The organism is Camelimonas sp. ID_303_24, from assembly GCF_053543495.1.
This window is the reverse complement of record NZ_JBLLJM010000005.1, coordinates 285,008-515,693: the sequence shown is the minus strand read 5'-3', so window position 1 is coordinate 515,693 and position 230,686 is coordinate 285,008. Positions and strand designations below refer to the sequence as shown.

Genomic DNA, 230,686 nt, shown 5'->3' with positions numbered 1-230,686 from the left:
CGGCGAGGGGCAGGCGGGCGACGCGGTCGGAATGCGCCGCCTTCACCGACAGGGTTCCGGTCATGCCGATCTGCACGTCGCTATCGGCGTCGGGCAAAGAGAACCTGGCCTGGTAGGTGCGCGTGACGGTGTCGGCCGACGGCGACAGCTCGCGCAGGCGGGCCTTGAAGGTCTTGTCGGGACGCGCCCACAGGGCCAGCGTCGCATCGCCCTTGCGGATGCGGTCCAGCATGATCTCCGGCGCCGCGACGATCGCCTCCTTCTCGCCGCTGCGGGCGATGCGGATGGCCGGCTGGCCGGCGGCCACCACCTGGCCAGGCTCGATCAGGGTCGCCGTCACCACGCCATCGGCGTCGGCCTTCAGGCGGGCGTAGGAGATGCTGTTGCGGGTCAGTTCGACGGCGCGCTGGGCGCGGGCGATGCGACCGCGCGCCTCTTCCGCGGCGGCGCGGCTGTTGTCGACGGCGACCTGGGTGGACCAGCCCTGCTGGCGCAGGTCAGCTGCGCGCTTTTCGGCGGCGGTGGCCTGGGTGAGGGCGCCGGTGGCGGCGCGCAGTTCGGCCTCCGCCTGCTCGGCCTGAAGCTTCAGGTCGATATCATCGAGCACGGCGAGGGTGTCGCCGGCGCGGACGCTCTGGCCCACCTCCACGGCGCGGCGCGCCACCTTGCCGCCGACGCGAAAACCATGGTCGCTCTCGATGCGCGGGCGGATGGTGGCGACGAGGGTCCGGGCCGGATCCTCGTCGCCATAGCGCACCGTGGCCACCAGCACCGGCCGGTCAGCATCAGTTTTCGCGGGCGCCTTGTCATTGCAGGCGGCGAGGGTTGTCAGGCCGGCAAGCGCGACCGCCGGGGCAAGAGCGCCGCGCCATTGAGCGCCGCGCCACCGGACGCTGCGGGCGGCGCCATCAGGGCTCGCCGGAGCGTGGCCAGCGCCGGGAATACGAATTGATCGCACAAAACTGGACAGGCGGGTCATGCGGGGTCTCATCAGGCGGCCGCAATGCGGGCTTTGGCGACAGATGTATCTGACGACTGACGAATGTCAATGTTCGTCAGTCGAAAGGCATTCAGTCCTGTCAACACCTTTTGTGTTAACGCGCCAGCGTCCTGGTTAGCGCAAAATTTACCAATCAAAGCCACTGTGCCCAACAGGCGGAAGACCGGGTTGAACACCGGCCTGAACACTTGCCTGAACATTGGGGGCGGAGCGTGGGGGACATCAGCCGAAGGGGCATCGTCAGGGGTATTGCGGCCACGGTCATCGCCGGCGCCGCCGGGCCAGTGCTGGCGCGCCCCCAGGATACCGCGCGTTACTTCGCCGGCACGGCCGCCGATCACGGGCAGAACTACCGGCGCACCAATTTCAGCGTCATTGATCCGCGCTGGCGCCGCCAGCTCGTCCAGTATTACTCGGACGAGCCGCAGGGCACGGTCGTGGTCGATACGCGCCACCACTTTCTCTACGTGATCTTCGAGAACCGGACGGCGTTGCGCTATGGCGTCAGCGTCGGCAAGGAAGGTTTCCAGTGGTTCGGCCGGGCCCAGATTGACCGCAAGGCGATCTGGCCGCCGTGGTCGCCGCCCGCCGACATGCTGAAACGCCGGCCCAACCTGCCGCGCTTCATGCCAGGCGGCATTGACAACCCGCTGGGACCGCGGGCGCTGTATCTGTATCGCGACGGCCAGGACACTGGCTACCGGCTGCATGGCACCACGGAGCCGTGGTCGATTGGCGCCGACGCCTCCAGTGGCTGCATCCGCATGTTCCCGGAAGACGTCATCGACCTGTACCAGCGCTGCCCCCAGGGCACGCGCGTGCTGGTGCTCCGGCACATTGCCGCCCGCGCCGCCGGCAATAACGTCGCCAGATGACGTTCAGCGCGACATTGAGCCGGCGCGATCCGCGCCGGCTGTGACCCGATCCCTGTTTCGCGGGCCCTTTACATGACCATGAACCGATCCGGCGCCGTCATCACCATCGCAGGCGCCGCTCTGGCGCTGATGCTGGGCGGCTGCGCCGCCGAACGCTTCAGCTTTGCGCGCCTGACCGGGAAGCAGCAGGCGGCGCCAGCGGCGCAGGCAGCGGCCCCGACTCCATTTCAGTCGGCTCCTGCGCAGCAGGTCGCCGCCCAGCCCGCGCCGCCCAGGGCCACGCCCGCCGTCTGGACGACGCCGGCGGAGCCCGCCGGCAAGGTCACCGATGCGCCGGTCGGCGCCGGCGTCAATGTCCAGCCGGGCGGCAATGAAGATTTCATCGTCAATGTGGGCCGCCGCGTCTTCTTCACGGAAGGGTCGGCGCAACTCACCAATATCGCCCGCGACACCCTGGACAGCCAGGCGGCCTGGCTGAAGCGCTTCCCCAAATGGAACGCCAAGATCCAGGGGTTCGCCGATGACCCGGGCACCGACGCCAGCAACATGACGCTCGGCCAGCAGCGGGCCGAGGTGGTGATGGTTTATCTGGTATCGAAGGGCGTGGCGGCGAACCGCCTGCGGGCCAAATCCTATGGCCGCGAGCAGCAGCGCATCGTCCGCGCCTGCGCTGACGCCTCCTGCACCGCCCAGAACCGGCGGGTCATCACCAATCTGGAGGCCGGGCGCTGAAGCGCCGGGCCCTCAGCGCCCGGGGATCAATATCCCTGAAACAATGCGCCCGGGGATCAGTCAACGCCCTGGTCGGGGTCGCGCGAGGCCGGGATGGCGGCCTTCGGCTTCAGCTTCTTGATGACGCCTGAATAGTTCAGGATGATGCGCTCGCCCACCTTCAGCACGCCGCGCACGAACAGCACCGAGCCGCCGGCTTTCAGCACCTCGCCGGTGGCCTCGACGATATCGCCGACATAAGCGGCGCCGATGAACTCGCTGTTCAGCGACACGGTGACCGACGGGCCGCCGCGCAGGTGGTCAAGGGCGAACATGAAGATGGCGTGGTCGGCGAACGTCACCAGACAGCCGCCGTGCGCCACGTCGATGCCATTGAGGTGACGCTTCTCGATCTGGAAGGCGCAACGCACCGAGCCGTCGGGATCGCGGCGGTGGTAGAACGGGCCGGAGCGGGTGTCGAAGGTGTCGCGGTCCGGCCGCCGCCAGCCGGCCCATTCGCCGGTTTCCATGAGAACGGAGCGGGCGTTGCTTTTCGGCGCGTCATTCGGGGTGGCGTCGGTCGTCAAGGGAAGGTGTCCTTCGCGGTCGGGCGCATTGTCCGGCGCGGCGATGGCCGCCATGCCGGGAATGCGCGGGAATTCAGGTCGAGCATAACGCTTCTCCGGCTCAGCCGGGCCGGATTTTGCGCGCGGCGGGCGCTCGGGAGGCGCTCAGGAGGCGTTTGCGAGGCCGCCGTCGATAGTGAGAATCGCACCCGTTGTATAGGCCGAGCGGTCGCTGGCGAGAAAGGCCGTCGCGGCGGCGATTTCTTCCGGGGCGCCTGGACGGCCGAATGGCATGTCCGCCGTCAGCTCGCGCCAGCGCCCGGCGTCGCCGAACTGACGCTCCGCGTGGGCGCGTAGCCGGGTTTCCATGCGATCGGTGGCGATGGGACCCGGATTGATGCCGACGACGCGGACGCCGTCGCGGTGGCTGGCGCCGCCCAGGGCGCGGGTGAACGCCATCAGCGAGGCGTTGCCGGCGGCGCCGGTAATGTAATGGGCGTCGAGCCGCTCCCCGCCCATGCCGATGATGTTGATGATGACGCCGGCGCGCCGCGCCGCCATGCGGGCGTAAAACGCGCGGGTCACGCCAATGAAGCCAAACACTTTCAGGTCCCAGGCCTCGCGCCAGCGTTGCTGGTCGACGTCCTGCAGGGTTCCCTGTGGAATGGCCCCGGCGTTGTTGACCAGGATGTCGGCGTCGCCGTGGGCGTCGGCAAGCGTCGCGGCGCTGGCGTCGCGGGCGATGTCGGCGGCGAAAATGGCGACGTCCGCGCCTGGCGTTTCAGCGCGAATGGCGGATCTGGCTGCGTCAAGCCGGGCTGCGTCGCGCGAGGTCAGGACAAGGCGACAGCCTTCCGCCGCCAGTTGCCTGGCGATGGCGAAGCCGATGCCTTTGGAGGCGCCGGTGACCAGCGCCTTGCGCCCTGTCAGATGAAGATCCATGGGCTTTCTCCTTTGGCCCGACCTGACGCGGTCATGGCGGACGACGCGCGGCCCGGTGGACGCGCGGCCCAGGCTGCGCCATTCAGCGCGGCCAGCCGGCCAGCAACCCGCGCAGGGCGGAAACGAAAGCCAGCGGCTGGTCGACCATGATGTGATGGTGCGCTTCCGGGATCATCACGCAGGGCGAGCCTGGCGGCGCCACTTCAATCGCGTAGTCGATAATTTTCTCGGTCAGGAAAATCGACTTCTCGCCGAAGATCATGGCCACCGGACATTGCGCCGTGGACATGTCGATGTGCGGCGCGCCGTCGTGATAGCCCTTCCACATGAACGGGTCGAACTTCCAGGTGAAGCCCGCCGGCGTATCCGCGGTGGCCGCGACCTCCTTCAGCGAGCCGCGGGCAATGAAATCGGCGATGTAAAGGTTGTCGCAGGGCTGCACCGGCTGGAAGCGGAAGCGGTTCATGGCTTCCTGCCACGTCGGGTAGATCCGGTTCGGCTGTGGCGTCTTCAGCGGGCCGCGCCTTGAGCGGCGCTCGCGCCTGCGTTCGGGCGACATCACCGGTGAGTCGACAGTGATCGCCGCGGCAAGTTCGGCGCCGTGGCGGGAGGCGCAGGCGGTGAGCGGCAGGCCGCCGAACGAATGGCCGACGAACACCGGCTTGCCAGCGTCAAACAGCCCGGCGGCGCGGGCCACGGTCATGATTTCCTCGACGAAAATGTCGAGATTGTATTGCGGGCGATGGTCTGAATTGCCCATGCCGGTCCACGACATGGCGGCGACCCGGTAGTCGGCGGCGAAGAACGGCGCGATGAAGCTCCACCAGTCGGCGTGGGCGCCGTTGCCGTGAAGCAGCAGCAGGCCAGGCTTGCCGCGTTCACCCCAGGTCAACATCTCGACGCTGGCGCCGCGCACCGCGACGAAATCGCGCGCGGGCGCATTTTTCAGGGCCTCGTCAAACCACGCCGGCGCCGGCGGCGAGGCGCCATGGAAAGGGGCAAGCAGGGATGGCGGCGCGGCGGATTGCGCGACAGCGCCGGCGTCGACGGTGGTTTCGGCTGGTGACTCCAGGATCGTTCTCCCCGAATATCTGATCAAATATTTTATCCCGGTTTTTCAGGGCCGGCGGGCCTGAGTCAAGCTGGATGGACGTTTGGCGATGGCGCGGCGCGTCGTGGCGCCATGTTGTCACGCCTTGCCGTGATGTTCTTCTGGCGCCGCGCTCTCCCGCTCGCGCCGCCGCTGGCGTGCGGGGAAGTCTGGCGTGCGGGGAAGGAGGCGGAAGGAGCAAGAAGGAAGGCCGGAGCCATGCGGCCGGTGCGGTTGCCGGGCCCGCGCATTCACGGCGTGGGCTGGCGTTCCCGCCGGATCCGTGCGACGTCATTCTTGTCAACGTGATTTCTTGCATAAAAAATATCTGTTCTCAGGACTGGCCCCTGCTGTTAATTCTGGCCAGGCGGAAAACATATGGACCGGGTCGCCCAAAGCCCCGGCGCAAACGGGAGAGGAAACGAGATGGACTTCACCATCACCGAGCGTGAGTCGTATTGGCGCGACCGTGTCCGCAAGTTCATTCAGGACAATGTCGTTCCGGCGGAAGCTGATTACGTCAAGGAAATGGACCTGGTCGGCAAGGACCGCTGGCGCGTCTCACAGGTGCTGGAAGGCCTGAAGGCCAAGGCGAAAGCCGAAGGTCTGTGGAACCTGTTCCTCGCTCCCAATCCCGAACATGACGAAGGCGAATATCGCGGCGCCGGCCTCACCAACCTCGAATACGCCATGTGCGCCGAGGAAATGGGCCGTTATGGCATCGCCTCCGAGGTCTTCAACTGCTCGGCGCCCGACACCGGCAACATGGAAGTGCTGCATCGCTACGGCACGCAGGCGCAGAAGGACAGGTGGCTGAAGCCGCTGATGAACGGCGAGATCCGTTCGGTGTTCCTGATGACCGAGCCGGAGGTCGCCTCCTCGGACGCCACCAATATCGAAACCTCGATCGTGCGCGATGGCGATCACTACGTCATCAATGGCCGCAAGTGGTGGTCATCTGGCCTGGGTGATCCGCGCTGCAAGATCGGCATCCTCATGGGGAAGACCGACAAGTCGGCCGCGCGTCACCAGCAGCAGTCGCAGATCCTGTTGCCGATGGACACCCCCGGCATCGAAGTGCTGCGCATGCTGCCGGTGTTCGGCTTCGATGACGCGCCGCACGGTCACGCCGAAGTGGTGTTCAGGGACGTTCGCGTGCCCGCCGAGAACCTGATTCTTGGCGAGGGGCGCGGCTTCGAGATCGCCCAGGGCCGCCTTGGACCGGGCCGCATCCACCACTGCATGCGCACCATTGGCGTTGCCGAGGTGGCGCTGGAGAAGATGGTGAAGCGCCTGCAGTCGCGCGTGGCGTTCGGCAAGAAGGTTTCCGAGCAGTCCGTGTGGGAGCAGCGCGTCGCCGAGGCCCGCACCGATATCGAAATGACCCGCCTGCTTTGCCTCAAGGCGGCGGACATGATGGACAAGGTGGGCAACAAGGCCGCCGCGCTCGAGATCGCCATGATCAAGGTGGCGGGTCCGCGCGTCGCCCTGAAGATCCTCGACGACGCCATCCAGGCCCACGGCGGCGGCGGCGTCACCACCGATTTCGGTCTGGCTGTCCGGTGGGCGGGCATCCGTTCGCTGCGCCTGGCCGACGGCCCGGACGAGGTGCACAACCGCGCCATCGCGCGGATCGAATTCGCACGTCATTCCAACGCAGGATAACACCGAAGTGCTGGACAAGAAGGAAGTCGCGGAGGAGGTTTTCTCCGGAACCAAGCCGGTTGAGGAGCGCCATCGTTTCGACGAGGCGCGTCTCGCCGCCTGGCTCGCCGACCATGTGGAGGGCTATCAGGGCCCGCTCACTGTCGAGCAGTTCAAGGGCGGGCAATCGAACCCGACGTATTGTCTGATCACCCCGTCGCGCAAATACGTCCTGCGGCGCAAGCCGCCGGGCAAGCTGCTGCCCTCCGCGCACGCGGTGGACCGCGAGTTCCGGGTGATCTCGGCCCTGAACACGGTCGATTTCCCCGTCGCCCGCGCCTACGCGCTGTGCACGGACGACAGCATCATCGGCACGATGTTCTACGTCATGTCGATGGAGGAGGGCCGGGTGTTCTGGAACGGCACGCTGCCGAGCGTGCCCAAGGAACAGCGCGCGGTGATGTATCGCGACGAGATCGAAACCCTGGCGAAGTTGCACAGCTACGATCCGGCGGCCATTGGCCTGTCGGACTTCGGCAAGCCAGGCAACTATTTCTCCCGGCAGATCGACCGCTGGACCAAGCAGTTCCGCGCCTCGGAGACATCGCGCTTCGAATCGATGGAAAAGCTGATCGAATGGCTGCCCCGCACCGTGCCGGAGCAGACCCATACGTCGGTGGTGCACGGCGACTATCGCCTCGACAACATGATCTTCCATCCCACCGAGCCGCGCGTGCGCGCGATCCTAGACTGGGAGCTGTCGACCCTGGGCGATCCGCTGGCCGATTTCACCTATGTCATCATGGGCTGGGTGATGGAGCACGACGGGCGCGCCTCGCTGGGCGGCGTCAACTTCAGGGAGCTGGGAATCCCCGACGTTGATGAGGTCATCGAGATCTATTGCAAGGCCACCGGCCGCTCCGGCATTCCGGATGTGAACTGGTATTTCGCCTACAACCTGTTCCGGCTGTCGGCGATTTCCCAGGGCATTGCCGGCCGCGTGCGCGACGGCACCGCCAATAGCCCCCGCGCGGCCGAGGCCGGCAAGCGCGCGGAGCCCCTGGCCGACATGGCCTGGGCCTACGCGGTCAAGGCCGGCGCCTGACATGACGGGAGGCGGCGGCCCTGGTCGCCGGCTCCCTGAACCGTTCGCCAGCAGCGCCGCTGTTTCGCCTGATGCGGGGCGCGGCGCGTGCAAATGGGCCTGGCCAGCGTGGCTCCGGTCCGGCTTCACCAGGCCGGGCGGATTTCGCGGGCTGGACCGACGTCGCAGACAACCCGGGCAGACGGACAAAAGCCGCGCCCCGCGCCATTCCGGCGCGTCATGCTTCAGGGAGACAGGAAGCGTCCATGAGCACATTGTTTGATCTGACCGGCAAGGTCGCACTGATCACCGGCTCCTCCCGCGGCATTGGCCGCGCCATCGCCGAACGCATGGCCGAGCATGGCGCCAGGGTCGTCATTTCCTCGCGCAAGGCTGGCCCTTGCGAAGAGGTGGTGAAGGTCATCAACGACCGGCATGGCGAAGAGCGGGCGATCGCGGTTCCCGCCAACATTTCCGAGAAGGAAGACCTGCAGCGCCTGGTCGACGCCACCAACGCCAAATGGGGCCGCATCGACATCGTGGTGTGCAACGCCGCCTCCAACCCGTTCTACGGGCCGATGGAAAAGCTGCCGGACGACGCCTTCCGCAAGATTCTCGACAACAACATCGTCTCCAATCACTGGCTGATCCAGATGACGGCGCCGCAGATGCGGGCCCGCAAGGACGGCTGCGTCATCATTGTCTCGTCGATCGGCGGCGTGCGCGCCTCGACAGTCATTGGCGCCTATTGCATCTCCAAGGCGGCCGACATGCAGCTCGCCCGCAATCTGGCGGCGGAGTATGGCCCTGACAACATCCGCGTGAACTGCATCGCGCCGGGCCTGATCAAGACCGATTTCGCCAAGGCGCTGTGGGAAGACCCGGACAATCTGGCGCGCACAACCTCGACGGCGCCATTGCGTCGCATTGGCATTCCGGACGAGATCGCCGGCGCGGCGGTGTTCCTCGCGGGCCCGGCCGGCAATTTCATGACCGGACAGTCCCTGATTATCGACGGCGGCGTCACCGTGGTCTGACCGCGGCGCCCGGACATTTAACCAGCAATGCGGCCAGGCGGCCGCGACCAGTTGCAAACAGCGGCGACCGTGCATCCAGCATGGGGCCGCGTGGCAGTCGAAGGACGGAGCAGCACAGAATGAAGGCGATCCTCACCAAGGCCGTTGGCGGGCCCGAAACCCTGGTTCTTGAGGAGGTTCCGGATCCGGTTCCCGGTCCGAAGCAGGTGCTGCTCGCGGTCAAGGCCTGCGGCGTGAACTTCCCCGATACGCTGATGATCGAGGACAAATACCAGTTCAAGCCGCAGCGCCCGTATTCGCCCGGCGGCGAAGTCGCTGGCGTGGTCGAGGCGGTTGGCGCCGAGGTGAAGGGCGTCAAGGTCGGCGACCGCATCATCGGTTCGACCGGGCACGGCGGCATGGCCGAGAAGGTGCTGGTGGACGGCTTCCGCTGCATCCCCATGGTCGATGAGATGCCGTTCGACGAGGCGTCGGCGTTCATCCTGACCTATGGCACCTCCCATTACGCGCTGAAGGAACGCGGTCATCTGAAGGCTGGCGAAACCCTGCTGGTGCTGGGCGCGGCTGGCGGCGTTGGCCTTGCGGCGGTGGAGCTGGGCAAGGCGATGGGCGCGCGCGTCATCGGCGCCGTCTCCAGCCAGGACAAGGCGGACCTGGTCAAGGCGCACGGCGCTGACGACGTGGTGATCTATCCGCAGGGGCCGTTCGACAAGGACGGCAGGAAGAAGCTGGCCGAGCTGTTCAAGAACGCCTGCGGCGAGCATGGCGCCGATGTGATCTATGACGGCGTCGGCGGCGATTACGCTGAAGCCTCGCTGCGCGCCATCGCCTGGGAGGGTCGCTTCCTTGTCGTCGGCTTCCCGGCCGGCATTCCGCTGCTGCCGCTCAACCTGACCCTGCTCAAGTCCTGCCAGGTGGTTGGCGTGTTCTGGGGCGCCTGGGTGGCCCGCAACAACGCCGGTTTCGCCGAAAGCGTCGCGGAGCTGATGGACTTCTACAAGCGCGGCCTGGTGAAGCCGCACGTGTCGGAGCGGTTCCCGCTGGCGAAGGCTGGCGACGCCATTGCCCATCTGGCCGCCCGCAAGGCCATGGGCAAGGTTGTGGTGACCATGGACTGAGCGCCTTCGGGCGTCCGCGTTTGCAGGACGCCCGATTCCAGCGCCGGAAGCGCGCCGCTGGCGGCTGGAACCGTCTGGCGGCGCCGTGGCGCGATCGGGCCGGGCGAGAGGCGGACGGCTGGGCAAGGCCAGCGATCCCCGCGATCCCATACGGCCCGTCTTCATGACGAGGGCATGATGGCTGATCTTGAGACATTCCGCGCCGAAACCCGCGCATGGCTGGCGGCGAACTGCCCGGCCGAAATGCGCGCGCCGACCGAGGACGAGGAAGACACGGTCTGGGGCGGGCGCAATCCCACCTTCCGCAATGACGCGCAGCGCGTCTGGCTGGAGCGCATGGGCGCGAAGGGCTGGACTGCGCCGGAGTGGCCGGCCGCCTATGGCGGCGGCGGCCTGTCCCGCGACGAGGCCAAGATCCTCGCCGGGGAAATGCGCGACCTCGGCTGCCGCTCGCCCCTGTCGTCGTTCGGCCTCTGGATGCTTGGCCCGGCGCTGCTGAAATACGGCTCCGAGGAGCAGAAGAAAAAATATCTGCCGCCGATCGTGCGCGGCGAGATCCGCTGGTGCCAGGGCTATTCCGAGCCGGGCGCGGGCTCTGACCTTGCCTCGCTGCAAACGCGGGCCGAGGACAGGGGCGATCATTTTCTCGTCAATGGCTCGAAGATCTGGACCAGCTACGCCGACAAGGCCGACTGGATTTTCTGCCTGGTGCGCACCGACCCGACCGCGCCCAAGCATGAAGGCATCTCCTTCCTGCTGTTCGACATGGCCTCGCCTGGCGTCAGCACCCAGCCAATCCTGCTGATTTCCGGCAATTCGCCGTTCTGTCAGACTTTCTTTGACGACGTGAAGGTTCCAAAGGACCAGCTCGTCGGCATTCCGAACAAGGGTTGGGAAATCGCCAAATACCTGCTGACCCATGAGCGCAACTCGATCAGCTCCATGGGTGGGCGCGCCCACCGGCCGGTGCACGAGGTCGCCGCCGCCCATGTTGGCCTCAACGACCAGGGATTGCTCGACGACAATCTGCTGCGCGGCCAGGTCGCCCGCCTTGAGGTGGATGAAATTGCCTTCGAGTTCGCCATGGAGCGGGCCGGCGACATGGCCAAGCGCGGTGAAATCCACGGCGCCTATTCCTCGCTGTTGAAGTATTACGGTTCGGAGCTGAACAAGCGCCGCCACGAAACGCTGATGGCCGCTGGCGGCTCAGACGCGCTGGAGTGGGAGAGCGACCGTTCCGAGCATGGCGCCGCGCCGCGCGCCTGGCTGCGCACCAAGGCGAATTCGATCGAGGGCGGCACCTCCGAAGTGCAGCTCAACATTCTCGCCAAGCGCATTCTCGAGCTGCCGGGCGCGTAACGCCCTCCTGGTGTTTCGCCCCGTGTTTTGACAGGCGCGGCGTTTCCCGGCGGCAGGCCGGTTGAGACGCCGCCATGTAACAGGAACAGAAGTCATGGCGCTTGTGCTGAATGACGAACAGACCATGCTGCGCGACACCGCCCGCAGCTTTCTCGCCAGCGAGGCCCCGGTGGCGGCGCTGCGCCAGTTGCGCGACGCCGGCGTCGCTGATGGTTTCTCGCGCGATCTGTGGAAGCAGTTCGCCGAAATGGGCTTTGCCGGCGTGCTGATCCCGGAGGATTTCGGCGGCGTGGGCCTCGGCCATGTGGAGGCGGGGGTGGTGGCCGAGGAAATCGGCCGGAACCTGACGGCGACGCCGTTCCTCTCCACCGCCGTTCTGACGGCGAGCGCGCTGCTGCAGGGCGGCTCCGACGCCCAGAAGGCGGCGTGGCTGCCGAAGATCGCCGGCGGCGAGATCATCGGCGCCCTGGCCGTGGACGAGGGCGCCAAGCACAGGCCCGAGAAGACGGCGCTGCAGGCGAGGCGCACCGGCAACGGCTTCACGCTCAATGGCGCCAAGACCTTCGTGGTGGACGGTCATGTGGCCGATCTGATGATCGTGGCGGCGCGCACGTCCGGCCAGCCAGGCGAGACCCAGGGCCTGACCCTGTTCCTCGTTGCCGGCGACGCTGGCGGCGTCAGCCGCGAACGCACGGTGATGGTCGACGCCCACAACGCCGCCCGCGTCAGTTTCGACAATGTCCAGGTTGACGCCGACGCCGCTCTGGGCCCGGTCGATGGTGGCTATGAGCTGCTGGAGCGGGTGCTGAACGTGGGTCGCGCCGTGCTGGCGGCGGAGCTGTCCGGCGTCGGCGGCCAGGCCTTCGACATCGCCCAGACCTATATGAAGGAGCGCAGCCAGTTCGGCCGGATCATCGGTGAGTTCCAGGCCTTGCAGCACCGTTCGGCGCATCTGTTCAGCGAACTGGAGGTCACCCGCGCCGCCGTCATCAAGGCGCTGCAGACGCTCGACGCCAGCCCTGAGAAGGCGGCGACCATCGTGGCGGTGGCGAAGGCCCGCGCCGGCTCCAGCACTGAGCTGGCGGTGCAGGAAGGCCTGCAGATGCATGGCGGCAACGGCATGACCGACGCCTTTGACATCGGCCTTTACATGAAGCGGGCGCGGGTGGCGCAGGAGTTGCTCGGCGACAGCAACTTCCACGCCGATCGTCTGGCGCGCGCCAACGGTTACTGACGCGGTTCAGGCAAATCCGGCCCGGCATGGCCGGACTTGCCGTGCATGTTTTTTTGGTTCGACGCGATTTTCCGGCGGGCTGTCCGGAAAATGCGCCTGCGCAGAAAGGGTTTTCCATGAAGCTTGCCGACAAGGTGGTGGTGATCACGGGTGGGGCTGACGGCATCGGCAAGGGCCTGGCCCAGCGGTTCCTGAAGGAAAACCCGAAGGCGGTGATCGTCTGCGACATCAATGAAGCCAAGGTGAAGGCAGCCGCCGCCGAGATCGGCGCCAGCGCCGCCTACGGTTGCGACGTTTCAAATGAGGCGCAGCTGGTTGCCATGATTGACGACGTCGAGAAGCGCTTTGGCCCCATCGACCTGTTCTGCTCCAACGCCGGCATTGGCGATTTCAGCCGTTCTGACCCGAACTTCGTCGGGGCGGCCGGCAACGAAATCTGGCAGAAGAGCTGGGACATCAATGTGATGGCCCATGTCTATGCGGCGCGGGCGCTGGTTCCGCGCATGGCGCAGCGCGGCGGCGGCTATTTCCTCAACACCGCCTCGGCCGCCGGGCTGCTGTCGCAGATCGGCAGCGCCGTCTACGCCACCACCAAGCACGCCGCGGTCGGGTTCGGCGAGATCCTGGCCATCACCCACCGCGACGCTGGCATCCGCGTGTCGATGCTGTGCCCGCAGGCGGTGGATACGCCGATGCTGCGCGCCGGCGGCGAGGGCCCCCAGCATGTGGACGGCGTGCTGACGCCGGCGCAACTGGCTGACGTTGTGGTGGAAGGCCTGGATGAGGAGCGCTTCCTGATCCTGCCCCATGCCCAGGTGCTTGGCTACATGCGCAAGAAGACGGAGAACTACGACCGCTGGATCGGCGGCATGGCCAAGCTGCGGCGCAGCATGGGCGGCAATTTCGGCCCGGCCGGCGGCTGATGCGCCTGGGGGCTTGAGGCCACGCCAAAGAGCAGGATGAAGAACCCGGAGAGCCACGGCTCCTCCGGGTTTTTTGTGGCGCCAGTTATTGGTTGGGCAGCGGATTTCCCGGCCAGGCTCCATCCGGGCGCATCAGGCGGCGTCGGCGGCGTCGTCCAGGCTGACGGCGGCGATGGCGTCGAGCGGCAGCTCGATGCGGCATTCGACCCCGGCGGGCGCATAGGTCATCTCGACCTTGCCGCCCAGTTCGCGACGCAGGCCGCGATCGAGAAGCCGGGAGCCAAGGCCCTGCCGGGTTGGGGGCGTCACCTCAGGGCCGCCGCTTTCTTTCCAGGTCAGCACGAGCTGCGCCGGCGTCGGGCCGGTTGCGGGCGTGATGGACCAGGCGACCTGAACGCGACCGGCGTCGGTCGACAGGGCGCCGTATTTGGCGGCGTTGGTCGCCAGTTCATGGAAGCACATGCACAGGGTCAGGGTGGCGCGCGGGCGCAGGCGGATGCGCGGGCCCTCGGTCATGATGCGCGTGTGGGCGGCGTTCTGGTACGGCTTCAGCTCCGAGGCGAGAGCCTCGTCCAGCCAGGCGCCGCGCCAGTCGCTGGCGGTCAGCAGGTCGTGGGTCTTGGCGAGGCCCACCAGCCGCTCCTCGAAGGCCTCCCAGGCCTGGTCGGCGGCGGTGGAGCGACGGGTTAGCAGGGCGATCGACTGCACGGTCGCCAGCGAATTCTTCACCCGGTGGTTCAGCTCCCGCAACAGCATGCGCTGCCGGTCTGCCGCCGTGCGGCGTTCGGTGATTTCCTGGACGAGACCGACGACGGTGGGCTGCCCGCTTGCCCGCATCACCGGCCGGCCCCGCACTTCGATCCAGTGCGTGGTGCTGTCTGGCCATTGCACGCAGATCTCGACGATGAACTGTTCGCGTCCGCCAATGCCCCTGGCGATGGCGTTGGAGTGCTCCGCGCGATGCTTGGGGTGCAGGGCGGCGCCCAGGGTATGCAGATCCAGCCGGCCGGCGGGGATGCCCATCAGCACCCGGCTGCGATCGGAGCCTGTCAGTTCATTGGTCTCGGGATCAAAGCTCCAGGCGCCCAGCTCGCTGGCTTCCATCGCCAGGCGCAGGCGCTGTTCACTGGCGCGCAGCATCGCTTCGACCTGGTCGCGCTCGGCATTGCGCCTGGCCAACTGGTGCGAGGCGTCGCGGAGCGCACGCTGCACCTCATCGAACTCCGTGACGCCGGTGCGGCGGCCAGGAATGATGTCGCCGCGCGCCAGGCGGCCGGCGGAGGCGCTGAGCCGGGCCACCGGCCGCAAAAGCTGCCGGGACAGGTAGATGACGTGCAGAAGCCCGAGTATGGCGACGAGCGCAAGGGCGCCCAACCATGCCAGGGAGCGGTTGAACGCCGCCTCCAGCCGGTGCTGCGGATAGGCGAGAATGAAATACCAGCCATAGCGCGGCGTCTTGCTGAACACGGCGGTGGACGTCGCCTGGCCCTGTCGCTCGAGATTGATCACCCCTTCGTCGTGCTGCCCCATTTTCACCCGCAGGGCGGGCGGGGCAAGCGGTTCGCTGAACAGGTTGTCATTGCGGGTGCGGGCGACGATGTCGCCGAGCGGACCGGCGGCGGCGCCGTTCCATTCGCTGGAGCCGAAACCGTTGCCGGCAAGGAAGCGCGCCAGCACGGAGGAGCTAATCTCGGCGCTCATGATGCGGCGCTCGGGGCCGTCCCCGGGAAATGGCGCGTCAATGATGACCACGCGGCCATCGACCGATGGCGCCGGGTGAATGGAAATCACTGGTTTGCCCGTGAGCAGGGAGTCATGCAGCGCGCGTTGCCGGGCCGGCGCGCCGCGCAGCGCGGTCAATGTCTCGCTTTCGGAAAACTCCAGCTCGCCGCTGGCGCGCTCGAGCGAAATCCGCACCCCTTCGAGCAGGGTCTGCTCATTGATCCGGCGGCGCAACGCCGCCTGCTGATCCGTGGCCGGGAGGGGCTGCTGCACAACGACCTGCATCGATGTCTCGAGCTTTTTCAGCTCGCGGTCGAGGTGCAGGGCGAGGGTGCGCGCCGTCTGCAGCAGGATTTCTTCCGTGGCGCTCTTCTCCGCGTCATAGGCGGAATAAAGGCCGCCCGCCGCGATGGCGAGCGCCGGAACGATCAGGGAAATGACAAGCCACAGCAGACGTTGGGCGAAGGGAAGGCTCTTGCGCTCCCCGCGATCTGAAAACAGCCCCAAACCGGTCACTCCCGTCACGCCAGACGGTCCCCTTCGCAGCACGGCGCGCCCAGTCACTGGCTCCTCCGTGAGATCAGACGCCCGTCAGGACAGAGCGGTCAATAATATGGCTGGTTACATTGCGGATAGAGTGTGCGCAAGGCTCCTCAGTTACGTCAATCGTCGCCGGCTGGAGTATGCTATGCGGGTTTATGCGTCTTTTGTCGGATGATTTACTGTCCTGCGGCGGGCGCCGCGGGTGGCCGGCCCGAGAGCATCAGGGTCACGCAGCCAGCGAAACCCAGAATGGCGGCAAAAAGATAGGGCGCGCCATAGTCGTGGAAGGCGTCATGCAGCATGCCCAGCACCATTGGGCCGCCAGCGACGCCCGCCATGGTGATCAGCGAGTGGGCCGAGTAAATCCGGCCATATTCGCGTGTCCCGAACGCCTCGGCGACAAGTAGCGGCTGCATCATCAGCAGGTTGCCGACCGGCAGGCCAAACAGGACCACGGCGGTCAGCAGCAGGATGCGGTCTTCGCTGAACGACACCAGCAGCAACGCCGCCGCCTGAAAAAACATCGAGATCAGCGTGAACGGCAGGCTGGGCGCCCGCAGCAGGATGACGCCGCCGCTGAGCCGGCCGGTAATGCTGGCGAAGGCGAGCAGCGAAACCCCCAGCGCCGCGGTCTCGTGGCCGGCGCGCGAGGCGATCATGCTGAAGAGGTGGGCGATGCCGCCAACTTGCGCCGACATGGTGAAGACGTAAGCGATGGAGATCCCCCAGAAAAAACGGCTGGCGCGCGCCTGCGGCCAGGTAAAGCCGGTGCGGACCAGGCCTGGCTGGTGGCCGGGACGGACCGGTGCGCCATCTGGATTGAGGCCCATGCTCTCGGGCGAGGGACGCAGCACCAGCAGGGTGAGCGGCGCGACGCCAATGAAGAAAACCGCGCCGAGCCAGGGGCCGGCGCCGGCAAGGCCGACGCGGCCAATGAGCCAGGCGGTGATCGGGGTGATGAGGGCGCCGCCCAGCGACAGCCCGGTCATGGCGATGGACAGGGCCGTGGCCCGCCGGGCGTCGAACCAGCGGGTGAGCAGGGTCATGGCCGGCACCAGGCCGCAACCGCCATAGGCCAGGCCGAACAGCAGGTAGAACAGGTAAAGCTGCCAGGGCGTGCGCACCCAGCCGATAACGGAGAGGGCGAGGGCGCTGAGCGTCGCCGCGCAGATGATGAAGTAGCGGGCGTCGATCCGGTCGATGAACCGGCCGGTGATGATGCCGGCGATGCCGGATGACAGGAAGAACAGGGCCGTCGCGTTGCTGGCCATGGCGACAGGGAAGCCGCGCTCGGCCACGAAAGCCTGCAGCAGCACCGACAGGTTATAGAACGCCAGGCCGCCAATGGTGGTGAGCAGCACGGTCATCGCCGCCACGATCCACCAGCCGTAAAAGACGCGGGAGTCGGGGCGCGGCGCGGGAACAAACGACATGGAGACGGCATCCTGGCGGTGTGATCCGGACGAGGCTGCGCCGCCTTGTCCGGGGACATGCGCCGGGCGCTGGCCGGGGCAGGACGCCGGTCCGGGATGCCGGCGCGCCTGCCAGCGTCCGGACGCCTGGCTTTTCGGTCGCGGCCCCTGCCCGGATGTGGCCCGGTCCGCGCGATGGCGTGGCCCGCAGGCTTTGCCGCCTCCTGTTTCTACACGCTGGCTTGAGGTTGTAGCCAGTGAGCCGGGCGCAGTTCATGGCCCGTCGCCACGCGCGCCGGACATGCCGGCGGGCTTTGCCAGCCCGAAAACGTCCGGTTCCCTTGACCTCAAAAAAAAACGGGGAGCCCGAAGGCTCCCCGTGGTCCCGGAGTGAGTTGGGACGATCAGAAGTCGCGCTGGATGCGCAGGCGACCCTGCCAGACGTTGTCGGTGTTGGTCGTGCGGCCGTAGTTGACGCCGTTGACGCGGGTCACGATGCGGTTGTTCGTGTCGGACACGCGGCCATTGCCGATGTTGACCTGCGAGAAGTTTACCTCGGCGCCGATGTCGAGGTTCTTGACCGGCGACCACACCAGATTGGTGCCGACAGTGAACACGGCCCAGTCGCGCAGGGTGGAGGCGTCGTTGAAGTTCACGGTCTGCTGGGGCGTGAAGGCCAGGTTGGCCGGGATCAGCGAACCGCCAAGGCCGGCGTAGAGCGGGCCGACAGCGCTGCGGGCGCCGGAGCCATACTCAAGCTTGCCATAGCTGCCGAACACGGCCTGGCGGATGGTCGGGGTCCAGTAGTGCAGGAAAGCTGCGGTGACCGTCCAGCTGGTGCTCAGCTTGATGTCGCCGAAGGCGTTGACGTAGCCGTCCATGGTGTTGACGGCGAAGCGGCCGAAGCTCTGGCCGGTCGGCGTGTCGGCGCCGAGCAGGGCGCTGACGCCGGTGTACGCCATGGCGCCCTTGCCGTAAGCCGCCTGCAGCCACAGCTGGTCACCCTTGGCGATGAACGGCAGGTTGAACTTCACGCCGCCCTGGATGGCGTAGCCCCAGGCCGCGTCGGGACGCACCGGCGCGGCGTAGGTTCCGGCCGTGCCGGCGGACGTGAAGTTGCCGACGGCGACCTGGTGCAGGGCGCCCGACAGCTGGGCCGAGCCCCACGAGCCGTCATGACGCAGCACGCCGACGAAATCCGGAACGTTCAGGCGCTGGGCGATATCCACCGAAGCGTAGCTGGTGGGCAGGCCGGTGACGGGATCGAACGTCGCGCCGACATTGGCGTAATACTTGCCGCCGGTGATGATCGGGCCAGTATTGCCGCCGAAGTACAGCGGCTGGCGGCGGAAGGTCGGATCCTCGACCGACACCGTGGCGCTGAAGCCGTTGCCCAGCTTGGCGGTGTAGGCGATGCCGTTGGTGCTCTGGACTTCCGAGCTGGCGGTGGAGCCGATCAGCTCCAGCTCATGGCCGTAGAAGTCATAGAACGAACCGAAGCGGCCGGCGGTCAGGCCAGCGAACTGGATGAACGCCTTGTCGGCTTCGACATACTTCTGGGCGCGACCGTAGGTATCGACGCCAGTGGCGCCGAAAGCCTGGGCGTTGCGCTCGGCGGAGCCGGAACGCAGGGCCCAGCCGCCGGTGCGGCTGGCCATCTCGAAGCGGACGAAGGTGCGCAGCGCGCCCCATTCGGTGCTGGTGCGGGCGTCAACCTGGATGCGGCCGATGGCGCGGAAGCTGGACTTGTCCGCGCTGGAGGTCTTCAGCGGGCCCGAATACTGGTATTCAAACCGGGCGCGGCCGCCAACGCGGATGCAGGTATCCGTGCCAGGAATGTAGAAGAAGCCGGGGCCGAAGGTATTGCAAACCTTCACGTACTCCACGGGGGCTGACTTCGTCATGGGAAGATCGGCGGCGTTGGCGCCAGCGACAGCGCCAAGGGACGCAACAGAACCGAGCAGAAGCGCTCTGACGATGCTCACGATGGAAACTCCAGAAGTATGGGCGCCCTCGGCCCAATGACAAAATAGTGCGTTTCCGGACTTTTGGCGCCGGCTGTCGAGGGGATAGCGACGCGATATGACAGTCTTGCAACAAGGGCTGACGCAATGCAAAGGCGTTGATATCAGGATAATTTGCGGATTTTAAAAGTTTTTATTTGTAAAATCTGTCGCAAAAATGTAATATTTGGGAAAATAATTCTACAATCATAGAATTACTTATAAGAAAATTGCAGATAGACAATTTTGGGCAGGAAATTCATCGCGCTTGCTGGCGCCTGTTATTGAGCCTGCCCCGGGTTGCCCTGGCGAAGCCTCGAAACTCCCGAGCCGGTGGCGGAAAAATTTTTGACAATGACTCCGCGCATTGTGGCCAGGTCCGCCGAAGACGGCGCCAGTAATGTGGCGGAGTTGCGCCATGACTGTGTATGTGTTGCAACCGGGCCACATATTTAGCCTGCGGGTTGCTTGCCGTAACCGCCCGATTGGGGTCAACTTCCCCAAAATATGGCAAATCACAAATACAGGTGAGGATACGCAATGGCAGAAGCTGCTTCGGCCAGTTCCCAGGGGGGCGCTTCGGGCGCCGTCGCCGCGCCGCCGGCTTTCGCCATGTCGCCGGCGGAGGCGATCGCGCAACTCACGGCGCCGAATGCGCCGTTCGCGTTCGAGACCATTGATATTCGCGGCCTGCCGACGCGGGTCTGGAAGAGCGCCCCGCCGAGCCTGCGCGCCATTATCGAGACCAGCGCGGCCTTCGGCGACGCCGAGTGCATCGTCTTCGAAGACGAGCGTCTCACCTATCGCCAGCACTTCAACGCCGTATGCTCGCTGGCGACGGCGCTGGTCACGCGCTTTGGCGTGCGCAAGGGCGACCGGGTGGCCATCGCCATGCGGAATTATCCGGAATGGTCGATCGCCTTCTGGGCGGCCACGGCCATCGGCGCCCTTGCGACGCCGCTCAACGCCTGGATGACGGCGGAAGAGCTGGCTTATTGCCTCAACGATTCCGGCGCGGCGGTGCTGGTCGCCGACGGCGAGCGCATCGACCGCCTGGGCGACCGTCTCGCAATGCTGCCGATGCGGGCGGTGATCGGGACCCGGCCGGAAAAGCCGTTCGGCGCCGGGATCGTCCCATGGAGCGACGTGGTGAGCCTCGCAGATGGGGCCAGCCTGCCGGCGGCGGACATCGCGCCGGACGACGACGCCACCATCTTCTACACCTCCGGCACCACCGGCATGCCCAAGGGGGTGCTGGGCACCCACCGCAACACCTGCTCCAACCCGGTCAGCGTCGGCTATGGCAAGGCGAAGGCGCTGTTGCTGGCGGGGCTGCCCCTGCCGGACCCGGCGACATTGCCGAAAAAGGCCTTCCTGCTGCCGGTGCCGCTTTTCCATGTCACCGGCTGCCATTCAGCGATGATCCCCACCATCCTGTCCGGCAACAAGCTGGTGCTGATGTACAAGTGGGATCCGAAACGCGGCATGGAGCTGATCCAGCGCGAGAAGGCCAGCGGCTTCACCGGTGTGCCAGCCATCGCCTGGCAGATCATCGAGCATCCGGATTTCGACAAATACGACCTGTCGAGCCTTGAGGCCGTATCCTATGGCGGCGCGCCGGCGCCGGCGGAACTGCCAAAGCTGGTCAAGAAGACCTTCCCCACGGCGGGCGCCGGCAATGGCTATGGCCTCACCGAAACCTCGTCGGTCACCTCGCAAAATCAGGGGCTGGAGTATCTGGCCAGGCCCGACAGCGTCGGCATGCCCGTGCCGGTGTGCGAGGTGCGGGTGGTTGGTCCGGATGGCGCCGACGTTCCGCCAGGCGAGATCGGCGAATTGTGGATCAAGGGCCCCAACGTCGTGAAGGGCTACTGGAACAAGCCGGAAGAGACGGCGAAGAGCTTTTCCGATGGCTGGCTGCACTCCGGCGACCTGGTGCGCATCGATGAGGAGGGCTTCATCTATATTCTCGACCGCGCCAAGGACATGGTGATCCGCGGCGGCGAGAATATCTACTGCACGGAGGTCGAGAGCGCGCTGTACAGCCATCCGGCGGTGATGGATGCGGCGGTGTTCGGGCTGCCGCACCGGGTGCTGGGCGAGGAGGTGGGCGCCGTGGTCCAGCTGAAGCCGGGCTTCGATGTGACCGAACAGGAATTGATCGCGCACGCCGCCGGGCGGCTGGCGGCGTTCAAGACGCCGGTGCGCATTGACATCCGCGCCGAGCCGTTGCCGCGCAACGCCAATGGCAAGGTGCTGAAGCGCGATCTGAAGGCGCAAATGACCCGCTGAGGGGCGTCACGCGCATCGTTGCAACACCCCGGTCAACAAAAAACCCGGTTCAGCTTGAACCGGGTTTTGTTTTTCCCGGTGGATGCGACGCCGCGCGCCGGAGAGGCGGCAGGCGTTCGCTCAGCCGGCCGGATGGGGCTCCGGCATCAGGCTGACAAGCACGGCCGCGATCAGCCCCAGCGCGCCGGCGATGGCGATGGGAACCGTATAGCTCTGGGAGAGGTCAAAGGCGTATCCCGCCAGCGGCGGACCCAGCAGGGAGCCAAGGGCGGCGGCGGTGTAGCTGATGCCGATGACGCCGCTGGCGTTGCGCGGGCCAAACACATCGACCAGCAGGGCCGGGGCCAAAGCGACGTAGCCGCCGTAGCAGAGGCCGAACACCAGTGCGAACACGGCGAGGCCGATGGCGCTGCTGGCGAAAATCCACCAGCCCATCATCAGGCCGAGGCCAAGGAACATCAGCGCCAGCGAACGCCGGCGGCCCATGCGGTCGGCGACGCCGCCGATCAGGAAGCGGCCGGCGGTGGAGCCGATGCCGATGAGCGCGAACAGGGTGACGGCGGTTGACGCATCGACGCCGCGATCCTGGGCCGACGGCGTCAGGTGAACAAAGGGGATGAACAGGCCCACCGACGCCAGCAGCGAAGCAAGATAGAGGATGCGGAACTGGGATGAGCGGACGGTTTCGCCAAGGCTCATGCCGGGCAGTTCGTTGCGCGAGGGCAGGGGGCCCTGCAGCAGCTTGCCGTCCGGCGCCATGCCGCGCTTTTCCGGGGCGTTGTCGACGAACAGCGCCGCCGCCCCGCCAGCCAGCACGACGAACAGGCCGAGGATGGTGTAGGCGCCGCTCCAGCCCACGTTCGTCACCAGATACTCGGCGACCTTGGGCATGATCAGCGTGCCGAGGCCGATGCCGGATACGGCGATGCCGGAGGCGAAACCGCGCCGGACCAGGAACCAGCGTTGCACGGCGCTGACCGCCGGCACGTAGGAAAAGCCGATGCCAAGGCCAACGCCGAGGCCGATGGCCAGCGCCACCATGGTGATGGAGCTGGCCATGCCGGCGAACATCAGGCTGAAGCCGACAAGCGCGATGCCGCCAAGCACCACAGGGCGGGCCCCCAGCCTGTCGGCCAGCGGTCCGCTAATCACGCCAACGGTGAAATACAGCGCCACGGCGCCGGAAAACACCCAGGACAGCGCGGCGCGGCTGGCGGAAAAGTCCTGCTGCAAGGCGTTGAAAAAGGCGGGGAAGGCATAGAGCCCGCCAAGGCCGCAGAACATCACGACAAAGGCGGCGGCCACCACGATCCAGCCGCGCCGCGCCGAGGCGGCGAGCGCGGCGGCTTCGGACGTATCTGTGGCGGACGTCATGGCCGGAACTCCTGGCGCGCCGCGTCCGTAGACCGGGAGCCGCCCCGTTGCCGCGCGTCTGGCTGGTGTGATTGCTGTCGTGCGCTCATGACGCTCCCGTCCGTTGCCTTTTGAACCGGGCTTTGCCCTGTTTTTGCTTTGGCGCCGTCGTTTCAGGCGCCGCGCCGGTTGTAGCAGAGCCTGTCGGCCGCGCCAGAGGCTGGAGGCCCCACAGGCTTCCAGCCCCCAAAAGCTTCTGGCCCCCAAAAGCTTGCGGCCGCAAAGGCCGGGGCTGCTCCGGACGCTCCGCCATCCCACGTGTCGCCTGCTTCAGGCCCCAGGGCGATTACCCCGCAGGTAACGTCGGGCGCGGCCAGTGGCCTTCGCCATCAGTCCGCCGCCGCCGGCGTCGCAGCTCACGCCACGCCGTGCTTCTTGAAGAACGCCAGCATCAGCTTCCAGCCCGCTTCGGCTGCTTCCTTGCGATATGTCGGCCGGTAATCGGCGTGGAAGGCGTGCGGCGCGTCGGGAAAGATATCCAGCTCCACCGTTTTGCCGGCGGCCAGCGCCTTCTTCTTCAGCTCCTCGATGCTGGCGACCGGGATGCCGGTGTCGGCGCCGCCATACAGGCCGAGCACGGGGGCCTTCAGATCGCCGGCCACATCCAGCGCCGTCTTTGGCTGGATCGGCGATGTCTGGCCGCCCACCGGGCCATACCAGGCGACGCCGGCTTTCAGCGCAGGATTATGGGCGGCGTACAGCCAGACAGCGCGCCCGCCGCGGCAAAAGCCGGTGACGCCAAGCCGCTTCGCGTCGCCCTTGTGCTGCGCCGCCCAGGCCGCCGTGGCGTCAAGGTCGGACATCACCTCCGCATCCGGCGTCTTCGTGATGAAATCGCGCAGCAACACCTGGACATCAGTAACTTTGGAGATGTCGCCGCGCCGGGCGTAGAGCTCTGGCGCGACCGCCAGATAACCCGCTTTCGCCAGCCGGCGGCACACGTCCTTGATGTGTTCGTGCACGCCGAAGATTTCCTCGACCACCAGCACTGTGGGGAAAGGGCCGGCGCCTTCCGGCATGGCCCGGTAGGCGGGGATCTCGCCGTCCTTCACCGGAATTTTGACCTCGCCGGCCACCAGGCCATCAGCGGCGGTTTTTACCGGCGGATTGGCCTGGGCATGGGCCGTGGCCATGGTGAAGCCGCTCATCAGCGCCGTCATCACCACGAAGCCCCGGCGGGAGAGGCGCTCCGGCAACAGGCCATCGAGGCCCAGCATGCCGGCTTTCGGCGATTGGTCGCCCGTCTCCGCGCTCATGTGCGTTCCTCCTGCATCTGTCGTGCGCCAGATCTTGTAAAGCAGCCGTTGGCGCCGCCGCCCTGTCGCCCGGGCTTTGGCAACAGGAGTGCATGTCCGCCCGCTGGATGCAAAGGAAGAATGTCGCGTCCGCGGGCCGGCGCTGAGCACTTTCCGGCCGGATGCGCGCACCACAATGAAACCCGGCGCAGCTTCCGGTCGGTATGGCCCGGAAGCGCGTTCTGGCCGCGCGCCGGCGGCGGATCAGCCCGGGAGGCCGCCGGAATCGCGCCAAAACGCCGCCAGAACCCGTCCCCGCCTTGCGATCGGGGGGGACGGCCGCTAGATATGCGTCAGCTTTCCCGATCCGCGCCGGCCGTGCGCCGGCCCAGTCCCTTCAGCGCCCCTTCCGGGGGTGGAGCCGAGTTTATGTCACGTCAGTTCATCTATCACATGCGGGGCCTGACCAAGGCTTATTCGAACGGCAAGAAGGTGTTGGAGAACATCAACCTGTCGTTTTACCCGGACGCCAAGATTGGCGTGCTGGGCGTCAACGGCGCCGGTAAATCGACCCTGCTCAAGATCATGGCGGGCATCGACAAGGACTGGACCGGCGATGGCTGGGTCGCGGAAGGCGCCCGCGTCGGCTACCTGTCGCAGGAGCCGCATCTCGATCCGGACAAGACCGTGCGTGAGAACGTGCTCGACGGCGTGGCGTCAAAGAAGGCGATCCTCGATCGCTACAATGAACTCGCCATGAACTATTCGGACGAGACCGCCGACGAGATGACCGAACTGCAGGACCAGATCGAGGCCCTCGGCCTGTGGGATCTGGACAGCCAGGTCGACCAGGCCATGGAAGCGCTCGGCTGCCCGCCCGACGACTGGAACGTGGAGAAGCTCTCTGGCGGTGAGCGCCGCCGCGTCGCCTTGTGCCGCCTGCTGCTGGAGCAGCCGGAGCTGCTGCTGCTCGACGAGCCGACCAACCACCTCGACGCCGAAACCGTCAACTGGCTGGAAGGTCATCTGCGCACCTATCCAGGCGCCATCCTGATCGTCACCCACGATCGCTACTTCCTCGACAACGTCACCGGCTGGATTCTCGAGCTGGATCGCGGTCGCGGCATCCCCTACGAGGGCAATTACTCCTCCTGGCTGGAGCAGAAGCAGAAGCGCCTCAAGCAGGAAGGCCGCGAGGAAGAATCGCGCCAGCGCGCCCTTGATCGTGAGCGCGAGTGGATCAGCGCCTCGCCGAAGGCCCGCCAGACCAAGAGCAAGGCCCGTATCCAGCGCTATGAAGAGCTGCTGGCCAAGCAGGACGAGAAGTCGCCGACGACCGCCCAGATCATCATTCCGGTGGCCGAACGTCTCGGCAACAAGGTCATCGAATTCGAAGGCATCAGGAAGGGCTTTGGCGACAAGCTGCTGATCGACGATCTGTCGTTCAAGCTGCCGCCGGGCGGCATCGTCGGCGTCATCGGCCCCAACGGCGCCGGCAAGTCGACGCTGTTCCGCATGATCGCCGGCGCCGACCAGCCTGACGAGGGCACGATCACCGTGGCTGACGCGGTGCAGCTTGGCTATGTCGACCAGTCGCGCGACGCCCTCGACGACAACAAGACGGTGTGGGAAGAGATTTCCGAAGGCAACGAGGTGATTTACCTCGGCAAGAAGGAAATCAACTCGCGCGCCTATTGCGGCGCCTTCAACTTCAAGGGCGGCGACCAGCAGAAGAAGGTCGGCATGCTCTCGGGCGGTGAGCGCAACCGCGTGCACCTCGCCCGCATCCTGAAGTCCGGCGCCAACGTGCTGCTGCTCGACGAGCCGACCAACGACCTCGACATCGACACGCTGCGCGCCCTGGAAGAGGCGCTGGAAGATTACGCCGGCTGCGCCGTGGTCATCAGCCACGATCGCATGTTCCTCGACCGCATCGCCACCCACATGCTCGCCTTCGAGGGCGACAGCCATGTGGAGTGGTTCGAAGGCAACTTCCAGGACTACGAAAACGACAAGAAGCGCCGCCTCGGCGCCGACTCGGTGATGCCGAAGCGCATCCAGTACAAGAAGTTCTCGCGCTGAGCGCGGAACTTTCGCGGTGATGGAGCGGGGCGCGGTTGCGCCCCGTTTTCATTTGCGGGGCCGCTCAGGCCGTGTCGGGCAGCGATGTCAGGCAAAAGGGCGCCAGGCAAAGGGGCGCAAAACCAGCGCATGGCGCCAAATGCGCGGCGCCCACCGGCTGTTCCGGCCTGACCGGATGAGCGCCCCTGCGGCTCAGGGTTTCTGCGACGGCTCTGGCGCCGCCGGCTGTTGCGCGTCCGGCCGTTCCGCCTGCGGGTCGTAAACCTGCCAGTACTCCTTGACGAAGCCGCGTTTGTCGACAGAGCGCACGGCGCCTGAAACGATCGGCTCCGGGCCTTCGCAGCGCCAGGCGAAAATGGTGTCGCGGCCGGTGGCCCAACTGGGCACGTCCACGGCGCTGGGGTTCTCATGGCAATATTTGCGCGCTTCGGGCGAGGGCACCACCTGGGTGTCGGCGCGGCCGCAAAAGCGCCGGCCGCCGGCAATGCACACCATGATATTGCCGTCCATGCAGCGCCAGACGGCGCGCACCGGCTCATGCCCGGGCAGGATGACGCCCAGCTTTTTTGCCGCCTGGTCCAGCATGTCCGGCGGCACGGCGTTAATCATGTTGTTGTCGCCGGCCGAGCGACAATAGGCCAGCGCATCCTCGACCGGACCAGCCGCAGCCGGCCCTGTCCACATCGTCCAGGCGCCGCTCGCGGCAAGGAGCGCCGCCAGGGCCGCCAGTTTCCACTCTGTCGAAAAGAAATGTTTCATCTGTCCGCGACCATATTCCGTCACCAGTAATATAGTCACTCCCCGGCGCTGAGGGCAGCGCCGGCGGGCATGGTTCTGCGGAAAGGGTGAATGATGGCGCGCGGCGCGGGATGGAGGCGCGGGTCGGGGCTGGCCATGGTGCTGGCGGCGGGACTGGCGGCGGGGCTGGCGACGGGGCTGGCGGGCGAGGCTCGCGCCCAGAAAATGGCCGGGGGTGCCGGCGGCCAGCAGGCCAGCGGCGATTTCGCCGGGTTTCTCGCCGCCATACGGCCGAAGGCGCTGGCGCTGGGCGTTTCGGCGGCGACCTGGGAGCGGGAGACCGCCGGCCTGACGCCCGATCTCACCCTGCCCAATCTCGATCGCGGTCCCCGCAAGCCCTCGCATGCCGGCCAGCGTGAGTTCAGCGCCACGCCGGCGCAATATCTCTCCGACCAGGCCATGGCGGCGACGGCGGCAAAAGGCGCCAGCCTGGCGGCGCGCTACCGGCCGCAACTCGCGGCGATCGAACAGCGTTTCGGCGTGCCAGGCCCGGTGGCGCTGGCCATTTTCGGCCGCGAAACCGGCTATGGCGCCAACACCGGCAAATATGACGGGCTGCGCACCCTCGCCACCCAGGCGTGGACCGGCCGCCGCCGCGAGACCTTCGTCCAGGAGTTTCTCTACGGGCTGAAGATGCTGGACGATGGCGTGGTCAGCCGCCAGGCGATGAAAAGCTCATGGGCCGGGGCGATGGGGCTGACCCAGATGCTGCCGTCGCAATACTATCGTTATGGCGTCGATCTGGATGGCAATGGCCGGGCCGATATCTGGGGCTCGGTTCCCGACGCCCTGGCTTCCATCGCCAACCATTTGCGCGGCGAGGGCTGGCGGCCTGGCGAGCGCTGGGCCCATGAGGTTGCGCCGCCGGCGCGGGCCGATTGCACGATGGCCGACCCGGATGCGCCGCGCCCCTGGTCGCAATGGTCAGCAGCCGGCTACCGGCCGGAGAACGGGCCGGCGCCCGGGCGCGGTGCGCAACTGGCGTTGCTGTTGCCGGCTGGCGTTCATGGCCCCGGTTTTCTGGTCGGACCGAATTACTTCGTGCTCAAGGCCTACAATTTTTCCGACCTTTATGTGTTGTATGTGGGCCATCTGGCTGACCGGATCGCCGGCGGCGGACCGTTCGCCACGCCCTGGGGCCAGGTCGCGCAGCCCTCCGCCGGCCAACTGGCCGCCATGCAGCGCGATCTGACCCGGCTCGGCCTCTACCGTGAGAAGATTGACGGCTTCGCCGGCATGAAGACCCGCCTCGCTGTTGGCGCCTTCCAGAAGGCCAATGGCCTGCGCGCGGATTGTTGGCCGACGCCGGAAACGCTGAAGGCCATTGCGGCCGCCGCGAAACAGGGAGCAACGCCTTGACCGCCTGGAGCCCCGAGCAATATCTGAAGTTTGAGGACGAGCGCACACGTGCGGCGCGCGATCTGCTGGCCCGGGTTCCTGGCGATGGCTATGGACCGGCGCGCGGCGCCGCGCCGTCGCGGGTTATCGATCTGGGTTGCGGCCCCGGCAATTCGACCGAACTGCTGGCCGACCGATTTCCGCAGGCGCGGCTGGAAGGACTGGATTCGTCCGTCGACATGCTGGACGAGGCGCGCCGCCGCCTGCCACAAATCAGCTTCGCCGAGGCGGATCTTGCAACCTGGACGCCGCCACGCGACGCCGACGTGCTGTTCGCCAACGCCGTGTTCCAGTGGGTGCCTGGCCATCTGGCCGCCATGGCGCGGATTCTCGCGGCCTTGCCTGGCGGCGCGGTGCTGGCGGTGCAGATGCCGGACAATCTGGAGCAGCCTTCACACCGGCTGATGCGTGAGATCGCCGCGAAGGCGCCGTTCGCCAGCAAGCTCGCGGGGGCGATTGCCCTGCGCCTGCCGCTGGAGCCGGTGAGCGTCTGTTACGACGCGCTCGGCGGCCTGTGCAGCGATCTCGACATCTGGTGCGTCACCTATCACCATCGCATGGCCAGTCCGGCCGGCATCACGCAATGGGTGATGGGCACCGGGCTGCGCCCGTTCCTTGAACCGCTGGACGCCAATGAGCGCGCCTGGTTTCTGGAAACCTATACCCAGGCGGTGAGCGAGGCCTATCCGCCCCAGCGCGACGGGACGACGCTGCTGCCGTTCCCGCGCCGGTTCATCGTGGCGCGGCGGGCCTGAGCGGAGCGACCGATGACGGACGGCGGCCATCAGCATCATCGCGGTCTGGCCCCGCGCCTGGTTCGCATTGTCCGGGGCCGCGCCCGCACGTTTCTGGCGTTTCTGATAATGGCCGCCACATGGCTGGCGGCGGGCTGGCTCCCCTGGGTGGCGACCATGTCCGCTCCGGCGCGGCTGCTGGTTGCCTGGAACGTCGGCGCGGTGCTCTGGCTGGTGTTGGCGGTGGTGATGATGCTGCGCTCGGACGCCGCCCGCATGCGGCGGCGTGCGGCGCAACAGGATGATGGAGCGGCCATTATCCTGCTGGTTTCGTGCATAGCCGCGAGCGCCTGCCTGGTGGCCATCGCCTCGGTGCTCGGCAATGCGCCGCGCCTGCCGGCGGGTCCCAGATCCTGGCATATCGCCCTTGGCGTGCTGACCATCTTCAGCGCCTGGACGTTCATGCACGTGGCGTTCACGCTGCATTACGCCCACGCCTGGTATGAGGCGGATGGGGGAGGGCTGCTGTTCCCCGATCACGAGACGTCGCCGGATTATTTCGATTTCGCCTATTTCGCCCTGACGATCGGCGTTGCCTGCCAGACCTCCGACGTCTGCGTCGCCGGCCGGCGCATGCGGCGGCTGGTGACCGGGCACTCGGTTCTCGCCTTTTTCTTCAATACGGCGGTGCTGGCGCTGGGGGTGAATGTGGCCGCCAGCGTGGTGGGAAGCGGTTAGGACAGCTCCCGTTCGCGAGATGGGCATGCTCACGAAAGCCGTGATGCGCTTTGCGCGAGCATGCGAGACGTCAAAATGCCGGGACCAAACGCCAGGGTTCAGGCAGAGCGCGTGAGGTCGCGGAAACGCGCGCCGGATGACAGCTGCGCCTCGATGTCCTCCAGCGACGCGCCGGAGGTTTCCGGCACCAGCGCCCAGGTGAACGCCACCCCGACAAGGCAGGCGATGGTGAAGCCGGCGAAGACGCCCGCAAGGCCAATGACGCCGAGCAGGGCCGGAAAGGCAAACACCACGAGGGCATTGAACGTCCAGTTGGCGATGGAGGCGAGCCCCATGCCCAGCGGCCGCACGTCAATCGGGAAGATTTCCGCCATCATCAGCCAGGGCAGCGGCCCGATGGAGATGGCGAAGGCGGCGATGTAGGCCAGCAGGCCGGCAAAGGCCACCGCGTTGAGCCACGGGCTGTCGCTGGCCGCCGCGCAGGCAATCACGGCGAGGCTGAGAGCGGAGCCGACAAAGCCGATGTAGAGCATGCGGCGCCGGCCGATCCGGTCGATCAGGGCCATCGACACCAGGGTCATCGCCACATTGACCGCGCCAATGCCGATGGTGGCGAGGAGCTGGGCGCCGTGGCTGTCGAAGCCGGCTTCGCGAAACACCAGGGGCGCGTAGTAAATCACCGCGTTGATGCCGCTCAGCTGTTGCAGCACGAACAGGCCGACAGCGACAATGGTGGCGGGCAGGACGCGGCGGGAAAACAGCGTCGACCAGCGGGCGGCTTGCGGCGTTGCGGCGATGGAGCGGCGGATTGCCTCCAGCTCGGCGCCTGCCTGGCTGGCAAGCCCGTTGTGGACCAGGGCCGCATGGGCGTCCTCCGTCCGTCCGCGCAGCATCAGCCAGCGCGGCGTATCATGCATGGTCGCCATGGCCGCGGCGAGAATGACGCCTGGCGCCATGCCGATGGCGAACATGGTGCGCCAGCTGCCTTCAAGCGCATAGCCGGCGATATAGGCGCCGAGGATGCCGAGGGTGATCGCCAGCTGGTAGAACGACACCAGCATGCCGCGATGGCGGGCCGGCGCGTTCTCCGAAATGTAGAGGGGAGCGGCTACGGCCGCCAGGCCAATGGCGAGGCCAATGGCCAGGCGCGCGGCTGCCAGGGACGGGCAGTCCCAGGCCAGTGACGAAAGCGCGGCGCCGACGGCGAACAGGATGCCCGCGAGAATCAGGGCGCCGCGCCGGCCGTAACGATCGGCGAGCCGGCCTCCGGCCAGCGAGCCGAACAGGGCGCCGAATGGCACCGCCGCAGTCGTGCAACCTTCCATCAGCGGCGAGACCGTGAATTCCTGACGGAGCCCACTCAGCGCGCCGGCAATAACGCCCTCATCATATCCAAATAGAAAGCCGGAAATTCCAGCGATAATTGCGACAATATACGGCATGTTGCCTCTTTTATAATAATTGCCACTAACAATTTTGAATTTTATATAATAAATATACGCTGAATTCATACGCACTGCCTGCGGTGCGGGTCAAGCGTCGCCAGCGGCGCCGGGCGGGCGCGCCGGGCATTGACCGCGTGGATGCAGCGGGGCATGGGAAGGAAACAACAGACAGGAAACGCCCGTGACCGAGCAGGAAATTCTCCAGACCTTCCACAACAACGTGAATCCGTGCCTGCGCACCCTTGGCGGCGGCATCGCCGGTTTCGATGTGGCGACTGACACGACCACCATGGAGTGGACGGCCACCCAGGATCACTGCCATTCGGTGGTCGGGCATCCGCGCGGGGGCGTTGTGCAGGGCGGCATTGTCACCGGCTGGATCGACGCCGCCATGGCCCACGCCTGCATCGCCAAATCGCGGTTCACCGTTGTTGTGCCCAGCCTGGAGATCAAGGTGAGCTTCCTGCTCGCCGCCCATCCCGGCAAATACCGCTCCACCGGCTGGATCACCCGTTGGGGCAAGTCAATCGCCTTCCTGGAGGGTGAACTGCGCGACATGGATGGCGAACTGATCGCCCGCGCCAGCTCCACCGCCGCCCTGCGGCCGATCAAGCGCCCGGAGGCGTGATTTTCGCCAGCGTTCCTGCCCGCCCGTCATGCCTGGACCGTTTCCGGGTTTGGCGGAGGCGGGTTTGACGATGGGGCGGCCGGAGGCGGCGGCCAGCATGGCAGGCCTGCAAAAATATTTCCTGTAACGGATCACAGGGCGGCGTATACAGGCGCCCATGTCGACGATTCTGTCCATCTCCGATCTTTCGAAGACCTACAAGGGCGGTTTCACCGCCCTGCATCCGCTCAGTCTCGATATTGAGCGGGGCGAAATCTTCGCCCTGCTTGGACCCAACGGCGCCGGCAAGACGACGCTGATCTCGATCATCTGCGGACTGGTCAACGCCTCCACCGGGCGGGTGACGGTTGATGGCCATGACAGCATCGCCGGGTTTCGCCAGGCGCGGGAGCAGATTGGTCTGGTGCCCCAGGAGCTGGCCACCGAATCGTTCGAGACGGTCTGGGCCACCGTCAGCTTCAGCCGCGGCCTGTTCGGCAAGCCGCCGAACCCGGCGCTGATCGAAAAGCTGCTGCGCGACCTGTCCTTGTGGGACAAGAAGGATAACAAGATCCTGACGTTGAGCGGCGGCATGAAGCGGCGCGTCATGATCGCCAAGGCGCTGTCGCATGAGCCGCGCATTCTGTTTCTTGACGAGCCGACCGCCGGCGTCGACGTCGATTTGCGCCGCGACATGTGGCGGCTGGTGCGCCGCCTGAAGGATTCCGGCGTCACCATCATCCTGACCACCCATTACATCGAGGAAGCCGAGGAGATGGCCGACCGCATCGGCGTCATCAATCGCGGCCGCCTGATGCTGGTGGAGGAGAAGGACGCGCTGATGCGCAAGCTGGGGCGCAAGCAGGTGACCGTGACGTTGGCCTCGCAACTGGCGGCGCTGCCGCAGCGGCTGGCGGAGCGGGGCGTGCGCCTTGGCGATGACGGCCGGGCGCTGACCTGGATTTACGAGCCGGCGCGGGTGCAGGCCGGCATGCCCGGCCTGCTCGCCGATATCGCCGCCGAGGGGCTGACCGTGGCCGACATCGACACGCGGCGCAGCTCCCTTGAGGATATTTTTGTCGACCTGGTGAAGGGCGCCCAATGAACCTGCGCGCAATCGCGGCGATCTATCGCTATGAAATGGACCGGACGCGCCGCACCATCCTGCAAAGCGTGGTGGCGCCGGTGATTTCCACCGCGTTGTATTTCGTGGTGTTTGGCGCCGCCATCGGCGGCCACATGGGCGCGGTCAATGGCGTGCCGTATGGCGCCTTCATCGTGCCAGGCCTGATGATGATGTCGCTGCTGACCCAGAGCATTTCCAACGCGTCGTTCGGCATCTATTTTCCGCGTTTCGTCGGCACCTTCTACGAGCAGCTCTCGGCGCCCATTTCCGTGGTTGAGATCGTCGCCGCTTATGTGGGCGCGGCTGCGACGAAATCGGTGGTGCTCGGCCTGATCATCCTGGCCACCGCGGCGCTGTTCACGCCGCTGAGCGTGCAGCATCCGTTCTGGATGCTGGGCTTCCTGGTGCTCACCGCCGTTACCTTCAGCCTGTTTGGCTTCGCCATCGGCATCTGGGCCGACAATTTCGAGAAGCTGCAGCTGATGCCGATGCTGGTGGTGACGCCGCTGGCGTTTCTTGGCGGCAGTTTCTATTCCATCGACATGCTGCCGCCGTTCTGGCGTTCGGTGTCGCTGTTCAATCCGGTGGTTTACCTGATCAGCGGCTTCCGCTGGAGCTTCTTCGGAACCTCGGACGTCAACATTGTCGTCAGCCTCTTCATGACGATTGGCTTCATGGTCGCCTGCCTCGCCGTCATCGGCTGGATGTTCCGCACCGGCTACCGGCTGAAGGCCTGACGGATGACGGGGGTCAGGCCTGCTGCTGGCTCTCGTGCATGACGTCGATCATGCGGCGGAAGTGCCGCTGGGTGACGGCGCGGGCCTTCTGCTCGTCGCCGGCAAGAACCGCGCCGGTGATCACGCCGTAATCCTGATGCCGCAATTCGTCGTAGCGCGCCACCTGGGCGCGGAACTGGATGCGCAGCAGGTGTGATTGCACGCGCGGCATGACGCGGGCCAGTTCAGCATTGCCGGCGAGGTCAACCAGCGCCCCGTAGAAACGGTCGCGCGCCAGGGCGTAACCTGGCGTGAGCGTGGCGTGGTCGAACGCCGCAAGCTGGCTGGCCGCCGCCTCCAGGCGCGCGGCGCCAGCGGCGTCGCTCGCGGCGCGGCGCGCGGCGCCGGCGGCGGCGAGGCCAACCAGCGCTTCCAGCAATTCCAGCAGATCAACGGCTTCCCGCCACCCCAGTTTGCGGATGGCGGCGCCGCGCCCTGGCGACAGGGTGACGATGCCCTCGGCGGCGAGGCGGCTGAGGGTTTCGCGCACCGGGCCGCGACTGACGCCATATTCCGCCGTCAGATCGGCTTCCACCAGCCGCTGTCCCGGCGCGTAGCGACCTTCATAGAGGCCGCGCACGATGGCGCTGAACAGGCTGTCGCGAAAGCTGGAGGCGTTCTGGGCGGCGGTGCGTGCGCCGGCAGGTGCGCCAGTATGTGACCGTGCGTTTGCCATATAGGATGTCAACGTGCTGAAGGAGGAGCCCCATGCTGGAACTGCGCCCCAATTGCGAATGCTGCGACCGCGACCTGCCGCCGTCCAGCCCTGATGCGCGGATTTGTTCGTTCGAATGCACGTTTTGCGCCAGTTGCGCGGACCAGACCCTGGGCGGGATCTGCCCCAATTGCGGTGGCGGGCTCGTCGCTCGCCCCATCCGTCCGGAGCGTCTGCTGCCGCGGGCGCCGGCGTCGACGCAGCGCGTCGTCAAGCCGGCGGGCTGTGCGTCCGCCGGCGGGTCGGGTGCGCCGGCGTCCTGACGGACCGGCGTGAGGCAAACAGGCGGACGTCGCCTGTCCGCCAATAGTCAGGCCCATCGTGGAATATGCGCAGGATGCGGCGGCCTGAAGGCATCCCGCCCTGACCCGGCGCGACGGGCGCCGGGTCAGGGCGCCATGTCGCGATCTGCCCGCCGGGGTTGCCCGGCCAGGAGTTACCCGGCCAGGAGCTGCCCGGTCAGGAGCTACCCGGTCAGGAGTTACTCGGCCCAGTCAGCCGGGCGCGCCCACAGGCCGGCGTCGGCGAACTCCTGGGCCTCCTGGCGGGTGAAGCCAAGGCCGCGGCCGCCGGTGACGTCCGGATCGGTGTTGCGGTGGCGCTTCAGCTCCAGACGGGCGATCTGGTTGCGATGCACCTCGTCCGGGCCGTCGGCCAGGCGCAGGGCGCGGGCCAGCGAGTAGCAGACGGTGAGATAGTGGTCGTTGTTGGTGCCGCCGCCGCCAAACACCTGGATGGCCCAGTCGACGATCTTGCAGGCCATGTTGGGCGCCGCCACCTTGATCATGGCGATTTCCTGCTTGGCTTCCTTGTTGCCAACCGTGTCCATCATGTAGGCGGCCTTCATGGTGAGCAGGCGGCACTGCTCGATCATGATGCGCGCCTCGGCGATGCGCTCCAGGGTGACGGTCTGCTCGGAAACCGGCTTGCCGAAAGCGACGCGGGCGTCGGCGCGGCGGCACATGCGCTCAAGGATGCGCTCGCTCATGCCGATCAGGCGCATGCAGTGGTGGATGCGGCCCGGGCCAAGGCGACCCTGGGCGATCTCGAAACCGCGACCGTCGCCCAGCAGCATGTTCGAAGCCGGGACGCGCACATTGTCGAACCACACTTCAGACGCGCGGTCCGGCACGCCATAGAAGCCAAACACCGGCAGCGGGCGGATGACCTTCACGCCAGGGGTGTTCCGGGGCACGAGGATCTGCGACTGGACCGCATGCGGGCTGGCGCCGGGCTCGAAATTGCTGCGGCCCATGACGATGAAAATCTTGCAGCGCGGATCCGTGCCGCCGGTGGTGTACCACTTGCGGCCGTTCAGCACGTAGTCGTCGCCGTCGCGGCGGATTTCGAGCTGGACGTTGGTGGCGTCGGAGGAGGCGACATCGGCTTCGGTCATGCAGAAGGCCGAGCGGATCTCGCCCGCCAGCAGCGGCTCCAGCCACTGCTTCTGCTGCGCTGGCGTGCCGTAACGGACGAGCACTTCCATGTTGCCGGTGTCGGGGGCCGAGCAGTTGAACACTTCCGGGGCCATGATCGAGCGGCCCATGATCTCGCACAGGGTGGCGTACTGCTGGTTGTTGAGGCCGGCGCCGCGCGGATCGTCAGGCAGGAACAGGTTCCACAGGCCTTCCGCCTTCGCGATCTTCTTCAGTTCCTCAACGACAGGGATCACCCGCCACGGACCAAGCTTCTCGCCTTCCGCGTAGTAGCGCTGCTCGTTGGGATAGATGTGCTTCGCCATGAAAGCCTTCAGGCGGGCCTGAAGTTCGGCGAGCTGGGTTTCGGTCACGGCCACGGTGTACTCCTCCTGTTGCGGGTTTTTTGTAGCGCACGATTGTCCTACAATTAAGTCGGGCAATTTGTCGCCCCCGGAAACAGGCGGCCTGGCTGGCGCGGCGACGCGTGGGGATCACGCGAATGTCATCGGGAGAGTGTGGCTTCGGGGCCATGGGGACGATGGGTCATGGGCGCGCGCTGTCTGCGCCTGCCGAGCATCGCGGATCATCCAAAATGGTTAACGAAAAGTAAATCCGGCCAGTCATCCGCATTCCGCCGGCGTCGGCGGCGCCCGGTCATGGGTGGGCGGGTTCAATTGTCGCTGGCGGCCGCACTGTCCATATATGGCGACAATGCAGCTGAATCATGAGAGTTGGGTCAATATTTTGACGAGTTTGCGTATTTCGAAAAAATATTTGTAAATTTGCATCAACGATTACGTTTTAACTTTGAGCGTTGTGGGCGATCGCAGGTATTGAAGGCTTGGCCGTGGCTGTATTTCATGCGAACTGGCGCGAACCTCCATTGACAATTGGAGCGGGATATTGTTTGCCGGGGTATCGGACATACATTTTTAACGGGGAAGCGCATGTCGTCATTTCGTTGGTCTCTCGCCGCTGCGGCTGTTGGCGTCGCGGCGATGCTGGCTGGTTGTCAGAGCGCCCAGGAATCGGCGGTGACCGCCGAGATGACCTGCCGCCAGACTGGCCTGCGCCCTGGCACCGCCACCTACGACCGCTGCGTCGCGGCCGCCTTTGACCAGAGCCGTCGCCAGTCCGACCAGGCCGCTACCGCCGTTGCCGTTGGCGCGGCTGCCGGCGTGGTGGGCGGCGCCATTCTCGGCGCCAATTCCGGTCCCCGTTATGGCTATTACGGCTATCGCCGTTGCAACGCCTGGGGCTGCTGGTAAGACCTGGCGCCCGCAGCTGCGGGATGCGTTGAATTTATGGAAGGCCCGGAACCTTGTTCCGGGCCTTCTTGCGTCAGGGTCGGGCAGGGCGCTGTCGATTTTATAGATAAAGTGCAGGCTTCAGCGAGAATGTTGACAGGCTGAGCGTGGTCAGGCTGGATTTTCCATCAGCCATGATGCGACGCATCCGTAAAATTATTTTATACATCAACTACGTAGAATAATAGATAATTTCAGCAGCAGATTCGACGCTGCGCGCGCGGCTGGCTATCCCTGCTCGGCACAGCAGAGAAGGAGGCCAGACAATGGCGAGTTCAGACAGCGTTGCGCGCGGTGGGGCGCAGCCAGCCCGGCCGCACTATCCGGCGCATGCCGCCAATCTCGCCGAACTGGCGCGAAGAGGACGTTTGCGACGGCTGCAGACAGCTGCTGGCCTCGATTTTGCCTCCAATGATTATCTGGGGCTGGCGGCATCCGGCGTGCTGCGCGACGCCGCCATGGCGGCCCTGGCGGCGGGAATTCCCGTGGGGTCGGGCGGATCGCGGCTGCTGCGCGGCAACCATTCTGCGCATGAGGCGCTTGAGCAGGACGCGGCGCAATTGTTCGGGGCGGAGGCCGCGCTCTACCTCGGCGGGGGCTTCCAGGCCAATCAGGCCATCTTCGCCACGCTGCCAGGCAAGGATGATCTGGTGGTCTATGACGCGCTTTCCCACGCCAGCGTCCATGAGGGGTTGCGTCTGCGCCGTGGCCCGGCGGTCGCCTTCGTTCATAACGACATGGCCGACGCTGACCAGCGCATCAGGGCGTGGCGCTCGGCGGGGGGCGCGGGCGAGGTCTGGCTGGCGGTCGAAAGCGTCTATTCCATGGAAGGCGACAAGGCGCCGATGGCTGATGTGGCTGCGCTGGCGCGCCGCCATGACGCCATCCTTGTGGTTGACGAGGCGCACGCCACCGGCCTGTACGGCCCGCATGGCGCAGGCCTGGCCCATGGCATTGAGGCCGCCGGGGTGCGCTTGCTGACCTTGCACACCTGCGGCAAGGCGCTGGGCGCCAGCGGCGGCCTGATTTGCGGCGACCGCACCCTTGTCGATCTTCTGGTGACCCGGGCGCGGCCGTTCATTTTCGCCACGGCGCCATCGCCGCTGATGGCCGAGGTGGCGCGCGCCGCGCTTGGCGTGCTGCGGGACCGGCCGGAGTTGCGCCAGCGGGCGCTGGAACTGATCGCCCATGCCCATGCTGAGGCGGCGCGCTGCTGCGGCCTCTCCGGACTGCAAACCCAGATCATCCCCGTCATCATTGGCGAGGACGGCCGAACCATGGAGCTGGCCGCTGCGCTGCAGGCCCAGGGCTTCGACGTTCGCGGCATCCGCCCGCCGACGGTGCCTTCGGGAGCCTCGCGGCTGCGCATCGCCATTACCGGAAACGTCACCTGCGAGAACGTCACGAACCTGTTCGAAACACTTGCCGGTCTTCAGGGAGCACAGGCATGAACGGGGTGATCGTGGTGGCCGGAACCGACACCGGCGTCGGCAAGACCATTGTCAGCGCCGGCCTCGTGCAGGCGCTTGGCGCGACCTACTGGAAGCCGGTGCAGGCGGGGCTCGACGACGAAACTGACAGCGAGCTGGTTGTGCGTCTGAGCGGCCGTCCGGCGCTGCCCGAAGCGTGGCGGCTGGCGTTGCCGGCTTCGCCTCACCTGGCGGCGGAACGTGAAGGCGTAACGATTGCCCCGCAAGCCCTCGCCTTGCCGGCCTCGCCGCGCCCGCTGGTGGTGGAAGCGGCGGGCGGCGTCCTGACCCCCCTGACCCGCGACACGGTTTATGCGGATGTTTTCGCCAGCTGGGGCGCGCCGGTGGTTGTGGTGGCGCGCACGTCGCTCGGGACAATCAATCACGCCTTGCTGTCGCTCGAGGCCCTGCGCAGCCGGGGATGCCATGTGGCCGGGGTGCTGTTTTCCGGGCAGGCGGCGCCAGACAGCGAGGCGATCATTTGCGCCCTCGGACGTTGCCGCAACCTTGGCCGGCTGCCGGTCGTCAAGCTTGAGCAGGCGGCGCTGGCGTCGGCGTTTGCGCAGATCGATGTCGCCGCCGTCCGGGCGCTCATGCAAGGGGGTGGGCGATGACGAAGGTCTTGACCAGCGCCATGTCCTGCGACGCGGCGTTCGACCGGCGGCACATCTGGCGGCCCTATGCCAGCATGCGGGAGCCGCCGCCGCTGCATCACATTGTTGCGGCGCAAGGGATCTACCTCGAGCGCGCCGACGGCGGGCGGATGATCGACGCCATGTCGTCATGGTGGTGCGCCATTCACGGCCATCGCCATCCGGCGATTTTGGCGGCCATGGCCAGCCAGCTTGGGCGCCTGCCCCATGTCATGTTCGGCGGGCTGACCCATGATCCTGCCATCGGGCTGGCGCGCCGGCTGGTGGGCCTGCTGCCCGAGGGGCTGGATTGCATATTTTACGCTGACAGCGGCTCGGTGGCGGTGGAGGTGGCGCTGAAAATGGCGCGTCAGGCCCAGGCGGCGCGGGGCGAGGCCGGGCGTACGCTGTTCGCCACAGTCCGCGGCGGCTACCACGGCGACACCTGGAAGGCGATGGCGCTGTGCGATCCCGTAACCGGCATGCATGGCAGTTTCGGGGCCAGCCTGCAGCCGCAGCTGTTTGTTCCAGCGCCGCCTCTGCCCTTCGACGCTGCCTGGAATGACGATGCGGCAGTGAATGGCCTCGGCGAGGTCGCGCGCCTGTTCGCCAGCGAGAGCGGGCGTATCGCAGCATTTATCGTGGAGCCGGTGGTGCAGGGCGCCGGCGGCATGCGCTTCTACCAGCCAGGCTACTTGCGCGGCCTGCGCGCGCTGTGTGACCGGTACGGGATCTTGCTGGTTTTCGACGAGATCGCCACTGGCTTCGGCCGCACCGGGCGGATGTTCGCCATGGATCACGCAGGAGTTGCGCCGGATATTATCTGCCTTGGCAAGGGGCTTACTGGCGGCCACGTGGGCTTCGCCGCCACCGTGGCCAGCCGGGCCGTTGCGGACGATGTTTCTGCTGGCGACCCGGGGCTGCTGATGCACGGGCCAACCTTCATGGGCAATCCGCTGGCCTGCGCCGCCGCCTGCGCCAGCATCGATCTGCTGGCCGGGGGGCATTGGCGCGGGCAGGTTGCAGCCATTGCCCGTCAACTGGCGCGCGAGCTGGAGCCGGCGCGGGCGTTGTCCGGCGTCGCCGATGTTCGCGTTCTGGGAGCTATTGGCGTCATCGAGATGCGCGAAGCGCTCGATACGGCGCGGGTGCATGCCCGTGCGCTTGCTTCCGGGGTCTATCTGCGGCCGTTCGGAAAGCTGCTTTACGCCATGCCGCCCTATGTGATCGCGCCGCAGGAGCTGGCGCAGATTACCGGCGAGATGCTGGCGATCGCCCGCCTGGAAAGCGAGGCTGGCTGACGGTCGCTGGCCCTGGCCAGCCATGGGTGCCTATTCGGCCCCAGACGCAAAAAAGGCGCCCCCCACAGGGGCGCCTTTCGCATTTCAGCAATGTGTTTGGCGCGTGATCCGGATCAGCTGCGCGGCTGGTCGGGGACAGGGGCCATAGCTGCGGCTTTCGCCTTCGCCTGATCGTCCATCAGCTCGTACCACATGGCGTTGAGCACGGCGAAGGCGGCTGCGAGCGGCAGTCCGAGCATCCAGGAAAAATACCACATGCGATCGTCCTCCCTTTCTCAGTAAGCGTGACCGTCGCCGGATTCGATGGCCTTGGCGTCAACCTTGCCCCACAACACCCGGTAGACGAAGGCGGTGTAGATGAGGATCAGCGGCAGGAATATCGCGGTCGCGAACAGCATGATGAACAGGGTGAGGTGGCTTGATGAGGAGTCCCACACTGTCAACGAGACATTGGGATCGGCCGAGGACGGCAGGATGAACGGGAACATCGAGACGCCGACGGTGGCGATGATGCCGAAGATGGCGACATCGCTGCACAGCAGGGCCGAGATCTCGCCCCGGGCCCGCATGGCGATGAAGGTCGCGAGCGCGCCGAGGATGCCGAGAACGGGCGCGATCAGCGTCCACGGCGCCGCCTGGTAGTTGGCGAACCAGGCCAGGGGCGCCAGGGCCACCGTTTTGGCGTGCGGGTTGGAGGCGCCGCCGCGCACGACCTCGCTGGTGAAGCGATAGCCATCGATGCCGTAGTACAGCCAGACGCCGGCCAGCGCGAACAGCGCCAGCGTCAGTAACGCCGTGACCGAGCCGATGCTCCGGGCCCGGTCGCGCACCGCGCCTTCAGTCTTCACCTCAAGCCACGCCGCCCCATGGGTGAGCAGCATGCAGACGGAGAGCACGCCGCACAGCAGCGCGAACGGATTGAGGAGGCCGAAGAAGGTCCCGTCGTAGAAAATCCGCATGGTGTCGTCGAGGCGGAACGGCACGCCCTGCAACACGTTGCCGACCGCCACGCCGAAGATCAGCGCCGGCACGAAGCCGCCGATGAACAGCGCCCAGTCCCAGCCATTGCGCCAGCGCGCGCTGTCGATTTTGGAGCGGTATTTGAAGCCCACCGGCCGCAGGATCAGGGCCATCAATATGGCGAACATCGCCAGATAAAACCCCGAGAACGATACGGCGTAGAGCTGGGGCCAGGCGGCGAAGATCGCGCCGCCGCCAAGGATCAGCCAGACCTGGTTGCCTTCCCACACCGGCCCGATGGAGTTGATGGCGACGCGTCGCTCCACGTCGGTGCGCGCCACGAAGGGCAGCAGCGCGCCGACGCCAAGATCAAAGCCGTCAGTCATGGCGAAGCCGATCAGCAGCACGCCAAGCAGCACCCACCAGATCAGGCGCAGGTGTTCGTAAGAGATCAGTTCGTGAAGGATCATGACTTACTCCGCGGGCGCGAGGACGGCCGGGACGAGGGCGGCTTCCGGATCGTGATCCGGCTCCGGCCCCTTGCGGATGGCGCGCAGCATCAGCTTCATCTCAATGACAATCAGGACGAGATAGAGCGCCGTGAAGCCGATGATGGTCATCAGCACGGTGTGCGCGCCAAGGCTCGACACCGCGAGCGCCGTCGGAAGCACGCCTTCGATGACCCAGGGCTGGCGCCCCAGCTCCGCGACCATCCAGCCCGCCTCGATGGCGATCCATGGCAGCGGGATGGCCAGCACAGCCAGCCACAACAGCCAGCGCGGCCCTTCCAGACGCCGGCGGGCCGACTGGATGAAGAACGCGGCTGTGAGGGCGATGAAGACCAGACCGCAGCCAACCATGATGCGGAACAGCCAGAAGATTGGCGCCACCATGGGAACCGTATCATTGGCCGCCTTGAGGATCTGCTCCGGCGTCGCCTGGCGGGGATCGTCGACGTAGCGCTTCAGCAGCAGGGCGTAGCCGAGATCCTTGCCGTTTTCCTCGAAGGACTTGCGCAGATCTTCCGGGATGGCCGCGCCGCGCGGCAGGCCGCGGATCTTTTGCAGGGCGTCATAGGCGATGACGCCCTTTTTGATGAAGCCTTCCGCGCGCTGCGTCAGTTCGTTGATGCCCATGATCGGGGTATCGAGCGAACGGGTGCCGATCAGGCCCATCACCCACGGAATGTGGATGGCGTAATGGGTCTCTCGCGCGGCCTGGTCGGGGAAGCCGACAAGGGTGAACGAAGCCGGCGGCGGCTCGGTCTCCCACATGGCCTCGATGGCGGCCAGCTTCATCTTCTGGTGTTCGCTGGTGAGGTAGCCGCTCTCGTCGCCAAGCACCACGACCGAGAGGGAGGCGGCCAGGCCAAACGAGGCCGCCACGGTCATCGAGCGCTTCGCCAGCGCCAGATGGCGGCCCTTGAGCACGTACCAGGCCGAGACGCCAAGCACGAAAATGGCGCCGCAGACATAGCCGGCGGAGACGGTGTGGACGAACTTGGCCTGGGCCACCGGATTCATCAGCACGTCATAGAAGCTGGAAACTTCCATGCGCATGGTTTCCGGGTTGAACACCGCGCCAACCGGGTTTTGCATCCAGCCATTGGCGATCAGAATCCACAACGCCGAGAAATTGGTGCCGAGCGCCATCAGCCAGGTGACCGTCAGGTGGCCAACGCGGGACAGGCGGTCCCAGCCGAAGAAAAACAGGCCAACGAACGTCGCTTCCAGAAAGAACGCCATCAGGCCTTCAATCGCCAGCGGCGCGCCGAAGACGTCGCCGACATAGTGGCTGTAGTAGCTCCAGTTCATGCCGAACTGGAATTCCATGACGATGCCGGTGGACACGCCGATGGCGAAGTTGATGCCGAACAGCACGCCCCAGAACTTGGTCATCTGTCGCCAGATGGGGCGGCCGGTCATCACATAGACCGTCTCCATGATGGCGACGAGAATGGAGAGCCCGAGCGTCAGCGGCACGAACAGAAAATGGTATAGCGCCGTTAACGCGAACTGCAGTCGCGACAGGGCGACAATGTCCAGTTCCATCTGTTTCGCCAGGACATTTGCCCTGGCCCCCTGGTTGATCCGCCCCGACGGGGCGGACGTCAGCGCCTGGCCGGGCAACACCCGGCGTGCAAGCAATGCAGCCGCGCCGCGCCGGAAGGTCTGCGCTGGCGCTGTTGCCAGCGCCGGCAGGGCTCCGGCTGGAGCGCCGCTTCATGGTTCCCGAAGCTGCCGCCGGAACGCGCGCCGGCGTCCCGGGCGTTCGCCCGGACCGGGTTCAAGGCCCGGTGTTTCTGCGCCTGGGCGGCTTCCGGTCCACATGGCCAGAAACCGCTCAGGATTTTGCTGTTGTGAGCGAAATCTGATCGACCAGACGATGTCGCCTGGTCGGAAAACGCCCTGGCGCGACGAACTCGCCGTCGCGGTTATGCCAATCGCTTCAAGGCCAGCACGGGCTGGCGCGCCGGGCGACGCCCGGCGCCAATCAGTCCGGCCGCAGCCCGGCGAGCAGCGCGTCGAACGCCGGTTCGCCGCGCCGGGCGCTCGCCGTCAGGCGGCCGTGGCGCATCACCAGCAGCCGGTCGGCCAGTTCGGCCTCGCGGCGCAGGTGGGTGGCGATGACCAGGGCGCGCGCCCCCGCCAGCCGCGCCGCGCATCCCAGCACGTCGCGGGCGGTGGCGGCGTCCAGCGCCTCGGTCGGCTCATCCAGCAGCCAGAGCGGCGCATCGCGCAGCAGCAGGCGGGCCAGGGCCAGCCGCCGGCCCTGGCCGCCCGAAAGGCCAGCCCCGCCTTCGCCCAAAGGGGCGTCAAGCGGTGATGTCATATCCCCGGCGGCGCGACTTCTGATGACATCGTCGAGGCTGACCGCCGCCAGCGCCTTCATCAGCGTCGCATCGTCCGCCTCGGGCGCCGCCAGTTGCAGATTGCCCCGCCAGCTGTCCTGGAACAGTTCGGTGCGCTGGGTCAGCAGGCTGGCGGGCCGGTTGAGGACCTCACCCGAGGCCGCCTCCACTTCTCCCGCCAGCAACGCCAGCAGGGTGGATTTGCCGGCTCCGCTGGCGCCAATGATGGCGATGCGCTCACCGGACCCGACAGTCAGATCAACGTCGACAAGCACGGGCCGGGCGGCGCCTGGATGGCGCACGCAGACCTGGCGCAAGGTCGCGGCTGCGCCGTCATCGGCCGGGACGCGCCGGAGCGGCGGCGCCGGCTGGTCGGCGAGGCGTGGGGCCAGCCGGCCCACGGCCAGCAACGTGCGGCCCAGTTCCATGGCGCCGCGCCGCAGGGCTGCGAAGGGCTCAAGCGCCGCAAGCGCCACCAGCACGGCCATGGCGGCGACAGGCGCGCCGATGGCCCCGCTTTCGGCAAGGGCCGCGACCGTCAGCAGGGCGGCGGCAAGCAGCAGCGCCGTTGCCACGCCGAACGCCGCCGTGACCCGGGCTTCGATGCGGTTCAGCGCATTGTCCGCGCGGGCAAGGCGCGCGTCGGCGTCGGCGACGCCGGCCTGCGCCGCCGCCATGCGTCCGGCCATGACCAGATCGGTCTGGCCGGCCGTGAGATCAATGATGCGCTGGCGCAAGGTTTCCAGGCCGCTGCTGCGGCGGCGCGATGGCGTCAGCGCCCGGCGGGCCGCCAGCGCCGGCACGCCAAGGCCGGCGATCAGCAGCCAGAAGCCGGCGAGCAGGCCAAACCAGCCGTTGACCATTCCCAGGGTGACGCCAGCCGCCAGGGCCGCGCCAAGCGCGGCGGCGGCGGGAACCAGAATGCGCAGATAGAGCGAATCCAGCGCGTCGATGTCGCTGGTCAGGCGAAACAGCAGGCGGGCGGGGCGCAGCAGCAATTGCCGGGCCGCCCCGGGTTGGGCCCAGCCGCGAAACGCCCGCTCGCGCAATGCGGCCAGCACCGCGAAGGTGGCGTCATGGGTGATGAGGCGCTCGCCATAGCGGGAGGCCGTGCGCGTCAGGGCGAGAAAGCGGATGCCGGCCGATGGCGCGAACACGTCGAAGGCGAGGGCTGTCGCCGCCATCAGGCCGGCGATGGCGGTGGCGGTGATGAACCAGCCGGAAAGCCCGAGCAATGCGATGCCCGCCAGCACGGTGCAGGCGGCCAGCGCCGCGCCGAGCAACAGGCGATTGCGCTGGCCCCGCCAGAACAGTTTCAGCACGGCCCACAGGCCATGTGACAGGGTGGAGCTGCGCGATGGGGCGGGGCGGGATGGGGGCGAGACGGGGGTGGTCATGTCCGCTCCTCCGGCGCGCCTGTCGCCGCCAGATGAATTGTCCTGTCCATGCGGCTGGCCAGCTCCGGGTCATGGGTGGCGACGATCAGGGTGCGCCCCACCGCGAGGTCCAGCAGGCTTTCGGTCACGGCGCTGGCGGTGGCGCGGTCAAGGTGCGCCGTCGGCTCATCGGCCAGCACGAGGCCGGCGTCGTGATTGAACGCGGCGCGGGCCAGGGCGAGCCGCAGCGCCTCGCCGCCAGAAAGGCCAACGCCGCCCTCGCCGATGATGGCGCCGCCGCGGCCGGCGGCGACGTCGGCGAGACTGGCCCAGCGCAGGGCTTGCCGGGCGTTGGCCCTGGCGTCCGGCGCCGGGCGGCCAAGACTGACATTGCCTTCCAGCGGGCCGGTGAAGACGTGCGGTTGCTGGCCGATCCAGGCCATGCGCTGGCGCAGTCCGGCGACGTTTGCATCATCGAGGGGCTGCCCGCCAATGGTGATGACGCCGCGCCGGGGCGCGGCGAGGCCGGCCAGCAGCGCCAGCAGGGTGGATTTTCCGCCGCCGCTAGGGCCGAGCAACGCCACCCGTTCGCCGGCTGCGATGCTGATGCTGATGCCATCCGGCAAGGCCGGGCCCGTTGCGCCAGGATAGCGGAACCCGAGGCCATGCGCGGTCACCGCGAGGGGGCCGGCGGGGCAGGAAGCTTGAGGTAGCGGAGCAACCTGAGACAGGTAATCAATCTGAGGGAGGGAAAGGGCTTGCGGCGGGGAGGCGGCCTGGGGCGGGGAAACGGTGGCGTCGCCCGGTTGCTGCGTCCGCCATGCGCCAGGCAGTGGGATGGCCCCATCCCCCCCGCCAGCCGCCGACAGCCTGTCCAGCGCCACCATGGCCGCTTCGCCGGCGGCCTTGTCATGCCAGACGGCGGAAAGTTCGCGCAGCGGGTCGAAAAACGCTGGAGCCAGCAGCAGGATGAACAGACCCTGGGCGAGCGTCAGCTTGCCGCCCCAGGCGCCGAAGGGCAGTTCGCCGAGCAGGTGAAAGCCGATGTAGACGGCGACCAGCGCCACGCCGAGGGCCGAGAACAGCTCCAGCACCGCCGAGGACAGAAAGGCGATGCGCAGCACCGCCATGGTCTTGCGGCGCACGCTTTCGGCATTGGCGCGCAGGCGCGTCGCCGTGGTTTCGACGGCGCCGAGAGTACGAATGGTGGCGAGGCCGCGCAGCCGGTCGAGCAGGAAGGCGTTCATCGCGCCCATTTCCACCAGTTGCGCCTCGCTGGCCGCCTTCGCGCGCCAGCCGATCAGGGCCATGAACAGCGGTATCAGCGGCGCGGCGATGAGCAGGATCAGCCCCGCGACCCAGGAGAACGGGATGACGCAGGCCAGGATGACCAGCGGCGCGATGCTGGCTTTCAGGCGGGCCGGCTGGAAGCGGGAGAGCCACGCCTGCACCGCCTCGGCCTGCTCGCCGATGATGGCGGCGGCCTCGCCGGAGGCCACCCGGTTGACGTCGAGCGGCGAGCGCGCCGCCACGGCCTCGCAGGCCGCCAGCCGGCGCGCCGTGAGGATCGGCCGGGCGCCCTGGAAAGCGTAGCGCACGCCCAGCGCGTCGAGCGCTGCGCGCACCAGCCCAAGCGCCAGCACGCCAGCCGCCGGCGCCAGCATGGCGCTGGCCGGCGCGCCATGGGCGAGGCCGCCGACCGCCCAGGCGATCAGCGCCGCCTGTGGCAGCCAGACGAGCGCCGCCGCGGTCTGGATCAGGGCGGCCTTGCGGGCGACGCCCATTCCTGCACGGGCGGAAGGAGGGTTGCCGGCAGTTTCTTCACCGGAGGACGCGGCGCCTGCCCGTCCGCCGGCCGGCGCATCCGCCGCCATGTCATGAGGGGAAGCCGCAGGCGCCGGCGCGGCGCCATGACCGGATCCGGCGACGCGCGGGGGCGCCGGCGCTACGCCGCCGGGTTCCCGGCAATGGGGCGCGCCGCCTGTTTCCGCTGGCCAGGAATTGCCGCGCATGGCCTCAGCCCTTCGTGGTTGGGCGCCGTTTCCGGCCGAGGGACACGATCCGGTCTGTTGTTTCAAGCAGTCTGGTGACCCGCGAGCCGAGGGTCAACAAGGTCGCAAGCCTTTCCTGATCAAGCTGCTTCACATCATCGTACCAGTTGGTCAGCCGTTCGATCATGTTGTGCATTTCGCCCATGCGTTGCTGGGCGTGCCGCTCGACGTCGCTGGCCGGCTGCTCCATGAGAATTTCGCGCAACACCGAAAGGGTGGGATCGACTTCCCGTTTCTTGCGCTCCTCTGCGAGGGTGCGGAGAATGACCCAGATATCGTCCGGCGTGGTGAAGAAATCGCGGCGGTCGTCCGGCAGGTGTTTCAGCAGCACCAGGCTCCAGGCCTGCAATTCGCGCAGGCCCATGGAGACGTTCGAGCGGGAAATGCCAAGCGCGGCGACAATCTCGTCGGCGCAGAGCGGCTCCGGCGAAACATAAAGCAGGGCATAGATCTGGCCGACCGTGCGGTTGATGCCCCAACGGCTGCCCATTTCGCCGAAATGGAGGACGAAGGACTGGACGAGCGGCGGCAGGTTCATGGACATGACAGGCCAAACGGTAATTTCAGAAATTCCTGAAATTACCATACAGCCTGGCGCCAGCGTTTCAACAGCTGATGCCCGTATGAACTGGCGCGGCGCTGTGGCGGGAGGTCGCGGGCGCGGTTGCGGGACCTGCTGGAGCGCTGCTGCAAAAGCTGCTGGAGATTTGCTGCAAGATTTGTTGACGACCGCCCGGGCGACGCAGCGGCGCCACTGCGGCGCCGCGATTGGGCGATTGCAATGGACCGCGGCCTGTGTATCCGCTTGTCTGGATTGTTCCGGGCTGCGGCGGGCCGCCGTGTTTCGCGAGCCGGATATCACATGACGGGATTGCGCCCGGCCGGGACCGCCCGGCAATATTCCGGGCGCAATGCCTCTGGCAAAAGGGAGCTTATATGTCGAGCGCCATCAGCCCGCTGGCGGGCAAGCAGGTCGGGCCGTCGCAGCTGATCAACACGCCACGGCTGGTCACCGACTATTTTGTGCTGAAGCCCGATATGGACAATCCCGCCCAGCGGGTCGCCTTCGGCACCTCGGGCCATCGCGGCTCGGCGTTCGACGCTGCTTTCAACGAGGCGCACATCCTCGCCATCTCCCAGGCCATCTGCGAGCACCGCAAGGCTGCGGGCGTCGACGGGCCGCTGTTCATCGGCAAGGACACCCACGCTTTGTCGGAGCCCGCCTTCGCCAGCGCCATCGAGGTGTTCGCGGCCAATGGCGTGGAGGTGTGCGTCGACGCTGACCTGGCCTGGACGCCGACGCCGGTGATCTCCCACGCCATTTTGTGCTGGAACCGGGGGCGCGACAGCGGCCTTGCCGACGGCGTGGTCATCACGCCCTCGCACAATCCGCCGGAGGACGGCGGCTTCAAATACAATCCGCCCCATGGCGGGCCGGCCGGCGCCGATATCACCGACCTGATCCAGAACCGCGCCAATGACATTATCCGCGGCGGCCTTGCCGACGTGCGCCGCATGCCGTTCGCCCGGGCCATGGCCAGCGGCCATGTGCGGCGCCATGACTACATCACGCCTTATGTGGCGGACCTGGGCTCCATCATTGACCTGGAAGCGGTGCGCAGTGCGGGCGTGCGCATCGGCGTTGATCCGCTGGGCGGCGCGGCCGTGCGTTACTGGGAGCCGATTTTCGAACGCTATGGCCTGAATGGAACCGTCACCAATGACGCGGTCGACCCGACCTTCCGCTTCATGACCGTCGACCACGACGGCAAGGTGCGGATGGACTGCTCGTCCCCTTACGCCATGGCCCGGCTGATTGACCTGCGTGAGCGTTTCGACGTCGCCTTCGCCAATGATACGGACGCGGACCGGCACGGCATTGTTGCGCCGTCGGTCGGCCTGCTCAACCCCAACCATTACCTCACCGTCGCCATCGCTTATCTGTTCGCCAACCGGCCGCAATGGGGCGCGCATGTGGGCGTCGGCAAGACGGTGGTGTCGAGCAGCGCCATCGACCGCGCCGTGGCGCGCCTTGGCCGCCGGCTGGTCGAGACGCCGGTGGGCTTCAAATGGTTTGTCGGGGGGCTGATCGACGGCTCGCTTGGCTTTGTCGGTGAGGAAAGCGCCGGCGCCTCGTTCCTGCGCCGCGACGGCGGCGTCTGGGCCACCGACAAGGACGGGCTGATCGCCGGTTTGCTGGCGGCGGAAATGACGGCGCGCACGGGCAAGGACCCGGGCGAACTGTACCGCGATCTGACCCGCGAGATTGGCGAGCCAGTCTACGCTCGCATCGACGCCCCGGCCAACGCCGCCCAGAAGGCGGTGCTGAAGGCGATCACCCCGGAGCAGATCACCCGCGACACGCTGGGCGGCGAGCCGATAACCGCCCGCCTGTCGCGCGCGCCTGGCAACAACGAACCGATCGGCGGCGTCAAGGTGACGACGGAAAACGGCTGGTTCGCCGCGCGTCCCTCCGGCACCGAGGACGTTTACAAGATCTACGCCGAAAGCTTCCTCGGCGATGGACACCTGAAGCAGATCCAGGCCGAAGCCCAGGACATCGTCTCCGCCTGCTTCAGGGCCGGGGGCGCGGCCTGAGGGCAGGGCGGCGCTTGGCGCGTCCATCGCATGGCCGGGGGCGCCCCTGGCCATGCGGGGTTGCATGCAACCGGCGGCGCCTTCTGGTCCGGGGCAGCGGCCTGAGGTTACGTCAACTCCCGGCCGCGGCGGAGACCGCTCTCTGCGCTTGCCGGTCCGGGGCTGACGTTGCCTGTTCCCAGGGGCGTTCCTGTTCTTCAGGACCTGCCTGTTTTTCGGGGGCGGTTTCTCCGGAAACGCGTTCTTCGGGCGTGTGTTCTTCGGGAGCGTTCCGGCGCGCGGGGTTTTGTCCGGCCGCCGGGCTGGCGGCTGTGGCCGCGCCGGTTGGCGGGGCGGCCTGCGCATCCGCTTCCGGGCCCACGGGAGTCCCGACAGGCGCCGGGCGCGGCGGCAGCGGGGCGGCGTGTGGATTGGCAATCCCTTCCGGGAACAGCGGCAGGCGTTTTTCCGCCTCGAACATGTAGTCGCGGGTCAGTGGAACCGTATCGACCTTCTTCGCCATCTGGATCTGGAACACCATGTGGCCGCCATGGCGGAAGGTGACCTCGGAGCCGGCGAGGTAAAACTCCCACATCCGGCAGAATTTTTCATCGTACAGTGAACGGATGGCCTCCCGATTGGCGTTGAAGCGTTCGCGCCAGGCCTTCAGCGTCTCGGCGTAGTGCAGGCGCAGGATTTCGATGTCCGTGACGATGAGACCGGCGCGCTCGATGGCCGGCAACACTTCCGACAGGGCGGGCGAATAGCCGCCCGGGAAAATGTACTTCTGGATCCAGGCGTTGGTGGCGCCCGGCCCGTCGGAGCGGCCGATGGCGTGCAGCACCGCGACGCCATCGCCGGTCAGCAGATCGCGCACCTTGCGGAAGAAACCGTCGTAATGGTTGATGCCGACGTGCTCGAACATGCCGACCGAGATGATGCGGTCGTAGCGGCCCCGCTCGTTGCGGTAATCGCAATGGCGGAAATCGACGCGGTCGGCGAGGCCGCTTTCGGTCGCCCGCTCGCGCGCCACCAGCAATTGCTCGTCCGAGAGGGTAATGCCGCTGACCGACACATCGGCGGCGCGGGCGAGGTAAAGCCCAAGGCCGCCCCAGCCGCAACCGATGTCCAGCACCTTCTGTCCCGGCTCCAGCATCAGCTTGGCGGCGAGGTGGCGTTTCTTCTGCGCCTGGGCCAGTTCGATGCTGTCGTCGGGTTTGGCAAAGTAAGCGCAGGAATACTGGCGGTCCGGATCAAGAAAATTGTCGAACAGGGCGGCGGAGAGGTCGTAATGGTGCGCCACCTGGCGGCGTGAGGCCCCCACCGGATTGAACTGCTGGGCGCGGCGGATGAGCCGGCGCCAGGTCTGGTTCAGGACTTCGGTTGGCGGCGTGCGACCGCTGGTCCACAGATTCTGCGCCGCCAGCTCCAGCAGATCGTAGATGTCGCCTTCGACGATCTCCAGATCGCCGTCCATGAACGCCTCGCCCATCAGCAGGTCGGCGTTTAGCAACAGGCCAGGGCGCGACAGCTTCTCGCTGACGCGGATGACCACCGGTCTGCCCTGACCATTGCCCCAGACCGTCTGGACGCCATCGGGGCCGATAACTTTGAGTGTACCCGTTTTCACAAGCGATTTGAGCAGAAACGCAACATAATCCATGAGACTGCCGCTCCACCTCGTCCTGGGACCAGCGGCAGGCGCAGGGCCTGTCGCCACAGCGCAGCGCCTGAGGCCACGGTGGGCGAAGCCATGACTGGCGTCGCCAGGGTCGTGCTTCAGGCTCTGGAAAAGAGGCGGTTCCCGCCTCGCGTACGACGCCGCGCGTCCTGGCGTGAGGGGACCGGCTCCGGCGCGCCCACATCGTGAGCGTCGCTGTGGCCCAGCCTATGACCGCCGCGCGGCGTCGGCAATCCTTGCCGGCAGCATTTTTCCATTGCCAAATTGGGGCAAGGCATGCGCTCGCTCGTGCGGCGGGCTGTCGCACTTGGGCAGAAGCACGGCTGGCAGAGGCCGCTGGCTGTCAGCGCTACTGTTGACGCATCATGTATCTGCACATTAGCTTCCCGCCCGGTTGCCCTGCTGGCCGGTTGCGCTTCATAACGGGGCGGTCTCTCCAGGAGGGCGCGATATCTGGAGCGGGTCCCGATCAGACCAGATCGGGGTTCTGTTCCATCTCTTTGAATGAATGCGCTTTTCTCACGTGCAGCGGGCCTCGCTCCGGTGGGAATACGCTGGAGCGCCATGCGTTCAGGTTGAACCGCAGCCCCGCTCCAACTCATTCGTTTCGCATGATTAATCGCATCATGCGCCAGGGCAGGGTTGTACGGATGACGCCTTTTTCGACGCTGATGGCGGGGATGAAGCCCGCCGGCGAGGGTTTTTCGACGTTTGTGAGCGAGGACTGGCAACAGGGCCGCACCACCTATGGCGGCATGTCGGCCGCCTTGTGCGCCCAGGCCGCGGCGCAGATGGACCCGGATCTGCCGCCCCTGCGCTCGGCCCAGTTCAGCTTCATTGGTCCGGCCAGCGGCGCGCTGGAAGCCCGCCCGGTGTTGCTGCGCCGCGGCAAGTCCGCCGCCTGCATCGGCGTTGATCTGGTCAGCGACCAGGGCGTGGCCACCCGGGCCTTGCTGACCTATGGCGCGGCGCGGGAATCGCGCCTGAAGTTCCATGGCAAGCCCTTTCCCCGCGCCGCTGCCATTGAAGATTCATCGGATTTCTTTGGTGGACGCCAGGGGCCGGCGTTCTCATCGCACTTCGAGTTCCGCACCGCCGGCGGGGTCATGCCCATGTCCGGTTCATCCGAGCCGGAATATCTGATCTGGCTGCGGCATCGCGACGAAGCAGCCGGCAGTTCCGCCGCCGCCTTGCTGGCGCTGGCCGATGCGCCGCCGCCCACGGCGATGGCGCTGCTGCGCGAGTTCGGCCCGATCAGCACCATGACGTGGATGGTCGATTTCACGGCCGAGGCGCACCAGGACGCCGATGAGTGGCGGCTGCTGCGCATGTTCGCCGAGGATATCGGCGAGGGTTACTCCACCCAGGAAACCGCCATCTGGTCGCCGTCCGGCAAACTGCTGGCCATCGCCCGGCAGACCATCGCGCTGTTCGTGTAAGACAGTCCGTCGCCCGCCGCCCGCCGCCGCCCGCGCCCTTGCCATCGGGGCGGGCGCCGGCGGGTTGGGCCTGGCAAAATTCGTTGGTCCTGGACCGGCGGCGCCTGGACGGCCGGCAAGCGCCCCGGCCCCTGCATCCTGAGCTGGCGCATGTCCCGCCCGCGGAGTGGTATCCACTTCGCTGGCAAAATGCTTTAGGGATATAGGCGCGGCGGGCGTCGCCGTCCGGGATTGTGAACGCGTGTGGCGCTGCGACCTCCGGCTTGAGGGCCGGTTTTCTCCAGATCTGACCTGCCCGGACCTGGTCTGGGCGGCCGCCTGCCTGTCGGCCGGCGATGCGCCGGGGCTGGTGTTGCTCGACACCGCCGCGCCGGCGCCGGACGCCGGGGCCTTCCCCGTGGCGCGCTGGTCGTTTCTGGCGGCGGAGCCGTTCGGCATGTTCCGGGTGCGCGAAGGCCAGGCGTTCTGGAACGGCGCGCCGCTTGCCGATGCTCCCCTTGTCGCCCTGCGTCGTCTCATCGACCAGTATCGCCTGCCGCCCGATCCGGCCGATCCGGCGCCGTTCCGGGGGGGGCTTGCCGGCTATATCGCCTATGATTTTGGCCGCCGGCTGGAGCGGCTCGCGGAGCCGCGCGGCGCGTCTGGCGTCGATGACATGGCGCTAGGATGTTATGACGTGGTCGTGGCGCTGGATCACGCTACCGGCCAGGCGACGATCCATTCTTCCGGCTTTCCTGAAACCGGCGCTGCCGGCGAGCAGCGGGCGCGCCGCCGCGGCGAGGCCATGCGCGCCCGCTTGCTGGAGGCGGCGTTGCGGCCCGAGGCGGGGCGCAGCGCGGGCTTTCAGGCGATTCCGCCGGATGGTTTCCGGGCAAGCCATGATCGCGCCGCCTGGCTCGCGGCCGTCGAGAGCGTGCGGGAATACATCCGCGCTGGCGATATCTTTCAGGCCAATATCGCGCGCCGCTTCAGCGCGCCTTTGCCGGCCGGTTTCGATCCATTGGCCTTCTACCGCGCCCTGCGGCGGGAAAATCCGGCCCCGTTCGCGGCATTCGTGAATTTCGGTGATGTCGCCATCGCCTCCAGTTCGCCGGAGCGGTTCCTGACCCTGCGCGACGGGATGGTGGAAACCCGGCCGATCAAGGGCACGGCGCCGCGGGGGGGCGCTGGGGTGGGGGTCCCCCCCCCCCCCCCCCCTTTTTTTAATTATACGGGCACCACATATATATACAATCTTATTAATTCGTCGGCTGGTTATTTTTTTTATAATAACACGGCCCGGGGGGGAGGGTTGGTTGAAACCCGGCCCTATCAGGGGCCGGGCGCGGCGCGGCGCCGATGCGGTGGCTGACGCCGCCGCCGCCGCCGCCCTGCTGGCTTCGGAGAAAGACCGGGCCGAGAATGTGATGATCGTCGATTTGCTGCGCAATGATCTCTCACGGGTCTGCGCGCCGCACAGCGTCCAGGTCGATGAACTGTGCGCCCTGGAAAGCTACGCCAATGTGCATCATCTGGTTTCGGGCGTGCGCGGCCGGTTGGCCGCGGGGCGCGACGCCGTCGACCTGATCGCCGCGACCTTTCCCGGCGGCTCGATCACCGGGGCGCCGAAAATCCGCGCCATGGACATCATCACCGAAATCGAGGGCGCGGCGCGCGGCGTCTATTGCGGCGCCATCGGCTACATTGGTTTTGACGGCGACATGGACCTGAACATCGCCATCCGCACCGTCGCGCTCCACAATGGCGAAGCGGTGTTCCAGGCGGGCGGCGGCGTCACCCTGCTGTCCGATCCCTCGCAGGAATTCGACGAGACGGAAACCAAGGCGGCGCGGCTGTTTTCTGCCTTCGCCCGCCACGCGAGCGGCGCATGCTCCTGATCATCGACAATTACGACTCCTTCGTCTTCAACATTGCCCGCTATTGCGAGGAGTTGGGGACGCCGACGCGGATCGTCCGCAACGACGCGATCGGCGCCGGGGAGATCGCCGCCATGTGCGCCGGCGGAAGCATCGACGGGGTGTTGCTGTCGCCGGGGCCCTGCACGCCGGATGAGGCGGGCGTTTCGCTGGCGATTGTGCGCGAACTGTCGGGGCGAACGCCGATCCTCGGCGTCTGCCTTGGCCACCAGTGCATCGGCGCGGCGTTCGGCGGCGTTATCGCCCGGGCGCGCGAACCGATGCACGGGCGCGCCACCACCATCCGGCACACGGGGCAGGGGCTGTTCGCCGGGCTGCCGGAGCCGCTGGACGTCGGCCGCTATCATTCCCTCGTGGTGGAGGCGCGCCCGGCGATGGCGGCGCATCTGCGGATCGACGCCAGCAGCCCGCTGGGAGAAATCATGGCGCTGTCGCACCTGCGGCACCCGACCTATGGCGTGCAGTTTCACCCGGAATCGGTGCTGACAACGCACGGACATGCGTTGCTGGCCAATTTTATCCGCCTTGCCAACGCATGGAGGCGCGCATGATGGAGACGGGCATGATCTGGCTGAACGGCGAGCCGCTTGCCGGAACGCGCGCCGATTTTGACCTGACCGACCGGGGCCTGCTGCTGGGCGATGGCGTGTTCGATACGGCCCTGGTGATCGATGGCGCGCCAGTGTGGCGCGCGGCGCATCTGCGGCGGCTGTGCGACGCCTGCGCCGCCATTGGCCTTGCTGTGACGGAGGGCGGTCTGGCCCAGCGCATTGACGGGGCCATGACGCTGGCCGCCGCCGGGCTGGCGGCGGGCTCGCTGCGGGTGACGGTGACGCGTGGGCCGGGGCCGCGCGGCGTCGCTCCGCCGGAGCAGGCGGCGCCGACCGTGATCGCCTCCCGGGCGGCGATGGCGGCCTTGCCGGCGTTCCAGCCGCTTAGCCTTTGGCTGTCGCCGGTGCGGCGCAACGAAACCTCGGTGACGTCGCGGATCAAGACGCTCGCCTATCTGGACAATGTTCTGGAAACCGGCCAGGCGCGGGCCGCCGGTTGCGACGAGCCGCTGTTTCTCAACACGCGCGGCGATGTCGCCTGCAGCGGCGTCGGCAACATGTTCGCCCTGTCAGGCGGGCGGCTGCTGACGCCGCCGGTGAGCGCCGGCGCGCTGCCTGGCATTGCCCGCGCCGCCCTTCTGCGCCTTGCGCCGGCGGCCGGCCTCGTTGCCGGCGAGCAGACGCTGGGGCTGGCGGATTTGCGCGGCGCTGACGCGGTGTTCGTCAGCAACAGCCTGCGATTGCTGGCGCCGGTGACGCGCATGGGCGACGCCCGATTGCCCCAGTCGCCGGAGGTTTTTGCCCGTTTGCGCGCTGTGCTGGCGGCGGAAGCAATGCCTGGGGTCACATTCCGGTCTGGCTGAAGCGCAGCGGGGCCTGTCCGGCCGATCTGAAGCATAATCCGGGCGGATGCCGGGGTTCTTCAGTTGCAAGGTCGTTACAAGACGCCAGGCCCCCCAAAAGGTCCCAACAAGGGCCCCCAAGGTCGCCGCTCACGCCAGGTCACGGAGATGTCGTCGCCGCCGTGACCTGCAAGCCCAAACGCCGTCCGGGCTTTGCCAAAACCCGATGAGGTGGGCCTGGCGGGTTTGTGCATCAGTCGCCGGCGCGTTCTGACAGGCGGCTGACCGCCCGCTTTGGCCGGTCGTCGACAATCAGCTGGAAGATATCCGGGCGCGCATAATGGCCCGTGGCGTCGAAGTCATATTTGCCGCGGGCGATCGCCGCCGGATCAATGTCGGCGTAGAGCAGGGTTTCGCTGTCGAAAACCGGGCCGGCCAGCACCTCGCCGAGAGGATCGATGATGCAACTGCCGCCGCGTAGCAGCACGGTTTCGGGCGCGTCGCCGAGCGCGCAGGGGTAGTCCTCTGGCCACGCTTCGCGACGGATGTACTGGCACGATGACAACACGAAACAGCGGCCCTCGCGGGCGATGTGGCGCATGGAGGGCAGCCAGGTTTCGCGGTCGTCGGCGGTGGGGGCGCAATAGATGCTGACGCCCTGGCTGTACATGTGCATGCGCAGGGCCGGCATGTAGTTCTCCCAGCAGATCACCGCGCCGATGCGGCCGATGGGCGTCTCGAACACCGGCATGGTTGAACCATCGCCGAAGCCCCAGATCAGCCGCTCGGCGGCGGTGGGCATCAGCTTGCGATGCTTGCCGATGAGGCCGCGCGCGCCGTCGAAAAACAGCGCCGTGCAATATAGGGTGCCGAGATCGCGCTCGATGCAGCCAATGACCACGAACATGCCGGTGGCCGCGGTCGCTTCGGCGATGATCGCCGCTTCGTCGCCATCCAGATCAATCGCCGCATCGTAGTATTTACGGAAAGATTCGCGGCCCTCCGGCGTGCGCATGCCGACTGGCGCCCCGAAGGTGTTGCCTTTGGGATATCCACCCAGAAAAGCTTCCGGGAAAACCACGAGCTGCGCCTCCTTGCCGGCGGCCTCGCGGATCAATGCCGCGGCCTTGCGGGCCGCGCCCGCCGTGTCGGTGGGCAAGGACGCCGCCTGGGCGACCGCGACGCGAACCGGACCTGCTGAATTCCCTGACATGACGCTCCTCTCCTGATGTGTTGTCTCTTGTTGTGGGGGTGTTGAGGCGCCTTCCGGCAAAGTGAACGCGACCTGGTGTCAGGGAAACGCGCGTACAGTTTGCAAACGCATTCATCCTGGCCGCCAGCGCATGCGCCCCGGGCCGGGTTTCGCCAGATTGTTCCAGCTTGTTTCCTCCGCCTTTGTCTCCGTCATTGCCGCCTGCCTCCGTCAATGACGGCTGGTCCCAGGCTGAAGCAGAGGTTTGAAACATGGCCCGGCGGCCGTCGCCGATCAAGGCAGGCAGGGTGCGCGCCCCACGGCCGGGCGGGCAGTATTTTGCATGAATTTAGCAAGTTTATAATATGGTTGATGCGTATTGTTGTGTATTGTGTGCAATTATTATTGGGGGGGTGAAGATGAAGTTGACCGGCTATGTACTGGAGGGGCAGACCATCACGATCCGTCCGGCGCCGCTGGAGCGGGCGTGGATGGATGCAACGCCAAACCGCTTTGCCTACCGCTGCCTGCCGCTCAATATCGCCAATTGTCATGGCTGGGAGGTGCTGTGCCGGCAGCGCCTTGTCGCGGTATGGGATGGGCGGGCGGATACCGACGCCATCCAGGTGAGTTGCGATGGCGACAGCATGGCGGTCAGCCATTTCGGCAGCGGCGTTCTGACCTTTCATGTGCCGGTGCTGTTCCGCACCGAGCCGGGGTACGACATTTTTGTCACCGGGCCGTTCAACCGGCCAAAAGACGGCATCGCGCCGCTGACTGGCGTGATCGAGACCGACTGGGCGCCCTACACCTTCACCATGAACTGGCTGTTCACCCGGCCCGGCCATCCGGTGGTGTTCGAGGCCGGTGAGCCGGTGTGCCATTTCTTCCCGGTGGCGCGCGGCGCGCTGGAGGCGGTGCGCCCATCGTTCGAGGCAATCCAGCAGGATGGCGATCTGAACAGTTCATACCGGCGCTGGGCCCGCGAACGGGACGCCTTTAACGATGGCCTGAAGCAGGGCGATCCGGACACGGCCCGGGCCGGCTGGCAGAAGGCTTACTTCCGTGGCCGCATGCCCGATGGCCAGAACGGCGCCGGCGACCATCGCAGCAAATTGCGGCTGCGCGCCTTCACCGTCGGGCAGGGGGAACTGGTCAGGGAGCCTGAGTAACACCCAAACCCGACTGGCTCGGCTCGCCGGATTTGGGTGAAACCTGGGGTGGCCTTGAGGTTTTCAGGTCATGGATGCGTCTGCGGTTTTGTGATCTGACGTAAGGCCGGGCGCCCTGCGAAATGACGCCCGCGTCGCGCGCGACAATGGCATGATCATCCGTGCGGGTTGTTCGTGACAGCTTCAGATTCAGGCGGATTGGAGACTGCGCATGCCCCCGTTTGTTCTGAGCGAATGCCGGTCGGCCAGGCTGCTGTTCAGGCCGGGCCGCGCCATGACTGCACAGCAACGGGCCAAATGGCGAAAGGGCGCATCATGCGCTGGATGGACTGGTTCAGGAAACGGCCCGCGCCACGCCCGTTCAGCGGGGCCGCGTGGCCCGGGCGCCAGACGCCGCGCATGGTGTTCCACGCGGTGTCGGATGGAGAGACCGACGCTTTCGGCTTCGTCGGCTGGGACCATGGCGAGCCCTGGCTGAACCTGACGGCGCATGGAGCGCCCGGTGGGGACGGCGTTTCCCTGGGCATGGTAGTGGGCGGGCGGTTGCTGGACGCCGGGGACATTGCTACGCTTGTTGATGGTCTGCGGCGGGAGACGTGGTTTCGGGGCGTTCACCTCGTTTCCTGTCACGGCGGATCGGATGCGCTGTTGCGGCGCTCCTTCGCCCAGGAGGTCTCGGAAAAACTGGGGGACATGCCGGTGCTGGCCTATCGCGGGGTCGTGCGGAGTGTGAATTTCTCCTCGCTTCCCCCATTCCCCATGGACGAGATTGAGGGCAGCGTCCCGGTCCGGCGCTGGCTGCGGGCGTATATGGTGAACGGGCCTGTCATTCAGTCAGGGCGCGTCGCCGCGCCGGTCCGGTTCCATGGACCGATTGCCGAGCACGAAGTCCGGGACGATTTGCCGGTGGCTGGCGCGCGCGAGAGGGCAAAACTCTCAAATCTCTATGAGAAATTATTGCACGATGGCGCGGTAGAGGCTGTTTAGGGCATAGGTATAGTATTTATGCCCATAAGGTTGCTGGAGGATAACTTATAACTGTGAATTTATAGCTGTCAGCGTGCTGGAGTGGTCGCTTCAATGGAAGACTATGGTCTGATGTTTTATCCAGGGCGCGGGGCGGGTAGCTATCTCGATTTCGGGAACTTCTCCTTTGAATTTCGCTGGAACGCCAGGACGAAGCAATGGGACCTGATTACGCATCTGCCGTTTCCCGGCGGCGACGGGCTCCAGCATTTCTGTGGCGGCCTGTTCAGGCTCGACGGGCCAGCCCTGTCCGTCGATCTCTTTAATCGTCAGGTTGGGGGCCGCAACGGAGCCGCTGTTGGCTACGGTTTCCATCCCTATGCCTTCAACTGGATCTCGGGCCTGGGCGGCGGGGGGATTGGCCGGACGGCCTCGGTGCATCTGAGTGTGAAGGGCCTTGTCAACGGTTCCGGCGAAGGCGCGCTGGACGCGGTGATGAGTTACGTTTCTCACGACGCCGGCATACCGCTGATGGATCTGGGTCCGGTCGGGCCGATCGCGCGGGAGATGCTCGGCCCCGGCGACCAGGCCGGCGACGGCGGCGCGGAGCGCGCAGCGGCCAGCCGGCCGCCTGCGCGATCCGGGGTGGGCGCGGCGGGGCGCTTTGGTGGCGATGACGGGGCGGGCTCATGGCCCGCTGCGATGCCGGCGCCTGCCGATATGGGCGCCGGGCGCATCCGGCGCCTTTCCGTTGGCAGGGGCGACGCCCTGATCGACGGGCTTGAGCGGGAGGTTCGCGCCGGGCTCATCTGCTGATGCAACCGCATCGCCCCGCAGATATGGCCTGGGGCGTTCGCGAGCTGGAGCGCCTGTAACCTGAAGCCCCAGGATCTGTAGCGCCATGCGCAAGCCGGAGCGTGACGGGCGGGGTATCCGGCGGCGTTACATGGCGCTGGTGTCGGCGTGATCCTGCCAGGCGGCGCGGACGATCTCGTCGGCGAGCACGCGGGCCATGCAGGCGTAGCCGCGATCGCTCATGTGGAATTCATCCGACGACAGCATGGCGCGCAGGGTGTCGGCGGAATCCTCGCCCCATTGCCGCATCAGGGCATAGCGATTGAAGACGCAGGCGCGCTTCTTCAGGCCGGCGTCCTGCACCATGCGGACGAAGCGCTCGTAACGGGCCTTGTGGCGAATGGAGGGGAAGAACTGCTGGTTCATCAGCACCAGGTCGGCGTGGGTAGCGTTCACCGAGGCGATGCCCTTGTCCAGCAGGGTTTTGAAAGTCTCCTCGCCCACATCAGAGAGGGCGTCGTTGGTGCCCACCTGCCAGATGACCAGGTCCGGATTGTGCGCCGCCAGCTCACGCTCCAGTCGGGCCAGGGTCTGCACGGCGGTTTCGCCGCCGACGCCGGAGATGCGCATGTCCACCCTGGCGTGCGGCAGCAGCCGCTCGATTTCCTTTTCAAGCTGCGCCGGGTAGGTCCGGTCTGGCGCGGTGGAGCCGATGCCTTCCGTGGTTGATGAGCCGATGGCGAGAATGCGCAGCGGTTTGCCCTCGGCCAGTCTCTGGCCGGTGTGCCGCAATGTGCCTGAGGTGGCCAGCAACGGACGGGCCGAGACGCAATCCGGCGCGCTGAGGCGGGGGCGCATCATGGGACGCGCCGGCGCATCGCCATGGGACAGCTCCGGAATCTTTCGCTCAATGGCGCCGCGCTCCTTTGACTCGCCCGACTTCAGGCCCTCGCTTCCAGGCGCCGTCGGCGCCAGGGCGACGGACTTCGGCGGCGCCATCATGGCGTCTCCCGCCGCCGCCATCATGGCCGGCAGGGCGCCTTCCGCCGCGCCCGCATGCGACAGCGCCGCGAAGGGCATCAGACCGCCAAGGAACACAGCGGCAATCAGGCTCAGGCGCCGTTGCGCTGGCTGGCGCCGCCGTGAGCATGGGACTGATGGGCGCTGGCCCGCTGAGAGCGTGCGGTTGAAAACCATTCAAGACAACTTGCAAAGGCCACGAGCCCGACAATGCCCGCGGCGACATAGACGACCCCCACAATGGGCGAACCATGGCTGACTGCAAGCAGAATTTGTCCAAGGGCGCTGGCCAGCGAGCCGGCGGCGAACACCGCCAGGCCGTGACGACCCATCAGGGTGAGTTTGTCGGCGCCAGGCAGGCGCAGGATGGCTTCGCCAACGCGCATCTGCGACAGCACATAGGCCAGCGCCAGGAAATGGAACATGCGGCCAAGGCCGAGATCGGTCTTGCTGAGGTCGGCCCAGACGCGCGCCTCATCATAAAGTCCAGGAGACTGGCCGAAGCCGTTGGTGACCACGATCAGGCTGACCAGCAGCCACGCGACCGAGAGGCCGAACAGGGTGGGGGAGAACGGCAGCTTGCGGCCGCGCCAGACCGCGCCGCAGACGATGCCGACGGTGAACAGCAGCTGCCAGCCCAGCGGGTCGAAGAACCAGCGGCCTTCAATGGGCCAGGTGGGCAGGCCAAAATCGCTGAACCGCGACCAGGCGTAGACCGCTACGGAAATCGCCAGCGCCAGCAATGGCCGCACCCAGGCCAGCATCAGCAGCGGAACCGCCACCAGCATCAGCAGGATGTACAGCGGCAGGATGTTGAAATAGCCGATCTGGTGGCTGAGCAGCACCAGCCCGGCCAGGGCCCGCGCCGGCTCCATGAAGCTGATGTCGCGGCCATGGTTGGTGGCCAGCTCGGTGATGCCGGTGGCGAGGAATGCCTGGCCAAACATCACCAGCGCCGCTAGAGTGAGCAGCAGGTGCACGCCATATAGCTTCATGGCGCGCTTGACGCAGCGGCGCGCCGTGCCGAGCCAGTCGCCGGCGTTGAGCTTCGGGAAATAGGCGAGGGCGACGGCAAGTCCCGAGACGAAGACGAAAGCCTCGGCGGAATCGGAGAAGCCGAAGTTCTTCATCGTCAGGTGTTCCAGCAGATTGCCGGGAACGTGGTTGATGAAGATCACCACCAGCACGAGGCCGCGCCACATGTCGATGGTTTCAACCCGCCGGGACGCGGCGGGGGCGTCAGCCTTCGGCCGGGCGTCCGGCGGCGCGCCGACCGGTGGGGCGATGTCCGGTTGGGCGACGCCGCGCGCCCGTGGGGCAGCCGGCAAGGCCCCCGCCATCTGCCGCCGCGTGTCAGTGATGTCTGACGTTTCCAGGCGCATTGCTGGGTCCCTGTCATTCCGGCGTTGGCGTCAGGCCTGACAGGCCCAGGCGTCGACCGATCCCGAAAAATGCGACCCAGCCAGCAGGCGAAGCGCATCATGGCAACCTGACCCGCATTTGGGTCGGCAATTGGGCGTTTGTTTGTGCAAATTGCATGCCAACGCCGCCCGTGATGCGTCGCGCACATATCATCGTCTGGCAGTCATGCAAAATCTGGCAGTGAGCCCAATATGTCATTGCCCGGTCGCGGCCCCGGGGCTAGAGCGCTTTCCGACTGGCCGACATCGTCTGGTCGATCAGAATTCGCTCAAAACAGGACAGCCTGGATCGGGTTTCGATCCAGGGGCAGCCTGCCGTCCCTTCAACAGGATGTGACGAGGCCCAGCGTGCGCCGTTCCGCGTGCGCCGGTCGCGGATCACATCTGGCCGCGACTGTCAGGTCATCCGCCCGGGTCATTCCATGAACATCCGCGATTTTGTCCTCCTCGTGCTGATCTGTCTTGCCTGGGCTTTCAGCACGGTGCTCAGCAAAGTGGTGATCTCGGAGCTGAATGCGCCGCCGCTGTTCTATGCCGCGGCGCGCTTCCTGGTGGTGGCGCTGGTGTGTCTGCCGTGGCTGTTGCCGGCGCCAAAGCCGCTGTGGCGAATCATTGTTGTTGGCCTGTGCATGGGCGCGGGCAGTTTCGCGCTGGTGTTCATCGGCCTGGCGACGGCGACGCCATCGGCCACCGCCATCGTCAGCCAGCTTGGCGTGCCAATCACCACCATCCTGTCGGTTATCGTGCTTGGCGAGGTGATTGGCTGGCGGCGCCGGCTGGGCATTCTGCTGGCGTTCAGCGGAACCATGCTGGTGATGTGGGACCCGCGCGGCGTCAGCGCCACGACGGGCCTCGCCTTCGTCGCGGCGGCCGCGGTCTGTTCTTCGGTTGGCGCCATCATGATGCGGCAGATGTCGAAGGTGCGGCCGCTGCAGTTTCAGGCCTGGGTGGGGCTGGTCAGCGCCATTCCGCTGGCTTTTGGCACATTGCTGTTTGAGGAGCAGGTGCTGCCCCGGGCGATCAATGGCGGCTGGATGCTGTTCTTCGCCGTGATGTTCGCGGCGCTGGTTGTCTCGGTCTGCGCCCACACCACGTATTATGGCCTCATCAAAAAATACGAGGCCAGCCTGATCGCGCCGCTCACCCTGATGTGCCCGCTGTTCACCATCGCCCTCGGCATGGCGATGACGGGCGACCAGCTGACGGTCAGCACCGTGCTGGGTTCGTCCATCGCGCTCGGCGGCGTGCTGCTGATCGCCGTGCGGCGCAACAGCAAGCTGCCGATTTCCCGCACGGCGGCGGCCACCCGCTAGGGCGGTTCCGGCCCGACGGCATCGCCTGATCGGCCACAACGCGCCCAGGATAAAGGATGCGGGAGCCTCTTTCGGTCCATTGTGGCTGGAAAAGGCTCCAGGGTGGGCGCATTCGGCGCTTGACCATATAAAGATATGTTTATATCTATTTCGCAACGCTGATTTCCAGCGACGGGGCGTGCTGCGCTCTCCGGTTGGCTATCGTGGGGTTGCGCGTGTCCGTTGCTGACAACGTCTCGTTTGACGCCATCCTCGCCGCGCTGAAGGCGGCGGCGGAGGAAACGCGCCTGCGCATCCTGTATCTGCTGGCGCGGGGCGAGTTCAGCGTTTCCGATCTCACGGACATTCTTGGCCAGTCGCAGCCGCGCATTTCCCGCCATCTGCGCCTGCTGTGCGAGGCCGGGCTGGTGGAGCGGCGCCGCGAGGGCGCCTGGGCGTTTTTCCGCCTTGCCGGCGGCGGCGGTTTTCCCGCGCCGTTGCGGGCGCTGGTCGACGCCCTGCCGCAGGACGATGCGTTGCTGGCGCGTGACCTTGAGCGCCTGGCCCAGGTCCGCGAGGAGCGCGCCCGCGCCGCCAGCGCCTGGTTCGCCCGCCTCGCGCCGGAATGGGACCAGTTGCGCGCACTGCACGCGCCGGAGGCGGCGGTGGAGCAGGCGATTGGCGATCTGGTCGGCCCGGCGCCGGTGCGCGCCTTGCTTGATCTCGGCGCCGGCACCGGGCGCATGTTGCAATTGCTGGCCCCCCAGGCGCAGCGCCTTGTCGGCGTCGACGCCAGCCCGGCCATGTTGCAGGTGGCGCGCGCCAATCTGGAGCGCGCTGGCGTCACCCGCGCCGAATTGCGCCAGGGCGACATCAATGCTCTCGACGTGGAGCGCGGCGCTTTCGACCTGGTGATGGTGCATCAGGTGCTGCATTTTCTTGACGATCCCGGCCGCGCCTTGCGCGAGGCCGCCGCGGCGCTGGCGCCGGGCGGGCGGCTGCTGGCGGTCGATTTCGCCACGCATGAACACGAGTTTCTCCGCACCGGCCATCAGCACCGGCGGCTGGGGTTTGACGATGCGCAGATGGCGGCGTGGTTTGCCGCCGCCGGGCTTGAGCTGCAGCGCAGCGTGCGGCTGCCGACCACGGGCGCGCCAGACGCTGATGTGGGCGCCGCCGGCGGCCTGACGGTTGTGCTGTGGCTGGCCCGCGATCCGCGCGTCATTACCGACTGGTCGCCGGACGGCCAGAATTCAGGGGTTGCATGATGATTGCCCAAGGAACTGGTAGAGGGGATGGCGGAGGGTTTCGCCCGAGCCGCGACAGCGTCCGCGTTCCGCGCGCCTCCTTCGAGTTCTTCCCGCCGAAAACGCCGGCGATGGAGGAGCAGTTGTGGAGCGCCATCCGGCGGCTGGAGCCGATGCGGCCGCACTTCGTCTCCGTTACCTATGGCGCCGGCGGCTCCACCCGCGAGCGCACCCACGCCACGGTGAAGCGCATTGTCGACGAAACGGCGCTGACGCCGGCGGCGCATCTCACCTGCGTCGCCGCCTCGCGCGATGAGGTGGACGAGGTGATCCGCGGCTATCACGCCGCCGGGGTGCGCCACATCGTGGCGCTGCGCGGCGACGCCATCGAGGGGCCGGGCCACGCCTTCCACGCCCACCCGCAGGGCTACCAGTCCTCGGCCGATCTGGTTGCCGGCATCCGCGCCATCGGCGACTTCGAGGTGTCGGTGTCGGCCTATCCGGAAAAGCATCCGGAAAGCCCCGATCTCGACGCTGACATCGACATGCTGAAGCGCAAGATCGACGCTGGCGCGACGCGGGCCATCACCCAGTTCTTTTTCGACAACGACGTCTATTTCCGCTTCCTTGACCGGGCGCGGGCGCGCGGCGTCAATATTCCGGTCGTGCCCGGCCTGCTGCCGGTGCAGAACTTCACCCAGGCGGCCAGTTTCGCCGCCCGCACCGGCGCCAGCGTGCCGGGCTGGCTGGCCCAGCGTTTCGAGGGGCTGGACAACGACCCCGAGACCCGGCGGCTGATCGCCTCCGCCGTGGTGAGCGAGCAGGCGGCGGAGCTGATTGACCGGGGCGTGGAGGATATCCACTTCTACACCATGAACCGGGCCGATCTGGTCTACGCGGTGTGCCACCTGCTTGGCCTGCGCCCGGCCGCCGGACCTTCCGGCCAGCCGGCGGGCTGACGCCACTCCGGTTCCCGGACGGCCTGCGGCGGTCTGGGAACCTTTCATGTTAGAACGCAATGCAGCGCCGCCCGCCTTTGGAGCGCCGCCAGACCGTTGCTCCAGCCGGCGCCCTGTCGCGCATCCGGATCAAGCCATGACCAAGACCTCGACCCAGCCGATCATCCCCGCCGCCAGCCCGGCCGACGGCGACGCCGTGCGCGCCGCCCTGAACGCCGCTGCCCGCGAGCGCATTCTGGTGCTCGACGGGGCCATGGGCACGATGATCCAGGGGCGAAAGTTCTCGGAAGCGGATTTTCGCGGTGAACGGTTCCGCGATCATGGTCATGACCTGCGCGGCAACAACGACCTGCTGATCCTGACCCAACCCGACGCCATCCGCGAGATTCACCTCGAATATTTCATGGCCGGGGCCGATATCGTCGAGACGAATACCTTCTCGGGCACGTCGATCGCCCAGGCCGACTATGGCCTCGAAGCCATCGTCTACGAGCTGAACCGCGATGGCGCCCGGCTGGCGCTGGAGGCGGCGCAGGAGGCGGAGCGCCGCGATGGCCGCCCGCGCTTCGTCGCCGGCGCCGTGGGGCCGACCAACCGCACCCTGTCGATCTCGCCGGACGTCAACAATCCCGGCTACCGCGCCGTCAGCTTCGACGAGGTGCGCGACGCCTATGCCGAACAGATTCGCGGCCTGGTCGACGGCGGTTCGCACCTCATCCTGATCGAGACCATCTTCGACACGCTGAACGCCAAGGCGGCGGTGGTGGCGGCGGAGCAGGTATTCGCGGAAAAGGGCGTGCGCCTGCCGCTGATGATCTCCGGCACCATCACCGATCTTTCCGGCCGCACCCTGTCGGGCCAGACGCCGGAGGCCTTCTGGAACTCGCTGCGCCACGCCCGGCCGTTCAGCATCGGCCTCAACTGCGCCCTCGGCGCCCGGGAAATGCGCGCCCACATCCAGGAGCTGTCGCGCGTCGCCGACACGCTGGTCTGCGCCTATCCCAACGCCGGCCTGCCCAACGAATTCGGCCTCTATGACGAGAGCCCGGAGGCCATGGCGGCGCTGGTCGGCGAGTTCGCCGCCTCCGGTCTGGTGAATGTGGTGGGCGGCTGCTGCGGCACCACGCCGGCCCATATCGCCGCCATCGCGAAGGCCGTTGCCGGCAAGGCGCCGCGCGTCGTGGCCGAAGTGGAGCCGCGGCTGCGCCTGTCGGGCCTGGAGCCCTTCACCCTCACCGACGACATTCCGTTCGTGAACATCGGCGAGCGCACCAACGTCACCGGCTCGGCGAAGTTCCGCAAGCTGATCACCGCCGGCGACTACGCCGCGGCCCTCGAAGTGGCCCGCGACCAGGTGGCCAACGGCGCCCAGATCATCGACGTCAACATGGACGAGGGCCTGCTCGATTCAAAGCAGGCCATGACCGACTTCCTCAATCTGGTCGCCGCCGAGCCGGACATCGCCCGCGTGCCGGTAATGGTCGACTCGTCGAAGTTCGAGGTGATCGAGGCCGGGCTGAAGTGCCTGCAGGGCAAGGGCATCGTCAATTCGATCTCGCTGAAGGAAGGCGAGGAGAAGTTCATTCACGAGGCGCGCATCGTTCGCGCCTATGGCGCCGCCGTCGTGGTGATGGCCTTCGACGAGCAGGGCCAGGCCGACACGGCGCAGCGCAAGGTGGAGATCACCACGCGCGCCTACAAGATCCTCACCGGGCAGGTCGGCTTCCCGCCCGAGGACATCATCTTCGATCCCAACATCTTCGCTGTCGCGACGGGCATCGAGGAGCACAACAATTACGGCGTCGACTTCATCCAGGCGACGCAGCGCATCCGCCAGACCCTGCCGCACGTCCATGTTTCCGGCGGCGTCTCCAACCTGTCGTTCTCGTTCCGCGGCAATGAGCCGGTGCGCGAGGCGATGCACGCGGTGTTCCTGCTGCACGCCATTCGCGCCGGCATGGACATGGGCATCGTCAACGCCGGCCAGCTCGCCGTCTACGACGAGATTGATCCGGACCTGCGCGAGGCCTGCGAGGACGTGGTGCTGAACCGCCGTCCCGACGCCACCGAGCGGCTGATGGACGTGGCGGAAAAATTCCGCGGCGGCGCCGGCCGCCAGGCGCGCGAGGCCGACCTGACCTGGCGTACCTGGCCGGTGGCGAAGCGTCTGGAGCATGCCCTGGTCAACGGCATCACCGAATATATCGACGTCGACACCGAGGAGGCGCGCCTCAGCGCCGCCCGCCCGCTCGACGTGATCGAGGGGCCGCTGATGGCTGGCATGGGCGTGGTCGGCGACCTGTTTGGCGCCGGCAAAATGTTCCTGCCCCAGGTGGTCAAGTCGGCCCGCGTGATGAAGCAGGCGGTGGCCTGGCTGATGCCGTTCATGGAGGAAGAGAAGGCGGCGGGCGGCGGCGGCCGCTCCAGCGCCGGCAAGGTGCTGATGGCGACGGTGAAAGGCGATGTGCACGATATCGGCAAGAACATCGTTGGCGTCGTGCTGGCCTGTAACAATTACGAGGTGATCGACCTCGGCGTCATGGTTCCGGCGGCGAAAATTCTCGACGTGGCGCGCAAGGAACAAGTCGATGTCATCGGCCTCTCCGGGCTCATCACCCCGTCGCTGGATGAGATGGTGCACGTGGCCGCGGAAATGGAGCGCGAGGGCTTCGACATTCCGCTGCTGATCGGCGGCGCCACCACCAGCCGCGTCCACACGGCGGTGAAGATCCACCCCAATTATCACCGCAACCAGGCGGTGTATGTGGCCGACGCCAGCCGCGCTGTTGGCGTGGTCTCCAGCCTGCTGTCGCAGATGCAGGCGGCGGATTACGTGGCCGGCGTGCGCGCCGAATACGAAAAGGTGGCCGCCGGTCATGCCCGCGCCGAGGCGGAGAAGCATCGCCTGCCGCTGGTGAAGGCGCGCGACAACGCCATGAAGGTGGACTGGGCGGCGCCGCCGCCGAAGCCGACGTTCCTCGGCGAGCGGGTGTTCCGCAGCTACGACGTGGCCGAGCTGGTTCCCTATATCGACTGGACGCCGTTCTTCCAGACCTGGGAGCTGAAGGGGCGGTTCCCCGCCATTCTGGAGGATGCGAAGCAGGGCGAGGCGGCGCGCCAGCTTTATGAGGACGCGCAGCGCATGCTGAAGCGCATCGTCGATGAGCGCTGGTTCACCCCCAAGGCGGTGATCGGCTTCTGGCCGGCCAACGCCGTCGGCGACGACATCCGTCTCTATACCGGCGAAAGCCGTCAGGAGACGCTGGCGACGTTCTTCACCCTGCGCCAGCAGCTCAGCAAGCGCGATGGCCGCCCGAACCTCGCGCTGGCCGATTTCGTCGCGCCCGAAGGCATCGGCAGGCCGGATTATGTGGGCGGCTTCGTCGTCACCGCCGGGCCGGAGGAAGACCGCATCGCCAAACGCTTCGAGGGGGCCAACGACGACTATTCGTCCATCATGGTCAAGGCGCTGGCCGACCGCATCGCCGAAGCCTTCGCTGAGCGCATGCACCAGCGGGTGCGCGAGGAGTTCTGGGGCTATGCGCCGGATGAGAGCCTGAGCAATGACGAGCTGATCGCCGAGACCTATGACGGCATCCGCCCGGCGCCCGGTTACCCGGCCCAGCCGGACCATACCGAGAAGGCGACCCTGTTCGACCTGCTGCAGGCGGAGAAGCGCATCGGCGTCAAGCTCACCGAGAGCTACGCCATGTGGCCGGGCGCCTCGGTGTCGGGTCTCTACCTGTCGTGCCCCGACGCCTATTATTTCGGCGTCGCCAAGGTGGAGCGCGACCAGGTGGAGGATTACGCCCGCCGCAAGGGCATGGAGATCGCCGAGGTTGAGCGCTGGCTGGCGCCGGTGCTGAACTACGACCCGGCGGCCTACGCGAAAAGCGCCGCCTGAGCGCCGCAGGCCCCACAGTATCCGCCAGGCAGGCGCCGGCGGCTGGATGAATCGAAACGCCGCCCTCAAGCAACACGCGGGCGGCGTTTTCATGTCTGGCGATTGCCCGCGCCGGGGTGGCGCGAAGGGCAGTTCCAGGGCGTTAGAGCGCTTTCCGATCAGCTGGAATCAGGTGATCGATCAGAGTTCGCTCAAAACAAGGAAGTTAGAGCAGTTTGCGATCTGGATTGATCGAGAACTGCTTTAGCGGTTGGTTGTCTGCGCTTCGTTGGCGGCGGTGCGGACCACCGGCGTCACCACCACAGGCGCGACGCCGCCCATGCCGAGGGCGCGGGCCGCTGCGGCGGACAGGTCAATCACGCGGCCGCGCTTGAAGGGGCCGCGATCATTGATGCGAACAACGATGGAGCGGCCGGAGCGCCTGTCCGTGACGCGAACCATGGAGCCGAAGGGAAGGGTGCGATGCGCGGCGGTGAGGGCCTTGCCCGTGAAGCGTTCGCCGCTGGCGGTCTTGCGACCGTAGAAGCCGGGCCCATACCAGCTGGCGACGCCGTGCTGGCCGGGTTGGCGGGACGAAGGTGTATCTGCGAAAGCTGCCGATGTGGTGAACGCCGTGAACCCGACCAGGGTGGCGGCAAATACTTGTTTCCTGGATAGCAACGATCCGTCCTTTGTTGTTGCGGATCGCGTCAGAAAATGGCGGGTCGTGACCACAATGTGGCGCACGGTTTCACCTGCAACGGTGAACCTGCGACATGAGTGCACATTGCTTGACTATATTCCTTTATCGGCCGGGTTGGGGTTGTGGAGCGCAATACTTTGTCTCCACGCGCTGATACTGAACGTGGCAAGAGTGAACCATCTGGCCGTGCGACTCCTCATGTTGTGGCGGCGCTGTGCGCAAGCAACGCGCAACAATCCGGGCCACGCCAGAGCGGGCTGTGGATATGGGCTTCCTGCGACAATCCGTCGTCGTGAAAAATGCAGACGATTCACGGTCGGGAAATGATTTGCTCCCGGGCGGGGCCAGGCGTGGGCTGTATCCCGACCGGGTCGCGTTGCTTCCGCCCCGCCAAACTGGCGCGCCTGCATGGGCGCCTGTCTTGGGCGCGCCAGTTCCGCCTGGCGGGCAACGCCATGGGTCGGGCGGGAGGCGCCATGAGCCGGACGAAGGCGCGCCGGCGTTCGGGACCCAAAGGAGCGCGCACGCATGGCAAAGGGCCAGCCGCGCGGGCTGGCCCGGTTGATGTGGAGGGGCTGTTCAGTCAGGAGGCGCCGGCGTGACGCGGGGGCGCGCCGGTCAGACGCCGGGGCTGGCCAGCGCCAGCCACGCGGCGACCCGCGCTTCCGGGTCGGCGTTCATGGTCACGTCGCTGACCACGGCGATGGAATCCGCGCCGGCAGCGAAGACGTCTGGCGCGCGCTCCAGGGTGATGCCGCCGATGGCGATCAATGGCGTCGCGCCAACCCGACGCTTCCATTCGCCAATCCGCTCCAGCCCCTGGGGGGCAAAGGGCATGACTTTCAGGGTTGTCGGCCAGATCGGGCCGAGCGCCACATAATCGGGCTGCGCCGCCAGCGCCGTCTCCAGTTCCGCCTCGTCGTGGGTGGAGACGCCCAGCGTCAGCCCGGCGTTGCGGATGGCGGTGAGGTCAGCCTCGGCCAGATCCTCCTGGCCCAGGTGCAGATGCCCGGCGCCGGCGTCGATGGCTGCCTGCCAGTAGTCGTTGACGATCAGTTGCACGCCGGCGGGCAGGGTCAATGCCAGCGCCTCGCGGATCATCGCCACGGCGGCTGCGTGGTCCAGATCCTTGGCGCGAAGCTGCGCCGTGCGCACGCCGCAGCGCACGAGGCGATCGATCCAGGCGACGCTGTCGACGATGGGATAGAAACGGTCAGGAGTTTGCAGCATGCCAGAACGGCGTCCCTGGAACAGGCGTTGATGGAGAGGCGAAGTCGCGCGGGGCCATCAGGCCGGCTTCCCACGCGGTGCGGCCCGCCGCGACGGCCTGGCCAAAGGCGCGGGCCATGGCCACCGGATCGCCGGCCTTGGCCACCGCCGTATTGAGCAGCACCGCGTCATAGCCCAGCTCCATGGCGTGGGCGGCGTGGGAGGGCGCGCCGAGGCCGGCGTCGACCACAAGGGCGATATCCGGAAAGCGGTTGCGCAACAGGGCCAGCGGGCCGGGGTTGACGATGCCTTTGGCGCTGCCGATCGGCGCGGCCCAGGGCATCACCACCTGGCAGCCGGCGTCAACGAGGCGGGTCGCCACCGTCAGGTCCTCAGTGCAATAGGGGAACACCTGGAAGCCGTCGCGGATCAGGATGTCGGCGGCCTCAACCAGCGCGACCACGTCCGGCTGCAGGGTGTCGTCGTCGCCCACCACCTCCAGCTTGATCCAGGAGGAGCCGAACAGTTCGCGGGCAAGCTGGGCGGTTGTCACGGCCTCGCGCACCGTGCGGCATCCGGCGGTATTGGGCAGGATCTTCAGCCCCAGTTCGCGGATCAGCGCCCAGAAACTGTCGCCGGTGGCGCCGCCCGCCGTCTCGCGCCGCACGGACACGGTGAGAATGCCGGCGCCCGAGGCGCGCACCGCCGCCTGCATCACGGCGGGGGAGGGGTATAGCGCCGTGCCGATCATCAGGCGCGAGGCGATTTCTTCGCCATAAAGCTTGAGCATGCCGGTCATCCACCCTGTCGCGGCGAGACGATTTCAATGTCGTCGCCGTCGCGCAGCAAATCCTCGCCCCAGCGTCCGCGCGAAACCACCGCCTGGTTGACGGCAACGGCGATGAACTCGCCGTCATAGTCCAAAGCGTCAAGCAGCGCCCGCACGCTGGCGGCGGCCACCTGGCGGCTCTCGCCATTGACGGTGAGCCTGAGGACGGGCGCATCGGTCAGATTGTCGTTCACGGCGTCGCCTCCTCAAGCGCGCGGGCCGTCGCGTGGCCCGCCATATGAAACAGTTCGTCGTCGCGCACGCCCGCGACGATCCAGCGGGTCACGGCTTCGGCGATGGCCGGAGCCATCAGGAAGCCGTGCCGGTAGAGGCCGTTGACGCGGGCAATGCTGCCCTGGACGGTGATGCGCGGCGCGTGATCCGGAAAGGCCGGCCGAAGCCCCGCGCCCATCTCGACAATGCGCGCCTCGCCAAACGCCGGATGGATGGCGAAGGCGGCGCTCATCAGCTCCAGCGCCGAGCGGACGGAGATGCGGTCGTCCTCGCTCTCGATGGTCGAGGCGCCGATGACGAAACGGTTGTTGGGGCGCGGGATCACATAGAGCGGCCAGCGTGGATGCAGCAGGCGCACCGGCCGGCTGAGGCTGATCTCCGGCGTTTCGATGGTGACCACCTCGCCCTTGACGCCGCGCAGGGCCGGCAGGGCGTCGCGCGCCGCCATGCCCCGGCAGTCGATCACCAGACCTTCCAGCGCTTCCGGCTCGACCGGCGCGCCAAAGCGCAGGCCGACGCCCAGCGTCCGTAGCCGCTGGTGGATGGCCGGCACGACGCGGCGCGGCTCCACATGGCCCTCCGCCGGGAAAAACAGACCGTCGCGAAACCGCCCCTCCAGCGCCGGCTCGAGCGCAGCGATCTCCGCTGCGCCCATCCGTTCATGGCCAGGGGTGATGCGGGCGAAGCGTTCGAAGTCGGCCCGGTCGCGTGGATGGGCGACGATGAGGGAGCCATGGAACGCCGCGTCTGGGAACGCGGCCCGCCACAGGGCGAGGGAGCGGTGGCCAAGGCGCATCACCAGCGGCTCGGAAACCTCGGCCTCGCAATCAGGCGCCAGCATGCCGCCGGCCCAGTAGCTGGTGGCGCCGGCCAGATCGCCGGCTCCCTGGTCATACAGGGTGACAGCGCAGCCAGCCTCCGCCAGCGCCAGCGCGCACCAGCTTCCGGCGACGCCGGCGCCAACCACCGAAATAGCGGGCCCGTCGCGCAACTTGTCTGGAGGCTGGGTGTTCGCCGTTGTCATGCCGTCCCTCCGCCGATGCGGGCCATTCCTGGGCGCCTGAAAGCGTCCAGGAATGGCCCGTGCCTTGAGTCGGCGCCGGATTGGTCCGGGAAGCGATTGCGGCTTTCCGGTCCGGCGCCAGCCGGATCAGGTTCAAAGGATTTGGCGTCGCGCCATCTCAGCCCTGCCACCGGGGCAGGGCACTCCCCGGACTGTTGTGAACGGATGCTCACGCTTTGTAGATACGCCCGGGCCGCCGGCTCCGCAAGGCGAGCGGCCCTTCAGGCCACCAGCGGGCCCTGGCGGCTGGCGATGAGGTCGCGCAGGGTGGTGATGGTGGAGGCGTCGGCGACGCCATCGACCAGCTCCGGCCGGAAATGCCGCTGGAAGGCGCGCACCGCCGCCTCGGTGCCGGCGTCATAGTCGCCGCTCATGTCGACGCCATAGCCATAAAGCGCCAGCATGGCCTGCAACGCCTCCACCGGCGGGCCGCTTTCGCCTAGGCTGAGGAAGCGGCCGCCGCTGATGGGCGCAGGGCGGACCCAATGGCCAACGCCAGCCTGGGCGAGGCGCTCCCAGGGAAACAGCTCGCCCGGATCGTCCTTGCGCAGGGGCGCCACGTCCGAATGGGCCAGCACGTTCTCCGGGCGGATCGACCAGCGCTGGATAATGTCCTGGGCGAGGCGCGTCACCGCCGCGATCTGGGCGTCGGGATAGGGCGGCAGGCCGCCAGGGTGGCCGGCGTTGGCGATCTCGACGCCGATGGAGGCGGAGTTCACGTCGGTCTCGCCATTCCAGAAGCTGGCGCCGGCGTGCCAGGCCCGCCGGGCTTCCGGCACCATCTGCACCACATGGCCATTCTCGAACACGAAATAATGCGCCGAAACTTCCGCCACCGGATTGCACAGGCGCTGCAGCGCCTCGCCCGCGTCCGGCATGCCGGTGTAGTGCAGGACCAGCAGGCGCGGCGCCTGGCCACCGGCGCGTTCACCGTGATTTGGCGAGGGAAACACCCTGGCGGCGACCGGGCTGTCAGGTTCCAGACGGGACATGAAGGCTCCTGAAAATCCGCCATGCGCGGACATGGCAAGCGCGGACGTGGCAAGCGCAGACATGGCAAGCACGGACGGGGCAAGCGTTGGATGCCGCCGGTGCGGGCGGCAGGGAGATGCTTCGCCTGTTTCACCTGAACGCGGGCAAAGCTCAAGACATGGCCCGCGCAAGTCAGGCTGCGCAGGTCAGGCGGCGTCCGCCTTCTTCTGGCTGCGCAGGGCGCGGATGCGGGCGTAGGCGTCGTTGATGGCGGCGGCGCGGTCGTTGGCGACGATGATCGCCTCCTGCGGCATGCCGGCGGCGATCAGCCGGTCCGGATGGTGCTCGGCCATCTGCCTGCGATAGCATTGCGCCAGCTCGGCGGCGCTCATGTCGCGGCGGGCGCCCAGGATGCGCCAGGGATCGTCCGGCATGGCCACGTGATTGGCCTGGATGGCGACGAACTCATCGTGGCTGAAGCCGAAAATGCGCGCCACCTCTTCCAGAAACGCCAGCTCCGCCTCATGGATGGCGTGATCGGCGCGGGCGATCTCGAAAAGGGCGTCGAGCACGCTTTCCAGCAATGGCCGGTTGCCGGCGAAATGGCTGGCGAGCTGGCGGGCGTAGGCATCGAAGCCATGGGTGGTCTGGCGGGCGAGATCGAACAGGCGCTCGACCCGCGGCACGTCCTCCACCGGCACGTCGATGATCCTGCGGAAGGCGGCGATCTCGTTGTGGGTAACCACGCCATCGACGCGCGCCATCTTCGCGCACAGGGCCACAAGGCCGGTGGCGTAGACCACCTCCGGCGGCGGCGGCCCGAAAATGCCGCCAGGCGCGAACAGGCCGGTGCTCTCCAGAAACCGTCCGGTGGCCGCCCAGGCCTGGGCGCCGGGGCTGTCGCTCCTGTCGAGCAGCATGTGGCCGGTGGCGGCGCCCACCAGCGCGCCAAGCGGCCCGCCAAGCACCGCGCCGAGCCCCAGGCCGCCGAGTTTTCCCCAGACGCTCATTGGCCGCTTCCACGGTCAAACGCGCCCGCCCAGGCGTCGGCCAACTGGCGGCGGCGGGGCGTGCGGCAACTGGAAAAGATAAGGAATAAAGGAGAATCAGGCGTCATCGAACCTGCATGGGAACATCAGAACGCGTAATTTTCGAGGCGCCCGCAGGAGGTTTCGCGCAAAAAAAACGACGCCGGATTTGGCGTCGCAGCCTGTCATCCAGGGGGCCAACCCGACTGCGCCGGGTTGGAAGGCTGCCTGATGGCGTCGACCGGGCGTGGTTTGTCACCCCCGGGCCAGAAGGCGCGCCCGCAGGGGGAGGCGCGCCCGCAAGGGGAGAAGGCGCGCCAGCAGTCATTTCGCGGGTATCAGTAGCATTCCTGATAGCGGCGACCGCCATAGTAGTAGCTGCGGCAGTTGGCCGTTCCGGCGCCGACAATCGCGCCTGCGCCCGCGCCAAGCGCCGCGCCGGCAAGAGCGCCGCCGCCGGTTCCCGTAGCCGCGCCGCCGATCGCCGCGCCGGCGAGGCCGCCAATGGCCGCGCCGCCAACCGCGCGTTCGCCGGGGGTTTGGCAGGCTGCCAGTCCCATCGTCACCAGTCCGATAGCCAGCAGTTTTTTCATCGATCCTCTCCCTCGGAGTTGCAGCTTGACCTGTGCCGTCAATGCGCCCGGAAGCAGTTTGGTTCCCGGCAACGGCGCCGGGATTGGGGCGTCGTCGTCGCCAGCCAGGACCCGGATGCTCACCAGGTTGGCGGTGAAGCGTGGCGCCGGAATGGCGAGATTATCCCCGTCAACACCTCCGTTCAGGCGAGAAAAATGCCGGCCGCGATCCCAGATGACGCAAGGGTTTTGGCGCTGGGTTCGCCAGCTCAGAACAGCGGGTTGATCGCGAAATCGTTGAAAAAAAGCCTGTTTGCTGCAACAGTGCGGGAGTTGGTAGCCAATCGGTAACCTTAAAAACACTGCGGAGCTGGATCGGCCCTTGCCTGATCCCTGCCGCAATTGGCGGAAAGTTTGTGCTGACGATCGCCGGCGAGGCAAAGCGCCTGGGTGGGGCGATGCGTCAACAATCATGGGCGGCGGCAAGCTGGCGGGCCGCGGGCATCGCGCCTCGTCGCCGATAACAATGAACCCGCGTCGCGGCCCGTGCGCCGCGCCGTATCGTGGGTGACAGGCGGGCGTGCTTCACCGGAGATGCTCCGGGTCCACCACCTTCTGGGGGTAACGCGGTTTGAATTTGAAAACGACAACAGCCCTGTCGCTGGCGTGCTTCCTGGCTTGTGGAAGCGCCGCGATGGCGCAGGCGCCGACTGGCGAAGTCGTGGCCCAGGGTCCGGGGCCGCTCACCGGTTTTGGGGGGCATGGATACTCGAAGGGCTCGCCCTGGGGGAAAGCCGGCGACGCGTCGGGTAAGGGCGATGGCGCTACAGCAACCAAACCTTCGGGCGCCAAACCTTCGGAGAAAAAGTCCGGAGCGGAAAAGCCCACTCCCAAAAATCCTCCCAAAAATCTTCCCAAGAGCGCGCCCAAAAACAGCTCTGACAAGAAATCCGAACGCGAGAAATCTGAAGGCGAGACCAGCGGTCCGGTTCATGCGCACGCGGCTGGCGCGGTTGTCGCGCCGGCGTCGCTTCCTGTGAGTGGCGGCGCTGGCGAGGCGCAGGACGCTGCCGCCGGCGCGGCGCCAAAGCCGCGCCATGCGGTGATGCGCGCGCCGTTGCCGCCGCAGCGCCCGGCTGATCTGGACGGCGGCGCCCAGACCGCGGCGGTTCCGGCGACGCAGACGCAGGCGGCGGCGCAAGAGGCTCCGGCCCAGTCGGCCCAGCCCCAGTCGGTTCAGCCCCAGTCGGTTCAGCCTCAGTCGGTTCAGGCCCAGACAGCTCCCGTTCAGGCGGATGAGGCGCCGATGAAGGCGGATGCGCGCCTTGCGGCCCGCGCCCCGCTGCCCCCCGCGCGTCCCGATGATCTTGATAGCGGCGCCTCCCAGGTGGCGATGACCTCGCCGGCCCAGCCGGCTGACGCCGCCGACGAGGCCCGCCAGGCCGCGCTGCAGGCGCCTGCCGCCGCGCCCGCCGCGCCGTCCGGCGGTGGTTTCGACCTGTTCAAGTTCCTTGCTGGAAAGCCGCAGGGCGGGACGACCCAAACCGCTGGCGCTCCTGTCGAAGACGAGCCCCGGCGCGGCCGTCGCCATGCGCGCGGCGCGGCGCGCGACGCCGCCGCAAGGGCCAGCATCGCGCCGCTGATCGAGCGGCACGCCCGCGCCTATGGCATTCCGGTCGCGCTCGCTGACGCGGTGGTGCGCGTGGAAAGCCGCTACAATCCGTCGGCGCGCAACGGCCCTTATCTTGGCCTGTCGCAGATTCATCTCAACACGGCCCGCGCCGTGGGGTATGGCGGCGGCGCCCAGGGCCTGATGGATGCGGACACCAACCTGCGCTACGGCATGAAATATCTGGCCATGGCCTACCGGCTGGCCGGCGGCGACACCTGCCGCACCATCCTGAAATATCAGGCTGGCCACCGGGCCGAGCGCATGACCTCCCACGCGGCGCGCTATTGCTCGCGGGTGCGCACCATGATGGCGGCGTTCTGAGCCTGACGCCGGGCCATGGCGCCTGGCTGGTCCGGCTGGCCGCCCTGGCGGCGGCTTCCGTTCCGCGCGATGTTTCTGCGCTCCCCGTTTCTGGCGGGGAGCGTTTTTTATTGACTGGCCGCCCGTTCGACGGCACACCACCCGCGCCAGTTGGCCGGACGACCGCTGCCCCGCAGAGGAAAGTCCGGGCTCCACGGAAAAACGGCGCCGGATAACGTCCGGCGGGGGCGACCCCAGGGAAAGCGCCACAGAAAGCAAACCGCCGCCGGTCCGCCGGCGGTAAGGGTGAAAGGGTGCGGTAAGAGCGCACCGCGGATGCGGCGACGCAGACGGCATGGCAAGCCCCGCCGGGAGCAAAACCAAATAGGGGCGACGTGCGCGCAAGCGCGGGCTTTTCCGGCCAGATCGCCCGGGTTGGTTGCTTGAGGCGATCGGTAACGGTCGTCCCAGAGGAATGGTCGTCACGTCTTGCGCCGTTCGCGGCGCAGGGCCTTACAGAACCCGGCTTACAGGCTGACTGGCGCTTTTTTCCTGATTTGTGCGATGGATGCGCATTCCGGAGCGACGGACGCCGCCGCGTCCCGCGATAGGCGCGCGGATGGTGGCCGCGGCGCCCCCCGGCGCTGTTGACAGGTCCGTTGAGGCGCGCTGTCCCCGGCGCGCGGCGCTTGTGGCGCTTGTGGCGCATGCGTCCGCAAATCGCATCGTATCAAAACATGGGCATGGGTTGCTTCGCGGCCCCCGGCTGCGTCGGGGCTCCCGCACGCCCGCACGCCCGCACGCCATCGGCAATAGCGCCGTCCGTGCTCTCGCCGCACGCCCGCACGCCCGGCTGGGCGAGGCGCATGCCGGCGCTCCGCCCGGGCCGCCCCCTTTCCCCTGCAATCGACCCGTTTTGTGCGTCAGTCGCGACAGCTGGAAAACCGCGTCCGGACCCGCGCCCGATAGCAGATTCATTAACCTTGTCAGGGCGACAATGGGTGACGGGACCGTGCGTTTCCGAATCGGCGACGCCAGGTCCAGAAGCCCTTGATTCCATTGACGCCCAAGATATCCCATGGTATCCCAAATCATCCCGCATGAAGATGTGACGCCGCTGCTGGCGTCATCCGGGCCGCGGCTCTTCTCTGGAGCGTGCGCGGACGTGCGTGGGGCGATGCCCGCCGCCAGCTCCGGCGCGGGTTTCGGCGTTGCGGGGAGCTGCAAGGTCAGGGCGGCTGGCGGCGATGGACCGGTTCGTGTCCAACTTCACCAACCGGCTCGACTCCAAGGGCCGGGTTTCGATCCCGGCGCCGTTCCGGGCTGTGCTGGCGCGCGACGGTTTCGAGGGGCTTTATGTGCATCCGGGGCTGGACGCCCCGGCGCTGGATGCTGGCGGCAACGCCTTGCTGGCGGAAATCAACGCGCTGCTGGAGACGCTGTCTCCTTATTCGGAGGAGCGGGATTTCCTGTCGACGGCGTTGCTTGGCACGAGCGAGATTCTGAAGGTCGATCCGGAAGGCCGGGTGACTTTCTCCGAGGCGCTGAAAGCCCACGCGGGCATCACGGATACGGTGACCTTCGTGGGGCATGGACACAAGTTTCAGGTCTGGGAGCCGGGTCGTTTCCGGGCGCACCTGGACGAGGCGCGGGCGCGGGTGCGCGAATTGAAGAAGAATCTGGGCCGGTCTGGGGCGAGTGGTTCGCCTGCCCGGTCTGCGACGTCTCTCTCCCCAGGGGCGTCAGGCGCATGACGGGTCACGGCGACGGCAATGCCGACGCCGATGGCGGACCGGCCCGGCATGTGCCTGTGCTCCTGGGGGAGGTGCTCGAAGCCCTCCAGCCGGCGCGCGGCGGCGCATTCCTCGACGGCACCTTCGGCGCGGGCGGTTACGCCGCGGCAATCCTCAATTCCCATCCCGACGTGCGTCTGACGGCGCTGGACCGCGATCCCTCCGCGATCGCCGGCGGGCAGGCGCTGGTCGCTGCCTCTGGCGGGCGGCTGCAACTGGTCGAGGTCTGCTTCGGCGACATGGAGCAGGCGGCGCGCGACCTGGGGTTGCCGCCGCTGGATGGCGTCGTGCTCGATATTGGCGTGTCGTCGATGCAACTCGACCAGGCGGAGCGGGGCTTCTCCTTCCGCTTTGACGGGCCGCTCGACATGCGCATGGCTTCGTCTGGCGACAGCGCCGCCGATCTGGTCAATCGCGAAAGCGAAGAGCGCCTCGCCGACATCATCTATCATTTCGGCGAGGAGCGTCGCTCGCGCGCGGTCGCGCGCGCCATTGTCGCGGCGCGCAAGGAAGCGCCGATCCTCACGACGCGCGCCCTGGCCGATCTGGTGGCGCGGGTGGTGCGCGCCGATCCCAATGGGCCACACCCGGCAACCCGCACGTTCCAGGCCCTGCGCATCGCGGTGAACGACGAACTGGGCGAACTTGTCCGGGCGCTGCATGCGGCCGAGCGCCTGCTGGCGCCTGGCGGCCGCTTGGTGGTGGTGACGTTCCATTCGCTGGAAGACCGCATCGTCAAGCAGTTCTTCGCCCGCCGGCAGGGGCGGAGCGGCGGCGGCAACCGCTTCGCGCCTTCGCTGGCTCCGGTCGCGGCTGCCACCTTCAGCGCCGTGACGCGCAACCCCGTGACGGCCTCGGAAAACGAACTGCGCGCCAATCCGCGCGCCCGCTCGGCCAAGCTGCGCGCCGCGACGCGCACCGCCGCGCCCGCCCAGGACGAGGACAGCGACGTGACCAGCCTGGCGATGCTGCCAGCCCCGACGGGACGGAGAGCGCGATGATCCTCCGCATCTTCCACATCGCAGCGATTGGCGCCCTGATCGCATCGGCGGTCTACGCCTATTCAATCAAATACGACACCATCTATCTGGCCGAACAGGTCGCGAAGCTGAAGCACCAGATCAAGCGTGAGAAAGACACGAACGCGGTGCTGGCGGCTGAGTGGCAGCGCCTGACCCGCCCGGATCGCCTGCAGATCCTGGCGGAGCGACACCTGGACCTGAAGCCGTTGCTGATCGACCAGCTGGTGCGCGCCGGCGATCTGCCACAGCGCCAGGAGAAAATTGACGCTATCGGGCGCAAGCTGGCGGATCTGGGGCTCTCCGAGCCCACCACCACGCCGTCGGCCGGCGCCGAAAGCGCGCCAGCGGCGCCGGAGCAGCGCGCCGCCTCGCGCACGCCCGCGTCCGCACGCACGCCAGGGAGGTAATGTTGCAGGATCGCTCCACGCCCCCTGGCGGCAAATCGCCTGACCGCGCTGGTCCCCGGCTGCCGGGCGCGGCTCCGCGCGCCCCCCAGCCCCCAGGAGCTGCCCAATCCCCAGGGGCGCCCCTGCCCAAAGGGGTTCCCCTGCCCAAAGGCGCGGCGACGCAGAAGTCCGCCATGCCTGGCGTGGAGCCCGCGCCGGGCGCCGCCGGGCATGCGGCCGCGGGCAAAGCGTTTGGCAAAAGATCTGGCAAAAGCTCAGGTGATGGCCAGGGTCTGTGGCGGGGGCTGCAGGCGTCGGCGGCGCGCGTTTTCGCCCGAGCGGGCGGGCCTTCAGGAAAGGCCGCTTCCGGCAAAAGCGCGTCGGGTCAGGCGTCCGCTTCCGGCAAACCGGGCGGCGGCGCCAGCCAGCCCGGCGGGCCGTCGCGTTTCAGCCTCGCCGGCATGCGGGCCGGCGTCGCGGCGATGCTGGCCGCTGGCGCCGGCAAGATGAAAACCGGGATCACGCGTGGCGGCGCCATGACCTGGCGCGGTTTCCTCCGCGCCGCCCGGGCCATGATTGGCGACATGTTCCGCATGCGGGCCGACAAGGCCAATGGCCGCATCGTGCTGGTCGGCGCGGGGTTTGTCGTTATCTTCGGCGCGGTGATCGTGCGGCTGGCGACCTTCGCCGTCATGCCGCCGCCCGCTTCGGAGCGTTATGTGGCGGCCAACACCGTCGGCGTGGCGCGTCCGGATATCGTCGATCGCAACGGCCTGCTGCTGGCCACCGACATCAAGACCTATTCGGCCTTCGCGGAGCCGCGCAATATTCTGGATGCCGATGAGGCGACGGAACTGCTGACGGCGGTGCTGCCCGATCTGAACGCCCGTGAATTGCGCGAGAAGCTGTCGACCAAAAAGGGCTTCGTCTGGATCAAGCGCGAGATGACGCCGAAGCAGCGCGCCGAGGTGCATCGCCTGGGCATTCCGGGCGTCGGCTTCCTGCCCGAAAACAAGCGCGTTTATCCCAATGGCCCGGTCGGCGCCCACATTCTCGGCTTCGCCAATGTGGACAACCAGGGCATCGCCGGCATTGAGAAATACATCGACAATCAGGGGCTGAAGGATCTGGCGGGGCTGGGCTTCGCCAACAGCGCCGCTGACCTGAAGCCGGTGAAGCTGTCGCTGGACCTGCGCGCCACCCACGCGGTGCGCGACGAGCTGGTGAAGGGCATGGCCCACTTCAAGGCCAAGGCCGCCGCCGCCATGATCATGGACGTCAACACCGGCGAGGTGATCGCCCTGACGTCCCTGCCGGACTATGACCCGAACAATCCTGTCGACGCGCTGGAGAAGGACCGCATCAACCGCATGATGGTGGGCGTCTATGAAATGGGCTCCACCTTCAAGGCGCTGACCACGGCGATGGCGCTCGATTCGGGCAAGGTGAACATCAACTCCAGCTTTGATGCGCGCGGCGGCCTGCACTACGGCCGCTTCACCATCCGCGACTACCACGGCACCAACCGCGTCCTGACGGTGCCCGAGATCTTCCTGCATTCGTCCAACATCGGCACTGCGCGCATGGCGCTGGCTGTGGGCGTGGAAGGGCACAAGGCCTTCCTTCGCAAGATGGGCCAGTTGACCCGCATGCAGACCGAGCTGCCGGAAAGCGCCGCGCCGATCGTTCCCGCCCGCTGGGGCGAGCTGAACACCATGACCATTTCATTCGGTCACGGCCTGGCGGTGGCGCCGATTCAGGCGACGGCGGCCGTGGCGGCGCTGCTCAACGGCGGCAAGCTGATGGCCCCCACCTTCCTGAAGCGCACCGAAGAGGAAGCCGCCGACATTGGCAAGCAGGTGGTGTCGCCACAGACCAGCGAGGCCATGCGCTACATCATGCGCCTCAACGGCTACAAGGGCTCGGCCAGAAAGTCGCGGGTGCAGGGCTATTACGTCGGCGGCAAAACCGGCACGGCCGAAAAGGTGATCGGCGGGCGTTACGCGCGCAACCGGCTGTTCACCACCTTCATGTCGGTGGCGCCGGCCAACAAGCCGAAGTACCTGTTCCTCACCATCTATGACGAGCCCCAGGGCCTGCCGGAAACCTACGGCTACGCCACGGCGGCGTGGAACGCTGGCGTGACCACCGGCAGGATCATTGCCCGCGTCGCGCCGCTGCTCGGGTTGCCGCCAATCTTCGAGGAGCCGAAGAACCCGTTCCCCAACATGGTGCGGCTTGGCGCCTGGGGCACGCGGTGACGGCTTCGCGACGCCTGTCAGGTCCATCCCGGTGAACTGATCCGGGCGACGCGCGCTTCCCTTGCGCGCTTCCCCGGTGCGCGGCGGTATCCACTTTGCCGCATCATGCTCTATGTTGTCGTCTTGATGCAGACGCGCCGGCTCGCGCCGGGCGGATCGGGAGCAGTTTTTCCATGATCGATACGCCAGTCGCCAGCGCCCCGCCGGTTCCGGCGCGGCTGGAGAAGGTTTTTCCTGGCCTGTTCACTGGCGAGATGGCGGCGCGCGCGATCAGCGAGGTCACGGCGGACAGCCGGGCGGTTGTCCCTGGCGGCGTCTTTGTGGCCGTGGCTGGCGCAAAGGACGATGGCCGGCGTTTCGTGGCTGACGCGGCGGCGCGCGGGGCCATTGCCATCGTTGGCGAAGGACCGCGACCGGAAGATCTGCCGCAGGACGTTGCCTGGGGCCAGGCGCCCAACGCGCGTCATGCCCTGGCGCTGGCGGCGGCGGCGCTGTACCCGGAGCAGCCGCCGTGCGTTGTCGCCGTGACCGGCACGGCTGGCAAAAGCTCCGTGGTGGATTTTGCCCGCCAGCTGTTCACCGCCTGTGGTCGCAAGGCGGCGTCGCTTGGCACGGTGGGCGTCATCGGCCCCTCTGGCGCCGCGTATGGCTCGCTGACCACGCCCGATCCGCTGACCCTGCACCGGACCCTGGCGAGCCTCGCGGCGGACGGCGTCACCCACCTCGCCATGGAGGCCTCCTCGCACGGGCTCGACCAGCGCCGGCTGGACGGCGTGCGGCTGCAGGCGGCGGCCTTCACCAACCTCGGCCGCGATCATCTCGACTATCATCCGGACGAGGAAAGCTATTTCGACGCCAAGGCCCGTCTGTTCTCCGAGGTGGCGCCGGCCTCGGCGGCCGCCGTGGTTAACGCCGATTCCAGCCATGGCCAGGAGATCCTGCTCATCGCCAGCACGCGCGGCATGCGCACCCTGACGGTCGGTGAGAGCGGGGCTGACATCCAGTTGCTGGCATGCGCGCCCGAGGGCTTCGACCAGCAATTGAGCGTCAGCGTCGAGGGCGTCACTTATGAGATCAGCCTGCCGTTGTGCGGCGGCTTTCAGGCGCAGAACGCGCTGATCGCCGCCGGGCTGTGCATCGCCACCGGGGAGGAGCCAGATGTGGTGATGCCGGCCCTGGCCGGGCTGCGCGGCGTGCCGGGGCGCATGGAGCGGGTGGCCGAGGTCAATGGCGGCCTGGTGATCGTCGATTACGCCCACAAGCCGGACGCCCTGCGCGAGGTGCTGAAGGCCTTGCGCCCGTTCGCCAGCGGCCGGCTGATCTGCGTGTTTGGCGCCGGCGGCGACCGTGACCCGGGCAAGCGGAAGATCATGGGCGAAATCGCCGCCAGGTACGCCGACGCGGCGATCGTCACCGATGACAACCCCCGCTCCGAGGACCCGGCGGCGATTCGCGCCGCCATTCTCGCTGGCGCCCCCGGGGCGCGTGAGATCGGCGACCGTGGCGAGGCGATCGCCGTCGCCGTCGCCGGGCTGCAAGCCGGCGACGTGCTGGTGATCGCTGGCAAGGGCCACGAAACCGGGCAGATCGTTGGCCAGAACGTGCTGCCGTTCTCGGATCACGAGGCGGTGCGCGCCGCCGCGCGGAAGGCTCCGGCATAACGCGGGGGGCGCGCGCTGGCGGATTTGTTAAGACCACCGGACTATGGATAAGCCGGACATCATCGGCGGATATGAGTCGCTGTTGCGTCCGCCGGTCCGGGCAGGGGCTGTTCGCGCTGAAGCTGCCTTGCCTTATTGATTTTGACGCGGTTTTTCGCGCGAGGTGGCGTCCATTTCGCTGGAAAACGCTTTGACGCGCGCAGGCGTTCAACACACGCGCTCCTTTGGAGAATGCAGGGCATGACATCGAAGGCATCGCCGCTCTGGACCGGCGAGGAACTGCGGCAGGCGATGGGCGCCCGCGTCATTGGCGCGCTCCCCGAAGCCATCAGCGGCGCATCGATCGACACGCGCTCCATCCAGCCTGGCGACGTGTTCTTCGCCATCACCGGCCTCGCGCGCGACGGGCATGAATTCGTCGCCGCCGCGCTGGAAGCCGGCGCCGCCGCCGTGGTGATCGACGAGGCGCACGCGGCGGCCCTGGCGCCGCTGGTCGCCGCGAAGGGCGCGCTGCTGGTGGTTCCGGACGTGCTGGGCGGGCTGGAGGCAGCCGGGCGCGCCAGCCGGGCGCGCTCGCGGGCGCGCATCGTCGCCGTCACCGGCTCGGTGGGCAAAACCAGCACAAAGGAGGCGCTGCGACTGGCGCTGGCTGGCCAGGGCCGCACCCATGCTTCGGTCGCCAGCTACAACAATCATTGGGGCGTGCCGCTGACCCTGACCCGCATGCCGCGCGACGCGGAATTCGGCGTGTTCGAAATCGGCATGAGCGCGCCGGGCGAAATCCGCGCCCTGACCGCCATGGTGCGGCCGCATGTGGCGATCGTCACCACCGTGGCGCCGGTGCATCTGGAATTCTTCCCCTCGGTCGAGGCCATCGCCGACGCCAAGGGCGAGATCTTCGAGGGGCTGGAGCCGGACGGCGCCGCCATCATCAATGTCGACAATCCACATGCGCCGCGCTTGCGCGCTTTGGCGGAGCGGGCCGGCGCGGCCCGCATCCTGACGTTTGGCGAGGCCGCCGGCGCCGACGTGCGGCTGATCCGGGAAATTCTCCAGCCGGACCTTTCCATTGTCGAAGCCAGCGTTTTTGGCGAGCCGGCGACCTGCCGGGTCGGCGCGCCGGGCCATCACATGGTGATCAACAGCCTCGGCGTGCTGGCGGCGGTGCATGCTCTGGGCGCGGACGTGGCGCTGGCCGCCCTGGCGCTTGGCCAGATGAGCGCGCCGCAAGGGCGCGGCGAGCGCACCCGGCTTGCCGCCCATGGCGGGGCGTTCCTGCTGATTGATGAAAGCTACAACGCCAACCCGGCCTCGATGCGCGCCGCCATTGCCGCGCTGGGCAATGTGGAGCCGGGACCGCGCGGCCGCCGCATCGCCGTGCTGGCCGACATGCTGGAGCTGGGCGAGCAGGGCGGGGCGCTGCACGCTGGCCTCGCTGGCGATCTGGAGGCGCATGACATCGATCTGGTCTATGCCGCTGGCCCCATGATGCAGGCGTTGTGGGAGGCGTTGCCGCCGGCGCGCCGGGCGCTGCATTGCGCCGCGCCCGCCGGGCTGGAGGAGGCCATCGTCGCCGCCGTTCACGCCGGCGACGTGGTGATGGTAAAGGGCTCCAACAGCACCCGGGTCTCGCGCATCGTCACGGCGTTGAAGGCGCGTTTCCCGGCCGCGGACGCCTCCAGGGACTGAGCGGCTCGCGAAAATGTCGAACGGGTTGGTCCGGCGCCTGGCCGCCGCATTCCCAACAGGGCTCTGAACAAAGAAAGCTTCACCATGTTGTACTGGCTCGCCGACTATTCGACGTCGTTCAGCGCCCTGAATGTTTTCCGTTACATCACGTTCCGCACCGGCGGGGCCATCGCCACCGGGCTGTTCTTCGTGTTCCTGTTCGGCCCGGCGATCATCGCCAGCCTGCGCATCCGCCAGGGCAAGGGGCAGCCGATCCGCACCGACGGGCCGCTGTCGCACCTGGCGAAGAAGGGCACGCCGACCATGGGCGGCCTGATGATCCTCTCCGGGGTCATCGTCTCCACGCTGCTGTGGGCCAATCTGGCCAATCCCTACGTCTGGATCGTGCTGCTTGTGACTGTCGGCTTCGGGGCCATCGGCTTCTATGACGACTATCTGAAGGTGACGAAGCAGAGCCACGCCGGCCTATCCGGCAAGGCGCGGCTCGCCATCGAGTTCATCATCGCCGCTTCCGCCTGCTTCGCCATCGTCACCGTGGAGCGTCACGCCGGCGGCGGCGCCACGGCGCACATGGCGACCTCGCTGGCGATCCCCTTCGCCAAGGACGTGATGCTCGACCTTGGCTGGTTCTTCATCGTCTTTGGGGCCTTCGTGGTTGTCGCCGCCGGCAACGCCGTCAACCTCACCGACGGCCTCGATGGTCTCGCCATCGTGCCGGTGATGATTGCCGCCGCCGCCTTCGGCCTGATCGTCTATCTGGTCGGCAACGTGAAATTCGCCGATTATCTGCAGATCAATTTCGTGCCTGGCTCCGGCGAGATGGCGGTGATCTGCGGCGCGCTGATCGGCGCCGGCATCGGCTTCCTGTGGTTCAACGCGCCGCCGGCGCAGATCTTCATGGGCGACACCGGCTCGCTGGCCCTTGGCGGCCTGCTGGGAACCATGGCGGTGGCCGCCAAGCACGAGATCGTGCTGGCGATCATTGGCGGCCTGTTCGTGCTGGAGGCGCTGTCGGTTATCATCCAGGTGGCGTCGTTCAAGCTCACTGGCAAACGCGTGTTCAAGATGGCGCCGATCCATCACCATTTCGAGCAGCTGGGCTGGACGGAGCCGCAGGTGGTGATCCGCTTCTGGATCGTCGCCGTGGTGCTGGCGCTGATCGGCCTGTCCTCGCTCAAGCTGCGTTGAGGCGCGTTCTTCCATGACCACGACCCAGGAGAGCACGACCCAGGGGACCGGGATCCAGGGCGCGATGACGCCTGTTGCGGCGTTCGCCGGCCGCGCCGTGGCGCTGTTTGGCCTCGGCGGCTCGGGCCTCGCCACGGCCCGCGCCCTGCTGGCCGGCGGCGCCGACGTCGCAGCCTGGGATGACAGCGCCGCCTCGCGCGAGCGGGCGGAAGCGGCGGGCGTCGCCGTCGCCGATCTGCGCGACGCCGACTGGGGTAAATTCGCCGCCCTGATCCTGTCGCCTGGCGTGCCGCTGACCCATCCCGAGCCGCACTGGACGGTGAAGCTGGCCGGGGCGGCCGGTGTTCCCGTCATCGGCGACATCGAGCTGTTCTGCCGGGAGCGCGCGGCCCGCGCGCCTGAGGCGCCGTTCATCGCCATCACCGGCACCAACGGCAAATCCACCACCACGGCGCTGATCGCCCATCTGCTGACCCACGCCGGCCGCGAGGTGGCGCTTGGCGGCAATATTGGCACGGCGATCCTGTCGCTGCCGCCGCCGGACATGGGGCGCGTGCATGTGGTGGAGTGCTCGTCCTATCAGATTGATCTGGCGCCGTCGCTCAACCCCACCGCGGGCGTCCTCCTGAACGTGACGCCGGATCACCTCGACCGCCATGGCGACATGACCCATTACGCGGCGGTGAAGGAGCGGCTGGTCGCCGGCGCCGATACGGCGGTGATCGCCGTGGAGGACGACTGGACCCGCGCCGTCGCCGACCGGCTGGAGGCGGGCGGCAAGCCGGTCGAACGCGTGCGCAGCGATGCGCCGGCTGCGCCGGGCTGGTCCTGCGAGGGGACGAAGCTGCTGCGCCATGGCGTGGTTTTCGCGGATCTTGCCGGTTCGTCGTCGTTGCGCGGCCGTCACAACGCCCAGAACGCGTTGGCCGCCAGCGCCGCCGTCGCTGCCCTTGGCGTCGATCTGGCGGTGATCGCCGCCGGGCTCGCCACGTTTCCGGGGCTCGCCCACCGCATGGAGCAGCTGGCGCGGCGCGGCCATGTGACGTTCATCAACGATTCCAAGGCCACCAACGCCGATTCGGTGGAAAAGGCGCTGGCGGCGTTTCCATCCGGCGTGTTCTGGATCGCTGGAGGCAAGGCCAAGGCCGGCGGCATCGCCTCTCTTAACGGTTTGTTTGCCAGGATCAGCAAAGCCTATCTCATCGGCGAAGCAACCGAATCATTCGCCGCGACCCTCGACGGGAAAGTCGGATACGCCCGCTGTGAGACCCTTGACCGGGCCCTCGCGGCGGCGGCGGACGACGCGGTCGCCTCCGGCCTGCCGGAAGCGGTGGTGCTGTTGTCGCCCGCCTGCGCCTCCTTCGACCAGTATCCGAACTTCGAGGCGCGCGGCGATCATTTCCGGCGGCTCGTCGCCGCGTGGCTGGCGGCCCATCCGGGCTGACGCGGCCGTCCCAGGGGCGTAACCCACGGGGACGGCGGCACCAGGGCGCGGTTTCGCATCATGGCTTGCCCGGACCCGGCTGTCGCCGCCGTCCGCCGCAGGCGCCGGAACAGAAAGACACGTCCATGGCGTCGCGCGCCGAACGCACCTATCTGGGGCAGTGGTGGTGGACCGTCGACCGGGTTCTGCTGGTCGCTCTCGGAGCCGTCATGGTCAGCGGCCTGGTGCTGCTGATGGCCGGCGGCCCGCCGGTGGCCGAGCGCCTCGGGCTCAGCACCTTCCACTTCGTCAATCGCCAGGTGTTCTTCCTGGCGCCGGCGCTGATCGTGCTGGTGGCTACCTCGTTCCTGTCGCCGCGCCACGTGCGGCGCCTCGCCCTGTTCATCTATCTGGCGGCGATGCTGCTGGTGTTCGCGGCGCTGGAATTCGGACCGGAAGTGAAGGGCGCGCACCGCTGGCTGAATATCGGCAGCGTGACCTTGCAGCCATCAGAGTTCGTCAAGCCGGCCTTCGTCATCCTCGCCGCCTGGGCGTTTTCGGAAGGCTCGCACCGGCGCGACGTCCCTGGCACGCTGCTGGCCATCCTGATCCTGCCCGCGACGATCATCCCGCTGATCCTGCAGCCGGACTTCGGCCAGACCATGCTGATCACCATTGTCTGGGCCGGGCTGTTCTTTGTCGCCGGCCTGCACATGATGTGGATGATCGGTCTCGCCGGCGTCGGCGGCGTCGGCATCATCGTCGCCTACACCTTCGTGCCGCACGTGCGCGCCCGCGTTGAACGCTTCATGGACAAGTCGTCCGGCGACACCTTCCAGGTGGATACGGCGCTGGAATCGTTCTACCAGGGCGGCTGGCTGGGCAAGGGGCCGGGCGAGGGCACGGTGAAGCGCATCCTGCCCGACGCGCACACCGACTTCATTTTCGCCGTCACCGGCGAGGAACTGGGCGTCATCGCCTGCATCGCGCTGGTGCTGCTGTTCATGCTGATCGTACTGCGCGGCCTGGTGCTGGCGCGCCGGCTTGAAGACCCGTTCTGCCGTTTCGCCGCCACCGGCCTGGTGCTGCTGTTCGGCATCCAGGCCTGCATCAACATGGCGGTGAACGTGCATCTGATGCCGGCGAAGGGCATGACCCTGCCATTCATCAGCTATGGCGGCTCGTCGCTGATTTCGCTGGCGCTCGGCATGGGCTTCCTCATCGCCGTCACCCGCAAGCGCCCGACGGCGCCGTTGTATGACCGGATTTCCCCCCTCCATCGCAGTGACGCCTGACATGAGCGCCCGTCCCGTTATCCTTCTCGCCGCCGGCGGCACCGGCGGCCACCTGTTCCCCGCCGAGGCGCTGGCCCGCGAGCTGAACGCGCGCGGCCTGCGCGTGGCGCTGGCCACGGACAGCCGCGTCACCGGCCATGTGGCGGAGTTTCCGGCGGAAAAGATCTATGAGATCCCTTCCGCCACCCCCTCGCGCAAGTCCCTGCCCGTGATGGCCAAAGCGGCGCTGACCCTGGCGCGCGGCTTCTGGCGGGCGCGCGGGCTGATGCGCAAGGAATTGCGGCCGGCCGTGGTGGTCGGCTTCGGCGGTTATCCCAGCGTGCCGCCGCTGGTGGCGGCGGCCTCGGCGGGCGCCCGCAGCATCATTCATGAACAGAACGCCGTGCTGGGGCGCGCCAACAAATTCCTCGCCGGCCATGTGACGGCCCTGGCCACCGGCTTCGCGGATGTCGGCGGCGTGCCGGAGGCCCTGCGCGGGCGGATGCATCATGTGGGCAATCCGGTGCGGCCGGCGGTGCTGGAGGCGGCGAAAACGCCGATGCCGGCCTTCGCCGCCGGCGGAACCCTGCAACTCCTGGCCTTTGGCGGCAGCCAGGGCGCCCGGGTGATGAGCGATATCGTTCCGGCGGCCGTGGCGCTGCTGTCGCCAGCGCAGCGGGCGCGGCTGCATGTCATCCAGCAGGCGCGTCCGGAGGACCTGGAGCGCGTGCGCGCCCGCTATGCCGAAATGAACGTCGCGGCCACGGTGGAGCCGTTCTTCAGCGATCTGCCGGCGCGGATCGCCGCCAGCCATCTGGTGGTGGCGCGCTCCGGCGCCTCCACGGTGGCGGAGCTGGCGGTGATCGGCCGCCCGTCGATCCTCGTGCCGCTGCCTGGCTCGCTGGACCAGGACCAGGCCGCCAACGCCGCCACCCTGTCGGCCATTGGCGCCGCCGCGGTCATACCCCAGCCCGAATTCACCGCCACGCGTCTGCACGACGAGATCGCCGCCCGGCTGGCCGATCCGGCGCTGCTGACGGCGGCGGCGGCGGCGGCCCGCAGCGCCGGCATTCCCGACGCGGCCAGCCGCCTGGCCGACCTGGTGATGCAGGTTGGCGGACTTACGGCGTCCTGAAGCGCCGCTACATAACAATTGGCAGGATGGGCGCCGCTGTTTGCGCGCCGGATCCGGACTGGAGAGCACTGATGAAACTGCCGCGCGAGATCGGCCCCATCCACTTCATCGGCATCGGCGGCATCGGCATGTCCGGCATTGCTGAAGTGCTGCACAATCTCGGCTATCGCGTGCAGGGCTCGGACGCCAGCGAGAACGCCAATGTGAAGCGGCTCGCCGGCCTCGGCGTGCGCACCTTCGTTGGCCATGACGCGGCCCATGTGGGCGACGCCGGGGTGGTGGTGATCTCGACCGCCATCAAGCCGGACAATCCCGAGCTGAAGGCGGCGCGCGAGGCGCGCATTCCCGTGGTGCGCCGGGCCGAGATGCTGGCCGAGTTGATGCGGCTGAAGACCTGCGTCGCCATCGCCGGCACCCATGGCAAGACCACCACCACCTCGCTGGTGGCGACGCTGCTCGACGCCGCCAATTTCGATCCGACGGTCATCAATGGCGGCATCATCAACGCCTATGGCACCAACGCCAGGCTCGGCGCCGGCGACTGGATGGTGGTGGAGGCCGACGAGTCCGACGGCACCTTCCTCAAGCTGCCGGCCGACGTCGCCGTGGTCACCAATATCGACCCGGAGCACCTCGACCACTTCAAGACCTATGACGCGGTGAAGCAGGCGTTCCGCTCGTTCATCGACAATCTGCCGTTCTATGGCTTCGGCGTGATGTGCATCGACCATCCGGCGGTGCAGGATCTGGTTGGCCACGCGCTCGATCGCCGCGTCATCACCTATGGCGAGAACCCGCAGGCAGACGTGCGGCTGATCGACGTGGATCTGCGCGGCGGCCGCTGCCGCTTCTCGGTGCAGGTGCGCGGCCCCAAGGGCGGGGAGGAAATGCTCATCCCGGATCTGGAAATGCCGATGCCGGGCCTGCACAACGCCCTCAACGCCACCGCCGCCATTGCCGTGGCGCTGGAGCTGGGCGTGACGCCGGACATGATCCGCAAGGGCCTCGCCGGCTTCGGCGGCGTCAAGCGGCGCTTCACCCGCACCGGCGAGTGGAACGGCGTCACCGTGTTCGACGATTACGGCCACCACCCGGTCGAGATCGCCGCCGTGCTGCGCGCTGCCCGCGCCTCCACCGACGGGCAGGTGCTCGCCGTGGTGCAGCCGCACCGCTATACGCGCCTGTCGGCGCTGTTCAACGATTTTTGCACCTGCTTCAACGACGCCGACGCCGTGGTGGTCGCGCCGGTTTATGCGGCGGGCGAGCAGCCGATTCCAGGCGCCGGGCAGCAGGACCTGGTCGATGGTCTGAAAGCGCGCGGCCACCGCAAGGTCGTCGCCATTGCCGGGCCGGAAGAACTGGCCGGCGTGGTGAAGGAGCTGGCGAAGCCTGGCGACTATGTGGTGTGCCTCGGCGCCGGCAGCATCAGCCAGTGGGCCTATGCCTTGCCGGAACAACTGGGCGAAGCCGGCTGAAGCCTGAATCGGTTCATCCCTGCACGAAAAGCGGCGGCCGCTTTTCCCGAAAATCCGCCAGGAGAAGGCAATGAACGCCATCAGCGGCAATCCGGTCGCGGATATCGTCGCCGGCCTTGACGACATTCGCGGCGACCTGGAAGCGAACGCGCCGATGGCGCCGCTGTCGTGGTTCCGCGCTGGCGGACCAGCCGACGTGCTGTTCACGCCGGCGGACGAGGATGATCTGTCCAGTTTCCTGCGCCAGCTTCCAGCGCAGGTTCCGGTGCTGACGGTCGGTCTCGGCTCCAACCTGCTGGTGCGCGACGGCGGTTTCGCTGGCGTCGTCATCCGCCTCGGCCGGCCATTCGCCGCCATCGCGGCGCTGGACGGACATCGCGTCAGCGCCGGCGCCGGCGCGCCCGACGTCAAGGTGGCGAATGTCGCGGCCAAAGCCGGGATCGCCGGCCTCAGTTTCATGCGCGGCATCCCTGGCGCCATCGGCGGCGTGCTGCGGATGAATGGCGGCGCCTATGGCGGCGAAACCTCCGACGTGCTGGTGGAAGCGCGCGGCGTCGACCGCAGCGGCGCGCGGCGGGTGTTCAGCCATGCCGACATGGGGTTTTCCTACCGCCACAGCGATGTTGCCGAAAATGTGATCTTCACCCAGGCCCTGTTCCAGGGGCGCCCTGGCGACCCGGCGGAGATCGCCCGGGAGATGGCCGCCATCACTGACGCGCGCAGCGCCTCGCAGCCGGTGAACACCCGCACCGGCGGCTCGACCTTCAAAAACCCGCCCGGTCGCAAGGCCTGGGAACTGGTGGACGCCGCCGGCTGCCGCGGCCTGCGGCGCGGCGCCGCCCAGGTGTCAGAGCTGCACTGCAATTTCCTCATCAATCACGGCGGCGCCAGCGCGGCGGACATCGAGGAACTGGGGGAGGAGGTGCGCCGGCGCGTGCTGGAGACTTCCGGCGTCCAGCTGGCGTGGGAAATCCGCCGCGTCGGCCGGCCGCTTGCGCCTGGCCAGCAGGCGCCAGGCGCCTGAGGAGGGCGCTGCCTTATTTCGAAACTGTGCGGCGTCTTTACGGAAAGCGAAGCCCCTTTCCTGAAGATGCCCCTGCGATTCCATTCACGCCAGGGCGCGACGATGCCGGTGCATCGGCGCCCTGCAAGCTCAGGCGCCGTTCTGGCGACAGGACGCCGCGGCGTCCGGAAGGAACATGAACATGACAGCGCGCGACACGAGGCATGTGGCGGTTCTGATGGGCGGCTGGGCGGCTGAGCGCCCGGTGTCGCTGCGTTCGGGCGCGGCCTGCGCGGCGGCGCTCGAGGGCGAGGGGTTCCGCGTCACCTGCGTCGACGTGGACCATGACGTCGCCGCCCGGCTGGCTGATCTGAAGCCGGACGTGGCGCTGAACGCCCTGCACGGGCGCGGCGGCGAGGACGGCGTCATCCAGGGCGTGCTGGAGACCCTGCGCATTCCCTACACCCATTCCGGCGTGCTGGCCTCGGCCCTGGCCATGGACAAGGGAAGGGCGAAGACGGTGATGGCCGCCGCCGGGATTCCAGTGGCGGAAGACCGGGTGGTGAGCCGCCAGGAGGCGGCCGCCGGTCACATCCTGCCGCCGCCCTATGTGGTGAAGCCGGTGGCGGAAGGCTCGTCGTTCGGCGTGATCATCGTGCAGGAAGGGCAGTCGCATACGTCCCAGGAACTGCTGCGGCCGGACTGGCCTTATGGCGAGCGGGTGATGGTGGAAAAATATGTGGCGGGACGGGAGCTTACCTGCGCCGTGATGGGCGACCGGGCGCTCGACGTCATCGACATCCGCACCAGCGGCCAGGCGTTCTACGATTATGAGTCAAAATACGCCAAAGGCGGCTCCACCCACATCCTGCCGGCGGACGTTAAACCAAATATTTACCGTCTTGTACAAGAGTTGTCCCTCAGGGCGCATCAGGCGCTCGGCTGCCGCGGCGTAAGCCGCGCGGACTTCCGGTGGGACGATACGCCCGGTGGAACCGGGGATCTGATCTGCCTGGAAGTCAATACGCAACCAGGCATGACCGAGACGTCCCTTGTGCCCGAGATGGCGGCTTACGCCGGGTTCTCTTTCGGTGAGTTGATGCGATGGATGGTGGAGGACGCCTCCTGCGATCGGTAACGTCGGGATTGCCCGGCGCCGGCATGTCGGCGATGGCGGTGAGCCACGACGGCCGCACGGTTCCGGTCGACCTCGACGCGCTGTCGGGCCTGCGTCGCAACCGCCTGCCATTCCTGCGCAAAATGACGCGCCGCGGCGTTTCGAAGCCGCTCGGCGCCCGCATCCCCCGTTTCGCCGGCACGATGCTGCTGGCCAGTTTCATGACGCTGGTCGGCGTTGGCGGCTATTACATGGGCGGCCATGACGTCGCCTTCCACGAGGCCTGGGGCGAACCGCGCGACGCCATTGCCCGCGCCGTCGGCCTTGGCGTCGACCGGGTGCAGATTTCGGGTCTGGTGGAGCTGCATCAGGAAGAGGCGCTGAAGGCCGCCGGCGTCACCGACCGGTCCTCGTTGCTGTTTCTCGACGTGACCGCCGTGCGCGAGGCGCTGGAAAAGCTGCCGCTCGTGAAAGAGGCGGCGGTGCGCAAGCTGTACCCGGACGAGCTGTCAATCACCATAACCGAACGCAAGCCCGCCGCCCTTTGGCAGAAGAACGGCGAACTGTTTGTGGTCGCGGCCGACGGCACGCCGATCGATCGCGTCACCGACATGCGCTTCGCGCGTCTGCCGTTCGTGGTGGGCGAGGGCGCCAATCTGCGCGCCGGTGAATACGCCGCGCTGCTCGATGCCGCGGGGCCGCTGCGCGCACGCATCCGCGCCGGTTCGCTGGAAGCCGGCGAGAACTGGACCCTGACCATGGACAACCGCGTGCGGGTGAAGCTGCCGTCGGCGGAGGCCGCCCGCGAGGCGCTGGCCCGCCTGGCGGTGCTGGAGCGCGAAAGCCGGATACTGGAAAAGGATGTCCTGCTGGTGGACCTGCGCGTTCCTGATCGCGTCGTTGCCCGCCAGAGCGTGGAAGCTGCCGCCGCCAGGGCGGAGATGCTGAAGAACAAGGCGAAACAGAAGGGGGGCGTCGTCCTGTGAACCACCATATCATCACCCCCCGGATGAAGCCGCTGTCGGCGCGCCGCAGCATGACCCTGTCGGTGCTGGACGTTGGCACGTCCAAGATCGTCTGCATCATCGCCGAGCTGAAGCCGGTGGCGGACGGCGAGGCGCTGCCGGGCCGCACCCACATCGCCCGCGTGCTTGGCATCGGCCATACGCGGTCGGCGGGCCTCAAGGGCGGCGCCGTCGTCAATCTCGAGGCGGTCGAGCAGTCGATCCGCCACGCGGTCGATGCCGCGGAGCGCATGGCCCGCGTCGAGGTGCAGTCGGTTATCGTCAATCTCACCGGCGGCCGTCTCGGTTCGCTGAAGCAGAGCGCTGAAGTCGACGTGCGCGGGGGCTCGGTGGGGCTGCGCGACGTGGAGCGGGCGCTCTCGGCGGCGGCCCAGCAGGGCATGCGCCAGGGGCGCGCCGTGCTGCACACCCTGCCGACGGGCTTCTCCGTTGACGGGCAAAGCGGCGTTGTTGATCCGGGCGGACTGCTCGGCCAGCGTCTCGGCGTCAACATGCATATCGTTTCGGCGGACGCCTCCGCCGCGCGCAACCTGATGCTCGCGGTTGAACGCTGCCATCTCGACGTGGAGGCGGTGGTTTCCACACCTTACGCCTCGGGGCTTTCCAGCCTGGTCGACGACGAGGCGGACATGGGCGTGGCGCTCATCGACATGGGCGGCTCCACCACCTCTTTCGCGGTGTTCGCCGGCGGGGCGATCGTTCACACCGACGCCATCGCGGTCGGCGGTCATCATGTCACCATGGACGTGGCGCGGGGCCTGTCCACCCGCATCGCCGCCGCCGAACGCCTGAAGACCCTGTACGGCTCCACGGTGATGACCCCGGCGGACGAGCGCGAACTGATCGCCGTGCCGCTGGTGGATGAATTCGAACGCGACATTCCCAACCACGCGCCCAAGTCGCAGCTGACGCGGATTATCCAGCCGCGCGTCGAGGAAATCCTCGAACTGGTGCGCGACCGCCTGCGCCACGCGGGGCTGGGGGCGGAAGCCTCGCGCCGCGTCGTGCTCACCGGCGGCGCCAGCCAGCTGAATGGCATGCACGATGCGGCCCGGCGGATCCTCTCGGCCGGCGTCGCGCCGGCGCGGGTGCGCACCGGCCGTCCACTGGGCGTGAAAGGTTTGCCAGAAGCAGCCAAGGGCCCGGCTTTCGCTGCGGCAGTTGGGCTACTGGTTTATCCCCAGGTCGCGCATGTCGAGCATTTCGAGCCGCGCGCCAGCCACAGTTACGCGAGAACGGGCTCGGATAACTATTTTGCGCGCGTAGGACGGTGGATCAAAGAGAGTTTCTGAAGCATGATTATGGTTACCAATCCTGCTTCGCGATTGAAAAAATAATCAAATCAAACACTTGTGGGCAAATCAGCTGATTCGCCCCCGGTGTGGGATCTCAGGATGAATCCGCGTTTTCGGTGCGGCGGCCGAAGACCATTCAAATTCCGAAGGGGGCGCGCAGCCGGCGCCGTTCTGGAAAGAGGCAATTTCAAATGGCGATCCAGCTGCAGGTTCCGGACATCCGTGAACTGAAGCCCCACATCACGGTGTTTGGCGTCGGCGGGGCCGGCGGCAACGCCGTCAACAACATGATCGAAGCAGGCCTTGAGGGCGTGGAGTTCGTTTGCGCCAACACCGACGCCCAGGCGCTGGCGTCGGCGCGGGCTGAACGCATCATCCAGATGGGCATCCAGGCGACCGAAGGGCTGGGCGCCGGCTCCCAGCCGGATGTTGGCCGCGCCGCCGCCGAGGAAGTGATCGACGAAATCCGCGACCAGCTTTCCGGCGCGCACATGGTGTTCATCACCGCCGGCATGGGCGGCGGCACCGGCACTGGCGCGGCTCCGGTCATCGCCCGCGCCGCCCGTGATCTGGGCATCCTGACTGTTGGCGTCGTCACCAAGCCCTTCCAGTTCGAGGGTTCGCGCCGCACGCGCGTCGCCGAGGCCGGCATCGCCGAGCTGCAGCAGGCCGTCGACACGCTGATCGTTATCCCCAACCAGAACCTGTTCCGCGTGGCCAATGAAAAGACCACGTTCGCTGACGCTTTCGCGATGGCCGACCAGGTTCTGTATTCCGGCGTGGCCTGCATCACCGACCTGATGGTGAAAGAGGGCCTGATCAATCTCGACTTTGCCGACGTGCGCTCGATCATGCGCGGCATGGGCAAGGCGATGATGGGCACCGGCGAGGCCTCTGGCGACAAGCGCGCCATCAACGCCGCTGAAGCCGCCATCGCCAACCCGCTGCTCGACGACGTCTCCATGAAGGGCGCGCGCGGCCTGCTGATCTCGATCACCGGCGGTCCCGATCTCACCCTGTATGAAGTTGACGAGGCGGCGACCCGCATCCGCGAGGAAGTCGATCCGGAAGCCAACATCATCCTGGGCGCCACCTTCGACCAGTCGATGGAAGGCCTGATCCGCGTCTCCGTCGTGGCCACCGGCATCGAGCCGGCGGCGATCTCCGAGGATGCCGACATCGTCGCCACCGAGAAGAAGATCGCCGAGGTCGCCGAGCGTCTGCGCACGGAAGCCCGCATGCGCGCCAACCAGGCGCCGCCGTCGATCCGCTCCACGGTCACCGCGCCGGCCCCGGTTTCTGAAGCCGCCGCCGCCTTCGCGCCGGTGCCGCCGGTCGCAGCCCCTGTCGCGCCGGTTGAAGCCGTGGCTCCGGCCCCGGAAGTTGCCGCCGCCCCCGCGCCGGCTCCTGTCCAGGCGCCAGTGATGGCCGCTCCGGCCCCGCAGCCCGCGCCGGTGGTTCGCCCGGCCGCGCCTGCGCCAAGGATGGCCCAGCCCCAGATGGCCCAGCCGCAGCTGGCGCAGCCGCAGATGGCCCAGCCCCAGGCTCCGCAGCAGATGGCGCAGCCGCACGCCGCCGAGCCTGAGCTGCACCAGAATCACTTCATCCCGCCGCAGGCCGAACGGGTCGTCCGTCCCGCCCGCATGCCCCGCGTCGATGAGTTGCCGCTGCCGGCCCAGAACCAGCTTCGCGCCAACCAGCACGAGTACGAGCCGGAGCACGAGACGCGTCGCATGTCGCTGCTGCAGCGCATCGCTTCCGTCGGTCTTGGCCGCCGCGAGGAAGCCCATCACGTCGCGCCGCACGCCGCCGCGCCGGCTCCCCAGGCCCCGCGCCAGCCGCTTGCCGAGAACCCCTCGTCGGTGCACGCCGAGTACGGCCGCCGTCCCGCTCCGGCGCCGCAGCATCGCCCCGAGCAGCCGGCTCCGGCGCCGCAGGGTCGCGGCTTCGAGGATGACCAGCTGGAGATTCCCGCCTTCCTGCGTCGTCAGGCGAACTGATTTGACCTGACGTGAGCGCGGCTTTAAAAGGCCGTTAACAATCGCTGCGGCCCTGGCTTCGGCCGGGGTCGTTGCGTTTTGAAAACCATTTGTTAATCAATCGGTTGGGTGTCGTTCGCATCCGAATTTTTTCGTAACAGAACGTAAGAAAGCGTGATTTGGCCGATGGGGGTCGCCGGATTATGTTCCTGCTCAGAAAACAGGGTTCCGGCAGTGCTTCTGCCCTAACGGCGCCCTGGTGGCAGACAGCAACGGACAGACGCCGGCGTCGCGGATCGCAGCGCCCGGCAGTCAGGAACGCCAGATGAAAGCCAGCCGGCAAACCACGCTTCGCTCCCCCATCGTCATTACCGGAAACGGCGTGCATGGCGGGCAGCCTGTCCGGATGACCCTTCATCCGGCCCCGGCCTACAATGGCGTGACTTTCCTCCGCACGAATCTGGCCAATGGCCATGAGCGCCTTCTCGAAGCCCGGCATCTGGCCGTCTCCGCTACCGCGCTCTGCACCGTGATCGGCGATGAAGAATCCGGGTCCGTCGCGACCATCGAGCATGTGATGTCGGCGCTTGCCGGCCTTGGCGTTGATAACGTCTGCATCGAGATCGACGGCCCCGAGGTTCCAATTCTCGATGGCAGCGCCGCCGAATATGTCGATGCGATCGAGCAGGCTGGCATCGTCGAACAGGCAGCCTTCCGTAAGGTTATCCGCGTGCTGCGTCCGGTGCGCGTCGAGATGGGGCGCGCCTTCGCCGAGATGCGCCCGTATGAGCGCGGTTTCCGTCTCGATGTGGAGATCGATTTCGATACGGCGGTTATCGGCCGCCAGCGCATGGTGTTCGACCTGTCGCCGGCCGCGTACCGCCGCGAGATTTCCCGCGCCCGCACCTTCGGCTTCATGCGCGACGTTGAAACGCTGTGGAAGGCTGGTTTCGCCCGCGGCGCCTCGCTGGATAACACCGTGGCGCTTGGTGATGACGGCGTTCTGAACCCGGAAGGCACGCGTTGGCCGGATGAGTTTGTCCGCCACAAGATTCTCGACGCCATCGGCGATTTGTCGCTGGCCGGCGGTCAGATCCTTGGTTCCTATCATTCGTTCTGCGGCGGCCACCGCCTCAACTTCATGATGCTGGAAGCCCTGTTCGCTGATCGCGCCAATTACGCGATTGTCGACGTTGCGCCGCGTCGCGAGGTTGGTCACGCTGAAGCGGCTGTTGCTGCCGTCGCCTTCGCGCCGACGGTCAGCTAAGGGCTTTTTGGGGGCAGGCCGGGTTGGTGAGTTGTCGCTGCCGGTCTCCTGTCCCATCTGGCGTTGTGTATTTCTGGTTTGATTGCGACGCCTGGCAGGCTGCCTGAAAGCTTGCCAGGCGTTTGTTTGGCCCGATGCGCTATTGCAGGTGGGCGTTGCCGGTGCGCGGCGCGCGGCGGCGAGGGGCCTGCCGGTGCGTCAGTCTGCGGCGCGGCGCCGGCGCCACGCAGCGCTAATTCGCAACGGCGAGCCGTTCGCGGGGTTGGCGCGGCCCGCGAGTTCAGGATAAAAGCGTTGGCAGAAAGCGTAGCCAGGCGGCTATGTCCATGTCGCCCAGCGGGCGTTGTACAGGTAACAGATGGCTCCGGCTTGTGATCGCCGGGCCAGGCGCGCCAGGCCGGCGCGGAAAATGGCTGAAGGGAACGTCGCGGCATGCGTCTCGGATATTCGTTCAGGGCAGCTTCCATGGTGAGCGCTCGGGTCTTGCTCGCCGCCGTCGCCGTCACAAGTCTGGCCGCTTGCAGCGAGGGTCTCGACAAGTTCAATCCGTTCGCTGACGAGAAGTACAAGCCGGAGAAGGTGGTCGATACGCCGCCAGACCAGCTTTACAATGACGGCCTTGCCCGTGCGGCCAATGGCAATTTTGTTGGCGCGGCGAAGAAATTCGATGAGGTCATCAAGATCCATCCGCATTCGCCTTACGCCAAGCAGGCGCTGCTGATGTCGGCCTACGCCAATTATGAAGGCGGCGCCTATGACGACGCCATCGGCTCGGCGAAGCGCTACGTCACCCTGTACCCGTCCGACAAGGATGCGGCCTACGCCCAGTATCTGCTGGCCATGTCGCACTACTCGATGGCGCCCGACGTGTCGCGCGACCAGGAGCAGGCCGAGAAGGCCGGCCAGGCCCTCAATGACCTTGTGACCCGTTATCCGAATTCCGAGTACGTCAAGGATTCGAAGTGGAAGATTCAGGTCATCCGCGACCAGCTCGCCGGCAAGGAAATGGAAGTCGGTCGTTACTACCTGAACCGCCGCAACTATGGCGCCGCGATCAACCGCTTCCGCGTGGTGATCAGCCGCTATCAGACGACCCGCCACGTCGAGGAGGCGCTTGAGCGTCTGGTCGAGGCCTACATGGCCATGGGCATCGTCAACGAGGCGCAGACCGCCGCCGCCGTGCTTGGCCACAACTTCCCCGACAGCCAGTGGTATAAGGACGCCCACGCCCTGCTGACCAAGGGCGGCCTGGCGCCGCGCGAGGACAAGGGCTCGTGGATCAGCCAGGCTTTCGGCAAGGCCATCAGCCTGAACTGAGGCATCATGCTCGCCCAGCTGTCGGTCCGAGACATTGTCCTGATCGACCGGCTTGACCTGACCTTCACATCGGGTCTGAGCGTGCTGACGGGTGAGACGGGCGCCGGCAAGTCCATTCTGCTTGACGCCTTTTCGCTCGCCCTTGGCGGGCGGGGAGACGGTGGGCTCGTCCGGCACGGACAGGCCCAGGGCCAGGTGACGGCTGCGTTCGATCTGCCACTCGCGCATCCGGCGCGCGCCGCTGCGGCGGCGCAGCAGCTGGAGGTCGACGGTGATCTCATCCTGCGACGTCTGCAGATGGCGGACGGGCGCACGCGCGCGTTCATCAATGACCAGCCGGTGAGCGTGCAGGCGTTGCGCGCCGTTGGGCAGGAACTCGTCGAAATTCATGGCCAGCACGACGACCGGGCGTTGATGGACCCCGCGTCGCACCGGGTGATTCTCGACGTCTTTGGCGGTCTGACCGCACAGGCCGCGCGCGTCGCCGCCGCCGCCCGCCAGTTGCGCGCCGCCGAGGATGAGCGCGCCGCCCGCCTTGCCGCCATTGAGGCCGCCCGCAAGGAGGCCGATTTCCTGCGCCATGCGGTGGAGGAGCTGGGCAAACTCGGAGCCGGTACGGGGGAAGAGGAGCAGCTGGCCGCCCGTCGCCAGGCGATGATGCAGGCGGAAAAGGTGGTGGCCGAGCTGAATGAGGCGCATCAGGCGCTTGCCGGCCACGCTTCGCCAGTGCCGGCGCTCTCCGGCGCCATGCGGCGGCTGGAGCGGCGGGCCGACCAGGCGCCGCACCTCGTCGAGCCGGGCATTCGCGCCCTCGATGCGGCGCTCGTGGCGCTGGAGGAAGCAGCCGGCGTGCTGGAGCAGAGCCTGGCTGACGCTGAATTCGATCCGCGCGAGCTGGAGCAGGCCGAGGAGCGGCTGTTTGCCCTGCGCGCCGCTGGCCGCAAATACAATGTGACGGCGGATGACCTGCCCGCCGTGCTGGCGCGATTCGAGGCCGAGCTGGACAACCTTGACGCTGGCGAGAAACATCTGGATGCCCTTGGCGCCGCCGTGGCCCAGGCCGAGGCCGACTATGTCGCCGCCGCCCGCAAGCTGTCCGACGGGCGCCGCAAGGCCGCCGCCGCGCTCGACCGGGCGGTGTCCGCCGAATTGCCGCCGCTGAAGCTGGAGCGGGCCAAATTCATCACCGAGGTTGAAAGCGACGCCGGCGCGCGTGGACCCGATGGCTTCGACCGGGTGTCGTTCGTGGTGCAGACCAACCCGGGCGCGCGACCGGGGCCGCTGATGAAGGTGGCCTCCGGCGGCGAGCTGTCGCGGTTCATGCTGGCGCTGAAGGTGGTGCTGGCCGACAAGGGATCGGCTCCGACCCTGGTGTTTGACGAGATCGACACCGGCGTCGGCGGCGCCGTGGCCGACGCCATCGGCCAGCGGCTGGCGCGGCTTGCCGGCAAGGTTCAGGTCATCTGCGTCACCCACGCGCCGCAGGTGGCGGCGCGCGCCGGGCATCATTACCTGATCGCCAAAGAGCCGGTGGCGAAATCCGGCGCGATCGCCACCCGCGTGGCGGCGCTGGAGGCGCGCCGCCGCCAGGAAGAGATCGCCCGCATGCTGGCCGGTTCGACCATCACGGAAGAGGCCCGGGCCGCCGCCGCCCGTCTGCTCGACGGGGCGGGCTGAGGCTGTACGCAAGCGTCGCGCGTGTTCTGGCTTGAGGCGGCGGGCGCTGTTTGCGGGGACGGGCGTCTGCCGGCGGCGTTTCCCGCAGCGTCATGCCCAGGCTTGCCCTGGTGCTCCACGCCCCGGGGGGGCGCGCCCGGTCAAGGCGGTGTTCGTGGATGGCCGGGACAAGCCCGGCCATGACGGGTTTGGATGCGGGATGGGCTGCCGGGGCGTGTGTTACAAGGCGTGAGATTGCCGGTCCGTATGCCCGCCGGCTGGAGCGCCACAGACAGTTTGCGTGAGGCAGGACCGGATATGGCCAGACACCCCAGTGATGCGCGACCCTCCACACCGCTGCCTGTGGATGCGCTGGACCTGATTGCCGCTGGCGAGGAGCACGCGGCGCTGGGGGCGGAAATCGCCCGTCACGACGCGCTGTATTACCGCAATGACGCGCCCGAGATTTCTGACGCCGCATATGACGCCCTGCGTCGCCGCTATGAGGCGATTGAGGCGCGTTTTCCGGGTCTGCGCACCGCCGGCAGCCTCTCCGACAAGGTCGGCGCGGCGCCGTCGGATACCTTCAGCAAGGTGCGACACGCCGCGCCCATGCTGTCGCTGGGCAATGCCTTCAGCGACGCCGACGTGGAGGATTTCGTCGCCCGGGTGCGGCGGTTCCTCGGCCTTGACGACAACGCGCCGCTGGCCATCACCGCCGAACCGAAGATCGACGGCCTGTCGATCAACCTGCGTTACGAGCAGGGCGAACTGGTCAATGCCGCGACGCGCGGCGATGGCGAGGAGGGCGAGGACGTCACCGCCAATGTGCGGACCATCGCCGGCATTCCCCAGCGCATCGTGGCGGACGACATGCCGGCGGTGTTTGAGGTGCGCGGCGAAATCTACATGCGCCACGCCGATTTCGCGGCGCTGAACCAGCGGCAGGAGGCGGCGGGCAAGCCCGTGTTCGCCAATCCGCGCAACGCCGCCGCCGGCTCGCTGCGCCAGAAGGACGCCGCCGTCACCGCCAGCCGGCCGCTGGCGTTCTTCGCTTATGCCTGGGGCGAGACGTCCGCGCTCCCGGCGGAAACGCAGATCGGCGTGATCGGAGCGTTCGCCCGCTGGGGCTTCCCCACCAATCCGCTGACCGTGGTCTGTGATGGCGCCGCCGATCTGCTGGCGCACTACCGCAGCATTGAGGCGCAGCGCGCCACGCTCGGCTATGACATCGACGGCGTGGTCTACAAGGTCAACGATCTGGCCATGCAGCGCCGGCTCGGTTTTGTGGCGCGTTCGCCGCGTTGGGCCATCGCCCACAAGTTCCCGGCTGAACGGGCGACCACGGTGCTGCACGATATCGATATCCAGGTGGGCCGCACCGGCGCGCTGACGCCGGTGGCGAAATTGCAGCCGGTGACGGTGGGCGGCGTCGTGGTTTCCAACGCCACCCTGCACAATGAGGACGAGATCCTCCGCAAGGATGTGCGCATTGGCGACACGGTGGAGGTGCAGCGCGCTGGCGACGTGATTCCGCAAGTGGTCGGCGTCGTGCTGGACAGGCGGCCCGATGGAGCAAAGCCGTTTGTGTTCCCCGACCACTGCCCGGCCTGCGGCAGCCACGCGGTGCGGGAGATCAATCCGCGCACCGGCAAACAGGACGTGGTGCGCCGCTGCGCCGGCGGCCTGATCTGCCCCGCCCAGGCGCGCGAGCGGCTGAAGCACTTCGTTTCGCGCAACGCCATGGATATCGACGGCCTCGGCGACAAACAGATCGACATGCTGTTCGATGAGGACATGGTCCACAGCCCGGCGGATATTTTCCGGCTTGATGGCGAGGCGGTGAAGGCGGCGGAATTCCGCCGCCGCCAGGAGTTGTCGGCGAAGCGGACTGGCGATGAGGCCGATGCGGGGGAGGAGGAAAAGCCAGCCTCCCGCAAGGCGAAAACCGCGCCCGAATACAAATCCGTCGACAAATTGCTGGAGGCGATCGACGCCCGGCGCCAGCCGCCGCTCGACCGCTTTTTGTTCGCCCTTGGCATCCGCCACATCGGCGAGGCGACCAGCCGGGCGCTGGCGCGCAAATATGGTTCGATGGCTGCGTTGCTCGCCCGCATTGATGAGGCCATCGCCGGCCGGCCTGGCCTGGCGCTGCACCGGCTGCAGGCGGTGGAGGGCGTCGGCCCCACCGCGCAGCAGCGGCTGTTGCAGATGGCGGCGGAGGGCGGCCTGCCCATGGAAACGCTGCGCCTCGCGCCGGCCGGCGGCCTGAAGGCGGCCGGGCTGAACAAGCGGGCGGTGGAGGCCATGCTGGCCGAATATGGCGACGGCGAAGCGCTGCGCGCCGCGCTGCAGGAAGCGGCGGCGCATCAACCCGGCGCCGCCTGGCTGGAGATGGCGGGATTGCAGGACGTGGGTCCCGTGGCGCTCGATGCGCTGCTCGACTTCTTCTCCGACGAACACAGTCGCGCCGCTGTCGGGGACCTGTTGACCCAGGTGGCGCCGAAGCCGCTGGAAATCGCCGCCGCCGCGGCCAGTTCATCGATCGCCGGCAAGACCCTCGTGTTCACCGGAACGCTGGAGCATATGACCCGCTCCGAGGCCAAGGCCACCGCCGTGCGCCTTGGCGCCCGCGTCGCCAGCTCGGTGAGCCGCAGCACGGATCTGGTGGTTGCCGGGCCGGGCGCCGGCTCCAAGCTGGCCGAGGCGCAGAAGCTGGGGGTGGCGGTGATGAGCGAAGCCGAATGGCTGGCGAGCCTGCCGCCGGACGTCATGGGTTGAGGGCAGGTTCCGCGTCATGAAAGCCGTCGCCATCGATTTTGAAACCGCCAATGAGCGCCGGGACAGCGCCTGCGCCATCGGCCTTGCGTGGATTGACGACGGGGCGGTGACGCGGCGTGAATACCGGCTGATCCGTCCGCCGGACATGCGCTTTCATCCGGGCAACATCCGGGTGCATGGCATCTGGCCTGACGACGTGGCGGCTGAGCCGGAGTTTCCGGACATCTGGCGCGAGTTCGCCGATGACGTGGGCGACCGGCTGTTCATCGCCCATAACGCCGCCTTCGACAGCGCCGTGCTGGCGGCGATGCTGGCGCGCTATCGCATGCCGACGCCGCAACTGCGCTTCGCCTGTTCGCTGCAAATGGCGCGGCGGGCGTGGCCGGAGCTGCCAGGCCATCGCCTGAATCTGGTCAGCGAGTTTCTCGGCGTCAGTTTCCAGCATCATCATGCGGGCGAGGATGCCTTCGCCTGCGCCCAGATCGCCCTTGCGGCGCTGGCCAGGGTTGGCGATGCGGCGTTTGAACCGGCGCGGGCGCGTTCGCCGCGTCGCGGCTCAGGCGGGCCGGCGTTCACGCCAGGCGGCAAGTCGCGCATCGACAGGCTGGCCGGCGGGCGGGGCCATCCGGTAATCACCGTGCGCGGCAGCCGGGGCGACGCCTGGCGGGTGCGGGTCGCCATGGAGGCCGGGGCGCGCACCTCCTGCGATTGCCCGGCCGGGCGGTTTGGCAGGCTGTGCCGCCACGTGCAGGCGCTGGCCGATGGGGTGGTCGATAACGTCATCACCTGCGAGAACGTGGAGCTTGCCGACGCCGTCCAGCGCATCAGCCGCCAGCTCAGGCGGTGAGGGGCCAGGAAACGGTTGTTGTGGGCGGCTGTTGCGGAAGGCCGCCGCAACCCGGCTCAGTCGCCGCTCAGGTGCAGCACGATCTCGCGCCGGTGTGGCGCGCGGCGGTGCTCAAACAGATAGATCCCCTGCCAGGTTCCCAGCAGCATGCGCCCGTCCGCCACCGGCACGCAGAGATGCGTCTGGGTCAGCGCCGTGCGGATGTGGGCTGGCATGTCGTCGGGGCCTTCGCTGTCATGCACGTATAGCCCGCGCCCTTCCGGCGCGATGTGCCGGAAGAAGGTCAGCAGGTCGGTCTGCACGTCGGGATCGGCGTTCTCCTGGATCAGCAATGACGCCGAGGTGTGGCGGCAGAACAGGGTGAGCAGGCCGCAGGAGAGGTTGCGGTTGGCCGAGGCCTCGCGGACAAAGCCGGCCACTTCCCTGGTGAATTCGTAGAACCCCTGGCCTTTGGTGGCCAGGGTCAGGCGATGCTGGACGTGGGGCATGGCTGGCTCACGCCGTCGCCGTGATGACGCTCGCCACCTTGCCCACCAGTTCGGCAATATCGTCCTCGCTGGCGATCAGCGGCGGCGACAGGGCGATGGTGTCGCCGCCGACGCGCAGCAGCACGTCATGATCGTGGAAGCCGCTTTCGATGGCGGCGAGGCCGCGCTTGCCTGGCGCGTCCTTGCCGGCGTCGTCCTTCGCCGGCGCCAGGTCAATGCCGGCGGCCAGGCCGATGTTGCGGATGTCCAGCACCCCCGGCAGCCCTTTCAACGCCTGCACCGCGTCGCCAAACGCCGTCTCCAGCTTGCGGGCGCGGGCGAACAGATCTTCGTCGCGATACAGGTCGAGGGCGGCGAGGCCGGCGGCGCAGGCCAGCGGGTGGGCCGAATAGGTGTAGCCGTGGAACAGTTCGATCATGTGCGGCGGCCCCTGCATGAAGGCCTCGAACACGCCGGCGCGGGCAATGACGCCGCCCATGGGCACGGTTCCCGAGGTGACGCCCTTGGCGAAGGTCAGCATGTCCGGAACCACGCCGAAGCGCTCCGCCGCGAAGGGCGCGCCGAGGCGGCCGAAGCCGGTGATGACCTCATCATAGATCAGCAGGATATCATGACGGTCGCACAGGGCGCGCAGGCGCTCCAGATAGCCCTGCGGCGGCGGCAGCACGCCAGTGGAGCCTGCCATCGGTTCGACAATGACGGCGGCGATGGTGGAGGCGTCGTGCAGGGCGACCAGCCGCTCCAGTTCGTCGGCCAGATGCGCGCCCCACGCCGGCTGGCCGTGGGTGAAGGCCTGCTCCGCCCGGTTGTAGGTGTGCGGCAAATGGTCGACGCCGGCCAGCAGCGTTCCGAAACTCTTGCGGTTGCCGGAGATGCCGCCGACGGAAATGCCGCCGAATCCGACGCCGTGATAACCGCGTTCGCGGCCGATCAGCCGCGTCTTGGTCGCCTTGCCCCGGGCCTGCCAGTAGGCGATGGCGATTTTCAGCGCCGTGTCCGCCGCTTCCGAGCCGGAATTGGCGAAGAATACGTGATTGAGATCGCCGGGGGCCAGTTCGGCGAGGCGGCTGGCCAAAGTGAAGGCGGCCGGGTGGCCATACTGGAAGGTGGGCGAAAAATCCAGTTGCGCCGCCTGGGCCTGGATGGCCTGGACAATCGGCGCGCGGCCGTGGCCGGCGTTGCAGCACCACAGGCCGGCGGCGCCGTCGAGAATGCGGCGGCCGTCGACGGTGACGTAATGCATGCCCTCAGCCCCGGCGATAAGGCGCGGGCGCGCCCTGAAGGCGCGGTTGGCGGTGAACGGCATCCAGAAGGCGTCGAGGTCATTGGGCGCCAGGCTGACGGCTTGCGAGGTTCTGGCGGCGTGTGGGGTATGCTCGTTCATGTCGCCTCCGGCGCGGCTGGCTGATTGCCTGGCGGGCCGCGTTTCTGACTGGATGATCGGCGCCACTATAGCGCGTTGCCGGTCGCGACGTCTTGTTGTTGCGGCATTGCCTGGCCATAAGGAGCCGCGCCGGCCGTGGGGCCGGTCTGGAATCTGAATCATGTCCGCCACGCTCCGGAGCCCGATTGCGGCCTGGCGCGACGGCGGCGCGCTTCGGGCGGCCGATGGGGGCCGCCAGCAGGAAAGGCATGCGGATGAACGCATCGCAGGGGTCGGCGGGCGCCGGCGTTCAACTGGTCAGGGGGCTGTCGGAGCTTGCTGTCGGCAAGGATCTGCTGGTCTGCGACATCTGGGGCGTCATCCACAACGGGATTGAAGCCTTCGCTGATTCCTGCGCGGCCCTGGCCCGGTTTCGCGCCGGCGGCGGCATCGTGGTGCTGGTGTCCAACGCGCCGCGTCCGTTCCATCTGGTGCGCGACATGCTTGACCGGCTGGGCGCCCCCCGCGACGCCTATGACGCTATCGTCACTTCCGGCGACATTACGCGCGGCGCCATCGCCGGGCGGGCCGGCCTGCCGGTGTTCATGATCGGGCCTGGGCGGGATCGCCCGATTTTTGAAGGCCTGGGGGCGGATTTCGTTTCGGTGGACGAGGCCGGTTATGTGGTCTGCACCGGCCTGTTCGACGATGAAACCGAGACCGCCGAAACCTATCGCGCAACCCTGGAAGGGCTGCTGGCGCGCGACGTGGAGATGATTTGCGCCAATCCGGACCTGGTGGTCGAGCGCGGCGACCGGCTGATTCCCTGCGCGGGCGCCGTGGCCGCGCTGTATGAGCAGATGGGCGGCCGCGTGCTCTACGCCGGCAAGCCGCATGGCCCGATCTACGCGGCGGCGTTCGACATGGGCGAGCGGCTGAAGGATGCGACCATCGCCCACAATCGCATTCTCGCCATTGGCGATTCGATCCACACCGATGTCGCCGGGGCCGTCGCGGCCGGCATCGACGTGCTGTTCGTGGCGCGGGGCATTCATGCCCACGAGGTGATGACCCCCGACAAACTGACAGCGGCGTCGGTGAATGAATGGGCGGCGCGCCAGCGCGTGCGCCCCACGGCGCTCATCGACCATTTGCGCTGGTGAGGCCAGCGGTCCGGCTCCGGCATTTGCCCGGATCGCCCGGCGCCGTCGGCCCGCGCCGGCGCGCGGCGTGACCAAAGTCCAATTGGCCGCGCCCGCCTTCGACGGCACTCTGGGAACTGGCCCTGCCGGATGCAGCGGCCGGGGCATGGCTGGGCGCGTTTGAACCCCGAATGATGGGTACGCCGGAGCGCGATCCCCGTCTGGCGGTCGCGGAGCGGCTGCGCGGCCGGGACAAATCGCTCTCCAGGGCATTGGATAGAGACGGATGCACCGCTCATGCTGAATCGCTGAGGCGATTCCATATGGCGGCTCCGGCTTCAGGAGACTGGAGGCGTCATGGGATCGGCATTGCAGGCCTATGCGTTCGACGACCTGCGGCTCGGCATGCGTGAAACGCTGATGCGCACCATCATGGAGACGCACATCAGCGACTTTGCCGCCATTACCGGCGACCGCAACCCCCTGCTGCTGGACGAAGCGTTCGCGGCGCAGTCGCTGTTTGGCCAGCGCATCGCCCACGGCATGTTCACCGCCGGCATGATCTCGGCGCTGATCGGCACGCGACTGCCTGGCCCAGGCTCGGTCTATCTGTCCCAGACCCTGCAGTTTCTGGCGCCCGTGCGCATTGGCGACGTGGTCACCGCCGCCGTCGAGGTGGTGGAGCTGGTGCCGGCGCGCCAGCGCGTGCGGCTGTTTTGCGAATGCGTCGCCGATGGGCGCGGCGTTCTGGAGGGCGAGGCCTGGGTGGCGATGCCGGAGAATGCGCCAGGGCTGGCGTCAGCCTGATGACGGAGGCGCGCGGAGGCGGCCATGTCGTCGCGTCGCCACAATTGATCCGCGCCCTGATGTGAAATAATCACCCCGCCGCCATCAAGTCGTCGCGAGTTATTTTTCATATCGATGCGCCGGGTTTGTATTGCCGCCCGGCGTGATCTTCATACTTTCATGTATTGGATATCGATATGACGTATATGACGCAATTGGCGGCTGGCGTGCTGGCCGCCGTAATCCTTGCGGGCGCCGGCGCAGCCAGCGCGGCTCCCGCCGCACGCGGCGCAAAGGGGCTTGTGGGCTGCGGCTTCAATAGCGATTGCCTCAAGAAATGCTCGCAGGGATACGGCATCCTGTACCCCATCTGCGTCATCACAAGCCCGACGCCGCCGGACGCGGAGCAGGGCGCTGAATGACCCCGCAATGCGGGCATTGTGACGCATCCAGCCCCTGAAGCGCTCAGGGGGCTAAATCCGCGCCCGGTTGCACCCGCTTCAGGGGCGGCCTGTCGCGGATGTCCTTAACGACGCCCCGAACCTCTGGCCGGGTCTCAGGCCTGGCCAGTGGTCTTTAACGCGGGCAGGGGCGCCTGGCCTGCCCCCCTTGAGGCCTGCGCGCCTGTCTGACGCGCCGCGTCTGCTTCGCCCTTGACCTCGGCCGCAGGATGTTGGCAGGTTTCGCCGGCCGTCGCCCCGACGGCTGGTTGACGGGTTCATGGCGCAGACACCGCAATCCGGTTCAGGACCGGCTCTGGATTTTTTCCCCTCTCCGGCGCAGCCGCGCCCCTTTGCGGTGCAGCGTTGCGTGGATGACGCGGCAGCGGCCGCGCTCGCCGGCGCCGCCATTGGTTGTGGTGAGGCGAGCCTGGCGCGGCCGGTCGTCGCCATAGGCAATTTCGATGGCGTGCACGCCGGCCACCGGGCGGTGATCGCCGCCTGCCGCGCCCTGGCCGATGAACTGGGCCGGCCGGCCGCCATGCTGACGTTCGCACCGCACCCGCGCTCGTTCTTCAATCCCGACAAGCCGGTGTTCCGCATCACCCCCGATGGGGTGGAGGAGACGCTGCTCGCCCACCTTGGTCTTGACGGCATGATCGTCCTGCCGTTCAATGCCGCGCTCGCCGCCATGACGGCGCAGTCGTTCTTCGATGACCTGCTGGTGCGCGGGCTTGGCGTTTCCGGCATCGTCGTCGGCCACGATTTTCATTTCGGCAAGGGCCGGGAAGGCTCGCCCGCCTTCCTGCAGGCGCGCGGCGCCGCCGTTGGCGCGCCGGTGCGCATTGTCGACAAGGTGAGCGATGACGGCGATGACGCGGCGGTGTCCTCCAGCCGTATCCGCGCGGCGTTGCGCCAGGGCGATATCGCCGCCGCCAATGCGCTGCTCGGCTATCGCTGGTTCGTGCGCGGCGAGGTGCGCCACGGCCAGAAGATCGGCCGCACCCTGAACTACCCGACCGCCAACATCCGCCTGCCGGACGACTGCCAGCTTGCCCACGGCATCTATGCGGTGCGGGTGCTGGTCGATGGCGTGGTGCATGGCGGCGTCGCCAGTTTCGGCCGCCGCCCCACCTTCGACAATGGCGCGCCCCTGCTGGAGAGCTTCCTGTTCGATTTCAGCGGCGATCTGTATGGCAAGACGCTCGACGTGGAGTTTCTCGACTTCCTGCGCGGCGAGGCGAAATTCGACAGCATCGACGATCTGGTGGCGCAGATGGACCGCGACAGCGCCGAGGCGCGCCGCATTCTGGCGGCCAATCCGCCGCCGCCGTCGGTGCTTGGCTGAGGCGCCGCGGATGCCGCGGCTTCCTTTCGCCCGGAAATGCTCTATGGTGCCGGCCATGTCGCGCATGAGCAGCCCCTTCAGTTTGCGAATTACCGGCCCGGCTTCCGCGTAACCGGAGCGCGGACGTCGGGATGCGTCCCCCCTTTGCGGCGCCCGCGCGGTTCCTGACCTGCGGGATGCTCCGGCGGCTTCTCGCCAGCCGCGCCGGGCAGGGACTGTTGCTCCGGACCAGCCACACCCCGCGAATGGCGTTTGCCGGCGACGTCCGGGCGCTTTTTTCCGCCAGGCAACGTCTCCTGCTCCCGCCGGTCTTGATTGATGGCGCGGGGCATGTCACGGCGTGATCTCCGGTTTTCCATTCGCCAGTTTCGGGCGACATCCGCGTTGCCAGCGGCATGTCGCCAATCCATTTGATGCGGTTCCCCAGGCGCGCGCCTTTGCCGGAACCGCTCCACGGGAATGAGCCAGTTCGATGAACGACAGCAGCAAGGCCGGGGCGGCCAATACCAGCCAGAAGAACGCCGCGTCCAAAGCCGGGGACAAGGCCGACTATTCAAAGACCCTGTTTCTGCCGCAGACGGATTTCCCCATGCGCGCCGGCCTGCCCGAGCGCGAGCCGCTGTTGCTGGAGCGCTGGAATGGTCTCGACCTCTACCGGCGGCTGCGCGACCAGGCGAAGCATGCGCCGCGCTTCACGCTGCATGACGGCCCGCCCTACGCCAACGGCAACATCCACATCGGCCATGCGCTCAACAAGATCCTGAAGGATCTGGTGACCCGCTCGCAGCAGATGCTCGGCTACGACAGCAACTACGTGCCGGGCTGGGACTGCCATGGCCTGCCGATCGAATGGAAAATCGAGGAGCAGTACCGGGCGAAGGGCCTCGACAAGGACGATGTGCCGGTGCTGGAGTTCCGCGCCGAATGCCGCGCCTTCGCCGACAAATGGGTCGACGTGCAGCGCGATGAGTTCAGGCGGCTCGGCGTCACCGGCGACTGGGACAATCCCTATCTCACCATGTCCTACCCGGCCGAGGCGCAGATCGCCCGCGAGCTGATGAAGTTCGCCATGAGCGGCCAGCTCTACCAGGGCTCCAAGCCGGTGATGTGGTCGATCGTCGAGCGCACGGCGCTGGCTGAGGCGGAAGTGGAGTACCAGGACCACGTCTCCAGCACCATCTTCGTCAAATTCCCGGTGGCGACCTCCAGCAATGCGGCCCTGGCCGGCGCCTCGGTGGTGATCTGGACCACCACCCCGTGGACCATCCCGGCTAACCGCGCCATCGCCTGGTCGCCGGATATCGCCTATGGCCTCTATGAGGTGACGGAGGCGCCTGAGGGCAATTGGGCGAAGCCGGGCGAGCGCTATCTGCTGGCCGACGCGCTGGCGGAGACGGTGCTGGGCGTCGCCAAGGTCACGGGCTTCCGCCGCATCGCCGACGTCAGGGGCGTCGATCTCGCCGGCGTGCTCGCCCACCATCCGCTGCACGGCCAGGGCTATGATTTCGGCGTGCCGCTGTTGCCGGCCGATTATGTCACCGCCGACACCGGCACGGGCTTCGTGCACACCGCCCCCGGCCATGGCGCCGACGACTACATGACGTATGTGCGCCACCGCGCCGCCTTCGAGGCCGCCGGCACGCCGGAGGTGCCGCACACGGTGCAGCCGGACGGCAGCTATTTCGCCCATGTGCCGCTGTTCGCCGGCGCCCGGGTGCTGGACGAGAACGGCAAGGAGGGCGACGCCAACGCCCGCGTCATCGCCGCTTTGGCCGACGCCGGGGCGCTGATCGCCCGCGGTCGCCTGCGCCACAGCTATCCACACTCCTGGCGTTCGCGCGCGCCGCTGATCTTCCGCAATACGCCGCAATGGTTCATCGCCATGGACCGCGACATCGCCGGTGGCGGCGACACCCTGCGCGCCCGCTCGCTGGCGGCCATTGCCGATACCCAATGGGTGCCCGCCGCTGGTGAGAACCGCATCACCGCCATGGTTTCCGGCCGCCCGGACTGGGTGATCTCGCGCCAGCGCGCCTGGGGCGTGCCGATCACCGTGTTCGTCGACCGCGAGACCGGCGCGCTGCTGTGCGACGAAAAGGTCAATGCCCGCATCGCCGACGCCTTCGAGGCTGAGGGCGCCGACGCCTGGTTCGCCGATGCGGATGGCGCGCGCTTCCTCGCGCCCGATTATGATCCGGCCCGTTTCGAGAAGGTGACCGACGTGCTCGACGTCTGGTTCGACTCCGGTTCGAGCCATGCCTTCACCTTGGAGCCGCGCGACGACCTGCGCCCGCGCAAGCGCCGGCCCGAGGGCGAACGGCTGCCGCTGGCTGACAGGACGCCGGACTTCGACACCGTGATGTATCTGGAAGGCTCCGACCAGCATCGCGGCTTCTTCCAGTCGTCGCTGCTGGAAGCCTGCGGCACGCGCGGCCGCGCGCCCTATGACGTGGTGGTGACGCACGGCTTCACCCTCGACGAGCAGGGTCGCAAGATGTCCAAGTCGCTGGGCAACACGCTGGCCCCGCAGGATGTCATCCGCCAGTCCGGCGCCGATATCCTGCGGCTGTGGACGGCCTCGGTGGACTATTGGGACGACCAGCGCATCGGCCCGGAAGTGCTGAAGGGCGTCACCGACCAGTATCGCAAGATCCGCAACACCCTGCGCTGGATGCTGGGCTCGCTGCACCACTTCTCCGGCGCGGATCTGGTGGCGGCGGAGCGGATGCCGGAGCTGGAGCGGTTGATGCTGCACCGGCTGGTCGAACTCGACCAGACCGTGCGTCAGGCCTACGCCGCTTATGACTACAAGCGGGTGCTGGCGGCGCTGTCGCCGTTCCTGACGACCGAACTGTCAGCGTTCTATTTCGATATCCGCAAGGACACGCTGTATTGCGATCCGGCTTCCAGCACGCCGCGCCGGGCGGCGCTGACGGTGATCGACCAGATCTTCCGTTGCGTGACGACCTGGCTGGCCCCGGTCCTCGCCTTCACGGCGGAGGAGGCGTGGCTGAGCCGCTTCCCCTCCGAAGCAGGTTCGGTGCACCTGGAGCGCTTCCCGGAGCTGTTGCCGACCTGGCGCGATGACGCCCTGGCGGCGCGCTGGGCGAAAATCCGCAAGGTGCGCCGCGTGGTCACGGGCGCGCTGGAGCTGGAGCGGGCCCGCAAGAGCATCGGCTCCAGCCTGGAGGCGGCGCCGGTGGTTTACGTGTCGGACGCCGATCTGCGCGATGCGCTGAAGGGCGTTGATTTTGCGGATGTCTGCATCACGTCGGCCATCAGCATCCGCGACGGCGAGACCCATGAAGAGGCCTTCCGGCTCGACGACGTTCCGGGCGTCGCCGTGGTGTTCGCCCGGGCGGAGGGGCGCAAATGCGCCCGCTCGTGGAAGGTGCTGCCGGATGTCGGCGCGGATCCGGACTGGCCGGACCTCAGCCCGCGCGACGCCGCCGCCATGCGCGAGTGGACCAAAGCGAACCCGGGGGCGCTGTGATGGCGGCTGGCGACGGCCAGGCCGACGCGTCTGGCAAGGCGCAGGGGCGGGCGGGCGTCAGCCCGGTCCGCCTTGGCGTCTGGCTCGCCATCGTCGTGCTGGCGCTGGACCAGGCCAGCAAGCTCTGGCTGATGTTCGGAGCCGATATCGCCAACCGGCCGCCGATGGTGCTGACGCCATTTCTGGAGTTTGTGCTGGTCTGGAACCGGGGCATCTCTTACGGCCTGTTCCAGATGCCGCATGCGGTGGGGCGCTGGGCGCTGGTGATTGGTTCGGCGCTCGCCACGGTGCTGCTGGGCGTGTGGCTGGCGCGGGCCAGAACCCGCATGCTGGCGCTGGGGCTTGGGCTGATTATCGGCGGCGCGGTCGGCAATCTGATTGACCGGATTTATTGGGGCGCGGTCGTCGATTTCGTCCACTTTCATGTGGGGGATTTCAGCTGGTACGTCTTCAACGTGGCGGACGCGGCCATTGTTTTTGGCGTGATCGCGCTACTGTATGACTCGTTCTTTGGGTCTGACGCCGGGCGCAAGGGCGCCGATTCACCCTGAGACGTCATGACGGGTGGTCATACTGGCGCCGCATATGTAGTCTTCAAAACATCGGATCTGCGTGCGCGCCGGGTCTTTTGGGCAAAATGTCTTGTGGGGCCGAATGCGGGTCCCGTAGGCCGGAATTTGCTTTATGTCTTTGATCTGGCGTATTTTTTTGGCGCGCGGCGGGATCCGCCCCGCTGGAAAATGCTCTGGCGGAAGCATCAATTATCGACCTGTCGGGGCGGCCGGATGATTGGCCCGCTCCGGCGATCATATTGTTGACGGCGGCGACCCAGGGGAGGCAGCCGCAGGGGGATAGAGAACCAATGGCGCTCAAGTTTTCCAAACGCGTCGCGCGCCCGGGCAAGACTGCCGGCATGTCGCGCCGCGCGCCGCTGGCGTTAGGTTTCGCCGCCGCGATCGGTTTTTCGGCGCTCGCCGCTTCCGCCGCCCAGGCGCAGGAGGGCGTGTTCATGAAGAACCTGCTCGGCAAGATGGGCGTGATTGACGAAGAGCGCGATCCAATCCGCTATCACGAGCGCGCGCCGCTCGCCCTGCCGCCCTCCACCGGCAAACTGCCGACGCCGCTGCCGCCTACGGCAAAGCGCGCCGAATCATGGCCGGATGACGCCGATCTGCAGCGTCGCCGTCGCGAAGCCGCCGAGCGGCAGAAGCCGGTGCCGTTCCCGAGCGACAACCGCGTGCAGGATGGCGGCCGCCTCAGCGTCTATGAGATGGAGCGGATTTCGCGCAAGCCCAAGCATGCGGCGGAAGACAACCAGCCGCGCAAGGTGCTGGGCGATGGCCGGGCCGCCACATGGGTTGATCCCGATGAGCTGCGGGCGACGGCAACCGATGGCGACGGCAAGAAGCTTGATCCGAACTACGAGCCCAAGCGCGAAACGCTGCTGCAGCCGCCGGCCGGTTATCGCAAGCCGGCTGGCACCGCGCCGATGCGGGCGACGCGGGACGATCCGGTTCCTTACAACAAGGACGGCACGCCGGAGCGTGACTTCCTGAAGCCCAGCGAAGACTGATTCTGCGATGGCGCCAGACAGGCGCTGACGCACGGTTGACAGATTTTGTTGCCCGGCGGCCTTGTGGTTCGCCGGGCTTCGCTTTTGTGGGCGCGGCGCGTTTCAACATGAATGGCGCCTGCGACGCTGCGGTTGGCCGCGCCGCTTACAAACCACTGCGCCAGGGACTATGTTGCCAGAATGTATGCGCGTCGCGGATGCGGCGCATGAAGGTCAGGAGCAAGCATGAGCAGCGCCACAGACGCCGGGCGTCGCGTTGGGGAGCAGGCGCAGGCCGGCGCGGACGGTCCGGTCGTGCACGCCAGCACGCTGGACAATGGGCTGGACGTGGTGGTGATCCCGGACCGGCGCGCCCCGGTCGTCACGCATATGGTGTGGTACCGCAATGGCTCGGCTGACGATCCGCTCGGCAAGTCTGGCATCGCCCACTTCCTCGAACACCTGATGTTCAAGGGCACGACGCAGCACCCGGAAGGCGAGTTTTCCGATGCGGTCGCGGCCATCGGCGGCCAGGAGAACGCCTTCACCTCCTACGATTACACCGCCTATTTCCAGCGCGTCGCCAAAGAGCATCTCGGTGAGATGATGCACTTCGAGGCGGACCGCATGACCAATCTGTCGTTCGATGAGTCGGTCGTCGGGCCGGAGCGCGACGTGGTCATCGAAGAACGGCGCATGCGCACCGACTCCGACCCGGACCAGCAACTCTCCGAGGCCATGGACGCGGCGCTGTTCACGCACCATCCCTATGGGCTGCCGATCATCGGCTGGATGCATGAGATCGAGGGCCTGAGCCGCGACGACGCCTTCAGCTACTATCAGCGCTTCTACACGCCCTCCAACGCCATTCTGGTGGTGGCCGGCGATGTGGAGCCCGGGACTGTGCAGGCCCTGGCGCAGGAGCACTATGGCCGCATCGCTTCGGCGCCGCGGCCGCAGCGGTTCCGCCCCCAGGAGCCGTCGCCACGGGCGGCGCGCCGGGTGACCGTCTCTGACGCGCGCGTCGAGCAGCCGTTGCTGCGCCGGCTGTATCTGGCGCCGTCAACGCTGACCGGCGGCCATGAGGTGGGCTGCGCCCTGGACGTGCTGGCTGAGGTGCTCGGCGGCGGCGCGACCTCGGTGCTGTATCGCAAGCTGGTGCTGGAGAAGGCGAAGGCCGTCTCCGCCGGCGCCTGGTATTTCGGCTCCGCCGTCGACCAGACCCGCTTCGGCGTAACAGCCGCGCCGGCCCAGGATGTCTCACTGGACGATCTGGAGAAGCACATCGACGACGCCGTGGCGGATTTTATCGCCAAAGGCGTTGATGAAGCCGACTTCCGCCGGGCGACGACGCGGCTGGTGGCCGACATGGTCTACGCCCAGGACAGCCAGGCGACGCTCGCCAGGGTTTATGGCTCGGCGCTGGCCATTGGCGAGAGCATCGCCGATGTGCAGCAATGGCCGGCGCGCATCGCCGCCGTGACGCCGGAAGGCGTGATGGACGCGGCCCGCGCCTGGCTGAACGCCCGCACGGCGGTGACAGGCCGGCTGGAGCCGCAATAGTTCGCATTTTCAGGCGCGGCGCGGCGGCTTTCGCTTGCGCCGTTGCCCTGAGCACCTGTCCGCCCCGGCGCGCCCGCGCCTTACGGAATGAACATGACAGATAGCCTCGACAAAGCCGCCGCTGGGGCGGAGCGCAAGAAATCTCCCGCCAGCGTGCAGGTGGTGGCCTCGCCGGGCGGGGTTCACGCCTGGCTGGTGGAAGAGCACGCCGTGCCGCTGCTGGCGCTGGAGTTCGCCTTCGTCGGCGGCGCCTCGCAGGATCCGGCGGAGCGGCCAGGCGTGGCCAACATGCTGTCCGGCATGCTGGATGAGGGCGCGGGGCCGTATGATTCCGACGCCTTCCAGACGCAACTGGCCGATCACGCCATCGAACTGCGCTTCAGCGCTGATCGCGATGCGTTTCGCGGCTCGCTGAAGACGCTGGTCAGCCATCTGCCGAAGGCGGTGGAGCTGTTGCGGCTGGCGCTGAACGAAGCGCGGCTGGAGCCGGAGGCCATCGCCCGGGTGCGCGGCCAGATCGAGGCCGGCCTGCGCCACGACGCCAGCAATCCGGACGTGCTGGCCATGCGCGCCTTCAATGAAATGGCATTTGCCGGCCACCCCTATGGCCGCTCGGTGCGCGGCTCGCTCGACAGCGTCGCGGCGATCAACCGCGACGACCTCTCGGCCCTCCGGGCAGGCGTGCTGGCGCGCGACAACCTGCACGTGGCGGCGGTGGGCGCCGTCAACGCCAGCGTGCTTGGCGCGCTGCTGGACGATGTGTTCGGCGATCTGCCGCAGGCCAGCGATCTGGCTCCGGTGGCGCAGATCGAATTGCAGGGGCAGGGCGCGCGCCGGGTGGTCGAGGTGGAGACGCCGCAGTCCGTGGTGCGCTTTGGCGCGCCGGGCATTGCCCGGCATGATCCGGATTACATGGCGGCCTATATCGCCAACCACATTCTGGGCGGCGGGGTGTTTTCGGCCCGCCTGTTCAGGGAGGTGCGCGAGAAGCGCGGCCTGGCCTATGGCGTCTCCAGCGCGCTGTATCCCATGCGTCACGCGGCGATGTTCTTCGGCGGCACCGCCACCAAGAACGAGCGGGTGGCCGAATCGATCGAGGTGATCGCCGCCGAAATCGCCCGCATGGGCGCCGAGGGACCGGACGAGGACGAGGTGCGCCTGGCGAGGCAATATCTCATCGGCTCCTACGCCCTGCATTTCGACACTTCGTCGAAGATCGCCGGCCAGTTGCTGCATTTGTCGCTGGAGAAGATGGGCGTCGATTATATCGACCGCCGCAACGATCTGGTGGCGTCGGTGACGCGCGAGGACGTGCGCCGCGCCGCCGCCCGCATCTTCGACGCCAGCAAATTGCTGGTGGTGACTGCGGGCAAGCCGGTCGGCCTGACGGGCTAGAACGCTTTCCGGCCAGCCGGAAGCGGCTGATCGATCAGAATTCGCTGAGAACAGGAAGAGTTCGGGCAGCTTTTGATCCCGATTGATCGAAAGCTGCTCCAGGACGCTTTGGGAGTATCCGCCATGGCGGTTCGGCGCCTCGATCCGGTTCTGGTTGACCGCATCGCCGCTGGCGAGGTGGTGGAGCGCCCGGCCGCCGCCGTAAAGGAACTGGTGGAAAACGCGCTCGACGCCGGCGCGACCGCCATCGAGGTGGTGGTGGAGGCTGGCGGCCGGCGGCTGATCCGCGTCACCGACGATGGCGGCGGCATGGGACCAGAGGATCTGGCCCTGGCGGTGGAGCGCCACGCGACCTCCAAGATCCCTGACGGCGACCTGTTCGCCATCGCCACTTTGGGCTTTCGCGGCGAGGCGCTGCCATCAATTGGCGCCGTGTCGCGGCTCAGCATCGTCACCCGCACGCAGGATGCGGACAGCGCCTGCCAGATCGTGGTGGAGGCCGGGATCAAGGGGCTGGTGCGGCCTGCTTCCGGCGTGCGCGGAACCCGGGTGGAGATCGCCGATCTGTTCATGGCGACGCCAGCCCGGCTGAAATTTCTCAAGACCGACCGGGCGGAAGCCCAGGCCGTGGCCGATGTGGTGAAACGCCTCGCCATGGCGCATCCCGAGGTGGCTTTCACCCTCGCCGGCGACCATCTTACCCCGATCACGCTGCCGCGCGAAACCGGCGACAATGCCCTGCTGGCCCGCCTGACCCGACTGTTGGGCAGCGATTTCGCCCCCAACGCCATTGCCGTCGCGGCGGCGCGCGAGGGCGTGGAGCTGAGCGGTTTCGCTGGCCTGCCGACATGGCATCGCGGCAGCCCGAGCCATATCCATGTCATGGTCAATGGCCGGCCGGTGCGCGACAAGCTGGTGCAGGGCGCGGTGCGGGCCGCTTACATGGACGTGCTGCCGGCCGGGCGTCACCCGGCGCTGGCCCTGTTGATCGCCTGTGATCCGCGTCACGTCGACGTCAATGTGCATCCGGCCAAGACGGAGGTGCGCTTTCGCGACCCGGGCCTGGTGCGCGGCCTGATGATCGGCGCCCTGAAGGAGGCCATCCATCGCGCTGGCCATCGCTCGTCCACCACGGGCGGCTCGCGCACGCTGGAGGCGTTGCAGGCCGGGCGGCAGATGGGTGGCGGCGCCTGGTCGGCCGCCGACCGCGCTTCCGTTCATATCGGCTCCGCCCGCGTCACGTCCGCCAGCGTCACTTCCGGCCCGCAGCCGGCCGCCGCCAGGGCGGCCAGCGCGTGGGACCAGCGCTGGCGCGAGGCGCCGCGCCATGCGCCGCCGCCGGCGAACTGGCAGGCGCCTGTCGAAGATGCGGGCCCCGATGATGTCGCGTACGAAGCGCCCGGCGGGACCTGGGCGGGCGCAGGCGCCGGCGGTTTCGCCGAGGGCGCCCAGGGCGTGTTCAGCGACCTGGTCGCGCCTTCCGCCGACGCGCGGGCCACCGCGCCAGGGGACGACGACGCGGGGCTGGCCGCCGATCAGGATCTGGCGCGGCAGGAGCAGCCCCTGGGCGCTGCCCGCGCCCAGGTGCACGGCACATATGTCATCGCCCAGACCAGCGACGGCGTGGTCATCGTCGACCAGCACGCGGCGCATGAGCGGCTGGTGTATGAGCGGCTGAAGGCCCAGCGCGCCGTGCACGGCGTTGCCCGGCAACTGCTGCTGGTTCCAGAGGTGGTCGAACTCGATCCGGTGGACGCCGACCGGGTGCTGGCGGCGGCGGAACAGCTGGAGGCGCTGGGGCTGGTGGTGGAAGGCTTCGGCGCCGGCGCGCTTTGTGTGCGCGAAACGCCGGCGCTACTGGGCAAATGCGACCTGCGCCGGCTGGTGCGCGACGTGGCCGATGCGCTTGCCGAATGGGACCATGTGGGGGCGCTGGAAGAAAAACTGGACCACGTGCTGGCGACGATGGCCTGTCATGGCTCAATCCGCGCCGGCCGCCGGCTGCGGCCGGAGGAAATGAACGCTTTGCTGCGCGAAATGGAAGCGACGCCGCTGTCCGGCCAGTGCAACCACGGCCGCCCCACCTGGGTGGAGCTGAAGCTGACCGATATCGAGAAGCTGTTCGGGCGGCGGTGAACCCGCCGCATGCTTGTGACCGCTACGCCGTTGCGGCTCTTGCATTTGCGCGCGCCATGGCGGCGCGCGTGGCGGCCATGTGCCTCTCGGTCATGGTCGGATCTGTTCCGGCCATCCACGAAGCGATGCGAGCCGTGAGCGCGTGATCCTTGAGGCTGGGCCTCCCTGAGGCTGGGCCCCGGCGGCCAGGCCTCGGGCCGGCGCGCGCTAAATCCCGCCGAAATACACAGTGGTCTCGCCATAGCTGCGGCGCTCATATTCGGTGAAGCCGGTTGGCCAGGCGAAATTGGCGTCGCTGGCCTCCTCGACCACGACCAGAGCGTTACTGGTCAGCCAGCCGCCCGCAAGGGCGCTGGCGAGCGCCTGTTCAGCCAGCCCCTTGCCATAGGGCGGATCGCAAAACACCAGCGAAAATGGCGGCATGCCGCTGATTGCGCCCAGCTTCGTCGCGTCGCGGCGGAACAGGCGGCTGGTTCCGCCAAGGCCAAGCGCATCGACATTGGCGCGGATCAGACCGCGCGCCTCGGCGGAATCGTCAACGAACAGGGCGAAGGCGGCGCCGCGCGACAGCGCCTCGATGGCGAGAGCGCCGGTGCCGGCGAACAGGTCCAGCACGCGGGCGTCGCGCAGCGGGTCGTCATAGGCGTGGCTGAGCACGTTGAACACCGCCTCGCGCAGCCGGTCGGAGGTCGGGCGCACCGCCTGGGTTTTGGGCGCGGCCAGCGCGCGGCCCCGATATTTGCCGGCCACAATCCTCAAGTGCGTCGTCCTTTATGCGAGTATGGGCGTCTGGAACATGATGCGAACGGGTGGATGCGGCTTTTCGCGAAACGCGCCAGCGGGGGCCGGTTGATCCGGCGCTGAAGACGTCGATGCCCGCAACTGGTGCGGGCATGACGCTTTTCTGGGGCGCGGCGCATCATCCGGGCTGGACAATGGCTGCTTGCCGGCAAGGCGCTCTGGCAGCTCAGCGGCCAGGGCCGCGTCCACCGCCAGATCTGCCGCCGCCCGGCCTGCCGCCGCCGGGCTTTCCGCCAAACGGTTTTCCGCCGGGTTTGCCGAAAGGCCTGCCGCCGGCTGGCTTTCCGCCAAACGACTTGCCCCCAAACGACTTGCCAGCAAAGGCTTTTCCACCCGATGGCCTGTCGCCAAAGCTTTTCCTGTCGCCGAAGCCCTGCCTGTCGCCAAAGCCCCTGTCGCGGCCGTCATGACGGTCACGCGCGTCGCGCGGCGGCCGGTCGCCGAAGCCGCCATCGCGGGCTCCGAAGCCGCCAGGGCGCCCTCTGCCGCCAGGCCTCCCTGCGCCAGCAGGTCTGTCTTCGCTACCAGGTCTGTCTTCGCGGCCAGGCCTCCCTGCGCCGCCAAACGGCCTGTCGCCGCCACGGAAGGGCCGTTCGCCGCCAGCGGGGCGCCGGTCGTCAAACGAACGTTCGCCAACGTCGCCGCGAACCCGGGCGCTGCGCCGCGGTTCTTCCGCCGGCTTCTCGCGCACCACCTTTTCCACCAGCACGCGGCGGCCGCCGGGGCTGGCCACGGCGCCAGCGCGCACATGGGCGCGCTGGCCGCTTTCGGCGCGGGCCGCCAGCGGGTCATCGCCGCGGCGCGGCTTGCGGCTGCCAGCGCCGGCGCGCGCCGCCTCGGTTTCGGCGTCGCGCCAGGTGCTGCGCTTCAGGCCCGCGCGCGAACCGACCGCTTTCTGCGGCGCCGGATCATCGGGGGAGGGGCGCCAGGGGTCCGGCGTGCCGCGCGGCGCCACGTTCCGGGGCGCTTCGGCCCAGGCTTCGCGCTCGCTCCTGTTCTCGTGCTCGGCCGCGCGCATCGCAGCCCTGCGGCCGCCAGGCTCGAACCAGCCGTCATCATGCTCGAACGGCGCGTTGTCCTTCCACGGCTTGCCCTTGATGGCCTCGCGGAATTCTTCCTCAACGCCTTCGTCAAACGAAGCGTCAACCGCCTCTTCCTCCGGCAGGCGATGCGGAATGCGCGGCGGCAGCAGCGACTCCGGGCGGCCTTCGCCAGGGTCGCGCTCGTGCGCCGGCGATTCAAAGTCGACCCCGGCGCGGCGGGCCAGATCGTCGCCAAGCTGGCTCTTCAGCACGGCGAGGCGCACCTCGTCGGCGGCGCCCTCCGGAATGTCGCCAAGCTGGAACGGGCCGAAGGAGATGCGGATCAGGCGGTTCACCCTGAGGCCAAGGTGCTCGAGAATCCGCTTGACCTCACGGTTCTTGCCTTCACGCAGGCCGAGCATCAGCCACACATTGTGGCCCTGCTGGCGCTGGATGCTGGCCTGCACCGGGCCGTAGTGAATGCCGTCGATGGTGACCCCATTCTCCAGCGCCAGCAGCGCGTCGGGCGTGATCTGGCCATAGGCGCGGACGCGGTAGCGGCGCAGCCAGCCGGTTTCGGGGTGCGACAGCACCCGCGCCAGGCCGCCGTCATTGGTGAGCAGCAGCAGGCCTTCGGTGTTGATGTCGAGGCGGCCGACGGAGATCACATGCGGCAGGTCGCCAGGCAGGTGCTGGAACACCGTCGGGCGGCCTTCGGGGTCGAACTGGGTGGTCACCAGGCCGGCGGGCTTGTTGTAGAGCCACAGCCGGGTGCGCTCGCGCGCCGGCATCGGCTTGCCGTCGATCAGAATGTGATCGGCAGGGCCGACATTGATCGCCGGCGAATGGATGACCTGACCGTTTACGCTGACGCGGCCGGCGGTGATGATGATCTCGGCGTCGCGGCGCGAGGCCACGCCGGAACGGGCCATCACCTTGGCCAGACGCTCGCGGCCATCGGGACGCTCGACGCGCTCGGTCTGCGGGCGCGGGCGGTTGCGGTCAGGGCGATCACGCTCCTGGCGCCCGGCCGGGCGTTCGCTGAAGCGTTCGCTGTAGCTGCCGCGGCCGCCCTCCGGGCGCGGGCGGCCGGCAAAGGCCGGCCTGGCGTCGCCGTAATGGCCGGCGTCGCGCCGGGGCGGGCCGCCATCACGCGCGCCAAAGCCGCGCTTCTCGAAGCTCTTCTTTTCGCCGCCATGCCGGCCAAAATCGCGCTCGCCGCCGAAGCGACGCTCGCCATCGCGCCCTTCCGGACGTCCGGCGAATCCGCGCGGACGCTCCTGCCCGCCGCGTTCTTGCCAGTTGCGATCTTGCGGGCCGCGCCCCTGGTGCGGGCGCTCCTGCCGGGGACGGTCCTCCCGGGGACGGTCTTGCCGGGGACGATCCTGGCCGAAGCGCGGGTTGTCCGAACGCTCGCCGCGAAATGGCCGGGGGCCGCTATCCGGGCGGCCTGGGCCGCCCTCAGGCCGGCGCCCGTCAAAGCCGCGCTTCTCGCCAAATGGCCGCTTCTCGCCGAAACCGCGTTTCTCGCCGAAGGGGCGCTTTTCGCCGAAGGGACGTTTGTCGCCGAAACTGCGGTCGCCGCGGGCGCCAAAGCCGCCGCCAGCGGGTTTGCCACCCGCGAATTTGCCGCCAGCGGGCCTGTCGCCGCGCGTGTCGCGGCCGCCGGCGCCGAAGCCGCCAGTTCTGGATCCGCGCGCGCCGCCGCCGTCACGGTTGCCGCCATTGCCGCCGTGATTGCCATTGCCGCCGCGACCCTGGCGGGGCGGGCGCCTGTTATCCGTTTTGTCCGTCATTGCGGCGTGATAGCAGAGGGCGGGCCGCTTAGCGAGGATATCAATGCAGGATGATCGCATGGAAAATGCGCGCGCGACGCAGGGCGCCGGCTCGATGATGGATGCGGCGCTGGCCGAGGCGCGCGCCGCGGGGGAGCGCGGCGAGACGCCGATTGGCGCTGTCGTGGTGCGCGACGGCGTCGTGATCGCCAGCGCCGGCAACCGCCCGCGCGAGCTGAAAGACCCCACCGCCCACGCGGAAATCCTTGCAATCCGCGCCGCCGCGGCGGTTCTGGGCAACGAACGGCTGATTGGCTGTGATCTTTATGTGACTCTGGAGCCATGCCCGATGTGCGCGGCGGCAATCTCTTTCGCCCGCATCCGCCGGCTGTATTACGGGGCCGCCGACGCCAAGGGCGGGGCGGTTGACAGCGGCGTGCGCCTTTACGCCTCACCCACCTGCCATCACGCGCCGGAGGTTTACGGCGGCATCAGCGAGACGGCGTCCGCGACGCTGTTGCGGGACTTCTTCGCCGCAAAGCGCTGAAACAGGGAGCGAATCAGTTCTGGCAAAGCGCCGATATGGACGCAGGACAGGCCAGGCAGCCGGCGATGCGGGCATGCGCGATCAGAGTTTGCTCGCCAGCACCTTGTCAACGCGCCGTCCGTCCATATCGATCACCTCGAAGCGCCAGCCGAGGGCCTCAACCACTTCGCCAGTCTGCGGCAGGCGGCGCATGGCGTCGATCACCAGGCCGGCGACGGTGTCATAGTCACGCTCTTCCGGCAGGTCGAGGCCGAGCAGGTCGCCCAGTTCGTCCACATACATGGAGCCGGAGAGCAGCCAGGAGCCGTCCTGCCGCTGCACCGCGTCCTCATCGTCCGGCTCGTCGGAAATGAAAGCGCCGACAATGGCTTCCAGCGCGTCGGCGGGGGTGACCACGCCCTCGAAATGGCCGTACTCGTCATAGACCAGCGCCATGGGCACGGCCGACTTCTGCAGCGCCTCGAGCACATCGAGGGCGCTGAGGGTGTCTGGCGCCACCGGGGCCGCCCGCACATGGCTGCGGATGTCGAGGGGCGCGCCGGCGCGCAGGCCGCGCAGCAGGTCGCGCGCCACCACCACGCCGATGACATTGTCTGGGTCGCCCTCGATCACCGGAAAGCGCGAGTGTGGGCTCTCGGCGATCTGGGCGTAGATGGCGGCGTCATCGTCGTCGACATTGATCAGATGCACCTCCATGCGCGGCGTCATCAGGCCGCGCACCGAGCGGTCGCCAAGGCGCAGGACGCCGCCGATCATGCGGTGCTCCGCCGGCTCGATCACGCCCGCAGTGCGGGCTTCGGCGACGATGGTGCGGATTTCGTCGTCGGTGATGGAGCTCCCGCCATCGTCACGGGCGCCCAGAAGCCACATCAGGCCGCGCGTGGTGACGTTGAGAAACCACACCAGCGGCGCCGCAAACTTCGACAGCGCCGCCATGGGGGGAGCCATGACGCAGGCAATCGGCTCCGGATGGCGCAGGGCGAATTGCTTGGGAACCAGCTCGCCGATAACCACCGACATGAAAGTGATCAGGGCGACGACGCCGCCATAGCCCAAAGCGTCGGACATCTGGCGGCTGAAGCCGAAGCCGGAAAGGATCTCTGAGAAACGGCCGCCCAGAGCGGCGCCGGAAACGGCGCCGGCGAGGATGCCGATCAGCGTAATGCCGATCTGGACCGTGGGCAGGAAACGGCCAGGCTCCTCCGACAGCGCCAGCGCCGCCGCCGCGCCGCGCTGGCCGCGCTCAGCCATGACCCGCAGGCGCGAGGCGCGGGAGGAGACGATTGCGAGTTCGGAAAGCGCGAAAAGGCCGTTGAGAACGATAAGCAGAAAGGCGATTAAAAGTTCAAGCACCGGATACAGGCAAGCTTGCTCAGCCGCCTCTCCCTCAGAAGGCAAGGGAGGATGGGGTTTTCGCTCCGGCAAATCAATAGGCGCAAGACCATGGGCGACGACCACGGGCGATGGCCAGGGTTGAGGCGCAGGGGTGAGGGCGGGGCGCCTCGCCCGCGACGGGGCGGGATGACTGGCCGGGATGACTGGGCGGGGTGACCGGGCGGAATCGCCGGGCGTGAGGCGCCGCCGTCGCGCGCTGGCGGCATATGACGCGTTTGGCGCCGCGTGGCCCCTTTGTCATAGTTCCGTAACCGGCGGGTTTGATATGGTAAAAGCCCGGCGAACCTGCTCTATGGTGCGCCAGCCAGCCCCATTCACACGTCTCCTCCGGGTTGGGCATTTTTACAGAAGGCTGCGCAGGTTCCCGCCAGATGAGCACGCAACCGTCCCTGGGTCGTCGATGGTTCCCAAATGCCTGGGATATCGTCGCTTTCGCCCTGCTGGTCGCGATCATGGTCAGCATCGCCATGGGCGCTCGCGACGCCGCCGCGCCGCTTGAGGCGCTGCGCTCGCCGCCGGTCACCACGGATCCGGCGCATCTGCCTTATTATGCGTTGCGCACCACCTTGCGCATGCTCGCCGCCATGGCGGCTTCACTGGCCTTCACCATGGCTTTCGGCGCCCTGTGCATGCGCAGCCGCAAGCTGGCGATGGTGCTGGAGCCGGCGGTCGACATTCTGCAATCCGTGCCGGTGCTGGGCTTTCTCACCTTCACCATCACGTTCTTCCTCGGGCTGTTCCCCGGCCAGATCATCGGCGCGGAAATCGCCGCCGTGTTCGCCATTTTCACCAGCCAGGCCTGGAACATGGCGCTGAGCTTCCTGCAGTCGGCGCGCAACACGCCGCGCGACCTGGAGGAGGCGGCGGCCAGCCTGCAACTGTCCGCCTGGCAGAAGTTCTGGCGTCTCACCGTGCCCTTCGCCATGCCGGGGCTGGTGTGGAACATGATGATGTCCATGTCCGGCGGCTGGTTTTTCATCGTCGCCTCGGAGGCGCTGACCGTCGGCGACCAGCAGATCATCCTGCCCGGCGTCGGCTCCTATCTGGCCAAGGCCGTGGGCGAGGGCAACCTGCACGCGGTCGGCTATGCCACGGCGACCATGATCGTGGTCATCCTGATCTATGACCAGGTTCTGTTCCGGCCGCTGACCGCCTGGGCCGACAAGTTTCGCATGACCGGCGATGGCGGCGACGCCGAGGCCGAGGCGCCCGACGCCTGGCTGCTGGATTTCTTCCGCCGCACCCGGGTGCTGCGGGCGATCGTGGCGCCGGTGGGGGCCCTGCTGCGCCAGCTCGGACAATTGCGGCTGGACGGCGGGCCAGGCCGGCGGCGACGCATCATGCCGCAACTGCCGCCTGGAATTGCGCGGGCGCTGGACCTGCTGTGGATGGCGCTTGTGGTCGTCGGGGCGCTGTGGGCGGCGTGGCTGATCATCTCCTTCATCCGCGCCACGCTTGCGCCGGCTGATTTTGTCGAGGCGATCCGGCTCGGCTGCTTCACCTTTTTGCGGGTGATGGCCGTGGTGATCTTCGCCAGCCTTTTCTGGACGCCCATCGGCGTGTGGATCGGCATGCGGCCGGGGGTGGCGGTGCGCGCGCAGCCCATTGTCCAGTTCGCCGCCGCGTTCCCCGCCAACCTGCTGTTTCCCGTGGTGGTGGCCGGCGTCGTCGCTTTTCACGGCAACCCCAATATCTGGCTGACCGTGCTGATGGCCCTCGGCGCCCAGTGGTACATCCTGTTCAATGTGATCGCCGGCGCCAGCGCCATTCCGGGCGATCTGCGCGAGGCTGGCCGCAGTCTCAGCCTGAAGGGGGCGCTGCGCTGGCGCACGCTGATCCTGCCAGGGATTTTGCCGTATTATGTCACCGGCGCGCTCACCGCCGCCGGCGGCGCCTGGAACGCCAGCATCGTGGCGGAGATTGCCCAATGGGGCGGCGTGAAGCTGGTGGCGGCCGGCCTTGGCTCCTATATCGCCCAGGCCTCGGAGGCGGGCGACCTGCCGCGCGTGGTGCTTGGCGTCACGGTGATGTCGCTGTTCGTGCTGGCGCTGAACCGGGTGCTGTGGTTGCCTTTGCGCGGTTGGATCGAGCGCCGGTTCCGGCTGTGAAACCTGTTTGACGCATTGTGCCGGCGCCAGTTCTCTTTGCCGGAAAATGTCGCAAGAGCCTTGAGATGGATGCGCCCGGCTGTGGCGCGCAAGCGGAGTGCAAGCGGATGTCGCGCGATACAGCCTGGCCGCAGCAGGAGCGCACGGGCCGGCCAACCCTGCTGGAAGTCCGCCACGTCAAGCGTGATTTCGCCAAGGCGAGCGGCGAGGCCCTCGCCGTGCTCGATGGCGTGAATTTCGAGGTGCGCCAGGGCGAGATCATCGGTCTGCTTGGCCGCTCGGGGTCCGGCAAGTCGACGCTGCTGCGCATCGCCGCCGGACTGCTGCCGCCGACCTCGGGCGAGGTGCTGTTTCATGGCCAGCCCGTCGACGGTCCGCCGCGCGGCGTCTCCATGGTGTTCCAGAGCTTTGCCCTGTTTCCCTGGCTGACGGTGCAGGAGAATGTGGAGCTGGGGCTGGAGGCGCTGGGCGTCGACACGCCGGAGAGGCGCCGGCGCGCCCTGCAGGCCATCGACCTGATCGGCCTCGACGGCTTCGAGAACGCTTATCCGCGCGAGCTGTCCGGCGGCATGCGCCAGCGCGTCGGCTTTGCCCGCGCTTTGGTGATGCACCCGGATCTGCTGTTGATGGATGAGCCGTTCTCGGCCCTCGACGTGCTGACCGCCGAGACCCTGCGCACCGACCTGATCGATTTGTGGATGGAGGACCGCCTGCCCGTGGGGGCGGTGCTGATCGTCACGCACAATATCGAGGAGGCGGTGCTGTTGTGCGACCGCATCCTGATCTTTTCCTCCAATCCGGGCCGGGTGGCGGCGCAGGTGCGCATCACCCTGCCGCATCCGCGCAACCGCCAGGACCCGCGCTTTCGCAAGGTGGTGGACGACGTCTACGCCCGCATGACCCGGCGCGCGCCGGTCCAGCTGGAGGGCGAGGGCGAGGGCGGCGCCTCGCCGCTGGCGCTGCAGCCGGTGTCCACCAACATCATGGCCGGCATGCTGGAGGCGGTGGCCGGCGAGCCATGGAACGGCCGCGCCGACCTGCCGGACCTTGCCCGCGATCACCAACTGGAGGCCGACGAGATGGTGCAGCTTGGCGAAGCGCTGCAGCTGCTCGGCTTCGCCGACATGAAGGACGGCGACCTGCACCTCACCGATGCTGGTCTGGCCTTCGCCGGCATGGAGACCGACGCGCGCAAGGATCTGTTCGCGCAGCAACTGATCGAGCGCGTGCCGCTGGTGCGGATGATCCGCCAGGAGCTTGAGCAGCGCGCGGACCATCGCGTTCCCGCCGCCAAATTCCGCGCCGAGCTGGAGGACGCCATGTCCGAAAACTACGCTGACCAGACGCTGAACACCGCAGTGTCGTGGGGTCGCTACGCCGAACTGTTTTCGTATGACGAGCAAGCAGAGTTTTTCAGTCTAGATGATCCGGAGTGAGTTATTATCCAGGTTGTATTGATGTTTAATTTTGACATATTGTTTTGAATATTTAATGGTTACGCAATCGCGCTTCCGGGCGCGGGGGTGGCGCGGGCGTCCTGATCTGGCATGCCAGTAGGGGGCGCTGGCGGTTGCATTGCCGAAAAACGCGTTGATCCTGGCAATGCCCGCGCACGACAGGTTGCGGATGCCCCAGTGGGTTCGCAATCTGACGCGATGCCAAAACCCGGTGAGGTTCAGGCGCATTGGGCTTTGGCGACGTCCAGGCGGTGCAATGCAGGGTCTGCAGGGACATGCGGGCCGCCGATTGGAAACTTGCAGGTCTGAAGCTTGCAGGGCCGAAATTTGCCGGTCGCGCACGCGCCAGCATGTTCGGGGTCTGCGTGAGTTCGTCAATTTGTGCTGAGCGGCAGTTGATCGGGGCGGGGAACACTGCTGTTCTGTTCGCATCAACCAGAGGTCAGACTGATGGCGTATCATATTTCCCGCACAAGTAATCCGGCATCGCGGACAGGCGCAGACGCGCACGCGGCTGTTGCGCCGGCCGGGACGTGGCGCGCTTCGGCGCGGCGCGCGCTGGCGTTGGGCGGTCTGGCGGCATTCGGCGCCAGCCTGTTGATGGCGGCCCCGGCCAGCGCCCTCACCATGCAGGAGTGTAGCGCGAAGTATAAGGCGGCCCAGGCTGCTGGAACGCTCGGCGCCACGAAATGGAACGACTTCCGCAAGGCCCAGTGTGGCGACGGCGCCCCTGCCGCTCCGGCGGCGGTCCAGGGCGCCGCGCCGGCCGCGAGCCCCGCTGCAAATTCCGCTGCAAGCCCCGCCACAGGCCAGACGGCCCCGGTGCGCCCGGGACAGCAGGCCCAGCCGGCTCAGCCGGCGGCTGCCGGATCGCCGGTGTTCCCGCGTGCGATCGCCCCCAAGTATTCGGCTGAAAAGCCGGCGAAGCAGCGGATGCATACCTGTCTGGACCAGTACAACGCCAACAAGACCAGCAATGGCAATGGCGGGCTGAAGTGGATCCAGAAGGGCGGCGGCTACTATAGCGAGTGCAACAAGCGCCTGAAGAGCTGAGGCTGGCCAGGGCTTTTGGGCCAGGGCGTTCCCTGGAAAAGCGTTCTCTGGCCTGCGCATGATTGTGCTGGGCAGAAGTTGGCGCAGGGGTTGGCGGCGGCGCCGCCGGGGCTCCAGGGGCCAGGGTCGCCGGCTGTCAGCCTTGTCATTGTCGGCCGCGCGGTTTTTACCGCGCGGCTTTTTTCGTCGCTGAAGCCGCTTCCGGTGGACATGGACCGGCAGCTGTTGGTTGCCCGGTTTCGGGTGAAACCGGATTGGCCGGTCGGTCCCGCCTGGCCGGAGCGTTTTGGAGCCTGCATTCAGGCGAATTCTGTCCGCTCAGACGCTGCCGCCGGATCGCACAGCGCTCTAATAGCCGACCGTGAAACGTCGGCGCGAATGGCTGGGCCGTTCGAGTTCATCGATCATGGCGACGGCGTAATCCTCCATGGAGATGGCGGATTTGCCGCTGGCGTCACGCAGCAGCGCGTCATCGCCCAGCCGGAAACGCCCGGTGCGCTCGCCAGGAAAGAGCAGGGCTGAGGGGGACAGAAAGCTCCAGTCCAGGTTTGGCGTCTGGCGCAGAAGGTCAAGGAAGGCGCCGCCGGCTTTGGCTTCCTTGACCCATTCGGCGGGAAATTCGGGCGAATCGTACAGGCGCCTGCCTGGCGCCACATCAAGGCTGCCGGCCCCGCCAACCACAAGATAGCGGCCGACGCCGGCGCGGCGCACGGCGGCGATCAGGATGGCGGGATCGCTTGCGGTGAACCACACGGCGCTGATCGCGGCGTCGTGGCCGGCGATCGCCCGCGCCAGCCCCGTCTCATCGAACACATCAGCCTGACGGGGCGTGACCCCAGGCCCGGGCGGGATTTTTTCCGGATGGCGGGCGATGGCGGTAACTGTATGGCCGCGCCGCAGAAGTTCGGCGAGAATGCGCGATCCCACCGCGCCGCTGGCTCCAATCAAGGGAACCTTCAAGTCAGCCTCCTGTCGGTTTGCTGCGGATGCGGCGCCGGAGCGCGCGGCCAGATCAGGCCGCCAGGCAACGGATCAGGGCTCCGGAGCCTGGTGACGGCGCCAAAACGTGCAGTCAGGACATGGGAGGCGCCGGCGCGGAAACAACCCCAGGATGGCAACAGCCCCAGGATGACAACAGCCCAGGGCCAAAACAAACTGAAGGTGAAAACAGATCGAAGGCGAGAACGCGCCAGGCGCCAAAGCAGCCCAGGGAGCCTGCAAGCCAGGGAGAAAACAACCGAGGGGAAAGCAACCTTGAGGCGAAGCCGCCTGAAGGCGGACAGTTGGCGTGGCGGGTTGCTCCTCCGGAGCCAGCAGGCTGGCGTCCGGGCGCTGACGCCCGCAAGGCTCAGGAGGCTTTGCCGCCCAATCCGCCAGCCCAATTCCGGTTGGTCCAATCCGCTTGGTCCTGGAGGGCTGGAGCGGTAAACCCGTTGCGACAGGTTCAATCAGACTGGCGCGTCGGCCCTTGCGGGCGCGGGCGCCGGTCGGACCGAACTGGCGGGGCGATGGCGGGCGGGTGCGAATGTCATCCGGGGAAAGGTCATCAACTGGCGCTGAATTTTGCAGCGACCTTTTGAATTGACGCATTTTCTTCAGCGCGAAATGCTATTCACGGTGTCAGAAAATGTATCAGAACAGGCAGGAAACGAGTGAAAACGATGGTTGAGGGTGATCAGGCGATGGCCTGGAATCGGGTGCTACCTTACGACGCAATCGGCAATTTCCGTGATTTCGGCGGCTATTCCACGGGCGCTGGCGGCCGTGTCGTGACGGGGCGGCTGTTTCGCGCCGCGCACCAGAATCTGGCGACCGACGCGGATGTGGAGCGCATGGCGGGGCTCAATCTGGCCCTCGTTGTTGACCTGCGGCGGCCGACGGAGCGCCTGAACCAGCCGTCCCGCCGTCCGGTCAACTGGTCTGGCTCCGTCATCGACAATGACATTGGCGACGAAGCGGAAACGCCCCACCTGGCCTTCCTGCGCAAGTCCGACGTGACCCCGGCCTCGATCGAGGCCTATCTGCAGGGCTACTACAGCAAGGCGCTGCATGAGGCTCGCCACCAGGATCTGTTCAGCCGGGCGCTGCGGGCGTTGCCGGAGCTGGATGGCGGCGTGCTGGTGCACTGCACGGCGGGCAAGGACCGGACCGGCCTGCTGGTCGCGCTGATTCACGCGATTCTCGGCGTGCATCGCGACGACATTGTCGCTGACTATCTGCTGACCAACGAACTGACGATGACCGACGCCCGCCGCGCACAGGTGCAGCAGAACCTTTCTGAAGCGCTTGGCCGCCAGGTTCCCGAGGAAGCTGTGCAGGCGTTCCTTGGCGTTGCCGGCCACCATCTCGATATCGCCCTGACCTCGGTCAACGAGGAATATGGCTCCGTTGAGGGCTACCTGCGCCATCTCGGCTTCGGCGACGCCGAACGCGACGCGGTGATCGCCCGTTATACGGCCTGACCCACGCTCTGAAGCGCAAGGGGACAGGGAAGGCGGACAGGGCCAGAACCTGGTGAGCCAGGCTCGCCGGTTTCTGGCGTCCGCCTGACTGAATTTTGTTCTGGCTTCAGCCCACGTCCTGATGCAAGGACAGGTTGCATCCTTGCATGCGCCATCCCATCTGCCTCTGCCGACTGCAGACTGTTGCCGCGGATTCCTCCTCATGCCGTTCCTGACCCGGAAAACCCTGTTCACCGTCGCCACTGGCGTGTTCGTCGCCGGCATCGCCGCCATGGTCTTCATGCAGGACGCGGCGGATATCTTCTGGGTGGACAACAGCCTCGTTTCCGACACGCCGACCCGCGATCTGCACGCCTCGGAGCAGGCGGCGCTGGCCAAATCCCTGTCGCCCGGGCTCAATGATCCGGAGAGCGTGCAGTGGCGCTGGCTGCCGCTGAACATGCAGACTTTCGAGAAAGGGCAGGGGCGTTATTGCGGCTATCTGAACGCCAAGGACGGAGCCGGCAATTATTTGGGCTTCCAGCCATTCCTGGCGGCGGTGCGCACCGCCCGCAAGGAAATCCGCTCCGGCGAACTTGCCCTGGTGGCGACCGACGCGGAGGCCATGCAGGTGGTGAAGCGCATGTGCGCCCAGTCCGGCTACAATCTTCCCTGAAACGCCGCGACGCCATGGCGTCCTGCGTGAGCGGGGCGTCTGGTCTTTCGTTGCGGAATGCGTGCTGCACAACGCGCGCCGTAAGTGGCCTCGCCCGTTTTCGGTCATATGCGCCTGGCGCGGGCAGCGCCTGGCCCACCAGAAGCGCCCGCCGCCCTTGCCGTTTGATACGCTTCCGGCTTGTCCAGAAAATGCCCGGGCAGGCTCCGCCAGCCGGATCGGCGGCGAACCCGGTTCGGATCGCTCCGTCTTCCGGGCCTGACGCATCTGGCCACGCGCTCCACGTTTTGCCCGTGAAACGCGCCTCCAGGGACATGCGGCGGCTTTACCCCCGAAAAGTCAGTTCGTCCGGATCACGTCCTGCAACAGCGACAGCAGATGCTGCGCCACCGGCTTGCTGACGTTGCGGCGGTACTTGGAATGGACGAGCTGGCCATTGTGGTAGACGTCGCATTCCACATACAGCCGCGCGCCGTCCCAGCGGACAATGTTGTCGCTCTCGATGGTTTCGATCACGCCAAGGTTCTCGAGAAAACGGCCTTCCTGCGGCTTGTCGTGCATATGGTGTCTCCTGAACCGCGTCCTGCGTTCCGGCCGGATGACCGCCGGACGTTCATTGTAGAGCCAATTCCGTCGCGGCTGGAATGCCCATACGGCAGGAAGTTACGCACGTTCTACAAAAGTTGCAGACGGGGGCCGGCAACCCCCGTTCAGAATACGCATTCAGTAAACGTCGGCAGCACCGATTCGCGCCATTCCCCATGGTAGCGCGCCAGCAGTCGCGCGGCGTTGCTGCTGCCCTCCGCCACGATGCCGTGCAGCGGCGCCAGCCAGATGCGCTCGTCGGCGCCGGCGGAATTGGCCCGCGCCCGGCGGGCGAGGCCCTGCTCCGACAGGGCGAGCGCGTCGGCGGCCAGCTCCCGCATGCTGCGCCCGCCAATACGCGCCTCGAAGCCGAGGGCGGGAACGTCGTCGCGCAATTGCTGGCGCTGCTCCGCCGTCCAGCCTTTGACCAGCTCCCAGGCGGCGTCGAGGGCGACGCTGTCATAGAGCAGCCCGGTCCAGAACGCGGACAGGGCGACGATCATGTCGCGGTCGCCCACGTCGGCGCCGCGCATTTCCAGGAAGCGCTTCAGCCGCACTTCGGGAAAGATGGTGGAGAGATGGTTGGCCCAATCGGCCAGCGAGGCGGTTTCGCCCGGCAGCGCCGGCAGCCTGCCGTCAAGGAAGTCGCGGAACGAGGCGCCGGCGACGTCGATATAGGTCTCGCCGCGCTTGACGAAATACATCGGCACATCGAGGGCATAGTCGACATAACGCTGGAAGCCCATGCCGTCTTCGAAGGCGAAAGCCAGCATGCCGGTGCGATCGGCGTCGGTGTCGCTCCAGATATGTGAGCGCATCGACAGCAGGCCGTTGGGCTTGCCTTCCGTGAACGGCGAATTGGCGAACAGCGCGGTGGCCACCGGCTGCAGGGCCAGCGAAACCCGCAGCTTGCGCACCATGTCGGCTTCGCTGCCGAAATCCAGGTTCACCTGAACCGTGGAGGTGCGGAACATCATGTCGAGGCCGAGCGAGCCGACCTTGGGCATGTAGCGCCGCATGATGTCGTAACGCTGCTTGGGCATCACCGGCGTTTCGGCGCGGGTCCACAGCGGGCTCATGCCCAGGGTCAGAAACCGGATGCCGAGCGGCTCGGCGACGGCTTTCGCGTCAGCCAGATGGGAATCCAGTTCGGCGGCGGTGTCGTGCAGGGTGACGAGCGGCGCGCCGGAGAGTTCAAACTGGCCGCCGGGCTCCAGCGAAATGGCGCCGCCGTCCTCGCCATACAGCCCGATCGGGTGGTCGCCCTCCATGATCGGCGCCCAGCCGGTGCGGGCGGCCAGGCCATCGAGCAGCGCGCGGATGCCGGCCGGATGGTCGTAGGGCACGGGGCTGTGGCCGGCGACGTGGAATGGAATCTTTTCGTGCTCGGTGCCCAGGCGCCAGTCATGGGCCGGCCGGCAGCCGCTTTCCAGCCAACTGACCAGCTCGTCACGGGAACCGATCGGCGTGGCATCGGAAACATCGCGCGCCATGTGTGTCTTTCCGGAAATCGCCAGGAGCATGTTGCGCCGGCCCGGAGCCGGATATTGGCTCCTTTCCCGCGAACCGCAAGACTCGTCGATGAGAGACGGATTTGCGGCTTGCGGCGGCGCGTTGCGGCGCATCCGTGTAAACGCAACCGGCTCCCGGGCCGATCGCCGCGGGGACTGGTCCCGGCGGCGGGGGAGGGCTGCGCAGGGGGCGCGCAACCAGCCTTCCGCCATGTTCATAAGGGCCATGGCGGTTGCCTGCAATCTCTGCCGCAGCCGGGTCGCCATGCGTGGCGCGCCAGCAGCCAGGACGGCCCGGGCGGCGCAGGCGTCATGTCGCGCCGTGAAAACGCGTCAAATCAAAATGATAGGTAACATCTGGCGTCGTTGCGCATGGATCCTCGCCACGCTCCTGCTTCTTTCGTCCTGAACGAATTCTGGCCAGAGCGGGCGCTGCTTGCCTGGCGCGCCCGCTTCCTCAACCCGTTTCCTTACCCCGCCGTCGCAACCCGCTCGCCCCAGTCGCCGAGCGTCGCCTGAACCACGGCCAGGGCGGCGATGGCGGCGGTGTCCGCCCGCAGGATGCGGGGCCCGAGCGAGATGCGCGCGACATTGGGCCGGCGGCCCACCAGCGCCCGCTCCGCGTCGGAAAAGCCGCCCTCGGGGCCAATCAGCAACGCCAGCGGCTGGCCGGCGGGCAGGGCCTGCAGCGCCGCCAGCGGATTGGCGCAAGGCGCGTCCTCATCACAGAAAACCAGCGTTCGCGCCGGCTCCAGCCGCTCCAGGGCGGCGGCGAGGCGCTCTTCGGCGGCGATGTCGGGAACCGCCAGCAGTTCGCACTGTTCCGCTGCCTCCACGGCGTTGGCGTGCATGCGATCGAGATTGACGCGGCGCGCCTCCGTGCGCTCGGTGATGACAGGCGCCAGGCGGCTGACGCCCATTTCGACAGCTTTCTGCACCATGTAGTCGAGGCGGGCGTGCTTCAGCGGGGCGAACAGATAGTGCAGGTCGGGGCCGAAGATCTGCGGGCGGGTGCGATCGTCAGGCGCCAGGGTGACGGCGCCGCGCGTCGCCGCGACGATGCGGGCGCTCCATTCGCCATCCATGCCATTGAACAGCAGCACCCGCGCGCCCACCCCGAGCCGCAGCACATGGGTGAGGTAGTGCGACTGCTGCTTCTCCAGGGTGACGGTTTCGACCGGCGCCTCGCCAGTCGCCAGCGACTGGCCGACGAACAGCCGCGGCGCGCGCCGGTCGCGCTGGCGCGGCGGAGGGGCGTCATGACCGGAAGCATCGTTCTGGCGCAAATCGGACATCCTTGTCATTGCTGGCGCACCGGCAACTCCGTCAGTCCGGATATGGCGCGCGGCGCTGGTGAACGGCGCCCGAAGTTTCCGCCGCTGACGTTCATGGCCAGTCGCGACGTGAAAAGGGCAATGGTGGACCGATAATAAACCATATTGATAAACACTTGTGGTTGGCGCTAGTTGTGTCGGAGTGATCGCAGCCATGGGATCATGGTCCAATGGGGGCCACAATTCACTGGCACCTTGCGGGTTTACATTTTTGGCCGGACGTGACGTGAGGTCGTTGTTGCGGCGGCGGCTGTGCGAATCTGTAGCGCGGCTGGCGGTCGGCTTGACGGCGTCGTGGACAGAAAACGGGGAATGTTAATGAGTTTGCCAGTTAGGCGTATGTCGCTCGCCATGTCGATCGCGACGGGAATCGTCAGCCTGGGCGTTCTGGCCTCCGCGCCGGCCCTGGCGCAGACGCCGCCGCCTGGCTGCGAAAAGATGCAGACGCTGCTGCTGCAGCGCAAATCACTTGTGGACGGCATCCAGAAGCTGAGCAAGGGCGGCAAGAAAATGGACGCCCGCGCCGCCTGCGGCGCCTTCGGTAAACTGGTTTCCAACGGCGCTGAAACCGTCAAGTGGATGGAATCCAACAAGGCGTGGTGCCAGATCCCCGACAATTTCCTCGTTGGTCTCAAATCGGACCATGAGAAGGCGATCGGCATCCGTGGCCAGGCCTGCAAGGTGGCGGCGCAGATCCAGCAGATGGAGAAGCGCGCCCGCGCCCAGGCGGCGCAGGGCGGCGCTGGCGGTGGCGGGGGCCCGTTGGGTGGCCCTGGTCTGACCGGACAGCGCAGCATCCCCGCCGGCGCGCTCTGAGCCGCTGGCGCCAGACGCGGCGCATTCTGTGCCTGGCGCCGGGTCTGATAATTCTGCAATTGCCGGCGGCGGCGCGATTTGATCGCGCCGCATTGCCTTGTCGGGGCGGTCTGTTGGGGCGGAGTTCGCGCCGCCGGCTGTCCTGCCGGCCCCCGGATCATGGTTCGCCGTAACGGGCCTCGCCAGAACGGTGAAACCATCTCCGTTCAATGGTAGAGGGCGGAATGCCAGATCTGGATCGCGTTTCAGGGGGCAAGCCATGAACGACGCCATCGACAGGCAGGCGGTCGACCCGTTGACGCTGCCAGACGCGGATCGCGGCAATTGGGTGGACCGGCGTGCGCCGGCGTCCGTGCGACCTTTCCTCAAGATGGCCCGCGTCGACCGGCCGATCGGCTGGTGGCTGTTGCTGTTGCCTTGCTGGTGGTCGGCGACCCTGGCGGCCATCGCCGCGGGCCATCCGTGGCCCAATCTGGCCCACATGGCGCTGTTCTTTATCGGCGCCGTGGCGATGCGCGGCGCTGGCTCAACCTGGAACGACATCACCGACCGCAACCTTGACGGCAAGGTGGCCCGCACTCGCATGCGGCCGCTGCCCTCTGGCCAGATCACGGTGCGTCAGGCGCTGGCCTCAATGGCGCTGCAATGCCTGATCGGTCTTGCGGTCCTGTTGTGCTTCAACGGCTTCACCATCTGGCTGGGGATCAGCTCCCTGGTGATCGTGGCTATTTATCCGTTCATGAAGCGCATCACCCATATGCCGCAGTTCGTGCTGGGGCTGGCGTTTTCCTGGGGCGCGCTGGTGGGGTGGGCGGCGGCGTTCGGCTCGCTGGCCTGGCCGCCCGTGGCCATGTACGCGGCGGCGGTGCTCTGGACCATCGGTTACGACACCATCTACGCCATTCAGGATCTGGAAGACGACGAGGTTGCCGGCATCAAATCCTCCGCCCAGTTGTTCGGCGCCCATGTGCGGGCGGCGGTCGGCGTGCTGTACGCGGCCGTCGTGGTTCTGCTGGCCCTTGCCCTGTGGGGCGCGGGCGTCGGTCTCGCTGGCTGGCTGGGCCTCGCCGGTTTTGCCGCTCATCTGGCCTGGCAGACCAGGGGCATTTCCAGGGATGATCCGGCAAGGTCGCTGACGCTGTTCCGCTCCAACCGCGACGCCGGGCTGATTCTGCTCGCCGGCCTGCTCGCGGATGCGTTGACCGCGCTGGTCTGACCGCAGCGGGGCGCAACAGGGCAGGGCGCGCGAAACGCCTTGTGAGCGGGCCAGCGCAGGCGTATGTATCTGGCGTTCCGCGTATTCTTCACGCGGGGCAGGCGGGAAATCACGCCAGATTGGCATTTTGCTCCGTCTTTTTTAATTCGACATGTTTTTGACGCGAGGCGGCGTCCGCTTCGCTGAAATGCTCCAGGGAGCCTGTCCGATCTCCGCGCGCATTCCCCCAGCCCGTACGCCCATCATTAGCACGGCCGGCAGCGGCGCCGACGCCGGAGCCCTGCGCGAGGTCATGCGCCAGGCGGCGATTGCCGGCGGCGACATCGCCATGGCCTCGTTCCGGCCCGGTCAGCAAACCAGCGCCCGCGTGCGTTACAAGGCGGGCAATTCGCCGGTGTCCGACGCCGACGAAGCCGTTGATGCATTTCTGAAGGAGACGCTGACGCGGGCATTCCCCTCGGCCGGGTGGCTCTCGGAGGAAACCCGCGATGACCGCGCCCGTCTCGATCATGACCTGTGCTGGGTTGTCGATCCGATCGACGGCACGCGGGCCTATTGCGCCGGCGACAGCAACTGGACCGTGGCGATCGCCCTGGTGGAGAAGGGCCGGCCTCTGGCGGGCGTGGTTTACGCGCCAGCCCTGGGCGAGCACTACAGCGCCGTGCGCGGCGCCGGGGCCGAAATGAACGGCGCGCCCATCGCCGCTTCGTTGCGCGAGCAGGCCGGGGGCGCCCGCACCGCCGGCCCGGGGCCGATGATCGACAAGCTCGAGCGTTACACCGGCGTGCTGACGCGGATGCCGCGTTTACCGTCCCTGGCGCTGCGGCTGGCGCGGGTGGCCAGCAACGACCTTGATATCGCCCTGGTGTCGGCGCATGCGCGCGATTGGGACATCGCGGCGGCCGATCTGCTCATAGAAGAGGCGGGAGGACTGCTGACGGGGCTGGACGGCTTCCGGCCAGTGTATAATTTGCGGGATCCGCAGCACGAGACTCTCGTTTCCACCGGCGCGCCGCTGCATGGCGAAGTGCTGGAAGGCGTGCAGGATCTCATGCGCAGCAATGGTTGGACCTGACCGGCGCCGCCTGGCGCAACTGTCATGGTGACCAGATAAACAGGTGAGGAAGCGCTGCAGGCCGGCCAGATTTTCCGGTGTCCCCGGTTTCTGCCCATGCCATCAGCGTGATGCGTTGGTGTCCAGGGCGGCGGCCGCCAGGCCGGAGACATGGGGCAGGGCGGCGTCGCAGCAATTGTAGCAGTCAGTTACAGAGGCTTTCATGGCAAACGGATCGTCGAAACAGCTTCTTCACCTTGTGTTTGGCGGAGAACTCACCGACCTGGAGCACATCGAGTTCCGGGATCTCAAGAAGCTGGATATTGTCGGCATGTACCCCGACTACGCCAGCGCCTACGCGGCTTGGAAGGGCAAGGCGCAGGGCAGCGTCGACAACGCCCTGATGCGTTATTTCATCGTCCACCTGCATCGCCTCATCGATCCCGAGGCCGCCGGCCAGTAATGCCAAAGCCGGCGAGCCCGACTCACTCAGGTTTTGGTGAACGGGATCTGGCCAGACCCAGGCGGCGCAAGGCGCGCCCTTGCGGGGCACGCGGCGCGCCGGCCTGAGCTTTGCGGATCGTGGGGATGCGTCAGCCTGTTCGCGATCTGGCCCCAGGCGGAAGCGCCGCGCACGGACGCGGCGTCACCCAAACGCCCGGCGCGAGGCGCAAGGCGATGGAGGGCGGTTTTCCCCGGAACCCGCATGGCAGGGTTAACCCGCGCGTCGATGGCGCGAATCTGTGCAAAGTCCTTGCATTTCATGCAATTTTCGGCGATCTGGAGCCGCGCGCCATCACGCGATGCGTGAGCGGCGTCGTTCGCGTCCCGACAGGATCTGCGCGCAGCCCATTGTGGGCTGGGCAGCCCCGCCGGCGCGCGCCGACGGAGCGCGCTCGCCCATGGGCGCCGCCATGGCAGGCGGCGCTCGCAAACAGATCGGCAGGTCCGGACATCGCTCCAGGCTCCTGATTGCCCCGCGCGTTCGGACGTGGCGACGCCAGTTGCGTCTGATAATGCGCTATCCTGCTGATTCGATGCGGCTTGCGTGACTGTCCGCGCGCCCATCTTCAGACGCCAGCAAGGCCGGAAAGCCGGCCGGAAATGACGGAATGGGTTTCATCAAACGCATTGGGCGGTCGCGGGCGGTGCAGGAAACGCTTGGGTTCCTGCTTGCGCGCTATCTCGACCTTGTCCAGGCGACGACCCGGTTCCAGATGGACCCGCCAGATATCTATGACCGCGTCGGCCCGCAGATGCCGGTGATCGCCGCCATGTGGCATGGGCAACATTTCATGGTCACCTTCGCCAAACGCCGCCAGGACCGGGCGGCGGCGCTGGTGTCGCGCTCGGGCGACGGCGAGTTCAACGCCATCGCCCTGCGCCATCTGGGCGTGCGGGCGATTCGCGGCTCCGGCGCCCGCAAGGCCAGCCAGATCCGCGACAAGGGCGGGGTGCGGGCGCTGATCGCCATGAGCCGGGCGCTGGCCAGTGGCGAGATGGTGGTGATGACTGCGGACGTGCCGAAGGTGTCGCGCATCTGCGGGCCAGGCGTCGTGGCGCTGGCCCGCATGTCCGGCCGGCCGGTGTGCCCGGTGGCGGTGGTGAGCAGCCGGCGCATTGATTTCAACAGTTGGGACCACGCCTCGATCGGTTTGCCGTTCGGGCGCGGCGCCATTGTCATTGGCGAGCCGGTCCATGTGCCGGCGGATGCCGATGACGCCGCCATGGAAGCGGCGCGGCTTGCTGTCGAGCGGGGGCTGGATGCGGCCCACGCGCGCGCCTACGCTCTGGTGGGGACGCCAGACCCGGGCGCCAGGAAATCGCTGGGGGAGCAGCCAGCTGCGGCGCCCCGCGCAGGAGAGTCGCCATGACCGGTACGCCGCTGACCCTGCGCCTGTATCGCGCGGCCATGTCTCTCGCCGAGCCTTTCGCGCCGCTGTTGCTGGCGGCGCGCCGCCGGCGCGGCAAGGAGGACGGCGATCGCATGGCAGAGCGGCGCGGCGTCGCGGCCGCGCCGCGCCCGGCGGGTCGCGTGGCCTGGCTGCACGGCGCCAGCGTTGGCGAGACCATCTCCATCCTGCCGATCATCGAACGTCTGACCCAGCGCGGCTTTACGGTGCTGGTCACGTCTGGCACCGTTACCTCGGCCGGGGTGCTGGCCGAGCGGCTGCCGCCAGGCGCCTTCCACCAGTTCGCGCCGCTGGATACGCCGCGCTACATCCGCCGCTTTCTCGACCACTGGCAGCCGGACCTGGCGCTGGTGGCCGAATCGGAGCTGTGGCCGAACATGATCGTGGCGCTGGAAAAACGCGGCGTGCCGCTGATCCTCGTCAACGGCCGCATGTCGGAGCGCTCGTTCCGGCGCTGGCAGCGGGCGCCGAAGACGGCGCGGGCGCTGCTCGGCTGCATTGACGTCGCCCTGACCCAGACGCCAGCCGACGCCGAGCGTCTTGCCCGCCTTGGCGCGCCGCGCGTCACCATTGCCGGCAATCTGAAATTCGACGCCCCGGCGCCGCCCGCCGACACCCAGACCCTGGCGTTGATGCAGGGCCAGGTGAGCGGCCGCCCGGTCTGGCTGGCGGCCAGCACCCACGGCGTGGAAGATGAGATCGCCTGCTATGTGCACATGGCGCTGAAGGAGCGCTGGCCCGATCTGCTGACCTTCATCGCCCCCCGTCACCCGCATCGCGCGGAGGAAGTGGCGCGCATGGCCGAGGAGGAGGGGCTGGAGGCGATGCTGCGCTCCGAGGGCTATGCGCCGGGCTCGGCCACCGAGATCTACATCATTGACGTGATGGGGGAGCTGGGCCTGTACTTCCGCCTCGCCCAGGCCGCCTTCATTGGTGGTTCGCTGCTCAACCATGGCGGCCACAATCCGATTGAGCCGGCAAAGCTGCGCACGCCGATCCTGCACGGGCCGCACGTGCACAATTTCAGCGACGTTTACGCCGCCTTCGATGGCGCCGGCGGCGCCGTGCCGGTGACCGACGCCGACGAACTGGCGGAGGCGATATCGACGCTGCTGCAGGACGCGGCGCGGGGACGCGAGATGACGCGGGCCGCCGCCGGCGTGGTCGATCGCTATGGCGGCGCGCTCGAGCGGACCTTGCAGGCCATTGAGCCATACATTCTGCAAATGGAGCTGGAGCGGATCTGATGCGCGCGCCGGGCTTCTGGCAGGAGCGTGATCCCGGCCTGCCGGCCCGCCTCGCCATGGCGCTGCTGGCCCCGGTCGCCGCCATCTACGGCGGCGTGACGGCGCGACGCATGGCGCGCCCCGGCGGCCATGTGGGCGCTCCGGTGATCTGCGTTGGCAATTTCGTCGCGGGCGGGGCCGGCAAGACCCCTGTCGCCCTGAGCCTCGCCGCCCATCTGGCGCGGCGCGGCGCGCGCCCGGCCTTCGTCAGCCGTGGCTATGGCGGCGCGCTCTCCAGCCAGAACGGCGTTACCCGGATTGATCCCGCCGCGCACGACGCGCGCATGGCTGGCGACGAGCCGCTGCTACTGGCGGCGGCGGCGCCGACTTTCGTCGCCCGCGACCGTCTGGCAGGCGCCCGGGCGGCCGCCCAGGCGGGGGCGGATGTGATCATCCTCGATGACGGGTTGCAAAACCCGGCGCTGCACAAGGATCTGGCCCTGGCCGTGATCGATGGCGCCGTTGGCGTCGGCAATGGCCGCGTCGTGCCGGCTGGGCCGCTGCGGGCGCCGCTGGCCGCGCAATGGCCGGCGGCGCACGCGGTGATCGTGATCGGGGCCGGCGATGCGGGGGAGGCGATCGTTCAGGAGGCGCAGGCGCGCGGCAAGCCGGCGCTGCGGGCGGCGTTGCGGCCGGATGCGGAGGTCGCCGCGCATCTGGCCGGCCGGCGGGTGCTGGCCCTGGCGGGCATTGGCCGGCCCGAAAAATTTGTCGCCACCCTGCGGGAGATCGGCGCCGACGTTGTCGATCTCGCCGCCTTCGGCGACCACCACCCCTATCGCGTCGCTGATCTGGCGCCGCTGGCGGCCCGCGCCGCCCGCGAGGGGCTGACGCTGGCCACCACCGCCAAGGACGCCGCGCGCATGGCCGGCGACCCGGAGCTGGCGCCATTGCTGGCGCAAATGACTGTGTTGCCGGTGACGTTGGCGTTTGACGATGAAGGCGCGGTGGACGCCTTGCTGGCGGATGTGCTGGGCCGGTAGGCGTCGGGAGGCTGCTTCCGTTGCAGGTCCAGTTGCGTGCTTCGGTCCGCGCATCTTGTCGGGCGCGCCACGCTTCCTGTTTCTCCCCACCTCATGCCCGCACGTGTTGCGGGCATCCACGCCTTCGCCCCGCTGGATCTGGCGCTGACTGGCCCGGCGTCGCCTCGTGGATGGACGGGACAAGCCCGGCCATGACGGCGCTGGGGATGCGTGGCGCGGGGTCTGGTTCTGGCAGGGCGCCAACCGATGGCAGTCTGTCGCCGGCGGGCGGCGGGGGCTGGCGCGCAGGCGTGCTGGTCGCCCGGACCATGCCGGGCAGCCACAGGAGTTTTGGCCTTATTGCGGGCCGAGCTTGAGCTTGTGGGCCTTCAGCACCTCGGCGGGCGACAGATAGGCCTCCTGGCGTTCGGCGCTCCAGTAGTGCAGCTCATCGAGTGGAATTGGCGTTCCGGTCACGGCGCAGCGGACGAAATCGCCAGGACGAATGACGCGGTAGTCGCCGGATTCATAGTGCAGTTTCGCTTCGTTCTGGCCGGCGTTCAACCTGTCCATGTCCTGCTCCGTACGGGCCGTGGGCCGCGTGAAAATACGTTCGCTCTTCCTTACAGGTCCAGCAGCGGCGTGTCATCGTCCAGGGTTTTGCGGGCGCGGGGGCGGCGTCTGGCCTGCGGCGGCGCGTCTTCGGCCTGCGGCGACGTGATCTTTGCCTGCAGCTGTCTGGCGCGGTCGCCATCGACGGTCGCCTGCACGGCGCCATCGGCGAACTGCAACTCCAGCCGCGCGCCAGGCGGCGCGCCGCTGACGCCGCGCACCGGGTCCCCCTCCAGGGTCCGCACCAGGGCGAAGCCGCGCGCCAGCACGCCCTTGTAGCTGAGGCTGCGCAGCATCTGCTCCAGGGTTTCCAGCCGCGCCTGGCGCGGCCGTTGCGCCACGGCCCAGGCGGGGGTGAGCCGGCCGGCGAAGGCGTCGAACCGCGCCCGGCGCGCCCGCAACTCCGCCCATGGCGAATGGCGGGCCAGCGCAGTGGCGGCGCGGGCGAGCCGGCGGCTGGCGGCGTCGATCTGGCGGGCGCTGGCGCCGGTGAGGCGGGTCGCCGCCAGGTCGAGCCGCTGCCTGGGGCCTTCCAGCGCCGCATGGGGGCGCGGCAGGGCGCGGGCGAGGGCGCGCAGGGCGTCGTGACGGTGGCGCGACAACCGGCTGGCGGCGCCGTGATGACGGCGGGTGAGGTCGCCCAGTTGCGCCAGCAGCTCCATGCGCACCGGCACCACTTTTTCGGCGGCGGCGGTGGGGGTGGGCGCGCGCAGGTCGGCGGCGTGGTCGATCAGCGTCCAGTCGGTTTCATGACCCACGGCCGAGACCAGCGGAATCATGCTTTCAGCGGCGGCGCGCACCACCGCTTCGTCATTGAAGCCCCACAGATCTTCCAGCGAGCCGCCGCCGCGGGCGACGATCAGCACGTCGGGGCGCGGCAGGGCTGCGTCTGGCGGCCCCTCCGGCAGGGCGTTGAAGCCATGAATGGCGGCGGCGACCTCGGCGGCGCTGCCCTCGCCCTGCACCCGCACCGGCCAGACGATGACGCGGCGGGGGAAGCGATCCTCCAGCCGGTGCAGGATGTCGCGGATCACCGCGCCGGTGGGCGAGGTGATGACGCCGATAACCTGGGGCAGGAAGGGCGGAATCTGTTTGCGCGCTTCATCAAACAGCCCCTCCGCCGCCAGCTTGCGGCGGCGCTCCTCCAGCAGGGCCATCAGGGCGCCGACCCCGGCCGGCTCCAGATGCTCCACGACGATCTGGTATTTCGACTGGCCAGGGAAGGTGGTGACGCGCCCGGTGGCGATGACCTCCATGCCCTCTTCCGGCCGCACGCGCAGCCGGCCAAACACGCCCTTCCAGATCACCGCATCGATGCGGGCCCCGTCGTCCTTGAGGGCGAAATAGCAGTGGCCGGATGAGTGTGGGCCGCGATAGCCGCTGATTTCGCCGCGCAGCCGCACGTGGCCGAACTGGTCCTCCAGCGTGCGCTTCATGGCGCCGGACAGGCTGGAAACGGTCCATTCATGGGCGTTTGAGCCGCCCTCCGCAGCGGCGACGCCACTGAACAGGCCATCGTCGGCCGACGGAGCGGGGCGGCTGGCGCGGGCGGAGGTTCTGGGGGTGCGGGGCGGGGCCATGGCGCCCATTCTAGCCGGCCGGGCGACGCCCTGAACAGTCCGCAAACGCAGCCGCGCCCCTGTTGCCCCACAATGGCGAATGCGCGCGGGTGACAAAGCTGACAAATTTCCGGGAATTTTTGCCGTCAGGGTGCTATTCAGCCAGCGCGCCCCGATGGCGCGCTTTTGTTCGCGCCCCTTACCGCCCAGGAGACGAGCCCATGTCCCGCCAGTTGTCCCTCGCCAAAGACAAGATTCGCGTCCTGTTGCTGGAGGGGATCAGCGATACGGCGGTCGATCTGATGCGCGCCGCCGGCTACACCAATCTGGAGCGCCTGACCACGGCGCTCGACGGCGATGACCTGCGCAAGGCGCTGGAGGGCGTGCGCCTCGTTGGCGTCCGCTCCCGCACCCAGCTCACCGCCGAGGTGATTGGCGCCGCCGACCGGCTCATCGCCATCGGCTGCTTCAGCGTCGGCACCAATCAGGTGAACCTGCCAGCCGCCGCCGCCCGGGGCGTGCCGGTGTTCAACGCGCCGTTCTCCAACACGCGCTCGGTTGCCGAACTGACCATCGGCGAAATCATCATGCTGATGCGCCGCATCCCCGAGCGCTCCACGGGCGCGCACGCCGGCAAGTGGGACAAGTCGGCCACCGGCAGCTACGAGGTGCGCGGCAAGACCCTGGGCATCGTTGGCTATGGCAATATCGGCAGCCAGCTGTCACAGCTCGGCGAAGCGCTCGGCATGCGGGTGATCTACCACGACCAGACCGACCGCCTGCGCTACGGCAACACCGAGCCGGTGGAGACCCTGCAGGAGCTGCTGGCCCAGAGCGATGTGGTTTCGCTGCACGTGCCCGACACCCCGGCCACGCGCAACATGATCGGCGAGGCGGAAATCCGCGCCATGAAGCCGGGCGCCTATCTCATCAACAATGCGCGTGGCAAGGTGGTGGACATCGACGCTCTGGCCGCCGCGCTGCGCGATGAACATCTGGCTGGCGCCGCCATCGACGTGTTCCCCGTTGAGCCAGGCTCCAACAAGGAGGCGTTCGTCTCGCCGCTGCAGGGGCTGCCCAACGTCATCCTGACGCCCCATATCGGCGGCTCGACCCAGGAGGCGCAGGAGCGCATCGGCGCCGAGGTGGCGCGCAAGCTGGTGGAATATTCCGACGTGGGCTCGACCCTCGGCGCCGTGAATTTCCCACAGGTGCAATTGCCGCCCACCCCGCGCGGCGCGCGCTTCATCCACGTGCACCGCAATGTTCCCGGCGTGATGTTGCGCATCAACGAAGTGTTTTCCAGCCACAAGCTGAACCTCTCGGCCCAATATCTGCAGACCTCGGGCGATATCGGCTATGTGGTGCTCGACGCGGAAGGCAATGGCGCGCACGCCGCGGCGGCGCTGGGCGACCTGCGCGGCATCAACGGCACCATCCGGGCGCGCCTGCTGTACTGAGGTTGGCCCCTGACGGTCAGGGGAGGCGCTGCGACGTTGTGGGCGGCGGCGGCCCTGGCCGGAACAGGTTCACTTGCCGCGCGGAGCGGTCGCGCGGCGTGGAAAGACGTGGATGGCCGGGACAAGCCCGGCCATGAGGCGTTGGGGCCATGAGGCGTTGGGGGGCATAAGGCGTTGGGGGCATGACGCTTTGGGGCTGGACCCCGTGGCGGCGGTCGCCAGGGCGTCGCGCCCGGCGCAGCCCCCTGGATGGACGGATTTGCCCTATCCAGGTTCGCCCAGCATGGCGAACAGGGGCAGCGCCGACAGGGGCGTTTCGATTTTTTTATCGCCGCGTTTTGGCTTGTCGTTGAAGTCCGCGCCTTCGTGGGTCAGCAGCCAGCGTTTGCGGGCGAGGCCGCCAGCGTAGCCGGTGAGCGAACCGTCGGCGCCGATCACCCGGTGGCAGGGCGCGACAACGCCGATGGGGTTGGCGCCATTGGCCAGACCCACAGCCCGCACCGCCGTGGGCGGCGCGCCAATCATCGTCGCCAGTTGGCCATAGCTCCTGGTTTCTCCGGCGGGAATCAGGCGCAGGCCCGCCCACACCCGGCGCTGGAACGCCGTGCCGTTGGTGGCGACGCGGATGGCGTCGATGGCTGTGAGCTCGCCGCTGAAATAGGCGTCGAGGGCGCGGGCAAGGTCCGGCGGCGTCGCGCCGGTTTCGGGCGCGACGGGGCCGTAATGCCGCGCCAGCAGCCGGCGCATGCGCTCGTCGTAACCTTCCCAGTCAAACACCCGCAGGGCGCCGGTCTCGTCGCATATCAGCAGCGCCATGCCGGCCGGCGTCGGCCATTGCGACAGCACCAGGCGTTGCGGCGACGGCGCGGCGGGCGGCGGTTCCAGGGCTGATTGCATGGCGCGGACCTCCAGAGTGGGCCAGGACACAACAACAAACCCGGCGGGCGAGGGCAAGCCGGATCCCCGCGCTTGTGATGGGGCGATGGGCCAAACCGCGAACCAGACCGTTATGGGCGGCCGGTTCTGCGGTTCCTGTCAGCGCGCCTCAGAATTTCGGCGCGCCCACATCTGGCGGGCCGCCAAAGCCGCCGGGGGCGGCCGGAGCCCCTGGCGCGCCGGGAAGGCCAGGGGCGCCAGGGAGGCCAGGGGCGGGAGCGCCGCCCAGATTGCGGAACTGCTCTTCCACCGCCTTGTCGTCGATCTTCTTCACGTCCTCCAGCCAATAAGTGACGGAGTTGGGCCAGAAGATCACGATGGCCACCAGGATCAGCTGCATGACCACCCAGGGGATCGAGCCCCAGTAGATGTCGGAGCTTTTCACCGCCTTGGGCGCGATGCCGCGCAGGTAGAACAGGGCGAAGCCGAAGGGCGGGTGCATGAAGCTGGTCTGCATGTTGACGCAGATCAGCACGCCGAACCAGATCAGGTTGATGTCCAGCTTGGCCGCCACCGGCGCCAGCAGCGGAATGACGATGAAGGCGATCTCGAAGAAGTCGAGGAAGAACGCCAGGATGAAGATGAAGATGTTGACGAAGATCAGGAAGCCGATCTGACCGCCGGGCAGGTGCGACAGCATGTGCTCGATCCAGCGGCCGCCGTCCATGCCCTGGAAAACAAGGCTGAAGCAGGTGGAGCCGATCAGGATGAACACCACCATGGCGGTGAGGCGCATGGTGTTCTCCATGCCCTCCCAGCACAGCTTCCAGGTGAGCCGCCGGTGCAGCGCCGCCAGCACCAGCGAGCCGACCGCGCCCATGGCGCCGGCTTCCGTCGGCGTGGCGAGGCCGAGGAAGATGGTGCCGAGCACCAGAAAGATCAGCACGATGGAGGGAATCATGCCCCACAGCACCCGGAAAACCAGGGCGCGGTTCAGTTCGCCCCGCGCTTCCGGCGGCAGCGGCGGCATGGCGCCAGGGCGCAGGAACGACAGGGCCACGATGTAGAGGATGAAGATCGCCACCTGGAGCAGTGACGGGCCGATGGCGCCCAGGTACATGTCGCCGACCGATTTGCCGAGCTGGTCGGCGAGGATCACCAGCACCAGCGACGGCGGGATCAGCTGGGTGATGGTGCCGGAGGCGGCGATGACGCCGGTGGCGACGCGCATGTCATAGCCGTAGCGCATCATCACCGGCAGCGAGATGACGCCCATGGCGATCACCGAGGCGGCGACGGTGCCGGTGATGGCGCCGAGAATGGCGCCGACGACGATCACCGCATAGGCGAGGCCGCCGGGAATGGCGCCGAACAGCTTGCCGGTGCCTTCCAGCAGATCCTCAGCCAGGCCGCATCGCTCCAGGATCGCGCCCATGAAGGTGAAGAACGGGATGGCCAGCAGCAGGTCATTGGAGATGATGCCGAAGAAGCGCAGCGGCAGGGCCGTGAGGAAGTCAGGCGTGAAATGCCCGGTGAAGATGCCCAGGATGCCAAAGGCCAGTCCGACGGCCGACAGCGAGAACGCCACCGGAAAACCAAGCAGCATGAAACAGATCATGCCGGCGAACATCAGCGGCGGCAGCACCCCGTATGCGAACATGGTTCGGACCTCCCAGACCCCGTTTTGCCGGCATCGGTTGTGCTGTTATTGCAGCGGTTTTTCGTAGTTTGTGTTGATGTCGGTCAGGCCGCGCAGCGCCGCCACGCGCTTGATCAGCTCTGAAACGCCCTGCAGCGTCAGCAGGAAGAAGCCGGCGGGCAACACCAGCTTTGCCGGCCACAGGATCAGGCCGCCGGCGTTCAGCGAATATTCGCCGGAAAGCCAGGAGGTGAGGAAAAACCGCCAGCAGATGATGGTGAGAAATATCGTGACCGGCAGCAGGAACACCGTCAGGCCAATGGCGTCGATCCACAGGCGCGTCCGCTCCGACACCGCGCCATAGATCACGTCCACGCGCACATGCTCGTTGCAGGCAAGGGTCCATGAAGCGCCGAACAGCACCATGGCGCCGAACATGTACCACTGGATTTCGAGCCAGCCGTTGGAGCTGTAGTGAAACAGGTAGCGCACCGTGGCGTTGCCGGCGCTGATGAGCACGGTGAACAGCACCAGCCAGCTCGCCAGATAGCCCAGCCAGCGGCTGAGCTGATCGATGCCCCGGCTCAGAACCAGCAGGCCTTGCATGATCGTCTCCCTGAGCGAGGCTCCGGCCAACCAGGTCGGAGGAAGGCTTCAAGATGCTGTATTCATGTGCTTTTCAGCGGCGCGCCATTGTCCGCCGGCCTGGATGCGCGACCGGGACGGCCCCGAAACAGGCGCTGGCCGACGATTCTGGAGTAGCGGATTCCGATGCGATCGCAACCAAGACTTTTGGCATAGGCGGGCGCGGTTTCAGGTATTCAGGTCATGAATACGCAGGGCGCCGCAGCGAATACGGTGGGGCTGGCGGCCGGCGCTCTTCGCCAGGCGGCAAACCGTTCTGGCAATGCGGGGCAGGACGCGCCATGGTTGGGCAACCGGGCGCGCCCGGAAACAGCAGGGAGAAACGCCGTGAACTTCGCCGGATTGCCGTTTGACGCCGAAGCCATGCTGCAGGGCCTGATCCCGTGGGTCCTGTGCGAGAGCCCCACCCATGACGTCGCCGCCGTCAACGCCATGCTCGATCTGGCCAGCATTGATCTGGCGGCCATGGGGGCGGCCATCGAGCGGATTCCTGGCCGCATGGGCTTCGCAGGTTGCGTCCGGGCGCGGTTTCCCCACCCGCGCTTTGGCGAGCCGGGCATCCTGATCGCCGGGCATTTCGACACGGTGCATCCGGTGGGGACGTTGCAGCGCCTGCCAGTGCGGCGCGAAGGCGACCTGTGCTACGGCCCGGGCATCATGGACATGAAGAGCGGCAACTACCTGGCGCTGGAGGCGATCCGCCAGATCGCCCGCGCCGGCTGGCAGACGCCGCTGCCGGTGACGGTGCTGTTCACGCCGGATGAGGAAGTTGGCACGCCCAGCGCCCGCGAGCTGATCGAGCAGGAGGCGGCGCGCAACCGCTATGTGCTGGTGCCCGAGCCATCACTGACCGACAACGGCGTGGTGACCGGGCGCTACGCCATCGCCCGCTTCAATCTGCGCGCCGAGGGGCGGCCCAGCCACGCCGGGGCCCAGCTCTCCGCCGGCCGCTCGGCTATTCGCGAAATGGCGCGGCGGATTCTCGACATCGAGGCCATGACCACGCGCAATTGCACCTTCAGCGTCGGCATCGTCAACGGCGGGGAATGGGTGAACTGCGTGCCGTCCGCCTGCACCGGCCAGGCGCTGAGCATGGCGCGCCGGCAGGAGGACCTGGATGCGGGCGTCGCCGCCATGCTGGCGATGAGCGGGGAGAGCGACGGCGCCCGTTTTACCGTGACGCGCGGCGTCACCCGGCCGGTGTGGGAGCCGGACGCTTGCGGCATGGCGCTGTACGAACGGGCGAAAGCCATCGCCGCCGAACTCGGCTTTGATCTGCCGCACGCCAGCCAGGGCGGCGGTTCGGACGGCAATTTCACCGGGGCCATGGGCATCCCCACCCTGGATGGTCTTGGCGCGCTGGGCGCCAACGCCCATACGCTGAACGAGCACATCGTGGTGAGTTCGCTGGCGGACCGGGGGCGGCTGTTCGCCGGGCTGCTGGCGACGCTGGACTGATCCCCGACAGCGGCATGGGTTTTGGCGCCATCAGTTTTGGCGTCATCCGGTCGCCGTTTCCCGGGCGCCGCCTGCGCCCGCAGATCTGGTCCGGCGGCGCTGATTTGACCGCGCTGCCTTGCAATGACGCGGGTTTGCAACGGCGCCGGGCTTCCCCGCCTGGCTTCCCCGGCCGGGCTTCCCTGGTCTTTGGCTGCCGGGCGTTGAACTTCCCGGTGTTAAACTTGGCCGCGCGGGCATGCGCATGTATGGGTCTGGGGGTGGGGCGGAGCCGGTTTCCGGCTCCGCGCCCGCCTACCCTGTATTCCGATCAGCCTGCAGTGAGGACCCCGGCCATGAACGGCGAAGAGCGCCTGACCGAGCTAGAAATCCGCATCGCCGAGCAGGACAAAACCATCGAGGATCTGTCGTCGGTGCTGGCGGAGCAGTGGAAGACCATCGATCAGCTGGGCAAAAAACTGAACGCGCTGACCAGCCGCTTCCTGCTGCTGGAAGAACAGTCCGCGCCAGATACGCCCGTGACCAGGCCGCCGCACTGGTAGGCGGCGGCCATCACCCGGTTGCAACCGCCGCGCCGGCGCCTGTCAGTTCTGGGACCAGACGGCGAGTTCGGTTCCGCCAGGTTCGCGGAACTGGAAGCGGCGGCCGCCGGGGAACGCGAAGATATCGGCGGTGATAACGCCGCCAGCGGCCTTCACCCGGGCCAGGGCGGTTTCGAGATCGTCGGTTTTCAGGATCACCAGCGGCGGCGTGAGGTTGCCCCTGGCGACGCCGCCATCAAGACCCGCGCCGTCCAGCGCCTGATAATCCGGGCCGTAGTCGATGAAATTCCAGCCGAAGGCGCTGGCGAAAAAGGCCGTGGTGGCGGCGACGTCGGGCGAGGAAAACTCCACATAATCGATGGCGGGTTTCGCTGGCGCCGTGTCTGGCATGAAGCTCTCCAGAGGTGGGGCGGCGGCCGCCGCCTGTTGCGTAACTGGAAACCATGATGGCCGGCGAATGTTGTGCGCGACACGACCGCGCCGCATTGTCCTGTGCATAGACGCCCCGCGTATGGACGTTTTGTGCGTGGACGTCCTGCGCATGAACCTGGTGATCGGGCGTGCGGGAAGGGTTTGACGTGATGATGGGGCTGAGCCGGCGGTCAGCGTTGCTCGGGGGGCTTGGGGCGCTTTTCGCTGTGGGCGCGAGGGTCGAGGCCAATGCACAGGGAAGCGGCCAGGGAGCGGATCACTGGTACGACCTGAAGGACCGGGACGGCGCGCCGTTGCCCAACATGCGGCTGCCCGTGGAGCTGACCTCGGAGATCGAGCGTCTGCCCGGGGTGTTCTGGATGGGCGCCGCCCAGCCAGACGTCACCATCATTGAAGTCTACGATTACAACTGCCCCTGGTGCCACGCGGCGGCCCGCGATCTGCATGCATTGATGGCGGACGCCGGCGATGTGCGCATCGGCTTTATGAACAATCCGATACTTTCCCCCGGGTCCGCCCAGGCGGCGAAGGTGGAAATGGCGCTGTTGCGGACCATGGGCCCTCAGATCGCCTACGATTTTTACCGGGCAATGTTTGCCCGCAAGGGCCGCGCCGATGGCGCCGCCGCGCTGGCCGCCGCCAGGGTTGTGATGGACGGGCGGCGCAGCGAGGCCGCCGATGGCAAAAAGCACGGCGTCACCTTCGCCGACGTCCAGCGCGTCGCTGACGACGGGGAAACCACGCAGGCCCTGCTGGCGCAGATGAAGCTGGCCGCGTCGCTTGGCATGTCGGCAACGCCGTCGTTCATCACCGGCGGCGTCAGCATCCTGGGATACCCCGGCCCGAAGACCCTCGGCGGCATTGTCGCCGCCATGCGCGATTGCGAAGAGCCGGTCTGCAAAGGCTGAGCAAGGGCCAGGGGAGGGGGCAGGTTCGCCCCGGTTGGGAAAGAAACGGGTCAGCTGAAAATGAACTGGCGCGAGAAACGCTCCGGCGCGCGCCCGTTCAACGTGGGCAATCCGGCGTTATGTTCTGGCCATCATGATCACGACAACGGCGATCAACGCCCAGCCAATCGGCGTTGCGAAGATGATGGAGCTGGCTGATTTGATCGCATTCATGTCGTCACCCCCGGAAGCAATCCTGCTTCGTGGTGATAACGGATAGGTGATCCATAAGTTCCGGCGTCGCGCGGTATATTTTTGGCTGGCGCGCGGCATGCGACAACGGGCGGGGGATCCGCAACGCCGCAAGGCGTGAATCTCGCGGACGCCAGGCGCGCTGGGCGCTATCCATTATCCGGCAGTTTCTTTATAAGCGCGGCCATGAATATCCTGCTCATTGGCTCGGGCGGCCGCGAACATGCGCTGGCGTGGAAGTTGGCTGCATCCCCCTCATGCGACAAGCTTTTCATCGCGCCTGGCAATCCGGGCACGGCGACGCTTGGCGAGAATGTCGCACTCGACGTGAGCGACCACGCGGCGACGATTGCTTTTTGTCGCGCCCGTGACATCGGGCTGGTGGTTGTTGGCCCCGAGGCGCCGCTGGTGGCTGGCCTCGTTGATGATCTCGCCGCGGCGGGCATCAAGGCTTTCGGCCCGCGCAAGACGGCGGCGCAGCTGGAAGGCTCAAAGGGCTTCACCAAGGAGCTGTGCGCCGAATACGCCATTCCCACCGCGGCGTTCGCCCGCTTCGAGGATCTGGCGGCGGCCCGCGCCTATGTGCGCGAAAAGGGCGCGCCGATCGTCATCAAGGCCGATGGCCTCGCTGCCGGCAAGGGCGTGGTGGTGGCCGAGACGCTCGCCCAGGCGGAAGAGGCGCTGGACATGATGTTCGGCGGCGGCCTTGGCCAGGCGGGCGCGGCTGTCGTCGTCGAGGAATTCATGAGCGGCGAGGAGGCCAGCGTCTTCGCCATCACCGACGGCAAATCATTCATTCCGTTCGGCGACGCCCAGGACCACAAGCGGGTGTTCGATGGCGATCGCGGTCCGAATACAGGCGGCATGGGCGCCTATTCGCCGGCCCCGGTGGTCACCGCCGACGTTCACCAGCAGATCATGGACCGCATCATCGCGCCGACGGTGGCGGGCATGGCGGAGCGCGGAACGCCTTATGTGGGCGTGCTCTACGCCGGGGTGATCCTCACCACTGAGGGACCCAAGCTGATCGAATACAACGCGCGTTTCGGCGATCCGGAGTGCCAGGTGCTGATGCTGCGTTTTCGCGGCGATCTGGTGCAGGTGATGCTGGCCGCCATCGACGGCGGCCTCGCCACGCTGGCGCCGGAGCAGTTGGCCTGGTCGGATGAGGCGGCGCTGACGGTGGTTATGGCGGCGGACGGCTATCCGGGCGCGGTGAAGGCCGGCTCGGTGATCCGTGGCGTCGACGCCGCCGCCGGCCCGGACGTGATGGTGTTCCACGCCGGCACGAAGACGATCGATGACGCCCTGACGGCGGCTGGCGGGCGCGTGCTGGCGGTGACGGCGCGCGCGGCCTCGGTGACGGAGGCCCAGCGTCGCGCCTATGCGGCGGTGGACCGGATCGACTGGCCGCAGGGCTTTTGCCGTCGCGACATCGGCTACCGGGCGGTGGCGCGCGAGCAGCAGGCTGGCTGAACGCGGCTCATTCTGACCTGAGGCTGAAAACCAGGGCCGCCCGGATGTTCCGGGCGGCCTGTTTTTTTCATTCACGCGAACCCAGGGGCGTCAGGCCGATGGGCGGCCTGGCAGGCCTTTCCCTCAGATCCCGAGCGAACCGCGGGAGCCGAGCAGCGAGGGATCGTCGCCGCCGCCCCGGTCGTCGTCAGCGTCGTTGGCGTCGAGCAGGCCCCGGGTTTCGGCGTTCAGCGCCCGCGAGCGCTTGCGGGGGCGCGACAGGGGCTCCGGGCGGATCGATGAGCCATGCAGCAGCTCCAGGCCGCTCATGAAGCCCTGCTCGCTTTGCAGCACCAGGCGGGCGACGTCGCGCTTGCGCACGTCTTCCTGCACGGTTTCCGCCTGCTCAAAATCCATCCCCAGGGTTTCCAGCGTCGCCCGGCCCAAACTGAGCGCCGATTTGAAGGTGTCGCGGATCTGGTAGTCCACCGGCAGCTTCATCAGGGCGATCGCGTGCTCGCGATTGATGGCCCGAACGATGGTGCGGGCGCGTGGGAACTCGTGGTGAACCAGCTCGGCGATCAGCGTTGCCGTCTCGGCGTGATCGACGCAGATGCAGATGACGGCGGCCCGTTCGGCGCCGGCGGCGTGCAGCACGTCGGTGCGGGCCCCGTCGCCGTAAAACACCTTGAAGCCGAAGCTGCTGGCCTGACGAATGCGCTCCACATTGTGGTCGATGACCGTCACGTCGACATTGCCGGCAAGCAGCACCTGATTGACCACCTGGCCGAAGCGACCAAAACCGATGACGATGACGCCGCCGCTGGCGGTTTCGCCATTGTCCAGATCGGTAGCGTCGACCTCCTCCGCGGCGCCAGCCCGGCGCAGCAGCGCCGCGTCAATGGCTTTGGCGGCGATCGGGGCCAGCAACATCGACAGGGCTGCGAGCGAAATCAGCATCTGGGCGTGGTCGGGCGTCAGCAGCCCCAGCCCCTGGGCGGTCGGGAACAGCACGAAGGCGAATTCGCCAGCCGTGGCCAGCAGGGCGCCGATGCGCAGCGAATCGCGCCAGGGCGAGCCGGAGACGCGGGCGAGGCCGGAGACGACGCCGATCTTCACGGCCACCATGGCAATGGCGGCCAGCGCCAGCGGCAGGGCGTTCTCGCCCACCAGGCCGAGGTTGATCGACATGCCGACGCTCATGAAGAACAGGCCGAGCAGCAGGCCGCGGAATGGCTCGATATCGGCCTCGAGCTGGTGACGGAAGTTCGATTCGGCCAGCAGCACGCCGGCCAGGAACGCGCCCATGGCCATGGAGAGGCCAACGCGCTCCATCAGCACCGCCGCGCCCAGCGCCACCAGCAGGGCGGCGGCGGTCATCACCTCGCGGGCGCCGCTGGCGGCCAGAACGCGGAAGATCGGGTTCAGCAGGTAACGGCCCACCAGCACGATGACGATGACGCCGCCGAGCGCCATGCCGATTGACGTCATCTGCGACGCCATGGAATGGGCTTCCGGCGAGGTGACGTTGGCCATCAGCGGCACGATGGCGAGAATGGGGACGATCGACAGGTCCTGAAACAGCAGCACGGCGAAGGTGCGCTGGCCATAGGGCGAGCGGGTTTCGCCGCGTTCGCCGAGAATGCCGAGGGCGATGGCTGTGGCTGACAGGCCAAGCGCCATGCCGGCGACGGTCGCTTCCTTCGGGCCATAGCCGGCGAACCACGCCCCCGCCGCCAGGGCGGCGCCGCACAGAAGCAACTGCGCCGCGCCAAGGCCAAAAATATCGCGCCGCATCGACCAGAGGCTGGAGACTTTTAGCTCCAGCCCGATGATGAACAGCAGCAGAACCACGCCGAACTCGGCGACGCCGCGAATGGCCTCCGGCTCAGACACCAGTTGCAGGCCCCAGGGGCCGATGACCACGCCAGCCACCAGATAGCCGATGATGGAGCCAAGCCCGATGCGCCGGAACAGCGGCACGGCGACGGCGGCGGCGCCGCAGAAGACCAGAATGGGTTCAATGAAGCTGGTGTGGCTGGCGGGGTCGGTCATCAGATCCGTTCTGTCGTCCGGGATGGATGGCGAAGCAGGAGGCTTCAGCATCTGTAGCCGGTTTTGGCGCGTTTTCTTGACGCAAAGTGGACGCCACTGTGCATCAGGAAACGGCGCAAGCCCAAAAGACGGCGCCAGTTCCTGGCGCACCTGCGCGGATCTGGCCCCGGTCGGGTTCATGTTTATGCCATTGCCTTTCCCTTGCGCCCAACATCAAAAGCATGGCGCGCGGCAAAAGCCGGCGTTGCGCAGGCGCCGTTCTTGACAGGCCGGGGCAGGGCGGCCACATCGCTTGGGCATGGCGAAATCTGGCATGGCGAAGTCTGGGCAGACTGATCTGTCCGGGTCGTGTAACGCCTGAGACAGGGTGACCGCGCGCCGGCAATGGGCTAGAGCCTGCCCGTACACGCACGGGACCGGTTTTGCGGCCCGTCGCCTCACGGCGCATGTCGCTTCGGGGACTTCACATCATGGCCGGCCCCAAACCGGACGATCAAGCCGCCGGGCGGCAAAGGCGACGGCCAGGCAGGAGGTTGGCATGACGGCGAAACCGCGTCTCGACGTACTGATCTGCGCGCCGCGCGGCTTTTGCGCCGGCGTGGTGCGGGCCATTGATGCGGTGGAAAAGGCGCTGGCCGTCTATGGTCCGCCGGTCTATGTGCGGCACGAGATCGTCCACAACAAGTATGTGGTGGAAAGCCTGCGCCGCAAGGGCGCGGTTTTCGTCGACGAACTGTCCGAAATTCCCGACACCACGGCGCCAGTGATTTTTTCCGCCCATGGCGTGCCGAAATCCGTGCCTGACGAAGCGGCGACGCGCAATTTCTTTGCCATCGACGCTACCTGCCCGCTGGTGACCAAGGTGCATCGCGAGGCCGAGGTGCACCGGCGGCGCGGCCGGCACATCATCCTGATCGGCCACGCCGGCCATCCGGAGGTGATTGGCACCATGGGGCAGTTGCCGCCAGGCAGCATCACGCTGGTGGAGACGGTGGAGGACGTGGCGCGGATTGATCCGGCGCTTGCCGCCAGCCTGGCCTATGTCACCCAGACGACCCTCTCCGTGGATGACACCCAGCAGATCGTCGAGGCGCTGAAGGCGCGCTTCCCCGAGGTGGTGGGGCCGCACAAGGAAGACATCTGCTACGCCACCACCAACCGCCAGGAGGCGGTGAAGCGCGTCGCGCCCCAGGTGGAGGCGATGATCGTCGTCGGCTCGCCCAACTCCTCCAACTCCCAGCGGTTACGTGAGGTGGCGGAGCGCGCCGGCTGCCGCGTTTCGCGGCTGATCCTGCGGGCCGAGGACATCGACTGGGCGTTGTTCGGCAATATTTCCAGCCTCGGCGTCACCGCCGGCGCCTCTGCCCCCGAGGTGCTGGTGGAGGAGATTATCGACGCCTTCGCCGCACGCTACGACGTGTATGTGGAAAGCGTCTCCACCGCCGATGAAAGCGTCTTCTTCCCGCTGCCGCGCGAATTGCGCGCCGAACCCGCGGAGTAATCGTGGCTGTTTACACCGAGATCGCCGATGAAGACCTCATGGACTTCATCGATGGCTATGACATGGGCGCGGTGCTGTCGCTGAAGGGCATCGCCGAGGGGGTTGAGAACTCCAACTTCCTGCTGCGCACGGAGGCGGGGTCGTTCATCCTCACCTTGTACGAAAAGCGGGTGAACCCGAACGACCTGCCGTTCTTCATCGGGCTGATGGAGCATCTTGCGGCGCGCGGGGTGAACTGCCCGCTGCCGGTGAAAAACCGCAAGAGCGAGGCGCTGGGCCAGCTGGCTGGCCGCCCGGCGTGCATTGTCACCTTCCTCGATGGCGTCTCGGTGCGCAAACCCGGCGTCGGTCACTGCCGGGAGCTGGGCGTCGCGCTGGCTGGCCTGCATGAGGCGGCCGGGGGCTTTGCCCTCAGTCGTCCGAATGCCCTCAGCGTCGCCGGCTGGCGGCCGCTGCTCGACGCGGTGGACGGGCGCGCCGACGAGATCGCGCCCGGGCTTGGCGCGCGCATTGGCGCGGCGCTGGCCGACGCGGAGGCGAACTGGCCGCAGGGCTTGCCGTCCGGCGTCATCCACGCCGACCTGTTCACCGACAATGTGTTCTTCATCGGCCCGAAGCTGTCCGGCGTCATCGACTTCTATTTCGCCTGCAATGACGCGCTGGCCTATGACGTGGCCATCTGCCTCAACGCCTGGTGCTTTGAGACGGACGGTTCATTCAACCTCACCAAGGGCCAGGCCCTGCTCGCCGGCTACCAGAGCGTGCGCCGGCTGACGCCGGAGGAGGTCGCCGCCCTACCGCTGCTGTGCCGCGGCGCGGCGCTGCGCTTCCTGCTGACCCGGCTGGTGGACTGGCTCAACGTGCCGCCAGGCGTGCTGGTGAAGCCGAAGGACCCGCTGGAGTACGACCGCAAGCTGGCCTTCCATCGCGGCGTGATCTCTGCCTCGGATTATGGGCTGGCGGCGTGAGCGAACGGGTGACGGTCTATACGGATGGGGCGTGCAGCGGCAATCCCGGGCCTGGCGGCTGGGGCGTGCTGCTGATGTTTCGCGGCGTGGAAAAGGAGCTGAGTGGCGGCGAGGCGCTCACCACCAACAATCGCATGGAGCTGATGGCCGCCATCATGGCGCTGGAGACGCTGAACCGGCCCTGCGCCGTCGATCTGTGGACCGACAGCCAGTATGTGCGCAACGGCATCACGTCCTGGCTGCGCGGCTGGAAGGCCAAGGGCTGGAAGACCGCTGACCGCAAGCCGGTGAAGAACGAGGATCTGTGGCGGCGGCTGGACGCGGCGCGCGAGCGTCACGATGTGGCCTGGCACTGGGTGAAGGGCCACGCCGGCCACGCGGAAAATGAGCGCGTTGACGCTTTGGCCCGCCAGGGCATGGCGCCCTACAAGGCGGCTTGAGCCGACAGGGCGACCTGAACCAGGCGCGCAGGCAGGCGAGGCGGCGTTCCGCCCCGCCTGACATGGTCTTACAGGCTGGCGAGCAGGTGCTCGGCGGTTGAGACGTCCGCCTTGCCGGAGACGGCTTCCACATTGAGCTGCTCGATTACGCCGTCCTTCACCACCATGGAATAGCGCTGCGAGCGGACGCCGAGGCCGAAGCCGGAGCCGTCCATGGTCAGGCCGATGGCCTTCGCGAAATCGCCGTTGCCGTCGGAGAGGCCCTCAACCTTGCCCTCGGCGCCGCTGGCCTTCAGCCAGGCGTCCATGACGAACACGTCGTTGACGGCGGTGACGTAAATGGCGTCAACGCCTTTCGCCTTCAGCTCAGCCGCATGGGTGACGAAGCCCGGCATATGGTTGCGATGGCAGGTTGGCGTGAAGGCGCCTGGAACGGCGAACAGGACGACCCGGCGGCCCGCGAACAGGTCATCCGTCGATTTGGCTGCCGGACCTTCGGCGGTCATGACGCGGAACGTGGCTTGCGGAAGGCGGTCGCCGACTTGGATCGTCATGGTAACTCCCGGATAGTCTTTATCATCAGAGGTTTGTGTCGTTCTGGCCCATGCGCCGCAACAGGTTGCAGTCACGCTTCCCGGTAACGCAATGTCGCCGCGCCCGCCTGAAAAACCCTGCTTCCCTGTCCTGCTTCCCAAGGGAACGGCCAGGGGGCCTGACAGGCGCACTGCATGAATAGGACGGGATGGGCGCGATGTCATCCGCGCCAGCTGCCTGGCTGCGGTTCAATTCAATGTTCGCGGCAGGCGCGACGGCCCACAATCCCCTGTAGGCGAAAGCGGTCATGCCCTTTACAATAGGGCCATGCCTATACCGTTCGCTCCATCACCTGCTGATTCAGACGTCTGGCTCGACGGCCAGATGCTGGTGGCCATGCCATCCATGGAGGACGAGCGCTTCGCCCGTTCGGTGATCTACATCTGCGCCCATTCGGAAGAGGGGGCGATGGGCATCGTCATCAACAAGCCGGCGGCGGATCTCTCCCTCGCTGACCTGTTGCTGCAACTCGATATCATTGAGGACGCCAGCATCCGCCTGCCCTCGGCCTCGGAGCGGGTGCGGGTGGTGCGCGGCGGTCCCGTCGACGCCGGTCGCGGCTTTGTGCTGCATACCTCGGATTTTTCCATCGACAATTCGACATTGCCGATTGATGACGACATCTGTCTGACAGCGACGGTCGACATCCTGCGCGCCATCGCCAGGGGCGATGGTCCGGGCAATGCGCTGGTGGCGCTGGGCTACGCCGGCTGGGCCGCCGGCCAGCTTGAAAATGAAATTCAGGCCAATGGCTGGCTCAACTGCCCGGCCGATCCGGCGCTGATTTTTGGCGGCGGTGAGCACACCTATGAGCGGGCGCTGAAGCTGATCGGCGTCGACCCCGCGCGCCTGTCCGGAGACGCCGGCCACGCCTGATTGGGCCACGAACGCGCCGGCGCCGCAATCTGCGCGCCTCAGTCTGCAGAATGTGATTGGCTCTTGCGGGCTGCCGGCGGTCTGAGGATCACGCTTGCCGGGATGCCCGCACGCGTTGCAGGCATCGACGCGCCTTTTGGGCCGCTCACTTGCAAACCGTTTTGCAAACCGCCCTGTAAAACCTCTTGTAAAATTTCTTGCCAGCCCTGGCGCCGCTGACGGCGGATCTGTTCCGGCTTCACCTGCGATTGCCGTCGCCCTGGCTTCCCCCGGCATCAACCTGATGGACGCTCGGGTTTCCCCACAACCGGGCTTACGGCGCGGCGGCTACGCTTGTCCGCGTTCCCGCCCGGCCGTCTGGCTTCACGCCGCTTCCTGGGTCGAGCCGACGAGGCGGCGGGCGTCATAGGCGCTCATTGGGTCGCCGAACACGCTGCCCTGGGCGAAGTCGAAGCCGAGCTGGGCCAGCTCCACCGAATCCGACTCATCCTCTGAGCCTTCAGCGCAGATCTCGGCGCCAAGGTCGTGGGCGAAGGCGGCGATCGAGCGCAGGATGGCGACGCGGGCCGGCATGCCGCGGGCTTTCACCAGCGACGAATCAACCTTCACCATGTCCACGTCGGCGTGTTGCAGGCTGGTGAGCGGCGACTGGCTCGAGCCGAAGCGCGACAGGCACAGGCCCACCCCGGTTTCGCGCAGGCGCGGCAGCGTCCGCAGCATGAACTCCGGGTCTTCCTGCAAATGCCGCTCGGAGAGTTCGATCAGCAGCGTGCCGGGCTTGACGCCGGAGCGCTCGACCAGATTGCGCAACTGCGCCAGCAGGTCGGCGCGCAGCACGTGGACGCCGGTGAGGGCGACCGTGGCGAACATCGGCGGATCGACGTCCAGCGCGTCCTGCCAGGCCGCGAGCTCGCGGGCGCCGCGCTCGACGGCGAACAGGAACAGCTCCCCGAGCAGGCCGTTGGCCGAGGCGATCTCGCGGAAATCCTCATAGGCGAGCCGGCCCTGACGTGGGTGATCCCAGCGCAGGATCGTCTCGAAACCGGCGACGGTGCGGTCTTCCAGACGGACGATCGGGTGGAAGAACAGCTTGATCTCGCCGCGCTCCAGGGCGCCGCGCAGATCGGCGCCCAGCGCCAGCGGCTCGCTGCGCTCATTGCGCATCATCGGCCTGAACGCCTCGACCTGGTCGCCGCCCTGGCGTTTCGCCCATGCGGCGGCGATTTCGGCGTTGGCCAGCATTTCCTCGGCGCCGGAGCGCACGGAGGGATCATAGAGGGCGATGCCGATCGAGCCGGTGAGATAGGCCTCAAGTTCCCCCAGCGGCGCCGGCGTGCCGAGCACGGCGCGCACCTGCTCGGTGAAGGCGCGGATCGCTTCCAGCTCGGGCTCGGAGAACAAAACCACGGCGAATTCATCGCCGCCCAGTCGCGCCAGGGTGTCCTGCGGCTTCAGCAGGCGGGCAAGGCGGCGGGCGACCATCTGCAGCACCGCGTCGCCGGCGGCCGGGCCGGCCTCCTCGTTGATGGTGCGGAAGCGGTCGATGTCGATGACCACGACGGTGGGGCGCACCGTCTCGTCGCGGCGGGCGAGCAGGATCGCGGTGTTCAGGCGGTCCACGAGCAATTGCCGGTTGGGCAGGCCGGTCAGCCGGTCGTGGATCGAATCCTGCAGCAAGCGCTCCTCGGCGGTCTTCGAATCGGTGACGTCAGCGAGCGTTCCGACGATGCGGATGACCTCGCCGTCGCTGCCGACCACGGGCCGGGCTTTCAGGCGCTGCCAGACATAGTGACCGCGCGCCGAACGCAGGCGGAAGTCCAGATTGATGCGGCCGCGCCGCTGTTCGAGAATCGAATCAAGCGTGACCCGGTAGCGGTCGCGATCCAGCGGGTGCATCAGCGCCAGCCAGTCGGCGGCGCCGCCGCTGAGCGCGTCGCGCTTCAGGCCAAGCTGCTGCTCCAGCTCCGGGCTGACGTTGATGCGGTCGGTCTGCACGTCCCAGTCGAACACCACGTCGCCGGAGCCGGCAAGGGCGAGGGCGCGCCGCTCCGTATCGCTCACCAGCCCCTGGGCGATGGCCCCGCCGGCGAAGGCGTGTTGCAACACGGTGAAGCCAATCAGCATCACCACCAGCACCAGACCGCCGATCAGCACCGAGGGGACGATGTCCTTGGTCAGATAGCCGGTGACCGCCGCGCCAGCGGCCGCGACCCATGCGAGCAGCAGCGTCCAGGTGGGAATCAGCATCACCGCGCGGTCGTAGCCATGCATGGCCAGGTTGAGCACCAGCACGAAGCCGATGGCGGCGATGGCGGCGATGGAAATGCGGGCGACGCCGGAGGCGACAGGAGGATCAATAACCGCGAGGCCGACGAGGGCGCCAAGGAACACCAGCCAGATGGCGGTGACATGGCTGTAGCGCACGTGCCAGCGATTGAGGTTGAGATAGGCGAACAGGAACACCAGCAGCGTCGCCGCCAGCACGGTCTCCGCGCCGGCGCGATAGATGGCGTCCGCGCCGATGGTGAACGGGAACAGGCGCTGGATGAAGCCGAAATCAATGCAGGCCCAGGCCAGCACCGCCCAGGCCAGCGCCGCCGCCGCCGGGAAGATCACCGCGCCCTTGACCACGAAAACGATGGTGAGGAACAGGGCCAGCAGGCCGCAAATGCCGAGAATGATGCCCTTGTAGAGGGTGAGGCCGTTGGTCTTTGCCTTGTAGGTCTCCGGATCGAGCAGCAGCACCTGGGGCAGCCTGTCGGAGGTCAGCTCGGCGATGAAGGTTACCGTGGCGCCGGGGTCGAGCGTGATGGCAAACACGTCGGCGTCGGGGCTGTCCTCGCGCTCCGGTTTCAGGCCCTGGCTGGCGGTGATGGCGGCGATGCGGGTGCTGCCAAGGTCAGGCCAGACAACGCCGGAGCCCACCAGCTTGTAATGCGGCGCCACCAGCAGCCGGTCGATCTGCTCGTCGCCGGGATTGGTGAGGGCGAAGACGATCCAGTCCGGCCGCGAGCCGGTCTCGCGGGCCTTGACGGCGATGCGGCGGACAATGCCGTCAGGCCCGGGGGCGGTGGAAATCTGGATGACGTCGCCCTGGGAGCGGTAGCGTTCGATGATCCGCGTCAGGTCCAGCGCCGGCCGTTCGGGAGTGACGCGCACGGCCTCGACCGCCATCGCGCCTGCTGCGGACAGGCACAGGACAACCAGCGCCGCGAGAACGGCGCCGATACGTGACAACAGGGCTGCTGGCGTGGCTGGCAAATCGAACTCTGCAAAGGCCGCCGGACCGGAAGGCGCGGCGAAGTTCCGGTGGCGAAGTGGTAACGGCGGCAGCCCGCGAGGGCAACCGTCTGTTCGCGGGCGCGCCGCCGATTGGTAAACCCGCTGAACCTCATGCTGGCCGGGCCGCCCAAGCCATGGGGGTCAAGCCATGGAGACGGCCGGGCGGACGGCAACCCGATGCGTCGGCGCGCGCGTTGCCGGGGCAATGCTCCGGTCCCGCGCGACGCTTCTTTCCACCGCCTGAACATGGCGCGATTATGTTGGCCGGCAACCGCAAACGCCGCAAAAGGCGCCGCCGGTTGTCGCCCCCGCCTGGTTCGTCCTCCGCCTGGTTCACTTGCCCCCAGGTTCGCTTGCCCCCCAGGTTCACTTGCCCCCAGGTCCACTTGCCCCCTGGTTCATTTGCCGCGAGACACGCGCCTCCGCCAGGTTCACCCGTCGCTGGCCAGTCGCGCATAGGTGACGTGGTCGGCCCAGACGCCGGCGATGCACAGATATTCCCGGGCCAGTCCCTCAAGCTGAAAGCCGTTCTTCTCCAGCACCCGTCGCGAACGGTCATTGTGCGGCAGGCAGGCGGCTTCGATGCGGCGCAGGTGAAGATGGGTGAAGGCGTGCCGGCAGATCGTGTCGACGGCGTCGGACATCAATCCCTTGCCCGCCCAGGGCGCGCCCATCCAGTAGCCCAGCGTGCAGGTCTGGGCGACGCCGCGCCGGACGAGGCCAAGAGTCAGGCCGCCAACCATGATGTCATGGGCGCGGCTGAAAATCAGATAGCCATAGGCCGCATCGAGGCGGGCGTCGTTGCGGGAGGCCAGCACCTTGCGCCGCCAGGCGGTCCGTTGGAATTCATCGCCGGTGCGCAGCGGCTCCCAGGGAGCCAGAAACGCCTCGCTGGCGTGGCGCAGGGCGACCCATTCGTCAAAATCATCCATGCGCATCAGGCGCAGGTAAACCCGTTCGCCAATGACAGGCGCAGGCTCCGTCTGGCGCGGGGCAAACCGAAACAGGGCCAAGGCGCGCCCTCCCGGATCATCAGCATGGCGTGGCGACGCGGACTGTCGCGACGATATCCAACTACGCCGGACAAAACCCGCCGGGTCAATAAAAACAGCAGTGGCCGGCGAAACAGCAATGGCCAGCACATCAAAATGGCCGGACGAGGCCGGCCACTTTCATGTGGGGGGCGCGCGGCGTGTCCCGCCAGGACACGCCGCAGGCGCAGCGCCGGGCGCCAGAGGTCGCGGATGCTTCAGTAACGCCGCAACCTGGCCTCAGCCCTTGCCGGCGTTGGCGCGGATGAAGCCCGCCACGGCGGCCTGATCATTGGCCATGACCGTGAAGCGCTCCTTGCGGTCGAACAGGTCGGCGAGATGGGCCGGCAGCGGCGGCCGCATGCCGGTGGCCTTCTCCACGGCGTCCGGGAACTTGGCCGGGTGAGCGGTGGAGAGGGCGATGACCGGGGTCGCCGGATCCTGGGCGACTTCGGCGCGGGCGCCGGACACCGCCACCGCCGTATGCGGATCGATGATGTAGCCGCATTCGCGGTAAACGCGGGCGATCTCCGCCAGGGTGGCGTCCTCACCGGCGGTGTGGGCGCTGAAGCCGGCGCGAATCGCCGCCAGCGACACCGGCTCGATCTCGAAGGAGCCCGACTGGCCGAGCGAGGCCATCATGCCGCGAATCCCGGCGGCGTCGCGACCGCATGATTCAAACAGCAGCCGCTCGAAATTCGATGAGATCTCGATGTCCATCGACGGCGATGAGGTGGCGGCGACGCCGCGCTTCTCATAACGGCCCGAGGCAAGGGTGCGGGCCAGGATGTCGTTGGCGTTGGTGGCAATGGCCAGATTGGCGACCGGCAGGCCCATGCGGCGGGCGATGTCGCCGGCGAGGATGTCGCCGAAATTGCCGGTGGGCACCGAGAAGGCGATCGGTCGGTGCGGCGCGCCCAGCGCCACGGCGGAGGTGAAGTAATACACCGTCTGCGCCGCGATGCGGGCCCAGTTGATCGAATTGACGCCGGAGAGGCCCAGTTCGTCGCGGAAGCGGTGATCGTTGAACAGGCCCTTCACGATGGCCTGGCAGTCGTCGAACGTGCCATCCACCGCGATGGCGTGCACATTTGGAGCATCAACGCCGGTCATCTGGCGGCGCTGCACCTCGGAGACCCGCCCGTGCGGATAAAGGATGAAAACGTCGACCTGATCCAGCCCGCGGAATGCCTCGATGGCGGCCGAGCCGGTGTCGCCGGAGGTGGCGCCGATGATGGTGGCGCGCTGGCCGCGCGCCCGCAGCGCGTGGTTCATCAGCCGGCCCAGCAACTGCATGGCGACGTCCTTGAACGCCAGGGTGGGGCCGTGGAACAGTTCGAGCACGAAAATGTTGTCGGCGATCTGGGTCAGCGGACAGACGGCGGCGTGACGGAAAACGCTGTAGGCGTCATCAATCATCGCGCCAAGTCCGGCGGCGGGAATGTCGCCGTCGACCAGCGCGCCAAGCACCCGGCGGGCGACCTGGGCGTAGCTCTGCCCCGCCATGGCGGCGATATCCGGCCGTGAAATCTGCGGCCAGGCTTGCGGCACATAGAGGCCGCCGTCGCGCGCCAGGCCTGCAAGCAGGGCGTCCGTGAAGCCGATCGCGGGCGCTTCGCCCCTGGTAGACACGTGCAGCAAAGTTCTCTCCGAGCCTGGCCTGGAGCATCGTGCGGAAAGGTGTGAGCCGGTTTTCCGCAAAACCGATGCGATAACAAAAAACTGGAGCCGGATGGCAATCCGGCGTGGAAGCCGTCCGCCGGGGGCGGCTTCCATGAAAGCGTTTCCGGAAAAGCTGTGCTTCACTTTTCGCAGGAAAAACCCGTCAGTTCAAAGCGCTGGAGCGATGCCCCGGCGGTCAGGGCGGCGGGCATTAGCCTGGAGCGCTCCGCCGGTCGCGAAGCCGCCGCCAGACGAACACGCCGTACACCCCCAGCAGGGTCGCCGCCAGCCCGAACCAGGTCATGGCGTACTCCAGATGCCGGTTGGGGAAGCTGATGACCGTCAGCCCGCCGCGCGGCCCTTCCGTGTAACGGGCGGGCGCGTCCGCATCAATAATGAAGGGCGCCACCCGCTGAAGTCCCTGTGCGGCGGCGATGGCGGCGATGTCGCGGGTGAACCACTCGCCCTGCGCCGGATCGTCGGCCGGCACGAACGGATCGCGGATCTGCGAGGCGCGCAGCAGGCCGGTGACGGTCGCGTCCGCCGGCGTGCGGGCGTCGACCCCGGCGAGGGCCGCGCGCATTTCCATGGGAACGAAGCCGCGATTGACCAGCACCACGCCGCCGTCGCCGAGCCGCAGCGGCGTGAGGACGACGTAGCCCGCCCGCACCAGGCCATTTTCTTTCGGCGCATTGGCGTGCACCAGGGTCTGGCGGGCGAAGTCGTAGCGTCCCGACGCTGTGACGTGGCGATACTCTTCAGCGCGGACGTCGAGCGTCGGCCAGGCGCTTTCGGCCGGGGCTGGCGTCGGCGGCCCGCCGACGCGGGCGGTGATCTTGCCGATCAGGTCTTCCTTCCAGGCAAGGCGGTCGAGTTGCCATTTGCCCAGCGCCAGCAACACCGCCAGGGCGGCCAGGGTGCAGGCCGTCAGCAGAATGAGGCCGCTCGCGCCGGGCGCGGCCCCTTGCGCCTTCCGGGGCGTTGAAGCTGTCATGACGAAATCCGGCCTTCCTCAGCCTTGTTGGCGTATTGCAGGGCGATCATCAGGCCCTTGAGCGGCCGCAGGGGCGCCATGCACAGCAATATGGCGAGGGGCAGGGTGGTGATGAGATGCAGGAACAGCGCCGGCTCGAACGTCAGTTCGAGCCACAGGGCGAAACCAACGACCGCGAAGCCGCTGACCAGCATGATGAAGACCGCCGGCCCGTCGGCTGAGTCCGCGAAGCTGTAGTCGAGCCCGCAGCTCTCACAGCGCGGGGCCACCTTCAGGAAGCCGCTGAACAGCTTGCCCTCGCCGCAACGCGGGCACCGGCATCCCAGGCCCGTGGCGGCTGGCGACAGGGGCGGCCAGTAACCCTGTTGGTCATCGTGCTGGCTCATGCGGCCTCCTGTTGCCGCCAGACCGGGAAACCACAGGGGTCTTGCCTGGCGATCTTCCCGTTAGAAAAAAAAGAGGGCGGCCAGAAGGCCGCCCCCGATCATCGCGCCTTCCAGATCAGTGGAAGTAGCGGATATTCGAACCCCAGACGTAGATGGCGACGAACAGGAACAGCCACACCACGTCAACGAAGTGCCAGTACCAGGCCGAGAACTCGAAGCCCAGGTGCTGCTGGGGCGTGAAGTGGTTCCGGTACACGCGCATCAACACCACGGCCAGGAAGATGGTGCCGACCAGCACGTGGAAGCCGTGGAAGCCCGTGGCCATCACGAAGGTCGAACCATAGATGTTGCCGCTGAAGGCGAAATGGGCGTGGGTGTACTCGTAAGCCTGCACGAAGCTGAACAGCGCGCCCAGGATGATGGTGAGCCACAGGCCCTGCTTCACGCCCTGGCGATCATTGTGCAGCATCGCGTGGTGCGCCCAGGTCAGCGTGGTGCCCGAGGTCAGCAGGATCAGCGTGTTGAGCAGCGGCAGGTGCCACGGATCGAGCGTCTCGATGCCCTTCGGCGGCCACTGGCTGCCGAGGAACTCGGTCCGGGTGTACTGGATGGCTTCAGCCGGGAACAGCGCCGCGTCGAAATACGCCCAGAACCAGGCGACGAAGAACATCACTTCGGAGGCGATGAACAGCAGCATGCCGTAGCGATGGTGAAGCTGGACGACGCGGGTGTGATGGCCCTCGTGCTCGGCCTCGCGGATCACGTCCGCCCACCAGGAAATCATCACATAGATGATGCCGATGATGCCGGCGCCAAGCAGGTAGGGACCGACCTTCATGCCGCCCCAGCTCAGCCCCTTCATGGACATGACCAGGCCAACCGCCAGGACAAAGAAAGAGACGGAAGCGACAAGCGGCCACGGGCTTGGCTCCAGAAGGTGATAGTCGTGCTCGGGCTTCGCGTGCGCGTCGGCCATTGATCCAGTCTCCTGCCTCGGGGCGTGAGTCTTTATAACGTCACAGGTTGTTCTTGTCCGCATTCACTGCGGTTGCTGCCACAGGGCTGCCATTCTTTGACCGAAAAACCGTGTACGACAAGGTGATGCTCGACAGGTCTTTCGTTTCCGGCTGCTTCAGCAGGTCCGGGTCCACATAAAAAACCACCGGCGCGTGGATCGTCTCGCCAGGCTTGAGGGTCTGCTCCTCGAAGCAGAAACACTGGATCTTGACGAAGAACTGGCCCGCAAGGTCCGGCTGGACATTGAAGGTGGCCACGCCGGTCGCCGGCGCGTCGCCGACGTTGGTGATCTTGTAAAACACCGTTTTGGTTTCGCCGAGCTTTACGCTGACCTGCGGCTGCTCGGGCTCAAACTTCCAGGTGACGCCCGGCGCCACATTGGCGTCAAAGCGCACGTCGATGACGTGGTCGATCACGCTGGCGTTTGCTTCCTGGCCAACCAGCGGCGTGCCGCCAAAGCCCGTCGTCTGGCAGAACAGACGATACAGCGGCACGGCTGCAAACGAGGCGCCGGTCATCAGCCCCACCACCGCCACGCAGGCGAGCGCCACGCCAGCGCCGGACTTGCGGCGCGGCGCCATGTTCGCCGGGGCAGGGGATTGCTTGAGGCCGTTGTCAGACATGATGCGTCTCTCAGATGGGCCGCTTCAGGATATTCACGCCAAGTTTGGCGACGGTCACCGCATAGATGATGGCCACAAACGCCGCCAGCGCAATCGCGATGGCGAGATTGCGCGTGCGCCGCATTTTCTTTTGCTGCGGCGTCAGTTCAACCCCATCATCAATGTTCTTGTCGTCTGGCATGTCAGATAATTCCCGAAACAAGGCGGGGTCCCACGTCAAAGCCGCCGCCAAGTCCAAATGCATGCTCGGCGAGCAGCGTGGCGAACAGCAGGAACAGATACAGGATGGAGAAACCGAACAGGGCCTGCTCGGCCTTCGTGGCGGCGGCGCCTTCCCGGCGGCGGTAAACCTGCAAGGCGAGCACAATCATCAGCAGCCCGGCGACCACCGAGACGACGGCGTAGGCCCAGCCGCCCAGCCCCATGAAGAACGGGACAACGCCAAGCGGGGCCAGCAGCAGGGTGTAGACGAGAATCTGCGTGCGCGTGGAATCGGGGCCGGCCACGTTCGGCATCATCGGCACGCCGGCCTTTTCGTAATCGCCGGATTTGCTCAATGCCAGCGCCCAGAAATGCGGCGGCGTCCACATGAAGATGATGAGGAACAGGATGAAGCTGTCCCAGCTCACCGAGCCGGTGACCGCGGCCTCGGCCACCATGGGAGGAAACGCCCCGGCGGCGCCGCCAATCACGATGTTCTGCGCCGTCCAGCGCTTCAGCCACATCGAGTAGACAACGGCGTAGAAGAAGATGGTGAAGGCCAGGAAGCCGGCGGCAAACCAGTTGGCGATCAGCCCGAGAAACACAACCGAGGCGACCGAGAGGGACAGGCCGAGCGACAGGGCCTCGCTGCCGGTCACCTGACCGGCGGGGATCGGCCGCTTCGCTGTGCGCGACATGCGCGCGTCGATGTCCTGGTCCCACCACATGTTGAGGGCGCCCGAGGCGCCGGCGCCAACCGCGATCAGACCCAGCGATACGGTGGCGATGACCGGATGCAGGTGGCCTTTGGCCACCACCATTCCCACCAGCGCGGTGAAAATGACCAGCGACATGACCCGCGGCTTGAACAGCTCAAGGTAGTCGCGGACCGAGCCGCTATACACGCGCGCGTCTTCGCCGGACGCGGGAGCGTCTGGCTGTCCTGACATGTGGTCGCTGATCATGGACATCGGACTTCTGTCTTTCACCTGCCTGCGGGCCTCATGGGCGCGGAGGCCCCTGGCGGTTGCCCGGGAGACACTGCCGCCGGGCGCCGCCATCGGTCTGCTGAACGCTCGCCGTCACCGTCCGCAGACTTCGCTGCGCGGCGACAATCCGCCATCTGACGCGATTGCCGGTTCCGGTGCGGACATCCGCCAGTCTGAAACGATTCAGAACTGCCTGCCGTTCTTCTAGCGGCTCACCGCGTAAACTCAATAGGACGCGGCCGCGACCGCATGTGGCGCATTGTCGTCAACAACGTGGCGAAGGCAGGGGCTGGCAAAGCAAAACCGCCGGCCCATGGGCCGGCGGCGTATGCCAGAACGCTGGTTGCGGCGGTGAAACGGCGGACCGTTTCACCAGGCCTTGTCAGTGATCCGAAGAGCCGGTGATGCGCGGCAGCTTCTCGAACTGGTGGAACGGCGGAGGCGAGCTCAGCGTCCATTCGAGGGTCGGCGAACCCATGCCCCACGGATCGTTGGCGGCGCGTTCCTTGCGGCGCCATGCGACGTAAACGCCGTAGAAGAACACCAGGAGGCTGAACGCGAAGATGTACGAGCCGTACGAAGCGATGCGGTGCCAGCCGGCGTAGGCGTTCGGGTAGTCCACATAGTGGCGCGGCATGCCGGCGAGGCCGAGGAAGTGCATCGGGAAGAACAGCACGTTGGCGCCAATGAAGGCGAGCCAGAAGTGCAGCTTGCCAATCCAGTCCGGCACGACGTAGCCGAACATCTTCGGGAACCAGTAGTACCAGCCGGCGAAGATGCCGAACACGGCGCCCAGCGACAGCACGTAGTGGAAGTGGGCGATCACGTAATAGGTGTTGTGCAGTTCACGGTCGATGCCGGCGTTGGCCAGCACGACGCCGGTGACGCCGCCAACCGTGAACAGGAACACGAAGCCCACCGCCCACAACATCGGCGCGGTCATGCGGATGGAGCCGCCCCACATGGTGGCGATCCACGAGAAGATCTTGATGCCCGTGGGCACCGCGATGACCATCGTCGCGAACACGAAGTAGCGCTGCGTGTTGAGCGACAGGCCGACGGTGTACATGTGGTGGGCCCACACGATGAAGCCGACGGCGCCGATCGCGACCATGGCGTAGGCCATGCCCAGATAACCGAAGATCGGCTTGCGCGAGAACGTCGAGATGATGTGGCTGACGATGCCGAAGGCCGGCAGGATCATGATGTACACTTCGGGGTGGCCGAAGAACCAGAACAGGTGCTGGTAGAGCACCGGATCGCCGCCGCCCGCCGGATCGAAGAACGTCGTGCCGAAGTTGCGGTCAGTCAGCAGCATGGTGATCGCGCCAGCCAGAACCGGAAGCGAGATCAGCAGCAGGAAGGCGGTGACCAGCATGCCCCATGCGAACAGCGGCATCTTGTGCAGGGTCATGCCCGGCGCGCGCATGTTCAGGATGGTGGTGATGAAGTTGATCGCGCCAAGGATCGACGAGGCGCCCGCCGCGTGCAGGGCCAGAATGCCGAAATCAAGCGCCGGACCCGGGTGACCGGAGGTCGAGAGTGGCGGATACACCGTCCAGCCGCCGCCAAAACCGGTTGCCCCAGGCGCGCCGCTGACGAACAGCGACACCACCAGCAGCAGGAAGGCGCAGATCGTCAGCCACAGCGAGATGTTGTTGAGGCGCGGGAACGCCATGTCCGGCGCGCCGATCATCAGGGGCACGAACCAGTTGCCGAAGCCGCCGATCAGCGCCGGCATCACGACGAAGAACACCATGATCAGGCCGTGGCCGGTGACGATCACGTTGAACATCTGGCCATTGGAGAACAGCTGGAGCCCTGGCTCCTGCAGCTCGATGCGCATGAGAATCGACAGGAAGCCGCCGATCAGGCCCGCCATGAGGGCCGACAGCAGGTACATCGTGCCGATGTCTTTGTGGTTGGTGGAAAACAGCCAGCGACGCAGACCCGTGGGGTGATCCGCGTGATCAGCGTGGGCCGCCGTTGATGATGAAGCCATGACTCAGCTCCCGATACTGTTCGCCGGCTGACCTGCATCCGGGATGCAGGTCAGGCCCGGCAGGAAATGACGATGCCGCGAGGCGCGTGCGACGCGCCCGCAATGCGGCGCTGGGTCAGCGAACGGCGGCTTCGGTCGCCAGCTGGCCATTGTCATTGGCGGCGTAGTTCTGGCCGGCGCCATTGGCGGCGAATTTCTTCTTCGCCTGCTCCAGCCATGTCTTGTAGGCGTCCTTGCTGACGATGCGGATCGCGATCGGCATGTAAGCGTGGTTCTGGCCGCAGATCAGCGAGCACTGACCATAGAAGATGCCTTCCTTCTCCGCATGGAACCAGGTCTCGTTCAGGCGGCCAGGAATGGCGTCGATCTTCAGACCGAAGGACGGCATGGCGAAGGCGTGGATCACGTCGGACGCCGTTACCTGCACGCGGATGGTGGTGTCCACCGGCAGCACGACTTCGTTATCCACGGCGAGGAGGCGGGGCTCCTTGTCCTGCGCAAGATTGCTGTCGAACGAGAACCCGCCCTGATCCTTCGGATATTCGTAGGACCAGTACCACTGGTGCGCGGTCGCCTTGATGACGATGTCAGCCTTCGGCAGCGTCAGCTGGTCCTTGAGCAGGCGGAACGACGGCACGGCGATGACCACGAGAATCAGCACCGGAATCAGCGTCCATGCGACTTCGAGCAGGGAATTGTGCGTGGTCTTCGACGGCGTGGGATTGCGGCGTTCGCTGTACCGGAAGACGACCCACAGGATCAGCGCCAGAACCAGGATGACGATGGCGGTGATGATCCACAACAGCAGGTCGTGGAAGCTGTGCATCCGTTCAGCGATGGGCGTCACGGGTGTTTGCAGCGTCATCTGCCACGGGGAAGGCTGGCCAGTGCCGGCCATCACATTGCCTGTCGCGGCGGCCAGAACGCCGCTTGCCGCCACAAGCCTGAGGGGCAACGTTTTCATTAGCATCAGAGAATCGGAGCTCCCGTACTCGCTAGGCGTATTGTTGCGGCGCAACCCGTCGCTTCAGGCCTGACTCGCGCCAAAACCTGGCCACAAGCCTGCCACGTTGCCTGTGAAAGACCACAATGTGGCGGAGGGCGCAATGTTCGGACCCACGCCCCCTGTGCGGCATTTGTGCACAAGAATAGTTCCAGACTGCGCGAGCGTCACCTGGGGCGGGGGGCCTGGGCGCGGTCCTGACGGCGAGGCCCGGCTTTTCCCTGGCTTTTCCTTGACAGGGCCTTAACGGCGTGGCCCAAACGCCAACTGCAACTGCCCGGCGCCGCCGGGCTGCGCCGCCCGTGACGCCGCGGGCCCCGAAAAAACCTGACCCCACCAGCATGTTATTGACGCTGGGTGGTTCACGGATCTGAAACTTCGCATGGCGCCGCTCGCGCGCCTGCATGGCGCGCGCGAGCGTTCACGCGCAAGTTTTGACTGGTCGGTCAACCAAACTGGCGGTGGAACAAGAGGTTGAACATGATGGACGCCTTCGTCGGCAGAAGAGTGACGGGCCCGCTGCGCGCAGCCGCCGGCCGGATCGGGCGGGCGCTTTTCGTGGGAGCGGGCATGACGGCGCTCGCCGCCGCCGGGGCAGGCTCCGTTCAGGCCCAGGGCGTGGTGAAACAGAGTTATGGCGACTGGCAGCTGCGCTGCGAGAAGCCGGCGGGCGCCAGCGCCGAGCAGTGCGCCCTGGTGCAGAACGTCGCCGCCTCCGACCGGCCGAACGTGACGCTGCTGGTGATTGTGCTGAATACGGCCGATGGCAAGGGGCGGTTGCTGCGGGTGCTGGCGCCGCTCGGGGTGCTGCTGCCGGCCGGGCTGGGGCTCAAGATCGATCAGAGCGACGTCGGGCGCGCCGGTTTCGTGCGCTGCCTGCCCACGGGCTGCGTGGCCGAGGTCGTGATGGACGACAATCTTGTCAACCGCCTCAAGGCAGGCAAGATCGGCACGTTCGTCGTCTTCCAGACGCCGGAAGAGGGAATTGGCGTTCCGGTGACGCTGGGCGGCCTGGACAAGGGGCTGGAAGCCCTGAAATGAGGGGTGGCATGACTACTGCGGGGCACAAGGCAGAAAAAACCATGGTCGCTGGCGGCGCGCCAGCGCGCGGACGCTGGTTCGGCGCCCTGGCGGCGGTGAGCCTGGCTGTCGTGGCCGGCGCGGCGCCGGCGCGTGCGGACCTGGTCAAGGATCTTCTCGGCGTCAATCCATTCTCCCGCGAATCGTCGCGCGATGGACTGCGTCCTGGCGTGATTGTCGATGAATCAGGCGAGGAGATTTTCTGCCCGCGGGTCGACGTGCGCGAGGACGGCGCCACCGTGCGGCGGGGCGAGGGCGCCGGCCTGTCGTATCAGATGACCATTGCCAATCTGGCGCGCGAGTGCCAGCGGACGCCGGATGGCCGCATCGAGGTCAGCGTCGGCGTGGACGTTCGGGCGCTGCTCGGGCCCTCGGGCCGGCCTGGCCGTTTCACGTCTCCCATGACCATTCAGGTGCGCCGGGGCGACGACATTCTGTCGCGCGTCACCCGTCAGGTGTCCGTGGCCATCCCCGCTGGCGAGGCCAACGCCATGGCGACCATGGTGGAGCGGAGCATTCAGTTGCCGGAGAACACCACCAATCTGCTGATCGAGGTTGGTTTCGGCGGCGCGGCGCCCAAGGCGCGCAAGCGGCAGCGCTGAAGCGCAGACCCTCAGGCCGTGAGCAGGCCTTGGACGCCCTGTCAGCGAAGCGGCCGCCGTTTCGCGCTGGCAGTGCGGGCAAGGAAACCGTTGCAAGAGAACCGTTGCAAGAGAACCGCCGCAAGGCAAACGTCGACAGAATCATCGGCGCCTGAAGTCCGGCAGGGCTCCCGCGCAGGATTGGCGATCTGGCGCCGGCGCCTCGCGCATCGCAGTCCACCCTGATTGATGGCGCCGCCCTGACCCTGGTGGTCGGACGGCGTTTTCTTTGGCGGGTTTCGCGTTGTTTTTTTGCCGGGTGATCACTCTTTGAACACGCGCGCGCCTGCGGGCGATTGACAGGCGCCTGACCGGCGTCGCACCCTCAAGCCAGCCGATGATCCCCGCGGGAGAGATCGGAGTGGGCTGGAGCCGCGGCGTTGCGCCCTGGGTCCGGTCCCCGCCCGACGCCGAAGGCGCAACCGCCCCGGAAACGCTCAGGCAAAAGGACCGCGCGGGAGCTGGCGCTCTGGAAAGCGGATGGTTCGCCATCCCACCGAAGGGCGTAACCCAGGCCGGACCGCGCGTCGCAAGAACGCGGGGCGCCGGCGCAAAACGTCTGGCAACCGCTATGGTTTCCAGACGGGGGAAATCTCTCAGGTCCGAGGACAGAGGGGGCGCAATGGGTCCGTCGTTGACGGAGCCGCGCCCTTTTGTCCGCAAGGAGCCTGTTCCCCCATGACGTCGGCGTCACCCGAAACCCCGCATCCCATGCAATCCCCGTCTGGCTCTTCCGGCGAAGCGTTGCTGCGGCGCACCCCGCTGTATGTGCGGCATCAGGCGCTGGGCGCGCGCATGGTGCCCTTCGCCGGTTACGCCATGCCGGTGCAGTACCCCGATGGAATCATCGCCGAGCACCTGCATGTCCGCACGGCGGCGGGACTGTTCGACGTCTCGCACATGGGCCAGGCCTGGCTGACGGGGCCGGCCCATGACGTTTCGGCGCGCGCCCTGGAGGCGCTGGTTCCCGCCGACATTCTCGGCCTGGCGCCTGGCCAGCAGCGTTATGCGCTGCTGCTCAACGCCCAGGGCGGGATTCTCGACGACATGATGGTGGCGCGGCCTGCTGACCCCATCGCTGAAGGTCGGCTGCAACTCGTCGTCAACGCCGCCTGCAAGGAACAGGACTGGCTGTATATCGCTGGCGCCCTGCCAGATGGCGTGTCGCTGGAGGTCGAGGACCGGGCCCTGCTGGCCCTGCAGGGGCCGCAGGCAGTGGATGTGATGGCGCGCCTCGCGCCAGACGCCGTGGAGCTGCGCTTCATGGAGGTGGCTGAAACGCAGATCGCCGACATCGACATTCGCGTCAGCCGCTCCGGCTACACCGGCGAGGACGGCTTTGAAATCTCCGTCGCCAATGATGACGCCGGCGCCCTGTGGGACCTGCTGCTGGCGGCGCCGGAGGTGAAGCCGGCGGGGCTGGGCGCGCGCGACTCGCTGCGGCTTGAGGCGGGGCTTTGCCTCTACGGTCACGATATCAACCAGGAAACTTCGCCCGTCGAGGCGGCGCTGACCTGGTCGATCGGCAAGCGTCGCCGCGCCGACAGGGATTTTCCCGGCGCCATCCGCATCACGGAGGAGATCGCGCGCGGTCCGTTGCGCAAGCGCGTCGGCCTGCTGCCGGAGGGGCGGGCGCCGGTGCGCGAGGGCGCGCAGATCTTCGACGATGCGGGCGAACTGATCGGCGAGGTAACCTCCGGCGGTTTTGGCCCCAGCGTCGGCGCGCCGGTGGCCATGGGCTACGTGGTCAGCGAGTTCGCGAAACCCGGCGGGCGCGTGCAGGTGGCGCTGCGCGGGCGCAACGTGCCGGCGGCGATTACGCCAATGCCGTTCACGCCGCATCGTTACCGGCGCTGAGCGTCGCGGGGGCGTTGTGGCGCGGCTTCGTTGCGGCGCGCCCTGGCCAAAGCGTCCCCTGGCCAAAGCGCGCTTTGGCCGCTTCATTTTCCTGACGCGCAGCAGCGTCAGCTTGCCTGAACCGCAACCAGAGTTTTTCGGCGTGAGTTTTTGGGCCCGGCCTTTCTGCGGGTGGAAGCGCAGCCAGAGCTCAGGTCCGGCTCACGCCCCTGAATGAATGCATCCCCCTGGACGAAACGGGTTCGCGCCGGACAGGGGGCGCAAGTCTTGCAGAAACAATGCCTGAGGGAGCAGCAGCATGGTGGAGACGCGCTACACGAAGGATCACGAATATATCCGCGTCGAGGACGGGATCGGCATCGTTGGCATCACGGATTACGCCCAGCAACAGCTTGGCGACATCGTGTTTGTCGAGCTGCCCGAACTGGGGCGGAGCTTCGGCCAGGGCGATGAGGCGGCGGTGGTCGAAAGCGTCAAGGCCGCCAGCGAGATCTATGCGCCGGTGGGCGGCGAGGTGATCGAGGTCAACGCCGCGATCGAGGGCGAGCCGGCGGTGGTCAATGAGGATCCGGCCGGCCGCGGCTGGTTCCTGAAGCTGCGCATCGCCGACGCCGCCGAACTGGGCGGCCTGATGGATGAGGGCGCCTATCAGCAATACGTGGGAACCCTCGGCTGAGGCCAGGGCGGACATGGGCAACAGGGTCAGGGGTCGGGCCTGAAAGGACTGATGATGCGATATCTGCCGTTATCCGGGGCGGATCGGAAAATCATGCTGGAGCGCGTCGGCGTCAGCACGGTTGATGCGCTGTTCGCCGATGCGCCGCCGGATTGTCTGCTTGGCGACGCGCCGGATCTGCCGCGCCGCAAGAGCGAAATGGAGGTTGAGCGGGAGCTTGGCCGGCTCGCGGCCCGCAATGTCAGCGCCGGCTCGGTTCCGTTTTTCCTGGGGGCCGGGGCCTATCGCCACCACGTGCCGGCAACCGTCGATCACCTGATCCAGCGCTCGGAATTCCTGACCAGCTATACGCCGTACCAGCCGGAAATCGCCCAGGGCACCCTGCAATACCTGTTCGAGTTCCAGACCCAGGTCGCGGCGCTCACCGGCATGGAGGTGGCGAACGCCTCCATGTATGACGGCTCCACCGCCTGCGCCGAGGCGGTGCTGATGGCGCAGCGCATCAACCGGCGCAAGCGGGCGGTGCTCTCCGGCGGCCTGCATCCGCACTACGCGGAGGTGACGCGCACGGTGTGCGGCTTCGCTGGCGACAGCATCGTCAGCCTGCCGCCGGACGTGGAGGCTGTTGAGGACATCATCAGCCAGATTGGCCCGGACACCTCCTGCGTGGTGGTGCAGAGCCCGGATGTGTTCGGCAATTTGCGCGATCTGGCCCCGATCGCCGAGGCGGCGCACAAGGCGGGAGCGCTGCTGGTCGCCGTCGTCACCGAGGCGGTGTCGTTTGGCCTGCTGACATCGCCAGGCGCCCAGGGCGCCGATATTGTCGTGGCCGAAGGCCAGTCGATTGGCAATGCGCTGAATTTCGGCGGGCCCTATGTGGGCCTGTTTGCCGCCAGGTCGAAATTCGTGCGCCAGATGCCCGGCCGCCTGTGCGGCGAGACCGTGGACGCCGAAGGCCGGCGCGGCTTCGTGCTGACCCTGTCGGCGCGCGAGCAGCATATTCGCCGCGACAAGGCGACCTCGAACATCTGCACCAATTCGGGCCTGTGCTGCCTGGCCTTCACCATTCACATGACGTTGCTTGGCGGCCATGGCCTGCGCCAGCTCGCCCGCATCAATCACGCCAACGCCGTGGCGCTGGCCGACGCGCTTGCGGCGCTGCCGGGCGTGACGGTGCTGAACCGCGGCTTCTTCAATGAATTCACTGTGAGGCTGGCGGGACGCGACGCGGCTGAGGTCGTGGAGCGGCTGGCGGCGCGCGGCATACTTGGCGGCGTTCCGGTGTCGCGCCTGCTGCCGGGCGCCGGGCTGGATGACCTGCTGCTGGTCGCCAGTACGGAAGTGAACACGGACGATGATCGCGCCACCCTTGCCGACGCTCTTGCCGCAATCCTGGAGGAGGTTGTCTCATGCTGAGCCGTCAGGGTCGTCCCACCGTTCCGGACGCAGCCGCGCCTGAGGCCGCCAGCGCGGCGGTGCATCGCACCTTCACGGGCAATCGCGCCCTGCAACAGATCGAGCCGCTGCTGTTCGAAATCGGCTCCACCGAACGCTGCGGCGTTGATCTGGATGAGCCGGCGCCGTTCAGCGCGCGCCTCGGCGGGCTGGAGGCGGAGGCGCCGGTCGATCTGCCGGCGCTGTCCGAGCCGGAAACCATGCGCCATTTCGTGCGCCTGTCGCAGAAGAACTACGGCATCGACACGGGCATGTTCCCGCTGGGCTCCTGCACCATGAAGCACAATCCGCGCCTCAACGAGCGGATGGCGCGGCTGCCAGGCTTCGCCGACGTGCATCCGTTGCAGCCGGTCGGCTCCGTGCAGGGCGCGCTGGCGGTGATGGACCAGCTGGCGCACTGGCTGCTGACGCTGACCGGCATGCCGGCGGTGGCGCTGTCGCCCAAGGCGGGCGCCCATGGCGAACTGCTCGGGCTGATGGCGATCAAGGCCGCCATCGCCGCGCGGGGCGAGGGGGCAACGCGCAATGTCGTGCTGGTTCCCGAATCGGCCCATGGCACCAATCCGGCTACCGCCGCGCTGCTCGGCTTCAGGGTGAAAGCCGTGCCGGCCCGCGACGACGGCGCCGTGCATCTGGACGACGTCACTGGCCTGCTCGGGCCGGAGACAGCCGCCATCATGCTGACCAACCCCAACACCTGCGGCCTGTTCGAGCCGCAGATCGTGGAGATCGCGGCGGCGCTGCACGCGGCGGGGGGCTACTTCTATTGCGATGGCGCCAATTTCAACGCCATCGTTGGCAAGGTTCGCCCTGGCGATCTCGGCATCGACGCCATGCACATCAACCTGCACAAAACCTTCTCCACGCCCCATGGCGGCGGCGGGCCCGGGGCCGGGCCGGTGGTGCTCTCGGAGCGGCTGGCGCCGTTCGCGCCGGTTCCGTTTGTTCGCCGGGAGGCTGACGGCCGCCTGGCGCTGGTTGAGCAGGCGGGCGAAGGGGAGGCGGGACAGGCATTCGGCCGTCTGACCGCATTCCATGGCCAGATGGGCATGTATGTGCGGGCGCTGTCATTCATGCTGTCACACGGCGGCGAGGGGCTGCGCCAGGCCTCGGAGGATGCGGTGCTCAACGCCAATTATGTGCGCGCCTCGCTGGCTGACCTGCTGACGGCGCCCTTCGGCGACCGGCCATGTATGCATGAAGCCCTGTTCGACGACGCCTGGCTGAAGGACACGGGCGTCACCACCCTCGATGTCGCCAAGGCGCTGATCGACGAGGGGTTTCACCCGATGACGGTGTATTTCCCGCTGGTGGTGCATGGGGCGATGCTGATCGAGCCGACGGAGTCGGAATCGAAGGTCTCGCTCGACCTGTTCATCGCCGCGATGCGCGATCTGGCGATGGCGGCGAAACGGGGCGATGTGGCGCGTTTGACCGGCGCGCCGCACCATGCGCCGTTGCGACGGCTGGACGAGACCCGCGCCGCGCGCCAGCCTGTCCTGCGCTGGACGCGGCCGCAAGCGGTTGCCTGAGGCTGGCGACAGTCAGTAAGCCAGCGGCGACGCGCGGGCCCTCGCGTTCGCGCCGCTTTCACGGCGCGCCGCATGGCGTGGCGCGCGAGCGCTTTCTGGCCAGGCGATATGGTCTCGTCGATCAGAATGCGTTCAGACGGGAAAATGCGCGGCATTGTCTGATCCGTATTGATCGGACAATGCTGCAATGCAGATACGCAGGCGCTGTCCGGCGCCGAACGGAAAATATGGGGCGACGCCCGGCCTGGCCGGGCGTTCGCTCCGGGTGGGAGAGAAACAGATGACAGGCCAGTCAGACGCATTGCTGGCGCGCGAGTTCAGCCTGATTACCGATCTGGTGCGGGCGCATGCGCAGGAACGTCCGGATGTGCGGGCAGTGGTTCACAAGGACCGCAGCCTGACCTATGCCGGGTTCGACGCCCAGATTGATCGCGTCGCCGCCACGCTGCAACAGGCCGGGCTGACCGTGGGCGACCGCATCGCGGTCTGCGCCATGTCGTCGATCCCCTACGCCGTCACCTTCCTTGGCGCCCTGCGCGCCGGCGTGGTGGTGACGCCGCTGGCGCCGTCGTCGACCCGCGAGCAATTGCAGGGGATGGTGGCCGACTCGGGCGCGAAAATTTTCTTCGTTGATACCCCCATCACCGAACAGCTCGGTCCGTTCGACTGGTTTGGCGGCGAACTGGTGGCGCTGGATGACGTCGCGCCGGGCAAGCCCTGGTCGTCATGGCTGGCGGCGGAAGGCGCCCGCCCGGCTGCGGTGGAAATTCCGCCGTCGGCGCCGTTCAACATCATCTATTCCTCTGGCACCACCGGCCTGCCCAAGGGCATCGTCCAGTCGCACCGCATGCGCTGGGCCCATGTGCAGCGCGGCGCCAATTTCGGCTACGGGCCGGACGCCGTCACCATCGTTTCCACGCCGCTGTATTCCAACACGACGCTGGTGAGCTTCCTGCCGACCCTGACGCTGGGCGGAACCGTGGTGCTGATGGAGAAGTTCGACGCGCACGGCCTGCTGGAGCTGGCCCAGCGCGAGCGCGCCACCCACGCCATGCTGGTGCCGGTGCAATACAAGCGCATCATGGCCCTGCCGGATTTCGACAGCTTCGACCTGTCGTCGTTCGTGATGAAATTCTGCACCAGCGCGCCGTTCCACGCCGACATCAAGGCCGACGTGCTGAAGCGCTGGCCCGGCGGGCTGATCGAGTTCTACGGCATGACCGAGGGCGGCGGCGGCTGCTCGCTCGCCGCGCACCTGTTCCCGGACAAGCTGCACACGGTTGGCCGCCCCAATGAGGGCCACACCATCCTGCTGCTTGATGAGAACGGCAATGAAGTGGGGCCGGGCGAGATCGGCGAGATCGTTGGCCACTCGCCAACGGCGGTGATGAACGAATATCACAACCAGCCCGGCAAGACCCGTGAGGCCGAGTGGATCCACCCCGACGGCCGTCGCTTCATCCGCACCGGCGACGTGGGCCGCTTCGATGAGGATGGCTTCCTGACGCTGATGGATCGCAAGAAGGACATGATTATCACCGGCGGTTTCAACGTCTATCCGAGTGATATCGAGGCCCTGCTGCACGCCCATCCCGATCTGACCGACGTGGCCGTGGTAGGCGTGCCCTCCGAGGCATGGGGCGAGACGCCGGTGGCCTTCGTGGTGGCGGCGCCGGGCAAGACCGTGCAGGGCGAGGACATTCGCGCCTGGGCCAACGGACAATTGGGCAAGGTGCAGCGCATCGCCGACGTGGTGGTGACGGATTCCTTGCCGCGCAGCGCCATCGGCAAGATCCTGAAGCGGGAACTGCGCGACGGCTGGGTGGCGCAGCAGCCGGCCGCCTGAGCCGCGAAGCGCCGCGCGCCGGCCCCCGGGCGTATCCGGTCGATGTCGAACCGGAGCGCCAGCGTCGGGATCCGTCGCGTTTCACGCGTGCGGATATTTGGGGAAGATCATCACGCCGTCGTCCGGGCAAGCGCCGGGCGGCGGTTTTTCATATGAGCCTGCCTCAGGGGATGATGCGACTGCGCGGCCCCACATAGATCGGGCCGGTATTCTGTGTCGACATGACGCCCTGGACGCCCATGGAGAGGGTGACGTCGCCGATCTCGGTTGGGGTCACCACATCGGCCTGGATGCGGCCATAGGTGAAGGCGCCGGACTGCCCCCTGCCGCCAATCTGCACGCCGGCGCCAACGCGTCCGCCCACGTGAATGCAGGCCGCGGTTCCCTTCACTCGATAGAAGCCGGGGCCGCGTTCAGGGCAGGGCTCCGCGCCCCACAGGTCGGGGATGTACGGCCGGCGCGGAAACGCCTGGGACTGGTCATAGCTGGCGAGGCGCGGCAGTTCGGGCGTCGCCGGCGGCCGGCGAAACAGCTCCGGCGAGCGCTCAAGGCCAAAGGCTTTCACCACGTCCGGCGCAGAGCCAAGGCGTGGGGCCGGCGCGGCGGCAGGCTGCTGCGAAAAGCTGAAGAAGCTCGGCGGCTCGGGTGGGCTGGCGCAGGCCGGCGACAGCACGGCGAAAAACGCGGCGGCGATGGTGGCGGCGGCGATCAGGTGCGGGTGCTTTCGTCCAGCGGTTCGCCGGTCCGGGACTGCCGGGATGATGGTCATGGCTGGCATCTGTTTCCCCGCATTTCCGGCCGGTGCGCCCGTTGCGGGCAACGCCGCCAACCACAACAGACGCAGGCAGGATAGCCGGGTCCCGGCGCGGGCTCAAATGGCCATTTCGCGGCAGTTGCGGCATGCGCCGGTCGCGCGGCCAGATCCGGCGGCTTCACGACGCTGCGTCTCCGCGATGCGCACGGCGAATCTGACAGGGGACCAACTGTCATCAACAGGCCAGGCCATTGGCGACAAAAATTTTTTTATGCTGTTTCAGGGATTGTCGGCAAAAAACGATCAAAAACCATCTGGCGCCAAAAATAACATGTTGCGCCGTTCCAAACGTGATCGTATGAATCAGGTACGACGCAGTATCCGGACGGAACGGCTGTTCCAGATGACCGGTCTGACGATCAGGCCAGCATACAGGCCAAAAAAAAGGCCACGTCAGAGACGCGGCCATGAAGTCTAGGGAGGAAACGCCCAAGGAGGGCTGCAGCATCGCTGCTGCAAAGTCTCTATACGCGTTCTCCCGATTCCTCGCAAGTGATTTGCGACAGGATACCTGTCCTTTTTTGCCTGGTGCCCATGTGTCGGGCGCATGGACTCGTGGCCGGGCGATATCGGCTGATTTCATTCTCAGAAAATTCGTGAGCAGATCAGGTGTTGCCGGCATTGTCGCGACGTGGCGTCGCTTGCTGTGGTGATGGCGGCTGGCGAATGGCGCTGCCGGCGCCAGGCCAGGGATGACCGGGGAAGCAGGTGCTCCGCGATGCGCCTGCCCGCGTTGCGCCCAGTGGCCGCCACCGCATGAAGGGCCGGAGCAAGGCCATGGCCAGACCTGCCGCCGGACCTTGGCTGACATCACGCCTCAAAAGTGAGGGGACGCCGCGACCGATCATGTGACGGGCGTTGTCGCGAGAGCAGGCGGCCTGGACCATCCCGGTTGGATCCGCAAGGCGGTCGGCGGGCCCGTCTGCTGGCTGCGGAACCAGCTGGCGCGCCGCGCCCTGGCGCATGCAGGAATTTGCGCGCGAGAGGGGCGGGGCAACCCGGCGTCGCGGGCGCCTGGCCTGCCCATCACTCCCGCATTCGCCTCCGCATCCGCCGCAGATCAGTCCATTGTCGCGCCTGCGGGCGCTTCCTGAAAATGCCAAAAGAAAAGCCGCCCGGAGGCGGCTCGTCTGGCTGCGCGAATTCGCATGCGCTGCGCTTGGGGCGGCCGCATTGGCAGCCTGACCCGTCCGTCAGTGCGTGAACGCGCCCCGGATCTGGCTGATGCCGCTGCGAACCATCGCCTCGGCGGCTTCGCCCTGGGTGCGCTCGCGCAGGATCACCTCGGCGGCGCGCAGGCCGGCGTTGGCGGCGGCGGAGCGAACCTCTGAAGTCGCCTGGGCTTCAGCCTGGGCGATCTTGGCTTCGGCGGCGGCGGTGCGGCCGGCGACGAACTCGGCGAGGCGGTTGTGCGCCTCCTGGGCGACGCGTGCGGCCTCTTCACGGGCAGCGGCGACAATCGCTTCTGCTTCCTTCTCGGCCTCACGACGCTTGGTCGTGTACTCGTCGCGCAGGGCGCGCGCTTCGGCCGACAGGCGACGGGCTTCCTCAAGCTCGGTGGCGATGCGCTGGCCGCGCTTGTCGAGCATGTTGCCGATCGTCTTGAAGCCGCCCATCCACGCGGCAATGCCGAGGAGGACGAAGAAGGCGACGGCGACCCAGAATTCGGGCGTATTCCACATCGCTTTTACTCCTGAAAAGCGCCCGTCCAGCTGATCTGCAGCGAGCGCCCGAATTCCGGTAAATGTTGATACCCTGCTTCAGGCGAAGGGCGTTGGCCGCCCTCCGTCCGGCGTGGGTCAGACCGTCGCGCGGTCCAGGGCGGCGTCAACTTCCGCGCGAGCCGGAGCAGCGCCGGTCAGACGCTCGACGATGGTCGAGGCGGCTTCCGCAGCGATGTCGCGGACATTGGCCATGGCGGCGGCGGCATTGACGCGGATGGTTTCCTCAGCGGAAGCGATCTTCTGGTTCAGATCGGCTTCGAGCGCCTTGCGACGGGTCTCAAATTCCGCGGTCATTTCCTCGCGCGCCTTATGGGCGATGGCCTGCGCGTTGGCGCGGGCGTCGGCGAGGGCCTTTTCATAAGCCGTGACGGCTTCTTCTGACTCGGCGCGCAGACGCTGCGCTTCGGCCAGATCGCCAGTGATCTTGCTGTGACGCTCGTCAAGCACCCTGGCAATGCGCGGCAGGGCGACGCGCGACATCAGGAAATACAGCACGGCGAAGGAGATCAGCACCCACAAAATCTGCGACGCGAAGGTCGCGCTTTCGAAGGGCGGAAATGCGATCGCGCCGTGGACCTCATTGGCCACTGCCGTCGAGGCGGAATGGGTAGGGCTAGCCATGCGACCTAATCCTCAGGCGGAACCGGCTGGTTCGCTGCCCGCACAGGCGGGATTGCTTCGTCGGCTCAGGATCGCCTTGTCGCCAAAGCGTCTTGGCCGAAATCCTGTCCGTAAATTGGCCAGAGCCTCCGCGCCGGACGTCGCCGCCCGCATGGGAACCTCCAGCCAGTCCAACGCCTGGCGCCGTCGCCGCCCGGTTCCTCGCGGCTCCGGACGACGCCTTGGCTCCAACGCGCCAGGTAGACTGGCCCGGGAATGGACGCTGGGCGACCACCCCCGATGCGTCAATCAGACTGCGAACAGCAGCAGCAGCGCGATCAGCAGCGAGAAGATGCCCAGAGCTTCGGTCAGGGCGAAGCCGAGGAGCAGGGTGCCCTGCTGGCCGGCGGCAGCCGACGGATTGCGCAGCGCGCCCGAGAGGAACTGGCCGAACAGGTTGCCGAGGGCGAGAGCAGCGCCTGCCATGCCGAAGCAAGCGAGACCAGCGCCGATGTACTTGGCTGCAACGGGATCCATTTGAAAACTCCTGGTCGAAAAGGTTGGAGAGACTGGGGTCAATGATGGCCCGGATGGAGCGCATCGTTGAGGTAGATCGTTGTCAGGGTTGCAAACACATAGGCTTGCAGCGCCGCGACAAGGAATTCGAGAGCGGTCAGCGCGATGGCCAGCGCCAGCGGCAGCGGCGACAGCACCGCCCAGACGCCAGCGGACAGCAGGGTCACCACGAAACCGGCGAAGATCTTCAGCGCGATGTGGCCGGCCAGCATGTTGGCGAACAGACGGACAGAGAGGCTGATCGGACGCGACACGAACGAAACAATCTCAACAGCCACCAGCAGGGGCAGCAGCCAGCCCGGCACGCCCGACGGCACGAACAGCCTGAGGAAGCCAAAACCGTGACGGTAGAAGCCGTAAATAATCACAGTGCCGATCACCAGCGCCGCAAGGCAGAAGGTGACGATGATGTGACTGGTGACCGTGAACGCATACGGCAGCATGCCGAGCATGTTGAGAACCAGCACGAACATGAACAGCGAGAACACGAAGGGGAAAAATTTCATCCCTTCCATTCCGGCGCTATTTCGCACCGTTGTCGCCACAAATTCGTACAGACTTTCGACGATTGATTGCATGCGACCGGGCACCACGGCGGCGCGACCGATGCCGCCGATCATCAGGACGGCGATCACCGCGACGGCGACCCACATGTAAATCGCCGAATTCGTCACAGCGATCTCATGGGCGCCGGCGTGGCCAAGCGTCACGATATTCTTGATCTGGAACTGATGGATCGGATCAGCCATGGCCCGTCAGGTCCCTTTCCTGTCGCCTCGCAACGCCCCGCCAGGCCCAAACGCCCCACGGTCCGTTCACATTGTCAATCGGTCAGCGCTCGTTAGCCTATCCAGACTTCAAGCGCCAGACCGTGCGGTTCACACAATCGGTTTTTATTGCCTGGCGCCGTCTTTTTTATCTGACAGAACCTGCAATTGTCCGGTTGCGCGCATAACATTGTAGACGCCGGTCAAGAAGCCCAGCATCAAAAACACAATCAGTCCCCAGGGGGACAGGCCCAGGGCGCGGTCGATCGACCAGCCAATGAGCCCGCCGGCAGCGACGCCGGCGATGAATTCGGCGGAGAGACGGAAAGCCCGCCCCATCGGCGATGGACCGGAAGCAGCCTGTCTGGCCGCCTCTGAAGCCGCCTTGCGCGCCTCCGCCTCATGAACGGCGTCGAGTTTCGCGCTGAGGCGTTTCATGCGTCCGGCAAGATCGGATTCCGCCGCAGGCCGTTCGCCCGCGCCTTCATTGTTCCTGTCCGGTCCGTCGTTGCTCATGGAGAACCCGCCTTCTGTCCGCAAGGCCTGAGTCCGGAATTTCCCCATAAGCCGGCGGCACCATAATTTTTGCACTTTCTGGTGTCAAGGCTCTGGAGTTCCTTTCAAGTCATTGTAAATTAATGAATAAATTAAGTCTGCCAATCAAGGCGGGCCGGCGCCAGGGCGTGATGCTGCGACTCTTTGCGCGCCCGCAAAATGTTGGGCGCGGGGCGAGATGGCGGGAGGTTTGCCCAAACAGATTCGGAATTTCGGCGCATCCGGTTGATCTGGCGGTTCTTTCTCCCGTTTCCCCCGCCTTCCGGCCGGCCAGGCGCCGATCGGGGGCTTTTCGCGGGATCAGGGCAGCCTTCCGTCAATAAGTACGCCCGATCAGGCAGGAAGCATGTCGCGCCCGAGCCGCGTTTCGCCGCAAGGGCGTTGGCGCCTGCACGTTGGGCGGAATCGCCAGGCCGATCTTGGGCTCCCAGATCAGCGAGAGCCTGCGAAAGACACTCGGCGAGAATCGGCGCCGCTGCCGGTCCATAAGAACCAGAACGGGCTGCAGGCCCGCCGCCTGCCAAACAGCGCGCCCGAATCTTCTGGTCTGGGGGCGTCGTTCGCCCACGTCCCGGGCGGATGCGCCAGCAAAAACGGCCGGCCCCTTGGGGAGCCGGCCGCCTGATCGCGTCCGCGCGGCAGAATCATGCGACAGAATCACCTGTCGGGAAGCGTCACTCGCCGAGAAGCGGCTTCAGCGCCTTGTCCAGATCGCTCATTGGCAGCGCGCCCTGGTACTGCTTGCCATTGATGAAGAAGGTTGGCGTGGAGGCCACGCCCAGTTTGGAGCCGCCGTCGCGCACGGCGTTGACAGCGTTGAGCAGCTTCTGGTCGTTGAGGCAGCTTTCCACCTTCTCCTGGGTGAAGCCTGCCTGCTTCAGCAGCTTGATCAGGCCTTCCAGCGGGTTCGGCGTGAAGGCCCAGTCGTTCTGGCGGGAAAACAGCAGGTCGGTGACCGGATAATATTTGTCGTTGCCTTCACAGCGGGCCAGCATGAAGCCGGCGGCGGCGAGCGGGTCGAGCGGGAATTCACGCAGGGTGAAGCGCACTTTACCGGTGTCGATGTATTTCTTTTTGAATTCCGGGAAGGTGACATTGTGGAAGTCGGCGCAATGGGAGCATGTCAGCGAGGCGTACTCGATCACATGGACCTTGGCGCTCTTGTCTCCCAGGGTCACGTCGCCAAGGGGGCCTGGCTCGCTGAGCGCCTGGGCGTTAACAGTTTGCGCCATCGCGGGCGCAAGCCCCAGGCCGCCGGCAACAGCGAGGGCTGAACCAACGGCCATGGTTTCCAGCAGGCGGCGACGTGTGATCATCTCATGCTCCTGGCCGGGTCTGCCGGCTTGAAAAATCCACAAGGGTCGATCGCGCCGGATCTCGGTCGCGTCTGTTCGGGCTGCCGTCCATGCGCGGCTGGCGTTGGCGATGCAGGCGCATGGAGGCCGGGCGGGGTAATTCCCGCCAGAATTCAGGCGGAAGCATGTCTGAAGCACGGGCCCGGATCAATCGGTGTCCAGGCTAACTGCGCCAGATTGCGGAGAACGCCGGCGCGCCGTCCCGCTATCAACAGCCTGTCGGGCGGCGCCCGGAACCGGCTCAATCCGGGCCGGGCCGGCTGAGCACGGCGGCGCCAAGCCGGGTCAGTGCTCCGCGCAGGCGTTCGTCTTCAACGCGTGCGGTCAGCGATTCGGCCTGTTGCTGCGCCTGTGGGTCAATGGTCGGGGCGGCCGGCGGCGGGGCAGGGCGCGGCGGCGTTCCCTGGCGGATGAGGATTTTGCCGATGCAGCGCCAGCCGAAATGGGCGTTGATGCGCTCAATGATCACGGGCGCGGTGTGCTGCAACTCCAGGGCAAAGGCGCTGCTGGCCAGAACCTCAAGCGTCGCGGGCGTTTTGGGGGCATCGCCATGGCGGGGCTGGCGCGGCCAGTTGATGCGCAACGGCCGCGCATACTGCGCCAGACGGGGCCCGACAATATCCTCCCAGGCCAGCAGGATGTCGCTGGCGGCGAACCCCTGGGCCGCCAGGGCCTTGTCCAGGCAGCGGTCGAGCAGGTCGGCAAGGGGCACCGGGTGAAAGGGGCGGGATGGAAGGCTCATGACCTGATGCTCATGACTTTATGTTCATGGCCTGACGTAACTGGCCTGACGTAACTGGCGTGATGCCCCTGGGCGGACGTTGCTCGCCAGATGGTCCTTGCCAGATGTTTTTGGCGAGACGGTCCTGGGCTATACCGGCGCGCCGGTCGGGGGCGAACGACCGCGCGCTACCGTATATATGTATATATGCCTGCGACGGCGCGCCGGATAGCGCCTCCAGGGCGGTTCAGCAAAAAACCGGGGCGGCGTCAGGCCGGCTGGCGGCCGCGGAAACGGCTGATTTCATCAGCAAATGTCATCAGGAAGTTTCATGACGGCAGACTGTCCGTGACGCGCATGCCCCGCTCGTCATCCCCAGGCCGCGGCCAGACCGGCGCGCGGGTCTTTGCCGGCCGGCGGCGCGGCGGCGCGAAGCCGGCTCTGGCGGCGGCGCCATCTTCCGCCTTGCCGGCCGGTCAAGGGACAGCGTCGCAGGCGGCGGCTGAACCGGCGCCCGGCGGGCCCGGTCTGGCAGCGCCAGCCCGGCGCGCCCATCCGGATCCGGCTGCGCTGCTGGACTGGTACGACGCCCACCGGCGCACCCTGCCATGGCGGGCGCCGCCTGGGGCGCGCGCCGATCCGTACCGGGTATGGCTTTCCGAAATTATGTTGCAGCAGACCACCGTCACGGCGGTGCAGCCCTATTACGGGCGGTTTCTTGCGCGCTTTCCGGATGTGGAAAGCCTGGCGGCCGCGCCGGCGGAGGCGGTGATGCAGGCCTGGGCCGGGCTTGGCTATTACTCCCGGGCGCGCAATCTGCACGCCTGCGCCCGCACCGTGGTGGCGGCGCATGGCGGCGCCTTTCCCGCCTCGCTCGATGGGCTGCTGGCCTTGCCGGGCGTCGGCCCCTACACGGCGGCGGCGGTTGGCGCCATTGCCTTCGACCTGCCGGCGGCGGCCGTGGACGGCAATGTGGAGCGGGTGATCAGCCGCATCTACCGGGTGGAAGAACCGTTGCCAGGCGCCAAGCCGCGCATCCGCGCCCTGACCCAGGCGCTGGTTCCGGCGCGCCGCCCAGGTGATTTTGCCCAGGCGATGATGGACCTGGGCGCCATGATCTGTACGCCGCGCCGGCCGGCCTGTGGCGTTTGCCCCTGGATGGGCGCGTGCGCGGCGCAGGTGGCGGGCGATGCGGAAACATTTCCGCGCAAGGCGCCGAAGAAGGCGGTTCCGTCGCGGTTCGGCGCGGCGTTCATTTGCGTGCGCGCCGACGGGGCCGTGCTGCTGCGAACCCGGCCGCCAGAAGGTTTGCTCGGCGGCATGGACGAGCCGCCGGGCGGGACATGGCGGGAGGCCGACGTCATGCCGACGCCGGCGGACCTGCTGGCGGATGCGCCGTTCGATGCGGCGTGGCGGCGCGCGCCGGGTGGGGTGCGCCATGTGTTCACGCACTTCCGGCTGGAACTGGCGGCGTTCGTGGCAATCGCCGGGCCGGCGTTCACCGCTCCGGCCGGGATGCGCTGGGTAAGGCGGAGCGCGCTGGCGCGCTCGGCCCTGCCCAATGTCATGCGCAAGGTGGTGGCGCACGGGCTGGAATTCGCCGGTCGCGTGGAATCCGGCGCGGAATAGAAAAAGCCGGCGCGTGGCCGGCCTTCCTGATCCAGGCTTGCAGCCGTTGCCGTTCAGGCGGCGGCGCGGTGGGTCTGCCGGTATTCGCCGCGCAGGGCGTCGATGTGCAGGCGCTGGCCGTTGCGCTCGATCATCCAGTAGGTCCAGCCGTTGCAGGACGGCAGGCCCTGGGACAGGGCGCCGATCTTGTGGATGGAGCCCACCGCCGGGCCGAGTTGCAGCGTGCCGTCGGCCCGCACCAGCGCCTTGTGGCGACGGCGTTCATCTTCCAGCGTTTCGCCGGGGGCGATCAGGCCGGCTTCGATCAGCGACAGGAAGGCGACGCGCGGTTCCGAGCGCTTCGCCGGCGCGGCGGCGAAGGCCTGCGGGTCAACCGGCTCCGCCGCGTCCACCCGCTGTTGCGCCGCCGCGGCGTAGACGGGGTCGCGCTCGATGCCGATGAAGTGGCGGCCGAGCTTTTTGGCCACGGCGGCGCTGGTGCCGGAGCCGAGGAATGGATCGAGCACCACGTCGCCAGGATTCGATGATGACAGCAGCACGCGGGCCAGCAGCGCCTCGGGCTTCTGGGTGGGGTGCACCTTGCGCCCGTCCGCGTCCTTCAGCCGTTCGTCGCCGGTGCACAGGGGGATGAACCAGTCCGAGCGCATCTGCAGGTCGTCGTTGCCGCCCTTCAGCGCCTCATAATGGAAAGTGTAGCGCTTCGAGCGGGACGGCGTCGCCCAGATCAGGGTTTCGTGGGCGTTGGTGAAGCGGCGGCCGCGGAAATTCGGCATCGGATTGGCCTTGCGCCAGACGATGTCGTTGAGAATCCAGTAGCCCAGATCCTGAAGGATCGCGCCGACGCGGAACACGTTATGATAGGAGCCGATGACCCACAGGGCGCCGTCCGGCTTCAGCACGCGGCGGCATTCCGCCAGCCAGGCGCGGGTGAAGGCGTCGTATTCGGCGAAGCTGTCGAACTTGTCCCAGTCGTCGTCCACCGCGTCCACGTGGGAGTGGTCGGGACGGGTCAGGGCGCCTTCCAGCTGCAAATTGTAGGGCGGATCGGCGAAGACCACGTCAACGCTCTGCGACGGCAGCCGCTGCAGTTCGGCGAGGCAATCGCCGAGAATGATCCGGTCCAGCGCCAGCCCGCTGGCGGCGCGCTGGTCTGGGGGTGAGCCCGGCAGGGCGGCTGGCGCGGTCAACCCGGTACGCACAACCTTGATCCGGGAATTGACGCCAGCGACCCTGGCTCGTGAAACTTCCATATCGCCCTGCCGGTTACGCAACTCACAGGACGGCATGGTGAACAAAGGGGGTAAAGGCGACGTTTCGCGCTGCGATCGCGTGTCCCGATCCGGGACAGCCAGGGCGGCAAACCCGGTCCCGTGCGTCGGCGTTAACGGCGGGCTAACTGAAATATCGCATCGAAATGATGTTATCTATTTGAAAATATATGGTTATCTATTCAGCGGGTCGCCGGCGGGCGTTCCGCGCGAGGCCGTGTGGAAATTGCCATGAAGGCAACCGGACCGCCGCATGGCCGTGCGTCGCGGAGCGCGCTTTTGCCCGTTGCGCCACCGTTCAGGGCTCAACCGGCCCACGCCGGCGGGATGTTGCTCTGGTCCTGCGGTCGTCGCGGCGGGTGGACGCAAGGCTGGGTCTACGTTGCCGGATGCGTTTTACGCCAGGCGGCGAAGATGCGCGGGCAGGCGCGACCCGCGCAAATCCGGATCAGCCCGGGGGCGCCTTGCGGGACATGCTTCAGCAGGTGGATCCGGCGGTCCGCCGCCGGGCCAGCTCTTCGGCGTGTTCGGACATCAGGCGCAGCGGCGCGAAGCTGAGGCGGTGCCAGGGCGAGGCGCCGTGGGCGGCGATGGCGGCGCGGTGGGCGGCGCTGCCATAGCCCATGTGTTTGCCAAAGCCGTAGTGTGGGCAGATGGCGTCGAGGCGCGTCATCATCCGGTCGCGCGCCACCTTGGCGACGATCGAGGCGGCGGCGATGGAGGCGACCAGCGCGTCGCCGCCGATGATGGCGTCGGCGGCGCAGGGCAGGGCCGGCCTGTCGCGGCCGTCGACCAGCACATGCGCCGGCGCTGCTGGCAAGGCGAAGACGGCGCGGCTCATGGCGGTGAGCGACGCCTTGCGAATGTCGGTGGCGTCGATTTCCCATGCCGAGGCGCTGGCGATGCTGACATGCAGGGCCCGGGCCATGATGTCGTCATGCATCCGGTCGCGCGCCGCTTTCGTCAGCTTCTTGCTGTCGTTGAGTCCGTCCGGAATGTCGGCGGGGTCCAGAATCACCGCCGCCGCCACCACCGGGCCGGCGAGGGGGCCGCGCCCGACCTCGTCGACGCCCGCCACTGGCCAGACGCCGCGCGCCCGCAACCGCTCCTCCCGATCGAACGTCGGACCTTCGGGAAACAGAATCAGCGAATCAGTCAGGGCTTCAGCCGTCGGTTTGCGCGCCATGGCCCATAGGTGAACCGGGCGCGGCGGGCGATCAACCCTGGCTGGCTCCCTGGCCCGGTCTGGTCCCCAAAACGGCCGGTGGCTCCCGGGACGCCAGGCTGATGCCGCTCCCCTGGCTGGAGCCTTCCGTCGCCTCAATGGGAAACAGCCACAGGGGGGCCGGGCCCCAAGCCGGGAGCGTCGCCGCGCCTGGTTCAGCCATGGGCGGCGTTGTCGAGGAAGGCGATGCCGTTGGCGTCCACCCGCGTGCGAATGCGACGCACGGGGTCGATGGGGCGGCGGTTTGGGCGCGTCGCGGGGGCGTCATCGCTCCCGAACAGCGACAGCTGCCCCTCCGCCACGGCGCTGTCCGGCGCGCGAAACTGGTGCGTGTCCAGCCGCCGCCGCTCCTTGTTGAGGCCAATGCGGGCGCAGGCAAGCTGGAAACGGCGCCCGGTCATCCAGGCATAGGGGCCAGAGCCGACCATGCGATCCCCCCAGGTCGGGTCATAGTCCTTGCCGCCGCGCGACTGGCGCATCAGGGCGCGGGCCCGGCGCGCCTTGTCCGGCCATTCGGTTTCCAGCCAGGTCCACATGGCGTCGCGCACCTCATGGGGCAGGCGCAGCATCACATAGCCGGCTTCGCGTGCGCCGTGGGCGTGCGCCGCCTCCAGGATGCGTTCGATCTCGTCGTCGTTCACGGCCGGAATCACTGGCGCGACCATCACCGAGGCCGGCACGCCAGCGTCAGCCAGCTTGCGGATGGCGTCGAGGCGGCGCGACGGGGTTGTGGCCCGCGGCTCCATGGAGCGCGCCAGCTTGGGATCGAGGGTGGTGATCGAGATGGCGACCTTGGCCAGGTTCTTCGCCGCCATCCGCGACAGGATGTCGATGTCGCGGGTGATCAGCGCCGATTTGGTGACGATGCCGACGGGATGATTGAAGCGCTCCAGCACCTCGAGGATCTCGCGGGTGATGCGGTAGCGCTGCTCGATCGGCTGGTATGGGTCGGTGTTGGTGCCCATGGCGATGACGCGCGGCGCATAGCCCCGCGCCGACAGCTCTTTCTCCAGCAGCCGCGCCGCGTCCGGCTTGGCGAACAGCTTCGTTTCGAAGTCGAGCCCGGGCGACAGGCCCATGTAGGCGTGGCTGGGGCGGGCGAAGCAATAGACGCAGCCGTGCTCGCAACCGCGATAGGGATTGATGGAGCGGTCGAACGAAATATCCGGCGAGGCGTTGCGGGTGATGATGGTCTTGGGCTTCTCGACGGTGACTTCCGTGCGGAACGGCGGCAGGTCGTCCAGCGAGTTCCAGCCGTCGTCCACGTCTTCGCGGGTGTGCTTCTCGAAGCGGCCGGTGGGATTGATGAGGACGCCGCGGCCGCGCCGCCGCTCCGGCGCAATGCGCTGGCGCGCCCCCCAGGGCTCGTCGCCGCCATGAGCCATGGCGGGCATCTGGGCCATGGCGGGCATCAGGTCCGAGTCAGGAAAGGCTGCTGGCGCCTGATTTCCCAGGGTTTTGCGGGATGCTTCCCTCATGTCCGCGCCTCCTTGTCCCGTTCGGGGCCGACTCATCCGGCCTGTGGATATTCTAAGAACAAAATAGGAACATTGACAAGGGCGGCCGCGCTGCGCGCGCATGTGGTCGCAAGGACGGCAATTCACATTCCCGGCGTTTTGCATAAACAATGCGGCTGCTGCTGCGTTATATGCAGGGACTGGTTGAGCAGGGGATACGGCATGCGGTGGGAAGATTTCCGGACCTCGGAGAACGTCGACGACCGGCGCGGCGACGGCCCTTCCGGCGGCGGCATGCTGCCTGGCGGTCGCGGCGGCCTCGGGATCGGCACGATCGTGGTGCTCGGGCTGGTGGGCTGGGCGCTGGGGATCGATCCGCGCCTGCTGATTTCTGGCGCTGAAATCCTGTCCGGCGGCAGCGGTCCCGCTTACGAGCAGCAGGCGCCGCGCCCGCAGCAGGGCAAGCCGTCAGGCCCGCCGCAGGACCAGATCGGCAAGTTCGCCGCCGCCGTGCTCGGCAATACCGAGGACGTGTGGAAGGTGGTGCTGCCGCAGCAGCTCAATGTGCGCTACCAGGAGCCGCGCATGGTGTTGTTTTCCGGCGCCACCCGGTCCGCCTGCGGCGCCGCCCAGGCGGCCATGGGGCCATTCTACTGCCCGGTCGATCGCACGGTTTACATTGATCTGGCGTTCTTCCAGGAAATGAAGCAGCGCTTCCGGGCTGGCGGCGATTTCGCTTATGCCTATGTGCTGGCCCATGAGGTGGGCCACCATGTGCAGAACCAACTCGGCATTCTCGACAAGGTGGAAGGGGCCAAGCGCTCCCTGTCGACCGCCGAGCGCAACGCCCTGTCCGTCCGGGTGGAGTTAATGGCCGACTGTCTGGCTGGCGTCTGGGCCAACAACAGCAACCAGAAATACAATTCTCTGGAAGAGGGCGACGTGGAGCAGGCGATGAACGCCGCCGCCGCCATCGGCGACGATCGCCTGCAGAAGCAGGCCCAGGGCTTCGCCATTCCGGACAGCTTCACCCATGGCACGTCGGAGCAGCGCACGCGCTGGTTCATGACCGGGCTGAAGTCAGGCAAGGTTCAGGCGTGCAACACCCTGAGCCAGAGCGCGCAGCTTTGACGGGCCGCTGACAGGGGCGCCGCGGCGCCCCACAGCCATCCCGTCACTCCGCGGCGCTTTCATCCAGCGCCGCCTGGATGGCGCGGAAGTCGCGCCAGGCCAGACGTTTCTGCAGGGGCGAGCGCAACAGATAGGCGGGGTGCAGGGTTGGCAGCGCCCTGATTTGCGCATCGCCGGCGTTGTAGGTGGACCAGCGGCCGCGCAGGCGCAGGATGCCTTCGCGCACGCCGAGCAGGGCCTGGGCCGAGGGCCCGCCGAGACAGACCAGCACGTCAGGGGCCACAAGGGCGATCTGCCGTTCGATGAACGGGCGGCAGATGGCCGATTCCTGCGGCGTTGGCGTGCGGTTTCCCGGCGGCCGCCATGGCACGGTGTTGGCAATGTAGACCTTGCCGCGATCAAGGCCGATGGCCGCCAGCATGCGGTCCAGCAGTTGGCCGGAGCGCCCGACGAACGGCCTGCCGATACGATCCTCTTCCGCCCCGGGGGCCTCGCCGACGAACATGATCCGCGCGTCCGGGGCGCCGTCGCCGAACACCAGCTGGCGGGCGGTGCGTTTCAGCGAACAGCCGTCGAAGTCGGCCATGGCCGCCTGCAGGGCGTCGAGGGTCGTGGCGGCGCGGGCGATCTCACTGGCCTGGAGCGCCACGTCATCCGCCGCGCTGGCGAAATTTGCTGGCGCCGCCGCCGGGGCGGGCGGCGCTGCGGCGCGGGCGGCCGGTTGCGCGGGGCGTCCGATTTGCCCGGGATGCCCGGCTGGCGTGGCCTCTCCGGCGGCGGGGCGGCCCGCCGCTCCGTTCTGGCCGGCGGGCTGCGCCCGGGAGGGTTGCGCCCAGGCGGGGGCGAAACGGGGCGGCGGCGCGTCGACTTCCGCGAAGCGGTCATGCGGCGTCTCGTCCAGCACCCAGTCGGCCCCGGCTTCCATGTGGAAGGCCAGCAGCGCTTCGAGGTCAGCAAGACTGTAATCCGCAGGATCGGGAGGCGGCCCGTTCGCCATGTCGCCGTTCATGCCGCAACCTTACGACAGCGCGCGGCGCGGCGCGACAGGGGCGGCGGAGGGAATGCGTGGAACATGACTTCCCGGCTGGCAAAGACGGCGGCTGGCGGCGTCCTCTTCCTGACCGATGATGCGACCCGTCGCGTCAGGTGGGCCGGATTTCGTTTCCATTGCAGCGCGGCGGGGCGGCGGATCGGCGGAATTGACGCAGGCAGGCGTGGAAAGGAGGCGTTGATCCATATCAGTTCTTGTGAGACTGCCTCGAATGGTTCAAAAGTGAACAGTTTCTGGCCGCTTGCCCCATGGTCGCCGCCCTTTCCGGGCGTGGCCGTGGCGAAGCGCCGTTTAACGTCATTTGTCCGGTTTTGCCCCAGCGGCGGCCGGAGCGCGCTGCATCAGCCAGGCAATGGCTGGCCGGGCGCGCCATGTTTAGCAGGCTTTTTGGGTTTCGCCACGCGGACGCGCCCCCCGGCCCCGCATCGCGGTGAAACACAACAGGGACGACGTCCGGAGGAGCAAGGGGATGGAACTGCCTGAACGCGAGGGTATGGACTACGATGTCGTGATCGTCGGCGGCGGCCCCGCCGGCCTGTCGGCAGCGATCCGCCTGAAACAGCTCGCGAACGAGGCCGGAACGGACATCTCTGTCGTGCTGGTGGAGAAGGGCTCGGAAGTCGGCGCCCACATTCTCTCCGGCGCCGTGATCGACCCGATTGGCCTTGACCGCCTGCTGCCGGAATGGCGCGAGGATCCGGAGCGTCCGCTGAAGACGGAAGTGACGGACGACCGTTTCTACTACCTCGGCCCGGCCGGCGGCATCCGCCTCCCCAACTTCGGCATGCCGAAGTTGATGAACAACCACGGCAATTTCATCGGCTCTCTGGGCAATGTGACGCGCTATCTGGCCGCCCAGGCCGAGGCGCTGGGCGTGGAGATCTATCCGGGCTTCCCGGCCGCCGAAGTGCTGTATAACGACGCTGGCGCCGTCATCGGCATCGCCACCGGCGACATGGGCGTCGCCCGCGACGGCGAGCACAAGGGCGACTACACCCGTGGCATGGAGCTGCGCGGCAAGTACACCCTGTTCGCCGAGGGCGCGCGCGGCAGCCTGACCAAGGAAATCGCGAAGAAATTCAACCTGCGCGAGAAGTCCGACTACGACAAATACGGCATCGGCCTGAAGGAGCTGTGGCAGATCGATCCGGCCAAGCACAAGCCGGGCCTGGTGCAGCACTCGTTCGGCTGGCCGCTGGACAACACCACGGGCGGCGGCTCGTTCCTCTATCATTTCGAGGATAATCTGGTCGCCATCGGCTTCGTGGTGCACCTGAACTACCAGAACCCGACCCTGTCGCCGTTCGACGAATTCCAGCGGATGAAGCAGCATCCGTACATCCGCGAGACGCTGGAAGGCGGCAAGCGCCTGAGCTATGGCGCCCGCGCCATCACCGAAGGCGGCTACCAGTCCGTGCCGAAGCTGTGCTTCCCGGGCGGCGCGCTGATCGGCTGCGCGGCTGGCTTCGTCAACGTGCCGCGCATCAAGGGCTCGCACAACGCCATGCTGTCCGGCATGCTGGCGGCGGAGAAGCTCGCAAAGGCGCTCGCCGCTGGCCGCGAGCACGACGAGCTGATGGAATACGAGCAGGCGTGGCGCGCCTCCGAGGTTGGTCAGGACCTCAAGAAGGTGCGCAACGTCAAGCCGCTGTGGTCGCGCTTCGGCACGCGCATCGGCGTGGTGCTCGGCGGTCTCGACATGTGGACCAACGAGCTGTTCGGCTTCTCGTTCTTCGGCACGCTGAAGCATGGCAAGCCGGACTACGCCACGCTGAAGCCGATCGACCAGGTGAAGCAGATCACCTATCCGAAGCCGGATGGCGTCATCTCCTTCGACAAGCTGTCGTCGGTGTTCCTCTCCAACACCAATCACGAGGAGGACCAGCCGGTCCACCTGAAGCTGAAGGATCCGTCGATCCCGGTGAAGGATAACCTGCCGAAGTATGGCGAGCCGGCGCGGCTGTACTGCCCGGCTGGCGTGTACGAGGTGATGTATGACGACGATGCGGCGAAAACCAATCCGCGCTTCGTGATCAACGCCCAGAACTGCGTGCACTGCAAGACCTGCGACATCAAGGACCCGGCCCAGAACATCAACTGGACCACGCCGGAAGGCGGCGGCGGCCCGAACTACCCGAACATGTAAGACAGCGCGGCGGCCCATGGGCCGCCGTTCTGCTTTTTGAAGGGGCGTGGTCTTTCATTGCCTATTCGGCGGCTGTGAATTTGGCGTCTGCCGCCGGCGCGGCGGAGGCGCGCCTCGATCGCGTCCCCCGGGCCAATGTCCGCGCCACGATTTTTCAGGCGCCTGTTTCCAGTGGCATTTTCCAGGCGTATTTTTCCGGGGCGCTTTCCTGGGGGGATGGGCGGGGCCGCCGCAGGCGCGGCGCTGCCGCTCCGGTCATCTGGAGAGGTTGCTTGCCGGGATGGCGCAAAACGGCCATTGTCTGGCGGCACAACGACGCTTCCCGCCAGAGTCGGTTGCGACCAGAGCGAATCGCCCGGCGATTTCGCCATCGCGCCAACCGGCTTCTGCCCTGAACCCTGGGCATGCGCTGCCTGTTGTATGGAGCCGGACCGGCTCCCTGTGGAGGCAGCCTGCGCAGGCGCGATGGCGCGGGGTGGGTGTTCTGGAGCATAACTCTTTCAAACTGAACGGGAGTTTTGCTCTGGTGTTGTGAGTTGATGTGTTTTCCTGGCGTCCATTTCGCCGGAAAACCCGTCTGCAGGGGCTGAAATAAATACCGTTTTGGATCAGGTCCCGGCATGCTCCGGTTCGGGAGAATCGCCTTCGGGACGGTTTTTTCGCCGGATGCGTCCAGCTGTTCAGCGCGGCCGGGCGCTCTCCACGGCCAGATATCAGCGAGAAGCCAGTGATACGTCTGTTTCGGCAACCATCGGGAATCGTGCGTTCTGTAGGCGTGATGGCTTTGGCCGTCGCGCTTGGCTGGACGGGGCCAGCCCTGGCCAGCCGCGACGCGGGGCAAGCCGGGGCGGATGAGCCGTCCGTTGCCGCAAGTCTCGAAGGAAATTATCTGGCTGCGGTGGTGGCGGGCGCTTCGCGGGACGCCAACGCGGCGGCGCGTTATTTCGGCGAAGCCCTGCGCAGCGATCCGCGCAATCGCGACCTGCAGGAGCGCGCCTTCATCGCCTTCCTCGCCAGCGGCGAGATGAAGGAAGCCTTCGCCGCCGCGCAGAAGATTCTCGCCCGCGATTCCGGCAATGCCCTGGCCCGCCTCGCCATCGGCGTGCGCGAGCTGAAGGCCGGGCAATACGCCAAGGCGCGCGCCCAGTTCCAGCGCGGCGGCGCCGCCGCCAGCGATGTGACCGCCACCCTGCTCACCGCCTGGAGCTGGGCTGGCTCCGGCAATATCGGCAAGGCGCTTGAAACCGTCGACAAGCTGCGCGGCGTCAACGCCTTCACCCTGTTCCGCGAATATCATGGCGGGCTGATCGCCGCGCTCGGCGGGCCGAAGTTCCGCGCCGAAGCCGACCGGCGAATGAATGCCGCCTACGCCATGGAGCGCACCACGCTGCGCGTGGTCGACGCCTACGGGCGCTATCTCTCCGGCGTCGGCGACCGGGATGCGGCGACCGCTGCTTATGATGCTTTCCTGAAGCTGGCGCCGCGCCAGCCAATCGCCACCGCGTCGCTGAACATGCTGAAGGCCGGCAAGACCCTGCCGCCGCTGGTCGTTGGGCCGCAGCAGGGCGCCGCCGAGGTGCTCTATGGCCTGGGCGCCGCAGGCAACCAGCAGGGCGATGAGCTCGCCGCCATGATCTATCTCCAGCTTTCGCTCTATCTGGAGCCGAAGAATGAGATGGCGCTGATTACCCTGGCGGACATTTACGAGCGGCTGCGCAAGCCCGAGGACGCCATCGCCGTTTACCGGGCCCTGCCTGAGACGTCGCCGATGCGCGCCTCCGCCGACATCCAGATTGGCGTGGGGCTGGAGGCGCTGGGCCGTGGCGACGAAGCGATCAGCCATCTTGAAAAACTGGTGAAGGAGCGCCCGGAAGATGTGGATGCGGCGGCGGCGCTGGGCGCGCTGTACCGCAGCAAAAAGGAATGGGCCAAAGCGGCCGAGGCCTACACCACCGCCATCGCCCGCACCGGCAAGCCGGAGCCGCGTTTCTGGTCGCTGTATTATTTTCGCGGCATGTCCTACGAGCGCGCCAGGCAATGGGCGAAAGCCGAAGCCGACCTGAAGCAGGCGCTGGAGCTGGCGCCGGATGGCGACGGGCGCGAGCGGGCCGTCGTGCTCAACTATCTCGGCTATTCCTGGGTCGATCAGGAGATCAATCTGAAGGAAGCCTTCGACATGCTGCACAAGGCCGTGGCCCTGCGGCCGCGCGATGGCTACATCGTCGACAGTCTGGGCTGGGCCTATTATCGCCTTGGCCGCTACGACGACGCGGTGCGCGAGCTGGAGCGGGCCATCGCCCTGAAGCCCTCCGATCCGACGATCAATGACCATCTGGGCGACGCCTACTGGAAAACCGGCCGCAAGCTGGAAGCGCGCTTTCAGTGGAACCACGCCCGCGATCTCGAGCCTGAGCCGGACGACCTGCCGAAGATCCTCGCCAAAATCGCCAATGGCATGACGGATGACGGCAAGCCCGCCGACGGCAAGGACGCTGCAGGCAAGCCCGCCGATGGCAAGAATGCTGCAGGCAAGGACGCGGCCACGCCAGTGGCGCCGAAGGAAACGTCAAAGGATGCGCCAGCCAGTGACGCTTCTGGCAAGGACGCCCCTGCCAAAGCTACGCCGGCCAAAGATACGCCGGTCAAAGATACGCCAGCCAGGGACGCCCCGGCCAGGGATGTTCCCAAAGAAGAGCCTGCAGGCGGATCTGGAAAGGATGCGCCCGCAACGCCCGAACCGCGCAAGCCTGAGCAGCCGGCGCCCGGCTCCGCTCCAGCGCCAGCGCCAGGCAAGAGCCTGACGCCGGACGATCGTGGCGAGGCCCCGGCCGGGCGTGGCGGCGCGGTTTCCGGTGGGGGGCGCGACAGCGCCGGCAGCCAGACGCCGTCACAGCAGCCATCGCCGGCGTCGCAGCCGGCTGAAAAGAAGGTGGACTGAGCCCATCCGGGCGGCGTCCGCAACGACGCCGCCTCCGGCGCGCCCGATCGTTTTTGACCCGGCGCCCGGTATCCGGGGGGGTGGACGGCGCCTGCCGGGAAACTGGTTTGGCCAGGGCTTGGCGCCGTCTCTGGCGCCCTCTCTGGCGCCCTCTCTGGAGGGCAGGGTGGTTTCGGGCCAGGCGGCCGGCCAGGGCCGCGGCGGTGAGCATGGTCGCCATCGCATATGGGCCTTTGACGCGCCCGGATGCTCCCGGCCAGCCCCCCGGCGAATGCGCGCCAGCCCCCGATCTTTTGCGCGCTACCTGGCGGCGACGCGTAGCGCTTGCCTCCCTTCATCGAAAAACGCTGTAACGGATAGCGGATGGACCAGACCGATCTGTCTTTGACGACGCGCGCCCCGGCAAAGGTCAATTTGACCCTGCGGGTCATTGGCCGGCGGCCTGACGGCTATCATGAGCTCGACAGCCTGACGGTTTTTGCCAGGGTGGAAGATGGCGCCGCAGGCGAGGGCGCCGTGCACGGCCGTGCGGCGCAAGGCCGTCCCATGAACGGCGGCGTTGCTGACGTGTTGTCGCTGGAGCCAGGCGCCAGCCTTTCGTTGACGGTGGCTGGCGATACGGCGGCGGAAGCGGGGCCCGACGACGACAATCTGGTGCTGCGCGCCGCGCGTCGCCTGCAACAATTGTGTCCAGGGCTGCGCGCGGGGCGGTTTGTTCTGGAAAAGCGTCTGCCGGTCGCCGCCGGGCTGGGTGGAGGTTCATCCGACGCCGCCGCCGCGCTGCGTCTGCTGGCGCGGCTCAACGGGCTGGCGGTGGATGATGCGCGCCTGCATGCGGCGGCGGCGGCGACTGGCGCTGACGTTCCGGTCTGTCTTGGCGCGCGCGCGCGGGTGATGGCGGGGCTGGGGGAGATTCTCGGGCCGCCGCTGACCCTGCCAGCCGTGCCGGCGCTGCTGGTCAATCCGCGCGTCGCGGTTCCGACGCCAGCGGTGTTCCGGGCGTTAGCCGCATCGCCGCTGCAAGCTGGCTCACCGCCCGCCAACCTGACGCCGGACATTGCGGCGGAAGCCGGGTTGCGACGTTACCTGCTGGCGGGCCGCAACGATCTGGAGGCGCCAGCGCGAAACCTTTGCCCAGAAATCAGCGAGGCGCTGGCGCTGGTGCAACGGATGCCCGGATGCTGGCTGGCGCGCATGTCCGGTTCCGGCGCAACGATTTTTGGGCTGTTTGACGATCGGGCCGGGGCTCAGGTCGCGGCGAGGCGCATACACGCGCTCAGGCCGTCCTGGTGGGCGCGCCCGGTCATGCTGGCCTGAGCGCAGACGCGGGGCCGTAGCCAGCCTGGGCAATGCGTGGCTATCACGCCAGGTCGCAACAGGTGCAGATGCTTCCGCTACCGGCAGGGCTCAAGTCAGCGTGAGGCATGTCCCTGCAAGACCCGCCATGCGCAGCCTGGACCTTCCCAAAACGCCATGAGCCTGGCTCGCCGCGTTTTGGCGCCGGTCAGTGGGCGCGGGAGATGCAGAAATCCACCGTGTCGAGCAGCGCCGACTTCAGCGGGCCGGCGGGGTAGCGGTCCAGCGCGGCGCGGGCGGCGTCGCCATAGCGTTCGGCGCGGGCGATGGTTTCGCGCAAGGCGCCGTTGCCGCGCATCATGGCGATGGCGCGCTTGAGGGCGTCGTCGTCGGTGGCGCCTTCTTCCAGCGCCCGGCGCCAGAACTCCCGGTCAGCGGCGTCGCCGCGTTGCAGCGACAGCACCACCGGCAGGGTCAGCTTGCCCTCGCGAAAATCGTCGCCGACATTCTTGCCGAGGGCGTCGGCGGTTCCGCCATAGTCGAGCGCGTCGTCAATAAGCTGGAAGGCGACGCCAAGATTCATGCCATAATCGCGGCAGGCGGCGCGGTCCTCGGGATTGTTGCCGGCGAGAATGGGGCCGACCTCGCAAGCGGCCGCGAACAGGGTCGCGGTCTTGGCCTCGATGACCGCGAGGTATTCGTCCTCGGTGGTTCCGAGGCTGCGGGCGGCGGAAAGCTGCATCACCTCGCCCTCGGCGATAACGGCCGCGGCGGTGGACAGCACGTCGAGCGCGTCGAGGGAACCGACCTCCACCATCATGCGGAAGGCCTGGCCGAGCAGGAAGTCGCCGACCAGCACGCTGGCCTCGTTGCCCCACACCTTGCGGGCCGCCGGCTTGCCGCGCCGCATGTCGCTCTCGTCGACCACGTCGTCGTGGAGCAGGGTGGCGGTGTGCATGAACTCGACGCTGGCGGCCAGCTTGATGTGGCCTTCGCCGGAATAATCGCACAGGGCGGCGGCGGAGAGGGTGAGCATGGGCCGCAGCCGCTTGCCGCCGGACGAGATGAGGTGATTGGCGACCTCGGGAATCATCAGCACGTCCGATCCCGTGCGCGACAGGATCATCTGGTTCACCCGCTCCATGTCGGCGGCAACCAGCTTCACCAGGCCTTCGATGCTGGCCTGCCTGCCCTTGTCCCTGTCCAGTGCGACGGCGATACCCAACCTGATCTCCTTCCGGTCCACGGTCCGGCGCGGTGAAGGCCTCATGACGGCCAGCATCCACTGGCCCGACTTGTCCAATGTTTCAGCCGGATTTGCAAATGAAACCGCGATGCGGGGCGGCCCGGAAAGGGGCGGCGGATTGCCCCTGTAACGGTGTCGCCGCCCTTGTTGCGCCACCGCCGCCGGCGGCGGTGCCCGCCCCGCGCGCAGCCCATCCGCCGGAGCGCGCCGCCGCCGGGCTGGCGCGGCCCGCAGGTTGCCGCCGGAAAGCCATCATAAAGCCGCCATTCCTGCCCGCAGGCAAATGCGCTATTGCTGAAAGCATGGAAGAATTGCTGCGCACCAATGACGTTGTCGCCCTCGGTTATATGACGGGTCTGCTGGATCAGGCCGGCATTCTCAATATGGTGGCCGACAGCCAGGTCAGCGCCATCGAGGGTTCGATCGGCGCCTTTCCCCGCCGGCTGATGGTGGCGGGCGACGCCCTGGCGGCGGCGCGCGCCCTGCTGGCGGAAGCCGGCATGGCGGAATATCTGCCCGGATCGCCGGCAGGACCGCTGGGCTGAACCGTGGCGGGCGCGGAGCAGAGCCTCGACGCTTTCTTCAATGGCGGGCTGCAGCTGGCGCAGTTCCGGCGCGGACACCACCGCGGCGGCACCGATGGCGTGCTCGCCGCCATGGCTGGCGCGACGATGGCGGATGCGTTGTCGCGGCGGTTGCGGCGGACAGTCGATGTGCTCGACATGGGGGCGGGCAGTGGGCTGATTGGTCTGGGGCTCGCCCGGAGCGCGCCGGAAACCCGGGTGATCCTGGCCGAGCGCGACGCTGACCTGGCGGGGCTGTGCGCCGGGAATATCGCCCGCAATGGCCTGGAGGCGCGCGTTCGCGCCCTCAATGTCGATCTGCTGGCGCGGCCGGAGGGGCTGGCGGCGGCGGGCCTTGCCGCGGAAAGCCAGGACCTGGTGGTGACCAACCCGCCCTGGTTCGCGCCGGAGGCGGTGCGCGCCTCGCCGGGCGTTGGCCGGCGGGCTGCGCATGTGTTCGATGCGCCGGATGAGGGGATGCAGGCGCCTTTGCGGGAGGAGGCCTTGCAGGCCTGGCTGCGCTGCGCCTGCCGGCTGCTGCGGCCGGGCGGGGCGTTGCTGGTGATCCACCGGGCTGAAGCGCTGCCGGAGCTTCTCGCCGGAATGACGCGGCGTTTTGGCGACATCCGGGTGCGGCCGGTGGCGGCGCGGGCTGGCGATCAGGCGATCCGGGTGATGGTGGGCGGTCTGCGCGGACGGCGCGGCCCGTTCGCGCTCGATGCGCCGCTGGCGCTGCACGGACCGGATGGGGCTTTCACCGCCGAAGCCGCCCGCGCCCATGCTGGCGAACGCCTGCCATGGGGCGCCTGATGGCCCGGCGCGGCTGTGGTCGGACGAATTCCAACTGTTTCCGTTGGCTTTTCGTTGTATAGGGACCTGCGTCGGCGCGCCGCCGCAGCGACAGAAGCACGCGATATCAGAAGAATGCGATCATGACCGGCTCCGATCAGTCCAGCCCGAAGCGCTCCTTTCAGGGGCTTATCCTGACGCTCCACGATTTCTGGGCGAAGCAGGGCTGCGTCATTCTCCAGCCCTATGACATGGAGGTGGGCGCCGGCACCTTCCACCCGGCCACCACCCTGCGGGCGCTGGGGCCGAAGCCGTGGAAGGCCGCCTATGTGCAGCCCTCGCGCCGTCCCACCGACGGGCGCTATGGCGAAAACCCCAACCGGCTGCAGCATTATTACCAGTACCAGGTGATCCTGAAGCCTAACCCGCCGAACCTGCAGGAGCTGTATCTGGCGTCGCTGGAGGCCATTGGCGTCGATCTGGGGCTGCATGACGTGCGCTTCGTCGAGGACGACTGGGAGAGCCCGACCCTGGGCGCCTGGGGCCTTGGCTGGGAGTGCTGGTGCGACGGCATGGAAGTGTCGCAGTTCACCTATTTCCAGCAGGTGGCGGGCGTGGAATGCGCGCCGGTGGCCGGCGAGCTGACCTATGGCCTTGAGCGCCTCGCCATGTATGTCCAGGGCGTGGAGCGCGTCTACGACCTCAATTTCAACGGCGGCGAAGGCGACGACAAGGTCACCTATGGCGACGTGTTCCTGCAGGCCGAGCAGGAGTTTTCCGCCTTCAACTTCGAATACGCCGACACGGAAATCCTGTTCCGGCACTTCGCCGACGCGGAGAAGGAATGCAAACGCCTGCTCGAAGCCGGCGAGCGCGCCGATGGCCGCCACGGCCTCGCCATGCCGGCCTATGACCAGTGCATCAAGGCCAGCCACGCTTTCAATCTGCTGGACGCCCGGGGCGTGATCTCGGTCACCGAACGGCAGAGCTACATCCTGCGCGTGCGTGAACTGGCCAAGGCCTGTGGCGCCGCGTGGCTGCGCACCGAGGGCGGCGGCGCGGCCGCCTGACGCCTTCGCCGATCACCACGCCGCACGCCCGTTTGACGATTTTCAGGCCCGCCGGGGCCGATGGAACCTCCGATGCCCGATCTTCTGCTTGAACTGTTCAGTGAAGAAATCCCCGCCCGCATGCAGCGCAAGGCGGCGCAGGACCTGCAGAGCCTGGTGACCAACGCCCTCGTCGAGCGCGGCCTGCTGTATGAGGGCGCCGGCGCCTGGGCGACGCCGCGCCGCATCGCGTTGCACGTCGCCGGCCTGCCGGCGGTGGGCCAGGACGTGCGCGAGGAGCGCAAGGGGCCGCGCGTTGGCGCGCCGGAAGGGGCGATCCAGGGCTTCCTGAAGAGCGCGGGCCTCGCCTCCATCGACCAGGCCCAGATCGTTGCTGACCCGAAGAAGGGCGAGTTCTATGTGGCGGTGATCGAGAAGCCCGGCCAGCCGACGCTGGACGTGCTGGCAGAGGTGTTGCCGCGCATCATCCAGAATTTCCCCTGGCCGAAGTCGATGCGCTGGGGCGCTGCCTCCGCCCAGCCTGGCGCCATGCGCTGGGTGCGGCCGCTGCATTCCATCGTCGCCACTTTTGGCCCGGAGACGGAAGAGCCGCAGATCGTTCCGTTCAGCGTCGGCGGCGTGAGCGCGGGCAATGAAACCCGCGGCCACCGCTTCATGGCGAAGGCGGCCGGTTTTCCGGGGCCGATCCAGGTGCGGCGCTTCGACGATTACGTCGCCGTGCTGGAGAACGCGAAGGTCGTTCTCGACACCGACCGCCGCAAGGACCTCATCCTGACCGAGGCGCGCAATCTCGCCTTCGCCCAGGGGCTGGACCTGGTGGAGGACGAAGGCCTGCTGGAAGAGGTCGCCGGGCTGGTGGAGTGGCCCGTGGTGCTGATGGGCTCCTTTGAGGAGGAGTTCCTGGCGATACCGCCGGAGGTGATCCGCGCCACCATCCGCGCCAACCAGAAGTGCTTCGTGCTGAAGAAGGCCGATGGCGCGCTGGCCAACAAATTTATCCTGGTATCCAACATTGTCGCGCCGGATCGCGGCGCCGCCATCATCGCCGGCAACGAACGGGTGGTGCGCGCCCGCCTGTCCGACGCCCGCCACTTCTGGCTGACCGACCAGCGGCCGATGCCGGATTATCGCGAGCGTGACGACACGAAGCATCTGAAGCCGCTGGAGCAGCGCCTGCAGAAGCTGATCGATTCCCGCTCGGTGTTCCACGAGAAGCTGGGAACCCAGGGCGAGCGCGTCGAGCGGCTGGTGGAGCTGGCCGGCAAGATCGCGCTGGCCATTGGCGCCGATGGCGGCCTGGCGACCCGCGCCGCCCGCCTGGCCAAGGCTGATCTCACCACCGAGATGGTGGGCGAGTTCCCGGAGTTGCAGGGCCTCATGGGCCGCTACTACGCGGTTGCCGAGGGCGAGGACCCGCATGTGGCGGCGGCGCTCGAGGATCATTACAAGCCGCTCGGCCCGTCCGACCGCACGCCCACGGCGCCGGTCTCGGTCACCGTGGCGCTGGCCGACAAGCTGGATACGCTGGCCGGCTTCTGGGCCATCGACGAGAAGCCGACCGGCTCCAAGGACCCTTACGCCCTGCGCCGGGCGGCGCTCGGCGTCATCCGCCTGGTGCTGGAGAACGATCTGCGGCTGCCGCTGGTGGAAATCTGCCAGGAGGCGGAGCCGGAAGGGGCGAAACGCGCCGCGCCGCGCATGCCGGAGGCATTCGGTGGCCGCGTCGTGTCGTCCGACGCCGTGTCGCTGCTGGAGTTCTTCCACGACCGCCTGAAAGTGTTCCTGCGCGATCAGGGCTACAGCCACGATCTGATCGACGCGGTGCTGTCGCTGGGCGATCAGGACGATCTGCTGCTGGTGGTGCGCCGGGTCGCGGCGCTGAAGCAGTTCCTCGAAACCGCCGACGGCAAATCGCTGCTGGCCGGCGTCAAGCGGGCCGCCAACATCCTGCGCATCGAGGAGAAGAAGGACGGCGCCGCTTATGACGCCGCCGCCGACGCCTCTTTGTTGCAGGTCGATGCGGAAACCGCGCTGTTCACGGCGCTGGGCGCGGCCCGCGAGGCGGCGGAAGCAGCGGTGAAGCGGGAAGACTATCAGGGCGCCATGGCGGCGCTGGCGGCCTTGCGCGGCCCGGTGGACGCCTTCTTCGAGGCGGTGACGGTCAACGCCGACGACGCGGCCCTGCGAGCCAACCGCCTGCGCCTGCTCGCCGGCATCCGCGCCGCGACCCGCGCCATCGCTGATTTCTCGCGCATCGAGGGCTGAATTCGGCGCGGGCCGGGCCTGGCGCGGACGACGGATCAGGAAACGACCCGGCTGGCGCCGCCCGCCGGGTTTTTCTTGTCCAGATCCGGTCAGCGAAGCGGACCTGGCGAGAGCGCCGGCGTGGTCGCCGCCGCCATTATCCGCGTGATTGTCTCAAACCCCTGCGCCCTTCATGCCTGCGCGTGTTGCAGGCATCCACGTCTTCGTCGTCTCCCGAGAGGGCGTCTCCTGCGTGGTTTTCTCCTGCCTGGTTTTCTCTTGCGGCAACGGCGGGCGCGGCAATGCGTGGATGGCCGGAACAGGTCCGGCCATGATGGTGGCGCGGGGGGCTATTGTCCGGTCAGGTTCGCCATGATGAAAGCAGCGCGCTCCGCCGCGGGGGCCTTTGGCAGCCAGACCAGGTCATAGCCAAGCGCCGGCCAGACCCGGGCCATCACCGCGCAGGTGGCTTCGGCCTCGGCGAGGTCCTGCTTGCGTTCGGCGTCGTTGACGTAGATTTGCGGCCAGAACGGCGCGATGAAAACCTGGGCGTGGTAACGACGCCCCTGCGCCGCCTCGCGGCAGCGTTGCGCCGCCGCATCATGGGCAAGGCCAACCAGCTCCAGATAGCCCAGCACGTCGCCAATGCCCCGGTCGAAGAAGACCGGACCTGGGGCTTCATCCGCCGCATCGAACGCCGCGATGGCGTGCCCGAGCATGGCCTCCGCGAAACGCGCCGGATTGCGCCACGGCAGGGCGTCGCCGCCGCTGGCCTGCTGTTGCAGGATCACGTCCCGTCCTGCTTCTGGCATCGTTGCGTGGCCGTGGCTGGCGAGGGCCTGCAGCAGCGTGGTTTTTCCCGATCCGGGGCCGCCGGTCAGGACAATCCGCAGGGGCGGGCGATGCATGGCGCTCTTTCGGAGGATGATCCGGGCTACAGCCACTTCTTCCAGCGGAAAAAGAAGTAGGGCGCGATGGCGGCGATGACCATGCCGACCAGGGCCAGCGGATAGCCGAGCTTCCAGTCGAGCTCCGGCATCGCCTTGAAGTTCATGCCATAGATGGAGGCGATCAGGGTCGGCGGCATGAACACCACCGCCATAACCGAAAACAGCTTGATGATGTTGTTCTGCTCGATGTTGACGAGGCCAAGCGTGGCGTCGAGCAGGAACTGGATCTTGCCGCTCTGGAAGGTGGCGTGCTCTTCCAGCGACTGGAGGTCGCGCAGGTTGGTGCGCACCTGTTCGCGCAGCTCCACCGGCACCCGGGCGGTGCGGTAGGCCACGGTGAGGAACAGCATGACGCGCTCGATCGACAGCAGGCTCTCGCGGCTTTTGGAGATCAGGTCGCCGTGGTGGCCGAGGGTCTGGACGATGTCCTGAAATTCGGCGTTGCGCTTGCCAGGGTCGTGCTTCGTCTCGAACACCTGGCGGGACAGGGTGTTGATGTCCTCGCCGATGTTCTGGAGCACTTCAGCGGCGCGGTCGATGATGGTTTCGATCAGGCCGGCCATCACCTGCTCGGCGGTGAGGCCGCCGCTGCCCGGCCGCCCGGCGCGGTGGGCGAACATGATGAACGCCTTTGGCTCGTCGTAGCGCACGGTGATCAGCGTGTTGCGGGCCAGAATGAAGCTGACGCTGGCGAGTTGGGCGTCGTGGGCGACGTTGAACAGCAGCTGCGTGGTCATGTAGCGGGCGCCGTTCTCGGTGTAGAGCAGTTCGGACGGCTCGATATAGTCCGTGTCCTCGCGCGTCGGAACGCTGACGCCATAATGCGCCTCCGCCAGGCGCGCCTCGGCCCTGGTCGGCTCGATCAGATCAATCCAGATCGCGTCGGCCGGAAACAGCTCGCCGGGAACGAGCATGCGCCGCTCCAGGAAAGCCCCGCCCTCGGGCGTCGTCGCTGGCCGGTGAACAATGATCATGGTCTGGTCTCCCGCCGGGCAGCATTGCCACCGGGATCATGTCACTGGCGTGACGGCTGGACGTGTTCGGCGGCGCTGTTGACGACGCAGGCGCGCCCGCCTCAAGGCGAGGCCAGCGATGACTGCGAACCGCCCGCAGGCGATGGATTTGCGGCTCGTCTCGCGGCGCGCGATCCGGGTATGATCCAGAACGATTACGCCTGAATACGGGCCGTGAACAACCCCGGCGCCGCTGACGCGCGCCGTGGTCGCCGGCGGCCGGAGCAAAGCCCGCTGACGCTGAAGCGGGGCTTTGCCCTATCTCTTTGATTTGACGTGTTTTATCAATGCGGAATGGGATCGGTTCCGCTGGAAGACGCTTTAGCGATTTTCGCTGGCGCTGACAACCGGCGATCCGCCCGCGCGACATCTTCGTCACGCTGGCCCCGGCCATACGGGAAGACGGCTTCAGCTTGCGTCGAAACCCGGGTGATAGGCTACTGTCCCGGCAGGCGGCGGCCCATGAAACACCATGCGCTGGAAGTACTCCGGCGGCACATCGCCATAGCGCAGGGCCGGATTGCTGGCGAAGCCGAAGCGACCATAATAGGCCGGATCGCCGAGCACGACGCAGCCGGCCGCGTCCCCGTCGCGCAGCATCGCCAGCCCGGTGTGGACCAGCGCCTGGCCAATGCCGGCGCGCTGGCGGTCAGGGCGCACCGAGACGGGCCCCAGCCCGAACCAGCCGGCGGCGCCGGAACTGGTCGTCACGGGCGAAAACGCCGCATGGCCAATGACGGACCCTGCATCCTCCGCGACCAGCGACAGCGTCAGCGCTCCGGCCGCGCGCAGCGCGTCGACGATGGCGGCTTCCGTTCCCGAACTGTGCGGCGCGTTCGCGAACGCAGCGCTGGTCAGTTCGCGGATGGCGTCGGCGTCGTCTGGGGTTTCAGGCCGGATAAGCAGCATGTGGTGGTGTCCCGCGGTCATGGCGGTTGCGGTCGCCATGGCGAAATCCGCGCGGCCGGTCATCCTCCCGCTGGCCGGGCGGCTGCCGCCGGCCAGCGGATTGCAAATGCAAGCGGCGCCGAATTTCCGGTCCGCCCTGACGCGTATGCGCGCTTCAGGCGACGAGAGCGTCCCGCGCTTCAAGCACGCCATCGGCGCCGCGCAGCACGATCTGCTCCAGCGCCTGGGCTTCTGGCGCGATATTGCTGGCGAAGAAGCGGGCGATGTGGATGCGGCCGTTGTGGGCGGGATTGGCGTCGCCAGCCGCGATGGCCCTGTCGGCGGCGAGGGCGATATGGACCAGCGCGTCGAGCCCCTCGGCGATGCCGAACAGCCGCAGATAAGGTACGGCGACGGCCAGCGCCGCGTCCGGATTGTTGCCGGCCTGCTGCTGCAACAGGAAGGCGGTGGCGCGATCCAGCGATTCGGCGGCGTCGCGCAGGCGGGCGGCGGCGTCGCCAAGCGCCGCTACCTGGGCGTTGGCCGCCTTCGTCGCCGTCTGGCGCATGGCGGCGATGGCCGCCTGCACCACCGCGCCGCCGTTCATCGGCAGCTTGCGGGTGACCAGATCGATGGCCTGGATGCCGTTGGTGCCCTCATAGATCGGTGTGATGCGGGCATCGCGCAGGTGCTGCGCCGCGCCGGTCTCCTCAATGAAGCCCATGCCGCCGTGAACCTGCACGCCGATGGAAGTCGCCTCGACGCCGATGTCGGTGGACCAGGCCTTGGCCACCGGGGTGAGCAGTGAGGCGTGGGCCGCGCCGCGGGCCCGTTCTGCCGGATCAGCGGCCAGATGGGCGCGGTCGAGCGCGGCGGCGGTGCGGTAGCAGATGGCGCGGGCGGCGGCGGTCAGCGCCTTCATGGTCAGCAGTTTGCGCTGGATATTGGGGTGCTGGATGATCGGGCTCATCTCGCCGGCGGGCGCGCCGGCGGCGCGGCCCTGGCGGCGGTCCTGGGCGTAGGCCAGCGCCTGCTGCCAGGCGCGATCGGCGATCGCGACGCCCTGCAGGCCAACGGCCAGACGGGCGGCGTTCATCATCGTGAACATGCAGTTGAGGCCGCGATTCTCCTCGCCGATCAGCCAGCCCGTGGCGCCGCCCTCGTCGCCATAGACCATGACGCAGGTGGGCGAGCCGTGGATGCCGAGCTTGTGCTCGATGCTGGCGCAGCGCACGTCATTGCGCTGGCCGGGATTGCCATTGGCGTCGGGAATGAACTTCGGCACCAGGAACAGCGAGATGCCGCGGGTGCCGGCCGGGGCGTCCGGCAGGCGGGCCAGCACGAGATGGACGATATTGTCCGTCATGTCGTGCTCGCCATAGGTGATGAAGATTTTCTGGCCGGTGATGCGGTAGCTGCCGTCGCCGTTGGGGACCGCCTTGCTGCGCAGCGCCGCCAGGTCCGAGCCGGCCTGCGGCTCGGTGAGGTTCATGGTGCCGGTCCATTCGCCGGCCACCAGTTTTGCCAGATAGGTCTGTTTCAGCTCCTCGGAGCCGTGGGCGATCAGCGCCTCCACGGCGCCGGCGCTCAGCAGCGGCGCCAGGGCGAAGGACATGGCCGAGGCGTTCCACATTTCGGCGCAGGCCGCCTGCACGATCGCTGGCAGGCCCTGGCCGCCCCACTGCTCCGGCGCGGGCAGGGCGTTCCAGCCCGCCGCCGTCCAGTCGCGGTAGGTTTCCTTCCAGCCCGGCGGCGTGGTGACGGCGCCGTCGCTCCAGCGGGAGCCGATTTCGTCGCCAACGCGATTCAGCGGCGCGATGCGCTCACTGGCGAAGCGGCCCGCCTCTTCCAGCACCGAGGCCACCAGATCGAGCGACAGGTCGCCATAAATTCCGTCCGCCACAGCCTGTTCGAAGCCGGCGGCCGAGCGGATGGTCTCGACCATGTCGTTGACGGGAGCGGCGTAGGTCATGGTTATCATCTCCGGACTGCGCATCGCCCGGCGACCGTGACGCCGGCGCATATATAGACGAAGGTTTAATGTCATCTCCGTCAATTGACCAGCGGCCAGTTGGCTCATGGCGGGCGATTTCGGAAACGACTTCCGTAACTTGTTGCGTCCGGGCCTTTTGGCGGGACCTTTTGTCCGTCGCGCCGACATGCGAACTGCGCCGGACAGCGCCCGCGCGACAAAAGGGATACAAAGGATGCCAAAGCCGCTACACAGGCGCGGGCGGCGGGCGCCCGGATACAGGAATGGATGATGACGCGGCGCACCTTGCGACTGGACGCCAGCGCGGAGGGCCTTGCGAGCGCCGCGCAACTGCTGCGCGACGGTGGCCTTGTCGCTTTTCCCACCGAGACGGTTTACGGGCTGGGCGGCGATGCGACCAACGGGCGGGCGGTGGCCGGCATCTACGCCGCCAAGGGGCGGCCGTCGTTCAATCCGCTGATTTCACACGTGCCAGACCTTGCCGCCGCCCGGGACTTTGGCGTGTTCGACGCGGTGGCGCTGCGGCTGGCGGAGCGGTTCTGGCCGGGGCCCCTGACCCTGGTGGTTCCGGCCGTGGCCGGCTCCGGCGTCAGCGACCTGGCGGTGGCGGGCCTGTCGACCATCGCCCTGCGGGTTCCGGCCACCGACGCGGCGCGGGAGCTGTTGCGCCAGGTTGGCCGGCCGGTGACGGCGCCTTCCGCCAATGTTTCCGGCCATGTGAGCCCAACCAGCGCCGCCCATGTGCTGGCTGATCTCGACGGCCGCATCGACGCGGTGGTGGATGGCGGGCCGACGCGGGTGGGGGTGGAATCAACCGTGGTGGCGGTGGTTGATGGCGTCGCCACGCTACTGCGACCGGGCGGCGTTACCCGCGGCGCGATCGAGGCGGCGCTGGGCGGCAGGCTGGCGGATAACGCTGACGCGGATCCGGCGCGGCCGGTTTCGCCGGGCATGCTGGCCTCGCACTACGCGCCGAACGCACGGGTGCGGCTGAATGTCGATGAAGTGCTGGAAGGCGAGGGTTTGCTGACTTTCGGCGGCGCCCGCCCGCCTGGCGGCGACCGGGCCGTCCTGACGCTGGATCTGAGCGCAAGCGGTGACCTTGGGGAGGCCGCCGCCAATCTGTTCGGCGCCCTGCGTCGGCTCGACGCTGCTGGCGTGGCTGCAATCGCGGTGACGCCCGTGCCGGACCGGGACCTTGGCGAGGCGATCAACGACCGTCTGCGCCGCGCCGCCGCGCCGAAATAGGACTGGGGTAGCAGGGCCGGCGGAAGCCGGGCGGAGCCGGCCCGTCCGGGCTGGAAACTGGCCGGCCCGGAAAGTCATTCCGCGGCAGGGCGGCGTGCGCCCCGTATCGTGAGCCGCCCGTCAGGAAGCCAGCTTCGCGGCGATTTTCGCCACATGCGCGCCCTGGTAGCGGGCGCCGGCCAGATCCGCTTCCGACGGCTGGCGGCTGCCGTCGCCATCGGCGATGGTGCTGGCGCCGTAGGGCGAGCCGCCCTTGATCTCGTCCACGCCCATCTGGCCGGCGAAAGCGTAAGGCAGGCCAACCACGACCATGCCGTGGTGCAGCAGCGTCGGGTGGAAGGTGAGGAGGGTCGATTCCTGACCGCCATGCTGGGTGGCGCTGGAGGTGAAGGCGCTGCCGACCTTGCCGACCAGCTTGCCCTGGGCCCACAGGCCGCCGGTCTGGTCGAGGAAGGCGCGCATCTGCGAGGCGAATACGCCAAAGCGGGTAGGGGCGCCAAAGATGATCGCGTCATACTCCGGCAGCTCGGCGACGGTCGCCACCGGGGCGGCCTGGTCAAGCTTGAAGTGGGCGCCGCGCGCCACGTCTTCCGGAACCGTCTCCGGCACGCGCTTCACCGTGACGTCCGCGCCAGCGCTGCGCGCGCCGTCGGCAACGGCTTCCGCCATTTTCTCGATGTGGCCGTAGCTCGAATAATAAAGAACCAGAACCTTGGTCATTGTCGTTCTCCGCGTCCTGCAACCAATCCGGCGAAACGCTTCGCAGCGGTATGGCATGGGTCAAAACCGGGATCAGAAACGGAAGCTCAGGGGGGCCGCGGGCCGTTCCCGCCGACGCGCCGTTCTGTCGCCCTTCAAACTGACCATTCTTTTGACGCAGGACCAGAGCCGGCGACGCAATTGTTTCATTGCAAATTTGCAATCTGGATGCATGCTGCCGTCATGACCGACACAACCGCCGCCAGCCGCGCCCGCACGCGTCTGACCAATGCCGCCGTACCGCTGGACGATTTTCGCCTGGTGCGCGCCATCGCCTCCGCCCGTGGCCTGGCCGGGGCGGCCGCAACCCTCGGCGTCAACAATTCAACCGTCTTCCGCCGCCTGGCGCAGCTGGAGGCCACGCTGGACTGCACGCTGTTCGAGCGGCGGCGCGGCGGCTATGCGCTGACCGCCGCCGGTGAGGAAATGGTCGCCGTGGCGGACGCCATGGAGGATGCGGCCAGCGGCTTCCTGCGCAAGGTCGAAGGCAAGGACCTGGCCCCCTCCGGCGAGTTGCGCGTCACCACCAATGACGGCCTCATGGGCGTGCTGCTGATCCGGATCATTGGCGAATTCCGCCGCAAGCATCCGCAAATCCGGCTCGATGTGGTGGTGGACAACGCGCACCTCAACCTGTCGCGCCGCGACGCCGACATCGCCATCCGCGCCACGGACAAGCCGGGCGAAACCCTTGTGGGGCGGCGCATTGGCCGCATCGCCTGGGCGGTTTATGGCCGGCGCGCCGATTTTCCCGGCAGCACGGGCGCGCACGCGCCGGAGCTTTGCGCCAGCGCAAGCTGGGTGGGGCTGGGCGGCGAATTGAGTGAGATCCGGGCGGCGCGTTTCGTGCGCGACCAGGCCGGCGGGCACGATCAGGTGGGGTTTCGCGTCAATACCGTGCGCTCGCTGGCCGACGCGGTGATCGCCGGCCTTGGCGTTGGGCCGCTGCCGTGCATGACGGCCGACCTGAACGGCGACCTGGTGCGGTTGTCGCCGCCGCACAACGACATTTCCAGCAGCCTGTGGCTGCTCACCCATCAGGATCTGCGCCACGCGCCGCGCGTGCGCGCTTTCATGGACTTCGTCGGCGGCGAACTTGGCCGCCATCGCCCGGTGATCGAGGGCGAGGCGCCCTGGACGCCGCGGGATGCCGCCGCCGGGATGATGCAGCCGGGATGACGCCGGGGGCCAGGCCCACCGGCGCCTGTCCCGCTCGGTAAACCGGAAATCCGTCCGTTTTCTTCGCTCCGGGCGTGTTTCGCCGGATAGGCGCCCCGAACGCGCCCGCATGGCGCGCGCAGGCGGGAGCGGCGCGGCTTCCGTGTGGCGGGAAACCGAGCCGGGTTCTGGCGTCAGCCGATTTCCACCACCAGGCGACCGCGCACCTTGCCGGCGAGGATGTCGTGGGCGGCGCCCTGCACGTCGTCGAGGCTGATGGTCGAGGTCATGTCGCCGAGCTTGCGCAGGTCCAGCTCCTTCGCCAGCCGCGTCCACGCCTCGCGCCGGTCGGCCGCCGGGCACATGACGCTGTCGACGCCAAGCAGGGCGACGTTGCGCAGGATGAACGGCGCCACGGAGCCCGGCAGGTCCATGCCCTGGGCCAGGCCGCAGGCGGCGACGGCGCCGCGATACTTCGTCGAGGCCAGCACATTGGCGAGGGTGTGGGATCCGACCGAATCAATGGCGGCCGCCCAACGCTCCTTGCCCAGCGGCTTGCCGGGGGCGGAAAGCTCCGAGCGGTTCATGATCGTGGTGGCGCCGAGGCCTTGCAGATAGGCGGCTTCTTCAGGACGTCCGGTGGAGGCGATCACCTCCCAGCCCGCCGCCGCCATCAGGGCCACCGCCACCGAGCCGACGCCGCCGGAGGCGCCAGTGACCAGCACCGGCCCCTGGTCCGGCGTGGCGCCATGACGTTCAAGCGCCATGCGGCACAGCATCGCCGTATAGCCGGCCGTGCCGATGGCCATGGCCTGCGCCGCGGACAGGCCGGCGGGCAGCGGCACGAGCCAGTCGCTCTTCACCCGGGCGCGCTGGGCGTAGCCGCCAGGGTGGCCCTCGCCGACGCCCCAGCCGTTGAGCACGACTTCGGAGCCGACGGGAAAGGCGGGGCTGTCCGATTGCTCGACCACGCCGGCGAAATCGATGCCAGGAATCATCGGCCAGCGGCGGATGATTGGCGAGCGCCCGGTGATGGCGAGGCCATCCTTGAAATTGACGGTGGAGTGGGTGACGCGCACGGTGACGTCGCCCTCGCCAAGGATCGTATCGTCAACGCTCTCCAGGGCGACGCGCTGGGTCTTGTCCTCGGGATTGTCAGATTTGCGCACCACCAGCGCGCGGAAATTGCCTGTCGCCATGGATACTCTCCCTTGCGGCGACCCGGGCCTGGCCGGCGCCGCCAATACGTCTGATCGCAGGTCGCGAAAGCGCCGCCGCGTCTGCGGCCTGCAAAGTCCGGGCCTTGCCAAAATTCCGTGCTTCAGGCTCGCGAGATTTTGGCGCGCTCTCTGGTTCAACCTGATTGCGGCGCATCGGGCAACAGGGAAGCTGCATTTGCGGGCTATGCGCCGGCTGGCTGCGGCGGGTTGGCGCGATGGGAGCAAATGACGGGATCAACTGGCGTCTGTCTGGAGCAGTTTCCAATTGATATGGGTCGGAAGCGGCCCCAGGTTTTCCTGCTTGAGCAAAGTTCTCCTGTTTGAGCGAATTCTTGCCGGAAAGCGCTCCGGCGCAATGTGGTTCTGCCTGTTTCAAGCCCATGGCGGCATTTGCCGGCGTCTTCAGGCCAGGACGGAGTGTGGCGCGCAACTGCATGCGGGAGGCTGCGGGCGACGGCGCGCCAGGCCGCAGGAGGGAGGCAGCGGGGCGCATGCAGCGGGCGGGCCAGGCACCGTCTGGGTTTGGCGCCGTTTGGGTTTGGCGGTGTTTGGGCCTGACCTGAATTCAATGCGTCAGGCGCGCGGATTCCGGCCGTCCGGCGCGGGTTGATGCGCCTCTCAAGTATTAATCGGGTCTGCATTATTTTTTAGGTATTTCATCTTGTATATTTTGCATTGCAAAAAGTATTTATATGTCGTAATTTTTATTCATCAGGTTGTCTTTTCATCTGATGGCGTCTGGGTAGATGCAGGTGTGTCTGTCCCGAGGTGATGGTGCGGAGGGCGGTATAGTCCTGTGTTTGGCGTATATCCGCGAATTGGGGTTGTACTTACCGCGCCGCGCGTAACACTTGTCCCATTCCGTCAGCTTTCTGGAGAGGAGAGCGGCTGTGTCTGAAGACATCATCGAAGATAATATTATCAGCCTTACGACAAATATTGTTTCTGCCTATGTAAAAAATAATCAGATCGACAGTGATCAGCTGTCGGATGTGATAAATTCGGTTCACTCTTCATTGACCCGATTGAGCGGGTCCGTGGCTGAGGCGGCCAGCAAGCTGAAGCCAGCGGTTCCCATCAAGAAATCCGTTACGCCAGAGTATATTGTCTGTCTTGAGGACGGAAAGCGCTTCAAATTTCTGAAACGACATCTGAGCGCGGCGTTTGGCATGACGCCGGCGGATTACAGGGCCAAGTGGAATTTGCCGCCCACCTATCCCATGATCGCGCCCAACTATGCTTCACCGCGCACGCGCGGGCCATATGGCTACAATGACGTGTTTACGCCGGAGGGAAGTGAAAGGCCCCCCGCGGCCAACGCCGGCGGGCGACGCATGGCGCGCTCCTGAACGCACCGGCAAGGATAGCTGCACAACGGCGTCCTGGTGGCGGGTGATCCGCTATCAGGACGGCGTCGTGAAGCGGCCGTTCGACGCGCTATTTTGCCGGTTGTTGGGCCAGATGTTGGGTCACGCGTCGGGCAAGCTATCGGATCGGATATCAGGATTGTTCCGTGACGCCGGACATGGCGGGCCGCGCATGGCGGGCCGGTGAGGAAGGAAGGTCTGGCAAGGGGCGTCAACTTCGCGGGAACATCGCGCAATGCCGGGCCAGTATGGATCGGAAATTGCGCCAGTTTGTCTTGTCGCCAGTTTTCCTTGTTGTCAGCTTTCCTGGCCGCCAGCTTCCTTTTCTGGCGAATGTTCATCGACCAGGCGTTTCCGTCTGGTCGAAAAGCGTTCTGGCGCGTGGTCCGGCGGTGGGGCTTGCCGTTGGGGTATTGTCGCGCCTGGCCGTCAGGTCTGGCCTGGACGCAACTGGTAGAAGATATGGCGGCCGATCACGTCGTTTTTCTTCAGCTTTTTTGCCCAGCGCGGCCGGACATAGTCAGCGTGATAATGGGTGGCGCCGCCGACTTCCGCCACATAGGTCTGTCCCTCATAGACCGCGCGGGCAATCTGCACCGCCTGACGCCATGGGGCGGTTTCGTTGGTGACCAGGCGCTTGCCTTCGCAGGCGAATGAGAACTGGCAGGCATTGTGGCGGTGGCGGTTCTGGTAGACGACGCCGCAGACCGTGGTGGGATACAGGCCGCTCTTGACGCGGTTCAGCACCACCTGGGCCACGGCGGCCTGGCCAGCGGCCGGCTCGCTGCGCGCCTCGAAATACACCGCCTCGGCCAGGCAGCGCTGTTCGCGCGCCATGTGGTCGGGGCTGATCAGGCCGGCATAACTGCGCTTCCCTGGACCGAGGCGGGCGACGACAGACATGTTCTGGCCGGGGGCGACAATCACTGGAGCCGCGGCGATTTCCATGGGCGTGGCTTCAGGCGGGGCCGGCGTCGCGGAGCCCAGCGCCATGGCGCGCGGGGTTGCTGGCGTGCCGCCATCGCGCGCGTCGCTGGGGCGGCGCCATGAAAACGCAGCGGCGCGACGGGCGCTGCCGAACAGCTTCTCCGTCCCTTCCTTTTCAGGGGCCCCGGCCATGTCGGCTGGCTCTGAGGGGCCGGTGGCGATGGCGGAGGGGGCGATGGGCGACGATTCGGCGCTCTGCTGCGTCGTGGCGCCGTCGTTCTCGTCATCAACGCTTTCGAAGCGCAGCACGTCTTCCAGCGCCGGCACTTCCACCGGGCCTTCCATCAGGATGGTGCGCGGCAGCAGACGGTCGTCGCGGGTGAAGAGCAGCTTGCCGGCGTGGGTCGCCGGCCGCGTCCAGCCGGCATCACGCCCGGCGCGGCTGAGCGTCGAACGGAGCGCCACCTGTGGGTCGCCCTTGCGCTGGCGCTGCACTTCCGGGAAGCGCGGGTCCGGCAGGCGGCGCGCCTGTTGTTTCAGGTCGTCGCGCGGAGCCTGGCCGACTTCGTCGGGTCCGGGAAACAGCCGCAGGTCGGCGTCATTGGTGTAGGAGGCGAGGCGAATGGCGGCGCCAGCCTGGGAAGGCCCGAGGCTCGCAAGGCCAGAATTGCCGCCGGTGAGCCCAAGCGTCGCCGCGACGAGACCGGGCGCCTGCGGCACCAGATTGTCCTGGTCGAGGATGGCGTATTTCACCGGAGCGGGGCCGGCGCTGACGCCGACGCTCAGATCCTGCCCGGCGCTGGCGGTGAACGACACGAGCATGCCGGCCCCCAGGGCCCAGGGCGTAGTCGTGGCGCAGAGCCATTTCATCCTGTTGCGACGCAAACGCATGGTTTCGCTGCCATTTATCCGGTCGTGGCGACGGGAGCCGGGGCCGGGGAATCTGATCCGGCGACAGTGAAAGAATCGCGCAACAGCGTTTAGAAACGGTAAAGCCGGCTGCATTTGTGTTCCGGCGCGGCACAGGATCCGCCGGGGGCGGCGCAAATGTGAGGGCGCGCGCCCGGGGGCAAATGAAAACAGGCCGGCGCAATGCGCCGGCCTGTTCTGTTCTTCAGGGCTCCGCCAGGCCTTGTACCCAGACCCCCCATATATCCAGACCAGAAGCGTCCGGGACAGCGGGTTTGGGCAGCCCCAGGCGGGGCCGGAGCTTTTCAGGCCGCGGATGCGTCAGCATCTGCGCGCCTGGTATTACTGCACGCCCTTGACGCGGATGGCGGCCTGGGCGGCGGCGAGGCGGGCAATCGGCACGCGGTAGGGCGAGCAGGAGACGTAGTCGAGGCCGGTCTCCTCGCAGAAGGCGACGGAGGCGGGATCGCCGCCGTGCTCGCCGCAGATGCCGACCTTCAGCCCGGCGCGGGTCTTGCGGCCGCGCTCGACGCCGATGCGCACCAGTTCGCCAACGCCGTCCTGATCAATCGTGACGAACGGATCGGCCGGCAGCAGGCCAGTGGCCGTATAGGTTCCGAGGAACGAGCCGGCGTCGTCGCGGCTGATGCCGAGCGTGGTCTGGGTCAGGTCGTTGGTGCCGAAGGAGAAGAACTCAGCCGATTCGGCGATCTCGCCAGCGCGCAGGGCGGCGCGCGGCAGCTCGATCATGGTGCCGACCTGATACGTGAAGCTGGCGCCGGTTTCCTGCTGTACGGCGACGGCCATGGCGTCGATGCGGGCCTTGACCAGGTCCAGCTCGGCCCGGGTCATGACCAGCGGCACCATCACTTCCGGAATCACCGGTTGGCCGGTTTTCTTCGATGCTTCGACGGCGGCCTCGAAAATGGCCCGGGCCTGCATTTCGGCGATTTCCGGATAGGCCACCGCCAGGCGGCAGCCGCGGAAGCCAAGCATCGGGTTGAACTCGTGCAGCTCCTGGGCGCGGCGGCGCACCTTCTCCGGCGACGCGCCAATGGCCTTCGCCACCTCCTCGATGTCCGCCTCGGTGTGCGGCAGGAACTCGTGCAACGGCGGATCGAGCAGGCGGATGGTGACCGGCAGGCCAGCCATGAGCGTGAACAGCTCGGCGAAGTCCGAACGCTGCATGGGCAGCAGGCGGGCCAGGGCGGCGCGGCGACCGTCCGCATCCTCGGCGAGAATCATCTCGCGCATGGTCATGATGCGGTCGGCGTCGAAGAACATGTGCTCGGTGCGGCACAGGCCGATGCCTTCGGCGCCAAAGGCGCGCGCGGTTTTGGCGTCGCGCGGCGTATCGGCGTTGGCGCGCACCTTCAGGCGGCGGCCGGCGTCGGCCCAGCCCATCAGGGTCGCGAACTCGCCCGACAGTTCTGGCTCGATGGTCGGCACCGCGCCGGCGAACACTTCGCCCGTGCCGCCGTCGAGGGTGATGACGTCGCCGCGATTGAAGACATGGCCGCCGACCGTCATGGTCTGCGCCTTGTAGTCAACGCGGATCGTGCCGGCGCCGGAGACGCATGGCTTGCCCATGCCGCGGGCCACCACGGCGGCGTGCGAGGTCATGCCGCCGCGCGTCGTCAGGATGCCCTCGGCGGCGTGCATGCCGTGAATGTCTTCCGGGCTGGTTTCGATGCGCACCAGAATGACGCGGCGGCCGGCCTTGCGGGCGTCCTCCGCCTCATCGGACGAGAACACGATCTCGCCGCAGGCGGCGCCGGGGGAGGCGG

At 67.4% G+C, this 230,686-nt stretch carries 189 protein-coding genes, 1 other RNA gene, 3 pseudogenes and 1 riboswitch (2 of these 194 cut by a window edge); of the genes and pseudogenes, 111 read left to right on the top strand and 82 right to left on the bottom strand.

Translation table 11 applies throughout. The features are described from left to right. Positions 1–979 carry the 5' portion of an efflux RND transporter periplasmic adaptor subunit gene (locus tag ACERNI_RS07890; protein WP_448832713.1) on the bottom strand. It extends 209 nt beyond the left edge of the window, so the window shows 979 of its 1,188 coding nt (coding positions 1–979); it begins with the start codon at positions 977–979; the stop codon falls past the left edge of the window. Positions 980–1,212: 233 nt separating this feature from the next. On the opposite strand from ACERNI_RS07890, the gene ACERNI_RS07885 reads away from it, so the two are divergent. Both ACERNI_RS07885 and ACERNI_RS07880 read left to right on the top strand, forming a co-directional pair. Next, positions 1,213–1,875 (top strand): L,D-transpeptidase, encoded by a 663-nt coding sequence (locus ACERNI_RS07885; protein ID WP_448832712.1) that lies wholly within the window; start codon positions 1,213–1,215, stop codon positions 1,873–1,875. A 72-nt stretch (positions 1,876–1,947) separates the two neighbouring features. Next, a complete protein-coding gene (locus ACERNI_RS07880; protein WP_448832711.1) occupies positions 1,948–2,607 on the top strand; it encodes an OmpA family protein in 660 nt (219 codons plus the stop codon). A 56-nt stretch (positions 2,608–2,663) separates the two neighbouring features. Here the strand turns inward: ACERNI_RS07880 and ACERNI_RS07875 are convergent, their stop codons facing one another. From ACERNI_RS07875 to ACERNI_RS07865, 3 genes are all read right to left on the bottom strand, one after another. Beyond that, positions 2,664–3,173 carry a PaaI family thioesterase gene (locus ACERNI_RS07875; RefSeq protein ID WP_448832710.1) on the bottom strand — a complete coding sequence of 170 codons (510 nt, stop codon included), beginning with the start codon at positions 3,171–3,173 and terminating at the stop codon, positions 2,664–2,666. A 144-nt stretch (positions 3,174–3,317) separates the two neighbouring features. Then, positions 3,318–4,094: a short-chain dehydrogenase/reductase gene (locus ACERNI_RS07870; protein WP_448832709.1), complete on the bottom strand. Its 777-nt coding sequence runs from the start codon at positions 4,092–4,094 to the stop codon at positions 3,318–3,320. 82 nt (positions 4,095–4,176) lie between these two features. Further along, positions 4,177–5,193 (bottom strand): alpha/beta fold hydrolase, encoded by a 1,017-nt coding sequence (locus ACERNI_RS07865; protein WP_448832708.1) that lies wholly within the window; start codon positions 5,191–5,193, stop codon positions 4,177–4,179. A gap of 417 nt (positions 5,194–5,610) precedes the next feature. Between ACERNI_RS07865 and ACERNI_RS07860 the strand changes: the two genes are divergently transcribed. From ACERNI_RS07860 to ACERNI_RS07830, 7 genes are all read left to right on the top strand, one after another. Then, a complete protein-coding gene (locus tag ACERNI_RS07860) occupies positions 5,611–6,849 on the top strand; it encodes an acyl-CoA dehydrogenase family protein (RefSeq protein WP_448832707.1) in 1,239 nt (412 codons plus the stop codon). Between the two features lie 10 nt (positions 6,850–6,859). Beyond that, complete coding sequence (locus ACERNI_RS07855; protein WP_448832848.1) at positions 6,860–7,933, top strand: phosphotransferase; 1,074 nt, start codon at positions 6,860–6,862, stop codon at positions 7,931–7,933. 245 nt (positions 7,934–8,178) lie between these two features. Beyond that, positions 8,179–8,949 (top strand): SDR family oxidoreductase, encoded by a 771-nt coding sequence (locus ACERNI_RS07850; RefSeq protein WP_448832706.1) that lies wholly within the window; start codon positions 8,179–8,181, stop codon positions 8,947–8,949. Positions 8,950–9,068: 119 nt separating this feature from the next. Next, positions 9,069–10,067, top strand: a complete 999-nt coding sequence (locus ACERNI_RS07845) for an NADPH:quinone oxidoreductase family protein (RefSeq protein WP_448832705.1) — start codon at positions 9,069–9,071, stop codon at positions 10,065–10,067. A 177-nt stretch (positions 10,068–10,244) separates the two neighbouring features. Continuing rightward, positions 10,245–11,426 carry an acyl-CoA dehydrogenase family protein gene (locus ACERNI_RS07840; RefSeq protein WP_448832847.1) on the top strand — a complete coding sequence of 394 codons (1,182 nt, stop codon included), beginning with the start codon at positions 10,245–10,247 and terminating at the stop codon, positions 11,424–11,426. Between the two features lie 94 nt (positions 11,427–11,520). Continuing rightward, the gene (locus ACERNI_RS07835; protein ID WP_448832704.1) at positions 11,521–12,660 is read left to right on the top strand and encodes an acyl-CoA dehydrogenase family protein; all 1,140 of its coding nucleotides are present in this window, start codon (positions 11,521–11,523) and stop codon (positions 12,658–12,660) included. A 116-nt stretch (positions 12,661–12,776) separates the two neighbouring features. Next, entirely contained in the window at positions 12,777–13,583 is an 807-nt protein-coding gene (locus tag ACERNI_RS07830) for an SDR family NAD(P)-dependent oxidoreductase (protein WP_448832703.1), read from the top strand. A gap of 132 nt (positions 13,584–13,715) precedes the next feature. On the opposite strand, the gene ACERNI_RS07825 is transcribed toward ACERNI_RS07830, so the two are convergent. The 3 genes from ACERNI_RS07825 to ACERNI_RS07815 all read right to left on the bottom strand — a co-directional run bounded on the left by ACERNI_RS07825 (position 13,716) and on the right by ACERNI_RS07815 (position 19,245). Further along, positions 13,716–15,830 (bottom strand): sensor histidine kinase, encoded by a 2,115-nt coding sequence (locus tag ACERNI_RS07825; RefSeq protein WP_448832702.1) that lies wholly within the window; start codon positions 15,828–15,830, stop codon positions 13,716–13,718. Positions 15,831–16,024: 194 nt separating this feature from the next. Then, positions 16,025–17,281 (bottom strand): MFS transporter, encoded by a 1,257-nt coding sequence (locus ACERNI_RS07820; protein WP_448832701.1) that lies wholly within the window; start codon positions 17,279–17,281, stop codon positions 16,025–16,027. Positions 17,282–17,664: 383 nt separating this feature from the next. Further along, positions 17,665–19,245: a porin gene (locus ACERNI_RS07815; protein WP_448832700.1), complete on the bottom strand. Its 1,581-nt coding sequence runs from the start codon at positions 19,243–19,245 to the stop codon at positions 17,665–17,667. A gap of 558 nt (positions 19,246–19,803) precedes the next feature. Here ACERNI_RS07815 and ACERNI_RS07810 point away from each other — a divergent pair. Then, positions 19,804–21,555, top strand: a complete 1,752-nt coding sequence (locus tag ACERNI_RS07810; protein WP_448832699.1) for a class I adenylate-forming enzyme family protein — start codon at positions 19,804–19,806, stop codon at positions 21,553–21,555. 120 nt (positions 21,556–21,675) lie between these two features. Here ACERNI_RS07810 and ACERNI_RS07805 read toward each other — a convergent pair whose 3' ends face one another. Continuing rightward, positions 21,676–22,929, bottom strand: a complete 1,254-nt coding sequence (locus ACERNI_RS07805; protein WP_448832698.1) for an MFS transporter — start codon at positions 22,927–22,929, stop codon at positions 21,676–21,678. 395 nt (positions 22,930–23,324) lie between these two features. Then, positions 23,325–24,185 carry a dienelactone hydrolase family protein gene (locus ACERNI_RS07800; RefSeq protein ID WP_448832846.1) on the bottom strand — a complete coding sequence of 287 codons (861 nt, stop codon included), beginning with the start codon at positions 24,183–24,185 and terminating at the stop codon, positions 23,325–23,327. Positions 24,186–24,632: 447 nt separating this feature from the next. On the opposite strand from ACERNI_RS07800, the gene ettA reads away from it, so the two are divergent. After that, positions 24,633–26,285: an energy-dependent translational throttle protein EttA gene (gene ettA / locus ACERNI_RS07795; RefSeq protein WP_448832697.1), complete on the top strand. Its 1,653-nt coding sequence runs from the start codon at positions 24,633–24,635 to the stop codon at positions 26,283–26,285. A 192-nt stretch (positions 26,286–26,477) separates the two neighbouring features. On the opposite strand, the gene ACERNI_RS07790 is transcribed toward ettA, so the two are convergent. Next, on the bottom strand, positions 26,478–27,044 hold the full coding sequence (locus ACERNI_RS07790) for a hypothetical protein (protein WP_448832696.1): 567 nt from the start codon (positions 27,042–27,044) through the stop codon (positions 26,478–26,480). Positions 27,045–27,134: 90 nt separating this feature from the next. On the opposite strand from ACERNI_RS07790, the gene ACERNI_RS07785 reads away from it, so the two are divergent. The 3 genes from ACERNI_RS07785 to ACERNI_RS07775 are packed head-to-tail and all read left to right on the top strand — an operon-like array spanning position 27,135 to position 29,953. Beyond that, on the top strand, positions 27,135–28,442 hold the full coding sequence (locus ACERNI_RS07785) for a lytic murein transglycosylase (RefSeq protein ID WP_448832695.1): 1,308 nt from the start codon (positions 27,135–27,137) through the stop codon (positions 28,440–28,442). Beyond that, positions 28,439–29,236 (top strand): trans-aconitate 2-methyltransferase, encoded by a 798-nt coding sequence (tam, locus tag ACERNI_RS07780; protein WP_448832694.1) that lies wholly within the window; start codon positions 28,439–28,441, stop codon positions 29,234–29,236. Before ACERNI_RS07785 ends, tam begins: the two co-directional genes overlap by 4 nt. Positions 29,237–29,248: 12 nt before the next feature. Beyond that, a complete protein-coding gene (locus ACERNI_RS07775) occupies positions 29,249–29,953 on the top strand; it encodes a DUF1345 domain-containing protein (RefSeq protein WP_448832693.1) in 705 nt (234 codons plus the stop codon). A 98-nt stretch (positions 29,954–30,051) separates the two neighbouring features. Here ACERNI_RS07775 and ACERNI_RS07770 read toward each other — a convergent pair whose 3' ends face one another. Then, the gene (locus ACERNI_RS07770) at positions 30,052–31,395 is read right to left on the bottom strand and encodes a sugar porter family MFS transporter (protein WP_448832692.1); all 1,344 of its coding nucleotides are present in this window, start codon (positions 31,393–31,395) and stop codon (positions 30,052–30,054) included. Positions 31,396–31,579: 184 nt separating this feature from the next. On the opposite strand from ACERNI_RS07770, the gene ACERNI_RS07765 reads away from it, so the two are divergent. The 3 genes from ACERNI_RS07765 (at position 31,580) to ACERNI_RS07755 (ending at position 33,868) form a co-directional block, all read left to right on the top strand. Next, the gene (locus ACERNI_RS07765; protein WP_448832691.1) at positions 31,580–32,026 is read left to right on the top strand and encodes a PaaI family thioesterase; all 447 of its coding nucleotides are present in this window, start codon (positions 31,580–31,582) and stop codon (positions 32,024–32,026) included. 157 nt (positions 32,027–32,183) lie between these two features. Then, positions 32,184–33,110 carry an ABC transporter ATP-binding protein gene (locus tag ACERNI_RS07760; protein WP_448832690.1) on the top strand — a complete coding sequence of 309 codons (927 nt, stop codon included), beginning with the start codon at positions 32,184–32,186 and terminating at the stop codon, positions 33,108–33,110. Continuing rightward, a complete protein-coding gene (locus tag ACERNI_RS07755) occupies positions 33,107–33,868 on the top strand; it encodes an ABC transporter permease (RefSeq protein ID WP_448832689.1) in 762 nt (253 codons plus the stop codon). Before ACERNI_RS07760 ends, ACERNI_RS07755 begins: the two co-directional genes overlap by 4 nt. 13 nt (positions 33,869–33,881) lie before the next feature. Here the strand turns inward: ACERNI_RS07755 and ACERNI_RS07750 are convergent, their stop codons facing one another. Continuing rightward, on the bottom strand, positions 33,882–34,583 hold the full coding sequence (locus tag ACERNI_RS07750) for a GntR family transcriptional regulator (protein WP_448832688.1): 702 nt from the start codon (positions 34,581–34,583) through the stop codon (positions 33,882–33,884). Between the two features lie 32 nt (positions 34,584–34,615). Here ACERNI_RS07750 and ACERNI_RS07745 point away from each other — a divergent pair, with 32 nt between their 5' ends. Further along, the gene (locus tag ACERNI_RS07745; RefSeq protein ID WP_448832687.1) at positions 34,616–34,885 is read left to right on the top strand and encodes a DUF1272 domain-containing protein; all 270 of its coding nucleotides are present in this window, start codon (positions 34,616–34,618) and stop codon (positions 34,883–34,885) included. Positions 34,886–35,103: 218 nt separating this feature from the next. On the opposite strand, the gene ACERNI_RS07740 is transcribed toward ACERNI_RS07745, so the two are convergent. Beyond that, positions 35,104–36,417, bottom strand: coding sequence for an acyl-CoA dehydrogenase family protein (locus ACERNI_RS07740; RefSeq protein ID WP_448832686.1), 1,314 nt, complete (start codon positions 36,415–36,417; stop codon positions 35,104–35,106). A gap of 570 nt (positions 36,418–36,987) precedes the next feature. On the opposite strand from ACERNI_RS07740, the gene ACERNI_RS07735 reads away from it, so the two are divergent. The 4 genes from ACERNI_RS07735 to bioA all read left to right on the top strand — a co-directional run bounded on the left by ACERNI_RS07735 (position 36,988) and on the right by bioA (position 40,749). Continuing rightward, on the top strand, positions 36,988–37,308 hold the full coding sequence (locus tag ACERNI_RS07735; protein ID WP_132001900.1) for a hypothetical protein: 321 nt from the start codon (positions 36,988–36,990) through the stop codon (positions 37,306–37,308). Between the two features lie 305 nt (positions 37,309–37,613). Beyond that, entirely contained in the window at positions 37,614–38,798 is a 1,185-nt protein-coding gene (locus ACERNI_RS07730) for an 8-amino-7-oxononanoate synthase (protein WP_448832685.1), read from the top strand. Then, positions 38,795–39,430: a dethiobiotin synthase gene (bioD, locus tag ACERNI_RS07725; RefSeq protein ID WP_448832684.1), complete on the top strand. Its 636-nt coding sequence runs from the start codon at positions 38,795–38,797 to the stop codon at positions 39,428–39,430. The genes ACERNI_RS07730 and bioD overlap by 4 nt, the downstream gene beginning before the upstream one ends. Next, positions 39,427–40,749 carry an adenosylmethionine--8-amino-7-oxononanoate transaminase gene (gene bioA, locus ACERNI_RS07720; protein ID WP_448832683.1) on the top strand — a complete coding sequence of 441 codons (1,323 nt, stop codon included), beginning with the start codon at positions 39,427–39,429 and terminating at the stop codon, positions 40,747–40,749. The genes bioD and bioA overlap by 4 nt, the downstream gene beginning before the upstream one ends. A 113-nt stretch (positions 40,750–40,862) precedes the next feature. Here the strand turns inward: bioA and cydX are convergent, their stop codons facing one another. The 6 genes from cydX to ACERNI_RS07690 all read right to left on the bottom strand — a co-directional run bounded on the left by cydX (position 40,863) and on the right by ACERNI_RS07690 (position 48,525). Beyond that, positions 40,863–41,006 (bottom strand): cytochrome bd-I oxidase subunit CydX, encoded by a 144-nt coding sequence (cydX, locus tag ACERNI_RS07715; protein ID WP_448832682.1) that lies wholly within the window; start codon positions 41,004–41,006, stop codon positions 40,863–40,865. An 18-nt stretch (positions 41,007–41,024) separates the two neighbouring features. Then, positions 41,025–42,179, bottom strand: a complete 1,155-nt coding sequence (gene cydB / locus ACERNI_RS07710) for a cytochrome d ubiquinol oxidase subunit II (RefSeq protein ID WP_448832681.1) — start codon at positions 42,177–42,179, stop codon at positions 41,025–41,027. 3 nt (positions 42,180–42,182) lie between these two features. After that, entirely contained in the window at positions 42,183–43,760 is a 1,578-nt protein-coding gene (locus tag ACERNI_RS07705) for a cytochrome ubiquinol oxidase subunit I (RefSeq protein ID WP_448832680.1), read from the bottom strand. Between the two features lie 442 nt (positions 43,761–44,202). After that, the gene (locus tag ACERNI_RS07700; RefSeq protein ID WP_448832679.1) at positions 44,203–45,957 is read right to left on the bottom strand and encodes an amino acid ABC transporter ATP-binding/permease protein; all 1,755 of its coding nucleotides are present in this window, start codon (positions 45,955–45,957) and stop codon (positions 44,203–44,205) included. Next, positions 45,954–47,720: a thiol reductant ABC exporter subunit CydD gene (cydD, locus tag ACERNI_RS07695; RefSeq protein WP_448832678.1), complete on the bottom strand. Its 1,767-nt coding sequence runs from the start codon at positions 47,718–47,720 to the stop codon at positions 45,954–45,956. Before cydD ends, ACERNI_RS07700 begins: the two co-directional genes overlap by 4 nt. Positions 47,721–47,952: 232 nt before the next feature. After that, the gene (locus tag ACERNI_RS07690; protein ID WP_448832677.1) at positions 47,953–48,525 is read right to left on the bottom strand and encodes a GbsR/MarR family transcriptional regulator; all 573 of its coding nucleotides are present in this window, start codon (positions 48,523–48,525) and stop codon (positions 47,953–47,955) included. A gap of 398 nt (positions 48,526–48,923) precedes the next feature. Here ACERNI_RS07690 and pgm point away from each other — a divergent pair, with 398 nt between their 5' ends. After that, positions 48,924–50,585: a phosphoglucomutase (alpha-D-glucose-1,6-bisphosphate-dependent) gene (pgm, locus tag ACERNI_RS07685; RefSeq protein ID WP_448832676.1), complete on the top strand. Its 1,662-nt coding sequence runs from the start codon at positions 48,924–48,926 to the stop codon at positions 50,583–50,585. A 112-nt stretch (positions 50,586–50,697) separates the two neighbouring features. On the opposite strand, the gene ACERNI_RS07680 is transcribed toward pgm, so the two are convergent. Continuing rightward, positions 50,698–52,227, bottom strand: a complete 1,530-nt coding sequence (locus ACERNI_RS07680; RefSeq protein WP_448832675.1) for a class I SAM-dependent methyltransferase — start codon at positions 52,225–52,227, stop codon at positions 50,698–50,700. Positions 52,228–52,895: 668 nt separating this feature from the next. Between ACERNI_RS07680 and ACERNI_RS07675 the strand changes: the two genes are divergently transcribed. From ACERNI_RS07675 to ACERNI_RS07655, 5 genes and pseudogenes are all read left to right on the top strand, one after another. Further along, positions 52,896–53,684, top strand: a complete 789-nt coding sequence (locus tag ACERNI_RS07675) for a thioesterase family protein (RefSeq protein ID WP_448832674.1) — start codon at positions 52,896–52,898, stop codon at positions 53,682–53,684. 241 nt (positions 53,685–53,925) lie between these two features. Beyond that, positions 53,926–55,035 (top strand): chorismate-binding protein, encoded by a 1,110-nt coding sequence (locus ACERNI_RS07670; protein WP_448832673.1) that lies wholly within the window; start codon positions 53,926–53,928, stop codon positions 55,033–55,035. Next, positions 54,992–55,561, top strand: a pseudogene (locus ACERNI_RS07665) (chorismate-binding protein); the annotation flags it as partial. The gene ACERNI_RS07670 and the pseudogene ACERNI_RS07665, both read left to right, overlap by 44 nt. Continuing rightward, positions 55,552–56,151: an anthranilate synthase component II gene (locus ACERNI_RS07660; protein WP_448832672.1), complete on the top strand. Its 600-nt coding sequence runs from the start codon at positions 55,552–55,554 to the stop codon at positions 56,149–56,151. The pseudogene ACERNI_RS07665 and the gene ACERNI_RS07660, both read left to right, overlap by 10 nt. Continuing rightward, positions 56,148–57,014 (top strand): aminotransferase class IV, encoded by an 867-nt coding sequence (locus ACERNI_RS07655; protein ID WP_448832671.1) that lies wholly within the window; start codon positions 56,148–56,150, stop codon positions 57,012–57,014. The genes ACERNI_RS07660 and ACERNI_RS07655 overlap by 4 nt, the downstream gene beginning before the upstream one ends. A 232-nt stretch (positions 57,015–57,246) precedes the next feature. Here ACERNI_RS07655 and ACERNI_RS07650 read toward each other — a convergent pair whose 3' ends face one another. Beyond that, the gene (locus tag ACERNI_RS07650) at positions 57,247–58,206 is read right to left on the bottom strand and encodes a carbon-nitrogen hydrolase family protein (RefSeq protein WP_448832670.1); all 960 of its coding nucleotides are present in this window, start codon (positions 58,204–58,206) and stop codon (positions 57,247–57,249) included. Between the two features lie 398 nt (positions 58,207–58,604). Between ACERNI_RS07650 and ACERNI_RS07645 the strand changes: the two genes are divergently transcribed. The 3 genes from ACERNI_RS07645 to ACERNI_RS07635 all read left to right on the top strand — a co-directional run bounded on the left by ACERNI_RS07645 (position 58,605) and on the right by ACERNI_RS07635 (position 61,139). Beyond that, entirely contained in the window at positions 58,605–59,357 is a 753-nt protein-coding gene (locus ACERNI_RS07645; RefSeq protein WP_448832669.1) for a DUF6065 family protein, read from the top strand. 234 nt (positions 59,358–59,591) lie between these two features. Beyond that, the gene (locus ACERNI_RS07640; RefSeq protein ID WP_448832668.1) at positions 59,592–60,344 is read left to right on the top strand and encodes a hypothetical protein; all 753 of its coding nucleotides are present in this window, start codon (positions 59,592–59,594) and stop codon (positions 60,342–60,344) included. 93 nt (positions 60,345–60,437) lie between these two features. Then, a complete protein-coding gene (locus ACERNI_RS07635; protein ID WP_448832667.1) occupies positions 60,438–61,139 on the top strand; it encodes a hypothetical protein in 702 nt (233 codons plus the stop codon). Positions 61,140–61,265: 126 nt separating this feature from the next. On the opposite strand, the gene ACERNI_RS07630 is transcribed toward ACERNI_RS07635, so the two are convergent. Both ACERNI_RS07630 and ACERNI_RS07625 read right to left on the bottom strand, forming a co-directional pair. Next, positions 61,266–62,198 (bottom strand): SGNH/GDSL hydrolase family protein, encoded by a 933-nt coding sequence (locus ACERNI_RS07630; protein WP_448832666.1) that lies wholly within the window; start codon positions 62,196–62,198, stop codon positions 61,266–61,268. A 32-nt stretch (positions 62,199–62,230) separates the two neighbouring features. Then, positions 62,231–63,466 (bottom strand): OpgC family protein, encoded by a 1,236-nt coding sequence (locus ACERNI_RS07625; protein WP_448832665.1) that lies wholly within the window; start codon positions 63,464–63,466, stop codon positions 62,231–62,233. 515 nt (positions 63,467–63,981) lie between these two features. Here ACERNI_RS07625 and ACERNI_RS07620 point away from each other — a divergent pair. From ACERNI_RS07620 to metH, 4 genes are all read left to right on the top strand, one after another. Then, positions 63,982–64,872, top strand: a complete 891-nt coding sequence (locus ACERNI_RS07620; RefSeq protein ID WP_448832664.1) for a DMT family transporter — start codon at positions 63,982–63,984, stop codon at positions 64,870–64,872. Between the two features lie 215 nt (positions 64,873–65,087). Continuing rightward, entirely contained in the window at positions 65,088–66,119 is a 1,032-nt protein-coding gene (locus ACERNI_RS07615; protein WP_448832663.1) for an ArsR/SmtB family transcription factor, read from the top strand. Then, a complete protein-coding gene (gene metF / locus ACERNI_RS07610; protein ID WP_448832662.1) occupies positions 66,116–67,057 on the top strand; it encodes a methylenetetrahydrofolate reductase [NAD(P)H] in 942 nt (313 codons plus the stop codon). The genes ACERNI_RS07615 and metF overlap by 4 nt, the downstream gene beginning before the upstream one ends. A 136-nt stretch (positions 67,058–67,193) precedes the next feature. Continuing rightward, the gene (gene metH / locus ACERNI_RS07605; protein WP_448832661.1) at positions 67,194–70,961 is read left to right on the top strand and encodes a methionine synthase; all 3,768 of its coding nucleotides are present in this window, start codon (positions 67,194–67,196) and stop codon (positions 70,959–70,961) included. Between the two features lie 243 nt (positions 70,962–71,204). Here metH and ACERNI_RS07600 read toward each other — a convergent pair whose 3' ends face one another. The 8 genes from ACERNI_RS07600 to ACERNI_RS07565 form a co-directional block, all read right to left on the bottom strand. Next, positions 71,205–71,621: a septal ring lytic transglycosylase RlpA family protein gene (locus ACERNI_RS07600; RefSeq protein WP_448832660.1), complete on the bottom strand. Its 417-nt coding sequence runs from the start codon at positions 71,619–71,621 to the stop codon at positions 71,205–71,207. 640 nt (positions 71,622–72,261) lie between these two features. Further along, positions 72,262–72,870, bottom strand: a complete 609-nt coding sequence (locus tag ACERNI_RS07595) for a thiamine phosphate synthase (protein ID WP_448832845.1) — start codon at positions 72,868–72,870, stop codon at positions 72,262–72,264. Further along, positions 72,857–73,642: a thiazole synthase gene (locus tag ACERNI_RS07590; protein ID WP_448832659.1), complete on the bottom strand. Its 786-nt coding sequence runs from the start codon at positions 73,640–73,642 to the stop codon at positions 72,857–72,859. Before ACERNI_RS07590 ends, ACERNI_RS07595 begins: the two co-directional genes overlap by 14 nt. 5 nt (positions 73,643–73,647) lie before the next feature. Then, positions 73,648–73,875 carry a sulfur carrier protein ThiS gene (gene thiS, locus ACERNI_RS07585; RefSeq protein WP_448832658.1) on the bottom strand — a complete coding sequence of 76 codons (228 nt, stop codon included), beginning with the start codon at positions 73,873–73,875 and terminating at the stop codon, positions 73,648–73,650. Further along, positions 73,872–74,939 carry an FAD-dependent oxidoreductase gene (locus ACERNI_RS07580; RefSeq protein WP_448832657.1) on the bottom strand — a complete coding sequence of 356 codons (1,068 nt, stop codon included), beginning with the start codon at positions 74,937–74,939 and terminating at the stop codon, positions 73,872–73,874. Before ACERNI_RS07580 ends, thiS begins: the two co-directional genes overlap by 4 nt. A gap of 260 nt (positions 74,940–75,199) precedes the next feature. Then, positions 75,200–75,970, bottom strand: a complete 771-nt coding sequence (locus ACERNI_RS07575) for an N-acetylmuramoyl-L-alanine amidase (RefSeq protein ID WP_448832656.1) — start codon at positions 75,968–75,970, stop codon at positions 75,200–75,202. A gap of 186 nt (positions 75,971–76,156) precedes the next feature. Next, positions 76,157–76,960 carry a TerB family tellurite resistance protein gene (locus ACERNI_RS07570; RefSeq protein WP_448832655.1) on the bottom strand — a complete coding sequence of 268 codons (804 nt, stop codon included), beginning with the start codon at positions 76,958–76,960 and terminating at the stop codon, positions 76,157–76,159. A 356-nt stretch (positions 76,961–77,316) separates the two neighbouring features. After that, a complete protein-coding gene (locus ACERNI_RS07565) occupies positions 77,317–77,571 on the bottom strand; it encodes a hypothetical protein (RefSeq protein WP_448832654.1) in 255 nt (84 codons plus the stop codon). Positions 77,572–78,586: 1,015 nt separating this feature from the next. On the opposite strand from ACERNI_RS07565, the gene ACERNI_RS07560 reads away from it, so the two are divergent. The 23 genes from ACERNI_RS07560 to ACERNI_RS07450 all read left to right on the top strand — a co-directional run bounded on the left by ACERNI_RS07560 (position 78,587) and on the right by ACERNI_RS07450 (position 109,116). After that, positions 78,587–79,543 (top strand): transglycosylase SLT domain-containing protein, encoded by a 957-nt coding sequence (locus ACERNI_RS07560; protein ID WP_448832653.1) that lies wholly within the window; start codon positions 78,587–78,589, stop codon positions 79,541–79,543. A gap of 146 nt (positions 79,544–79,689) precedes the next feature. Next, positions 79,690–80,068, top strand: an RNA gene (gene rnpB / locus ACERNI_RS07555) — RNase P RNA component class A. Between the two features lie 701 nt (positions 80,069–80,769). Then, positions 80,770–81,276, top strand: coding sequence for a division/cell wall cluster transcriptional repressor MraZ (locus tag ACERNI_RS07550; RefSeq protein ID WP_448832652.1), 507 nt, complete (start codon positions 80,770–80,772; stop codon positions 81,274–81,276). Further along, entirely contained in the window at positions 81,273–82,316 is a 1,044-nt protein-coding gene (gene rsmH / locus ACERNI_RS07545) for a 16S rRNA (cytosine(1402)-N(4))-methyltransferase RsmH (protein ID WP_448832651.1), read from the top strand. The genes ACERNI_RS07550 and rsmH overlap by 4 nt, the downstream gene beginning before the upstream one ends. Next, a complete protein-coding gene (gene ftsL / locus ACERNI_RS07540; RefSeq protein ID WP_448832650.1) occupies positions 82,313–82,744 on the top strand; it encodes a cell division protein FtsL in 432 nt (143 codons plus the stop codon). Before rsmH ends, ftsL begins: the two co-directional genes overlap by 4 nt. 515 nt (positions 82,745–83,259) lie before the next feature. Beyond that, entirely contained in the window at positions 83,260–84,984 is a 1,725-nt protein-coding gene (locus tag ACERNI_RS07535; protein ID WP_448832844.1) for a peptidoglycan D,D-transpeptidase FtsI family protein, read from the top strand. A 173-nt stretch (positions 84,985–85,157) separates the two neighbouring features. Beyond that, positions 85,158–86,645: a UDP-N-acetylmuramoyl-L-alanyl-D-glutamate--2,6-diaminopimelate ligase gene (locus ACERNI_RS07530; protein WP_448832649.1), complete on the top strand. Its 1,488-nt coding sequence runs from the start codon at positions 85,158–85,160 to the stop codon at positions 86,643–86,645. Between the two features lie 240 nt (positions 86,646–86,885). Further along, complete coding sequence (locus ACERNI_RS07525) at positions 86,886–88,334, top strand: UDP-N-acetylmuramoylalanyl-D-glutamyl-2,6-diaminopimelate--D-alanyl-D-alanine ligase (protein ID WP_448832648.1); 1,449 nt, start codon at positions 86,886–86,888, stop codon at positions 88,332–88,334. 84 nt (positions 88,335–88,418) lie between these two features. Beyond that, complete coding sequence (gene mraY, locus ACERNI_RS07520; protein ID WP_448832647.1) at positions 88,419–89,522, top strand: phospho-N-acetylmuramoyl-pentapeptide-transferase; 1,104 nt, start codon at positions 88,419–88,421, stop codon at positions 89,520–89,522. Positions 89,523–89,586: 64 nt separating this feature from the next. Beyond that, a complete protein-coding gene (gene murD / locus ACERNI_RS07515; RefSeq protein ID WP_448832843.1) occupies positions 89,587–90,966 on the top strand; it encodes a UDP-N-acetylmuramoyl-L-alanine--D-glutamate ligase in 1,380 nt (459 codons plus the stop codon). 125 nt (positions 90,967–91,091) lie between these two features. Beyond that, a complete protein-coding gene (gene ftsW, locus ACERNI_RS07510; RefSeq protein ID WP_448832646.1) occupies positions 91,092–92,240 on the top strand; it encodes a putative lipid II flippase FtsW in 1,149 nt (382 codons plus the stop codon). A gap of 1 nt (position 92,241) precedes the next feature. Next, positions 92,242–93,354 carry an undecaprenyldiphospho-muramoylpentapeptide beta-N-acetylglucosaminyltransferase gene (murG, locus tag ACERNI_RS07505; RefSeq protein WP_448832842.1) on the top strand — a complete coding sequence of 371 codons (1,113 nt, stop codon included), beginning with the start codon at positions 92,242–92,244 and terminating at the stop codon, positions 93,352–93,354. A 71-nt stretch (positions 93,355–93,425) separates the two neighbouring features. After that, positions 93,426–94,829, top strand: a complete 1,404-nt coding sequence (murC, locus tag ACERNI_RS07500) for a UDP-N-acetylmuramate--L-alanine ligase (RefSeq protein WP_448832645.1) — start codon at positions 93,426–93,428, stop codon at positions 94,827–94,829. A 70-nt stretch (positions 94,830–94,899) separates the two neighbouring features. Then, entirely contained in the window at positions 94,900–95,853 is a 954-nt protein-coding gene (gene murB / locus ACERNI_RS07495; RefSeq protein WP_448832644.1) for a UDP-N-acetylmuramate dehydrogenase, read from the top strand. A gap of 181 nt (positions 95,854–96,034) precedes the next feature. Next, a complete protein-coding gene (locus ACERNI_RS07490) occupies positions 96,035–96,970 on the top strand; it encodes a D-alanine--D-alanine ligase (protein WP_448832643.1) in 936 nt (311 codons plus the stop codon). A 23-nt stretch (positions 96,971–96,993) separates the two neighbouring features. Continuing rightward, positions 96,994–97,935: a cell division protein FtsQ/DivIB gene (locus ACERNI_RS07485; RefSeq protein WP_448832642.1), complete on the top strand. Its 942-nt coding sequence runs from the start codon at positions 96,994–96,996 to the stop codon at positions 97,933–97,935. Between the two features lie 23 nt (positions 97,936–97,958). After that, a complete protein-coding gene (ftsA, locus tag ACERNI_RS07480; protein ID WP_448832841.1) occupies positions 97,959–99,266 on the top strand; it encodes a cell division protein FtsA in 1,308 nt (435 codons plus the stop codon). A 194-nt stretch (positions 99,267–99,460) separates the two neighbouring features. Further along, positions 99,461–101,269 carry a cell division protein FtsZ gene (ftsZ, locus tag ACERNI_RS07475; protein ID WP_448832641.1) on the top strand — a complete coding sequence of 603 codons (1,809 nt, stop codon included), beginning with the start codon at positions 99,461–99,463 and terminating at the stop codon, positions 101,267–101,269. A 304-nt stretch (positions 101,270–101,573) separates the two neighbouring features. Next, entirely contained in the window at positions 101,574–102,515 is a 942-nt protein-coding gene (gene lpxC / locus ACERNI_RS07470) for a UDP-3-O-acyl-N-acetylglucosamine deacetylase (RefSeq protein ID WP_448832640.1), read from the top strand. A 465-nt stretch (positions 102,516–102,980) separates the two neighbouring features. Then, the gene (locus ACERNI_RS07465; protein ID WP_448832639.1) at positions 102,981–103,832 is read left to right on the top strand and encodes an outer membrane protein assembly factor BamD; all 852 of its coding nucleotides are present in this window, start codon (positions 102,981–102,983) and stop codon (positions 103,830–103,832) included. Positions 103,833–103,838: 6 nt separating this feature from the next. After that, positions 103,839–105,509, top strand: a complete 1,671-nt coding sequence (gene recN / locus ACERNI_RS07460; protein WP_448832638.1) for a DNA repair protein RecN — start codon at positions 103,839–103,841, stop codon at positions 105,507–105,509. A gap of 297 nt (positions 105,510–105,806) precedes the next feature. Beyond that, positions 105,807–108,269, top strand: a complete 2,463-nt coding sequence (gene ligA / locus ACERNI_RS07455) for an NAD-dependent DNA ligase LigA (protein WP_448832637.1) — start codon at positions 105,807–105,809, stop codon at positions 108,267–108,269. 16 nt (positions 108,270–108,285) lie between these two features. Then, a complete protein-coding gene (locus tag ACERNI_RS07450; protein ID WP_448832636.1) occupies positions 108,286–109,116 on the top strand; it encodes a 3'-5' exonuclease in 831 nt (276 codons plus the stop codon). Between the two features lie 56 nt (positions 109,117–109,172). Here the strand turns inward: ACERNI_RS07450 and ACERNI_RS07445 are convergent, their stop codons facing one another. Together ACERNI_RS07445 and ACERNI_RS07440 are read right to left on the bottom strand one after the other, a co-directional pair. Further along, positions 109,173–109,604: a secondary thiamine-phosphate synthase enzyme YjbQ gene (locus tag ACERNI_RS07445; RefSeq protein WP_448832635.1), complete on the bottom strand. Its 432-nt coding sequence runs from the start codon at positions 109,602–109,604 to the stop codon at positions 109,173–109,175. 7 nt (positions 109,605–109,611) lie between these two features. Further along, on the bottom strand, positions 109,612–110,988 hold the full coding sequence (locus tag ACERNI_RS07440; RefSeq protein ID WP_448832634.1) for an aminotransferase class III-fold pyridoxal phosphate-dependent enzyme: 1,377 nt from the start codon (positions 110,986–110,988) through the stop codon (positions 109,612–109,614). Positions 110,989–111,242: 254 nt separating this feature from the next. On the opposite strand from ACERNI_RS07440, the gene ACERNI_RS07435 reads away from it, so the two are divergent. The 10 genes from ACERNI_RS07435 to mutL all read left to right on the top strand — a co-directional run bounded on the left by ACERNI_RS07435 (position 111,243) and on the right by mutL (position 124,822). Next, positions 111,243–112,130 (top strand): TIGR01459 family HAD-type hydrolase, encoded by an 888-nt coding sequence (locus ACERNI_RS07435; protein WP_448832633.1) that lies wholly within the window; start codon positions 111,243–111,245, stop codon positions 112,128–112,130. Between the two features lie 336 nt (positions 112,131–112,466). After that, on the top strand, positions 112,467–112,916 hold the full coding sequence (locus tag ACERNI_RS07430) for a MaoC family dehydratase (RefSeq protein ID WP_448832632.1): 450 nt from the start codon (positions 112,467–112,469) through the stop codon (positions 112,914–112,916). 176 nt (positions 112,917–113,092) lie between these two features. After that, positions 113,093–113,317, top strand: a complete 225-nt coding sequence (locus ACERNI_RS07425; RefSeq protein ID WP_448832631.1) for a hypothetical protein — start codon at positions 113,093–113,095, stop codon at positions 113,315–113,317. A gap of 298 nt (positions 113,318–113,615) precedes the next feature. Continuing rightward, complete coding sequence (locus ACERNI_RS07420) at positions 113,616–114,683, top strand: bifunctional riboflavin kinase/FAD synthetase (RefSeq protein ID WP_448832630.1); 1,068 nt, start codon at positions 113,616–113,618, stop codon at positions 114,681–114,683. Between the two features lie 472 nt (positions 114,684–115,155). Further along, entirely contained in the window at positions 115,156–118,176 is a 3,021-nt protein-coding gene (gene ileS / locus ACERNI_RS07415) for an isoleucine--tRNA ligase (protein WP_448832629.1), read from the top strand. Beyond that, positions 118,176–118,727, top strand: coding sequence for a signal peptidase II (gene lspA, locus ACERNI_RS07410; RefSeq protein ID WP_448832628.1), 552 nt, complete (start codon positions 118,176–118,178; stop codon positions 118,725–118,727). Before ileS ends, lspA begins: the two co-directional genes overlap by 1 nt. Before the next feature lie 311 nt (positions 118,728–119,038). After that, positions 119,039–119,749: a hypothetical protein gene (locus tag ACERNI_RS07405; RefSeq protein WP_448832627.1), complete on the top strand. Its 711-nt coding sequence runs from the start codon at positions 119,039–119,041 to the stop codon at positions 119,747–119,749. 225 nt (positions 119,750–119,974) lie between these two features. Further along, positions 119,975–121,291: a M16 family metallopeptidase gene (locus ACERNI_RS07400; RefSeq protein WP_448832626.1), complete on the top strand. Its 1,317-nt coding sequence runs from the start codon at positions 119,975–119,977 to the stop codon at positions 121,289–121,291. 93 nt (positions 121,292–121,384) lie between these two features. Then, positions 121,385–122,686 (top strand): M16 family metallopeptidase, encoded by a 1,302-nt coding sequence (locus ACERNI_RS07395; RefSeq protein ID WP_448832625.1) that lies wholly within the window; start codon positions 121,385–121,387, stop codon positions 122,684–122,686. 123 nt (positions 122,687–122,809) lie between these two features. Further along, positions 122,810–124,822, top strand: coding sequence for a DNA mismatch repair endonuclease MutL (gene mutL / locus ACERNI_RS07390; protein WP_448832624.1), 2,013 nt, complete (start codon positions 122,810–122,812; stop codon positions 124,820–124,822). 207 nt (positions 124,823–125,029) lie between these two features. Here the strand turns inward: mutL and rsmD are convergent, their stop codons facing one another. Next, the gene (rsmD, locus tag ACERNI_RS07385) at positions 125,030–125,581 is read right to left on the bottom strand and encodes a 16S rRNA (guanine(966)-N(2))-methyltransferase RsmD (protein WP_448832623.1); all 552 of its coding nucleotides are present in this window, start codon (positions 125,579–125,581) and stop codon (positions 125,030–125,032) included. A gap of 208 nt (positions 125,582–125,789) precedes the next feature. Beyond that, positions 125,790–128,441 carry a pseudouridine synthase gene (locus ACERNI_RS07380; RefSeq protein ID WP_448832622.1) on the bottom strand — a complete coding sequence of 884 codons (2,652 nt, stop codon included), beginning with the start codon at positions 128,439–128,441 and terminating at the stop codon, positions 125,790–125,792. 58 nt (positions 128,442–128,499) lie between these two features. On the opposite strand from ACERNI_RS07380, the gene ACERNI_RS07375 reads away from it, so the two are divergent. Continuing rightward, positions 128,500–128,967 carry a nucleoside deaminase gene (locus ACERNI_RS07375; protein ID WP_448832621.1) on the top strand — a complete coding sequence of 156 codons (468 nt, stop codon included), beginning with the start codon at positions 128,500–128,502 and terminating at the stop codon, positions 128,965–128,967. Positions 128,968–129,048: 81 nt separating this feature from the next. On the opposite strand, the gene ACERNI_RS07370 is transcribed toward ACERNI_RS07375, so the two are convergent. Continuing rightward, positions 129,049–130,320 carry a hemolysin family protein gene (locus ACERNI_RS07370; RefSeq protein WP_448832620.1) on the bottom strand — a complete coding sequence of 424 codons (1,272 nt, stop codon included), beginning with the start codon at positions 130,318–130,320 and terminating at the stop codon, positions 129,049–129,051. Between the two features lie 413 nt (positions 130,321–130,733). On the opposite strand from ACERNI_RS07370, the gene ACERNI_RS07365 reads away from it, so the two are divergent. From ACERNI_RS07365 to ACERNI_RS07355, 3 genes are all read left to right on the top strand, one after another. Further along, on the top strand, positions 130,734–132,470 hold the full coding sequence (locus tag ACERNI_RS07365) for an ABC transporter permease (protein ID WP_448832619.1): 1,737 nt from the start codon (positions 130,734–130,736) through the stop codon (positions 132,468–132,470). Positions 132,471–132,577: 107 nt separating this feature from the next. After that, on the top strand, positions 132,578–133,906 hold the full coding sequence (locus ACERNI_RS07360; RefSeq protein WP_448832618.1) for an ABC transporter ATP-binding protein: 1,329 nt from the start codon (positions 132,578–132,580) through the stop codon (positions 133,904–133,906). Between the two features lie 621 nt (positions 133,907–134,527). Beyond that, positions 134,528–134,980, top strand: coding sequence for a hypothetical protein (locus tag ACERNI_RS07355; RefSeq protein WP_448832840.1), 453 nt, complete (start codon positions 134,528–134,530; stop codon positions 134,978–134,980). 348 nt (positions 134,981–135,328) lie between these two features. On the opposite strand, the gene ACERNI_RS07350 is transcribed toward ACERNI_RS07355, so the two are convergent. Continuing rightward, positions 135,329–135,940 (bottom strand): NAD(P)-dependent oxidoreductase, encoded by a 612-nt coding sequence (locus ACERNI_RS07350; protein WP_448832617.1) that lies wholly within the window; start codon positions 135,938–135,940, stop codon positions 135,329–135,331. Between the two features lie 701 nt (positions 135,941–136,641). On the opposite strand from ACERNI_RS07350, the gene ACERNI_RS07345 reads away from it, so the two are divergent. Then, positions 136,642–137,442 carry a tyrosine-protein phosphatase gene (locus ACERNI_RS07345; protein ID WP_448832839.1) on the top strand — a complete coding sequence of 267 codons (801 nt, stop codon included), beginning with the start codon at positions 136,642–136,644 and terminating at the stop codon, positions 137,440–137,442. A gap of 202 nt (positions 137,443–137,644) precedes the next feature. Continuing rightward, a complete protein-coding gene (locus ACERNI_RS07340; RefSeq protein WP_448832616.1) occupies positions 137,645–138,097 on the top strand; it encodes a hypothetical protein in 453 nt (150 codons plus the stop codon). Positions 138,098–138,436: 339 nt separating this feature from the next. On the opposite strand, the gene ACERNI_RS07335 is transcribed toward ACERNI_RS07340, so the two are convergent. From ACERNI_RS07335 to ACERNI_RS07325, 3 genes are all read right to left on the bottom strand, one after another. Continuing rightward, positions 138,437–138,658 carry a hypothetical protein gene (locus ACERNI_RS07335; protein ID WP_448832615.1) on the bottom strand — a complete coding sequence of 74 codons (222 nt, stop codon included), beginning with the start codon at positions 138,656–138,658 and terminating at the stop codon, positions 138,437–138,439. A gap of 149 nt (positions 138,659–138,807) precedes the next feature. Continuing rightward, the gene (locus ACERNI_RS07330) at positions 138,808–140,175 is read right to left on the bottom strand and encodes a glutamate--cysteine ligase (RefSeq protein WP_448832614.1); all 1,368 of its coding nucleotides are present in this window, start codon (positions 140,173–140,175) and stop codon (positions 138,808–138,810) included. 488 nt (positions 140,176–140,663) lie between these two features. Continuing rightward, a complete protein-coding gene (locus ACERNI_RS07325; RefSeq protein WP_448832838.1) occupies positions 140,664–141,488 on the bottom strand; it encodes a 16S rRNA (uracil(1498)-N(3))-methyltransferase in 825 nt (274 codons plus the stop codon). Positions 141,489–141,845: 357 nt separating this feature from the next. Between ACERNI_RS07325 and ACERNI_RS07320 the strand changes: the two genes are divergently transcribed. The 7 genes from ACERNI_RS07320 to lpxK all read left to right on the top strand — a co-directional run bounded on the left by ACERNI_RS07320 (position 141,846) and on the right by lpxK (position 148,795). After that, positions 141,846–142,343, top strand: coding sequence for a hypothetical protein (locus ACERNI_RS07320; protein ID WP_448832613.1), 498 nt, complete (start codon positions 141,846–141,848; stop codon positions 142,341–142,343). A gap of 259 nt (positions 142,344–142,602) precedes the next feature. Beyond that, a complete protein-coding gene (gene ubiA / locus ACERNI_RS07315) occupies positions 142,603–143,559 on the top strand; it encodes a 4-hydroxybenzoate octaprenyltransferase (RefSeq protein WP_448832612.1) in 957 nt (318 codons plus the stop codon). A 151-nt stretch (positions 143,560–143,710) separates the two neighbouring features. Further along, on the top strand, positions 143,711–144,634 hold the full coding sequence (locus ACERNI_RS07310; RefSeq protein ID WP_448832611.1) for an inositol monophosphatase family protein: 924 nt from the start codon (positions 143,711–143,713) through the stop codon (positions 144,632–144,634). A gap of 202 nt (positions 144,635–144,836) precedes the next feature. Further along, positions 144,837–145,076, top strand: coding sequence for a DUF4170 domain-containing protein (locus ACERNI_RS07305; RefSeq protein ID WP_448832610.1), 240 nt, complete (start codon positions 144,837–144,839; stop codon positions 145,074–145,076). Between the two features lie 649 nt (positions 145,077–145,725). Continuing rightward, complete coding sequence (locus tag ACERNI_RS07300; protein ID WP_448832609.1) at positions 145,726–146,487, top strand: lysophospholipid acyltransferase family protein; 762 nt, start codon at positions 145,726–145,728, stop codon at positions 146,485–146,487. After that, positions 146,484–147,773 (top strand): 3-deoxy-D-manno-octulosonic acid transferase, encoded by a 1,290-nt coding sequence (locus tag ACERNI_RS07295; RefSeq protein WP_448832608.1) that lies wholly within the window; start codon positions 146,484–146,486, stop codon positions 147,771–147,773. The genes ACERNI_RS07300 and ACERNI_RS07295 overlap by 4 nt, the downstream gene beginning before the upstream one ends. Then, the gene (gene lpxK, locus ACERNI_RS07290; RefSeq protein ID WP_448832607.1) at positions 147,773–148,795 is read left to right on the top strand and encodes a tetraacyldisaccharide 4'-kinase; all 1,023 of its coding nucleotides are present in this window, start codon (positions 147,773–147,775) and stop codon (positions 148,793–148,795) included. Before ACERNI_RS07295 ends, lpxK begins: the two co-directional genes overlap by 1 nt. 336 nt (positions 148,796–149,131) lie before the next feature. Here lpxK and ACERNI_RS07285 read toward each other — a convergent pair whose 3' ends face one another. After that, on the bottom strand, positions 149,132–149,347 hold the full coding sequence (locus ACERNI_RS07285) for a DUF2093 domain-containing protein (RefSeq protein WP_448832606.1): 216 nt from the start codon (positions 149,345–149,347) through the stop codon (positions 149,132–149,134). A gap of 50 nt (positions 149,348–149,397) precedes the next feature. Further along, complete coding sequence (xseA, locus tag ACERNI_RS07280) at positions 149,398–150,966, bottom strand: exodeoxyribonuclease VII large subunit (protein WP_448832605.1); 1,569 nt, start codon at positions 150,964–150,966, stop codon at positions 149,398–149,400. A gap of 200 nt (positions 150,967–151,166) precedes the next feature. Between xseA and serA the strand changes: the two genes are divergently transcribed. Then, positions 151,167–152,405, top strand: coding sequence for a phosphoglycerate dehydrogenase (gene serA, locus ACERNI_RS07275; RefSeq protein ID WP_448832604.1), 1,239 nt, complete (start codon positions 151,167–151,169; stop codon positions 152,403–152,405). Positions 152,406–152,669: 264 nt separating this feature from the next. Here serA and ACERNI_RS07270 read toward each other — a convergent pair whose 3' ends face one another. From ACERNI_RS07270 to ACERNI_RS07260, 3 genes are all read right to left on the bottom strand, one after another. Next, on the bottom strand, positions 152,670–153,302 hold the full coding sequence (locus ACERNI_RS07270; protein ID WP_448832603.1) for a methylated-DNA--[protein]-cysteine S-methyltransferase: 633 nt from the start codon (positions 153,300–153,302) through the stop codon (positions 152,670–152,672). Between the two features lie 148 nt (positions 153,303–153,450). Next, complete coding sequence (locus ACERNI_RS07265) at positions 153,451–154,941, bottom strand: TRAP transporter large permease (protein ID WP_448832602.1); 1,491 nt, start codon at positions 154,939–154,941, stop codon at positions 153,451–153,453. Between the two features lie 45 nt (positions 154,942–154,986). Beyond that, positions 154,987–155,526, bottom strand: a complete 540-nt coding sequence (locus tag ACERNI_RS07260) for a TRAP transporter small permease subunit (RefSeq protein WP_448832601.1) — start codon at positions 155,524–155,526, stop codon at positions 154,987–154,989. Between the two features lie 366 nt (positions 155,527–155,892). On the opposite strand from ACERNI_RS07260, the gene ACERNI_RS07255 reads away from it, so the two are divergent. Beyond that, on the top strand, positions 155,893–157,023 hold the full coding sequence (locus tag ACERNI_RS07255) for a M20/M25/M40 family metallo-hydrolase (RefSeq protein ID WP_448832600.1): 1,131 nt from the start codon (positions 155,893–155,895) through the stop codon (positions 157,021–157,023). Positions 157,024–157,358: 335 nt separating this feature from the next. Next, the gene (locus ACERNI_RS07250) at positions 157,359–157,565 is read left to right on the top strand and encodes a SlyX family protein (protein WP_448832599.1); all 207 of its coding nucleotides are present in this window, start codon (positions 157,359–157,361) and stop codon (positions 157,563–157,565) included. Positions 157,566–157,607: 42 nt separating this feature from the next. Here ACERNI_RS07250 and ACERNI_RS07245 read toward each other — a convergent pair whose 3' ends face one another. Next, on the bottom strand, positions 157,608–157,955 hold the full coding sequence (locus ACERNI_RS07245; RefSeq protein ID WP_448832598.1) for a VOC family protein: 348 nt from the start codon (positions 157,953–157,955) through the stop codon (positions 157,608–157,610). 170 nt (positions 157,956–158,125) lie between these two features. Between ACERNI_RS07245 and ACERNI_RS07240 the strand changes: the two genes are divergently transcribed. Then, positions 158,126–158,905 carry a DsbA family protein gene (locus ACERNI_RS07240; protein WP_448832597.1) on the top strand — a complete coding sequence of 260 codons (780 nt, stop codon included), beginning with the start codon at positions 158,126–158,128 and terminating at the stop codon, positions 158,903–158,905. 417 nt (positions 158,906–159,322) lie between these two features. Then, positions 159,323–160,612: a phosphoribosylamine--glycine ligase gene (gene purD, locus ACERNI_RS07235; RefSeq protein ID WP_448832596.1), complete on the top strand. Its 1,290-nt coding sequence runs from the start codon at positions 159,323–159,325 to the stop codon at positions 160,610–160,612. 123 nt (positions 160,613–160,735) lie between these two features. On the opposite strand, the gene ACERNI_RS07230 is transcribed toward purD, so the two are convergent. Further along, the gene (locus ACERNI_RS07230; protein ID WP_448832595.1) at positions 160,736–162,646 is read right to left on the bottom strand and encodes a monovalent cation:proton antiporter-2 (CPA2) family protein; all 1,911 of its coding nucleotides are present in this window, start codon (positions 162,644–162,646) and stop codon (positions 160,736–160,738) included. Positions 162,647–163,184: 538 nt separating this feature from the next. On the opposite strand from ACERNI_RS07230, the gene ispH reads away from it, so the two are divergent. The 3 genes from ispH to rnhA are packed head-to-tail and all read left to right on the top strand — an operon-like array spanning position 163,185 to position 165,555. Then, positions 163,185–164,147, top strand: coding sequence for a 4-hydroxy-3-methylbut-2-enyl diphosphate reductase (gene ispH, locus ACERNI_RS07225; protein ID WP_448832594.1), 963 nt, complete (start codon positions 163,185–163,187; stop codon positions 164,145–164,147). Positions 164,148–164,149: 2 nt separating this feature from the next. Next, positions 164,150–165,115, top strand: a complete 966-nt coding sequence (locus ACERNI_RS07220) for a homoserine kinase (protein ID WP_448832593.1) — start codon at positions 164,150–164,152, stop codon at positions 165,113–165,115. After that, a complete protein-coding gene (gene rnhA, locus ACERNI_RS07215; RefSeq protein ID WP_448832592.1) occupies positions 165,112–165,555 on the top strand; it encodes a ribonuclease HI in 444 nt (147 codons plus the stop codon). Before ACERNI_RS07220 ends, rnhA begins: the two co-directional genes overlap by 4 nt. A 68-nt stretch (positions 165,556–165,623) precedes the next feature. On the opposite strand, the gene ACERNI_RS07210 is transcribed toward rnhA, so the two are convergent. Further along, entirely contained in the window at positions 165,624–166,109 is a 486-nt protein-coding gene (locus ACERNI_RS07210) for a redoxin family protein (protein WP_448832591.1), read from the bottom strand. 307 nt (positions 166,110–166,416) lie between these two features. Between ACERNI_RS07210 and ACERNI_RS07205 the strand changes: the two genes are divergently transcribed. Beyond that, complete coding sequence (locus ACERNI_RS07205; protein ID WP_448832590.1) at positions 166,417–167,025, top strand: YqgE/AlgH family protein; 609 nt, start codon at positions 166,417–166,419, stop codon at positions 167,023–167,025. A gap of 363 nt (positions 167,026–167,388) precedes the next feature. Here ACERNI_RS07205 and ACERNI_RS07200 read toward each other — a convergent pair whose 3' ends face one another. From ACERNI_RS07200 to ACERNI_RS07160, 9 genes are all read right to left on the bottom strand, one after another. Beyond that, entirely contained in the window at positions 167,389–170,262 is a 2,874-nt protein-coding gene (locus tag ACERNI_RS07200; RefSeq protein ID WP_448832589.1) for an EAL domain-containing protein, read from the bottom strand. 476 nt (positions 170,263–170,738) lie between these two features. Beyond that, positions 170,739–171,320, bottom strand: a complete 582-nt coding sequence (locus ACERNI_RS07195) for a GNAT family N-acetyltransferase (RefSeq protein WP_448832588.1) — start codon at positions 171,318–171,320, stop codon at positions 170,739–170,741. 258 nt (positions 171,321–171,578) lie between these two features. Then, entirely contained in the window at positions 171,579–172,979 is a 1,401-nt protein-coding gene (gene thrC / locus ACERNI_RS07190) for a threonine synthase (RefSeq protein WP_448832587.1), read from the bottom strand. Between the two features lie 232 nt (positions 172,980–173,211). Beyond that, positions 173,212–173,994, bottom strand: coding sequence for an SURF1 family protein (locus ACERNI_RS07185; protein WP_448832586.1), 783 nt, complete (start codon positions 173,992–173,994; stop codon positions 173,212–173,214). Further along, entirely contained in the window at positions 173,991–174,380 is a 390-nt protein-coding gene (locus tag ACERNI_RS07180; RefSeq protein ID WP_448832585.1) for a DUF983 domain-containing protein, read from the bottom strand. Before ACERNI_RS07180 ends, ACERNI_RS07185 begins: the two co-directional genes overlap by 4 nt. 115 nt (positions 174,381–174,495) lie before the next feature. Then, positions 174,496–175,356: a cytochrome c oxidase subunit 3 gene (locus ACERNI_RS07175; protein ID WP_448832584.1), complete on the bottom strand. Its 861-nt coding sequence runs from the start codon at positions 175,354–175,356 to the stop codon at positions 174,496–174,498. Positions 175,357–175,396: 40 nt separating this feature from the next. After that, positions 175,397–176,020 carry a cytochrome c oxidase assembly protein gene (locus ACERNI_RS07170; protein WP_448832583.1) on the bottom strand — a complete coding sequence of 208 codons (624 nt, stop codon included), beginning with the start codon at positions 176,018–176,020 and terminating at the stop codon, positions 175,397–175,399. A 10-nt stretch (positions 176,021–176,030) separates the two neighbouring features. After that, a complete protein-coding gene (locus ACERNI_RS07165; RefSeq protein ID WP_448832582.1) occupies positions 176,031–176,201 on the bottom strand; it encodes a hypothetical protein in 171 nt (56 codons plus the stop codon). 1 nt (position 176,202) lies between these two features. After that, positions 176,203–177,192 (bottom strand): heme o synthase, encoded by a 990-nt coding sequence (locus ACERNI_RS07160; RefSeq protein WP_448832581.1) that lies wholly within the window; start codon positions 177,190–177,192, stop codon positions 176,203–176,205. On the opposite strand from ACERNI_RS07160, the gene ACERNI_RS07155 reads away from it, so the two are divergent. Beyond that, entirely contained in the window at positions 177,170–177,418 is a 249-nt protein-coding gene (locus ACERNI_RS07155; protein ID WP_448832580.1) for a hypothetical protein, read from the top strand. The genes ACERNI_RS07160 and ACERNI_RS07155 overlap by 23 nt on opposite strands. Positions 177,419–177,592: 174 nt before the next feature. On the opposite strand, the gene ctaD is transcribed toward ACERNI_RS07155, so the two are convergent. Together ctaD and coxB are read right to left on the bottom strand one after the other, a co-directional pair. Next, positions 177,593–179,212 (bottom strand): cytochrome c oxidase subunit I, encoded by a 1,620-nt coding sequence (gene ctaD / locus ACERNI_RS07150; protein WP_448832579.1) that lies wholly within the window; start codon positions 179,210–179,212, stop codon positions 177,593–177,595. 115 nt (positions 179,213–179,327) lie between these two features. Next, positions 179,328–180,176: a cytochrome c oxidase subunit II gene (gene coxB, locus ACERNI_RS07145; protein ID WP_448832578.1), complete on the bottom strand. Its 849-nt coding sequence runs from the start codon at positions 180,174–180,176 to the stop codon at positions 179,328–179,330. Between the two features lie 519 nt (positions 180,177–180,695). Here coxB and ACERNI_RS07140 point away from each other — a divergent pair. The 7 genes from ACERNI_RS07140 to ACERNI_RS07110 all read left to right on the top strand — a co-directional run bounded on the left by ACERNI_RS07140 (position 180,696) and on the right by ACERNI_RS07110 (position 189,302). Next, the gene (locus tag ACERNI_RS07140) at positions 180,696–181,256 is read left to right on the top strand and encodes an invasion associated locus B family protein (RefSeq protein ID WP_448832577.1); all 561 of its coding nucleotides are present in this window, start codon (positions 180,696–180,698) and stop codon (positions 181,254–181,256) included. Positions 181,257–181,264: 8 nt separating this feature from the next. Then, positions 181,265–181,897, top strand: a complete 633-nt coding sequence (locus tag ACERNI_RS07135; protein ID WP_448832576.1) for a hypothetical protein — start codon at positions 181,265–181,267, stop codon at positions 181,895–181,897. 376 nt (positions 181,898–182,273) lie between these two features. Further along, a riboswitch (glycine riboswitch) is annotated at positions 182,274–182,399 on the top strand. Positions 182,400–182,614: 215 nt separating this feature from the next. Then, positions 182,615–183,793, top strand: coding sequence for a glycine cleavage system aminomethyltransferase GcvT (gene gcvT, locus ACERNI_RS07130; protein WP_448832575.1), 1,179 nt, complete (start codon positions 182,615–182,617; stop codon positions 183,791–183,793). 298 nt (positions 183,794–184,091) lie between these two features. Next, positions 184,092–184,469: a glycine cleavage system protein GcvH gene (gcvH, locus tag ACERNI_RS07125; protein ID WP_448832574.1), complete on the top strand. Its 378-nt coding sequence runs from the start codon at positions 184,092–184,094 to the stop codon at positions 184,467–184,469. 54 nt (positions 184,470–184,523) lie between these two features. Further along, positions 184,524–185,885, top strand: a complete 1,362-nt coding sequence (gene gcvPA, locus ACERNI_RS07120; protein WP_448832837.1) for an aminomethyl-transferring glycine dehydrogenase subunit GcvPA — start codon at positions 184,524–184,526, stop codon at positions 185,883–185,885. Next, positions 185,879–187,456, top strand: coding sequence for an aminomethyl-transferring glycine dehydrogenase subunit GcvPB (gene gcvPB, locus ACERNI_RS07115; protein WP_448832573.1), 1,578 nt, complete (start codon positions 185,879–185,881; stop codon positions 187,454–187,456). The genes gcvPA and gcvPB overlap by 7 nt, the downstream gene beginning before the upstream one ends. Positions 187,457–187,736: 280 nt before the next feature. Continuing rightward, positions 187,737–189,302, top strand: coding sequence for an AMP-binding protein (locus ACERNI_RS07110; RefSeq protein ID WP_448832572.1), 1,566 nt, complete (start codon positions 187,737–187,739; stop codon positions 189,300–189,302). A gap of 163 nt (positions 189,303–189,465) precedes the next feature. Here ACERNI_RS07110 and ACERNI_RS07105 read toward each other — a convergent pair whose 3' ends face one another. Then, complete coding sequence (locus ACERNI_RS07105; RefSeq protein ID WP_448832571.1) at positions 189,466–190,071, bottom strand: hypothetical protein; 606 nt, start codon at positions 190,069–190,071, stop codon at positions 189,466–189,468. On the opposite strand from ACERNI_RS07105, the gene ACERNI_RS07100 reads away from it, so the two are divergent. After that, positions 190,070–190,534 (top strand): hypothetical protein, encoded by a 465-nt coding sequence (locus ACERNI_RS07100; protein WP_448832570.1) that lies wholly within the window; start codon positions 190,070–190,072, stop codon positions 190,532–190,534. The genes ACERNI_RS07105 and ACERNI_RS07100 overlap by 2 nt on opposite strands. Before the next feature lie 775 nt (positions 190,535–191,309). Here the strand turns inward: ACERNI_RS07100 and ACERNI_RS07095 are convergent. From ACERNI_RS07095 to ACERNI_RS07065, 7 genes are all read right to left on the bottom strand, one after another. Beyond that, positions 191,310–191,798: a F0F1 ATP synthase subunit B family protein gene (locus ACERNI_RS07095; protein ID WP_448832569.1), complete on the bottom strand. Its 489-nt coding sequence runs from the start codon at positions 191,796–191,798 to the stop codon at positions 191,310–191,312. 117 nt (positions 191,799–191,915) lie between these two features. Further along, complete coding sequence (locus ACERNI_RS07090) at positions 191,916–192,461, bottom strand: F0F1 ATP synthase subunit B family protein (protein WP_448832568.1); 546 nt, start codon at positions 192,459–192,461, stop codon at positions 191,916–191,918. 288 nt (positions 192,462–192,749) lie between these two features. Further along, positions 192,750–192,977 (bottom strand): F0F1 ATP synthase subunit C, encoded by a 228-nt coding sequence (locus tag ACERNI_RS07085; protein WP_132002207.1) that lies wholly within the window; start codon positions 192,975–192,977, stop codon positions 192,750–192,752. Positions 192,978–193,015: 38 nt separating this feature from the next. Next, positions 193,016–193,765, bottom strand: a complete 750-nt coding sequence (locus ACERNI_RS07080) for a F0F1 ATP synthase subunit A (RefSeq protein ID WP_448832567.1) — start codon at positions 193,763–193,765, stop codon at positions 193,016–193,018. Positions 193,766–193,909: 144 nt separating this feature from the next. Then, positions 193,910–194,299 (bottom strand): AtpZ/AtpI family protein, encoded by a 390-nt coding sequence (locus ACERNI_RS07075; RefSeq protein WP_448832566.1) that lies wholly within the window; start codon positions 194,297–194,299, stop codon positions 193,910–193,912. A gap of 713 nt (positions 194,300–195,012) precedes the next feature. Further along, the gene (locus ACERNI_RS07070; protein ID WP_448832565.1) at positions 195,013–195,654 is read right to left on the bottom strand and encodes a DsbA family protein; all 642 of its coding nucleotides are present in this window, start codon (positions 195,652–195,654) and stop codon (positions 195,013–195,015) included. A 280-nt stretch (positions 195,655–195,934) separates the two neighbouring features. Next, positions 195,935–196,435, bottom strand: a complete 501-nt coding sequence (locus tag ACERNI_RS07065) for a DUF721 domain-containing protein (RefSeq protein WP_448832564.1) — start codon at positions 196,433–196,435, stop codon at positions 195,935–195,937. Positions 196,436–196,942: 507 nt separating this feature from the next. Here ACERNI_RS07065 and mutY point away from each other — a divergent pair. Next, the gene (mutY, locus tag ACERNI_RS07060; protein ID WP_448832836.1) at positions 196,943–198,043 is read left to right on the top strand and encodes an A/G-specific adenine glycosylase; all 1,101 of its coding nucleotides are present in this window, start codon (positions 196,943–196,945) and stop codon (positions 198,041–198,043) included. 53 nt (positions 198,044–198,096) lie between these two features. Here mutY and ACERNI_RS07055 read toward each other — a convergent pair whose 3' ends face one another. The 3 genes and pseudogenes from ACERNI_RS07055 to ACERNI_RS07045 all read right to left on the bottom strand — a co-directional run. Next, on the bottom strand, positions 198,097–199,293 hold the full coding sequence (locus ACERNI_RS07055) for a DNA methyltransferase (RefSeq protein WP_448832563.1): 1,197 nt from the start codon (positions 199,291–199,293) through the stop codon (positions 198,097–198,099). Between the two features lie 496 nt (positions 199,294–199,789). After that, positions 199,790–200,497 (bottom strand): ribonuclease HII, encoded by a 708-nt coding sequence (locus tag ACERNI_RS07050; protein WP_448832562.1) that lies wholly within the window; start codon positions 200,495–200,497, stop codon positions 199,790–199,792. A gap of 314 nt (positions 200,498–200,811) precedes the next feature. After that, positions 200,812–201,939, bottom strand: a pseudogene (locus ACERNI_RS07045) (PA0069 family radical SAM protein); the annotation flags it as partial. 276 nt (positions 201,940–202,215) lie between these two features. Here ACERNI_RS07045 and ypfJ point away from each other — a divergent pair. Next, complete coding sequence (gene ypfJ, locus ACERNI_RS07040; RefSeq protein WP_448832561.1) at positions 202,216–203,124, top strand: KPN_02809 family neutral zinc metallopeptidase; 909 nt, start codon at positions 202,216–202,218, stop codon at positions 203,122–203,124. 43 nt (positions 203,125–203,167) lie between these two features. On the opposite strand, the gene ACERNI_RS07035 is transcribed toward ypfJ, so the two are convergent. Beyond that, entirely contained in the window at positions 203,168–204,121 is a 954-nt protein-coding gene (locus tag ACERNI_RS07035; RefSeq protein ID WP_448832560.1) for a uracil-DNA glycosylase, read from the bottom strand. 523 nt (positions 204,122–204,644) lie between these two features. Here ACERNI_RS07035 and ACERNI_RS07030 point away from each other — a divergent pair. Both ACERNI_RS07030 and ACERNI_RS07025 read left to right on the top strand, forming a co-directional pair. Beyond that, entirely contained in the window at positions 204,645–206,321 is a 1,677-nt protein-coding gene (locus ACERNI_RS07030; RefSeq protein WP_448832559.1) for an electron transfer flavoprotein-ubiquinone oxidoreductase, read from the top strand. A 778-nt stretch (positions 206,322–207,099) separates the two neighbouring features. Beyond that, a pseudogene (locus ACERNI_RS07025) lies at positions 207,100–208,695 on the top strand (tetratricopeptide repeat protein); the annotation flags it as partial. Positions 208,696–208,700: 5 nt separating this feature from the next. Here the strand turns inward: ACERNI_RS07025 and ACERNI_RS07020 are convergent. After that, positions 208,701–209,597, bottom strand: a complete 897-nt coding sequence (locus ACERNI_RS07020; RefSeq protein WP_448832835.1) for a pentapeptide repeat-containing protein — start codon at positions 209,595–209,597, stop codon at positions 208,701–208,703. A gap of 25 nt (positions 209,598–209,622) precedes the next feature. On the opposite strand from ACERNI_RS07020, the gene ACERNI_RS07015 reads away from it, so the two are divergent. Beyond that, positions 209,623–210,576 (top strand): 4-(cytidine 5'-diphospho)-2-C-methyl-D-erythritol kinase, encoded by a 954-nt coding sequence (locus tag ACERNI_RS07015; RefSeq protein ID WP_448832558.1) that lies wholly within the window; start codon positions 209,623–209,625, stop codon positions 210,574–210,576. A 187-nt stretch (positions 210,577–210,763) separates the two neighbouring features. On the opposite strand, the gene ACERNI_RS07010 is transcribed toward ACERNI_RS07015, so the two are convergent. Beyond that, on the bottom strand, positions 210,764–211,780 hold the full coding sequence (locus ACERNI_RS07010; protein WP_448832557.1) for a polyprenyl synthetase family protein: 1,017 nt from the start codon (positions 211,778–211,780) through the stop codon (positions 210,764–210,766). 323 nt (positions 211,781–212,103) lie between these two features. Between ACERNI_RS07010 and ACERNI_RS07005 the strand changes: the two genes are divergently transcribed. From ACERNI_RS07005 to glyS, 4 genes are all read left to right on the top strand, one after another. After that, complete coding sequence (locus ACERNI_RS07005) at positions 212,104–212,346, top strand: putative signal transducing protein (protein ID WP_448832556.1); 243 nt, start codon at positions 212,104–212,106, stop codon at positions 212,344–212,346. A gap of 3 nt (positions 212,347–212,349) precedes the next feature. Further along, positions 212,350–213,174, top strand: a complete 825-nt coding sequence (locus ACERNI_RS07000; RefSeq protein ID WP_448832555.1) for a tRNA1(Val) (adenine(37)-N6)-methyltransferase — start codon at positions 212,350–212,352, stop codon at positions 213,172–213,174. Positions 213,175–213,296: 122 nt separating this feature from the next. Further along, positions 213,297–214,223 carry a glycine--tRNA ligase subunit alpha gene (locus tag ACERNI_RS06995; protein WP_448832554.1) on the top strand — a complete coding sequence of 309 codons (927 nt, stop codon included), beginning with the start codon at positions 213,297–213,299 and terminating at the stop codon, positions 214,221–214,223. A 72-nt stretch (positions 214,224–214,295) separates the two neighbouring features. Beyond that, the gene (gene glyS / locus ACERNI_RS06990) at positions 214,296–216,488 is read left to right on the top strand and encodes a glycine--tRNA ligase subunit beta (RefSeq protein WP_448832553.1); all 2,193 of its coding nucleotides are present in this window, start codon (positions 214,296–214,298) and stop codon (positions 216,486–216,488) included. A gap of 329 nt (positions 216,489–216,817) precedes the next feature. On the opposite strand, the gene ACERNI_RS06985 is transcribed toward glyS, so the two are convergent. The 4 genes from ACERNI_RS06985 to ACERNI_RS06970 form a co-directional block, all read right to left on the bottom strand. After that, the gene (locus ACERNI_RS06985; RefSeq protein ID WP_448832552.1) at positions 216,818–217,375 is read right to left on the bottom strand and encodes an AAA family ATPase; all 558 of its coding nucleotides are present in this window, start codon (positions 217,373–217,375) and stop codon (positions 216,818–216,820) included. Between the two features lie 26 nt (positions 217,376–217,401). Next, positions 217,402–218,391, bottom strand: a complete 990-nt coding sequence (locus ACERNI_RS06980; protein ID WP_448832551.1) for a magnesium transporter CorA family protein — start codon at positions 218,389–218,391, stop codon at positions 217,402–217,404. A gap of 447 nt (positions 218,392–218,838) precedes the next feature. Next, a complete protein-coding gene (locus ACERNI_RS06975; RefSeq protein ID WP_448832834.1) occupies positions 218,839–219,336 on the bottom strand; it encodes a GNAT family N-acetyltransferase in 498 nt (165 codons plus the stop codon). A 157-nt stretch (positions 219,337–219,493) separates the two neighbouring features. Beyond that, a complete protein-coding gene (locus ACERNI_RS06970; protein WP_448832550.1) occupies positions 219,494–221,290 on the bottom strand; it encodes an acyl-CoA dehydrogenase in 1,797 nt (598 codons plus the stop codon). A gap of 288 nt (positions 221,291–221,578) precedes the next feature. Here ACERNI_RS06970 and ACERNI_RS06965 point away from each other — a divergent pair, with 288 nt between their 5' ends. Continuing rightward, complete coding sequence (locus ACERNI_RS06965) at positions 221,579–222,559, top strand: L-threonylcarbamoyladenylate synthase (RefSeq protein ID WP_448832549.1); 981 nt, start codon at positions 221,579–221,581, stop codon at positions 222,557–222,559. 120 nt (positions 222,560–222,679) lie between these two features. On the opposite strand, the gene wrbA is transcribed toward ACERNI_RS06965, so the two are convergent. Continuing rightward, positions 222,680–223,279, bottom strand: coding sequence for an NAD(P)H:quinone oxidoreductase (gene wrbA / locus ACERNI_RS06960; protein WP_448832548.1), 600 nt, complete (start codon positions 223,277–223,279; stop codon positions 222,680–222,682). A 222-nt stretch (positions 223,280–223,501) separates the two neighbouring features. On the opposite strand from wrbA, the gene ACERNI_RS06955 reads away from it, so the two are divergent. Next, a complete protein-coding gene (locus ACERNI_RS06955) occupies positions 223,502–224,497 on the top strand; it encodes a LysR family transcriptional regulator (RefSeq protein ID WP_448832547.1) in 996 nt (331 codons plus the stop codon). Between the two features lie 173 nt (positions 224,498–224,670). On the opposite strand, the gene acuI is transcribed toward ACERNI_RS06955, so the two are convergent. Continuing rightward, complete coding sequence (gene acuI / locus ACERNI_RS06950) at positions 224,671–225,675, bottom strand: acrylyl-CoA reductase (NADPH) (RefSeq protein WP_448832546.1); 1,005 nt, start codon at positions 225,673–225,675, stop codon at positions 224,671–224,673. Beyond that, positions 225,632–226,132, bottom strand: coding sequence for a hypothetical protein (locus ACERNI_RS06945; RefSeq protein WP_448832545.1), 501 nt, complete (start codon positions 226,130–226,132; stop codon positions 225,632–225,634). The genes acuI and ACERNI_RS06945 overlap by 44 nt, the downstream gene beginning before the upstream one ends. A gap of 454 nt (positions 226,133–226,586) precedes the next feature. Between ACERNI_RS06945 and ACERNI_RS06940 the strand changes: the two genes are divergently transcribed. Continuing rightward, on the top strand, positions 226,587–227,045 hold the full coding sequence (locus ACERNI_RS06940; protein WP_448832544.1) for a MucR family transcriptional regulator: 459 nt from the start codon (positions 226,587–226,589) through the stop codon (positions 227,043–227,045). A gap of 447 nt (positions 227,046–227,492) precedes the next feature. On the opposite strand, the gene ACERNI_RS06935 is transcribed toward ACERNI_RS06940, so the two are convergent. Next, on the bottom strand, positions 227,493–228,812 hold the full coding sequence (locus ACERNI_RS06935) for a cell wall hydrolase (protein WP_448832543.1): 1,320 nt from the start codon (positions 228,810–228,812) through the stop codon (positions 227,493–227,495). 429 nt (positions 228,813–229,241) lie between these two features. Continuing rightward, a protein-coding gene (gene ppdK / locus ACERNI_RS06930) for a pyruvate, phosphate dikinase (protein WP_448832542.1) crosses the window boundary here: on the bottom strand, positions 229,242–230,686 show its 3' portion. 1,228 nt of this gene lie beyond the right edge of the window; the window shows 1,445 of its 2,673 coding nt (coding positions 1,229–2,673); its start codon lies beyond the right edge, outside the window; the stop codon is at positions 229,242–229,244.

What these genes read in the sequence shown, in the direction of transcription:
- ACERNI_RS07800 (WP_448832846.1), bottom strand. Translation starts at nt 24,185, where the DNA reads ATGCTGGGCCTCGATGGCCTGTTGCCGGAGCGCCTCTCCCGCCGGGGC.
- ACERNI_RS07180 (WP_448832585.1), bottom strand. Translation starts at nt 174,380, where the DNA reads ATGAGCCAGCACGATGACCAACAGGGTTACTGGCCGCCCCTGTCGCCA.
- ACERNI_RS07755 (WP_448832689.1), top strand. Translation starts at nt 33,107, where the DNA reads ATGAACCTGCGCGCAATCGCGGCGATCTATCGCTATGAAATGGACCGG.
- ACERNI_RS07300 (WP_448832609.1), top strand. Translation starts at nt 145,726, where the DNA reads ATGGGTTTCATCAAACGCATTGGGCGGTCGCGGGCGGTGCAGGAAACG.
- ACERNI_RS07035 (WP_448832560.1), bottom strand. Translation starts at nt 204,121, where the DNA reads ATGGCGAACGGGCCGCCTCCCGATCCTGCGGATTACAGTCTTGCTGAC.
- ftsZ (WP_448832641.1), top strand. Translation starts at nt 99,461, where the DNA reads ATGGCGATCCAGCTGCAGGTTCCGGACATCCGTGAACTGAAGCCCCAC.
- ACERNI_RS07090 (WP_448832568.1), bottom strand. Translation starts at nt 192,461, where the DNA reads ATGGCTAGCCCTACCCATTCCGCCTCGACGGCAGTGGCCAATGAGGTC.
- ACERNI_RS07485 (WP_448832642.1), top strand. Translation starts at nt 96,994, where the DNA reads ATGTCGGCGATGGCGGTGAGCCACGACGGCCGCACGGTTCCGGTCGAC.
- cydB (WP_448832681.1), bottom strand. Translation starts at nt 42,179, where the DNA reads ATGATCCTTCACGAACTGATCTCTTACGAACACCTGCGCCTGATCTGG.
- bioD (WP_448832684.1), top strand. Translation starts at nt 38,795, where the DNA reads ATGAACGGGGTGATCGTGGTGGCCGGAACCGACACCGGCGTCGGCAAG.
- ACERNI_RS07335 (WP_448832615.1), bottom strand. Translation starts at nt 138,658, where the DNA reads ATGCACGACAAGCCGCAGGAAGGCCGTTTTCTCGAGAACCTTGGCGTG.
- coxB (WP_448832578.1), bottom strand. Translation starts at nt 180,176, where the DNA reads ATGAAAACGTTGCCCCTCAGGCTTGTGGCGGCAAGCGGCGTTCTGGCC.
- ACERNI_RS07445 (WP_448832635.1), bottom strand. Translation starts at nt 109,604, where the DNA reads ATGCCCCACGTCCAGCATCGCCTGACCCTGGCCACCAAAGGCCAGGGG.
- ACERNI_RS06985 (WP_448832552.1), bottom strand. Translation starts at nt 217,375, where the DNA reads ATGCATCGCCCGCCCCTGCGGATTGTCCTGACCGGCGGCCCCGGATCG.
- ACERNI_RS07805 (WP_448832698.1), bottom strand. Translation starts at nt 22,929, where the DNA reads ATGACGTCCGCCACAGATACGTCCGAAGCCGCCGCGCTCGCCGCCTCG.
- gcvPA (WP_448832837.1), top strand. Translation starts at nt 184,524, where the DNA reads ATGCGATATCTGCCGTTATCCGGGGCGGATCGGAAAATCATGCTGGAG.
- ACERNI_RS07070 (WP_448832565.1), bottom strand. Translation starts at nt 195,654, where the DNA reads ATGATCACACGTCGCCGCCTGCTGGAAACCATGGCCGTTGGTTCAGCC.
- ACERNI_RS07080 (WP_448832567.1), bottom strand. Translation starts at nt 193,765, where the DNA reads ATGGCTGATCCGATCCATCAGTTCCAGATCAAGAATATCGTGACGCTT.
- ACERNI_RS07155 (WP_448832580.1), top strand. Translation starts at nt 177,170, where the DNA reads ATGTGGTCGCTGATCATGGACATCGGACTTCTGTCTTTCACCTGCCTG.
- xseA (WP_448832605.1), bottom strand. Translation starts at nt 150,966, where the DNA reads ATGGCCCCGCCCCGCACCCCCAGAACCTCCGCCCGCGCCAGCCGCCCC.
- ACERNI_RS06945 (WP_448832545.1), bottom strand. Translation starts at nt 226,132, where the DNA reads ATGCAGTTGCGCGCCACACTCCGTCCTGGCCTGAAGACGCCGGCAAAT.
- gcvT (WP_448832575.1), top strand. Translation starts at nt 182,615, where the DNA reads ATGACGTCGGCGTCACCCGAAACCCCGCATCCCATGCAATCCCCGTCT.
- ACERNI_RS07830 (WP_448832703.1), top strand. Translation starts at nt 12,777, where the DNA reads ATGAAGCTTGCCGACAAGGTGGTGGTGATCACGGGTGGGGCTGACGGC.
- lspA (WP_448832628.1), top strand. Translation starts at nt 118,176, where the DNA reads ATGGCGGCTGGCGACGGCCAGGCCGACGCGTCTGGCAAGGCGCAGGGG.
- ACERNI_RS07465 (WP_448832639.1), top strand. Translation starts at nt 102,981, where the DNA reads ATGGTGAGCGCTCGGGTCTTGCTCGCCGCCGTCGCCGTCACAAGTCTG.
- ACERNI_RS07630 (WP_448832666.1), bottom strand. Translation starts at nt 62,198, where the DNA reads ATGCCCTTCGCGGCGCTGTCGCATGCGGGCGCGGCGGAAGGCGCCCTG.
- ACERNI_RS07620 (WP_448832664.1), top strand. Translation starts at nt 63,982, where the DNA reads ATGAACATCCGCGATTTTGTCCTCCTCGTGCTGATCTGTCTTGCCTGG.
- ispH (WP_448832594.1), top strand. Translation starts at nt 163,185, where the DNA reads ATGACGGCGAAACCGCGTCTCGACGTACTGATCTGCGCGCCGCGCGGC.
- ACERNI_RS07580 (WP_448832657.1), bottom strand. Translation starts at nt 74,939, where the DNA reads ATGACAACGGCGAACACCCAGCCTCCAGACAAGTTGCGCGACGGGCCC.
- ACERNI_RS07100 (WP_448832570.1), top strand. Translation starts at nt 190,070, where the DNA reads ATGGCTGGCATCTGTTTCCCCGCATTTCCGGCCGGTGCGCCCGTTGCG.
- lpxC (WP_448832640.1), top strand. Translation starts at nt 101,574, where the DNA reads ATGAAAGCCAGCCGGCAAACCACGCTTCGCTCCCCCATCGTCATTACC.
- ileS (WP_448832629.1), top strand. Translation starts at nt 115,156, where the DNA reads ATGAACGACAGCAGCAAGGCCGGGGCGGCCAATACCAGCCAGAAGAAC.
- ACERNI_RS07105 (WP_448832571.1), bottom strand. Translation starts at nt 190,071, where the DNA reads ATGACCATCATCCCGGCAGTCCCGGACCGGCGAACCGCTGGACGAAAG.
- ACERNI_RS07425 (WP_448832631.1), top strand. Translation starts at nt 113,093, where the DNA reads ATGACGTATATGACGCAATTGGCGGCTGGCGTGCTGGCCGCCGTAATC.
- ettA (WP_448832697.1), top strand. Translation starts at nt 24,633, where the DNA reads ATGTCACGTCAGTTCATCTATCACATGCGGGGCCTGACCAAGGCTTAT.
- ACERNI_RS07210 (WP_448832591.1), bottom strand. Translation starts at nt 166,109, where the DNA reads ATGACGATCCAAGTCGGCGACCGCCTTCCGCAAGCCACGTTCCGCGTC.
- ACERNI_RS07030 (WP_448832559.1), top strand. Translation starts at nt 204,645, where the DNA reads ATGGAACTGCCTGAACGCGAGGGTATGGACTACGATGTCGTGATCGTC.
- ligA (WP_448832637.1), top strand. Translation starts at nt 105,807, where the DNA reads ATGGCCAGACACCCCAGTGATGCGCGACCCTCCACACCGCTGCCTGTG.
- metH (WP_448832661.1), top strand. Translation starts at nt 67,194, where the DNA reads ATGACCAAGACCTCGACCCAGCCGATCATCCCCGCCGCCAGCCCGGCC.
- ACERNI_RS07005 (WP_448832556.1), top strand. Translation starts at nt 212,104, where the DNA reads ATGGAAGAATTGCTGCGCACCAATGACGTTGTCGCCCTCGGTTATATG.
- ACERNI_RS07820 (WP_448832701.1), bottom strand. Translation starts at nt 17,281, where the DNA reads ATGTCGTTTGTTCCCGCGCCGCGCCCCGACTCCCGCGTCTTTTACGGC.
- ACERNI_RS07355 (WP_448832840.1), top strand. Translation starts at nt 134,528, where the DNA reads ATGGCGGCCCCGGCCAGCGCCCTCACCATGCAGGAGTGTAGCGCGAAG.
- ACERNI_RS07295 (WP_448832608.1), top strand. Translation starts at nt 146,484, where the DNA reads ATGACCGGTACGCCGCTGACCCTGCGCCTGTATCGCGCGGCCATGTCT.
- ACERNI_RS07360 (WP_448832618.1), top strand. Translation starts at nt 132,578, where the DNA reads ATGTCGCGCGATACAGCCTGGCCGCAGCAGGAGCGCACGGGCCGGCCA.
- ACERNI_RS07340 (WP_448832616.1), top strand. Translation starts at nt 137,645, where the DNA reads ATGCCGTTCCTGACCCGGAAAACCCTGTTCACCGTCGCCACTGGCGTG.
- ACERNI_RS07380 (WP_448832622.1), bottom strand. Translation starts at nt 128,441, where the DNA reads ATGACGGACAAAACGGATAACAGGCGCCCGCCCCGCCAGGGTCGCGGC.
- ACERNI_RS07745 (WP_448832687.1), top strand. Translation starts at nt 34,616, where the DNA reads ATGCTGGAACTGCGCCCCAATTGCGAATGCTGCGACCGCGACCTGCCG.
- ACERNI_RS07270 (WP_448832603.1), bottom strand. Translation starts at nt 153,302, where the DNA reads ATGCAATCAGCCCTGGAACCGCCGCCCGCCGCGCCGTCGCCGCAACGC.
- ACERNI_RS07660 (WP_448832672.1), top strand. Translation starts at nt 55,552, where the DNA reads ATGCTCCTGATCATCGACAATTACGACTCCTTCGTCTTCAACATTGCC.
- ACERNI_RS07840 (WP_448832847.1), top strand. Translation starts at nt 10,245, where the DNA reads ATGGCTGATCTTGAGACATTCCGCGCCGAAACCCGCGCATGGCTGGCG.
- murG (WP_448832842.1), top strand. Translation starts at nt 92,242, where the DNA reads ATGAGCGCCCGTCCCGTTATCCTTCTCGCCGCCGGCGGCACCGGCGGC.
- ACERNI_RS07020 (WP_448832835.1), bottom strand. Translation starts at nt 209,597, where the DNA reads ATGAAGGGAGGCAAGCGCTACGCGTCGCCGCCAGGTAGCGCGCAAAAG.
- ACERNI_RS07845 (WP_448832705.1), top strand. Translation starts at nt 9,069, where the DNA reads ATGAAGGCGATCCTCACCAAGGCCGTTGGCGGGCCCGAAACCCTGGTT.
- purD (WP_448832596.1), top strand. Translation starts at nt 159,323, where the DNA reads ATGAATATCCTGCTCATTGGCTCGGGCGGCCGCGAACATGCGCTGGCG.
- ACERNI_RS07170 (WP_448832583.1), bottom strand. Translation starts at nt 176,020, where the DNA reads ATGTCTGACAACGGCCTCAAGCAATCCCCTGCCCCGGCGAACATGGCG.
- ACERNI_RS07055 (WP_448832563.1), bottom strand. Translation starts at nt 199,293, where the DNA reads ATGGAAGTTTCACGAGCCAGGGTCGCTGGCGTCAATTCCCGGATCAAG.
- pgm (WP_448832676.1), top strand. Translation starts at nt 48,924, where the DNA reads ATGTCGAGCGCCATCAGCCCGCTGGCGGGCAAGCAGGTCGGGCCGTCG.
- ACERNI_RS07110 (WP_448832572.1), top strand. Translation starts at nt 187,737, where the DNA reads ATGACAGGCCAGTCAGACGCATTGCTGGCGCGCGAGTTCAGCCTGATT.
- metF (WP_448832662.1), top strand. Translation starts at nt 66,116, where the DNA reads ATGATGATTGCCCAAGGAACTGGTAGAGGGGATGGCGGAGGGTTTCGC.
- ACERNI_RS07810 (WP_448832699.1), top strand. Translation starts at nt 19,804, where the DNA reads ATGGCAGAAGCTGCTTCGGCCAGTTCCCAGGGGGGCGCTTCGGGCGCC.
- ACERNI_RS07345 (WP_448832839.1), top strand. Translation starts at nt 136,642, where the DNA reads ATGGTTGAGGGTGATCAGGCGATGGCCTGGAATCGGGTGCTACCTTAC.
- ACERNI_RS07160 (WP_448832581.1), bottom strand. Translation starts at nt 177,192, where the DNA reads ATGTCCATGATCAGCGACCACATGTCAGGACAGCCAGACGCTCCCGCG.
- ACERNI_RS07245 (WP_448832598.1), bottom strand. Translation starts at nt 157,955, where the DNA reads ATGCCAGACACGGCGCCAGCGAAACCCGCCATCGATTATGTGGAGTTT.
- ACERNI_RS07075 (WP_448832566.1), bottom strand. Translation starts at nt 194,299, where the DNA reads ATGAGCAACGACGGACCGGACAGGAACAATGAAGGCGCGGGCGAACGG.
- ACERNI_RS07735 (WP_132001900.1), top strand. Translation starts at nt 36,988, where the DNA reads ATGTCGTCATTTCGTTGGTCTCTCGCCGCTGCGGCTGTTGGCGTCGCG.
- ACERNI_RS07550 (WP_448832652.1), top strand. Translation starts at nt 80,770, where the DNA reads ATGGACCGGTTCGTGTCCAACTTCACCAACCGGCTCGACTCCAAGGGC.
- ACERNI_RS07645 (WP_448832669.1), top strand. Translation starts at nt 58,605, where the DNA reads ATGAAGTTGACCGGCTATGTACTGGAGGGGCAGACCATCACGATCCGT.
- ACERNI_RS07440 (WP_448832634.1), bottom strand. Translation starts at nt 110,988, where the DNA reads ATGAACGAGCATACCCCACACGCCGCCAGAACCTCGCAAGCCGTCAGC.
- ACERNI_RS07530 (WP_448832649.1), top strand. Translation starts at nt 85,158, where the DNA reads ATGATCGATACGCCAGTCGCCAGCGCCCCGCCGGTTCCGGCGCGGCTG.
- ACERNI_RS07095 (WP_448832569.1), bottom strand. Translation starts at nt 191,798, where the DNA reads ATGTGGAATACGCCCGAATTCTGGGTCGCCGTCGCCTTCTTCGTCCTC.
- ACERNI_RS07230 (WP_448832595.1), bottom strand. Translation starts at nt 162,646, where the DNA reads ATGACCGACCCCGCCAGCCACACCAGCTTCATTGAACCCATTCTGGTC.
- ACERNI_RS07085 (WP_132002207.1), bottom strand. Translation starts at nt 192,977, where the DNA reads ATGGATCCCGTTGCAGCCAAGTACATCGGCGCTGGTCTCGCTTGCTTC.
- ACERNI_RS07835 (WP_448832704.1), top strand. Translation starts at nt 11,521, where the DNA reads ATGGCGCTTGTGCTGAATGACGAACAGACCATGCTGCGCGACACCGCC.
- ACERNI_RS07775 (WP_448832693.1), top strand. Translation starts at nt 29,249, where the DNA reads ATGACGGACGGCGGCCATCAGCATCATCGCGGTCTGGCCCCGCGCCTG.
- serA (WP_448832604.1), top strand. Translation starts at nt 151,167, where the DNA reads ATGTCCCGCCAGTTGTCCCTCGCCAAAGACAAGATTCGCGTCCTGTTG.
- ACERNI_RS07185 (WP_448832586.1), bottom strand. Translation starts at nt 173,994, where the DNA reads ATGACAGCTTCAACGCCCCGGAAGGCGCAAGGGGCCGCGCCCGGCGCG.
- ACERNI_RS07785 (WP_448832695.1), top strand. Translation starts at nt 27,135, where the DNA reads ATGATGGCGCGCGGCGCGGGATGGAGGCGCGGGTCGGGGCTGGCCATG.
- mraY (WP_448832647.1), top strand. Translation starts at nt 88,419, where the DNA reads ATGTTGTACTGGCTCGCCGACTATTCGACGTCGTTCAGCGCCCTGAAT.
- ACERNI_RS07375 (WP_448832621.1), top strand. Translation starts at nt 128,500, where the DNA reads ATGGAAAATGCGCGCGCGACGCAGGGCGCCGGCTCGATGATGGATGCG.
- ACERNI_RS07285 (WP_448832606.1), bottom strand. Translation starts at nt 149,347, where the DNA reads ATGGACAGGTTGAACGCCGGCCAGAACGAAGCGAAACTGCACTATGAA.
- ACERNI_RS07395 (WP_448832625.1), top strand. Translation starts at nt 121,385, where the DNA reads ATGACAGATAGCCTCGACAAAGCCGCCGCTGGGGCGGAGCGCAAGAAA.
- ACERNI_RS07135 (WP_448832576.1), top strand. Translation starts at nt 181,265, where the DNA reads ATGACTACTGCGGGGCACAAGGCAGAAAAAACCATGGTCGCTGGCGGC.
- ACERNI_RS07260 (WP_448832601.1), bottom strand. Translation starts at nt 155,526, where the DNA reads ATGCAAGGCCTGCTGGTTCTGAGCCGGGGCATCGATCAGCTCAGCCGC.
- murC (WP_448832645.1), top strand. Translation starts at nt 93,426, where the DNA reads ATGAAACTGCCGCGCGAGATCGGCCCCATCCACTTCATCGGCATCGGC.
- ACERNI_RS07400 (WP_448832626.1), top strand. Translation starts at nt 119,975, where the DNA reads ATGAGCAGCGCCACAGACGCCGGGCGTCGCGTTGGGGAGCAGGCGCAG.
- ACERNI_RS06980 (WP_448832551.1), bottom strand. Translation starts at nt 218,391, where the DNA reads ATGATCATTGTTCACCGGCCAGCGACGACGCCCGAGGGCGGGGCTTTC.
- ACERNI_RS07870 (WP_448832709.1), bottom strand. Translation starts at nt 4,094, where the DNA reads ATGGATCTTCATCTGACAGGGCGCAAGGCGCTGGTCACCGGCGCCTCC.
- ACERNI_RS07175 (WP_448832584.1), bottom strand. Translation starts at nt 175,356, where the DNA reads ATGGCCGACGCGCACGCGAAGCCCGAGCACGACTATCACCTTCTGGAG.
- cydX (WP_448832682.1), bottom strand. Translation starts at nt 41,006, where the DNA reads ATGTGGTATTTTTCCTGGATGCTCGGACTGCCGCTCGCAGCCGCCTTC.
- ACERNI_RS07330 (WP_448832614.1), bottom strand. Translation starts at nt 140,175, where the DNA reads ATGGCGCGCGATGTTTCCGATGCCACGCCGATCGGTTCCCGTGACGAG.
- ftsL (WP_448832650.1), top strand. Translation starts at nt 82,313, where the DNA reads ATGATCCTCCGCATCTTCCACATCGCAGCGATTGGCGCCCTGATCGCA.
- bioA (WP_448832683.1), top strand. Translation starts at nt 39,427, where the DNA reads ATGACGAAGGTCTTGACCAGCGCCATGTCCTGCGACGCGGCGTTCGAC.
- gcvH (WP_448832574.1), top strand. Translation starts at nt 184,092, where the DNA reads ATGGTGGAGACGCGCTACACGAAGGATCACGAATATATCCGCGTCGAG.
- ubiA (WP_448832612.1), top strand. Translation starts at nt 142,603, where the DNA reads ATGAACGACGCCATCGACAGGCAGGCGGTCGACCCGTTGACGCTGCCA.
- glyS (WP_448832553.1), top strand. Translation starts at nt 214,296, where the DNA reads ATGCCCGATCTTCTGCTTGAACTGTTCAGTGAAGAAATCCCCGCCCGC.
- ACERNI_RS07305 (WP_448832610.1), top strand. Translation starts at nt 144,837, where the DNA reads ATGGCAAACGGATCGTCGAAACAGCTTCTTCACCTTGTGTTTGGCGGA.
- ACERNI_RS07490 (WP_448832643.1), top strand. Translation starts at nt 96,035, where the DNA reads ATGACAGCGCGCGACACGAGGCATGTGGCGGTTCTGATGGGCGGCTGG.
- ACERNI_RS07680 (WP_448832675.1), bottom strand. Translation starts at nt 52,227, where the DNA reads ATGGATTATGTTGCGTTTCTGCTCAAATCGCTTGTGAAAACGGGTACA.
- ACERNI_RS07590 (WP_448832659.1), bottom strand. Translation starts at nt 73,642, where the DNA reads ATGCTCAAGCTTTATGGCGAAGAAATCGCCTCGCGCCTGATGATCGGC.
- murB (WP_448832644.1), top strand. Translation starts at nt 94,900, where the DNA reads ATGAACGCCATCAGCGGCAATCCGGTCGCGGATATCGTCGCCGGCCTT.
- ACERNI_RS07760 (WP_448832690.1), top strand. Translation starts at nt 32,184, where the DNA reads ATGTCGACGATTCTGTCCATCTCCGATCTTTCGAAGACCTACAAGGGC.
- ACERNI_RS07430 (WP_448832632.1), top strand. Translation starts at nt 112,467, where the DNA reads ATGGGATCGGCATTGCAGGCCTATGCGTTCGACGACCTGCGGCTCGGC.
- ACERNI_RS07205 (WP_448832590.1), top strand. Translation starts at nt 166,417, where the DNA reads ATGCCTATACCGTTCGCTCCATCACCTGCTGATTCAGACGTCTGGCTC.
- ACERNI_RS07770 (WP_448832692.1), bottom strand. Translation starts at nt 31,395, where the DNA reads ATGCCGTATATTGTCGCAATTATCGCTGGAATTTCCGGCTTTCTATTT.
- ACERNI_RS07310 (WP_448832611.1), top strand. Translation starts at nt 143,711, where the DNA reads ATGTTTTTGACGCGAGGCGGCGTCCGCTTCGCTGAAATGCTCCAGGGA.
- recN (WP_448832638.1), top strand. Translation starts at nt 103,839, where the DNA reads ATGCTCGCCCAGCTGTCGGTCCGAGACATTGTCCTGATCGACCGGCTT.
- ACERNI_RS07565 (WP_448832654.1), bottom strand. Translation starts at nt 77,571, where the DNA reads ATGAAAAAACTGCTGGCTATCGGACTGGTGACGATGGGACTGGCAGCC.
- ACERNI_RS07050 (WP_448832562.1), bottom strand. Translation starts at nt 200,497, where the DNA reads ATGGCGCGCAAACCGACGGCTGAAGCCCTGACTGATTCGCTGATTCTG.
- ACERNI_RS07675 (WP_448832674.1), top strand. Translation starts at nt 52,896, where the DNA reads ATGACGCCTTTTTCGACGCTGATGGCGGGGATGAAGCCCGCCGGCGAG.
- ACERNI_RS06995 (WP_448832554.1), top strand. Translation starts at nt 213,297, where the DNA reads ATGACCGGCTCCGATCAGTCCAGCCCGAAGCGCTCCTTTCAGGGGCTT.
- ACERNI_RS07705 (WP_448832680.1), bottom strand. Translation starts at nt 43,760, where the DNA reads ATGGAACTGGACATTGTCGCCCTGTCGCGACTGCAGTTCGCGTTAACG.
- cydD (WP_448832678.1), bottom strand. Translation starts at nt 47,720, where the DNA reads ATGGGCGTCGCCCGCAAGGCCGCCCTGATCCAGACCGCGGCGGCGCTC.
- ACERNI_RS07325 (WP_448832838.1), bottom strand. Translation starts at nt 141,488, where the DNA reads ATGTCCGATTTGCGCCAGAACGATGCTTCCGGTCATGACGCCCCTCCG.
- ACERNI_RS06955 (WP_448832547.1), top strand. Translation starts at nt 223,502, where the DNA reads ATGACCGACACAACCGCCGCCAGCCGCGCCCGCACGCGTCTGACCAAT.
- ACERNI_RS07535 (WP_448832844.1), top strand. Translation starts at nt 83,260, where the DNA reads ATGACCTGGCGCGGTTTCCTCCGCGCCGCCCGGGCCATGATTGGCGAC.
- ACERNI_RS07570 (WP_448832655.1), bottom strand. Translation starts at nt 76,960, where the DNA reads ATGAGCGTCTGGGGAAAACTCGGCGGCCTGGGGCTCGGCGCGGTGCTT.
- ACERNI_RS07405 (WP_448832627.1), top strand. Translation starts at nt 119,039, where the DNA reads ATGGCGCTCAAGTTTTCCAAACGCGTCGCGCGCCCGGGCAAGACTGCC.
- ACERNI_RS06965 (WP_448832549.1), top strand. Translation starts at nt 221,579, where the DNA reads ATGATGACGCGGCGCACCTTGCGACTGGACGCCAGCGCGGAGGGCCTT.
- ACERNI_RS07880 (WP_448832711.1), top strand. Translation starts at nt 1,948, where the DNA reads ATGACCATGAACCGATCCGGCGCCGTCATCACCATCGCAGGCGCCGCT.
- acuI (WP_448832546.1), bottom strand. Translation starts at nt 225,675, where the DNA reads ATGGCGACAGGCAATTTCCGCGCGCTGGTGGTGCGCAAATCTGACAAT.
- gcvPB (WP_448832573.1), top strand. Translation starts at nt 185,879, where the DNA reads ATGCTGAGCCGTCAGGGTCGTCCCACCGTTCCGGACGCAGCCGCGCCT.
- lpxK (WP_448832607.1), top strand. Translation starts at nt 147,773, where the DNA reads ATGCGCGCGCCGGGCTTCTGGCAGGAGCGTGATCCCGGCCTGCCGGCC.
- ACERNI_RS07450 (WP_448832636.1), top strand. Translation starts at nt 108,286, where the DNA reads ATGAAAGCCGTCGCCATCGATTTTGAAACCGCCAATGAGCGCCGGGAC.
- ftsA (WP_448832841.1), top strand. Translation starts at nt 97,959, where the DNA reads ATGAAGCCGCTGTCGGCGCGCCGCAGCATGACCCTGTCGGTGCTGGAC.
- ACERNI_RS07730 (WP_448832685.1), top strand. Translation starts at nt 37,614, where the DNA reads ATGGCGAGTTCAGACAGCGTTGCGCGCGGTGGGGCGCAGCCAGCCCGG.
- ACERNI_RS07165 (WP_448832582.1), bottom strand. Translation starts at nt 176,201, where the DNA reads ATGCCAGACGACAAGAACATTGATGATGGGGTTGAACTGACGCCGCAG.
- ACERNI_RS07860 (WP_448832707.1), top strand. Translation starts at nt 5,611, where the DNA reads ATGGACTTCACCATCACCGAGCGTGAGTCGTATTGGCGCGACCGTGTC.
- ACERNI_RS07065 (WP_448832564.1), bottom strand. Translation starts at nt 196,435, where the DNA reads ATGAGCCTTCCATCCCGCCCCTTTCACCCGGTGCCCCTTGCCGACCTG.
- ACERNI_RS07650 (WP_448832670.1), bottom strand. Translation starts at nt 58,206, where the DNA reads ATGTCAGGGAATTCAGCAGGTCCGGTTCGCGTCGCGGTCGCCCAGGCG.
- ACERNI_RS07575 (WP_448832656.1), bottom strand. Translation starts at nt 75,970, where the DNA reads ATGTCCCGTCTGGAACCTGACAGCCCGGTCGCCGCCAGGGTGTTTCCC.
- ACERNI_RS07250 (WP_448832599.1), top strand. Translation starts at nt 157,359, where the DNA reads ATGAACGGCGAAGAGCGCCTGACCGAGCTAGAAATCCGCATCGCCGAG.
- ACERNI_RS07655 (WP_448832671.1), top strand. Translation starts at nt 56,148, where the DNA reads ATGATGGAGACGGGCATGATCTGGCTGAACGGCGAGCCGCTTGCCGGA.
- ctaD (WP_448832579.1), bottom strand. Translation starts at nt 179,212, where the DNA reads ATGGCTTCATCATCAACGGCGGCCCACGCTGATCACGCGGATCACCCC.
- ACERNI_RS07750 (WP_448832688.1), bottom strand. Translation starts at nt 34,583, where the DNA reads ATGGCAAACGCACGGTCACATACTGGCGCACCTGCCGGCGCACGCACC.
- ACERNI_RS07700 (WP_448832679.1), bottom strand. Translation starts at nt 45,957, where the DNA reads ATGACCACCCCCGTCTCGCCCCCATCCCGCCCCGCCCCATCGCGCAGC.
- ACERNI_RS07525 (WP_448832648.1), top strand. Translation starts at nt 86,886, where the DNA reads ATGACATCGAAGGCATCGCCGCTCTGGACCGGCGAGGAACTGCGGCAG.
- rsmH (WP_448832651.1), top strand. Translation starts at nt 81,273, where the DNA reads ATGACGGGTCACGGCGACGGCAATGCCGACGCCGATGGCGGACCGGCC.
- wrbA (WP_448832548.1), bottom strand. Translation starts at nt 223,279, where the DNA reads ATGACCAAGGTTCTGGTTCTTTATTATTCGAGCTACGGCCACATCGAG.
- ACERNI_RS07420 (WP_448832630.1), top strand. Translation starts at nt 113,616, where the DNA reads ATGGCGCAGACACCGCAATCCGGTTCAGGACCGGCTCTGGATTTTTTC.
- mutL (WP_448832624.1), top strand. Translation starts at nt 122,810, where the DNA reads ATGGCGGTTCGGCGCCTCGATCCGGTTCTGGTTGACCGCATCGCCGCT.
- ACERNI_RS07140 (WP_448832577.1), top strand. Translation starts at nt 180,696, where the DNA reads ATGATGGACGCCTTCGTCGGCAGAAGAGTGACGGGCCCGCTGCGCGCA.
- ACERNI_RS07790 (WP_448832696.1), bottom strand. Translation starts at nt 27,044, where the DNA reads ATGAAACATTTCTTTTCGACAGAGTGGAAACTGGCGGCCCTGGCGGCG.
- ACERNI_RS06935 (WP_448832543.1), bottom strand. Translation starts at nt 228,812, where the DNA reads ATGCTCGTGTCGTTCACCGCCAGCGCCGGGCAGGATCTGAGCGTCGGC.
- ypfJ (WP_448832561.1), top strand. Translation starts at nt 202,216, where the DNA reads ATGCGGTGGGAAGATTTCCGGACCTCGGAGAACGTCGACGACCGGCGC.
- ACERNI_RS07635 (WP_448832667.1), top strand. Translation starts at nt 60,438, where the DNA reads ATGGAAGACTATGGTCTGATGTTTTATCCAGGGCGCGGGGCGGGTAGC.
- ACERNI_RS07265 (WP_448832602.1), bottom strand. Translation starts at nt 154,941, where the DNA reads ATGTTCGCATACGGGGTGCTGCCGCCGCTGATGTTCGCCGGCATGATC.
- ftsW (WP_448832646.1), top strand. Translation starts at nt 91,092, where the DNA reads ATGGCGTCGCGCGCCGAACGCACCTATCTGGGGCAGTGGTGGTGGACC.
- ACERNI_RS07435 (WP_448832633.1), top strand. Translation starts at nt 111,243, where the DNA reads ATGAACGCATCGCAGGGGTCGGCGGGCGCCGGCGTTCAACTGGTCAGG.
- ACERNI_RS07015 (WP_448832558.1), top strand. Translation starts at nt 209,623, where the DNA reads ATGGACCAGACCGATCTGTCTTTGACGACGCGCGCCCCGGCAAAGGTC.
- ACERNI_RS06970 (WP_448832550.1), bottom strand. Translation starts at nt 221,290, where the DNA reads ATGACCTACGCCGCTCCCGTCAACGACATGGTCGAGACCATCCGCTCG.
- murD (WP_448832843.1), top strand. Translation starts at nt 89,587, where the DNA reads ATGACGCCTGTTGCGGCGTTCGCCGGCCGCGCCGTGGCGCTGTTTGGC.
- ACERNI_RS07365 (WP_448832619.1), top strand. Translation starts at nt 130,734, where the DNA reads ATGAGCACGCAACCGTCCCTGGGTCGTCGATGGTTCCCAAATGCCTGG.
- ACERNI_RS07850 (WP_448832706.1), top strand. Translation starts at nt 8,179, where the DNA reads ATGAGCACATTGTTTGATCTGACCGGCAAGGTCGCACTGATCACCGGC.
- ACERNI_RS07690 (WP_448832677.1), bottom strand. Translation starts at nt 48,525, where the DNA reads ATGAACCTGCCGCCGCTCGTCCAGTCCTTCGTCCTCCATTTCGGCGAA.
- ACERNI_RS07320 (WP_448832613.1), top strand. Translation starts at nt 141,846, where the DNA reads ATGAGTTTGCCAGTTAGGCGTATGTCGCTCGCCATGTCGATCGCGACG.
- ACERNI_RS07640 (WP_448832668.1), top strand. Translation starts at nt 59,592, where the DNA reads ATGCCGGTCGGCCAGGCTGCTGTTCAGGCCGGGCCGCGCCATGACTGC.